Genomic DNA, 185,553 nt, shown 5'->3' on the forward strand with positions numbered 1-185,553 from the left:
CCCTCCCATCATGGACACAATCCCATTGACAATTCCGGCCTGTTTGTTGAAATAAAATGGTACCAGTTTAAATATGACCCCGTTACCAATTCCTGCGCCTACCGCAATGGCTAAACTACCGACTGTGTATAGAGTAATAGACGGAGAGAATGCAAGAATAATGGCTGCAACTGTATAGACAAAGAACGCACCCATTAACAAGATGAGTGGCTGTAATTTATCCGCGAGCCAACCGCCTACTGGGCGAAGGAATGTGGCAACTGCAATAAATCCTGCAGTTCGCATCCCTGCATCCACTTTTTCCAAGCCGAAATTCGTTACAAGGAAGTTTGGTAGATAGATTGTGAAAGCAACAAATGAGCCAAAGGTAATAAAATAAAATAGCGAAAAAATCCATAGTTTTTCATTTTTGTAGACGCCTTTAATCTGCTCAAATATGGGTGTTTTGACTTTAACTTCATGTCTATCTCCAAAAAAGAAGTTTAATGCTGCAAAAATTAGCAAGAGGATTAAGTACAGTTTTACAGTTGCTGACCATCCGATTTGCGTAGCAACTAAAGGTGCTGAAAACGTTGTAATTGCTGTACCGATATTACCTACCCCGTATATCCCGTTGACCAGACCATGCTTTTCCTTAGGATAGTATTTAGGTAATGATGTTACTCCGACTGAGAACACTGCTCCCCCTATACCGAGGAACAAACCACCGATAATTAAATCTGTAACAGTGGAAGCCTCACTTATGTAAAATACCGGAAACAAAAGGAGGATAAAACTGACTAGAAAAATAACACGTGCCCCAAATACATTTGCATAATAGCCAAGCGGAATTCGTAAAATCGAGCCTAATACGACCGGAATTGCTGTCAAGATTGCCAATCTCTCTGGTGGAATAGTAATATCTTCACTGATAAATGGCATAAGAGAGGAAATGATTACCCAAACCATAAATCCCACAACTAAGTTCAACGTTTGAAGCGTCAACTGTACCTTCTTAATCATCCAACTCACCTTTTTCACGTAGTTTTCATTACAACTAGTTTCATATCGATTCCTTGTCTTTATTGTAGCTTCTGAAACTATTCTTTTTAATAAGGGAGTCCCCTCACGTTGAAAAGGGAATCCCTTAAAATAAAAAAAACCACTTCACAAGGAAGCAGCTGGAATGATCTTATGTGATAAGCGTATTCATTTTTACAAATAATTCATCGTGATCGACCGCTTTCATCAGCTTTTCGGCCATTGGGAATAGTACCGTTTCTTCTTTCACAAAGTGGACAGTTAGTACCTCAAATGCTTCACCTGCATTTGCAGCCACTGTTTTGATATCATCAAGTGAAAACAAATCGATATTGCCCCGAGTATGGTGGAAGAAATGGCCGATGTAGCCATCGATTTCTTGATGTTCTTCTTGAATTCCAACGAGTGGTCCTTGTTCAAAAACAATATAGCTACCAAGGGCAGGAAAGAAATGCTCTTCTTCTTTGTCTGTATGGTTCTTTAACGGTTCCACGAATTGAAATAAAAGTTGACGAAGTTGTTTCAATTTATCACGACCGACTTCAAGACTCATTCCATCCTGCTCAAACTCTATGACAATAGCATGCCATTCTTCCATTAGATACGATAAATACTTGTGCTCATTTTCGAGTAGCCGCATACCTGGCTCTGAAAACCGCAGTATTGCTTGTTCAGCCATGGGGAAATCCCTCCCTGTTGTCATTTAAAAGTTCAACAATTTTTTCTTCATTGCGTATTCAACCAATTCTGGCCGGCTCTTGAGGTTCAGTTTTGACATGATTTTCGCTTTATGCGCTTCTACGGTTTTAACAGAAATGAATAGTTTTTGTGCAATTTCCTTGTTGCCATAGCCTTTAGCAATTAGCGGCAAAACTTCAATTTCACGCTTCGACAGCAATTCAAATGGATCTGCCTGCTTGACTTTTTGGTCCTTGTTGACAAATTCACGGACGAGAGATGTCGCCATCTTCGGATGTATGTAAGTTCCACCCGTATAGATCGTTCGGATAGCGAGCAGTAATTCTTCATCAGGAGCATTTTTGAGCATATAACCAGAAGCTCCGTTTTTCAAAACATAAAACAAATACTCTTCATCATCGTGCATCGTCAGAATGAGGATTTTCGTTTGTGGAAAATCTTCTTTAATTTTGCCAGTGGCAATCAATCCACTTTCACCTGGTGGCATACTTAGATCTAGAATGAGAATGTCCGGTTGGTGTTTGGCTACCATGCGATATGCCTCAATACCATCTGCTGCCAACGCAACCACTTCCATGTCCGATTGGTAGTTGAGAATCATCGAAAACCCGCTCCGTACAATTGCGTGATCATCCGCTATGACAATTTTCATAATAGTTCATCCTTCCTTTGGGAAATCTCCCACAGGTACGTTCAAGAGTACCTTTGTTCCTTTGCCGATAACCGAAGATACTTCAAAGTCCCCAAAGACAATTTCTGAGCGTTCACGCATACCAAATAGTCCAAGACCTGTTCCAATCGGTTTATCTCCGTAGACAAAACCAATTCCTTCATCCTGTACAATCAGATGCAATGTATGTTCTTGTTCAAATAGGAACACTTGGACGACATCTACTTGTGCATATTTAATCGAGTTCAGGATAGCTTCCTGACATACTCTATAAATGATCGTTTCGATTTCACTACCGTAACGCTTTTTAGAGATATTTGAAGTAAATTCAACATTCAAGCCATAACTCTGTTGAATTCGTTTGAAATGGGAACGAAACGCTGCTTCTAAACCCAAATCATCAAGAGCTGCTGGCCGAAGTTCAACTGATAAGTTTCTAATATCATCTAGCAGTCTTGTCATTGTAGCTTCAGTCTGCTTCATTTTTTTTAAGACTTCCTCTTCGGAAGTCATGTACTTAATTACGCGAATATCTACTAAAGCACTCAGCAATTCTTGCGCCACGCCATCATGTAATTCGCGTGATATTCGTATGCGTTCATTTTCCTGAGCTTTAATAACGTCCTTCATCATAGTGTTTTGATACAATTTTTCTTGGGTTTTGAATTGCTTAGACAAGTTCCTGAGCATGAAAACTCGGATGCTATTTTCTGAATCAATCGTATGAAAAGTCGCTGCGTAAGGAACAACCCCGATGTTTTTTGTCTCCAAATATACTTGAAAAGAAGAAAAATCTTCCGGTTGAGAACTACTTAAATAACAATTGAGGCATGTATGAAGATCTTTCTCGCTCGTATAACCTCTGCAAGCCTGACAAATTGCTTTTTCGGCACCTTGTATGAGCTGTTTCAGCACTTCACCGTCCACAATCTTTTCTGCTGCAGGATTTAGGGCAAGTGCTGTCCCTTCCTTGTCAAAAAAGAATATGGCTTCTGTGCTATTTTCATACATGTTCATCATCATAGCACTCAACTGATCATTTTTTATGGGCATCAATCCAGCATTAGATCTTTCCATCCAAATCACCAATTCCATTCTCTGACATTTCAAGCAAGCGTGACATTAATTCCTCTGTCATCTGTTGACTTTCACGAAATCCTCCCAGTAGAACACCCGCAACACGCCCATCATGATATAAGGGTAAGGCAGCGATACTTGTTAGCTTTTCCATGATCAGAATCGGATAATTGAACAAATTCTCTTTGTCTACAAATTCAGAAATAGATGCCAGTAAAAATGGTTTCCCTGTCTTAAAAACAAGACCGGCAACCCCTCTGCCTGATTTAAGTACAAGTCGTTTGAAGCGATCGTTTAGATTCCCTGAAGCATATTGCCATTTCAGTACATATTGGTTTTCCGCAGTTTCAACAAGCGCTAACGCGATAATATCGCAACCAGTGGCGGCACGGATACGGTCAATTTCTGTTTGATAGTCCGCTTTGATCGTCATAATAATGTCTCCTATTAAAAAGAAAAGAGGCATATACCTCTTTTCAATTTAGTTTGTTTTATGTTTCCTGTAAAGGATATAACTTCTACCAACATAAATCAATGGAACGCTCCACACATGTACGAGTCGTGTAAATGGCCAAAGTGCAAAAATAGCAAAACCAGCAAGTACATGAATTTTAAATGACAGTGGTACTCCAGACATTAACGCAGGATCTGGACGTAAAAAGAACAAATCACGGAACCAAACCGAAATCGAATCACGGTAATCGAATTCAGGCTGTACAACATTTGTTACAAGGGTAGCGTACATTCCCATTAAGACGATAAATAGAAGCAAAGAATTAACAACTAAATCGGAGGCTGAGCTTAACATACGGACACTTCTTATCGTGAAACGCCTAAATGTCAGGATAATCATTCCTAGAAGGGTCATAAAACCGAAAAACCCACCCACATAGATGGCCCCGATATGATAAAGATGATCATTTACGCCGACTGCATGTAGCCACGATTTCGGGATTCCAAGTCCCGAAACATGGCCCAAAATAACTGGTATGATACCCAGGTGAAAGAGAATACTGCCAATCATCAATTGTTTCTTTTCAATAAATTCACTTGATTTTGCTGTCCAATGGAATTGGTCTGTCCTGTATCTATAAATATGTCCGAAAATAAATATAGCCATACAAATGTAAGGGAATATCACCCATAAAAATTGATTAACCATGTTGGGCTGGAGCCCCCTGATCTATACAAACTTTAAACGTTTCCCGCAATCCTTTCACGAGGTGAAAGTAAGGACTCTCTTGTTTTTTAAGTGAATCCAATAAATGATAGGTTCCATCTTCAAGAACAGCAATCAACATTCCAAAACTGTCTGGTGCTCGCGAATCGCCTATCCATTCTGCCGCGTACAGAAACTCACACATAAGTGGAAGGAAATCCGATAACTCCTCCTCTGGCATTTCGAGACCGAACATTTCATACATCACTTTTAATTTGGCCAGCATTTGACCGCGTTCTTTAGCGTCTTCAAATTTGAAATATGTCATGAACAATGTAGAATCTTTTTGGAAATCAAAGGTTTCTGTATACAGTTCTTTAATATCATCCAGGTTTGGATGTTGCATTAAAGACAAATACGATTTCACATGTTCATAAGCTGGATGGTTCGAATCAAAAGTGTCTTCAATAAGTGACGGGTGAAAGTCTAACTTTTTGGGATAAGAAAGCTGATGGGCAAAAAAACCGAATGAATGTTTATAATCGTATAACTTTTCGAGATTAATCACGCCATATACCTCCGTAGAAATTTTCTTCGTATATTTCTTTTCCTGTTTTCATAGCTGTTCCAGTTAGACTTTGACTCGGACTCGGACTCGCTGGTCCACAACCATCACAAGATCCACCTGTATCGCCTCCCATTCCTCCACTTTCATAGCCTTCCGATCCTTGTGCACGGTAAGGATTATTTTGTCCTTCTTTATGTGATGTTGGAATGACGAAACGATCATTGTATTTTGCGATAGCAAGTAGGCGGTACATTTGTTCTGTCTGATGGGCAGTCATGCCGATACGCTCTAAACGGCTGTTATCAAATTCTTTACCAGAAGATAAGGCACGCATATATGATCGCATCATCGCCATCCGTTGGAGAGATTTCTTGACAGTTTCTGTGTCACCAGCCGTCAGCATGTTTGCAAGATACTGGATAGGTGTGCGCATTTCTTCAATTGCTGGGAAAATCATATCGGGATTTTTGATTGAATCTTTTCCTTCAAAATAGTTCATGATGGGGCTTAGAGGCGGCACATACCAAACCATGGGCAATGTGCGGTACTCTGGATGAAGCGGGAAGGCTAATTGATGCTCAATCGCAAGTTTATATACTGGCGAATTTTGTGCTGCTTCAATCCAATCTTCCGATATGCCATCTTTTTTCGCTTGAGCTTTAACTTCCGGATCATTAGGATCCATAAATAGACTACATTGCGCTTTGTATAGATCTTTTTCGTCTGGCGTAGATGCTGCTTCTAGGACTCGATCTGCATCGTATAAAAGAACACCTAGATAACGGATACGTCCAGTACATGTTTCAGAACAGACAGTTGGTAATCCCGCTTCTACACGTGGAAAGCAAAACGTGCATTTTTCAGCTTTATTTGTCTGCCAGTTGAAGTAGACTTTTTTGTAAGGACAACCCGTCATACAATAGCGCCATCCCCTACACGCTTCCTGATCAACGAGCACGATTCCATCTTCATCCCGTTTATACATTGCACCTGAAGGACATGATGCTACACAGCTTGGATTGAGACAATGTTCACAAAGCCTTGGTAGATAGATCATGAATGACTTCTCAAAGTTGAATTTGATTTCTTCTTCGATTTTTTGAATGTTTGGATCAAGCGGCCCCGTTATATGTGCTCCGGCTAAATCATCTTCCCAGTTAGGACCCCATTCGAGGTCCATCTTTTTACCGGTAATGACAGAATGAGCTCGTGCAACAGGTGAATGCTCTAACTCGCCTGCATTTGTTAAATGTTCGTAATTGTATGTCCATGGTTCATAGTAATCTTTCATTTCTGGCATATCTGGGTTATAGAAAATTTTCCCGAGTGCCACTTTGGACAATTTATTACCTGATTTCAGTTCCAGTTTCCCTTTACGAAGTTGCCATCCACCTTTGTAAAGCTCTTGATCTTCCCATCGCTTTGGGTAACCAATACCGGGTTTGGTCTCAACGTTATTGAACCACATGTATTCTGCGCCCTTACGATTCGTCCAAGTGGTTTTACACGTTACGCTACAAGTATGGCAACCGATGCATTTATCCAAATTCATGACCATTGCAATTTGCGCTTTAATTTTCAAGCCAGTTAACCTCCTTCATTTTCCGTACGGCCACGTATTCATCACGCTGGTTCCCAATCGGTCCATAATAATTGAATCCGTAACTTAGCTGGGCATAGCCCCCAACCATTTGTGTCGGTTTAAGATGGATACGGGTAGGGGCGTTATGACTGCCTCCTCGTGTATCAGTAATCTCTGACCCTGGTACGTTAATGTGTTTGTCTTGAGCGTGGTACATGAACATGGTGCCTCGTGGCATGCGATGACTAACAACAGCACGCGCTGTGACAACACCGTTGCGGTTATACACTTCCAACCAGTCATTATCGTTGATATTATGTGCGTCCGCATCTTCGTTGTTGAGCCAAACAGTTGGACCACCACGGAACAAGGTCAACATATGCTGATTATCTTGGTAAGTAGAGTGAATGTTCCACTTGCCATGTGGTGTTAAATAGCGCAACACAAGTGAGTCCATTCCGCCCTTCACTTTCTTGTCATTCGGACCAAAGACCATTGGTGGTAATGTAGGTTTATAAATTGGTAATGCTTCTCCGAACTGTAGGAAGATTTCATGATCAATATAGAAATGCTGTCTTCCTGTTAATGTCCGGAACGGAACGAGACGTTCAATATTTGTTGTAAAAGGTGAGTAGCGACGTCCTAACTTGTTTGAACCGCTAAATACCGGTGTTGGTATAACTTCACGCGGCTGTACCGTGATGCTTTCGAAGGTGATTTTCTCTGCTGCTCGATCTGCAGAAATGTCTTTCAGTTCAACACCTGTATCTTTTTCAGCTGATGCATATGCTTTTTGGGATACTCGACCGTTAGTCGCAGACGATAAATTCAAGATAGCATCCGCTACTTGACGTGCTGTCTGAATTTTTGGTAAGCCGTTTTTGATGGTTTCATCATAGAAAGTACCGTTAATCTTTTTAAGTTCTTCATATTCTTCAGCTACTGAGAAGCTGACACCGTGCGCCCCAGTTTTTCCGGTAGCCAAGTTTGGTCCAAGAGAAATATACTTGTCATGAATTTTTGTGTAGTCTCGCTCAACAATAGTGAAGTTCGGCATTGTTTTACCTGGAATGGCCTCGATTTCCCCTTTGGTCCAGTCTTTTACTAAGCCCATTGGTTGAGAAATCTCACTTACAGTATCATGCGCAAGCGGTGTAGTAACGAGATCCTTGTAAACACCTGGTAAATGGGTTTTCGCCATTTCTGAGAATTTTTCAGCCAGTTTTTTGTAAATATCCCAATCAGAGCGAGATTCCCATAGCGGATTAACCGCTGGATTGAACGGATGGACAAATGGGTGCATATCTGTTGATGACAAGTCTGTTTTTTCATACCATGTTGCAGCTGGTAAGACGATATCCGCATAGATTGGCGTAGATGTCATTCGGAAATCAATGGCAACCATGAGGTCGAGCTTCCCTTCAACATCCTCACGCCACACGATTTCTTCCGGTTTCTCTTCCACATTTGGTGTGGCAAGAAGCCCATCAGATGCTCCGAGTAAGTGCTTCATGAAATACTCCTGCCCTTTTGCTGAACTTGAAATGAGATTCGAGCGCCAGATAAAGAGTGTTCGTGGGAAGTTTTCAGGTGCACCAGGATCTTCAACAGAGAATTTCGTTTCACGTGATTTGAGCTGTTCAAATGTATGTTGGATAATTTCTTCGTTTGTATGTTTGCCTTGCTTCGCAGCTTCTTCAGCAAACAATAAGCTGTTTTTATCGAACTGAGGATAGGAAGGTAACCAACCTAGACGCGCCGCTAGCACATTATAGTCAGCTGGATGCTGATAGCGAACATCACCGCCAAGTGGTGATTTCAACGAATCAACCCCACTTTCCTCATATCTCCATTGTTCAGTCGCAAAGTAAAAGAACGACGTGGCATTTTGCTGACGTGGTGGACCTTGCCAATCTTTTGCGAAAGCGATTGTCGACCATCCCTCGATTGGACGGCATTTTTCCTGTCCGACGTAATGTGCCCAGCCCCCACCATTAACACCTTGTGAAGCAGTCAGCATAACCAAGTTTAAAATTGAACGATAAATGGTGTCACTATTAAACCAATGGTTAATTCCAGCCCCCATGATAATCATAGAACGACCGCCTGTATCAATGGCATTCTGAGCAAATTCACGTGCAATCTGAACAACGATTGATGCTTTAACGCTCGTCACTTTTTCTTGCCAAGCGGGAGTGTAATGCGAGTTCTCATCATAATAATCCTTTGCATTATACGGGCTGTCGATTCTAGCAATCCCATACTGGCTCATCATAAGGTCATAGACTGTAGCGACAATACGTTCTGTGCCATCAGCAAGTGTCACTTTCTTCACCGGAATAATTCGTTTAAATATACCGTTTCCTGCATTATCGAAATATGGGAAGACGATTTCTACCCATTCTTCACCATGACCTTCCACACTGAGTGCTGGTTTGACTTGTTTTCCGTCTTCACGTTCAAGAATCAAATTCCATTTCTTGTCTTCTTCCCAGCGCTGGCCCATTGTGCCATTCGGAATCATCATTTCATCGGCTACTTCATCGAAAATGACTGGTTTCCACTCTGCGTGTTGAGAAGTGTCACCTAAATCACTCGCACGAAGGAAACGACCTCCTTTTAACGTATCTTCATGAGGGTCGAGCAGAATCATGAACGGCATATCAGTATATTGTTTTGCATAATTGATGAACATTGGCTCTTGGCGATCCTTATAAAATTCATCCAAGATTACATGAGTCATCGCTTGTGCTAATGCGGCATCAGTTCCGGGATGCGGAGCGAGCCAGTTATCAGCAAATTTCACATTTTCCGCAAAATCCGGTGCTACTGAAACGACTTTTGTTCCCTTATAACGAACTTCGGTCATGAAATGTGCATCTGGTGTACGCGTCATCGGCACATTCGATCCCCACATAATTAAATAACCGGCATTGTACCAGTCTGAAGACTCGGGCACGTCCGTTTGCTCTCCCCAAATTTGTGGAGAAGCTGGTGGAAGATCAGCATACCAGTCATAAAAACTTAGCATTTGTCCTCCTAAAAGCGAGATAAAACGAGCCCCTGAAGCGTAGCTGACCATTGACATTGCTGGAATAGGTGTGAAACCCGCAATACGATCTGGTCCGAATTTTTGAATTGTGTAAATCAATTGAGCGGCAATAAGTTGCAATGCGTCTTCCCAGTCAACACGGACGTGTCCACCTTTTCCGCGAGCTGACTTGTAAAACTGGGCTTTTTCTGGGTCTTCTACGATACTTGCCCAAGCTTCTACCGGATTTGGGTTAGAAGAAAGAGCCGCTTTCCACAAGCGCCAAAGTTTTCCGCGCATATATGGATATTTCACTCGTAAAGGACTGTATTCGTACCAAGAGAATGTTGCACCCCGAGGACATCCACGCGGTTCGAATTCTGGCATATCCGGTCCACATGAAGGGTAATCGATTTGTTGGTTTTCCCAAGTGATGATTCCGTTTTTCACAAACACTTTCCAAGAACACGAACCTGTACAGTTTACGCCGTGAGTCGTGCGGACTACTTTGTCATGTGACCAACGCTGGCGGTACATATTCTCCCAATCTCTACTTTTCTCTTCAAGGATTGACCAGTTGCCTGAATAGCTTTCTATCGGTTTAAAAAAATTAAGACCAAATTTTTTCTTCATCTTTACTATCACTCCTTTTCAAAATGAAAGACATTGTGGGTAATAATTTCCATCCTTCGTATAGATTCATTATGAAAGCCACTCAATCTAGTTCCCATTAGGGAATGTCCTATACAAATACCGAAATTCCCTTGTTCCTAAATAAAACAAAAAAAGCCTCCTTTTTTAGAGGCCACTGAAAAAGTACACTTAGTTTAGAAAAGCCACCCAATCTCAATTATCGAGATTGGGTGGCTTTTCTTTTTAATTGACCTGTTAAAATCTTAGTGATTTCCGTTACAGGCGGACGCTTTCCGCGGGCGGTCCGTGAGCCTCCTCGACGCAAGCGTCTGCGGGGTCTCACCAGGACCGCTTTTCCCGCTGGAGTCGCCGCCTTTCACTCCAATCACCTACTAAATTAAAAAGCAATAGAGTTTTAGGTAATTAGAGTTTTTAATTTAGGTGGTGTGTCGATGATTTCCAATCAAGAATCTTTAAACCTTAGTCTAAATTACACAAGGTGGACGTACGAAAGAAGAGGAATTTGAGTTTGGAAAAGATGCAGGCATGTATGTTTGTAAGGCTGGTCATTTGGCCATTCGAACAGCTTGAACAAATAAAAAATGTAGGTAAAAACCACATGCAAACTTATTATTTTGACGTTGGAAAATGTAAAATCTGTCAGTTTCGAGAAGGTTGTTACACCGAAGATGCGAAAATTAAAATCTATTCTGTGACCATAAAGTCGATAGAACATAAAGGTCAAGAGCCTTTCAAAATAGCGAGTAATTTAAAGGGAAAGAAAAATAACGAATTATGACCTTAATGAAGGAATCAAAATAAAAAATCACAAGGTAAAGGCGAGATTTCGATCAGAATTGAACGAAATCTCGCCTTTTTTCAAACTCAACTAAGAATGGATTTTTTAACGCGAGTTTTTCAGTGCCTCTTTATATTAGGAAGCTTAAGGTTGCATCTGTTCGGTCATCCTACCTTTTTCAATTCGAATAAAGCGGTTTGCGAGTTTCTGAGCATCATCTAAGCGGTGTGTCACAAAAATGATGGGAATGCTCCACAACTCGTGTATCCGCAACAGTTCAGATTGACAGCGACTTCTTGTCTCATCATCAAGTGCTGAAAAAGGTTCATCCAAAAGTAGCAGATCCGGTTTGGCAGCAAGTGCTCGTGCAAGTGCCACTCGTTGCTTCTCGCCACCTGAAATTTGGTGAGGATATTTTGATAAGAGCAAGGATATGTCGAGAATTTTCGTCAGTTCCCTTATATGCGCCAAATCATCAATTCGTGAAGTGCCATATAGAATGTTTTGTTCGGCAGACAGATGAGGAAACAGTGCATAATCTTGAAATAAATAACCGACTTTCCGCTTTTGGATTTTTAAGGGTTTTTTACCTTCTTTATAAAAATCCGTTCCATGCAGGGAAATCCCTCCTGCATCTGGTTGCATAATCCCAGCAATGCAATTGAGAAAGGTTGTTTTTCCTGAGCCCGATGACCCGACAATTGATACTATTTCCTTTCCCATCTGAAACTGCATGTGCAATTCAAACTGCTCCAGTTGTTTACGGAAATCCACATTCAACATCCGCGTCACTCCCTTCCAATTCGGTAAGCATTTTTTTTACGCCAGTAATTCACCCATGTTATGGCCGTGACACCTACTGCTGAAATTACGATGACCCAAAATACGGCTTTCTCCATCTCTCCCGCTTCATATGCAAAGTAAATGGCGAGTGGAATCGTCTCCGTTACTCCAGGAATATATCCCGCAATCATAAGCGTGGCTCCAAATTCACCAATGCCTCGCGCAAAGGAAAGGATCAAGCCAGCAAGTATACCCGACCAGGCAAGCGGAAACGTGATGGTCCGAAAAATGCGCCACTCTGAAACACCCATAGTCCGAGCCACATTTTCCCAACGAGGATCGACTTTTTCAAAAGCCGCCAACACACTCTGGTACATAAGCGGAAGTGACACAACAAAAGAAGCGATTGCAGCACCGATCCATGTAAATACGATGCGAATGCCAAATACGTCCTCAAGTAAGTTACCGAGGGGACCATTCATGCCAAATAACACAATTAGACCGAAACCGATAACAGTAGGCGGCAATACAAGTGGCAAAAGAATCAATGCGTCGATAGCACTTTTTCCGAAAAACTCGTGACGGCTCATGAATCGAGCGAGAAGAAGGCTTGTGAAAAACACAAGAATTGTTGAAATCGTGGCTACTTTCAGTGACAACAAAAGGGGCGATAAATCGTACGCAATCATGGCTTATCCCCCTTTAACCGTAATAAATCCGTATTGTTCAAGAATTTCCTGGCCAACTTTTCCTGTTATAAATGCCAAAAACACTTCTGCTTCTTCCCTATTTTGGGATTCTTCAGCAATGCCAGCGGGATAAATAATTGGATGCTGTCCTTCAGTCATTTCGTTAATAATTTTGATAGTAGGAGATACTTGAGTATCTGAGAAATAAACAATGCCAAGCCCCGCATTGCCACTTTCTATATAAGTAAGTACTTGACGTGCATCTTTTGCATAAATCATTTTCCCTTTTAATGCTTCCCATAAGCCAAGATTGTCGAGTAGTTGTTTTGTATATTCGCCAAGTGGAACGCTTGCCGGTTCGCCGATAGCAATGGTTTCATGAGTAGCCATCATCAACTGAGAAAAGTCATTACTTTCATCGTGGTTTATCGAAGCGAGCACTAGCCTATTTTCTGCAAATGGCCTGACAGTTTCTTTTATGATCAACCCTGCATCAGCCAGTACATCCATATCATTTACGCTAGCTGACAGAAATACATCTGCAGGTGCCCCTTGTTGAATTTGGCTCCTTAATTTTCCCGATGAACCAAAGTTGAACATCAATTTGGTGTTCGGTTGTACTTTCCCGAATTCAACTTCGATAGCTAACATGGCTTCTTTGAGACTGGACGCTGTTGAAATGACAAGTTCGTTGTCACTGTCTGTAGACGGTTTTCCGCAAGCTCCGAGTACGACGAGCATCAATAAGAGAATCATATTTTTCATACAGTATCTCCTTGGTCATCAAACGTAGAGAGTGGCATTTCAATCAATACAATTGACTTGAAATGCCACTCGTTTTTTATATAACCTGTCTTACACGATCAAAAAGCACATTATTTTCAAGGTGAATGTGATGGAAGGTATCTGCTTCAAGGTCCGCTAGTCGTTTTAATACGAGTCGGTGCGTCCCGCACGCCTCATCAGGAGGTTGAAAGCTATTTGTAATTTCATTCAATTCCTTTAATAAGTTCCCTGCATTTTCATGCTCGTCTTCAAGCTCTGTCAAATGAGGTTTTAATAAGTTTGCAGTCTCAGTAGATGGATTCAGGAAAAATTCTTTAATTAACGGAAAGACATTTTTGTCTTCATCATCTGTATGATCAAGTAATTCTCGTTTCAAATGTTTAAAGATTTCGTTGACCCTGATGATATGGGGGTAACGTTCACCATGAACTTTTACGAGCTTCGTTACGTATGGAGTGAGTGCCGGAAGTTCTTCACGCAATTTCACATGATATTTTTCTTGAATATGGGCAATCAGTTCCACAGGCTCGAGTGAAGATGGCAGTTTTCTATCATGTTGTGCTTGTTTTCTTTCTACTTCAAGGACTTGTGCCAAAACTTCTTCCACGTCGAGTCCGCGTTCTTTTACTGCTTGGTGTAAGGGGATTTTTCCGCCACAACAGAAATCAATGCGTAATTCACGAAACAAATCGCCGGTTCTTGGAACTTCCTTTACAATATTGGCTACTGTTGTATCTATAGTTAAAATCATCATATATTCCTCCTATTAGAGATTTTTATTCTCAATTAGAATACTAAATGCTTTGACCATTTCAGCCAATCAGGGACTTCCCTCTTTCACTTACGGGAATGTCCTAAGCGGGAAATTCTGCTAATTTCCTATGCTATACTAAAAAAAAATTGAATGTTAGATAGAAAGGGTGTTAAAAATATGTCTGGACCATCTTTGCGCCAAAAACATGCTCATCACGCGATTCATCAAGGAGGCCTGTCGGGTGCCATTACTAAAACCGACGAAGTGGAAGAGTTGTTAGCAGCGAGGGAATTTGAAGTAGCGCGTCAAGCTGCAGACCACTTAATCGAATATTGGGAAACCCGAGTTCTAAGCCATGCAGATGCTGAAGAAGAAGATTTTTATAAAGAAGTCGTAGAGCAGAATCCGCATCTCTCAGAAACTGTTGTCAAACTAACACGTGATCATGACCTATTGCGAATAATTGCAAAAGATATAAAACAAATGCTCAATGATGAAGGTCTCACTCCTGAAGTACTTCAGCAATTCCACGCTCTTCTTGTGATTAATGCCATACACAGTCGCGATGAGGAACGACTATTACTAGGGGAACCAACGATATGACAAAACTTCATGGAGAAAAATTCGATATTATTGGACGCAATACCCCCTGCTCTTGTCAAAGTGGAAAAAAACACAAAAAATGTTGCGGTACCAACGAAGGCACTGAACGGTTGAACGATGAACTTGATCAAGCCATGCAAAAAATATTGCAAGATTTCTTTGAAAATAATCCACGTCCTTCCGAACAAAAAGCATTACTCGCTTGGAAAGACAAAAACGAGGATCTTCTAGTACCCCTTTACGGCAAAGAAAAATCAGGCAGTATTATCGGTGATATCTATTTCTTCCTTGAGCGTGTAGATATTTGGAATTCATTTATTAATAGAAAAATACTTAAAGAAGAACGTCACCAGATTCGAAACATTCTTGAAGGTTGGTTAAATCCCGTTTTTCTAGTGGGGAAAATTATTTCTGTGACGAATTACCAAGCACAAATACAAGATGTGTTATCGGAAAACGTACTTCAAATAGATGTTAATGAGTCGTTTCCAGTTGAATCTGGAAATGTAGCTATCGGCTTTTATTTACCGGATATACGCCACTCGGATCGATTGATGGTATTGAATAGTGTGACCGTGGCTGTAGAAGTAAAAGAAGAAACCATTCAGAAATTAAGCGATATGTACGGTTCTTCAGAAATTGATACGGTACAAGGATTTTACAGAGAAAACATCATGACGTTATATCAACTTTTTAGCAATGGTTTGAGCGCTAGTAACACTGTATCAAGTGAAGTAATCGCAACGGTGAATGCACTCGAACAATTTTTAATTGATGAAGATTTGAAGAGTGACGAGTTAATTGAAGGTTTCTTTCATTATCTCGAACTCCAATCTGACGTGCCAAAAGCAGCAATTGCAGGTGCTGTTCAGTTTGGAATCGACTATAAACTTCTTAAATCCGAATGGAGTAAAGAGAAAATCGCTGATTACTTTGCGGTGGATTCAACTGAAATCAATCTGTTTGCAGAAAATCTACGTGCGTTTTACAGTGAAGCATCAACCCATGAAGATGAAAAAGAAGCGACCTATGCTTTTGAAGTGGGAACTGATCCGAAAACAAATGAATATCAGAACTGGCAGCTACTTATGCATTTGAAAAATTTAACGATTACAAGTGATACTGTGTTGAAACGCCACATGGATTATTATCACGGGGAACCATATGTTCCGAAATCTAAAACGGAAGAAGCTCAACTCCGTGCCTATGAGGCATATGCCATTAAAACGGACATATTGCGAGCTGAAAAAGCACTAGCAGTACACCACCTCCATTCACGAATTGTGGATGAGTTTCTCCTTGCTGCGGATGCTGAATTGAATACTAATGAACGTGAGAAATTAATAAAACAAGCCATTGCTAGTGGGAAAGTAGATTTTGAACCAGATATGGATGTTGCTTGGCTTTATGTTCCGAACCGCCCCTATTTACGTGCCCTTTTTCTGCTGGGTATTCAATATTGGCAACAAGGACGTTTTGAAGAAGCTTTTAAAGAATTTTACAAGTTGCTACAACTGAATCCTGGTGATCATCAAGGTGTCCGTTATTTGGCAATGTCCACATTAATCGCACTTGATAGATTAGATGAAGCGGATAGCATAATTAATCATTATGAAGACCAGCAAACAGATAACGCATTTTATGCTTGGTTTAAATGGCTGATTCAATTGAAAAAGACGAACTTGCTTTCATCAGCAACTCAGCAAGCTTTCTTAGAAGCAGTCGATAAAAACCCCTATGTAAAGAAACACGTGGAAAAACGTCCTAAATCTAATCCGTATCCCAAGTCGATTATCCTTTCTCCGCGCTCACCGGAAGAGGCTAAGTTAATTTGGACATTTTTAGAACCAGGTTTTATATCTGTAACCTACTAAATAGCGTTAGTAACTCTCTAACACAAATCTAAAAGAACGTGTCTTCACTGTCACATACCTTTCGAACTATTTTGATTAAAATGATACACTTTGAATATTGAGGAATCATAACAACTAAGGAGTGAAATTCGATGACAATTGAAATATATATGAACTTTGATGGGAATTGTCGAGATGCGGTAGAATTTTACACAGAGGTTTTTAAAACAGAGCAACCGAAGATTATGACCTTTGGTGACATGCCACCAAGTGAAGAATATCCGCTCCCAGAAGAAGCTAAAAACCTTATTATGCATACACGTCTGAATATGTGTGGAAGTGTAGTAATGTTTTCTGATATATTCCCTGGTATGACTTTTGTTCAGGGCACTAACCTCACTCTTGCAATCGTTAGTGAAGACCTAGATGAGATCAAGTCATTATTTAATCAGTTGAAAGAAGACGGAACTGTTGGTATGGAGCTTCAAGAAACATTCTGGAGCAAATGTTACGGTAGTGTTAAAGATAAGTTTGGTATTGAATGGCAATTTAACTACGGCAATGGTGACATATAAACACACCAAAATTGATAAAGTCTATCTACAATAATGGTTCTAACGATAGTGTTGATTATCGTACATTTGCATTCCGAAAGAGCCGACAAGTATGGGAACTCATACTTGTTGGCTCTTTCTTTATGCTTTTGCTGCATTGATAGGTTCAAGTGTTTCTTTTGTTTTTTTATATTTCAGCAGCATCCTTTAATACACCCAAAATAATAAAAACCCATTGAAAAGTTAATTTTCAATGGGTTTTCTTATGATCATTAAACTCGATTATTGTCTGCTTTCCAGTTAACAATCGCTTGCTTAATTTCTTTGGGCTTAAGATTTTCTTTGACTGCTCGTTCACAAAGAGTAGGATACTCCTGTTCATCTGCAAAACGTAACGCAATAATTTGACCGTTGCTTAGATTTGAATCTAGTAATTTACCGGTTAAAACAAAATGACGTAAATTTTCTTCTGCTCGTATTGCTCGATCTTGGCTCTTCAAAGGATAAATTCTGACCAGGATCGCAATAATGACAATGGCTACGGTCATCAGTAATAGTAAAACGGCTTGCAAGACGTTTTCTTCGGCATTAAGAGAGCGAACCAGATTAATAATTGACACGACCAAAGTTGCTAACAATAAGACCGTTAATACGTAATGGTAAAGCGGGTCCATTCTGACATGTGTTTTGTACGTTTGATTTTCCATAATAATCTCCTTATTTTTCACTATTTTATTCCCATTTAAAGGTGTAGCTTGCTACGATGAATGCGCCAACTGTCCAACATGCTAGAATTAACGCATCCGTGCCTAATTCCATAAACGGAGTACCAACGTTCATCGTTTCACGTAAGGCGTGACTTAAATGAGAAATTGGTAAGACGTTAACTATTGGTTGGAGAAAATCGGGCATATCGCGAATCGGGAAAAATACGCCGCCTAAAAACAACATGGGAAATGATAAAAATCCAGCAATTGGTGCTGCGCTTTCAGGTGTTTTGGCAATTCCGGCAATGATAAAGCCGATCGCCATAAATGCGAGTGTTCCTAAAACAACAAATGTAATTAAACTCAGCCACGAACCATTAACACTAATGCCAAAGATTAGATTGGCCACAACTAATACGATAAGTGCCTGCAATCCATTAAGCATGAGCCTTGCCGTAATCTGAGCTGCAATAAATGTTGAAGCTTTTAACGTCGTCCCTTGCATCCTTCGCAAAATCCCACGCTCTCTCCATGCGGCAATCTGGCCAGCTACGCCGTTCATATTGTTACTCATTATCATCATGGCTAAAATTCCTGGGACTAAGAAATCAATATACTTCAAATCCAAGGCTTCAATGCCACTTGAATTGGTCACAATGCTTGGTGTGTAATTCTCTTTTTCTTTACTAATCCCATCCACTACACTATTGACAATGGTCAAGCCAATTTGAGAAACGGCGAGATTGGTTTCATTGTAGTAAACAGGTAGCTCAAACGGAGTCGTGCTTGCAGAATCTTTCATCATTGCGGCATAGCCTTGTGGAATCACCACAACAAGTTGTAAATCTCCTTCTTTAACTTGATCAAGTGCTTTCTCTTTACTGTGACTTGATTCAAGATATACCGCTTCATTCTTAGCTAGTATAGTAGAGAATTCTTTAGATTGAGCCGTTTGGTCTTGATCCACTACTCCGATCGAGACCGAAATACCATTGCCATTTCCTAAAAATGTGCCAAGCATCACCATCAGAAAAATGGGGAATGCAAGTGTCCAGAAAAGAACTTGGCGATTTCGAAGAAAAATACGTAATTGTGCTAATGTTAATTGCCAATATGCTTTCATTCTTCTCTCAGACTCCTTCCTGTCATATGAATAAAGACGTCTTCTAACGTGGACGTTCTAGTTTGAAGGTCCGTCAATTTCAAGTTTTTTAAGGAAGTCAATTGTATTAAACTAATCAATGTCACCTGAAGATCATCGGTGTAAAGAACATATGTATCTTTTCGCTTACCGACTTGTTTCACTCCATTAATCGATTCAAGTTCATCCTTCAGGAACTCTCCTTCAAATTGAAATTCTACCGCACTATCAGACTCTAAACTTTTAACAAGTCCAGAAGGGGTATCTAAAGCAATGAGATTGCCTTGATCCATGATGGCAATCCGGTCACAAAGAACATGAGCTTCATCCATATAATGTGTAGTTAAAACAGTGGTTTTACCTTTTTCTTTTAATTTCAAGACAATATCCCATAGAGTTCTTCTAGCCTGAGGATCGAGACCAGTCGTCGGTTCATCCAAGAAAAGTATCCACGGATCATGAACCAGAGCAAGTGCAATTGCCAAACGTTGTTTCTGACCGCCCGATAGTGTCTTAATTCGACTCTTGCTTTTTTCCGTTAAACTCACATCTTCTATTAACTCAGGAATCGATACATTTTTTCGATAAAAACTTCCATATAGACGAAGAATCTCTTCAACAGTTAGCAGTTCAAATAGTGTGGTAGATTGAAGCTGGATACCAATAACTTCTTTGACCTTTTTTAAGTCACGAGAAATATCAAATCCCCCGATAATGGCTGTTCCTCCATCAGGTTTTCTGAGACCCACCATCATTTCTAGCGTTGTCGATTTCCCCGCTCCATTTGGTCCTAAAAGGCCAAAGATTTCTCCTTTTCCAACACTAAAGTCAATCCCATTGACGGCTGTAAAGTTACCATACTTCTTGACTAAATTTTTTACTTCAATCATGGTTTCTTGCTGAACTTCCATACTTCACTCTCCTACTGTGCTTAAATCTCGGTTAAAGTGCTCATATACCGACTACAGAACATTCGTTCTAATTATTGTGTTGACAAAGGAAAAACCCTTTGAACATCTTTATTAGTTCAAAGGGAAAATATAATTTAGTCCGATACTTAGTATGTTAAACTCGCTGCTACTAGTAATCCTACCACGATAGAAATGGAAAATAAGCTAAAACCAACGGCTAAATTTCCTTTTTCTACTTCTTCAGCTAAGTTGGTGTTTGGTGTAAGGCCGTACTCTACAATCCAGTAAGCAATTACTTGAGTGGCAATCCCGACAAGTCCCCAAATAAATGCATCTAGTAAATTTACACTTCCTGCCCATACTGTGTAAATGACAATGCCAAGACCGATTGCTTTCCCCCACAATTTTAAAGCAACTGCGATATTTCCTTCTTTAATTAACTTCACTTCAGAAAACTTCGTTGTAAATGCAAAAACGGTTAAACCCAGAATCATTAATAAAACGCCTACTCCAAAATGAGCTAAAAAGCTCCCAAATGCTTCAACTGTTATTAGTTCCATCTTCATCATCCTCTCGAGATCTATTCAATTCCAACCGGTAAAAAATAAGATAAGTTATTTGTAATAACACCGCCAGCTCGTATTCCTATCGCTCCTGCTTTGTTATTTATTAGAAAACAACCATACATAAGATGCAGTTGTTTTTCACCAGTAGTTGTTTGGACTGTCGCTTCTGGAAGCGGGTAGAATGCTTGATACACCGGTAAGGTATCACCATACGTTTGTTGTGGTTCTGCGTTGATGGTTTCACCTAAACCGTTAAATATTTCTACTGTATCTCCTTCGCGTCCAAAAGAAGGTTTTCGTACATAAGCACGATTTGTTTTCAAGAACTCATCAGGTTCCAAATAGGTCGGTAAAAAATATTGATTGATGATGGTATGTTCGTCTTCCGTGAAATACTTGCCATCTTCATGCAATGCCCAAATGAGTGCTTGAACGGCTTTTGATTGCAATAAAAATGCTGAAGGCGGATTGATGACCATTACTTTATTTTCTACAATGAGTTTGATTAATTCTTGACCAACATTCTCATGGGTTGCTGGCTCTATGTCGTTTACTAAATGTTCGATTGGATAGGTTTGACGATATAAGATGTCAACCCGCTCCCCGCTTGGAGTAAACAGTCCTGGTTCAGTAACAACTCCATCTACATCGACTGACTCTGTAAGAATTTTCAACTGGTCTAAACTCACGTACTCCGAGGGTAACTCTAGATGTTCTTGTAAGTATCGTGTCGTCCACATATCTTCAAAATTGTCACCGTGTGAAGTGAAAACAATTTTTGGCGTACCCGGCTTATTTAAATGTTTCCAAGAAGCGGCTACTGCTTTTCTCATTTCTCCACGAAGAATATCGATACTACTTTTATTAGGGTTTTGAAGACCAAAATAATCACAGACATAGTCGTTTGCGTCAAACGTTTCTTTAATAAAAGTTGGCGTATCAGAATTAAATTCGAGAAGCTTAATCTCTGAATTAGAAACAATAAAATCAAGTCGCCCAATTATATATTCTTGCGGTATGGTTTTAATTCGACAATAGGCAAGAGATTCTTTTGGAAAACCAAGCTGAAGAAGAGTCTCATCATCTAAATCTCTTAACAGCGGAGCAACTTTCACAAAAATAGTGCCTACTTTTTCTGCTGCTACCCGAATATCCCGAACTTCCGCTTGCGTTTTTTTATGAATGTCTAGCAACGCATATTCTACGTCATATAAATCCGGGAAAAAGTAAGGAACTTGACTATATAAGCTTTTTCTTTCACGGTGAAATTGAGCGTCAATCACCCGCCAAATCCTCCTTTAGAGCCACTTCCAATACCAGATTTATAATTGCTTTGCGTGTTTTTATATTGGCTTAAGTTACTAGAGTAATTTGGTGAACTTCTTAAAGATGAGCGATTACTAAACATACTACCTAAGAGATAATAGGCTCCAAAATGAGATGATTTTTTATCATCACAATAATAGGTTCCTTCTTCATCATCCCATTCCCAATCATCGCATTCATATTCTGTAGGTTCAGGCGGTAACGCGGCTGATTCATTTTGTCCACAGCCTGACATGCTGAAAGCCATAACAGATGTTGCTACTCCTGCCATCAACTTTTTAGTTTTATTCATTTTCCATTCGCCTCCATTTTGTAACCTGTCTTTATCAAATACAGGACATATACACGACGGTCTTCATCAATCTCAGCAGAGTCTTTCTCCCACTCCAGTCCATCTATGTAATGGTAATTAGCCCCAATGTGAGAAAGGATATCGATGTGGTGATCAAATTCTAGTGTTTTTTGAAGTGGATGATTGGCTCTTTCATTAAATTCACGCATTTCTAACTGTAACGCGCCATTTAGATTAAATTCTTCCCTTTCTATTTCACCTTCATCTTGCTTTGTCACGTAAATCACGTGCCATTCCCCTTCAATTGCAGAAGAAGTTTGTTTATATACAATTCCTTCTTTAACATAAAAATCACATTCTCTTCGTGCAAGAACCTGTTGTAAATCAATTTGTTCATAATGAAATAACGGTTCAGCGGAGTTGTTTCCTTTAAATAAGCGGTATTCAAGTGAAGTGGTCACTTGTCATCAGTCCTTTCAACAAACTTACTACATAAATATACGATTTGATTCGTTAATGGTTTCGTTTTTTTTAGTTTCATCAAATTCTATTGTATACTAGCTAAAAACAAAAATGCGAACTCCTTGAAATAAAAGGAGTTCGCTCTTTTTTTACGCCAGTATCTTTGGTTTTCTTTGTGCCAATAGCGGGTCTTTATAGTCAATTTCTTCGCCTGTTTCAATATCAATAAATGTACTTGTTTCATTAAACCAACGATCAGGTGCTTCATGTCCCCAGAACGTTTGACGAAGCGGATCATTTAAATCCCAACGAATTGGCTTTAAGTCTGGATCGGTAGTTAAATAATCGCCCGTATAAAGCTCAATGCGGTGTCCATCTGGGTCTCTCAAATACAGGAAGAATGCATTCGATAAGCCATGTCGACCAGGTCCTCTTTCTATCGAGTCCGCATACCCCATACTTGCTAGTACGTCACAGCAATCAAGAATGCTAAGTCGGTCTGTTAGCGAATAGGCGAAATGATGCAACTTTGGTCCTGGCCCATTCATGAAAGCTTGGTCATGAACTGTCGGTTTGCGATAAAGCCATGCAGCCCACAAGTCACCATCCTCAGTTTCTGTATACTCTGAACAAGAGAATCCTAAGTTGTCCATATAGAAATCATATGCTTTTTGAACATCTGGTACTGCGCAGTTAACGTGATCAATTCGCTGAATCTTCGCTCCGCGATACAGGTCATAGCGCTGAAGCATGCGAGTGACAGTCGTCATTTCTGCAAAAAACTCTAAAGGAATGCCGGAGATATCATGTGCTCTAAGTGTTCTCCCCATTGCATATTGTGTACCCTTTGGCATCCACTTTGTTTTAAGACCTTTAGAAATAAAAAGCTTTTCGATTTCATCGAGATCTTGTTCTTTTTCTACCTTGTAACTTAGTGCTTCAACAGTGGCCTTATGTGCTTTTTTCAATAGTAAACTATGATGAGAATGTTCTTCTAGCCCTCGCAAGTAAATATGATTTTCATCACTTTCTGTTTCAATCATGCCTAATCCATCTACGTAGAACTCACGAGATGCTTGTAAATTCGTAACGTGAAGAACTGTTCTCGCGATACGAATGATTGAAAAATCCATGGTGTTCACCACACTTTCCTTTTATTTTCCGAACTGTTGAATATGATGATCGGTAATTGAAACGTGAATAATTTTCTGCTCAGTATAAAACTCGAAGCCATAGTGCCCACCTTCTCGTCCGATGCCTGAAGACTTGGAGCCACCAAAAGGGGTTCTTAAATCTCGAACGTTTTGACTATTTACCCACAACATACCGGCTTCAACCTTATGTGCTACACGGTGCCCTCGTTTAATATCGTTCGTCCATACATAACCCGCAAGTCCGTACTTGATATCGTTCGCAAGTTTGATGGCTTCTTCCTCATCTTTAAAAGTCATCACTGTTAACACAGGACCGAAGATTTCTTCTTGTGCAACGCGCATATAATTTTTAGCATTTAAAATGAGTGTCGGTGCTACAAAGTTCCCTTTTGCTATTTCTGCCGGGATATCTGCTGTAGTCACGTCAGTACCTTCTTCTTTAGCAATATCTAAGTAACCTCTCACCTTCGAATAATGTCCTCTATCAATCAATGGACCTACTTCTGTAACTTCGTCTAGTGGGTCTCCAAGCTTAATGTTGGCAACGCGTTTCTTCAATGCGGCAACAAACTTATCTTTGATCCCTTCCTGCACAAACAATCGTGAGTTAGCCGTACATCGCTCACCATTAAAAGAATAAATCCCCCACACACAAGCATCTAATGCTCGTTCGAAATCTGCATCATCAAAAACGATAATCGGAGACTTACCTCCAAGTTCCATCGAGCAACTTTTCAGTGTATCGGCACTATTTTTAATAATGGTTGAACCGGTTTTGGTTTCCCCAGTAAACGAAATAAGCTGCACATCAGGATGCTTCACTAGCGCATCTCCAGCTGTTTCGCCAAAGCCATGAACCACATTGAAAACACCTTTTGGTAGTTCTGCTTTATGAATAATTTCAGCTAATAAGTTCGCGGATAGCGGAGAAAGTTCTGCCGGTTTTAACACAACTGTATTGCCAGTTGCTAGTGCCGGAGCCACTTTCCAAGTTTCTAACATAAATGGTGCATTCCATGGTGTGATTAATCCAGCGACACCTACCGGGGCATTAATTGTATAATTGATAAATTCTTCATCTACTTGATAGGCATCTCCAACTAGACGACTTTCCACCATCCGTGCATAAAATCTAAAGTTTTCTGAAGCCCGACTTACCATTTTTCTCGTTTGGCTAATCGGAAGTCCCGTATCAAGTGATTCTAAATACGATATTTTTTCGACCTCTTCATCAATCAAATCCGCAATTCGATAAATATAAGCCATTCTTTTCGTCAGTTTCATCGTTTTCCAAGGACCATTATCGAAAGCATAACGCGCAGCTGCTACAGCCTTGTTAATATCCTCGGGTTGGCCTTCCGCTACTTCATTGATTTGTTCGTTTGTAAATGGATTCATGTTTTTAATCGTTGTGCCGCTTGACGCAGGAGTAAATTCTCCGTTGATATACAGTAAAATATCCTTTTGTGTTTCATGTTTTAAAGCAACTTTCTCACGGGAAGAAACCATACTTATCACCTATATCCTTAATAATTTTGTCGTGATCATCAAGATATTATTGTTATGTTGTTGCTGCTTCTTTTGGTAATTTTCCAAGTTCGATGAGTGTATCGCGAACTTCTTTTTTTAGTCCCTCTGAAGGGAATCCTAAAGGCAGTCGAAGCTTCGGATTAATTTTCTCCATCATGCCAAGTGCTACTTTTACGGGTCCAGGATTGGTATCTTTAAACAGCACATCATTCAACGGCATTAATTCGAAATGAAGGTCCTGACATCTTGCTACATCGCCCGCTTCCCATGCATTATATAATTCGGCCACTTTGACAGGTTCAACGTTAGCTGTCGCACTGATAAATCCAGCGCCACCAATGGCCAGCATCGGATAGCAAAGCAGTTCGATTCCTGAATACAATAGGAAGTCTCTTCCACAATTAAGTAGTACACGATTTACATGTTCGAAGTCTTTATTCGCTTCTTTTACCCCAACGATATTCGGGCAATCTTCTGCTAATCTCTTCATCGTACTCACTTCCATATTGACAGCTGACCGACCCGGAATATTGTAAATGATGATAGGTGTTTTAACTGAATCAGCTACAGTTTTAAAGTGCTGATACAGTGCTTCTTGGTTCGGTTTATTATAGTAAGGGACGATGACCATTGCAGCATCGGCTCCCATTTCTTCCGCATATTTCGTTAGTTCCATGGTCTCGTCATGGTTAGTAGAGCCAGTGCCTGGTGCGAAAAATACGCGTCCATCAATTGCTTCTTTCGCAAGATCCATGACTCTTTTTCGTTCAGCCATCGTTAATGAGCTCGGTTCTCCACTTGTTCCTGTAACAGAAATCCCATGGCTCCCGCTTTCAATTTGCCAATTAATTAGTTCTTTAAACGCTTTTTCGTCAATTGCACCGCTCTCAGTAAATGGCGTAATGACGGGGCAAATAGAACCTCTTAGTTTTCTTTTAGCTTCTTCGTATGCCAATTTCATCTACTCCTTCTAGTCATTAAAGTGGGTGAAGGTATTAAAGGGTACTTGCATATAATTTTAAAACCTTTAGGCTACTATCCTAAGTCTTGAAGTTCTTTTAACTCACGATACTTTCCTTGGCTATATAATAAAGGAGCTTTTTGTTCAAGCTTAACCCCAGTTACTTGGCCGATATAAACTGTATGGTCTCCTACTACATATTCGCTATGTAGTGTACACGTTACGACAGCTAAAGCATCTTCTAGAATGGGTAATCCTTTATAGGAAGAGAACGTGATTTCATGTTCTAAATTAAGTTGACCTGAAAATTGTTTGGACTCATTTTGTTGCTCAGACGTTAAGATGTTTACAGCGAATTGTTTGGCTTCTTTGATATGGCGAAGCATTCTTGCGTTTTCTCCAACACTAATGGCAATGAGCTTGGGGTTCAAAGAAATCGACATGAATGCATTTGCGGTCATGCCATGTACCTCACCAGCAACTTCAGTTGTTATAACAGTTACCCCCGTTGCAAAACTCCCCATCGCATTTCTAAACAATCGATCATCCACTTCTTGGTTTTCTATCTGCATCTCACAATCCCCTTTCTTTCATATAACTTTTGATTTTTTTGTAATAGCGTTGTTAAATATTTCAAAATTTATAAAATCGATTTGTCGATTTCCGTTACGGGCGGACGCTTTCCGCGGATGGTCCGTGTGCCTCCTCGTTCGCTTTGCTCTCTGCGGGGTCACACCTGGACACACTTTTCGAGCTGGAGACGCCGCCCTTCACTCCAATCAAATTAGCGGAATTCTAAACACATCCAAGGGAATACACTTTCGTTTATCACACATTTGCGCTGGCCGCACGCGTTCCGCATGAGCCAACAAGTATGAAAACCACATACTTGTGGGTCTCATTCTTCACGCTCTTGCGGGATGCTAGCGCAAGTGTATTCTTGCTACTCCTATACAAAGAGCTTTAGTTTTAATAGCCAAACTATAGGCTCAGTAAATTGTGTCTTAATACTGAGGGTAAGTTATAAGAAATTTCGTTTTCTTTTAACAAGCAAGTTAAGTGATACTTATAATAAAATACCCGCTTCTTTTTTCGTTCTATTTAAGAAGTTAGTAACCATGTCTTTATATGGTTGCTTATCGAATTGATCATAATAGGCATTAGACATTCTCACTGGATCTCCGAAGAAATAGTATTCATACAATGCTTGTCGGTTACCAAATGCACTAATTGAAATATCCCATGCTAAGCGGAAAAGTTGTACTTTTTCTTCACCGTTCATATTGGCACCTTGCGTATAGCGATGAATTAACGGGCCTACATCGGTATTACTGAAATCTGCTTCTGTTGGCAATGCCATCAATCCTGATGCTCCAAGAATTTTAATGATTTCATTCATACGTTGATACATTTTCGGGTACCAGTTACGCGCTGCGTTTAAGGGTTCAAAGTCCGGTGTCATATTGCCGTATTTATCAATTTTTGCATTGTGCTCTGAGCGGTATAAATGAGAGCGCATTACTTCTAAAATAACCATGATTTCGCTTGCCTTTTCTTTAACATGCATGAATTGGCTAATACCAATTGCATCCATCATACTAATGACCACACCCAGAACGAATTCTGTTTTGACGATGTTTTTAGCAATAACTTGATGCGTCATATGAATAACCGCATTTGTTTCGGTATACGTACGATTACAAATATCTGTACTCTCACTGACAAATACTCTTTCCCATGGAACGAATACATCTTCAAACGAAATGATTGCATCGCTCTCATCAAAACGAGCACCTAATGGATGATCCCATTTGCTTTTTCCATAGTCGAAAGATTCGCGTGATAGGAATTTTAAACCTGGTGTATTATTTGGAATAGCAAATGCAAATGCATAAGGATCGTCTGTTGTTCCAGGAGTTCTATTTATAGTAGAAGGGAAAACAACAAGTTCGTCCGTAATACCCCCTAAAGTGGCTAGTAGGCGACAGCCATTCACAATAATTCCATCTGACGTCTTTTTCGTAATACGTGCGGATAGGAACGGATCTTTTTGTTCAGTTTGAGTCAGCATGGATCGATTCACTTGTGGGTGAATTAATGTATGAGTTAAGCTAAGGTCATTTTCACGTGCATATTCATAATAGTCTCTAGCATTTTTCGCGAATTGGTCGCTTCCTCCGCCCTGTTGTGCAAAAAAATCACTTGCTGTACCAAAAGCCATGATGCTCGTGTTCAAATAGTCTGGTGAACGGCCCATCATACCCCCAGAAAAAGTTGCCCATTCGGTATTCATTTCACGTCTCTTAAACAAATCTTCTTTTGTTTTAGGTGCAATAAATGAAAGGCCTACCTTTTTTCCTGATGTCGGTGAAGTGTATAACATTTTTTCCGGCTTCTCATGTTGTAAATCGTAAAGACCCGCAACGCTTTCGACAACATTTTTAAATGCTGGATGTGTAGTAACGTCGTCTACTTTCTTCCCGTGAATCCATACTTCTGTTTTCCGCTCTTTAATGCCTTCAATATATTCTTTACCTGTACGTGCGCCCATTCTATTCCCTCCTCATATTGAATCAACCTTTTCATTTATCTTCCATCGCCTGTAGTAATTTAAATCTTCTGACTATTAAAGTCGAAATGATAGACGATTAACTTTAACTACCTAAATGGTATGATGTTCAATCCTTTTTGAATCTTGAATGAATATTATTTTGTTTATAACTGCCGGCTTCACTAAATTCGTTTAGTTCCATCGATAACGCCAAGTAGCGAGTCGACATGAGTAGTGAGAAATGTTCTTTCATCACATCAAATAATGCATCCCCAACATCCTTCTTAATTTCATCAGAGCGACCAGCCCCTATTTTCAAAACTGCATGGACAAAAGCATCATCTTCTTCACCATCAGCCATTCGATAGTCATGTACTTCAATCGCTCTTGATCGAATTCCACCTATCGGGAAAATAGTGTCCCGAGCAATCAGGACTTTATGAATCTCTTCAAATAGCTTTGCGATATTCGCCTCATTTTTAATATTAGCTGTGTACTCTACAATAAAGTGTGGCAAGATGATTTCCCTCCAGTTCACTCTAGCGATTTGTAAACGATTCATCTCCAATAATGGTATTTACTAAACGTCCAATTCCCTCAACTTCCGTTACAACCACATCTCCAACAGCAGTATTGACAGATCCTTTAGGGGTACCTGTTAAAATAACGTCATTTTCACTCAACGTCATAAAGCTACTTAAATACTCGATAAGTGTTGGGATATCGAAAATCATATCTGCTGTCGTTCCTTGTTGAACGAGTTTGTTATTGACATGAGTAGTCAATTTCAAGTCCATGGGGTTAGCAATATCTCCTGCATCAACCATCCATGGACCGAATGGTGTACAACTATCACGATTTTTCACTCGCAAATTAGGACGGTAATAGTTCTCTAAATAATCTCTGAATGCATAGTCGTTGGCTACGCTATAGCCTTTAATATATTTGTAAGCGTTTTCTTTTTTTACATTGCGTACTGTTTGACCGATGATAACTGCCAGTTCACACTCATAGTGCATATAGGTGACATCGTCAGGTCGACGAGTAAAGCCTTGATGTCCAATAAATGCATTCGGACTTTTTAAGAAAACCAGTGGTTCTGAAGGTGCTGCAAATGAGAGTTCTGCTGCATGATCTGCGTAGTTCAGCCCTAATGCAAACACTGTCCGAGGTACGATTGGAGTAAGCCAAACAACATCTTGTTCCTCTACAATTTGACCATTATCTAATTTAAGTCGACCTTCCCATTCAATCGCTTCATGGATAGCGCCGCCATATGATATACGCGCTGTTCTCATTTCGTCCCCCTCCGAATGAATGCTTTTTCTTCAATAATTATATTCTCCAAAGAACCAATACCAGCTATTTCAATTCGAACCCTATCTCCAACACTCGCTTGTGGTACCTCTTCAGGAACACCAACGAGTAACACATCTCCAGGACTTAATGTCATAAATTCTGTTACATCTGCAAGTAAGCGGCCAACTGATCGAATCAAATTAGTTGTTGAATTTTCCTGTCGCAGTTCATCATTAATGTAAACCCTGATTATTAAATCATCCGGGTTCTCTATAGCGTGACGATTGATAACCCAAGGCCCTATTGGACAAAATCCATCGCGTGATTTGTGCTGAACAGCTGGACGATAAATGCTGTCATGTGGCACGCTCACATCGTTTACAATTGTATATCCTGCTATATAATCTAGAGCTGATTCTTCTGTTACAGCGACCGCTTTCTTACCAATAACAATGCCAACGGATGCACCCATTTCAAGCTTTGTAATTTCTTCCGGCATTGGAATACCTGCACCGTATCGATTAAATGTATTTGCGGGTTTAATATAAAGAACAGGAGCAACTGGCGGAGAAAGATAAGGTTTGTCGTTAACCGTATCGCCTAGTTCTTCAAGTACCCCCTTAAAGTTCACTAGCGTACCGAAAACTGTTCCTGAAATCGGGGTGTCAAGCTGTATATCATTTGTGTTTAACTCGTTGCCATCTATTACAACATTATTCGTTGCTGTATTCACATCGACTGCAATTAAGTCATGTATACCAATAACTTTCATCCTTGCATTGCCCACCTAATTCACTCCTCTAGTTAATAGACTATTTTTCCATAGTACAAATAACTATAGTTTCACTAACTCTAAAACATTACATAAAAGGGCGACCTTCTCGTAGAATGGAGTTTTCAAACTACAAACTAATAGAAGAGTCGCCCTTATAAATAGGTAAGAATCAACAACTCAGTGTTACATTTAAAGATGTTTTGAATATCGTCATTACACAGACAATAATGCTTTATCACTATTTAGTTTTTCGCCACGGATACGCTGAAATTCATCCATTAATTTTGGAATGGTTAATTTCTTTTTCTCGTCAGCATCAAATTCTAAAATAATTTGTCCTTTATCCATCATAATAAGCCTATTCCCTAAGTCTAAGGCTTGTTGCATATTATGAGTAATCATCAGAGTTGTGAGCTGATTCTTTTCAACAAGCTCTTTGGTTAAATTGGTAATTAACTCTGCACGAGACGGATCAAGTGCAGCAGTATGTTCATCTAGTAGTAAAATATCTGGTTGCGTAAAGGTTGCCATCAACAGAGAAAGAGCTTGACGTTCTCCTCCTGAAAGCATGCCTACTTTTGCATTCAATCGGTTTTCAAGGTTTAAATGAAGTGTTTCAAGAGATTCACGGAACAATTCTCGACGTTTCTTGTCTACACCTTTTCGTAAAAGACGTTTTTTGTTTCGTGAATAGGCCATTGCAAGGTTTTCTTCGATTGTCATTGTCGGTGCTGTGCCTGCCATTGGATCTTGAAATACTCTTCCAATCATCTGAGAACGTTTATATTCCGGCAATTTTGTGACGTCTTTATTGGCAATTTCAATGACACCAAAATCAGGAGAAAGCGCGCCGGAAATCATATTCAACATCGTTGATTTCCCTGCACCATTGCTTCCAATTACCGTCATGAAATCACCCGCATGTAACTTTAGATTTATTTGATCTAACGCAATTTTTTCATCCGGTGTCGCTTCATTAAATAATTTATTAATCTGGATGAGGTTTAGCAACTGCAGCGCCTCCCTTCGTTAGCGAATGTTGATACTCTGCTAAACGTTCAGCATGACGTTTTGATTTTCTGTTTTTTTCACGTTTCTTTTCAAAGTACTGAGGTAAAATCAACGCACAGATTACAATAACGGCAGTAATTAATTTCATGTCCCCTGTATCAAGGAAGTCCACTCTAAGTGCTAGACCCAGTACAATTCTATAAATAATGGCCCCAGCAATAACCGCAAACGTAGTTCGAACAATCGTTTTAGTTCCAAATATGGCTTCACCGATAATGACCGAAGCCAGTCCGATAATGATCATACCGATGCCCATTCCAATGTCTGCGAACTTCGAATACTGAGCAATGAGTGCTCCTGAAAAGGCAACTAAAGCATTTGAAAAACCAAGTCCTACAATGATGAGTGTGTCTGTATTAGCCGATAAGCTTCGAATCATTTTTTTATTATCGCCAGTAGCTCTTATTGCAAGACCAATTTCAGTTTTCAAGAACCAATCTACAAGAACCTTAATTAGTAAAACGATGATGGTCATAATAAACAAAGTTCCCCATGTGGAAGGTAAATATTGAACCCCCAGCATGCTGAAGAAATTGTTAATAGCCGTGTCTATCCCTAGAGACCCCCAAAATGATTGGAATTGATTAAACATGGTTTCTGCATTTAATAAAGGGATATTCGGTCGACCTATGGAATTCTCGGATGTTAGTCCCATTATTCGTAAATTTATAGAATATAAAGCAATCATCATCAATATTCCAGCAAGTAAGGCATTGATCTTCCCTTTTGTATGTAGAAGGCCGGTTACACAACCAGCCAAAAACCCAATCATAACGGCTACTGCTGTAGCTAACATCGGATGATATCCTAAGATAATCATCGTAGCAGCAACTCCAGCTCCTGTTACAAAACTACCATCAACCGTTAAATCTGGAAAATCCAACACTCGAAATGAGATATACACCCCGAGTGCCATAATTGCATAGATGATTCCTTGCTCTACAGAGCCAAATACAGCTGAAAACATGTAGAATCACCTCCTGTTTTATTAGTAAAAAGTATACGTTTTTTTAACACAATCATCGAACTAGGTAGTAGCTTTGTCTAGTTCCTAGAGCCAGCTCACACCTAAGCTTCAGAACCCCGATACGGAAACAAGTTTCCGAAACGCCGATGATAATCTAGAGGCGCTTTTACTATTCGCTAAATTCAGCTTTCCACTCGTCTTTGATATCAAGTCCGATAACAGACGCTGTGTCTTTATTCATAGTGAAAATTAATTTTTGTGGAATTTGAACAGGAAGGTCAGCTGGTTTGCTTTCACCTTTTAGAATTTTTACTGCCATTTCGCCTGCTTCGTATCCGATGTCAAAGTATTCAAATCCGTATGCAGCTAATGCACCTCGTTTTACAGAGTCAAATTCGGCAGCAACCATCGGTAATTTATTATCGTTTGCTACTGAAATGACAGATTCAAGTGCAGAAACAACTGTGTTATCTGTAATGATGTAGAATGAATCTACTTTGCCAATCAATGATTCTGTCGCTTGTTTTACATCTGCAGACGTTGCAACAGACGCTTCAACAACTTCCATATCCATATCTTTTAGCATTGCTTTCACCGCATCTACTTGTGCACGTGAATTTTGCTCGCCTGAGTTAAACACCATACCAACTTTTTTAGCGCCTAATTCTTCTTTTAGGAACTTCATCGTATTTGCTATTGCATCAGGATGACTATCAATCGTACCTGTAACGTTTCCGCCTGGCTTTTCCATTGACTCAACTAGCTCTGCTCCAACCGCATCAGTTACTGATGTGAACACAATTGGAATATCTGAAGTGGCACTAGCAGCAGCCTGAGCACTTGGTGTCGAATTCGCAAATATTAAATCAACGTTAGAACTGACTAAGTTAGATGCAATTGTCGTACTTGCACTTGCATCACCTTGGGCAATTTGAACATCATATTCTGCTTCAATTCCTGCATCTTCTAATGCTTTTTGAAAGCCATCATATGCTGCGTCTAACGAAGGGTGTTCGACTATTTGAGTAACCCCAATTTTAAATGTCTTTGCTTCTTCCTCATTATTAGTAGTACCAGTACCACTGTCATCCGAACATGCCCCAAGGATTAACGCCGTACTGAACATAGCTACCCCGAATTTTTTCCAATTGTTCTTCATACCATTTTCCCCCTCTTAAACTTAGTTATATGTTATTTATTTGAAACCAAGTTAGATTGCAACATTTAAAATGTTCCGATAATTTAAGAGTGTATCATGCAGTCCAATGAATAACTAGAAGGAATTTACGAAAATTTGTGAATCATACATTAAATAAGTTTTTCTTACGTGCGGGCGGTGTATGAATCGCTTGTCCGATTAAACCTTCAACCGCTTCAAGCAATCCTTCATTGAATCCTGGATGTGCATAAAGAGGGAATTTTACATCTTCTTCTTTTGCTGCCATTTCAAGCAATTGTATAAAGGATCCAGACATTTCAATGGCACCTTCTCCAATCATGTGAATACCACAAATGATTTCAGTTGAAGGATCTGAGATAATTTTAATAAAGCCATCTTTTTTACCAGTGATCGATGCATAACCGTTCCCTCCAAGAGAGAACTGACTAACGCGAACACCCAAGCCAATTTCGCGAGCGTGTTGTTCAGTTAGTCCAACAGATACTGCCTGCGGAATGGTATGAGCAACCATTGGTAAAAAGGTAAGATCGACTTCAGGTTTGTGACCCGTGATAGCTTCAATGGCTGCTTTCCCTTGCTTAATTGCTTTAATTGCAAGGAGAGGGCCTTCTGTTACATCTCCAATCGCATAAATAGAAGGAATCGATGACTGCATATTTCCATCTATATGGATGAACCCTCCATCCGTTTGAGCAATTCCAATGCGACTAAGGCCAAGAGATTCCACATTCGGTTTCCTTGATCCAGTCACGAAAAGATGAGATCCATGTATGGTCTCTTCAACATTTTTCTCGGTTTGAAAAGTAACAGCAATTTCACTATCAATTTCATGTGTCGAAATCAATTGAACATCCTTATACACAGATATTTTACGTCGTTTAAATAATCGATTCAGCTCTTTGGTAATAGATTCATCGAATGCAATTGTTTTGTCATCCAATAGAATGCTTACTTTCGCACCTAATGCTGCAAAACTAGAAGCTACTTCAAGGGCAACATAATCCTGTCCTTTTACGATAAGATGTTGCGGTATTTCTTCAAGTTCAAATATTTCATGGGACAAAAGAATTCTTTTCCCTTTTTCGTTCAAGCCTGGTGGCATTATAGGAGAACTTCCTGTCGCAATGATTACTTGGTCAAATTCGAAAATATCGAACTGATGTCCTTTTTCTACACCGATTCGATCTACTCCAAGGAACGTTGCTTTGCCACTAATTATTTCAATTTTGTTGTCCTTACATAGACTTTCTACGCCAGCTCTAAGCCCGTCGATTACTTTATCTTTGTAAGTAAGTAGCTTTTTAATATTGAATGTGTCATCGCCACTACTAATCCCTAAGTCTTGCAAATGAGCGGTTTCTGAACGTTTCGTTGCTGCATGGGTAAAGACTTTAGACGGGATACAACCCTTGTTCAAACAAACGCCACCCAAGTCCGCCTGTTCAATCAAAGTGACTGAAAGGCCGAGCTGAGCACCACGTATGGCGGCAGAATAACCGCCTGGTCCTCCACCGATGATTATAAGATTTCTTTGCTGACTGATTTCCCCGACAACCATTAGATCATCTCCATCATTAGTTTGTGCGGATGCTCAATAAGACTAGCAAAGCGGTTCGTAAATGCAACGGCTGTGGCTCCATCAGCAACCCGGTGATCAAATGCCATGGAAAGTGTCATGATATGACCAATAACGATTTCATCATGATCATTTACGATTGGTCGTTTTTTCGTTTTATGGAAAGCAATTAACGCAGTTTCTGGATAGTTGATAATTGGTGTGGCTCCCGTACTGCCAAGTGGACCAACATTACTGACCGTGAATGTACTGTTTTGCATTTCAAAAGGTTGAAGTTTTCCAGCAATCGCTCTCTCCGTCAATCCTTTTACTTCTTTGTGAATATCTTTGATTGATTTTTTGTCCGCATCATGCAGTACTGGAACGATCAAGCCACTATCTGTGTTAGTTGCGAGACCGATATGGTAATTCCTTTTAAGGAGAATCCGACTATTTTCTTCATCAAGTTCAGCATTAAAAATAGGGAAATCTTTTAATGAAATAACAAGTGCCTTAATGAGAAAGGCAGAAACACCGACTGATTCACCAGACGCTTTCAATTGTTCTCTTAATTTAAATAAGTTTGTCATATCTACTTCGTCAAAATGAGTAACATGCGGTATCGTAAATAAGGATTTCGTCATCTTTTCAGCAATCTTTTTACGTATACCTTTAAATGGTATCTCATCAGGGATTTCTTTAGTAATGGCAACTTGAGGTGCAACCTGAACGGACTCTTCGCTAGTTTGTTGTCCTTTTAAGAATCGATAAACATCTTCCTCAGTCACTCTGCCAGATGGATCAGTAGCGTGGACATCTTCAAGATTTATATTATTATCACGTGCAATCTTGCGCGTGTAAGGTGCTGCAAGGACCCGTGAAAAAATTGGCTGCGAAGATTTTTCAGCCTGTACACTGGGTGTGACTTGTTTTTTCACAGTCTGTTTCGATTCAGGTTGAGATTTTTGTTGTGATTTAACGGCTCCAGCCGCTTCTATGTAGATTAAACTAGTTCCTACTTGGACCGTTTCACCTGGTTCAATTACAATTTGTTTCACTATTCCTGAGCAGGGAGAAGTAAGTTCTGCGACCATTTTGTCTGTTTGCACTTCAACGAGTGGTTGATCAATACTTACCGAATCTCCAACTTTGACGAAGTAATGGATGACCTCTCCTTCGGTCATCCCTTCTCCTATATCATGTAATTTCACTTCGAGCATGACAGTTCCCCCTTAAAAATGAACCACTTTTTCAATCCCCTCAAGAACACGTGCAGGTGTTGGAAGATAATGTTCTTCTAATGTGAAGAACGGAACATGGACATCAAAGCCTGTTACTCTTTCAATCGGAGCACGTAAGTAAAGGAAAGCTGTATCGTTAATAATCGAAACAATATCATTCCCGAGTCCTCCGGTATTATGAGCTTCATGAATAATGACCGCTCTCGTCGTCTTTTGCACTGATTGTGCAATAATGTCACGATCAATTGGATACAGTGTACGAAGGTCGATAATTTCGCAACTCATCCCTTTTTTCTCTGCTTGTTCAGCCGCTTTCTCTGCGATTGAGACCATCGCGCCCCAAGCTATAAGTGTGACATCAGCACCTTCACGTACTATTTTGCCTTTGCCAATTTCTACTGTATATTTTTCAACAGGTACTTCTTCTCTTTTAGAGCGATAGTGTTTCATCGTTTCTAGTACAAGTACTGGATCAGGATCTTCCATTGCTGCAATCAATAGCCCTTTTGCATCATATGGATTAGACGGGCAGACCACTTTAATACCAGGCATATGTGTGAATAAAATTTCTGTACTATCAGAATGAATTTCTGGAGCACGAATTCCCGCTCCGTATGGCGCTCTTATGACCATTGGCACAGTAAAGTTAGACATTGAACGCATTCGAACTCTTGAAACATGTGTCATAATCTGTTCGTACGCTGGGTAGATAAAACCAAGAAATTGAATTTCAGCAACTGGTCTGAAACCGTTTACCGCCAGGCCAATTGATGCCCCAATAATCCCTGCTTCTGAAAGCGGTGTATCAACTACCCGATCAGCTCCAAACTTTTCCTGTAGTCCTTCTGTTGCTCGGAATACTCCGCCGTTTTTTCCGATATCTTCTCCAAGAATAATTGTTCGATTATCCTCTTCTAGCATCAAGCGCATGCCATCATTAATCGCTTGAATCATCGTCATCTGTTGAGTAGTACCATTTTTTTGATCCGACTCTTTCAATTGGGTCATCATGTCACTGCCTTTCTAAATGTGCAAGATATGCTTCTTTCTGTTCAGCAAGTTGAGTAGGCATCTCAGCAAATATATGATCAAAAATGTCTTCTACGTTTGGTGGTGGGAAATTCTCCATTTCTTCTACAGCTAGTTCTATTTCACTTGTCGTTTTTTCTTTAACTTCTTGAATCCATTGTTCGTCCCAGTAGCCATAGTTTTTCATAAACAATTCCATACGAGTAACGGGGTCAACGATATTCTCCCCTTGTTTTTCAGGACGATATTTAGAGGGATCATCGGCAGTGGTATGGGCACCTGTGCGCCACGTAACTGCTTCAATCAAAGTAGGTCCATCGCCGTTGCGTGCATGATCAAACGCTTTTTTTGTTTCAAAATAAACAGCAAAACAATCATTTCCATCAATCCGAACACCTGGCATTCCATAAGCAACTGACTTTTGTGCGATCGTTGCAGAATTCATTTGTTTTTCAATAGGAACTGAAATAGCATAGCCATTATTTTGGTTAAAAAAGACAACTGGAACTTTGAAAACACTCGCAAAATTCAATCCTTCATGAAAATCACCTTCAGAAGTTGCGCCATCTCCGAAATATGCAATTGAAACATTTTTTGTTCCTCTCAATTTTTCAGCCCAAGCTGCACCCGCTGCATGGGGAAGCTGAGTCGCAATCGGAACTGCAGGGGGGAAGATATGTCTATCTTTTGGTGGTACACAACCCTCTACTCTGCCATTCCAATACAAAAATGTTCGAGCCATATTTTTTCCGAATGTTAATGTCGCACCGTGATCACGATATGTTGGGAACACCCAGTCATCAGCATTAAGGGCTAGAGCACTCCCCACTTGTGCAGCTTCCTGTCCCTCGAAAGGAGCATACGTACCAAGACGGCCTTGACGTTGCAAATTAATCGCTTTTCTGTCAAATGTACGAATTCGTATCATGTTGTAATACAGTTCTTTAACCAATTTCTCATCAATCAGTTTTTCAAAACTCGCATCAATTAGTTGACCTTTATCGTCTATTATTCTCTTTATCGGATAGTTTTGTTCCATTAAACTTGCCTCCAATCAGGTTAAGTTGCGAATGGACCACTTTGGTTTCGCAGGTGCTGTATAAAAGCTATTTCGCTTTGATCTATCTGCAATTCTTTTTTCACACATCTGATTTGCCGATTCCTCAGTTGTTCTTCCACTACTAATCGCTTCCTTATAAACTTCCAAAATCGCATCGTATATATGTTTGGTTTTTGCAAGTACACGTTCATGATTAATGCCATACAATTCATCTGCTACTTGAATTAATCCCCCTGAATTGACGATATAATCTGGCGCATATAAAATTCCTTTTTCTTGAAGCATCTTTCCGTGTCTATCATGTAACAGTTGGTTGTTTGCCGCACCTACAATAGCTTTCACTTTAAACTGAGCGATTGTGTTGTCGTTAATAATTCCGCCAAATGCACAAGGCACGAAAATATCTGCATCTTGAGAATAAATATCCTCTTTGGCGATTACGATTACTTTACCTAGTGTTGTTGTTGCCAATCCTTCAATGGCCTGCAAGTTCTCTTGATTAATATCCGTTACATAAATCGTTGCTCCTGCTTCAAGCAATCCGCTTGCCACTTTAAAACCGACTTTACCAAGACCTTGTATCGCATATTTATGTCCGCCCAATTCATCATTTCCAAAAAGCATATAGTTGGTCGCTTTAATACCGTACAAAACACCTGCTGCGGTTGGAATAGATGAATCTCCACCGCCACCATACGCTTCCGGAAGTCCGTTGATGAAATTTGTCTCTTTCATCGCATGAATGAAATCGTCCATCGACGTTCCCATATCAGTGCCGGTATAAAAACGTCCGCCTAGTGAATTAACAAATTGACCAAATGCACGGAATAATTCAGGTGATTTGTCTGTTTTAGGATCCCCGATTATTACTGCTTTTCCACCGCCGAAATCAACATCGGCTGCAGCGCATTTATAGGTCATTCCTTTCGAAAGTCGAAGGACATCTTCTAATGCTTCATCCATACTGTTATATGGTTGCATCCTGCATCCGCCGAGTGCTGGTCCAAGCGTTGTATTATGGATGGCGATAATTGCACGTAAACCTGTTGATGGGTCATTACAAAAGACAACTTGTTCATGTTCACTCATTTTATCGAAGAGTTCGAATTCCTTAGTCATTGATGTTTCCTCTGCTACTTTCATACGGAAGGCCTCCTTAAAATCTATCAAACAGCTTTTGCTTTACTAGTTAGACTGCAGCTTCGATTAACTTTTGCGCAATTGTTTCTTTTGGCAATATGACTTGCCTCACTTCACCTGTTCCGATTAATCCTAGATGATTTTTCGCCGTTACTTTTGTTATCACCACATTGGCACGAAGTTCAACTAAAGTGGCAGTTAATGTAACGGTAGAGCCGAGCGTTGATGCAGCTACATGCTTTAGTTGCACCGCTGCACCCATTCCCTCTTCATGCTCTTCTAAAAACGGAAGAATGATTTTACGGGAAACCCATTCCAGATGATAAGTCATCGCTACTGTTGAATAGACAGGATGCACAACGACACCTTCAAATGAAGCAAACATATCTTCCGTTACAATGATTTCAATTGTTTCTTCTCTTCCAACGACCATTCCTTGTTTCATCATCTATCCCCTGCTTACGTTGTAGATTATGTAACCGAAGTGAATGTGAACTGTGATTTCAGCTTCACTTTCGTTTCTTTGTAAACGCTTACATAAAGTGATTTAGCTTTTAGCGTTTCTCTATTTTCATCGACTCTGCCCTTATTGATGTCGGAATGACCATTTAGGTTTCACTGATGACGTGTAAAAGTCATTTCGTTTTCCTTTGTTCTCTATTCTTTTCTCACACATCTTATTAGCGGATTCCATTGTCGAGATTCCGCTAAGCTCTGACATCTTGTAAACTTCTAAAATCGCATCATAAATATGTTTTGTTTTAGCAAGTACGCGCTCCTGATTGATCCCGTACAACTCATCTGCCACTTGGATGAGTCCACCAGAATTGATAATGTAATCTGGCGCATAAAGGATTCCTCTTTGTTGAAGCTTCCTGCCGTGACTTTCATCTAAAAGTTGATTGTTTGCTGATCCTGCGATTGCTTTCACTTTAAACTGATCAATTGTGAAATCGTTAATAATACCGCCTAGGGCACAAGGAACAAATATATCTGCTTGCTGTGAATAAATATCTTCACTTGCCACGATTTTCACTGTTCCAGCTGAAGTTGCTGCTTTTGCTTCAATTGCCCGCAGACTTTCTTGACTAATATCTGTTACGTAAAGCTCGGCACCTTCTTCAAGTAACCCACTAGCCACTTTGAATCCAACTTTACCTAAACCTTGAATGGCGTAAGTTACACCGCCTAAATCGTCTGTACCAAACAGTATTTGATTCGTCGCTTTTAACCCATAAAGGACACCGGCTGCAGTAGGTATGGAGGAATCCCCTCCACCGCCATACGCTGCAGGTAATCCTACGATACAATTGGTCTCTTTCATTGAGTGTATGAAATCATCCATCGATGTCCCCATATCTGTACCGGTAAAGAATCTGCCTCCTAATGAGTTAACAAATTGGCCGAAAGCACGAAATAATTCAGGTGTTTTATCTGTATTAGGATCGCCGATAATGACCGCTTTCCCTCCACCAAAATCCACGTCCGCTGCTGCACATTTGTAGCTCATTCCTCTTGATAAACGAAGTGCATCCTCCAAAGCTTCATCGATACTGTTATATGGTTGCATCCGACATCCGCCCAGTGCAGGTCCAAGTGTCGTACTATGAATCGCGATGATTGCTCGAAGTCCAGTTGCTGGATCATTACAGAAAACCACCTGTTCATGCTCAGCCATTCTTTCAAAAAGATCGAATTCTCTAGACTTTCGAATTCTTTCTGCTAATTCCATCTATTAATCCCCCTCAGGATTTACGACATACTATAAATGAGTTTCATTTATTGAGATGTAAGATGAAGCATTTTTCAAGTAATTTGGCATTTATATACTGAACGCACTTACAATTAGTGTATGAGTCTTCTTTATCGTATAACACTATTTCAACGTAATATTATCAAACCGTAATATTATAGTCAATACAATAATTAGAAAAATCCATATTTTTAGAATTAAAAGAAATTAACTCATGCATTAACTGAGGGGAAAATGTTAAGCGCAGAATTGTATCACCCTAAGTGCTAAATCTGCTGCTTAGTGCAAACGAGAAAGGGCAACTAGTAAGTTCACTGAACTTACTAGTTGCCCTTAACGAATTAAGATAGATTATTTGTTTTTAATCTTTTTTCAATGAGTATATCTAATTCATTTTTAGATAGATTGATTTGATTACTCGCTTCTTGCATCATGCTGTCAAATAATTCTTTGACACTTGGAATATGGTCGATTAGTCCTGCTATTTGTCCACTGTTGATAAATCCATTTTCCATATCGCCTTCGATTGCACCTCTGACGTGTTGCTTTTCTGTAGTCATTTCACCGTATTGTGCACGTGTCATTCCTTCCTTTTCACGTTGATCCAGCTTCATTGAATATGGCGTCTTTAACATTCTTCTTATCATTCCTACACTTCGCCCAACAATGATCGTTTCCGTATCGATTGCATTCACAAGACTTTGCTTATACGTTTCATGAAACGGAGCTTCCTTCGTAGCAATTAATCGAGTGCCGATTTGAATCCCACTCGCACCTAACATAAGCGCAGCAGCCAGTCCTTTGCCGTCTCCAATACCTCCAGCTGCAATTACGGGAACTTTCACATTCTTCACTATCTGAGGAATTAATGTGAAAGTCGTTAGTTCAAGAGTAGAGTTGATCCCTGCTGCTTCAAAACCTTCTGCAACAAGAATATCCGCTCCTGCTGCTTGTGCTTTTTGGGCATGTTTCACTGAGGCTACAAGAGCAATGACTGTCACACCGTGTTCATGTAATTTCGCAATATATGGCACTGGGTTTCCCGCTGAAAGAGAAACAACCGGAACATTGTGTTTGATGACAAGATCAATGAGTTCTTCTGTATAAGGAGAAACATTAATTGCGATGTTAATCGCGAAATTCTTCTTTGTCATTTTTTTCGTTTGAAGTAGTATTTCTTCGACTTCATTTGGAGTCATTGTACCGCATCCTATTGTTCCTAAACCCCCAGCTTCTGAAACAGCCGATGTTAACTGAGCGTTACTAATATTCCCCATTCCGCCTTGAATAATGGGTAAGTCGATTTGAAGCATTTCGCAAACGTATTTCATTAATTATCCACCTCTACTCAATTATGTTATAGTAAATTCATTAGAAAGACAATTGCGTTAATTTGATATAGGGGGTAATAATTTTGATCGTTACGTTTAAAGGAAAAACACCGGTACTAGATCCTACGGTATTTGTTGCACCAGGAGCTAAGATTATTGGGGAGGTTTTAGTAGGAGAAGAATCAACTATTTGGTTTAATACGGTACTTCGCGGAGATGAAGGGTTGATTTCAATTGGAAAACGATGCAGCATCCAGGACAATTCGACGATTCATTTATATGAAGATGCCCCTGTTATTGTAGAAGATGAAGTGACAGTTGGACATAATGTCATCCTTCATGGTTGCAAAGTGGGTAGACGCTCAATTATCGGCATGGGTTCAACGATTCTTGATCATGCAGAAATCGGAGAAGAATGCATCATTGGAGCGAATACATTAATTCCACCGGGTAAGAAAATTCCTCCCCGTTCATTAGTGGTTGGATCACCTGGGAAAGTAGTTAGAGAATTAACCGACAAAGATTTTGAAATCATTCAACTATCCATTGATACATATGTACAAAAAGGCTATGACTATCGTGAAATTTTTAAGGACCAAGAATACGAATGATAAAAAAAGTATTTTGAAACAGCTATAAAAAACGTTTGGATTATTCTCCATTCCAATGAAAAAGTACACTTGATTTATCAAAGCTACCCAATATCAATAAAATGAGATTGGGTAGGTTTCCTTTTTAATGTTCCAGTTAAAACGACTTAGTTGATTTTCGTTACAGGCGGACGCTTTCCGCGGGCGGTCCGTGAGCCTCCTCGTCGCAAGCGACTGTGGGGTCTCACCTGGACACGCTTTTCCCGCTGGAGTCGCCGCCTTTCACTACAATCACCTACTAAATTAAAAAACAGATTTTTAGGTAATATCTTTTTATAATTAAAGTACTTAATTTAAGTGGTGTCCCGATGATTTCCAATCAGGAACCTTTAAATCTTAGTCCATCTATGTTGATCTACGATATGGTTGTGCCAAAGAATAATATGCTTCGTCAATTCAATGAACTTGTCGCTGTTTCGAGTAGGTTGCTACACCGAAGATGCGAAAAGTAAGACCTATTCCATGACCATAAAGGTGACAGAACATAAAGATCAAGAAGCCTTTCAAAATAGCGAGGAATCGCAAACGAATTATGATCTTAATGAAGGAATTAACATGAAAAAACGTAAGGTAAGGCGAGATTTCGTTCAGAATTGAACTAAATCTCGCCTTTTTTTCAATCTCACCTACGAATGGATTTTTTAACGCGGGTTTTTCAGTTGCCTCATTATTATCCAAACATTCTTTATGCTTTTGTTAATTTATATTGGTTTATCGTACATTTGCGCTACCCGCAATTTCCTCATTAGCCCACAACCATGAAAACCACATTCTTTTCGGTCTCATTCTTCACGCCCATGGCCCAATTATGATAATTCTAATTAGGTTTTAATCAATTATTTGAATAGCTACAAAGTTCAATTAAAGTGCCATCAGTTGATACGGGATTAATATAAATGAGTCTTCTTCCACGTGTGTTAGTACGCAGTGTGTCCTCGAGAAAACGAACTCCATTATTACTTGCCTCGAGTATTGCTTTGTCCAAATCGTCAACTCGATAGGCAATATGATGCACGCCTTTTCCTTTTTGTTTTATAAAGCGAGCCATTGGAGAATTCTTGTTGGTTGGTGCTAGTAATTCAATGACTTTATCATTAGTTCTGACGACAGCAACGTGTACTTCAACACCTGGTGCATCACTTGTATATCGGTCCTCTAATAGTCCATTTAATACATTCAGATAAAAGGGCAGAGCGTCATCAATACTTCTAACTGCAATTCCAACGTGATCTAAAACTTTTTCCAATTAAGTTCCTCCTTTAACTCTATAAACTTGTATTTTCATTAATTCTTTAAAATTGTGATAGAATCCACGATGACTTATTCGTTTCAATGTGGATATTCTTATTTTCAACTCTAACACTTCTGACTACGCCCATAAAACAAATCAATATTTCTTTCCTTCTTATTATCGGAACTTTCATATTGAAAGCTTTCTATGTATTAACTACTAGCACAGCACCATTCATGTTCATTCAAACATATATATCCAAATCATTCTCTACATAATCAAAACTTATGAATAGTTAATCAAAAACCCAGCGAATAAAGTTAAGAAAATGGCATATCCTAACTTTTATTCAGGAGGTGAAAATATGACAAACCAACAAAATATCGATCAACAAGGAAACCAAATTCCCAAAGCCATTAAAGACACGGCGGGAGCAGCATTTCATGCAGTGCACAGTGCTTTGGAAAAAACTGAGGATGCTGCTATGAATACGGTGGATAAAACTTCTAATGCGGTTAACGGTTTAACTGATAAAGCAAAAAATAAGTCCGTCAATTCTCCTAACAATTCGAATACAAGCAATAATTTAAAAAACTAGTAATAATAAAGCGCCCACGAAAAGTTAATCGTTGGGTGCTTTATTATTACTTCTTCTTAAAATAAACTGCTCTAACTAAACAGAACCACAATTCAGTGCACGACCTGCTAGCGTATCTTTACTGGGGGTGAAGATAACTTTTCTTACGAGTGTCGGATCATAGACCATTCATATAATAATGCCCTGCCTTCATTAATCATCCATTTAAATTCCATAAAAAAAGCTGTTCAATAAAGGCACCGTTTATTAAATTTTTATTTCTTGGGAAGGTTTGCTATTATCTGTAGCAGTTGTAACGAATGTTTCTTAACATTTTAATGGAAATGTCTCGTCTGATAATAAAAAATCATCCTGTCAGCTTACCAGAATGATTTTCGTGGCTATAGAATTAATCTGAGGTACCATTGATCAGGAAATATGTAAAAACATCATAACCCTTAATCGATTATTAATGGGTGATCATCTGCATCATACGATTTGTCTTTCCACTGCATATCATTATCAACTTCAAAAACGTCTTCAAAAAATTGACTTGCCGATTTCGCAAGCAACTTATAGTATTGCTCGAACAAAAGGGCGGCATGATTACCGTTCCATATATCTGGTAGTAGCTCTCTAGGAAGTCCGGGATCAGTAAATAAGAACTTACGGTATTCGTGGACGAGGTTTGTCCGTTCTACGAAACACTCAGCATCTGTCATTTGTCCTTTATTCATCATACTTTGATGGACAATGAATTGTTTGCTGTAGGTCGTGATAAATTCTTGGTATTTCCCTTCGATTTCTTGCAACGGCCAGCTTTTTTCAACGAGAGATTTATCCGCTTGTGGTCCTTTATATGAGGACACGAAGAAATCTACATGAGATTGAATTTCGTACTTTTCAATAAGAAGATTCACTTCTTTTTCAAGATCGTTTGGAGAAATCCAACAGCCATTTGAAAAGCTACCAAAACCGCTCCATAATAGTTCTTTACGAAGTTCATCACGAATCTGTCTTTTTTCTTCAGGAATCGTATACATGAGCATACGCCATTTCCCATCCCAGTCGTTTGGCATCAATTTAAAAATTCGCACGGCAGCTTCTTCCATCCGAGTTTCTCCACGAAGTGTTAAGAAATAATAGCTTTTATTTCCCTTCTTCTCTGAGTCAATCCACCCTTGCTTCATCATTCTGGAGACGGCTACGCGAACTGATTGTTCATTATGTCCAAATTCTTTTAATAGACGGATTAAGCTTCCAATCCAGATTTTGTTTCCGTAATGTCGGATATAGTCACCATATATTGTAAAAATCATGGATTGTGTATTTGCCACTTGTACTCACTCTTTCTTTTTTTGCGCATTATTATATTTCACGATACATCCTGACTCTCATTATATCGTTATATCGCAAAAAGGAAAATTTAATTACCAGTGAATACAGGACTTCTTTTTTCACTAAATGCGGTAAGCGCTTCCATTCGGTCTGAAGTCGGTATGGTTAATTCGTAAGCTTTCGATTCAATTGCCAGACCAGTTTGCAAATCCGTATTCATACCTTGAGTAATGGCATATTTTGCTTGTTTAATCGCAACCTGGCCATTTTTCATGATATCGAAAGCAAGTTGTTCGCAAGCTGTTAGAAGCTCTTCTTTCTTAACAACCTTTAACACGACTCCAAGATCTACACCTTCTTCTGCGGTGAATTTTCTTGCTGTGAAGATTAGTTCCTTCGCTTTCATTTCCCCTACGAGCCTTGGAAGACGTTGTGTACCTCCGGCTCCCGGAATAATAGCCCAGCTCGTTTCGGTGAGTCCCATCTTCACACCTTGTGCTGCAATAGAAAAATCACAAGCAATCATTAATTCAAAACCACCACCAAATGCATAGCCGTTTACAGCAGCAATTGTGGGTTGTGGAAGATTAGCGATACTGTTAAAGGCGTCCCTGATGGCTTTGACATTTCTTCGCACTTCAGTTTCTTTCAATGTTTTGCGTTCTTTCAAATCTGCTCCAGCACTGAATGATTTTTCTCCTGCACCTGTAAAAATGACGACACTCACTTCTGGATCAAGAGAAATCGAATCAGTCACCTTTTGTAGTTCATCAAGAGTTTCGTAATTGAAGCAGTTCATTGCTTCTTCTCGATTAATGGTTACATAAGCAATATGGTTTTGTTTTTTAATTAATATAGTTGTCATGGTATTCTCCTTCATTAAAAACTGTTCAACTTCAATAACATGAGATTGATTTTCACTACCTCACTGGGTTTATCGACTATTTTTAACCGACCAACTTTGGTGCGTTTTCGACCAACTTTATCGGCATTCCGACCAACTTTTAACTGTTTCCGACCATTCTCTTGGAGGGAGACACCATTCCACCGGAGAAAGACAATAAGTAAACAATTAATGCGCGAATCGATCTAGAAAGAGATTACCGATAGTATTATTCCGATACATTCTCAATAATTACCGCGATTCCCTGTCCTACGCCAATACACATGGTAGCAAGTCCGTATGTAACATGTTGTTTTTTCATTTCATATAAAAGAGTAGTCAAAATTCGTGCACCGCTAGCACCAAGGGGGTGTCCAAAAGCAATCGCTCCACCGTTTACATTTACTTTCTGGTCGTCTAATCCTAATTGTCTTATACATTCAAGTGATTGTGATGCAAAGGCTTCATTCAACTCAACTAGTCCAATATCATCTGTAGTTAATCCCGCTCGTTCCAGTGCCTTTCTAGTTGCGAAGATGGGACCAAGCCCCATTACGTCTGGTTCTAGACCAGCTGTTGCTCCAGTAACATATCGGGCAAGTGGTTTAAGGTTAAGTTCTTTCGCTTTTTCAGCACTCATAAGAAGTAAAGCGGACGCACCGTCATTGACTCCTGAAGCATTGCCTGCTGTAACGCTACCACCATTAAATATCGGTTTAAGCTTAGTCAGTTTTTCAACGGTGGTATCTGGACGAGGATGTTCATCTTGGTCCACTACAATTTCGTTGCCTTTCCGATCAACATAAACAACCGGGACGATTTCTTCAGCAAAGCGATTTTTTTCCATTGCTTTTTTCGCACGTTGTTGACTTTGATAAGCAAATAAATCCTGATCTTTACGCGTTATATTAAAACGCTGCGCCACGTTTTCAGCTGTTTGTGGCATCGAATCTGCGCCATACATTTCCTTCAACTTATTATTAGTAAAACGCCAGCCGATTGTTGTATCAATCATTTCCATATTCCCTCTTGGAAATGCCTGATTTGGCTTAGCCATGACGAATGGTGCACGCGTCATACTTTCGGTTCCACCAGCAATGTAAATATCGCCTTCTCCTACCGCAATTGCTCTTGCGGCATACATAACAGCATCGAGGCCTGAACCACAAAGTCGGTTAATCGTAGTCCCTGCCACTTCAACAGGTAGACCTGCTAATAAGCCAGACATGCGCGCTACATTACGGTTATCTTCTCCTGCCTGATTGGCATTTCCTAAAACCACTTCCTCGATTTGCCCCGTTAATAGCTTAGGATTACGTTCTACAAGGGCTTTTATCACGACTGCTCCTAAATCATCTGGCCGCACATCTTTTAATGCACCATTATATCTTCCGATAGGGGTCCGTACAGCATCTACAATAACTACTTCTCTCATTTTTTAATCAACTCTTCTTCTATTGTATAGTCGTATACACCTTTACCACTTTTTCGTCCGAGGCGCCCTGCTTTAACATACTGTTCAAGGATAGGCGCAGGACGGTACTTCTCCCCAAGCTTTTCGTGTAAATACCTCAAGTTATTTAAGCGCGTATCTAGTCCAACGAGGTCAACAAGTTCGAACGGACCCATTGGATAATTTAAGCCAAGTTTAATTGCCTTATCAATTTCTTCAGGTGTCCCAAGACCTTCTTGAAGCATGTAAAATGCTTCGTTACCAACAAGTGCGCTGATCCGACTAGTGATGAACCCTGGGAATTCTTTAATAACGACCGTTTCTTTGCCCATATTGACAGCAACTTGTCTGATCGTCACAGCTGTTTCATCGCTTGTTTCTAAGCCCCTGACAATTTCTACTAGTGGCATTTTATGTACAGGATTAAAAAAGTGCATCGCGATTGTTTTTTCTGGACGCTTAGCGAATGAAGCAATCTCGGTTGGACTCATCGTCGATGTATTCGTTGCAAAATAACAATGTGCAGGTGCATATTGTTCAATCGTTTCAAACACCTTTTTTTTAATAGCCATTTCTTCAGGAACAGCTTCAATAATTAAATCAGCTAGTCCCGCAGCTTTAGATAAATCACTTTCAAATCTTAAGTTGCGGTGTGCTTGTTCAGCTTTTTCTGAAGAAATCTTCCCAAGTGAAAGGCCTTTTTTAATAATGGTTTCAATTTCTTGTTTCGCATTTTGCAATGCAGCTTCATTAATGTCAACAACTGTCACTGCATAGCCGCCAACTGCTCCGACATATGCAATGCCTCTTCCCATTAAGCCTGATCCGACGACAACAATTTGCTGAATCATCGTTATACTCCTCCTTTTTAGGTGAAAGAATACGGACAGGGATTGGAATCTCCCTGTCCGTCAATTAACTCAAATATTACAGACCGAACGGGTTTAGTGGTCGACTGCCGTAGTAAGATAATATACTTTTCGTTTCTGTATAGAGGTCCAGTGTTTCGATGCATAATTCGCGTCCAAATCCTGATTGTTTATAACCACCGAATGGCGTTCCAGGAAATGCGGAAAACGGACAGTTAATCATGACGATTCCAGCTTGAATCTGATTTGCAACACGTGTAGCTCGTGCACCATCTTTTGACCAAACAGCTGAGCCTAATCCGAACTCTGTATCGTTAGCTAATCGGATCGCTTCTTTTTCATCTTTAAACTTCATCACAACCACTACAGGGCCGAAGATCTCATCTTTCACAACGTTCATATCGTGAGTAACGTTCGCAATAATCGTTGGCTCATACCAGAATCCATTTTCGTAGCCTTCAGGTTTCGTAACGTTACCTCCAGCGAGGATTTCTGCACCTTCTTTTTTAGCCGATTGAACATAGCCATCGATTGTATCAAGTTGATCTTGATCGATAATTGCACCCATATGTGTTGTTTTATCAAACGGGTTCCCTAACTGTAGTTTTTTTGTTTTTTCTACAAACTTGCTCATGAATTCTTCGTAAACGTCTTCGTGAACGTACAAACGAGAACGTGCTTCGCATGATTGACCTGAGTTGTAGAAAATACCGAATAATGAACCATCAACTGCTGCATCAATATTCGCATCGTCAAAGACAATACTTGGTGATTTGCCGCCAAGCTCGAGTGTGACGCGTTTTAAGGTTTGAGATGCTTTGCCCATAATGTCTTTACCTATAGGAGTTGAACCTGTGAATGCTACTTTATTTACTTGTGGATGTTCAACTAAAAAGTTCCCAACTTCAGCTCCAGAACCTGGAATAACGTTCACGACGCCTGCTGGAACTCCTGCTTCTAGGCAAATTTCTCCTAGGATAATAGCCGTTAAAGGAGTAAGTGATGCCGGTTTAACAATGACAGTACAGCCGACTGCGATAGCGGGTGCTACTTTCCAAGCAGCCATCATCAGTGGATAATTCCACGGGATGATTTGCGCACAAACACCTACTGCTTCTTTTTCAGTGTAATTATGGAATTGTCCTGGAACATTATTTACTGTCCCACGGTGACCAACGATTGCACCAGCATAAAACTCGAAATCTTCAATTGCTTGCGTGACTTGACCTTGAGCTGCATGAAGAGATTTACCTGTATCTAAAATTTCCAGTTCAACAAGCTCATTGAAACGACTACGCATAATAGCAGCAATTTTGTTTAAAACTTGTGAACGCTTACCGACAGGGAATAATTTCCACTTGCCATTATCAAATGCATTGCGCGCAGCAGCAATTGCGCTTTCCGCATCCTCTTTTGAAGCCTTTGCAACTTCTGCAATAAGTTCTCCTGTAGCGGGGTTAAAGGTTTTAATCGTTTCTCCAGTACTACTTTTCACTTTTTCTCCATTAATAATTAAATGATAGAAATCACGTTTCATCGATTCTTGTCCTACTTCATTTTCACGAATTGTTGTCATAAGCTTTTCTCCCCCTATTGACCTGTATAAACAGGTTTTCTCTTTTCCATGAATGCATTGAGGCCTTCGCGGTGATCGTTTGTAAGACCTGCAATTCTCTGTCCTTGGGCTTCTTGTTCAAGATAGTCTTCAAAAGATAGGTTGGTTGCCGATTTTAATGAGCGTTTAATTAACCCAATTGCTTTAGTTGGTAATGCAGCGATTCGAGCTGCAAATACGGTTACATCTTCTGTCCATGATTCTGCTGAAATCAGTTGATTTGCAAGACCCATCTCAACGGCAATGGCAGCTGGCACCTTTTCTCCTAAAATCGATAGTTCCAAAGCTTTAGAATGTCCAACGAGTTGTGTTAAATAATAGAGATTTCCTGAATCAGGAATAAGGCCGACATGAATAAAAGCGTTCATAAAACTACCACGTTCTGAAACAACTCTGAAGTCACATGCAAGCGCAAGACTGAATCCCGCTCCTGCCGCTACTCCGTTAACTGCTGCAATAATTGGTTTTTCACATTGTCTAATTTGTTTAATCATAGGTCCGTAATGGTCTCTTAATACTTGACCATGATCCATATGTTCATCAACTTCGGAAAGATCCTGACCGGAGCAAAATGCTCTGCCTTCACCAGTGATGACAATACAACGAACTTGATCGTCAGAGGAAGCTGCTTTTATCGCATCTTTCACTTCGCGGTTCATTTGTGCAATAAATGCATTCAATTTGTCAGGTCTATTTAGATAGAGCCATGCAATGTTGTCTTTAACGTCATAGCGAATCGTCTCAAACATAGAACACTCTCCTTATTTCCCTTGATAATCCGGTTTTCTTTTCTCAATAAACGCATTCATTCCTTCTTTTTGATCTTCTGTAGCAAATAACAAATAGAAGTTTTTCCGTTCATATTGCATTCCTTCATATAAAGAAGAATCTACTGCTTTATTTACTGAGTCCTTAATAAGACGCATGGATAGTGGTGGTTGTTTAGAAAGTCTGCTTGCAAATTTCATCGTTTCTTCCATTAACAGTTCTGGAGCGACGATTTTATTTATGATTCCGTGTTTTAGAGCTACTTCCGCAGAAATACGTTCGCCAGTCCACAACCATTCCAATGCTTTCGTGCGTCCGACAAGTTTAGTTAGACGCTGCGTTCCACCTGCACCAGGCATTACGCCAAGACTTACCTCTGGAAATGCAAATTCTGTATTACCTGCCGATATTAGTACATCACAGCAAAGAGCAAGTTCGAATCCACCACCGAAAACAAACCCATGTACGGCACCAATAATCGGCTTTTTAATAAGCGCTAAACGATCCCATTCAGCAAATTGATTCAATAATTCCAGACTGATTGGATTAGCTTCCGTCATTTCATCGATGTCAGCACCAGCTGAAAAAGCTCTACCTTTTCCCGCTAATACAATAATACGAACCGTATCGTTCCGATCAAAACTTTCCATGGCCACAACTATTTCACTTATCATTTTGGTATTCAATGAATTTAACTGACCGGGGCGATTAAGTTCAATTACTGCAGTGCTTCCCATTAAGGTAGTTTCAATGAAATCAAAGCTGTTCATTATGCATCTTCACCGATCATTAACGTCACTAAGTTGCCCGCAAATCCCATTAAGTCCTTACCAGATGCTTTCCCTTCAGGTGAACGTACGCCTTGTTGCAATGATTCTAAATCATCGTAAATCATCTCACACATCAAATAGTATTTTGCTTCTCCCCCCATTGGAGATCCAGTCATTTTTGTTACTTTCATTTCACGAAGTCCTGGAATTTTTGATGTAAGTGGTCCATGAACGTTGAAATAATGATGATCAAATTCCTCTTTGTTTTCAGGGTGTTTGTATAATGCGATTAATTTAGCCATTTTTTTATTCTCCTCACTTTACATTAGTGTCGAAACTGGTTTCATTGCTTCAAATACATTTTTACACGACTTACAATACAAAATGCTTCTACATGCAGTAGGTCCGAAAATATTTTCCATTGTTACATAGGTAGATCCACAATATGCACAATCTACATGCCATGAGCCGTCTTCTTCAAAATGACGGGGCGGCGGGGCTATTCCAAATTTCCGTAAATTAACATGACCTTTTTCGGTTATTCTGTCAGATGTCCATGGCGGATGAAAGACGAATTCTACTTCAACCTCACCCACTCCTGGCAGTTCTTTAACCGCATTCATCGTATTTTTTTTAATAATTTCGAGTGCTGGGCATCCAAGAAAAGTCGGCAAGAGAACTACTTTTACGTTATTTCCTTCGGTAGTGACTTTTTCAACCATACCAAGGTCAATAATGCTGACTGAGTCAATCTCCGGATCTTTTACATGTATAAGTGCTTCATATACCATCTCAGCAGATACTTTTCCAAATGTAGTCATACCCGAACCCCTTTCCATTAACTGATTACCAGGTTGCGACTGGATCAAGCATGTAAACTTCGGAAAGTGTGATTAGTGCTTCATCCAAGTCTTTCGTGTGTTCACCTTTTCTCCCATTTTTCACAGGATGTTCAGGAATCTTTGGTACTTCCATTTGAAGTGCACTAAATACTGGCTGCAGGTTTGCTGTCCAGTTTGCCTTCATCTGTTCCTCATTATCTATTAGTTTAGACGTCTCAATCGCTTGTTTTTGATTGCCATATGAGAAGACATCGCCAAAGTCATTCATAACAAGTTTAAGTGCTGCATCCATTTTCGTTTTTGCGACATCTGTCGAACTCATTAGTTGTTTAAACCATGTTTCCCAGTGTAGCTTGTGGTAAAAAAGTTCAATTCTCACTTTTACAGCAGCTTCTGCTAAAGGTTGATATGTACTTCCACACAATGAATCAACCTTTACTTTTTTCGCCTGTGTATATAGATAACTTCTGACTACGGCATAGGCCCAGTCATAGTGAGGAGTTTCCATATAATAACCTTCGCCATTCACGCGCTCGGTCAATATACTGTTTCTTCTGTCGGATGCCTTTCGGAAATGGGCAAGGTCATTGGCATTTCCTGCTCCTAAATTTTCAAGAAGTGTGTAATACATGGCTGCATGGCCCATGCTGTCTTGACTAATTGATGAAGAAGCGATGTCTGCCTCGATATGAGGAGCGAGTCCTAGCCATTCAGATCCACGGTAGGCATACATAAAGTCATCATCTGCTAACTGGAATAACAAGCTGGTGATTGCTTCTTTATTTTCTACTGTTAAATCATTTGGACTGTTGCTCATTTTTTTCGCCTCCCCATGACAGAATCTCTTTTTCATCGAGCATTTCTTGTTCATACTGACGCCATTTTTTCTTTAAGTAGCCATAGCCCTTTGTCGTGCGATAATCTTTGTTTTCAAGACGGCCGAGCGTCAGTTTCTCATCGTGAGTCATTTTTCTAAGGTGTTTTCTATTAACAATCCAAATGTCAGCAACTGGCTCTCGGCGCATAAAGTTTTCCTGTGCCATAATAAATGCCATTTCTTCATTTGGAGCCAGTAAACTGAATTGGTGCTGCACGACAGAACTTGTTGTCCGTTTGCTAAAGACTTCATATTCTTGATAAAATGTATTCTCTTCCCCCATTTTTTCTGACTCCTCTCTTTATCTGACTGAATGACTTAGAGCGTCCCTCACCCATGAATTATATTCATAAGATTGACGTCTCAAGTTCAGACGTGCTTCTGAACGAGGTCCCTGATTTTTAATGATTTTCTTGAATTCATTCCAATCTGGTTGTTGATAAGACCACAATTGTTTTTCTTTATCGTAGTGCATCGTTGAATCTGGAATCGTCAAACCTAGTGATAAAATTCGTGGAATGTATTTATCAAAGAAGAGCTGTCGAAATTCTTCATTTGTTTTCGTGCGAATTTTATATCTTATCGTTAAATCTTGTTTGGAAGAGCCCGTTGTTTCCTTGCTAGCTGGACCAAAGAACATCAGAAGAGCTTCCCACCACCGATTTAGTGACTCTTGAATCATTGCCTTTTGTTGCTCTGTTCCTTCTGTTAACGCCATGATAATGGATTCTCCATGCTGAGCATGAAATACTTCTTCAGCACAAATGCGTTGAAGTGCTCGACCGTATGGACCATATGAAGCTTTAAGCATATTTGTCTGTGTAATAATCGCCGCTCCATCAACAAGCCAACCTATTATCCCAGCATCAGCCCATGTCTTCGTTTCCATGTGAAAAACATTGTGGAACTTTAAGTCTCCATTAAATAAATCCTGCATTAAATCTCCACGGTTTTTACCGTAAGGTACTAGTAAATCTTCTGTGACTCGTAAAAGGAGTTGGCCATGACCCATTTCGTCTTGGACCTTTGCCATAATGCCAAGCTTTCGATAAAGAGAAGGAGCTTTTGGTACCCATTCTTTTTCAGGCAATGCACCCATTATTTCGCTCATCCCATGCATTGAAATTAGTTTAATCAATGTCTGCCTGTAATCTTCAGGCATCCAATCATCCGCTTCAATCTTTTCTCCAGCATCAATCCGTTGCATAAAGTCCGCTAACTGATTTTCTTCAGAGATCGTGTTTAAACTGGCCATCCCAACTCCCCCTTTATGTAATATATGCCATCATATCTTTCGACATAACGCTTTTGTTACGTATATAAATTTCAGCGTTATGTTTGTAGGTATGTGATTTAGTTTTATAAATATGTTCTCTTTAGAACTCAACTTAAATTCTTACCTAATTCGCAAGCCTATAAAAGAATAGCTTTTTCAAGCTTTTCACTTGTTAAGAACCATTCCAACCAGCTAGTTACTTCAGTGTAATTATTAGCATAACGTTTTAATAACGATATATTATAATTCAGTAATATGTTTATAGATTAATAGTGTCCTCCAAAGAAGTCAACAAAAATCTCTGAAAATTCTAATAAATAGCACACTCTTTAGTTTTCATCTTTTCTTTTCCTGCAATAAAAAAATCTCCACATAAAAAACCCAATGACTGGGTTTAATCCAAGTCTTCGGGTTGTTTGATTCTATAAGAAAACGCCAAGTTCCATCATGTAATTAATTTTTAATTAACAGGTTCTTTTTTTAGCCACTCCGAAATATCAGTTAAATGTCCCAAAGCATCCAAATACCCTCGATCATATAACATCGTAAGTTTTTCGGGATTTCGTTCAATTCCTTTAATATTAAATGTCTCACTTGGACGGATGACAATCGCTTTCTTTTGTTCTTCTAATGTCTCAATAAAATCCATTGTGTCGTTATATAATTGATACCTGTTATCTAATGCAATTCCTAATCCTTTGAAATCTTTATAAACATAAGAAGTTAACTTTGATAGTGAGGATTTTGATTTACGATAACCTTTTTCTTTCGTCAATACAATAATAGGTTTTTTAACTTGATCAGCAAGTGCTTTGCGAATTGGAATAGGATCACTGATGCCTCCATCCAACAATAAATATCCGCCATAGCTTATAGGGCGGGACATGAAAGGCAAAGAACTGGAAGCTCGAATGATAGTTAAAATATCTTTTGAGAAGATTGATTTGTTGAAATACACAGGCCTACCTGTTACACAATCGGTCGTTCCTATTACGAATTCTTCCGTTGCTTGATTGAAACGAGTAAAATCAAAAGGAACTAAAGTATTGGGGATTTCATTAAAAATTAAGTTCATCCCAAACAGTTCTCTTTTCAAAAACAGGTTCTTCACTGATAGATAGTCAGGATGCCTCACATAACCGATTGTTACTTGACGATTTCTACCTGGTTGTCTTGATATATATGAAGCTGCATTACATGCTCCGGCAGAAACGCCAATCACATAGTCCGGAAACAGTCCGTTTTCTAGAAAGCATTCTAAAACTCCTGACGTGTATACACCACGCATCCCGCCACCTTCTAAAACCACACCGCTTTTCATTTCAGAACCTTCTTTCCAAATACTTCTTGATTAAATACTAAATATATTCAGTTTCTAAACTTAAGATACCTGGTTTCTAATTCTTTTTTGCATGACAACCCAAATAATCGTGTGTTCAATTAAGTCCAAGAACATTGTTCATTATTAAATAAATGTAGAGTGTGAGTGTCACCATACTCTCTCTATAGTTTTTCGCTTTTTATGAACAGCAAGTTCGATATTTCCGTTTTGATCATAAATGTATTTTTCAGTACCCATGCGAATAAGTGCTTCTACCATCTGTTTATATACATCTGTGGTTAATAACTGTTGATATATTTGTTGTTCTGCATTTATTTTCCCTAGTTCCGACAATTCTTCGAATTTCATGATAATTCCTCCGTATGATGATTAAATATCTTTTTACGAGTAAAATGTTAATAATTAATTGAAAAATCTAACATATTGTAATATTAACATAATAATACCCTATGGAATCCCTACAATAACCAATAATAAAAAATAAAAAAACACAGTTATAATTACTAAACCACTGAAAGGACACTTTGATTATCAAAACACCTAAACTAGTATTATCGAGTTTAGGTGGTTATTCTTTTTAATCGCACTGTTAAAATGATTAAGTGATTTTCGTTACAGTCGGACGCTTTCCACGGGCGGTCCGTGAGCCTCCTCGACGCAAGCGTCTGCGGGGTCTCACCAGGACACGCTTTTCCCGCTGGAGTCGCCGCCTTTCACTACAATCACCTACTAAATTACTAAATAACAGATATTTAGATACTATCTTTTGTTTAATTAAGGACTTAATTTAGGTGGTGTCCCGATGATTTTAAATCAAGAATCTTTAAACCTTATTTAAAGAAGCCCTTCAAAATAGCGAGGAAATTAAAGGGAAAGCAAAATCTCGTTATAGAATTGAAACGAAATTCAGTGAGTTAAAACATATACATGGATTTGATGTAGCTTCATCTGCGGGTCTATTTGGTATGCAAATTCAAGGAGCCATGTCCATATTTGCGGTGAATCTCAAACGAATAATGACCTTAATGAAGGAATCAACATAAAAAAAGACAAGGTAAAGGCGAGATTTCGTTCAATTCTGAGCGAAATCTCGCCTTTTTTCACCAAAGAATGGGTTTTTTAACGCAAGTTTTTCAGTGGACCTTTAATTACGAAACTGTGTTTTAAATGCCAATTTTATAAATGACATATGACGTAAAAAGATTAATCCATTATCACGTTTCTACATCATGACTTTTTATTTACTTCTTTAGTAGGTGCATTAAATTTATCTAGCAATGTTATGGTATCAACCAAGTGGTTATTAAAAATCTGTCGAGCCACGAGGAGCAATTCAGAAATCATCGGATCTCTTAAAGAATAGAGCACACGATTTCCTTCTTTGGTTCCAATAACTATATTTTTAGCCCTTAAGATGGTTAACTGTTGCGATACCGCCGATCCTTCACTACCTAAAATGGTTTGAATTTCGTTAACATTTTTATCACTTTCAGCTAATAACTCAAGAATTCTAATACGAAGTGGATGAGCGAGAGCTTTGAAAAATTCAGATTTAAATTGCTCTATTTCAGTGGTCATGTAAATGCAACTCCTATCCCGACGATTACGTTATCTAGTTTTCAATTACTTTTCTTCTATCACGTGAGTACCCTTGGATAAAGCCGTGCATTCTCTAAATGCAAAATGCTTGCAGCCTAGGCATGTATCTCTATTTAAATATTGAAGTGCAGAGTTAATGGCATCTCCGGTATGTTCAAAAAATTGATCTTCTCCTATTAAAGTGGCCAAACCTGTATTGGTCATCAATTTTTTGGGCTGAGGATTAATGCCAGATATTAATACAATACCATTTTTTGAAAAGTTTTTAACTATACTGGTTAAATACGCTTCTCCTGTAGTATCCATAAAAGGTACTTTTCCCATTCTTAACAGTAACACTTTAGGCTTAAAGTTAATGGCATTTAAAATGGTTTGCTCAAAGGTTTGTGCTGCTCCAAAAAACAATGGACCTTCGATCGTATAAATGCTAATTTGTGGACAATCATGGATGGAAGACACCATATTAGCATCTATTTTTTCATTTTTATGTTTTGGATTTGGAAGACCTTTTACTGTAACAACGGATTCACTCATTCGTTTTATTAATAATAAACCTGCTAACAGAAGTCCTACTTCAACTGCGACAGTAAGATTAACGAAAACAGTCAGTAAGAAAGTAACGACTAACACGAGTGAATCGCTCGATCTGGTTTTTAATAATAGATAAAAAACATGCCGCTCACTCATGTTCCAAGCAACCACCATAAGGATAGGCGCCATACTTGCTAAAGGAATATTCGAAGCATATGGAGCAAAAAGCATTAAGATTATCAAAACAATTAACCCACTAAAAATCCCGGAGAAAGGAGAAACTGCTCCATTTTTAATATTGGTTGCAGTTCGAGCAATAGCTCCAGTAGCCGGAATACCTCCAAATAAAGGAGTGATGATATTGGCAATTCCTTGTCCCATTAACTCCCGATTACTATTATGCTTACTAGTTGTCATCCCATCAGCGACAACTGCCGATAATAATGACTCAATACTACCAAGGACAGCAATAATAAATGCAGGAACGATCATTTGTTGGATTCGTTCGAAAGTAATCTCGGGTATCCGGAAGTTTGGAAGAGTATTTGGAATCTCTCCAAATGTTGAGCCAATTGTTGCTACTTGATTCGGGAAAAATAAACTGGCAACCACGGTTGAAAGTAGTAGCCCAATAATAGGTCCCGGTATTTTCGGGGCAAATTTAGGTGTAAGTAATATGGTGATGAGGCATATTATGGCGGTCAATACACTGTACAAATTTATGGTGGGTATATGAATAATAATTTCTTTAAGATTGCTAAAAAAGGTTTCATGGTTTTCAACATTTTTTAATCCTAAAAAATTGGCTATTTGACTGACAAAGATAATAACGGCAATTCCTGAAGTAAATCCAATAGTTACAGGTTTAGGAATGAATTTTATCAAAGATCCGAATTTAAAAATCCCCATTAATAATAAAATGATACCAGCTAAAAATCCTGCAATTAACAGATTTTCATACCCGTAAACCATAACAACACCAAATAAAATGGGAACGAATGCTCCAGTTGGACCTCCAATTTGAAATTTAGATCCACCTAATAGTGCAATTAATATCCCTCCGATGATACTTGTATAAATACCATACTCAGGCTTAACTCCAGAAGCGATTGCAAACGCCATTCCTAAAGGGATTGTGATAACGGCTACGATTAATCCAGCTAATAAATCTTTTTGTAAACCTTGCAATGAATATCCAGCATATCTTCCACTAAATTTAAATTTCCTCTTCATATGCAACCTTCTCTTTTTTTAGTGTTTAAACATCTGTATATCTGATTATTTGAATATACTATACATAAAGATACCTCGTATTCTACAATATGTCAAAGGAATAGTTTAAGAAGTTGAATTTTAAAAAGACACACAATATAACAGACACGCTTGTTGCAGAAATTGCCGAGTTCATTGATGCAACAAACTTCAGTGCGCTTCGGATGAAATCAATCACTGCTGCATTTTTGCCCACCTGTTTTTTTCTAATCCTCTTGCTCCTAGTTTTTGTCCTCCACTCTCTCACTACAATAATACCTCAGTAAGTTGACATAATCCCCAAATGAGGGATTATTCAACTCAACTGAATAGTTAGTTCAAGAACATACAACAAACTTTATCCCATTTCTCTTTATGCAAAACTAATAACGATTAGCTGATTACTCTTTATCAAATGGATTTATTACTTGTTTAATTAGGAATAAGGATTTACTTTTTTAAGAATAATTTTTTATCTAAATATTTAACAAAGGAAAAATCCCAATCAGTGAGGTATGATTGGGACTTTTAATATTTATTGGCATGTCTTTTTAATAACAATTATCGTTTTTATTTAGAGCATTTTAATAAAACGCAATTTCTTCTCTTAATTGATTTTCATTCTGTCTTTTCAGAGCATACTTATCATATGGAGCTCTTTGTAAACAATTTGTTCTTATCCTACTCTACTCTTCCAATCTTAATTTACCTGACTAAAATTCTTAACCTTATTTTGGACAGAGTCTTGAATCATTAATTCAGCTGCATATATCTCATATGCACTTAATGTTAAATATAACACTTCGCTCTGGAAGTATTTAAGAAAACAGAAGGTGTTTTATTTAGCCATATTCGATAATTTATATTGTTCCGAGACGATGAAATCATCTTCCATTAGAACATAAGGATGTGTTTCCATTAAACTCATTTTGAGGTAGTCTGGCATCTTCTTTCCTTCGTAAGCACAAATTAATGGAAACGACAGCAGATTTACAGCTTCGTCTACTATTTTCTCTAAATCTTCAATAAGATGCAGTGGCTCTTCCATAGTGGCCCACTCGACATGTGCCCATGCTCGGAAAGAGATTTTATTTTCTACATAGGGCTGAACCATTTTACTAAAATAATCAGCGATGGAAGGGGGATGATAACTTCCACTTGAACAATAGAAATCAAGGCTGTTTACATGGTGAACGAACTTCATTTGCTCTTTCGTAAACTGTGTGATCAGTTCTTTGTAAATCATAGGGTAAATACGAGCATTCTCAATGAGAATCACGTAATCTCCAACTGCAATACCATCTTGGATATAACCTAAAACCTGTTTAATGTAATTTTCCATTCCATTATACTTATACAGAACATGAATATGAGCATGGTTAATTTTTAAATCCTCAAATAACTGATTCATTTTACTTTTCATGTACCCAGTCCCTTCTCGCTTGTATCTCCACGTATCTTTTCGAGTATGCTAGTAATTCTTTAATGAGAATCGAGAACATATTTTTAGTTAGCAAAACATTGAGTCAAGCAAAACTTTAGAGCTACATCATTTTTTTAGGGAACGATATATTAAAAGTATTTTAATAGTTCTATAATACTTAAATGGTACAAAACTATTAGGTGAATCGTATTCACAACCAAAAGCTATTTCTAGTGTATAAATGGTTGATATTATGATTACCATCAAAGAAGCACTAGAGGATTAACACTTAGTTAATTAATGGTTTTGAATTAATGGATTTCTATTACTATACGGGTAAGACAAAGAATTTTGTAGTTTATTCGTTCGTCAAATTTCGACATGAGGTACCATAAAAGACATTAGAGAACTATTTTTTAATTCCTTACATATGAAGGAAGTCTTGGAAGTTATTTTAAGGATAAGTTGTACGCCTTTTTGAAACGAAGAATAATCATTATCTAAATAATTATTAAAGAAAAACACCAAACACATGGAGGTATGATTGGAACTTCGAGTTCTTTTTGCGAGTTTTTATTAATGATTATATTTTTGAATTAGCTTTCTTCATAGAACGTGATCTCTTCTTTAGTTGTTCTTGAAAAGACTCATATAACGAATACAGCAACTTAGATTAGTACAATTTGGCATACAAACATTAATAACAGAAGAAATTAATAATGCGCATCGAGCATTTATTAGTCTTAGTAACTAATATGTTAATCGCTGGTTGTGAAAATGTGAGTCAAGCTGAGCTATCAAATGATAAAGAAAACTCTTGATATATCAGTAATTTTGACCTTTTTCAGTTGGAACGATTTTAAGTCTCGATAATCAACTTTAGCGTAAGGCTTGTTTGAGCGATAAACATCTCAAATGTAGTGATAACTTTTTCATAATCCAAAATGACACTCAGAATACTTCTCATTTGCCAAGATGACTTATTGAAATAAGGACCGCATTTTATTGAAGCAAAACTACCTAAAGAAAGAGGAGGATGTGACATTGTCACACCCTCCTCTTTCTTATTGATTTTCTCGTTAAAGTGCTTTATCATCGATCGAATTTAACCATTGTTCAATTGGTCCAATTACTGATTCAACACAACCATCATCGAAAGGCGAGATTAGGTTTGCTTCTTTGACGAGTCCTGTAAATGATAAGCTCCCACCGATATTACATAAGTGTACGTAATCTGCCCAAGCTTCTTCACGGTTTTCAAGTGTCCGTTTAAAGAATTGGAATGCACAAATTTGTGCCAAGGTATAATCGATATAATAAAATGGACTTTGGTAAATATGACCTTGACGTTGCCAGAAGGCACCTCTATTTAAATAGTCGTTGCCGTCATAATCACGGTGAGGTAAATATTTCTCTTCTAACTCTTTCCATGCCAATTTACGTTCAGCTGCAGTTGCTTCAGGGTTCTCGTAAATAAAGTGTTGGAATTCATCCACAGCTACACCGTATGGTAAAAATTCAAGCGAATTACTCAAGTGAGAGAATTTATACTTATCCGTGTCTTCTTTGAAAAAATTCTCCATCCAGGGCCACGTTAAAAATTCCATACTCATCGAGTGAATTTCACATGATTCAAATGTTGGCCAATTATATTCGGGGATTTCAAAATGACGACTTGAATACACTTGGAACGCATGCCCCGCTTCATGGGTCAATACATCAATATCTCCAGAAGTTCCGTTAAAGTTTGAGAAAATAAAAGGTGCTTTGTAGTCCTCTATGTACGTACAGTAGCCACCACTTGCTTTCCCTTTTTTAGCAACAAGATCCATTAAGTTGTTGTCGATCATGAAATCAAAGAATTCACTCGTTTCAACAGATAATTCATCATACATCTTCTTGCCACCTTCAATAATCCACTCTGGTGACCCTTTTGGAGTCGCATTTCCTGTTTTGTAATTAAAAGATTCATCGTAGTACTTAAAGTCGTCTACACCAATTCGTTGTTGTTGACGCTGTTTTAATTTTGTTGCAAGTGGCACGATGAATTCCTTCACTTGGTCACGGAATTTCTTGACCATGGATGCATCATAATCCGTTCGAATCATTCGATAATAGCCAAGTTCCACAAAGTTTTCATACCCTAATGTACGTGCAATTTCTGTACGGACTTTGACTAAATCGTCATAAATGCGATCAAGTTGTTCTTCATTCTCAGCAAAGAAACTAAAGTAGGCTTCTTTAGCTTTCTTTCGCATCTCACGATTTGTCGATTCTGTAAAAGGTTGCATTTGCGCAAGAGTACGTTCTTCATTTTCAAAATCAATCTTTGCTGAAGCTATTAATTGCTGGTATTCAGAAGACAATTTATTTTCTTGTTGCACCAATGGAATAACTTCTGAAGAAAATGATTTAATCTGAGCTTCGGCAATAGCGAATAATTGCGAGCCCCACTTTACTTCTAAATCGTGTCGGAAAGCAGAACTCACTAATGCTCTGTAATATTTAGTGATTAAATCATCTACTTTTGGGCTAAGTTCATCCAGGTAGTCTCTTTCCGCTTTGTAAAATTCATCATTTGTATCAATTGAGTTTCGAACATAAACGATGTTCATCATCGTCCCTACTTTATTCCTGATTTCATTTATCGACTTCATTGCTTCACTTTGTTCATTTACACTTTTAGCACCTGTAAAATGAGCTAGTGCTTGACCAAACTTTTGCTCAATGTCTTCAAATTCTGGTCTTGTATACGTGAACTCTTCAAATTTGGTAACCATATCTATCCAACCCCTACTCTTATAAAAATTATCATACTGACTATCATAGTATTATTCTTTACTAACTATTACTAAGTTTACTATTATTTCAAATGGTACAACAAGGAAAAATTTTTATATTAGGAATAATTTGATAAGTTCCTAGAGAAAATGGATAAAATGATTTGCAGCCTTTTCATAAATGTCATTACAATTATCGGGTGTAAATACAAAAAATTCTTCAATTTATAAAATACATAAATTGAAGAATTACATTTTAGTTATTTATCATTTGAAAAATTCATATTTTCTTGTCTACGCAAATGATATATAAAATTAAGTAATGTAAAGTATTTTTCAAGAGGCTTCCAGTAATTTTCATACCAACCAGACCAATATAGTTTTATACTATTTAATCATCTTCATTCTGACCAGTTATTTTGTTGCTCTTCTTCTGCAATAAGTTGTAAATCGTCTGCCGATATAGAAATGATGTGATAGTCATGATTTTCAGCATATTTTATGGCCAGTTCTTTCATAAACTTTGGAGAACCTTCATTTTCCTCATCATAAATAATCAACAAGCCATCAGAGTTCCGAATGATAAATTTGTTTTTCTCGATAAATTGCCAAGGTCCTTCATAAGGTTTTTTAGTTACGCTAGTTTGAAAATCTGCTTTGGCACAAATCTGTTGATACTTTTCTTTTTTAGGGTCATTCCAATTTTTTTCTTGCTCTAGAAACGGTGTAATAATGGCATATTTTAATTTTGGGTAGTCCGCTTTCAAGTCTATGACTAATTCTGCAGCCCATGTCTCAACACCTAATTGTCCGCTAAAAATCACCCATTCGAGTCCTTCATCTAACAATTGAATGAGGTGGTTTTCTAAAGCTTTCTTAATGTAGCCAACACCGGGATGTTTGTCGTCGAATACGCCAATTTCGTGTTGTTTATAACCTGTAATGACTAATCTTTTTAACATGTATTTCCTCCGAATCAAAGTCATACTTATATATTCTAGTTTAGCATGTGGAGAATGAATAGTTCCATCTTCAGAGTTCGCTTGAACATGATAAAAGATCCTCGATTAATCGAGAGTCTCCATCTACATCTATTAAATTAAAAACATTGCCACAATCGTTGTGACAATTAAACCGATCGTCACTGGTAAAAGGTTTCTTCTCGCAAGTTCAAATGGATCGACCCCACAAATCGCAGCAGCTGGAATAAGAGCCCATGGAACCAATGTCCCGCCTCCGACCCAGATTGCTGCTATTTGACCAAGTGCAGTCAGTGTAGCTGCTCCAGCCCCAATTGCTGTTGAGAATATGTTTGCGACCGAACCAACAAGAGAAATCCCTGAGAATCCAGAGCCATCGAGTCCGGTAATAGCACCAACTACTGTTAATGTAATTGCCCCTACTTCTTTACTTAACGGAACAATGGAAGCTAAAGACACACCTAAATCATTAACAATTCCATGAGAATTTTTAGGCAATAGGTCACCGATAATTTTTGTGAATCCCGCGTCACCCAAATAGAAGAATGCCGCAATTGGAATAACAGCTCCAAATACTTTAAAACCAAATTGGAATCCTTCAATAAAGTAACTAGTTGCTTGTTCTAATCCTTTATTTTTATGGCTGACCATCGTTATGAGTAATAAAATGAAAACCGATGTACCACCAATTAAAGCTGTCGCATCTCCACCCTGTAAGTTAAGAATCGACATGGCTATTACATCAAGTACGAAAAGTACAGGAATTAAGAGGGCAAAAAAGCGTTTTTGATTTAATGACAATAGTTTTAATTGTTGCGGGGATGGCTCAATTGTAGGGGTTGCGGACAAGCCTGTTGTAGCGGTTAATTTTCCTGATTTCATATCACGTTTCAAGAAATAAAAAGCTGTAATTGTCGTAACCAGTCCCATCACGAATACGAGCGGAATACTTGCGCTAATAACATCGCCGACAGGAAGACCCGCGGCATCCGCTGTTAATTTAGGCGCACCTTGTATGATAAAATCTCCTGAATAAGTGTGTTATTATAAGGTACATAAATACCTTACTAATTGGAGTGAAACACATTGTACAAACCATTTTCACAAACTGACTACAAACCTTCTACTAAGCCTAAAGCATTGTATTTAAGGAAGTCTAAGAAAAATGACGGCAAGAACAAAATTGAAACAATAGAAAGCCAGTTAAAGCAATTGACAGGCTTCTGTAAGGAACAAGGCTGGAATGAATACGTTATCTATAATGACTATGTGGCAAAATCTACAAACTTAAACAGAGAAGAATATAAAAAGATGCTAAAAGCATGTTTAGATGGAAAGCACGATTTAATTATTTCTGCAGAAGAATCAAGAATATATCGTACAGTGTATGAACAAACGAATGTATATGAAGAGTTAAAGGGCACTGACATTGCTATTCTTTCCATACGTGAAGGTTATATATTCCCAAACGATAGGAATCAATTTCTAACTAATATCCTTCGCGGTGCTATGAATCAGCAAGAACTTGAAAACTTTGCTTATAGGATGAATGTGAAGGTGTTAGCGAGTGCTAAGGAAGGAAAATATGTTAATAAAACACCTTTCGGATACTTCAAAGATAAGGACAAGCTAGAACCACACCCTGCTGAAAGTAAAACCTTTAGATTCATTGTAGAAAAGGTATTAGAAGGTTTTGTTATTGCTGAAATCATTAGTCTACTTAACCGATTGGGATATAAGACAAAATCAAATAAGAAGTGGAAAGACGTGGGAACAATTACACGAATGTTGTCTAATCGTGTTTATCTTGGTGAAAGTCATTATAACAGTAAGATGTTTGATAGTGAAGTCGTGGTACGTGATACACACCAGTCTTTAATAACGATTGAAGAATATCAAGAAGTACGTAAAATAATTCAGTCACGCAGTCGAAATCCACAAGGTATCAGGTACACCAAAATTAATACCGTATTGGATAGATTAGTTGTTTGTGGGAAATGTGGAAGCAGATTGCCCATCCATAAATCGTGGACAAATAAGCAAGGTGTAACATCTTATCAGATAGGAAAGTGTCAAAAGGTTTTAGGTGAATACAATGATAAGAAATGTAGCAACAAGTCAATATCTTTAAATGAATTGCTGCCCCATTTCTACAATGCTATTGAAAGCTACAAGGAAGCATTAATTGAAGAAATAGAAAGCGTGGAAATAGATATAACTAACGATAAAAAAATCACTGTTATGAATGAAATAAAGGATATTAAAACACGCATTACTGAAATAAAATCTGAAATACAAAACGCCAAAAGTTTTTTAATTAAAGGTATTCTAACCGAATCTGATTATGTGGGATTGTTACCGCCACTGGAGAAGGACATGAAGGAATTGAATGTGTCGCTGGAGGATAATGAAAGATTGTTAGGAAGTTTATCTGAATACGATAGACGTTCAGTGATTCAAAATGCAATTGATTCATTAAATAACATCGAAAATGAAAGCATTGAAACTCAGAATAGAATTTATCGAACACTGTTTGAAAGTCTTGAATTGGTGAATACATTAGATGAATACGAAATCAGAATAAAAGAAAAAGACGTTTTCCAGTAATTAGGAAGCGTCTTTCTTTATTTCTATTTTAGCTAGTGATAATTTCACGATGCATTCAGCGACTTGTTTATAATTGTTATTCGTGGCTTTGATTATGGTTACTTTAGGCTTTCGATTGTTCTTCATAATCACATCACCTCTTGTAAGCCATAATATGCAGATTGATTATTTGGGGTACTTAAAAATCCATCTATTTTTTCGGTGTACTTTCTTCTTCTTTTTACTAATTCCATCATCTTCATTCCCCTTGTTGTTTAGGTTTCTGAACCATCAACAACAAAAGAAACAAATACAGACACGTGCATCTTCTGTGTAACTTGTTGGTGGTTCTACAACCCATCAACAACTAAAGGTGGATATTCAGACGACAATTATATAGAAGGTTTACTATTGGTAGAAACACCTTCAGATTCATTCACACACAACTGAAGCGTACAACCATGTGTTGAAACTTAATTAAAAGCGTGAGAAGTGTTCAGTATGTACGTTTAACCGTATAGAAGATTAAATAAGTAATTGAATTACTTCCTATTCTGACATTTCAACTTCTATAACCCGTCTTAAAAATGGACAAAAAAATAGCCGATGCATTTTAAGCACCGACATTCAATATGAATAGAAGATTTACAAAAAAAATAGAAGTTTGTCTTTCTGAACCAATTGATTTAATTGATTTTAACCGATTAAAAATATCTTTTTCATACGTTCCCTTTTTGTTGTAGCACATTGGGGATTTTTTTATTTTAGTTGGTTTTAATCGTATATCCTGATAGTTGTGAATGTGGTTCAGGTGTCCAGTCATCCCTTAAAGCAAGTAACCCCTGATACAAACTTCCACCAATAATATTTTCTAACCATTCACCCAATTCTTTAATAGTGGAGGCTTCTTTCAGATAAACACCGTTTTTGTAAAGTGTGTATTTCTTCATTTAATTTTTCCTCGATTCTTCGGTTGTGTAGATTTAGCTGATAGTTTCACCAATTTTTATAATTTTCGTATGCTTCATTTACATAAGTAGTAAATTCACCAGTTGTCATTCTGTTACGTTCTGCCATCATCGGAACTAATACAGTGTGAAAGTTATTTTGTATGTGTTCAGGTTGTGCTGTAATCCAATAGAAAGGGTTTCTGTTGCCTTTACTACTATTAAGTACATCATTCATGTAATAGCAGTTTTCCCACGTAGTACCACCAACACCCCAAACTATAGGAATGAAGTGTTCCAGTGTGAAGTTGGTTCTTCTATTTTTAAAATCTGAATAAGCTGGAATATTTGATAAGATACATTTATTGTTTTGTATATCCTTTAGAAGTGATTCTTGTTCAGGTGTTAAAGTTGAAGGAAGTAAAGCTTTTCGTGTACGTCTTATGTGGTCATTTAATGCACTTTGTTCAGGATTCTTTTTTCTCCATACTACACCCTTTTTTCTATTCCCTTTTCTAACCAATTGTAACTTTTCAGCTTTGTGTTTTTCAATCCTTTCAATTACTTCAGGCATTTCAGCAGAAATAGATTTTTTTAGTTTATTAAGATTTTCCATTGAATACAGATTCATTTCAAACATATGTATTCCCCTTTTTTATTTGGTTTATAAACCCTACATCAAAACAAATCACTTCAGACATAAGTATACATTAGAATAACCACCAATTAAGCAATGACATACTTCAGACCAACTATAAAAAACATCAGCATCAGCACCAGCCACTTCTTTAGTTAATCTTCAAGTCCTACTATACCAATTGTGACCCACTGAATCAGCTTCAGATTCCATGTACATATCCATCATTTCTTGAATAATTAGTATGTATTTGAATATATTGAAGAACTACAAATATTGAGGGGACTTTGAGAAATGGTTATAATAGGATTATTGATTTGGTGTTATTATTTATTCGATAGTTATTGGGCAGTAGGTTTATTATTTATAGTATATTTACTAACAAAGTATTGGCATATAGTTATGACTTTAGAACGTAAACAAGACAAATGGAATCCTACAAGGACAAAGGTAGAACAAAAGAGAATATTCCTCGAGTTAATTATTCAAGTGATAATAATGTTGGCAACTTGTTTATTAGGATGGAAATTATTTGGTGTTTTATTTGTTTTATTAAGTGTGGTAACTTTTTTTTGGAACTATTTTATAGAAAAAGTACATATTTTTAGAGAACAAAGGCGATAGTTCGAAATTGTTTCAAATGTTATTAAAATAATTAAAAAAATAACCAGCTACTAAACACCTGAAGGGGAATCAACGGGGGAAAGTAACTGGTTGTTTTTTTATTTTAGTGTACCGTTTTCACGTGCTTCCTTTAATACCCTTCGTAAATCACCGTTCATAGTACCAGCTTTAATTGCTTCATGCACCTCTATCTGTTCAACGCGTAAATTTACATAACCACCATTATTCACGCTAATAGTATTTAAGGATTCAAATGTATCAGTGATATAAACATTTTTTACTAATCCTAATCGTTTTTGTAGGTGCTGGAATCTGATAGATGGTGCAATTGCTTTGTTGTGGCGTATACCCACATCATGAAGTGTCTTTAAATAAGTTTCTTTCGCCTGTAACGCTTCAACTTTTAATGCACGAATAGCTTTCGATTCTTCAACACTATGTTCTTTGCGTGTGGTTTCTATTTCAGCCATTAATTCAGTAACATCTGAAATCCCGTATTGCTTAATCATTTCAACTTCTGTTTGTGATTGACGATATTTTGCCTGAAGTTTTAAGAAAGCTTCATTCTTTTCATCAAAAAAACTTTCGGTTATATCGCCAAAAATTTTCATCTTGTGAAGTTCAGTTACTTCTTTTTGCTTGTTCTGAATTTCAGATTGAAGCACCAGCAATGATTGTTCTTTTTCCTGTAAAGCTTTTTCATAACGTGCATCAATTTCATCTATCTTCTTAAATAACCCACTCATTTTTTCAAGGAAATTCATATTATTTCGCCCCCATTTGTTTTGTAAGTTCTGCAACTAAATTAGTAAGATTTGCAATCTGTTCATCTGTTGAAAGTGCTTTTGCTGGTTGTTGTGAAAGTGCGTAAGCTTCAGCTTTTTCAATTGCTTCAGTTTCAACACGTTTTGCTTCATCGTAATAAGATGCAATATCTTTCAGTGGTTGTTGCCTTTCGGTTATACGGTTTTGAATCTCCATACCAAATTCACTAAGTTCAGTCATAAGACCGTTTTCACCTTGTATAGTTGTTGTACCATCTTCATTTTTTGTCGTAGTCATTATTTAGTTCCCCCAATTTTAATTTTTTCGGTAACTTCTTTCATTGCCTTTTGTAAAGCAACTAATTGTTCTTGTAAGGCTTCAGGCACTTCATCTTCTTCAGAACCAGTTGTTTCTGCTTGTTCCTGTTTCTCAATCATTTCACGTGCTTGTTTTTCTTCTTCATTGCGGAAAAAAGCTTCACGTTGTTTACGTGCATTTTCCTGAATCTTCACACCTTCAACGATATTTTGCATTGCACTCATTACGTCATCCCCTTATATTTTAATTGAATATTTTATATTCACTAATTAACCTTTCAAACGTGCCATTAAATTTGAACGTCTTGCTTCTTCATTTGTAAACTTTGCCGAACTTGTATTTTCAGAATCCAACGCTTTTAATTTTTGGCGTTTCTCATTTTCAACTAAATACGAGAACGTATCACCGAAAAATTCCAACTCCTTTATTGAAGGATTTTGCTTGTATGGAATCCGTAACACGTGATTTTTAAATTGCTGGTATGCGTCCTTCTCTGAATTTGGAATCACTGCATTTTGAACTTCACCAAGATAATGTTTAAATTCAGGTGTTTCTAAAAATCCATACCAAGTTTTTGTACTGATTCCGTTATGTTTACAAAAATCTGCAATCGTAAATCCTTCCATCTGCTTTCCACGTGCAAATTTAATAGCCAGTTCAACGTGCCTTTCATCAAGTATTTTTGGCACTGGAATCAGCTTTATTAAATCTTCATCATACTGTTTTTCCATATCAGTAGACCTCCAATTTATCCGTATGTGTTGTGGTTGTTCTTGCAAGTTTTCTGTCCTTCTTCATTTGTTTCTGCAATTTTCCCTGGTATAAATTAGTAGATAAAAGATTGTTCAGCATCCATAAAATGAAGCGTTTGTTTGGTCGTTTTGCTGATAGTTCTGCACGTATATCTTCAAGTGTAGAAACCACTTTAGCTTTACACCCACGCCCATATTGAAAGAAAGTATTCTTTTGTTTATCTTCACGATGTGTTGCGTAAACTTCATAAACAAATACTGTTTCCCGTGACTGTACAATTATTTCATCAAGTCTATTCAGGATATTTTTCTTGTTGTAATCCCCTATTTCAATAGCAGTTGCAATATAAAGAATTGAAGTTTTTAAATCATTCATTTGATGCACCAGCTTGTTTTGTGACTTGCTTTGCTGAAGCTGAAGCAGTGATTAATTTCTGTAGCATCAAAATATCGAAATCTGTGATACCTTCACTTTTTGCTAGTTCTTCCATATCAGATGCAACCTTTGCTGGAATCCGTAATTTACCGCTTTCATAATAAGCGATTGTACTTTGGTCTTTCCCCCCAAGAAACGCCCCTAGATGCTTTTGACTGATACCCATGAAACCACGTAGCAAACGAAATAAAATTCTATTATTCATTTTTCATATCCCCTTTTGTATTCTGATTTATATTTGTAGTAGCTTGTAAAACTCATAAATTATGATTAAGTAAGTAAATAAAGGAAAAGGCTTGTAAGGATTTACCCCTACAAACCTTTAAACAATTATTGTTGCCATTTCAGACAACTGGAAAAAGTAAACACCCGATGCACCACATGGAAAGCGACTTCTTTAAGCACCACAACAACTACACGATTGTTGGAAAATTCATCTGAATCAATAGATTCACGTTTTCAAGTATATGTACTTCTGCGAACCGTAAAGTCAGTCATATTTCAGGATTATTTTAAAATGATTATAAAGTCCTATGTACATATACACGATTATCTGAATTCACTTGTGAAGTTATTCGTGAAGTTACTTGTGTAAATTTTTCAATACTAACAATAGCACTTCTATATATCTTTAGTAATTAAAAGATGGTGCTGAAAGTCCATTAAAGAAAGTTAACTGGAAAAGAATCAGTGTTAAAAATAGTAAAATTATTTTGTAGCACCGTTGTGTATATTTCAGATGATTGCAGTTGCTGCAGATACCCCCGTTTGATACATGAACCAAGTAACATTTCGTTACGTGCTTCAGGTGGTGCTGGTGTGTTCTAAACCTTGAAGTTCAGGGTATAGAAACCGTTGGCTTCAGCGTGTGACATAATATCACTGCCTATCTTCTGAAAATTACAGGTGGTCAAAATTAGGTGCGTATTTATGAACTGCTAACCCACACGCCTTGCCTACCCCATCCCCCCTATGGGTGGGTACTTAAACCAGACTCAATGGTACTGTGTTTTCAATTCCATTAATCGGCTTCAAATATCTCATAAACTTCATACCACTTTGCATGCTTTTAGCAATTATGTAAAAAAGACGGGTTAACCAATAAAACCACCAGCTAATTATCAGCTGGTGGTAGTTTTTTATTTACCGTGACAATATTTGTATTTCAATCTACTTTCACATGGACATGTTTCATTTCTGCCAATTTTTCTATTAGGTAACATAAAAGGAACATCTAATTTAAAAGCTGGTGTAATTTGTTGATTTGGCTGTTCTACATAAATATTTTGATTGATTTCTGTTTTAGGGTTAATTTCAATATTGGGATTTATCTCTATATTATTTCCACTCAATGAACCTATTAAAGATGCAATTGCAGCTAGATAAACACCCAACTCTTTAGCATTCTGCGGAAGATATTTTGCTAAAAATGATAGTTTTGGAATTTCCTTTTCTATTTCTTGTTGGACTTGTTGAGGTTTTGATTCCAAAAAAGAAGCTTTTTGAATTATAGTATAAAACATTTGGAGGTCTTTAATATTAGCCTCAGTAGCTTGTAGGATTTCAATACCATTATTATAGAAATTAAATACACCATCAGGGACTCTAGCCATGTGGCGACACTTAGGACATTGCGACTTATTACCAATCATTGTTATGTTTATACTATTTTCAAATCCGAACCCTGACGGAAAAATATTACCACAGTTATCACAAAATGCAGGTACTTGGACCATAACAACACTCCTATTATTTAATAATACAATTATACCATAATTTAGAAATAGGATAATAAAGAAGTCCCGCTAAACTACCCCCTTCCCCTTTTTGTATAGGATTAGGGAATCATCTATAAACCTTGATTTCAGTGGGTTTTAAAATTCCCTATTCTCATCCCCTAAAGTATTTGCTATAATGGTGTAACAAACTTACATAAGGGATTGATAAGAATGATTTATGGATATGCACGTGTTAGCACCAAGGAACAGAACCTAGATACACAAATAGAAACGCTGAAGGGTTATGGATGTGAAGTAATAATAGAAGAAAAGCACACTGGTACAACTTTTAAGCGACCACAACTGGACAAGCTAATTAAAGGTTTCAAAGCTGGTGATAAGCTTATAATCACTCGTGTTGACCGTTTAGGAAGAAACACAATACAACTGCTTCAACTTGTGGAACAACTAAAAGAAATGGATGTTTCATTGTTCATAATTGAATTAGGTATTGAAGCAACACATCGTAATGGAAAGTTATTTCTTACAATCCTATCTGCATTATCAGTAAATGAACGTGAACTATTAACAGAAAAAAGAATGGCTGGATTAAGGAACGCACAAGCAAACGGAGTTATAATGGGAAGAAGAAGAAAACCAAAAGGTTTAGTGGATGAAGCTATTAAACTATGGTTACAGAAGGAATACACAATTAGAGAGATTGAAAAAGCTACTGGTGTAAGTAACTCCATTTTGTATCGTGAAATTGCAAAGCGTGGCTTAAAAAGGGAACTGGTGTAACTGCTGGTTCTTTTTCTTTTGTACATTTTTAAATTTCATTGTCTGTGAAACAATCCGTGAAACATTTTCGTGTCCTTGTCCATAGCTTGTTTCATGTACTTTTTCCCACCTGTTCCACTAGTCATTTATCAGTAGTTTGTTCACAATTAGCTTCACAATAGAAGTAGCATCATCCACAAAGGTTGATTTAATAACCTTTTCATGAATCGTCATTCAGTTTGTACGGACACATATACACTTAATTCACATTTAATTACTGCATCTAACTGGAAGAAATTCTTTTCCTACGGTTAATATATTTCACCTTCATTTTCCTAACTGGAATACACCTGAAGGCATCTGAATCACCCTGTATATATAGTAAAAGCGTAATAGTTCAAACCCTGTTCTCGTTCCTCGAACCTTTTCAGCATCAATCTTTACAATGTTTTTATTTAGCTGGTGAAGGTGCTTTTCCTTCACAATGTTTGTTCTTGACTTTTCTCTAAAATCTACTATATCTATAGGTGGGATTTGGCCATTTACACATCTAAACTCCTACTCTCCCAACGGTTACAATCATTTATACACCCTTAAAAAATCAACGGTTTAGGTGACCAAGATGCCCTAAAATCAACGATTTAGGTGACCATGACATTTTGCACAACACCTTTAATCTGAAGATTCTACTCTACTTCGATATAACTTTTCACTTTAATGTTGGTCTGTTTACTCGCCTTTCGTTGTCCATATAGGTGTAGGGTACTTTTTTAAACATCTGGAGAAAGAAGGGAATAACAATGGGTAAACCGATGGGAACAACTGAAGGTAAAATATTGAAGATGGTGGATTCTGAAACTGGCGAAGTAATGAGTGTAATGAATACGGACTTGCAATATGTAAGAAGTAAGAAACAAGATGACTTTATGAAAAAGAATTCTGAAGCAAAAGAAGAATTTACTACGTTTAATCTTGAAGCTGGAAAATTCATTTGGGCATATCCTGAAAAAATTCAACACCTGATTCAATCACCTGATTTTAGTAAAGCTAATTTAACTATGGTTTTCTATCTTGCAACATATGTAAATGGATTAGGTTATCTTGCACACGACAACAATAATATCAAGATGGGCAAAGCTGACTTGCAAAAGGCTTTAGGATTAGGAATAAACGCTTTCCCTAAATTCATCAAGAAACTGACACAACATGAAATCCTGATTGAACTCACCATTGATTCTAAGAAGGTTTACAAATGGAATGAAGAGTTTAACTTCTATGGTTCTGCAAAAGGTATAGCAAAGCCGACAATGCTTGTAAGAACGTACGTGAACCAAGTGCGTGAACTTTATGAAGCAACTGATGTAAATGGTAAACGGAAATATTCAGCAACAATACTTTATCCGATTTTTGCACTCGTTCCATATCTTCACCGCACCAGCAACATTATTTGTAAAAATCCTGATGTGAAAGATATAAATGAAATCGAATACTTCACACTTTCAGAAATTGCTGAACTATTGGATTTAACCAGCAGTAAGAAAATGAGTACCGCACTTTCATCAATCTTACTGGATGGGCAAACAACATTCCGTAAAGTTGAAAGTAAGAACGAAAAATACTTACAAATGAATCCACGTGTTTTTTGGCGTGGTGTTGTCGCACCTGATGCTAGATTGGTTTCTGAATTTAACATGATTAATTATAACCGCATGAAACGTAGTAAAATTAGCAAATAAATAAAGAAGTAATTTATTTTCATGGTAAAATATAAACATATTGGAAATTTTATTCTATGAGGTGAGTTAATGAAATTGAGTAATAGAGATTACCTGGAACTAACAGATGAAGAGATTGCTGCGTGGAAGATTGTACAAGAAAAAGAAAACATTAAAATTGAAGGTGTTTCATTTGGTAAAAGAAATCACTTCCGAGAATATCCTAAAGCTGTACGTCATTATTTATCATTATTCCCAAATAAGTACTTAGATATTGAGGAATTAAAAGATGAAGAAAAAATTAGTTCATCATTAAAACATCTTCTTGGAATTATACATGATGATACATCAACAGAAAGAACAATATTAAACTATATTAATGACAATAAAGCATATTTTATTATTGGTTCTATACTAAATTATTTTCCCTTCGGACATCATGATGCATACGTTTTCCCTGAATTCCAAGTAGGTAATTCATTTAAGGTGGACTATTTAATAATTGGAAAAAATTCAGACGGTTATCATTTTGTGTGTGTAGAACTTGAACATCCTAATAAAAATATCACTATTAAAGATGGTTCTTTAGGGGATGCCTTTAGAAAAGGATTAAGTCAAACTGAAGACTGGGAAAATTGGCTTGAAAAATATCATGGTTCTTTAAGAGAAACTCTAGAAAAACATTTAAATCCTTCTAAACAGCTTCCTTCAGAGTTTTTCACCAATGATAAAACAAGATGGCACTATGTAGTAGTTGCTGGAAAAAGAAGTGATTTCCAAGAAAAAACACGGAAATTAAAAAGAAATTTACTTCCAAGTAGAAAATTATTATTGCACTATGAGAACCTTATTGATTCTTCAGAGGCTGTAATCGGTAAACCTTGTTATTAATCGAAAAAAAGCACCTTAAAAGGAATCAGGGTGCTTTTTTTCTTTACTCTTAATTTCTTCATACGTTCTTGTTAAAAAGTCAATTGCAACATCTGAGAACTCTCTACAAAACACTGAATCTAATGCAATAACATCACCCTGATTTAAACTAATACCATTTGTTTTATCAATAAATCTATGAATCTCACGTTGTTCATGTTCTTTAGAGTACAAATATACCACTCCATCAGCATGAAGAAAACAGTTTCTAACCTTACTATACTGTTTTATCAAATTCCATTCTGCACCTACGAACAGCTTACCAAGTCCATAATGTGATGTTAAATATGTTTTTGCTTTTTCTATGCCTGTTCCTTTTGTAGCTTTTAATTTCACCCTGTCCTCACAAAGTTCTATTAACATATGTTCAAAGTAACTATAAAGACTTGTAAAAATAGACCTTCTTAGTATAGTCGGAAAAAGAGTGTGATATTTGTAATGTTCATCCTCGTAGTGATACAAGTATTCTTCGAAATCTTCATCTAATATTCCTTTTGCTTGTTCTTCCATTATCGTGTTTTGTTTTTCAATAGAACTTTCAATTTCTTCTAAATAATTTAAGTAATCTTCTATACCACTTTTGTTTAAGTTAAACAAAGCATCTTTCCCAAATAAAACCAAAATAACGTCACCTTTCTATTTTAAACTTGTTTGAAGTATGCCTTTTTCTTTTTGATATTCGTATGTGTGGAATAGAAAACTCGTCACTGTCTTTGCTGAATTAACAGCAAGTACTGCGTGATGAAATGATGGATTTACCGTTTTCGAATGACTATCACTACTCAAATTTCTTACTTCAGCAAGACCTTGAATAACTTTAGTAAGACCAGTTGTAATTTCTTTTAAGGATTTTTCAAAACTTTTATTACTTGAATCTAAGTTCAAATGCTTAGAAAGATGATTAAACAATTTAGGAAGATTATAGTTTTCAACACTAATATCTTCTCCAAGTATATTTAGAATTTCTTTACAAACACCTTCTACCAGTGTTTTAGCAGATGTAATTGCACCTGAATAATCTTTGTCAGCAATACGTTTATCACAATTATTTAAATCCCTTACTATGTTTTGATAAGTTAAATCAACTGGTACATCACATTCAATTTTGACAATCTCAACATGGTACATGTTATCTTCAAGGTAATTACTATATTCATTAAATAGATTTGAAACTCCCACCATAGAATCCATAAATGCATCATTCATTAAATACATTTGGTCTATGAATTCTTCTACTGTCCTACAATTTGTTAGTTCTTCTGAAAGTACCTTTCCTTCCTCCTTTGCAAGTTTTCGCATTATTATTAAGCACTGTCTCAGGTCTTTATCGGAAACAAACTCATTATAATAATTTGCAGAATAATTGTTATTGTTGTGATTTGCTTCAAACGTCTTTCTTAAACCTATTTTCACTTCGTCTAAAAGTTCAATTGTATTATTCATTTTTAACCCCTTGATGTAAATGTATTATTATAATAATACCAGTAATTCCCTTCTGATGTGATATTGAATAATCTTGATTCCATTTTGATTAACAAGGCAAACTTACCCTATTGTTCTATATCTAGTTCATAATCTAATTGTTTAGGTTCTGCCCATCTGTAAGTTCTTTCAATCTCTAATAAATCTAGTCTTTCCTATTCATATGAATCATTTCATTTGTTTCTTTAGCCTTATTAATTCTATACATAATCTGATAACCATTCAATAATTGAAAATCATCTTTTTGATTATTTACCGCATGGAAATGGATTTGCTTCATTGTGCTTCTGATATGTTCTGAAGGTATCTGTGTGCATTAATGAATAAACTAACATGTATATAAAGAGAAACCCACTGAACGCTTTACAGTGGGTTTGTGTGTCATTTATAAGTTGTATCAATAGTTGGTTCAGTACTGCCTTTCTCATACGTCCAGCCTATTCTTTTGATTAACAGATGCAATAAACGGTTTAATTCTTCAGCAGATAAACATTCACCGTCTAATAGTTCTCATTTGCTGAATGGTTGTTCTATCACTTGCAATTGTTCTGATAAAACTTTTTTAATAACACATTACATTAATAAGTTTTATCTCCTGATAAAGCGATACCATGCCCAAATAGATTCATTGCCATAGCAACTCCCAGTGCTGGCAAACCTACACGGATCGCGATTGGCAACAATACAGCTCCCATTAATGCAACAGCTGGAGACGGCCAGAAAAACCAAGAAATAATCATCATGAGGATTCCAATTGTCCAGTAGGCAAGTGCAGGAGTCCTGATCAGTTTAGAAAATGGCGAAATCATCACATCATTTACGCCCGTTGTGGTTAACACTTTACTCATCGCTACAATAATAGAGATAACTAAAATGGTTGGCAACAACTCGGTTATTGCATAAATAAAACTGTTGAAAATACTACTTATTGAGGCACTTAATGATCCAGTGGCTACAATTGCAATTAAAAAAATACCGACAATGCTTATAAGTGTCGTATCACGTCTCATCACCATGAAGCCAATAATTAAGCAGATGAATAAAACATAAATCCAATGTATTGCAATAAGCTCAACACCCATCTGATTCCTCTCCTGTCTGCTATCCATTTGCATGAAGTGGGTGTTTCCCCCAATTCAAGTTGTACTATAGGATATGTGCAGAAAGAAAAGGAACCTGGGAATATGAAAATTTCGATTCATATTATTTTGTTATCCAGTATTTTCTTGATTCCATCCAAGAAACAACACCAGCTAAACGATGAGTTTAACAGGAAATTGGATATTAAATTTAAAATATTACAAGGATCTTATTGTAGACATCATATAAATAACATTTAAGGAGGTGAATTGATTTCGAAAAAAATTTCATTCTCTTTGCTAGGCGGTCTATTAATCGGATTGGCAATATCCCTTGTTCTTATGGATTATAAAGATATGAGTTTTGAAATACTTGACCAAGGAGGTATTGAATCTCGCTGGATAAGGGAAATTGATTTTAATTTCATCTTCAATGCATCACTTTTGGTTATTGGAACGTCTATTCTCCTATTTGTAATCTGGACATTTATAGAGAAATTTGTAGCTAAAAAATATCTGTCCGATTCAAATAATTAAAAACACCTTTCCATTTTGGATTGGTGTTTTTAATTTCCATCATATTCTTTTGAATTAGTCATTGATTTGATGTCTATTTTTAGCGCATCAACATTGTGTGGTGTTTATTAGCACTAGTTAAAAGTCAAAAGTATCTGGATCTGGACCTATGCGTTTGCTTTCATTAAGTGAAGCAATTTGCTTCATTTCGTCTGTTGATAATTCAAAATCAAAAATGCTTGAATTCTCAATAATACGATGTTCTTTTGTGGATTTTGGTATCGTAACGACCCCGTTTTGTAAGTCCCATCGTAAAATAACTTGTGCTACCGATTTTCCGTGTACCTCTGCAATTTCTTTCAGTTTTGAGTCTTCAAGCAGTTGACCTTGCATGAGTGGTGACCAAGCTTCAAGTTGGATATTATGTTGCTGACAGTAAGCAAGAAGTTCTGTTTGAGATAATTTCGGATGGTATTCTACTTGGTTTACCATCGGAATGATTTTGGCATCTTTCATGACATCTTCTAAATGATGAATTTGAAAATTACTGACACCGATCGATTTCACACGATTTTCTGAATACAGCGTTTCTAATGCTTTCCAAGTGTCAATATATTTCCCTTTAACCGGCCAGTGGATCAAATATAAATCTAAATAGTCTAATCCCAATTTGTCTAAACTCGTTTGGTAAGCTTCAAGAGTAGATTCATAGCCAAAATCTGCATTCCACACTTTCGAAGTGACAAATAAGTCTTCACGTGAAATACCTGCTGCTTTTAACCCTTCATGAATACCTTGGCCCACGCCTTCTTCATTTTTATAAATGGCAGCGGTATCGATACTGCGGTATCCCTCTTTTATGGCAGTTTTAACAGATTCCACAACTTCAGGACCTTCTTCTACTTTGAAAACACCTAATCCAAACCAAGGCATTTTAACCCCATTATGTAAAGTTGTAGTTGATTGTAAGTTCGTCATCATACCAATCAATCCTCCATTTAAGTAAATTTTTATGCTTTTCTATTTTCTCTCTAATCAATTCGAACTTCAAATGAAATGACTCCAATTGCATCATTTCTTAATCAACAGACACGTTAAAACGATGTTAAATCAACTTTTTTCATATAGTTGCATCTTACATATATAAGTCCCTTTATATACTTGTATATTGCATGCATATAACATTACTTGCAATTTGCACTTAAACTATTATACATATAGTTGCAAGATGCAAGTTCAAGTATTATAAAAAGCCATTCCCTAATTAAAGGAAATGACTTCTCTTCAGTCTTTATTTTATTAATCTAAATCTTTGTTGAATACAATTTCATCTTCATCTTGAACATCTACTGCATTTAAAATAATGATAGAAGTCCTTAGGAAAAGCTTCACGTTGTCGCCCTCAGAAGACCATCGTTCGTCTGGTACTAATTCAAATGGAACCATTCGTGTTTCTTTTGATTTAACCGAGCCAACCATTTCTATTGTGTGTTTCGCAACACACTCACTTGTAACATCAAAGTCACTATCTTCACGATGCCCTTCAGTTCTCTTAAATACTTCTAATTTAATAAACTCAATTACTTGATCGCTTTGACCACCATCAATATAAATCGTTCCAGAAAGTGTCTCGCCATGAGCGATTACTCGTTGGTCTACAATTGTATCAACTTTCATAGATCCGATACCAATTGTGGATAAAAATTTGTTCAACATTATTCTTCCTCCCAATTTTAACTAAACCATTTCATGGTCATTCCTCATCTACTACAATAGCGGGTTCAAAGTGATTTTCAAGTAATGTCTCATGTCGATTGTAGCGACGTTTGAATAGCATATACATATGCGTTACCAACACTTTTAGTAAAGCATATCCCGGAATACCTAAAATTACTCCAGGTACTCCAAACAAAGAACCTGCAGTTAATAACACAAAGATAATGGTTATTGGATGTATATGTAGTGATTTACCCATGATTTGGGGAGAAATAAACTTCCCTTCCACTAATTGAACGACCGTCCATACGATAGCTAACTTAGCTAACATAAAAGGAGAAGTAACTAGGGCGATCACAGCTGCAGGTGCAATGGCGATAATCGGTCCTAAATAAGGAACTACACTTGTAATCATAGCTAACACACCTAAAAGCAACGCATATTTCATTCCAATAATTAAGAATCCTATGAACACCATAGTACCAATACATATCGCTACTAATATTTGCCCTTGAATATACGCACTAATTTGTTTATCGGCATCTTTCATTACTTGATGTGTATCTTCTCTCATACGTGGTGGTAATAAATTAAGAATATATTGTGGTAATTTTTCACCGTCTTTTAACAAATAAAACAAGATAAATGGAACCGTAACAATAGCTAAAATTAAACCGGTTAAAGTAGATATTACTTTCCCGATACCACTCGCTACCCCACCTACTGCATTTTGGAGAGTGTTGCCAATATCTTCAGGAATTTGTTGCATAAGAGAATCAACATCGAATTCTAAGTCAGCATAGTAACTAGAAAAAATCGAAGTTCGAAGAAATGCATCAAACGATATGACAAGTTGTTTGAAATATTCAGGAAATTCTTGAATTAAATTGGTTAATTGCAATTTCAAAAATGGAAATACAAGTAAAACTAATCCTGTAATTACGCCAATTAAAGCGAGGAAAATAATCAAAATCCCCCAAATTTTCGGGATTTTCCATTTCACTAATTTTCTTAATAAGGGTCTCAATAAGTAATAGCCAATGGTGGCCAAAATAACAGGCAGTACTACATTTGCTAATAATACTTGTAGTGGATAAAACACAAATGAAACGACATCAAAAATCCAAATAATTAACCCAATTAAAAAGACTAAAAACAATAAAAAGAGCGTATTCTTTCCACCTAGAAACTGAATAAATCTAGTGTTGAAAAAAGGAGCTTTTTCAGGCTGCATAATTTTTCCTCGCTTTCAAATTCTCCTAATCTAAAAATAGAGTATGATAACTTTATCATACAGGAGAAATGCGTTGATTATCAATAAATCAACGCAAACGCGCCCCAATAAATTCACTTAAAGCTTGCTTGTTTTTTTCTACATCAATATCAATGACTGACCCTACTCCAGGATATGATCCAAAATCATAACTATTTTTTACGGGTATCGTTAATTTGTTAATTTCTACTCCCCCGCTAAATGCTAGACTAAGTACTTTTCTCACTTCATCAGTTGTAGAGTAATCAGATTTTACATACCCTTGGATTGCGCCAGCAAATTTAGGATAATAAATAGTATTTGTTGGACTAAGAACTTCATCTTTAAGTGCTTCTATCACTTTTTGTTGTCTTGCAACTCGACCGAAGTCACCTTCAGAATCAGCACGGAATCGTGCATATCCAAGTAGTTCTTGTCCACTTAATTGCTGAACACCAGGTTCAAGTGTGACACCAATCTTCTCAGACATCGCTTTCTCAACATCAACTTCGACCCCGTTTGGTGCAACGATATCGACTAATGTTTCAAAGTTATTAAAATCAATAAGTGCGTAATGGTGGATAGGTACGCCAAACATGCTTGAAATAGTATCTTTAACTAATTGAACGCCACCTAAATAATAAGCTGTATTTAATTTATAACTTTTGTATCCAGGAATATCAGCATATATATCTCTCATAAATGACACGATGTTAACTTCATCTGTTTCTTTGTTCCAAGAAACGAGCATCATCGTATCAGAACGTGATTGTTCTTCTCCTCTGGTATCAACGCCAAGGACCAATATATTTTCAATAGAGGAATTCTTTACGTCAAGCGGATCTCCTGTAAATTCAACTTCTTCATGCTCGACAGTGGAAGCTAAGTCTAAACCAGCTTTATATTGAACGATTGAGAACACAATAATTCCAATAATTATTAGAAAGATAATAGTCATAAAAAATCGCCCTAAACGAAACTTTCTTTTCCTTCTCATGGATCTACGATTTGGAACTTGTTCTTCCAAAATGCTACCCCCTTTATTACTTACGTATAATAGAACGAAAAATGACTAATTAAGTTGCATTTTCACATACTCAATCATAGTTCTTGAGCACAAATGATGCAAGTGCTACACTATGGTTTATGAAGAGAATGGATGGTGTTTTTAATGGAGAAAGCTACATTTGCAGGCGGTTGTTTTTGGTGTATGGTCAAACCATTTGATCAATTTGATGGGATTGATTCTGTTGTCTCCGGCTATATGGGTGGACATGTCGGAAATCCAACTTACGAAGACGTGAAAAAAGGCGATTCAGGTCATCTTGAAGTCGTACAAATTCAATTTGATCCAACAATTTTTACATATGAGCAATTGCTAGATATTTATTGGCAGCAAATTGATCCAACCGATAATGAAGGACAATTTCAAGACCGAGGAGAGTCGTATAGACCGGCAGTTTTTGTGCATACTGATGAGCAATTTGAAAAAGCAACAATTTCAAAGCAAGCTCTCGCTGACAGCGGTCGCTTCTCTAAACCAATCATAACAGCCATTTTACCAGCACAAGCCTTTTATATTGCAGAAGAATATCACCAAGATTTTTATAAAAAAGAGCCGGAACATTACGCTAAAGATCGCGAATTGTCCGGCCGTGATACTTTCCTTCAGGAAAACTGGAATAAATAATAAACTTTAGCCTTGCACATGCAAGGCTTTTTTATTTAATAACAGTGTAACCACGAACATTCCTACAATTAATACAAGCAATACATAGTATGTCATTTGATGAGTGCCGCTAAAGTCATACAATATTCCAATCGCGAGTGGAACAAGCCCTCCCATAATGAACCCACCCGTTTGAACCATTGCAGTCCAAGCATTTGCTTCTTTTGCATCTGTGGTTTCATCAAGTGGTAACAACAAAGCTAATGGGAATAACCCTCCAAGCGTGAAACCTAATAATATCGATGCCGGCCAAATAAGTACAACATTTCCTGTAATTAAAAGAACAACCCCTATTGTTCCAATAAATAGTGAGAAGTAAATCCAAAATGAGCGATTAGGGAATTTTTCAAGTAATAATGGAATACAAATATTAGCTAGTATTTGGGACACTGTCAAAACACTAATAACCGATCCTGCTTCAATCACGCTAAATCCTAATTCACTTGCAGCAGAAGCAAGCCATGTGGTTAATGAGAAAAATAGTGAAGCTTGAAAACCAAAGAATAACAAGATGAGCCATGCTCTTCTATTCGTCCAAGGTGAACGGAATGTAGCTTGTTGTTGTTCGGTCGCTACGGCTCTTTCGTGCTGAGGTTTCATTGCCACAAACCATACTAAGTAGGCTAATAAAGCTAGAGTGGACCAAAACGCAAGTGCAAACTCCCATCGTTCACCAACCCATACGTACAACACTCCAGTTAAGCCAGCACTTAATGTTGCACCAGCCCCCATTCCTAAAGAATAGATTCCTATTGCTGAAGCCATGCGAGTCGGGAATTTTTCTTTTATTAATGAAGAAATAATCGGTCCAATAATGGCAATCGCTACTCCAATTACAAAAGCCGTTATCAAAAGTGACACGTAATCATGTAACCATACACGAACAAGAGTTAGAATCCCGATTACACCGATTAATAGTGAAATTCCTCGTTTTTGGCCAAACTTGTTCAACCAATGAACAGCAAGTGGTGCGAATAGTCCCATACAAATGACAGGTACCGCAGTTAACAAGCTAACTTCACTATTTGATAAATGTAAATCTTTTTTTATTGTTTCTAATAATGGGCCGATTGATGTAACAGCTGGTCGTAAATTTAATGCTATTAGAAAAATGGCGAGTAATAAAGATGTCATTGATTTTTGAGAATTCATCATGTCAGTCCTTTAATTAGTATAGTTCCTTATCAAGTAAATCATATCAGAAGTCTGACCACAATAAAGAAATCTCGATTTTTGATAATGCAAACTTGTGTTCCCTTTTGTGGATTAGTATAATTTAAATATGAAAGGGTGAAATAGTTGAAACTTATTCACTGGAGTTATGCTAAAAGGTACCAAGTAAAAGCGATTTTTGACAAATTCCCAGATATGATTCTCGTTTTCAGAACAGTAGGTTCGTATTATTTTGTTTTCACTACAACAGGTTCGGTTGGACATACTTACCCTACCCGTAAAGATTATGTCGAAATGGAATTGTTAGTAAACGAGCAACTTCAAACGTTGCCAGCCTATATAAAACGAAAGTCTGCAAGGGAAATGGAATGGGTTGAATCATGGATACACGAAAAAGAACTTCCAATCACATAACTGGAAGTCCTTCCTTATAAAGAATAATTTGCTTACGCCCAAGTGATTTAGCTTCATATAAAGCTTGATCAGCACATTTTATAATATCTTCTAGCACTTGTTGATTTTTCACTTCACATATCCCAGAAGAGAAAGACAATCTCACTGAATCTGTGCGATATTTTAATAACTGATCGTTACTACAAGCACCTTGTAGTGCTTCTAACATCTGTTTGGTTTCGGGACCATTATGATTTGGGAATAGTAAGAGAAATTCTTCCCCTCCCCATCTAGCGACAATATTCGGGCTTGTTATTTGTCTTTTTAATAGATTCGCAAATGTTTGGAGAGCAATATCACCAAATGTATGGCCATATTGATCATTGATATTTTTAAAATGATCTAAGTCTATTATCGCCACTGTGAAGGCTTTGTCATTTCCTTCGAACTTCTGTTGGACGTGTTTAATTTCTTCAATCATTTTGCGTCGATTGAATAAAGATGTTAAAGGATCCGTTATTGATAAGATTTTCACTTGTTCTACTAATTGTTCCAGTTCTTTGTTGCGATCCTGCAGCAATTTTTCAGTTGCTTTTCTTTCTGTAATATCAACATGTGTTCCAATCATTCGGACGGCTATTCCCTCTTCATCACGCTCAACAGCTTTGCCGCGATCTAAAATCCAACGATATGTACCATCTGCATGCAGCAAACGATGTTCACTTTCAAAAAAACTAGACTCGTTGTTAATATGCTCTTCAATGACCTGATCCACTCTTTTAACATCCATTGGGTGAATTCGCTTTCTCCACTCACTTAATTCATTAGGTAATTCATGCTCTTCAAAACCTAACATCCCTTTCCAATGCTTTGAGAAAAAGACATCATTCTTTTTCATATTCCAATCCCAAACGCCTTCTCTCGCACTATCAATAGCAGTTGCCCATCGGTGCTCTAAAGAAATATGCATATTAATTTCTTGTTTAATTTCAGTTTGATCAAAAAGATAAGAAAAAATGGATGTTTTATGCTGGTGTACACCGTGTTTTATGTATGTGTAAGATTTCATGAACCGAATATCTCCATTTTTAGCGTAAATTCTATATGAAGATTCCCAAAACGGGCTTTTTGAAGCAATGCGTTGATTTAAAATATCTCGGAATTTTTGTCGATCTTCTTCGAAAATAACCGATAATAAAGGCACTTTTCCTGATATCACTTCATCAGCTGTGTAACCTAAAATTCGTTGTATATTTGGTGTTATATAATCGACCGGTTGTTTATCAACTCCCATGGTCCAGTGCATAAAAATTACCGGACCATTCCAAGACATCTCTTGAAAAGATTTAGAAAAGTAATGTTCCATATTACCCACTAATTACCACCTCGCTTATGCCATAAGTATATATGATTACACATTATTTGGCTACTTAAATTGAGGAATACCATTTCTGAGCGTCTTCTACTTCATTCATGGTAAGTTGATGACCACTGTTATACCAAATGTCTTTTACAGTTGCTTGATTAGAACGTAATACATCTATTAATTCCTGAGTCTCATTTTGTGGGATAATCGGATCGTTTGAACCTGCACCAATGAACACATATGTGTTGTCTAGTGCTAGAACTTCTTGATTTCTATAAGGAACCATTGCATGGAATAAAATAGCTCGATCCACTAATTTTTCATGTTTCATAAGTAAGGTAGCAGCAATGTTTGCACCATTCGAATAGCCTATCATCGTAATTTGTTCACTTTTTGGTGCATAGTGTTGAATAGCATCATTTAAGAAATCATGCAGTTCTTGCGCACGGAAAAACAAGTCTACTTCATCAAAAACACCCTCAGCTAAACGACGGAAATAGCGTGGCATGCCACCTTCTAGAACATTACCTCGTACACCAAGTATCGACGCATCCGGATCAATGTGCTTTCCTACATTAATTAAATCATGTTCGTTTCCACCTGTTCCATGTAACAAAATCAAAACATTCTTGTTGTTAGTACCTTCTATAAAAATATGGTGATGAGTTTCATTCATATAAATCTCCTCCTTTTTTTAATCATATCTCGAATTCGAGATATTTTCCACTTATAAAGATTCAGCATTGTTATCACTATCCGTGTTATAATAGTAGCATTGTGAAAAATAAGGAGGTACTAGCATGATTGCTGTAAGTAATGTAAGTTTGCGCTTCGGAGATCGTAAGCTATTCGAAGACGTTAATATAAGATTCAACCCAGGTAACTGTTATGGATTAATTGGTGCAAATGGTGCTGGAAAATCTACATTTATTAAGATTTTATCAGGTGACCTTGAAACACAAGAAGGAAATGTCATCATGAACCCGAATGAACGTTTAGCGGTACTAAAACAAAATCACTTCGAGTACGAAGAGTTTGAAGTATTAGAAACAGTGATGATGGGTCATAAACGTTTGTATGAAGTTATGAATGAAAAGAATGCTATCTATATGAAAGAAGATTTTTCTGACGAAGATGGTATGCGTGCTGCAGAACTTGAAGGTGAGTTTGCAGATATGAATGGTTGGGAAGCAGAATCTGAAGCTGCAATTCTCTTGCAAGGTTTAGGGATCGGTGAAGAATCATTAACGAAAAAAATGGCTGACTTAACAGGTTCTGAAAAAGTAAAAGTATTACTTGCTCAGGCATTGTTCGGCAAACCGGATGTTCTTTTACTAGATGAGCCTACAAACCATTTAGATTTAAAAGCGATTCAATGGTTAGAGGAATTTTTAATTAACTTTGCCAATACAGTTATTGTTGTATCCCATGACCGTCACTTCCTAAACAAGGTGTGTACTCATATTGCAGATCTTGATTTCGGTAAAATCCAAGTTTATGTTGGAAACTACGATTTCTGGTATGAATCAAGTCAATTAGCTACTAAACTGTCTCAAGATCATAATAGTAAAAAAGAAGAAAAAATTAAAGAACTTCAAGCATTTATCGCACGATTTAGCGCAAATGCTTCGAAATCAAAACAAGCAACTTCTCGTAAGAAAATGTTAGATAAAATTGAATTAGACGATATTCGTCCTTCTTCACGTAAATATCCATATGTAAACTTCCAAGTAGGACGTGACATTGGTAACGATGTTATGGCTGCACAAGGAATTTCATTTGAACATGACGGTCATGCATTATTTAAAGACATTCATTTCTCTATAAACAAAGATGATAAAATTATTTTAATTGGTGATCCAATTGCTAAGTCTTCATTACTTCGAGTATTAGCTGAAGAAGTTGAACCAAGTGAAGGCTCAATTCGTTGGGGTGTAACAACAGCACGTACGTACTTCCCTATTGATTACAGCGAATACTTTACAGGAAATGAAAACTCGTTAGTAGATTGGTTACGTCAGTATTCACCTGATGACGAAAGTGAAACATTCTTACGTGGTTTCTTAGGACGTATGTTATTCTCTGGAGAAGAAGTGAAGAAAAAACCTTCTGTTTTATCTGGTGGAGAAAAAGTACGTTGTATGTTATCAAAAATGATGCTTGCTAATGCCAATGTATTGCTTTTAGATGAACCGACAAACCATTTAGACTTAGAATCAATTCAAGCGCTCAATAACGGTTTGATTTCTTTCAAAGGCGCAATGATTTTCACATCTCATGACCATCAGTTTATCCAAACGATTGCTAATCGTGTAATTGAAATCATGCCTGATGGTTCAATTCTTGACAAGCAATTATCATTTGATGACTTCTTAGAGTGGAAAGAATCTCAAGGAATCAAAGCATAATAAATAAAAAGTGCGAAGGGTTTATCCCCTTTGCACTTTTTATTTGGATTTTTTCAAGAACATTCCTAGAAGAGATCGAGCTGGCAATTTCGCTAGCAAACCATCGCTTGATTTAGAAATTTTCTTTAATACATCAAGCAATTTTTCATCGCCTAACCAATGTTCTTCCAATACTTCTGGGGAAAATTTATTTACTAGCGTATTCACAACGAATGTTGCTACAATAATGTCATCAATAAATCCACCTGGACCAATTAAGCCTTCAGGAATTACATCGATTGGAGCAATAAAGTATAAAATACCGCTGCCAATTAAGGCTTTGCTTTTCCCATCAATGCGATTATCTAGTATTGATTTTGTTAATAAGTAGAATAAATCTGGTGCGAATAATAAGTAAGATGAATATTTACTTGCACTTCCTGATTTTGATTCTAAAAATGAAGTAATCTTACCGCGAAGTTTTTCATAAAAATCTTGTTGTGTCTTAATTGTTGGTAAGTCATGTTTTAATTCATAATCTGTCATGTTTATTCCCCTTCCTTACAACATACTATACCAAAAAAACAGAATTTTGAAACGTTTAATCATTATCAACCGTCTATATTACTAAACAAAGTGATTGGAGGTCGAGTCATGTCGTTAATTAAGTTTATTCCAATTCTTATACTTTTCTTACTGTTGAGTGCTTGTGGTGAAGATCCAGTGGAAGAACCTTCCGATTCAAATGAAAATCCTTCTACGGAAGAACAACAACCTGAAGAAAACATTGAAGAACCAGAGAAAATCGTTACAGAACCAGAACCAGTACCTGAACCTGAACCTGAACCTGAACCTGAACCTGTTATTATCCAATTTTCTAATTACTTCATGCAAGACGGAGCAACAGCTACTTATTTAGGTGACGGAAACGAATATGCAAGTTATCAAGCACGGACACAGTGGCACAATGACACTACGGTTTCCATCTATGAAGACAATGGCGGAACCACACTTTTACGTACTTATCGAATTTCAGATGAGTCAATTGATTTGATACAGGAACAAGGAGAATTTTATGACGAGTTTAATCCAACTGATGAGGAGTTGCAAGAACTCCCTATACTTTCGACTTTTCTAAAACTACCTTTAGAAGCTGGCGAAGTATTTGACGATTGGGAAATAATTAGTGTAGATCAAACGCTTGAGACACCATATCAACTTTTTGAACAAGTAATCGTCTTGGAAAAAACGGATGACACCGGAGCCATTCAGCGTAAATATATCGTAGAGCAATACGGTGAAATTAAAAGAGAGTTTATTATGCTAGAAGAAGACACTGAATTTATCGTAACATCAACGCTTGAATCAGTTGAATAAAAAAGAAGAGGCATCCGAATTTGGATTGCCTCTTTACGTGTTCAATTAGATTTTAGTTACGTTAGCAGCTTGTGGTCCGCGGTTTCCATCGACAACTTCAAACTCAACTTTTTGACCTTCTTCTAGAGTTTTAAAGCCTTCTCCTTGGATTGCTGAGAAATGAACAAAAACGTCGTCTCCACCATCAATTTCAATGAAACCAAAACCTTTTTCTGAGTTGAACCATTTTACTGTACCTTGTTTCATGAACAAACCCCCAAAAAATAAAGTAAACAATTTAGATTGAATTCGTTAAAACCAAAAAATCCACATACACAATAGTACCAGCAAACGCCGATCACTACTGAAAATATGTGAATACCGGTTTACGGTGAAACAATTTCAATTGTTAACAATATTATAACATTTGTCCAATAACTGTCAATTTTAATTTTTGTGTTTTTATAGCCTTTTGTGTCTTTTTATAATTGAATAGGCTTCCCGTTTTTAAGCCACAATACACCATGATACGTTTGTAAATCATCATCGCAAGCCTCACAAAACTCCTGTTCATCTTCAGTCCAAAAAGCCCAGCATGTTCCTTTTTGATTAGCCTCATTCGGATAAATAGCACGAAATTTACTTAGCAATGAATCTACGTATTCATTCGCTTCTTTTTCAGAAGAAAATACCTGCTTTTCGATAATATATTCTTCCCAACCCGTGAACATCCACCAAGGCTCATATCCGGCTTTCATATAAAATACTTCATTCATAACTTTTCATCCTTTTCTGTATTGCCTTATTTCTCATTTTAACAAATGAATCGTCAGCGTCTAGTGATTTGCTTATATTAAATTTCACTTGTAGCACGTAAACCCTGTTAACAATGCTAAATCATTGATTACTCCCCAAATTTAATATAAGTTTAGTCTTAATACAGATGAAACCTTTTGTACCGCCAATCGTATGTAATAGAGAAGAACTCTTAAGGAGGGTTGCAAGATGATCGATGTAAAGTACTTTATAATTCGACATTTGCTTAGTATCCCCATATTTTTTGGAAGCTGGATAGCGTTCCAATCTGGATTAGGTATTCATTTCGCACTTGCAGGAATCTTTTCCGTTGGTACTTATGCTATATCCAATCAACTTTTAAAAGTGGTACAATCGCGAATGATTGTTTCAAAATATGGCTTGTCGATGGCTGAGTATCGTCATATTAATACGCAGTTAAACGAAGCAAAAACTAAACTTAAACAATTAAATGGATACTATATGAAAGTTCGTTCAATCAGAGCATTTAAACAATTATTTGAAATGAACCGTCTTGCAAAACGCATTGTCCAGATCGTTAAAACCGATCCAAAGAAATTTTATCAAGTAGAATCGTTTTTCTATGCTCATTTGGAAACGGCAGTAGAGCTTACTTCAAAATATACTTTACTTGTCTCACAACCAGTTAAAGCACAAGATATCCAAATTGCCTTGCAAGATACTCGTGAGACATTGTTAGAGCTTAATCAAGTGATGGAAAAAGATTTGCGTCAAGTGCTGTCTTCAGATATTGAACATTTAAGAATGGAACTTGATTTCGCTAAAATTTCATTAAGGAAGCAAGACACTCCCCTACTGCTGAAAGGAGATTTACAAGATGACCGAAAAACAATCGGCTCCTAGCCAATCGAAAACTTTAGATGATTTACTTAATTCACCATTTGAAATGCAACCACAAATGAAGGATCAAGACGACCCTATTAATGAAAAACTGCCTGTAAAAATAATTGACAGATTATCTGAAGAAGAAAAACAAAAAGCCTATACACTTGCTTCTCAAATTCCTGCTGGTAATTATGAGGCAATCCTAACATATGGTGCCAATGCACAAACGGAACTTTCCAGGTTTTCACATCAAATGCTTGACCATGTACAAAAGAAAGATATTGGTCCTGTAGGAGATATATTAAAGGATTTAATGGACAAGCTTGGGGAAATGAATCCTGAAGAATTAACCAATCAAAAAAAATCAGGAATTAAACGATTATTTGGCAAAGTATCTCGTTCTGTTCAAGAGTTGATGACTAAATACCAAAAACTTAGTACACAAATTGACCGTATCGGTATTCAGCTCGAACATTCTAAACGAGGTTTAATCGAAGATGTTCATATGTTAGATAAGTTATATGATCAAAATAAAGCATATTTTCAAGCTTTAAATGTGTATATTGCTGCAGCTGAAATTAAACGAGATGAAATTCTAAATGAAACCATTCCTGCCCTTCGTCAGAAAGCAGAAGCATCTTCTGATCAAATGGCTTATCAAGAAGTAAACGATATGGCTCAATTCTTAGATCGCTTAGAAAAACGTTTGTATGATTTACAACTTTCACGTCAAATTACGATACAAAGTGCTCCTCAGATACGAATGATTCAACAAACTAATCAGACATTAGCTGAAAAGATTCAATCATCAATTATGACTTCTATTCCATTATGGAAAAATCAAATTGCCATTGCATTAACACTTAATCGTCAATTTAAAGCAGTTGAGGCGCAAAAACAAGTGACGAAAACAACGAATGATTTACTATTGAAAAACTCGGAAATGTTAAAGATTAACAGCATTGAAACTGCAAAAGAAAATGAGCGAGGAATCGTTGAAATTGAAACATTAAAACAAACGCAAGAGAATTTGCTACAAACAATCGAAGAAACACTTCGTATTCAAGCAGATGGCCGCGTAAAACGAAAATCAGCAGAAGTTGAAATAGCACGAATGGAAGAACAGCTAAAACAACGACTATTAATCGTTCATCAAGAACAAGAAAACCGTCCTCGCTAATGAGGACGGTTTTCTATTTATGTTACCTTTTAAATCCACCTTCTGAATGAATGATTTGACCGGTAATCCAGTTGGCATCTTCACTTGCTAGGAATTTAATGACTTTTGCAGCGTCACTTGGCTCACCTATTCTGCCGAATGCGAACATTGGTTCTAACTTCCCTTTTATATCTTCTGACATCCATCCTGTATCCGTAGGTCCTGGATTTATGGCATTAACGGTTATTCCAAGGTGAGCTACTTCTGCTGCCAAAGTAATAGTTAAGGCATCTATTGCACCCTTCGTTGTTGCATAGGCTAATTCGCCAGCCATGGATCCTTGAAATTGCCCAGAAGTAAGACTAACAATTCTCCCGCCTGTTTTCTTCTTAAAATTCTGTGCAAATTTACTACTTAATAGAGTCGTCGCTCGGATATTCACCACATAGTGCTTATCCAACTCTTCCATAGTAATCGTTGAATAATCATTATTAGTTGAATATGCAGCATTATTAATTAAGATATCCGGTTGACCGAGATCCTCCACTACTTTTTGAAACAGTTTCTCTGGTGCATCTAAAGTTGTTAAATCTAACTCCATGCTAGACACCTTAACGCCTTTCAGCAATAACTCCTCTTTTAATTTCTTCGGCTCATCGAAATCTAAGCTTAAGCCAATTTCTCTATCATAATCAGTCCAATAAGTGAAAAAAATGTGGTACCCTGCATCGACTAACTCTTTACATATTGCCGCTCCAATACCTTGCAGGCGACCAACTCCAGTAACAATTGCAATTTTATTTTTTAAATCGACCATGGACATCTCCCCTAACATAGATTTTAAATCTCAAATTTCACTTAACAACTAGATATAACATGCGACGAAGTAAGCGTAATGTTTGCGTGGTGAATTCATCGACATTCTTCGCTGTTGCAGTTTTTGCGCCAAACATCATGTGGAATAATTGTAATTGCTCTTCCACAGGTTGCTCTGCACTTAAAAACAAGTGAAGTAAATGTATCCCTTTTTTCTCTGCTTCGATGACAGCCTCTGCGGTATCGATAATCCCATTTGCTGCATAGCCATATGCAGATGGTTCTCCATCCGAAAACAACAATATAAATTTATGCTTTTCACTTCGTTTTAGAAGTCGTTCAGCCATCCATCGAATCGCTAAACCATCACGATTATCATCATGTGCCTCTAACGAAAAAATGGCTTCTGAATGATCTTTCAAACCGTCTTCTACTTGATGGCAAAATAAAAAAGAGTTTGGTTGTTCTTGATCAGATGCCTCATAAGCGTCTTCATAATAAGAAACAATATCGTGTCGAATGCTTAAATCACGTAATACATCATGAAACAGCAAAACTGCTTTTTTCGTTTCCTCCATTTTATCAATCATGGATGCCGAGCTATCAATTAGCAGACCAAAAACAGCGTCCATTGGAAGCGACGGGTTATTCTTTTTATAAAATGGTTTGGGTCGTTGTTCAGTTAATAATGAGGTAAGATTTGGCGTTAATCTGCCTTTTGATAATCGAGTACGTTTGCTCTCCTGCTTTTGGTCCATCCGTTTTCGCATTTCTTTTGTAAATGCTTTCACATATGGCTTTTGTTCTGCACGAATGATAGAAATAGTATTTTTTAAGTTATGATTGGCTTTTTGATTTATTTTCTTTTCTTCGAATGTCACATTTTGGTGTTCATCACCAAAGCGTTCTCCCGATTGCTTTGTTTGCTTTTTCTCAGACTTCCCATTCATTTTTGCTGTTTGTTTACTTTTCTTATTTGCAGAAGATGTGCCTGAACCCTCGCTATCAATATCATTAGACTCATCGCCTTCTTCTACACGGCCATTGTTTGTCTTCCCCTTATTTCCTTTTGTCAATTCAAACTCAAGGTGAGGACCTTGTTGTTTTTCACTCTCTCGATGCCATGTTCTAAACATTTCTTCAATGGATTCACTAGGAGCAAGATCATCTGAGTCTTGTTGATCGATCCGTCGTTTATTTTTCTCTTCATAAACAGGAACTTCTTTTAAGTTTTCGTGAAGAGATATGAATATATGTGTTAAGTCTTTCATCATCTCTTCTTCCAACAAGTACAGAATATCTAAACAAATTTGGCAACTTTCAGCTGTGCTCTTTGAATCAAAGACAAACTGCCATTTGGCAAGTACTCGATTGAAGTAACTCGGATATTCTTCTATCAATATAGATGTAGGTGACCCTTTACGAAGTGCAATATACAAAAAACTAAACAGGCTGTCACTCATAAATCCCTTGCTGAAGTTCACCATCAATTGTTGTTCATGAAAAGTTGTATAAACTTCTTCGCGAATGACAAATGCACTGTCTGTTCCTGGGCGTTCTTGACGAATCAAATTTGAAAGCCGAAATTCTTCCGCACTTATAGCGAGTTGTAGAGCAAATTCTCTAATAGGAAGATGAGACACTTTTTTCTTATAGGTATCCCATGCTGCTAAATCGAAATGTCGCCAAAAACCCGAAGTTAATAAATATAAGTCAGATAATTGACCTTTTTGTTCAATTTCAGGATCCCGATGGTTCCAAAAATGACTAATCGAAACAGCGCCTTCTTTTGGGCGAAACTCCATCAATTTTCGAACAGTTAGTGTTAAATATGGACTGCGTCCTAAAGCTCTAGCTAATTGCTCTAACTGAATCATACGTTTAGCGTTGATCGTTTCATTGTTAAATTGAATAAATCGATTGACCGATGACAATTAAAACACCTCACTTAAGCCAAGTATTCGCCAGTTCCATGACCAATTCTTTTTCACTCTCGTCTTCCAATTTTTCAGCTATTGCATATCGAATCGCTCGCTTTGGATCTATATATTGAGCCAGTTCAGTCGCATCAAGTAAACTACGAATGGATGCAGCTTCCTCACTAAGTAAGCCATTTTGAACTTGAATAAACATATCTTCCGCCAGATTAAGCATGGTTTTAATTAGTGAAGGTATAGCTTCAGGGTATTCTCGTTCGAATAATGCCCGAAGCGGCTCTCCGGTTAAATAAGGAATTGAAAATGATATAAAGCGATTTTTCAATGCTTCATTTAACGGAGAAGTTCCAATATACCCTTCATTTATTGCAGCTATTACAGTGAAATCTTCATGCGCTCGTAGAACTTCTCCCGTATAAGGATTTGTCAGCATACGTCTGTGATCGAGTACGCTATGGAGAATCGGTAAAGTTTCGGGCTTTGCCATATTGATTTCATCGATATATAAAATATGGCCGTATCTCATGGCTTGGATTACAGGTCCTTCGACGAAATCGATGGCTGTTTGACCGTTATCTTGAACCAACGTTTTAAATCCGAGAAGTGCTTCCGCATCTAGATCAACCGAGCAATTAATACTGTGCATTGGTTGATTAAAGAATGAAGATATCGATTCGGCTAATTTTGTTTTACCTGATCCAGATGGTCCTTTGAGTAAAACATTCTTTTGCAACACAACACTTAGTAAAATGTCATTCCACAAATGTGCTAATGGAGATACATAACCCCCTCGGCCAACTAATGATGTATGGTCAACTGTATGCTCTCTTATTTTTCTGTCGTTTTGTGATTGTTCAATGATTGATTGTACATTCAATGTTAATCCCTCCAATAAAAAAACCGATGAAAAGTCATCGGTTATTCGAAATATTCTTTATAAAAGCCACCAATGTGACCTGTGTTATCAAGTATGAAAATGAATTCTTCTGTTTCGTTCTTCACTTCATATGATTTACCAACTGTAAGTACATTCGACACCGAAAACTTCGATGAGTTGGTATGTGTGCATGTAACTGTTTTTATTGTGGGTGCATCTTTCCAGACTGTATGTAACATAATTCATCTCCTCATTTCGTTCTCTTCCTCTAGTATAAGCAAGCTGTAAAAGATTATCAACAACACGGTTGAACCTATTACAATATCTCGGAAATTGATGGTTGAAATAAGATGAAACCAATCCTTTTTAAGTCTGTAATTAGTCGGACGAAGATGATATTTTGTCAACCTAAAGTATCTTTGTTCCACCTAATCCTATGAAATTTAGCCATAGTGATTGAAAGTGCAAATCTAAATAAGTTTATTTCGCATGATCCAAAGTGATAACTACATTGCCCTTTTTGTGTCCTTTTTCTACATATCTATGAGCTTCTGGGATTTGTTCTAGCGGATATCGTCTATCGATAACCGGTTTTATCTTCCCTTTTTCCATAAGCTCTTTGAGGAAAATTAAATCATCCTTACGAACTTTTGCGATTCCTTGTCCATCAACTGTCACGTATGACCCGGTAGGAGTTAGTGCTTTCCTGCAATTAGATTTCGACGTTTTCCCGACAGCATCAAAGATGATATCATAACGTTCATCTCTTTTCGTAAAATCCTCTATGGTGTAGTCAATTACCTTGTCAGCTCCTAGAGTTCTAACCAATTGGGCATTTGCCGAACTGCATACCCCGGTAACCTCCGCCCCAAAGGATTTGGCAAGTTGTATCGCAGAAGTTCCTACCGCTCCAGAAGCTCCATAGATAAGTACTTTTTGTCCTTTCTGGATATTTCCTTTTCTAAGAAAATACAATGCTGAGGTTCCCCCGAAAAGAACACCAGCTGCTTCCTGATAGGTCATATTAGAAGGCTTGATCGCCATCATTGCGCTTTCAGGCAGACATGTATACTCGGCATGAGCTCCAAAACTCATTCCGGTTAATGCAAACACCTGATCGCCTATCTTAAATTGGTTTACGTTTTTTCCTATTTCTACAATTTCTCCAGCTAACTCTACTCCAAGTATCGGTTTTCTAGGTTTTCTTAGACCTAATACTAGTCGCATAGGAATCCACAGTAATACAGGGCTATCGAAACCTCGAACTCTAAGGTCTCCTGCCGTTACGGTCGTTGCATGAACTTTAACCAGTACTTCATTGTCCTTAGGAACAGGCTTTTCTATCTCTCTTAGTTCAAGAACATCCGGTGATCCGTATTGTGTACATACCATTGCTTTCATACCTTTCCTCCTTCATTTCTTTGGTTTAATCATTTTATATTATGCATACCAACAGCCTGATACTTGTAATCAAATTATTAGAGCCTCCGCTAATTTCTTTTACATGGTCCTTTTATATTTTATATACCTAATTACCAAGAATCTTGTGCAATTACGGTAAAGCTTTCTATTCTTAAACTTACCTTGTCTGTTAGCGAAAAGTCGGAAAATTCGCTGTTATTTGAAGTTAATTCTATCACAAATATAATTTTTATCATGAAAATTCTCGGGAAGTAAGGACTCGATAGTACCTATCCATATCTCAGGAATTACCGTGCTTTAAGAACGGAATTGCACAAAAAATACATACCACATGAACAGTATTTTTCGATTTATTAGTCAAAAAAAACAGCTCCGCGGGATGCGAAGCTGAATTGAATATCTTATGATTCTAATAGTAAATCTTCAGGGTTTTCAATTAGTTCTTTTATTGTTTTCAAGAATCCAACTGAATCTTTTCCGTCAATTACGCGGTGGTCGTAAGAAAGAGCCACATACATCATTGGGCGGATTTGAACTTCATTACCAATAGCAACTGGACGTTTTTGGATCGTATGCATTCCAAGAATACCAACTTGAGTACCGTTTAAAATTGGAGTAGACATAAGAGAACCGAATACACCACCATTTGTAATGGTAAATGATCCACCAGTCATATCTGCAATTTGAAGTTTTTTGTCGCGAGCTTTTTTCGCTAACTCACCGATATTCGCTTCGATTTCAGCAAAGTTTTTACGGTCCGTATCACGAACGATTGGCACGACTAATCCTTCTTCAGTAGAAACTGCGATGCCGATGTCATAGAACTGTTTAAGTAGAACTTCGTCTCCATCTAGTTCTGCGTTCACATAAGGATATTTTTTCAAAGCAGATGTAACTGCTTTCGTGAAGAATGACATAAATCCTAAACGAACATCATGATCTTCGAAGAATTTATCTTTTTTGCGAGCACGTAGAGCCATAACATTCGTCATATCGATTTCATTAAAAGTAGTTAACATAGCTGTTGATTGTTTTACTTCTAACAAACGTTTGGCAATTGTTTGACGACGACGAGACATTTTCTCACGTGTAACACGAGCATCAGCTTCTTTTGGAGCAGCAGTAGCTTTAGCTGCAGCCGGTGCTGCAGGAGCTTGTTTTGGTGCATTAGAATGTGATTCAACGTCTTGAACACGTACACGTCCCATTGGATCAACTGTAGAAATTGCATGTAAGTCAATGCCTTTTTCACGAGCCAATTTACGAGCTGCAGGACTTGCAATAGTGCGATCTGTTGAAGATGTTTCTTCTTTTACAGCTGGAGCCGCTGTAACTTGTTGAGATGTTGGTTGTTCTACATTCTTAACAGGTGCATCCGCTTCTGCAGGGTCTGCTTCAACTGGGTTCTTAGTTGAACTACCGCTACCAGAACCTTCTCCAACAACTGCAATTACTTGCCCAACTTCAACTGTATCACCTTCAGCAAAAAGTAATTCTTGAACTACTCCTGCTTCTTCAGATATTACTTCAACATTAACTTTATCTGTTTCAAGTTCAACGATGAATTCACCTTTTTCAACTGAATCCCCTACTTGTTTTAACCATTGTGCTATTGTTCCTTCTGTAATCGATTCTGCTAATTCTGGTACTTTAATCTCTGCCACTATATTTTCCTCCTCTAATCAATCGGTCTTTAAAGTGAAACTGCTTCTTCAATAATGCGATTTTGCTCAATTTTGTGAGATTCGCCATCGCCTTCAGCGGGACTTGAACGTTTAACACGTCCAATATATCTTACGCCCTTCGCTCCAGCCAAATCACGTAAATAAGGGTCTGCAAATGTCCAAGAACCCATGTTTTGTGGTTCTTCTTGTACCCATGCAATTTCTTTCGCATTCGGGAAACGTTCAACAATCGCTTGGATTTTTTCAGAAGGGAATGGATACAATTGTTCAACTCGAATGATGTGAAGATGGTCAAAATTTGTGCCATCTTTTACTTTATCGGCTAAATCAATGGCCATTTTTCCACTAGCTAGTAAAATACGTTCTACTTTTTCAGCTTGATTGCCTAGACCAGGTTGCTCTAGTACTGTTTCAAACTGACCAGATGCTAAATCTGCTACTTCTGCTCCAACAAGTGGATGACGAAGTAATGATTTTGGCGATACGATAATTAATGGTCTCATTGTTTCTTCACCAAGCATTTTAGCTTGACGACGTAAAATATGGAAGTAGTTTGAAGCACTTGAAAGGTTCGCTACTGTCCAGTTGTTTTCTCCAGCCATTTGCAAGTATCTTTCAATACGAGCACTTGAATGCTCAGGTCCTTGTCCTTCATATGCATGTGGAAGTAACATGACTAATCCAGATTTTTGACCCCATTTTGCACGACTAGCAGAGATAAACTGATCAAACATGACTTGTGCCATATTTGCAAAGTCTCCATATTGAGCTTCCCAAATAACTAGCGCTTTTTCATTTTCCAAGTTATATCCAAATTCATATCCCACAACCGCTGCTTCAGTTAATGGACTGTTATAAGCGACAAATGAAGCTTTCGCATCCGAAATATGATGTAGTGGAACAAGTTCCGCTCCAGTTTTTTCATCATGTAACACGAGATGTCTATGGGCAAATGTCCCACGTTGTACATCTTGTCCAGTCAATCGTATAGGATTTCCATCTTGCAAAATTGAGCCAAGTGCCAAAGTTTCTGCATGTGCCCAATCAATTTTCCCTTTGCCATTGAAAGGTTCTTCACGACGTTTAAGAATTTTTTCAAGTTTCTTAAAAGCTGTAAATTCTGAAGGCCAAGACAATAAGTCAGCATTCATTTTCACTAGTGTTTCTTCTTTCACGCCAGTTGGTACTTCAGGATAACCATTTAATACGACCTCAGGAATAACAATATCTTGATGCTCTGCTGCAGGCACTTCTCTCACACGATCGAAGGCAGCTTGCATCGTTTTTTGAATATCAGTTTGAAGTTTTTTCACATCTGTATCTGCAACCACTTTTTCCGACACTAATTGCTTACCATACAATTCACGTACAGTAGGGTGTTTGTGAATCGCGTGATACATTGTTGGATTGGTAACTAACGGCTCATCCATTTCATTGTGACCGAAACGACGGTAACCGATTAAGTCTATTAAGATGTCTTTGCCGAATTTTTCTCGATATTCAAATGCTAGTCTAGCGACAGCTATTACCGCTTCAACATCATCTGCATTCACGTGTACAACAGGAACTTCGAACCCTTTTGCAGGATCTGAAGAATAATGTGTCGAGCGTGAATCATAATATTCTGTCGTAAAACCAATCATATTGTTTGCAATAATATGAATGGATCCACCTGTTTGGTACCCACGAACACGACTGTAGTTTAATGTTTCAGTTACGATGCCTTGTCCTGGGAACGCAGCATCTCCGTGGATCAATACTGAATATGCAGCTTTTGGATCTTGACTAGCTACACCAGTTTTTGATGTAACTTCTTGAGCTGCACGAGTTTGACCATTCACAATTGGACTAACTACTTCTAAGTGAGAAGGGTTATAAGCAAGTTTCACTTTCAATCCTGATTTAGCAGTATGTGTAGCGCCCATGTGATATTTCACATCGCCAAACCATCCTGTAGTAATTTCAAGTGAATCATCTTTCGGTAAAAATGAATCATTTGGAACATGTGCAAAATCTGCAAACATCATGTCATATGGTTTATTAATAATGTGTGTTAAGACATTTAAACGTCCACGATGTGCCATACCAATTAAAATTTGCTTAGTATGTTGCTTTTCAGATTGACGAACCAATTCATCAAGTAATACAACTAATGTATCTAATCCTTCAATCGAAAAACGTTTTGCTCCAACAAACGTGCGGTGAATGAATTTTTCAAAACCTTCAATTTCCGACAATCGTTCAAGCAAAGATTTGCGTTCTTCTGCCGATAATTGAACTTTCATAGATGATGATTCAATTTTAGATTGAATCCATTGACGTTCCTGAGAATTAATAATATGAGCAAACTCATATGCAATCTTATCGGTATAGAATGATTTCAAATACTCAATTGCTTGTAAACCATTTTGAATATTGCTAGGTGTATTTTTCATTAATAAAGAAGCTGGGATCTCTACAAGATCAGCTTCTGATAATCCATATGTAGAAGGATCCAATCGTGAAGAGTCTTTAGGTCGATCGTTTAACGGATAAATATCCGCAGCTAAATGACCATGAGCTCGAATTGCGTCTGCTAATTGAACAGCCGCTAATACTTTCCCAAAGTTATTTGGATCTACATGATTGGCTGCAGAAAAATCTACAGTGTCTTCAGACTCTGATGGTGCGCCAAATTCTTTGAATAATTCACTTAGATCTGCATCTACAGATTCTGGTGATTTCAAAAATAAATCGTACATTTCTAATACATATCCTAAGTTTGGACCTGATAATTTAGCCCATGGTGACCCGTTCGGTGTCCCGTGCTTTAACATTTAGAAAACCCTCCAACTTTTGCCAAGCGGCATTTCCTATTTCTTTTTTATACATACTACATTATTTTATCATGTTATAACCTGATATCAAAGGAATCAAGCATGATGAATGCAGAACTTTTTTTTCATTTCAATCTTACTCCTATCTATAGAAAATACAATGCTTTTCAGGAAATTAAGCAAACTTTATCGTAATGTCGAAATAACATGTATTTTAGACAAGGAAAATTCATTTTATAAGCGGGAACATCAAGGAAAAAGTTGAACCTTTGTCTTTTTCACTTTTCACAAAAATAGACCCTCCTGCATTGTCCATAAGCATTTTAACAATACTCAACCCTAATCCACTACCACCCAAGTTTCTAGAGCGAGCTGGATCGACTCGATAAAAACGATCGAATATTTTCGATATGTCATTTGGCGCAATGCCAATCCCTTGATCTTGTATATGAACGATGACCTCATCAGGCTTATATTCATATGCAATAGATACGTGCGCTGGCTCCTTGCTGTAGCGAATTGCATTTGTGAGGATGTTGCGAATAATTTGTTGATAGACATTTGATGAGATAAGAATTTCTATTTCTTCTTGCACAGGAAGATTATGTTTAATATATACGGTCGGGTGTACTTGCATTATTTCTTTTATTACGTCTATTGTATGTTTCACAATATAAGTAGGAGGACGTTCTTTCAATTGTTCTCCACGAGCTAATTCAAGCATTTCGTCAATTAATGTTTTCATTTGTTTTACTTCACGTAACGATATTTCCAATGATTCTTGTAAAATGACAGGATCATCTTTCCCCCATCTGTTTAATAAGGCCAGATGCCCTTCTACCACTTGGATGGGTGTACGGAGTTCATGTGAAGCATCAGCCATAAATTGTTGTTGTTTTTCAAAAGATGACTTTAACTTTGCCATCATACTTTCGTAAACGACTATAAGTTCCCCAATTTCATCCTTTGCATGATAGGAAATTGCTAAATCCTTTTCAAATCCATGAGCAGCAACATCATCCATGGATATTTTCAAATCTTGAAGAGGTCTTAATAAATAGGTCGCTAACATGTAACCAATCCATCCCGATAACAACAAAGCACAGACGCTAAAAAGCAACATGGTAGTTATGATATAAGTCATAATTGATTGGAAACCTTTTAATGGGTGTTCCAGTTGAACATACCCCACAAATTTTCCCAACTGTATATTTCCGATTGCTGAAATCGACGAAGATTTGTCCGTATTTAGTGCATAACCCTTCCTTGGCAAGTCAATGTCATCAAATAAAGGGAAAGTCGATGTATCATTTATTTGTAGCAACTCAATACCATCTGCGTTTAACAATCGAACAGTTTGGTCTTTATCTACTATAGAAGTCATCAATCCTTTATTTGACTGAATATCTTGAACGGTTAAAAATGGACCTTGAGATTCGAAAAAGCTAGTTAAATCACGCATGGTGCGATTTACTTCTTGCTCTTCTTGCTGATACAACCAGCCTTTTAGAGCGATAAATAAAATAATACTCATCGTTGCAAAGCTTAAGAAGATGACTGCCCCTGAACCTATAGCCCATCTCTTCTTCAACGATTGTGATGCAATAGACTGTTTCCATCGATTCAATGTAGTCATTCTCGCATCACATACCCGACTCCTCTTACCGTTTCTATGTAATTTGCTGCTTCTAATGGTAACTTCGAGCGCAAATGACGAATATAGACATCTACCACATTCGTTTCGATATCAGCTAAATAGCCCCATACATTCTCTAAAATTAAGTCTCGTGTAGTCACTCGATTTTTTTGTTGTATTAAGTAGACCAGCAAATCATATTCTGTTTTGGTTAGGTCTAAACTTTTTTTGTTCACTTCGACAAGGCGTGCATCCATGTCGACTGTAATGTCTTTAAATTCTAGCAGAGAAGTAGCTTCATTTACGTTGCTTGTTCTTCTCAAAACGGATCTTATTCTAGCGAGCAACTCCTCAATCGCAAAGGGTTTTACGATGTAATCATCAGCCCCTGCATCAAGTCCTGCTACCCGGTCCATTACAGCATCTCTAGCTGTGATTAATAATATAGGGAGTCGCGAGAACGAACGAATTCTACGGCATACTTCTATTCCATTTAACTCTGGCAACATTACGTCTAACAACACGACATCAAAATCATGTGATTTAGCAGCCTCTAACCCTTCTCTCCCAGATATATGATGAACTACTTCAAAGCCTTCATGACGCAATTCCAGTTCGATAAACCGAGCAATGTTTTTTTCATCCTCCACAAGTAATATGCGATTCCCCATTCTTTCACCTTCTTCCATATTTCAAGAAAAACCGCTCCAATGACAGGAACGGCTTTCAATAAATCAATCTAAATAAATAAGATGTTGATTTTTCCCCATGCGTTTCACTTGATACAGCGCAATGTCTGCTTTTTCCATTAACTCGTCAATCGTGCTTCCGTGATCAGGATAAAAAGATATACCAATCGAAGTAGTTGGAGTGAAAATGTTTTCTTTAATGTACCATCCTTTTAGCAAGGTCGTTTGGATGTTCTTTATGATTAGGTTTATTTCTTCATTTCTCAATTGTGGCTCATTAGACAAATGTGTAAGTAAAATGACAAATTCATCACCGCCAACACGTGAAACTAAATCATCTGGACGAACACTAGCCAAAAGTGCATGCCCAAACATGCGAATGAATTCATCGCCTACATCATGACCAAATGAATCATTAACTGATTTAAAATCGTCACCATCCAGAAAAAGAATACCTATTGTCGAACGATTTGCCTCAGCATTTGAAACAAATTGAGGGAACTCTTTTAATAAATAACTACGATTGGGTAGATTCGTAAGGCTATCGTGATATGCCATAAAGCTAAGATGTTGTTCTAATTTTTTGCGTTCCGTGATCTCTCTTGAAACGATGACATGTTGTAATTCCCCAGGACGTTCTCGGTCTTTTACGGCCATAATAGACGTTTCAGTCCAAAGCTTCTCTTCATTTTTCCGACAATATTGTAGTTCCAATCGTATTTCTTCTTGTTCATTGACGCGTTTAGAAATATCGCTTTCCCATAAATCTCGATACTCTTTAACTAGCAAGTCACTAAACTGTTTATTTCCTATTTCCTCATTTGAAAAACCTAATATTCTTGCATGCGATGGTGAGGTATATAGAATAGAACCATGTTCATCTGTAATCGCGATTAAGTCGTTAGTATTTTCGGTGATTAAATTAAATGTTCGTTCAATAGATTGTAAATCAATCATGACATTCTTTTTTTCAGTAATATCAAATTGAATGATAAGAACGTTCTCAATGTCCTGTAATTCATTGTATAGCGGAATAATCGTTGTATCCCCCCAGTAAAATGTACCATTGCTCGCTCGATTTTTAAGCTCACCACGCCATATTTTATCTTTCATGACGTCTCTCCACATACGCTTTATATTAAAATCATTGTAACGGTCCACTTGTAATGAGCTAATATGTTGACCCATCATTTCATGATTCAGAAAACCAGTAATTTCTTCAAATAAATCGTTCGCATATACGATGACGCCTCTAGGATCTGTCATTAAAACCATAGCAGCTTTACTAATGGCACGTTTATAACTTTCCAAAATGTGTCTAGTGTTTCGAAGACTTTCTTTAAGCTCGACTTCATCTGTAACTTCTTGTAGCAAAATATACATAGCAACGGTCTCTCCATTTTTCTTTATAGGAGAGTAACTGACTAGGAATGTACCATCGTCACCTGTCGATTTAATTCTTTTTACGAGAACAGAAGATTTACCAGTGCCTTGTAAATTCGATTCAAAATGATGTTCCACTAGATTACGCTCTTTCAAAGGGACAATTGGTAAGTTTAAATAGTGTTTTCCACGCCACTCTTTCAAATTGTAGCCAAAAATCTCTTCAAATTTGGGATTCATATCGAATATCTTCCCATCCCTTGTCACGACGATCGTTGGATCTACGGTCATGTTTAGTAACGATTGCATGAATAAATATTTTTCTTCTATTTCCTTTTGATTAGACACTTCTTTCGTAATGGCCAGTATATATATACCTTGTTCCGTTCGTATTGGTTTTACAGTGGTTTCATTTACTAATTCAACATCAGAAAACAAAAAGAAATCTTGGAAGGTCACCACTTTATTTTCTCTAATTGCCTTTGTATAATTTTCATTAATTTCTTTTGCATGTGTAACAGATACCATATCATGCAGACTGGAGTGAAGTGGATCCTCTTTAAAGATGAGTCTTGCACTTTGGTTGATATAGACATACTCAAATGAGTGTTCTTTTTGAATTAAAAAGAACACTAAATCTGGCGTATCTTCATATAGTAAATCAAATTGCGCTTGAGTGAAGAAATGTTCCATCTATATTCAACTCCTACAAATTCTCGTTGCGAGACCATCCATCTTTTATTTTCAGTTGTGAATGGTGTTCAAGTTCTTTGTATTCTTTTATCTCATGTTCATGAAGAATAATAGAATTACATAAAAATTCACCATCATCAGATAATTCTCCTGAATATGTGGCGAAAAATGTTGCATTACCAATTAAGGAAAGATGAACATGCTCACCGTTTTGTTCAATGACGCACTTTACAAAACCGCCTGGATTATACACCGTTACATCTCCGAATGGCACGAGATTTATGGTTGCAGATACCAACGCTGAAGCCGTCATTGCAGTACCACATGCATTTGTAAAACCTACTCCGCGTTCGAAGGTTCTGACGAAAATACTTGACTCATCTACAGGATGAACAAAACTGACATTAACACCGTCAGGAAAATATTCATTTTCTATATTAAAAGACGTAGCAAGCTGTTCTTGAAACTGTGATTCTTCAATATACTGAATAGGAACTATTCCGATTAAATGAGGATTTGGTACTGACACTGCAGTAAAGCGGATATCAGATGCAAATTCAGGTATTACTGAATTCATAACCCTTTTGTTATCATCATACATCATTGGGAGGGATGATAGTTCAAAAGATACTGGTGAAATTTCAACTGAATATGTATCTATGCTTTTAAAGATCGGGTCTACTTGTTGCACAGACAAGACAGCTTTCATCGTTTCAATCGTAGCTTTAGTTTGCTTTAATTTTGTTAAGACAAATCGAGCAACACATCTTAACCCATTTCCACACATGGACGCTTCTGACCCATCAGCATTATAGACACGCATTTTCGCATCTGCTTTAGTGGATTGTGAAATGATTAATAATCCATCTGCTCCGTTGTCATTAGAAGGGTCGCACATTTTTTGTGCAGTTAATGGCCAATCGTAAGGAATGTTGGGCATTTCTTCATGCAGATAAAACGTATTGCCAGAACCGTGAACTTTATGAAAAATGATGGTCATGATAGTCCTCCTAAATACTTTATCTTTTCATGATAAATCTTATCGAAAACGGTTACAACTATTCATTCAAAAAGGCGTATTATATTTGTAACAAAACTTACACAAATTTCACGATTTTTTTGTTTGCATTTCGAAAAAAAATTAGTATAGTAAATATGCAAACAATTTTATTAAACGATTTATTCACCATAAATCGTGAGGGAAGGCAAATGGTGCGCCACCAGCATTGTGACTGGTTCTAGTGGGTTCGATTCCCACCCCGGAATTTTTTATGCACCACAAAATGAAAAATTTCGAGGGGCTAGAGCCAGACTTCTGTCTATATCTCTGCCCCGTTACGGAGGCGTTAATATTGATAAAAAGACGAGAATTACAAGAATGCGGTCATTTATTCGAGTACTTATCTCACCCATCTGTCTTCCCTTTCGTCCGTCAAAAAGCAACTTCAGCTGAAGAATTCTTGTTTATGACGAAACAATTAATGGAAGAAGAAGAACGCGGAGAAGTTATTTCACGAACGATCACTGATGATTATGGGATGCCAATTGGCACGATAAATTTATATGATATCCAAGATCAGGCTGGTTTTCTAGGCACTTGGATTGGCCAACCATTTCAAGGGAAGGGCTTTAATCTAAAAGCTAAAAACCTGTTCTTAGAAGAACTATTTTATCAACATCAGATCAATACAGTGTTTCTGCGTATTAAAAAACATAATGAAAAGTCTATCCGTGCAACAGAGAAGTTAGCTTATACCATGAACGCAAAAGATTCACATCCTACTTTATTTGAAGAAATCAATTCTGGCGAACATCAATATGAGTTATACCAAATACCTAAAGACTTATTCTACTTGTCAACAGCTGCTTCTCGATTTACAGAAGAGGAAGAGCAAGCAATGTAATGAAGAACAGTCTATAGTGCCTCTTTCTCGACTACAACAGAAGAATCAAGCTGGAATGAGGAGTTATTGGGGCTGACTAATATGCCCCTAAAATAAAACAGGTGGAGAAAAACGAATCGTTTTTCTCCACCTGTTTTATTTTTTCACTTAATACCTTCATTCTACAATAAATGATTGTAGTTAAAGGCGGCGAATAATCGCTGCGCTAGCTTCGAAACATGAAAGTTCATTACAACGGAAATCAATTTGTTTATCAGAAGATATTAATATGAAGAAGGCTGTTCGCAAAAGTCAGGTACAATGACTTTTGGAACAGCCATTTTTTTATTTTGCAAAAGAAGTAATGAGTTTCACCATTTCATCTGGTGTTTTGGGAAGTTCTGAGCTCTCCATTAAAAGGCGCATATGTTCTGCTCGATTAGCTACATCTTTTAATGCATTCAAAAACGAGGTAGGATTAACAGCTTCTTCTTCAAGAACAGATGCCCACCCTTGTTTTTCAAAAATTTGGGCATTTAATAATTGATCACCACGACTTTGTATTTTAGACAATGGAATTAGAAGCATCGGTTTGCGTAAAGCTAAGAACTCGAATATTGAATTTGAACCAGCTCTAGAAACAATTACATTTGCCGCATGTAGTAAATCGGGTAATTCAGTCGTGACATATTCGAATTGTTTATAACCAGAAACGGCATATAAAGCCTCATCAGCTTTACCTTTCCCACACAAGTGAATGACGTCATAGGATTCAAGAAGCTTTGGAAGATTGCTTCGAATAGCCTCATTTACTATGGCTGAACCTTGGCTACCTCCCATGATCAGAAGGACTGGTTTCAATCCACTAAAACCACAAATGCGATAACCTACTTCTTTCTTACCTTCAAATAACTCTGAACGAATGATTGAACCCGAACAACTGGATTTCTCAGAAGGTAAGTGTTTCAATGTTTCTGGAAAGACACTAAATATATGTTTTGCAAAAGGCATCGCTAGTTTATTTGCTAGCCCTGGTGTCACGTCGGATTCATGAACTACAACCGGAACACTAGATAACTTTCCAGCCATAACAACAGGAACCGAAACGAATCCTCCTTTTGAAAAAATAACAGCTGGTTTTACTTTTCTAATAATTAAAAGGGATTCAAGAAATCCTTTGCCCACTCTCAGTGGATCTGTAAAGTTTTTAACAGAAGCGTAACGTCTTAACTTACCACTTGAAATGGCATGATACTTAATATGAGGAAAAGCATCTCGAATTAATTCCAATTCAATACCATCTTTTGATCCGATATAATGAATTTCAAATGACTCTTTTTCTAAAGTTGGGATAATTGCTTGGTTAAGTGACACGTGACCTGCAGTTCCCCCGCCTGTTAACACAATTGTTTTTTTCTTCATTTGTAAATCTCCTATCTTCAACGCATTCATTTCGTGTAAAATTCGATGTCATTTACTTGATAATTATTATTTAAACTTATCCTTTACATAATATACACTATTTACTGACTTAACATGAACGTCATCTGCAAAATCAAAGGATTTGTTGAGTTATTTAAGTAATGAAAATTCCGATAAATTACACATTCTATTTGTCTGTGTCTATTGTGCTATACTGAGGGAAATTTGTAGAAATTAGGGTGATTCCAAATGCATGAAACAACACATCTTAAAGAGAAATGGTCGCTCATGCTAAAAATTGTTTTTCCAATTTTAGTGACACAAGTTGCCTTATATTTAGTTTCATTTTTCGATATTTTAATGTCTAGTCGCTATGGTAGTGAGGACTTAGCTGGAGTTGCGGTAGGTTCATCCTTATGGGTGCCTATATACACTGGATTAGCAGGTATACTTCTTGCTATCACACCAATAGTTGCTCAATTAGTAGGTGCCAAAAAAAAGGATGAAGTTAAAACGGTCGTTCAACAAGGATTATTTTTATCTTTGGCACTATCTACTTTGATTATCTTCCTCCTATTCATCGCTATTGATCCAATTCTACAAATGATGACATTAGAACCACGAGTTGAAAGCATTGCTAGATCTTATGTATTTGCAATGATTATCGGTATAATTCCTTTATTCGCATACACTGTCTTACGATCTTATATGGACGCACTCGGAAAAACGCGAATCACAATGATTATCACATTACTGTCGGCTCCCATTAATATTATTTTTAACTATTTGCTTATTTTCGGGAATTTCGGTTTCCCAGAATTAGGTGGTGCTGGAGCTGGTTATGCTTCAGCAATTACCTATTGGTTGATTTTTTTAATTGCTGTTGGTGTTGCTCATAAGCTCCAACCATTTCGGCAATATGAACTTTTTAAGAATTGGACAAGTGTTCAGTTTTCAAAATGGCGGGATATTAGCTTTATAGGTGTTCCCATCGGATTATCTATATTTGCTGAAACGAGTATTTTTTCTGCCGTTACACTTATGATGAGCACGTACAGTACAGCTGTCATTTCCGCTCATCAAATCGCTTTAAATTTCACTTCGTTACTGTACATGATTCCTTTAAGCATTTCGATTGGCGCAACTGTTTTAGTAGGATATGAAGTTGGCGCTAAGCGCTATAAAGATGCTCGAACATATAGCTGGCTAAGTGTTGGAGCAGCCGTTATTATCAGCTTCTTCTCTGCATGTATTTTGTTCTTTTTCAGAGAACAAATTGCCTCTATATATACAACAGACGAAACGGTTATTCAGTTAACGATTCAGTTCTTCGTATTTGCTGCACTATTCCAGTTGTCAGATGCTATACAAGCACCTGTACAAGGATCATTACGTGGCTATAAAGATGTCAATGTTACATTTATCATGGCGATTATATCGTACTGGGTCATAGGTTTACCTATTGGGTACCTGCTATCTAAGTATACTGATTTTGGACCTTTTGGTTACTGGATTGGTTTAATTGTAGGGTTAACTGCTGGTGCAATTACTTTATCAGCACGTCTAATTCGAATACAACGCAAAAAACGTGAGCCGGTCCTTTAAGGATTGGCTCATGTTTTTATTCCATCCATTATTAATGTAAAATACCTGTTCGTTCAACAATTACCTTAATACTCGGTTCAAGCTTCAATGTACTATAGGTTTCTTTCCATTTACCTTTTTCCCAAACTTCCGGATGAAAAGCACGCACTCTTCGACCAAGTCCTAAAGGATCACTTTTTGATTCTTGGAGTACTTCTAGTAGTTTTTGTGCATCTTCTTCTATTTTTTTAGATAAAAATTGCTCAATATCATTTCTCGTTTCTTTGTCATTCAAATGATCGCGTGAAAATTCTTGTACGTCAACTCTCAATGTATAAGATAACTTGATACTATTTGAATTCTCGATTTCACTATAGTCCCATTTCTTCTTAATACCTCTTATAACGGTTGTTATCGGTGTTCCTTCAAAAGTATACGTAAAACTGGCATTCCTTCCTATTGTATCTCTTAATACAGATAACGTAATGGCTTGTTGATTGTTAATATAATCTCCTGTATAAGACTTTCCATTGAATAAAGCAATGCCTTTTATATCCGCTGACTTTTCATCCTCAGAAATTTTGAAATAAGGCAGTACGATATCTTTGCCTTCGTCAAACAACATCGTGCAAATGATTTGAAGGTCTGTTTTCGGATAAATAGAAACCCTTTCAAGACCTTCAATATAATCATGGAAGTACGTTCCGGCATCTTCTTGTAATTCATTCCCAACTTCTAAATAAGGTTTAGTACTCCCTTCCGTTATACCGATATACGTACTTAATTGATTGCGGGCATTGCGGTAATACACATCCAAATATTCATATATATCGGTTTTTACCGTTTCATCGGAAAAGAGAATGACGATTAATTTTGACACATCCATTGATTGACTTGTTTTTAAATTGGCATCCTCCAGTGCTTCCCGTATGGAAACACCCTTTCCCTCTATAACATGTGTTGTTGCCGTCTCATCTTTGATTATTGGGACTGTAAAATAAGAGGTTATTTCGCCTATTTCCCCATCATGTCCAACGATTGGAACGACAGAAATGTCTTTATATTGTCTTTCATCCCAACATCCACTTAACAGGGCGACACATATAAGAAAACTAAACTTTTTCAACATTTTTGGACCTCCATTTGTTATACACGATAACGAAGAATGGAATGATTAATGCAAACAGTAAGTGACCATAAATAAGCATATCTTGGGCAACTTGATGATAATCTTTAGCAATAATAATGAGCGGCAGGATAAACAATAATAAATGAAGAATAACCTTTTTACTATTTAGTTTCTTAGGCGTATTTTTCTCCATAAATAATGTCACAGTAAAAGCTAAGTAAATCACGGTAATAATACTCCATGCCATCCAAATAAAAATGAAAAACAAGTCAAGTCGTTCAATAAAAGTGACTTCCTGAGATTTCAATAAATACAAAAGAGGTTCAGGAATGATTTTTAGTTCATCAATCGAGAAAAATAATAAAGATAATAAGATAGTTATCAAATAAAACGTACTTAACACTAATTGATAAATCAATATAAATCTAAACTTAATTTTCTCTGATTTCACAACAAATCCTCGATAAAACAAATAAATTTCTGCTCCAATAAAAGCATGTAGTGATTCTTTAGTTCCGCCGAACCATTCTTCTTTTGATATATTCCCCATAGGAAATAAATTTGTCCATACTAATTCAGGTACAGCCAACATTAAAAAAATAAAAATTAACGGGATCAATGGAATTAACAAAACCCCAAGATTAATAACGGATTCAGGTCTACTCATATTGGCATAAAAAGATAGAGCTACTACTGTACCGATGATGACATAAGCTGGTGTCAACGGGAAAGCCCAAACAGAGAGTGATTTTTGAATATATGCAAGAAATGAAACAATTAACAAAATCCAGTATGCTGAATACATCCATTGCAAAAATTTTGGTAACTTGAAATGACAATGAAATTTCTCATATAGAAATAATTGGAATAGTTGCATCACACAAATAACAGCAAATACTATCCATGCATCTCTTCCTGCCTCATTGATTATTGGCTCTTGAAAGGAAATAAACACTGATCCAGTTTGAATAATAAAGAACAAGAGAAATAATTGGTTTTTTGAAATGGAAAATTTCATAGCTTGTCCTCTTTGGAACGATCCTCATTCTTTTTAGGTGTAAATGAAGTAGCTTGGAGATGCGGCTTCGGGAAAGGACGTCGGAAAAAAATATCTTTAAAGACAGAAGGTTTAAAAGGTACCACTGGGTAAAAGTAAGGTTGTGTAAGCGATCGTAAATTAGTTAAATGAATGAATAGAATAAGGGTCCCAATTACGATTCCAAAAAAACCAAACAAAGATGCAGCAATCATAAATGGATATCGCAATAATCGAATGGACATATTCATTTCGTTAGATGGGACTACAAAGCTAGAAATAGCGGTCAAAGCTACTACAATAACCATTAAATTCGAGACAAGTCCTGCACTAACAATCGCGTCCCCAATGACTAACCCTCCAACTATTCCAATTGTTTGACCGACTGGACTAGGTAATCGAATACTCGCTTCTCGAATAAGTTCGATTGTAATCTCTAAAATCATAGCTTCAATAAATGGACGGTAAGGAATTTCATTTACTGATGTTTTAACCGTTTTGCTAAGTTCCAAAGGCAGCACTTCAAAGTGGAAGCTAACAATGGCAATATAAAATGCGGGTAAAAAGATGGCCGTCAGAAAACTGAATATCCGTAAAAGTCGAAAGAAAGAACCAACAAGAACTCTGCCGTTATAATCATCAGGTGATTGATAAAACGAAAAAAATGTAACTGGACCAAGTAATGCCGTTGGTGACTGATCAACTAATATGACTACCTTTCCTTCCATAAGGTTGGTAGCCACTTTATCTGGCCGTTCAGTAGTCATTAATTGTGGAAAAGGAGACCAGATATTGTCTTCTAATTCATCTTGAATCTGTCCAGTACTGAACAAAAAATCAGTTTCGAGCTTTCTAAGTCTGTTGTGAATTTCATCCAATGTAACTTGATTCACTTTTGATTCAATATACATATAACACATCGGTGTTTTTGAAAAACTGCTGACAACTACTTTTCGAACAACTAAATTTGGAATGAGTAATCTCTTCCGAACTAACGCTATGTTTACATCCATACTTTCAACAAAACCATCATGTGGTCCTTGAACGACAATTTCGTTTCCGGGTTCCATTGGAGCGCGATGAGGAACGTTTGGCAAAGTTATACGTAAAAGCAAATTGGCTTTCACTAGAATAATGGTGGATTCTCCAGCACAAACATATTCCACTAGTTTTGAAGGGTGAAATGTTTCAAGTGAGGAAGTAGGCGTTTCTCCCCAATTTGGTAATTTTTCTTGAAGTCTATTTTGTATCATATTTAATTGTTCGCTAATTACCGAGTTATCCATTAGAACTGAAAAATGACAAAGAATGGCCTCATCATCTGGCCAATCAATTTCTCTAACAACTAAATCTGAAGAATCATGAAATAATTCTTTGATGTATTCGGAAAGTTTACTGAAAGATTCCATGATGTCACCCCATTTTTTACTTTAGTTTAGGGATAATGCTCATGATTTAAACCTTTTTAAGACAAATTAAGCAATTGGAATTCTCCTATGATGAGTTACTTTGGAAAGCAAGGCAAACGAGGGACCGGCGCGTGGAACAGACATAGTTCCTCCAAGTTAAAAGGAGAGGGTTGAAAAAACTTTTAATAATAGAAAAGAACCGTTTTACGAAAAAATCCGAAAACGGTTCTTTTTCTATTTTATCGTCTACTTAAGAGATCTTTATAGATTTCAAGATATTGTTGACATGATGAAGTCCAACTAAAATCAAGCTCCATCGCATGCTTTACTAAAGTCCCCCAGATATCTGGTTGGGAGCGATAAAGACCAACAGCCCGCTCAATCGTATAGAGCATTTCATAAGCATTATAATTAGCAAAGCTGAAACCATTTCCTTCCCCTGTAAATTCGTTATAAGGACTAACCGTATCCTTCAGTCCACCTGTTTCACGGACGAGGGGTAATGTTCCATAACGAAGCGCAATAAGCTGCCCAATGCCACACGGTTCAAATTGAGAAGGCATCAAGAAGAGATCAGAGCCAGCATAAATTTTTTGAGCCAATGCTTCATCAAAGTATAGGTTGACTGACACATTGTCAGGATAGCAATCAGCAAAATATCTAAATGACTCTTCATACTGAGAATCGCCTGTTCCTAGTAAAATGAACTGAACTTTTAACCCAATTATTTCATGGAAGACATGGCGAATCAAATCTATCCCTTTTTGATCAACCAATCTGGTTACCATTGAAATGATTGGAATATTAGCGTCCACTGGAAGTACAAGCGTTTCCTGAAGGTCTTTTTTATTTATAGCCTTCCCCTTCTGATCATCGTATGGTAAGTGAATCAATTCATCACGTTTAGGATCATTTGACTCATTGTCAATTCCATTGACGATACCACGAAGTTTTGAACCTTTTTTTCGCAAAAACCCATCAAGCCCTTCCCCATAATAGGGGGTCTGTATTTCTGAAGCATATGTAGCACTCACGGTAGTCACACAATCTGCAAAGGCTAGTCCTCCTTTGAGATAACTAACATTTCCATAAAACTCTAATGCGTCCATGTGGAAATATAAATCACTTAAATTCAGTAAATCAGAAAGCACAGACTTAGGATAGACACCTTGATAGCGCAAATTATGAATCGTAAACACTGTTTTAATTCCTTCATAAAGCGGGTGATTGTTATAATGAGCTTTCAATAAAACTGGAATGAGACCTGTTTGCCAATCATGGCAATGAATAATATCGGGACTTTCTTCTACATATGGCAACGCCTCAAGAACAGCACGTGAGAAGAAAGCGAACCGTTCCCCATCATCCTCAAAGCCATAGCTACCATGTCTTTTAAAGTAATATTCATTATCAAGGAAGTAAATGTTGATTCCTTGATAATGAAGTTTCTCTATTCCACAAAACTGATTTCTCCAACCTACTGGAACTTCAATGCTTTTTATCCATTCCATTTGTTCTTGAAAGTGCGATGGTAGATCTCCATATTTCGGGAGTATCACACTGACGTTAACTCCCTCTTCATGTAAAGAGTGAGGCAAGGCGCCAATAACATCGCCAAGTCCCCCGGTCTTAATAAATGGGACGCACTCTGAGGCTGCAAATAAAATATTCATGCTCGTGTCCCTCCAGTTTAAACTACTTCTTCTTTTTTGATTACAGTCGGCTTGTTCCGTGCTTTAATGATTTGATCTTTTGTAATGATGACTTGTTTATCAGTAATAATATTTTCAATATGGGCACCTTCTTCAATATCACCCTTTTGCATGATGATACTGTTTCTAACAACTGCACCTTTTCTAACTTTTACACCGCGGAAAATAATACTATTTTCTACGGTGCCTTCAATAATACAGCCGTTGGCAATTAAGGAATTAGACACCTTAGAGGAAATCGTATATTCGGCTGGTGCTTCATGTTTAATTTTCGTAAATACTTCCCATGAATCATAAAAATAAGTGCGAAGAATTTCCGGGTTAAGAAATTCCATGCTACTAGCATGATATGTTTCTAGAGAATGTATAAACGGCATATGACACGTGAAATGATAGCCTTGTACATTAAGATTTTTCAGGTTCGCTTTCACAACATCTTTCAAAAAATCATATTCTTCATACTCTATACAATTCTTAATTAAATCGATGAGCAGTTGTTTTTTAATCACATATGTTTCTAAACATATATGGTCACCTTTTGCTGGTGATGTATAAAGGTTTATATCTTGGACTGTTCCATTTGAGTCAAGTGAACATTGATGATAAAGCGGTCTGTTCACCGGCTTCCCATCATAATCTTTATACAGAACTGTAATATCTGCTTCCTTACTGTTGTGTTCTTTAATCACTTCGTTAAAGTCGATTTTACAAATATGATGACCAGGAGCAATGATTACGGTGTCCGCAGTTGCCCGTTGGAAAAATTCTAAATGATCATAGAATTGCTGGATATCTCCTTTAATTTTTTCATCAGGATGAATGGAAGGCAGAATGAATAGTCCTTGTGAACGGTGATCAAGATCCCATTCCTTCCCCGAGCCAAGGTGATCCATTAGCGATCGATATTTATCTTTAGTAAAAATGGCCACTTTACTGACGGAGACATTCATAAAGTTCGACATAGTGAAATCAATCATCCGATAGCGTCCGCCAAATGGTACGGAAGCTAAACAACGGTGATGAGTCAATTCTTTGAGTATAGGTCGTTCATTTACAAGATTAATTACACCTAATACATTTCTCATTTAAGATACCTCCTATTATAACGATTGCTGCAAAGCACTTTCCGAAGAAATTAGCTGATTTTCACCAATTAAGGTAAGCCCTTGTTGAGAGTCTCTGATTACAGCCCCATCTTCGATAATTGTACCGCTACCGATAATCGCTTTTTCGATTATGACATTATTTCCGATTTTTACGTTTGGCATAATGACGGAATCCTTGATTGTACTGCCGCTTCCCACTTGTACATTATATGAAAGAACAGAATGCTCGACCTTCCCAAATACCAAACAGCCTTCATTGACTAGAGACTGTGTTACATTAGCTTCTTTGGAGATATATTGTGGGGGGTGATTGGCATTCCCTGCGTATATTTGCCAGTTAGGGTCACCCAGCTCGAAAACAGATGGTTCTTGTAATAGGTCCATATGGGCTTCCCACAAGCTTTCAATCGTTCCGACATCTTTCCAGTAGTCTGTAAATCGATACGCTTGTAAATTCGCTCCATCATCCAGCATCTTCGGAATAATGTCCTTACCAAAGTCATTGGACGAACTACTATCCTGCTCGTCTTCCGTTAAATATTTTTTAAGATGTTTCCAGTTAAAGAGGTAGACTCCCATAGAAGCTAGATTGCTTTTTGGGTGTTTTGGTTTTTCGTCAAATTCAATAATTTGATCGGTTTCGTTGGTATTCATGATACCAAAGCGATTTGCCTCTTCCCATGGCACCTCAATGACAGCAATTGTGGCATGGGCGCCTTTTTCAATATGATCTTCAAGCATTTTATTATAATCCATTTTGTAAATATGATCTCCTGAAATCACAAGGACATATTCAGGGTCATTATGATCGATAAAATGGAAATTCTGATACACTGCATTAGCTGTTCCTTTGTACCATTCACCGCCATCTTTCCCTTGATAAGGTGGCAGCATCGAAACCCCACCGTTATTGCGATCAAGATCCCACGGGCGTCCATTACCAATATATGAGTTCAAAATATGCGGACGATATTGAGTAAGTACACCGACTGTATCAATACCTGAATGTGTACAGTTGCTTAATGTGAAATCGATAATTCGATATTTACCTCCAAATGGAACTGCGGGTTTAGCTAAGTCACTTGTCAATTCTCTTAGCCTTGACCCTTGACCGCCTGCTAATAACATGGCCACCCATTTTTTAGATTTCATTTGTATTGACTCCCTTCAGTCTTGCTTTTGTCTGTTTCATGAATATCGAAATGCCTAGAGGCGGAACCGTAATTTTCATGCTGCAAGGTTGGTTATGATACGGCAACTTGCTTGATTGAATTGGATTGCTATTTACCTGATTCGATCCGCCAAATGATGCTGTATCGCTAGTAAATGCTTCAAAGTATGTCCCAAATGAAGGAACACCAATTTGATAGTTATGGTAAACATCTGCTGAGAAATTACAAACAATAAGACAATAATCCCCTTTGCGTTTGCCTTTTCTCATAAATGTAATCACACTTTGATTCGAATTGTCATCGATCCATTCAAAGCCAGCTTCGTCATGATCGAGACGCCATAGTGAATTAGTTTCTTGATAAAATCTACTTAATTGTTTGTAGTAGTGAAAGAAATTGCTGTGCGAGTCAAAATCTAAAAGCATCCAGTCTAATTCATCTTTGAATTTCCATTCGTCAAACTGCCCAAATTCACTGCCCATAAATAACAGTTTCTTCCCTGGATGAACGAATAAATAGCCTAACAGCAAACGTAAATTCGCAAACTTCTGCCAGTAAGTACCTGGCATTTTATTGACTAATGAGCGTTTTCCATGGACGATTTCATCGTGCGAAAATGGCAGTACGTAATTTTCCGAGAATGCGTAACAAAATGAAAACGTCAATAACTGATGGTGCTTTGGACGTTCATTTACATCCAGCTTCATATATTTTAGGACGTCATTTGCCCAGCCCATATTCCATTTATAATTAAAGCCAAGTCCGCCTTGACTCGTAGGACTCGTAACTAGGGGCCAATCAGTTGCTTCTTCGGCCATCATGAGAGCATTCGGATACTTTTTGAAAATGGTTTCGTTTAACTTCTTCAGGAATTGAACAGCTTCGACATTTTCTTCTCCACCATACTGATTTTTTAATTTAACTGGGAGCGGGTTATCATGATTTAAATAAACAATTGACGATACTGCATCGACTCGGAAACCATCCACATGATAGACATCCATCCAAAACATGGCGTTAGAAATTAGGAAGCTAACCACTTCAGGCTTACTGTAATCAAAACTGTATGTCCCCCAGATAGGTCGCTCGGCGCGTAAGGGATCTGCCGATTCGTAAAGAGGTGTCCCATCGAATCGACCAAGACCTTGGATATCCTTACAAAAATGAGCAGGAACCCAGTCAAGGATTACACCAAGACCTTTTTGATGGCATCGGTCAATGAAATACATTAATTGCTCAGGTGTACCGTATCGGCTGGTTGCAGAAAAGAAGCCAGTAATCTGATAGCCCCATGAACCATCAAACGGATGCTCCATTACCGGCATTAACTCAATATGTGTAAAGTTGTTATCTACTGCATAATCGACTAATTCATCAGCAAGTTCTTGATACGTATAGAATTGACCATCTTTCTTTTGTTTCCAAGAAGCTAAGTGAACTTCATAAATCATCATTGGCTTTTGGTAAGGATCCGTCTTTGCTCGTTGTGCCATCCATTTTTGATCTTGCCATTCATAGTTATTTAACTCATAGATGACAGATGCAGTATCAGGACGTAGCTCTGTATAAAAAGCATAAGGATCTGCCTTTAATTCTTTGTGCCCATCTGGTCCAGTAACCTCATATTTATAATTAGCTCCCTCGGACAGTTCAGGTACAAATAATATCCAAATTCCAGAATGCTCTATACGTTCCATTTGGTTTTGATAGCCATTCCAATTATTGAAATTACCTACTACGGATACTTGTTTTGCATGAGGTGCCCAAACAGCAAAGCGAACTCCTTGAAAATCAGTTTCTGATAAGACATGAGCTCCCAGTAATTTATAGCTTTCAAACAGTGTTCCTTCATGGAAAAGATATATATCAAAGTCACTTGGATATAGGTGATTTGGCAACTTTAGCAATTTTTCCAATTTAGCACCTCCTCCATTCTATGTTTGTAGTTGTTTTTTTATCATTTCTTATTCTAGATTATTCGTCGTAAGTTACTAAACTCCTCTAAAACAAGCATATTTTTGTTAAGATTATGAAATTATGATTCAAAATAGACAAATTTGTATACGATTTAGGTGAATATTCGCTCAGTTGAAAGATTTGAGTGCCAAGTTGGAAAAATTGAGGTCCAAGTTGGAATACGAACTTAATTGAATTGTCTTTAAGACTTCACGCTTTTTTGTCGTCGTCTCTGGACGCATCTCTGCTGCAACTTTGTTTAGAGAAAAAAAAGAGATCAAGTGACAGTGTCACTCGCCCTCCTCTCTTAATGAAAAGTTTTGGTAATATCACCTCGAAACTTTGTACGAGGTAAAAAAACTGCTGTTTATGTGGGAACTCCTCGACAATAGGAAAACGTGATGCGAAAGAAGAAAGGCAGAAAAGGTAAGATTAATTACCTTCGCGTTTTAAGCACTTATATTATTTTGCCTAATAAGTTGACTAGTTTACTACTTTTCCATGGGTATTCACTATTATAATTTCATAAGAGTCAATACGGGATACTGAATTTAGTTCTTTAGAATGCAAGATTTCATTTACTGTCTCTTCAATTTCTATTGCTAACTTATGTGCATCTTTATCTAAAGCTTTAAATGATGTTTGAATGGTAATGGATTTTTGATAATGAAACCCTATATCTCCAATTACGCCATAACCTTTAAGACCTTCCATTAAAGTCTTTCCTAAATGGAGAAGTTCTTTTTGCTCTTTTTTAAATTCTTCGGGCATCTTAAATAAATCCCATCTCTCTAAAACAATTGAATAATCTTTTATTGTGGAGGTTTTGATTACACTTTTTGCAATGGACTCGATTTCCTTTTTCACAGAATTAAAATACTCTTCATCTCCCACAACTTGTATTAGCAATTCTTTCTTTGAAGTCGTTTTTACATCAACCACCACGTATTTCTCATTAAGCTTTTCTTTCACCATCTCCAATGTAGGTATATGTAGTTCTTCTACTTTAACTAAAGGTTCTTGTTCCTCTTTATTTGCAACTGCAGAAGGCTTATTTAACAGGCTAAATGAAGCTATTCCCACTATAAGTAATCCTGCAATAATCAATATCCTTTTTAACACATAATCCCTCCTGTTAAGAAGATATGCCCTATATCCCCAAAAAATCCGATAAAAACACAAAATTCCTCTTCTTAAAGGCAATTGCTTGTTTAGTATATTTAGTTCAACAAATAGGAGCGTTGATCCATTAAGGATCAACGCTCCTATAGTTAAAGTAGAAGTCTACGCATTTTCTATTCAGCAAGTGATTGTTCATTTTTCTTGATGCTTTTACTCTCTACATATTTTTACTTTGTTGAAGAAGTTTGGATTCTCCTGTCCGTTCCCATTCTTCCACTGTCTTGTATGCTCTTTCAGGAGAAAATCCTTTCCCAACAAGTACTCCCATTAGAATGAATTCTTGAAGAATATGTGTAGAATTTATTCCTCTTTTGACATCTTCTAATCCTTCATTAACTAAATATTTTGTGTGCTGTATCCATTCATCAGGAGTTTTGCCCAAATTTGCAGTGTTTCCATTGTGATGATTTTCCATCATTTCCGCAGCTTCAGCATCTGCTTTTGTCGGATGTACAGTACCAAATGGATGGTTGGGAGGAGCATATATGGAATAAAGTTTTAGTGGGATATTTCCTGTATTTGTTAGGTTATGGTAATAGCCAGCAGGGATCACTATTGCAGAGTCATCGTAGACATTTCTTGTAAAGTTTAAATTGTCTTTACTTTGGCCCATTTGAACAATACCTTGGCCTTGTTCAATTCGTATAAATTGATCAAGGTTAGGATGCACTTCCAAACCGATAGATTCTCCAGCTTTGAGACTCATTAAAGTAACTTGAAAATGTGTTCCTGTCCACAAAGCAGTACGAAACGTATTGTTTTGCAGAGTTGCTTCATTAATATTAACGACATATGGATTCGGTCCATAATCCTTTAACGATATTTCGCCACCATTTGCAGAGTGATAAGTATCCCTTCTGTTAGTATGCTCTACACTACTAGGATATGTTGGGTAAGCTGTTTGTCTTACATGGTTATACATAGGTACAGCTACACAATAAGGGCATTGGCATTGATACATATTAGGAACATAATACATTTTTCACAATCCCTTCACATTTCATTTAATTATCCTATGCAAGCCGTTAAATGAATGTACTTATTATAATGTCTATCTTAACCATCAACATTTTGTTCCTAACTTCCCGCTGGTACATCTGCTCTCTGCCATTTGCCTAATTTTTAAGAATGACAGATGTATTACTTCGAAACATTGTAAAGCGGCATAATGGTTTGTGCTTGAGTCTCTTCATTAATCTGCTAACGTAAGAAATCTTGTAAGTTTACCGTTGTCTTGGGAAACTCCTAACTTTTTAACGAAAAATCAACCTATCCTTTCACATAGCCAAATACAAAGAGGAGCGAAGTGAATAATCACTTCGCTCCTCTTACACATACATTAGGTAGTGTGTCTGGAATCATCACGATTCTACCTAATTAAAACCGTATCAACTTTTATTATTTAATGTAGTTAATCATTTCCTGTTAATTGAGTAGTGGTTGTGTGGCTCATTCGGTTTAAAAATATATAGGATAAGGAAACGGACCAAGCCAGTGGAGTGTTGCCATTTGGGACATTTTTTCCACCGATATATAATTCGGGTATTTCCCAATTATCAGGAATGAGACGTTCCGTTTTATTGACATATTCAAAAGCTTTTTCATACATACCTAATTCAAAGTAACATAATCCTAACCAAGGCAATCCGAAGCACCATTCTGCTTCACTACCTTCATTGTAATATTGATCATTTTGATATCGGATGCAGCCATTCTCTCTTTCAAGGCGTTGTGTAACTCTCTCAATAATCTTTAGAGCTGTTTTACGTTCAACGATACGGTATGGATAAATAAGCGACAACAGCGCTAAGTCGGTATCTTTTGTTGCGCTTTCTCGTGGCAATATAAATCGCAATGTTTCTTCGCCTTTTTGGATAAGTTCATCCTCAACGTGCACAAGCATTTTCACTGATTGCAAGCCAGCCACACATGCGCCGACACTTGAAGCATGCAGTTCCATATTTTCTTCCCACATGCCATTATCATGTGCCTGCCAGTATTGAAGACACTCCAGGTAGTCGACTAATTTTTGGACGATATGCAGATCTTTGTCATCACGAATAACCTTTCGGCCGTTGCTAACACCTTCGCCTACACCCCATAAGAAAGCACCAATAGCATCATTTTGAGCATGGCCCCATTCTTGATTGATCTCCTTTAATTCTGTGGAATAACGAGAGTGAATATATTCAAATAGGTGATACGGTTTCTGTTCACGGTGAATATCGATTTTCCATTCGTACCTTTTAAACAAATCAAATAATGCATGGTACGCTTTTTCATAGCGTTCCGAACTACTTTGTAAAAACGGCAAAACCGTATAAACCACATCACGTATCCAAACGAAATTATAGTCCTGTGAAATACTAGCTGTATAAGCACCATTCGGAAGGCGCATTCGATCCAAAACTTCAATTGCATCATTAATTTTCATATTCAAACACCTCCATAAATTACAACCTGTCAATTATCGTTAACCATTTGTAGTGATTCTAGACACCATCTTTTCATCTCATTAAATAAAAGCGTTTTCATTTTACAATCGTAACAAATAACTACAAATTACGACAGAGATAAGATACTAATTAGTTTATGTAAAAGATTGTTTTTTTCATAAGCAAGCAGACTCAACTCTCGAAATTGTACACTTACTAGTTAAAAATCCTTACATCATGCATTGGTAAACTCCTGAGATTCATTAAAAGGCAATGAATCTATCAAGTACTCATGTGATACCCTATCAGATAGGAACGGAAACCCATTGCGCGATACTATGTGCGTTTTAAAACATTAGATCTCGGTGCTTGAATCCGTTAAAGGCTCAATATGTAGATGAAATTCTATCTTACTATGCATTTTCTGGATTAGTTTTGAGTTATAAAGGATCTTCTTTCAATTCTTGCTCCTTGTTAAATATACAGTGCTATCTCATACACCTCTAAGTTTGTCGAATGAAGAAGTAAAATGGCATAGAAAAAACGGCCATCTCTACAATGAGATGACCGTTTATTTCATGTTGTATATGTCACATATTATTTTTGAATGAATTGTTGAGTCCAGTAATTACCGTTTGCATCGTATCCAATACCAATATGAGTGTATGTTCCATTCATGATATTAGCGCGATGTCCCGGTGATTCCATCCATCCTTTAACGACTTCAGCAGCCGTTCTTTGACCCATTGCGATATTTTCAGCAGCGGCCTTGTATTGAATGCCATTTGCTTTCATTTGATCGAATGGTGAACCTAGTGTAGGACTAGTATGAGAGAAATAGTTGTTGTTGCTCATATCTGCTGATTTTTGACGAGCAGAATTCATCAATGCTGAATCTGTTGCAAGTGCTTTTAAACCTGATTTTGCACGTTCTTGATTTGTTAAAGTTAATACTTGTTGTTCAATGTTTGAAATTGAACCCGTATTTTGTGTTGCAGGTGCTGAAGCAACAGGTTGTGCTGCTGGTGCAGTTGGAGCTGGCTTCTGAGCAACTGGTTGAGCTGCTACAGGCTTAGCCGTTTCTGCTGGCTTCTGAGCAACTGGTTGTGCTGCTACCGGCTTAGCTGTTTCTGCTGGCTTTTGTGCAACTGGTTGTGCCGCTACCGGCTTAGTACCTTCTGCTGGCTTTTGTGCAACTTGCTTAATTTCTGCTTGCGTAAATCCTGCAGCTGCTAGTTGTGCATATAGTTTTTCTAGCATTTCTTTTTCTATGGTCGAGTAATCCACCTGTTGTGCTTGAGTACGTGTTGAGAACTTATAGACAGTTTGAGTCTCAAACGTGGGTGATGAAAATGAAGCTTCTGCTGTTGTAGCTTGACCTACTGAGAACACCATCGCTCCCATTGTTAAACCTAGTAACATTTTTTTCATTTTTTATTCCCCCTTCTGCCACTTAGTCTATCTTTTGAATCTCTCAATAAAATACCTAATCGTTACCAATACTGCCAATCACAACGAAAATGTACTATTTATACAGACTCAAAACATAAATAAATGTGTGGTTTTAGAGGAATTTCCATATGTTTCATCTCAAAAGGTATTGACGTTTTTATAGACAGTCATATAAAGCTTTTTTAACTCCATTTTTAAATTGTCTGATAACCTGCTATTTTCTATTCTCTCATATGCAATTTGCAGTTTTTCTACAGTTGTTTTACGTACACGTGGATGAGTTAACTCATCTAATAACTCCATACGAATGATTCCTTCAAGTTGTTCAATTGTTGTAATTGATGAAGATGCTTGACGGAACGGAAATAGGGTTTGGTATGCTCGAATGATTTCGTTCATCAGTCAATCACTCACTTCCAGGAATATTTAAATGAGCTAGTTGTTCGCCAATAATGACAATAGTAGGTTCCATTTTCACATACTCTGGCAACCATTGAACCATGCCGTATGAATATTGAAAGAGCATTGGGTTTTTTATGCCTTTGATAGGAACATATCCTTTCATTCGGTATATAGTGGACGGTAATGTACGTAACCACTCTTCAAAGGTTTCTTGATCTACAGATTCTTTAAATGATACTAGTCGTGTCGACAACGCAAGTTCTTGACCCACTCTCGCTTTGTTAACGTCTTTATCACTAACGGTACCTGCTAAACTTTCTAATATGGACAATGGGCATTTAGCGTGTGATGTTTGAATTAAAGTAGCGGTTGGATTAAAACTTTGCAATTCGAAGGTGACCTTTGCTTGTTGAGCTTCAGATAATAAATCCATTTTATTGGCTAACAGTAAATGGGCATGACGAATTTGTTCTAAAAATAAAGAGCGCATTTGTGGTGGCAATAAGTGTCGATCGAGCCACCTCATGCTATCTACAACTGTCACGATTCCTTTTACATTCAATTGATTTGCAAATAACGGAGAATAAACAGCGTCTAATGCTTCAACTGGATGTGCAGCGCCAGTTGTTTCAATAATAAGCACATCGAAATTTTCACCTGTTAATAAAGTTTGCAGCTGTGCTTCTGTTTTCTCGGAGCCCGAACAGCAAATACAGCCTTCTAACATTTCTTTTAATGGAATGTCTTCCTCGATTGCTTGTGAATCAAAAGGCAGTTTTCCTAACTCATTCATTAAAACAGCAGGCTTCAACCCTTTTTCTTTCAATTGACGTATCGTGTCAGTTAGTAAAGATGTCTTTCCACTTCCTAAAAACCCACTAAATAAATAAACATCCTTCATATCATTCATCCTCACTTATGTAAAAAGCTGGCCTCAACTTGCAGGCCAGCTTTTGTTTATTTTGCTAAATCTTTTATTAATAGATCTTTTGCTTTTAATAATTGTGGATCATCTTTTTCAATTTTCAAACGTAAACGATCCATTAAAGCATAAGTCGTATCACCCGTTAAAATACCGGTTTCATCGAGTTTTGCTTCTTTTTGCAATTGCTTAACAGCTGTTTCTGTTTGATCATCGAATAATCCATCCACTTTACCACCATCAATGCCAATAGCAGTAAGCATTTCTTCTGCTGCTTTAACTTGATCTGATAAAACGCCGTTTTTCATTTCAACTGATGCGTCCAAATAAGGCAATTTCGTATATGTTGGATACTCTACTTTCACATCCGGAGCTATACCTTTTTCATGGATCCAGTTGCCATCAGGCGTTAGCCATTTAGCAGTTGTGAATTTCATATTTGAACCATCATTTAATTCATTTGCCGTTTGTACGGTACCTTTACCAAACGAATTCAATCCAACAAGTTGCGTACCAGCCGATTCACTCATTGCGGCTGCTAGTATTTCTGAAGCAGAAGCACTACCCTCATCAATTAATAATGAGACTGGTACTTTTAATTTCTTACCATCGGTAGCTAAGTAAATTTCTGCATCTTGATCTTTTTCTTTCGTTTGGAATAGAGGCTTGCCATCTTCAACAAACAGATTAGAAATATCGATGGCTGACGTTAATAATCCACCTGGATTTTGTCTAACATCTAGAACTAACGCTTCCATTCCCTTATCTTCCATTTCGGTAAGAGCTGTTAGTAATTCATCATATGTGTTTTGTGAGAAACTTGTAATTTGAATATGTGCTACATTATCTTCGAGCATTTCAGCATAAATCGTTTCTATAGGAATTTCATCACGAACGATTTTAATTTCCAATGGTTCGGTCATTTCACCACGTTGAATAGTTAACGTTACTGAAGTTCCTTTTTCACCACGGATTAATAGAACGGCTTCAGATGCACCCATGCCTTGAATATTTTCACCATCTACTGCAATGATGTTGTCATTCGTTAAAATCCCTGCTTTTTCAGCTGGTGAATTCTTAATAGGTGATACTACTGAAATTACGCCATTACGTTCTTGTATTTCAGCGCCAATTCCTTGGAAACTTGAAGAGATACTTTCTTCAAATTGTGCTGCTTCATCTTGATTCATATAATCCGAATAAGGATCGTCAAGCGCATCAATCATCCCATTGATTGCTCCATTAACTAATGATTCTTGATCAATATCTGCATAGTAATCAGATTTCAACTCGTCATATGCTTGGTATAATTTCTGAAACTCTCGTCTTTCAGGTGAACCTACTTCGACTACTTTTTCATCGCCGAATGTTAAAGCAAATATCGTTAACCCTGCCGTACTGAGAATTAAAGTAAAGATAAGCATGATGAAGAAGAAAGGTTTCAAGCGAATATATTTCCCCGCTGGCCCATCATGTCGATGTTGTTCTGACTGGTCTGTTTGTTGTTCAGGATTGTTGTCTTGTTCATCCATTTCATTCACCACTTTCAAATCGAAAACATTAGAAAATATGTTTCAATAGTTATGTATAGTTTATCAGTAAATAAGCTTAAACGGAAAGAAAAGGCTGTCAAAAAACAGATGACAGCCTTTACTCCATGCCTTGATTAATCTTGGATTGCAGCATCTAATGCTACAACAATCATATCGTTAAATGTTAATTGACGTTCTTCCGAAGTTGTAACTTCACCAGTCAATAAGTGATCACTTACAGTTAGGATTGAAAGTGCTTGGCGACCGAATTTAGCTGCTAATGTATAAAGTGCTGAAGACTCCATTTCAAGCGCTAAAATTCCGTATTGAGCCCACTTTTCATGCTCTGCATGCTCATTGTAGAAAACGTCTTCTGTAAATACGTTACCTACTTTAAGATTTAAGCCTTTTTCAACTCCAGCATTATATGCTTTTAACAATAAGTCGAAATCAGCTGTTGGTGCAAAATTGATCCCATTGAAAATGATTTCATTCATTTTCGAATCAGTTGAAGCACTTTGTGCAAGAATTACGTCGCGCACTTTTACGTCTTTGTGAATTGATCCACATGTACCCACGCGGATTAATTTTTGAACATCATATTCAGCCATTAATTCCGTAATATAAATAGATATAGATGGTACTCCCATTCCTGTCCCTTGAACAGAAATACGTTTTCCTTTGTAAGTACCAGTGTATCCAAACATGTTACGAACTTCATTGTATTGAACAACGTCTTCTAAAAACGTTTCTGCAATGTATTTCGCACGTAATGGATCTCCTGGTAGTAAAATCGTATCGGCGATATCGCCTTTTTTAGCATTAATATGAACACTCATTTTTTTACCCTCACTTTATAAACATTTCCGTACTATCATACTGTTTTTTAACAGGAGATGCAAATGGTCTTATGTATATCGTGTTATTTCTTTTAACAGTTTCGATTCAAGAGACGCTAAATCAGTTTTTGACAATGTTAAGCGAATAAAAGATTCGTCCATATTTAGTGCTTCTGAAAATAAACTACCTAAACCACGGACTTTTCGATCTACTTGAATTAGTAATTCAACTTGGTCCAATCCTTTATAAATGAAAGTAAATTCAATTTCATCAAACTTCCCTCTAAACGGACCCCCATTTGCAACAAATTCAAATTCCTGAACAAATTTAGTTAGTCCTCTGTAAGCCCGAGGAGCTTCTTCACAATCGACATTACGTAATTTCAACCCTAAATTTTGAGCAGCTGTTAAACCCGCATGAATAAAAGCATTTGGTCGAATTTCAATCATGTCTTTATCTCCAGGGTCGACAGAATTTTTAATATCTAGACCAGTTTGTAGCCAAACACGAGTTTTACCCATCGTTACAGGAGTATTTAATGGAAGATTAAACGAAAAAGGAAAAATTTTCTTCTCATCTTTTTCAATAATAAATGGTTCGTTTACCATATGAGAATAGATGGACACAGATTCGGTATATTTTTTATCGTTCGCTTCACGTTCATATGTCGTGTAAACATTGATATAAATTGATTTTACCGATTGTGAAGTATTACCTCCTTCTATCTCAGTCACGCCAGATATGAGATCCCCTGACATAAAAGTTGAATCACTTAATTTAGTATCTACTTTTGCGTTTCCAACTCCTATAGACGCTAAAACTTTATTGAAAAAAGACATTACTGTATTCCCCCTAAAATAGTTGTATCTATTCTACTGTTGGAAAGCGACATTGGTTTCAAATAATAACCACAATTCATCAAAAATTGATGCGGACATATCTGAATGGGCTAATTCTTCAATGTATCTTGAAATTTCTTCAAAATCATTTGATTGTTTTGGGAACGATAAATCATAAAACATTGCTTCAGCAAACATCGCCAGTTTGTCTGAAACTGGTCCTCCTCTAAATGTAAGTGCATATTTATAAAATGAATGATTCATAATTTCCCTCCAAATATTTAACGTTGTTTACTATATATACATGATTTTGAGGATGAAGTAAAAACAAAAGAATAAGTTCGATAAGAGTAGCAACGTTTTGAATCTATTTTGTTTTTAAGAATTAGTGTGAAGAACTGTCCACTTCTTTCTGAAAATGGCTATACTACTCTTTTGATTTTCGTTACAACGAACTTCCATGTTTCGAAGCTAGCATAGCGATGCAGAAACAGAAACAGGCGGACGCCTTCCACTACAATGAGATATCCAAGTAACCACCTTAATGATCGCTGTGAAGGTATTTTAAAGATTTTGTGAGAAGTCCGCTTTTTTTCATGATTTAGAGGATGAAACAGTGATTTTCGATTCAAATCATCCCAAAAACTCTGTCAATATAGAGGATATTTCTCATGATTAACATTTAGTAGTAAAAATCACAGGTTTAGATGTAATAGTAAGTAAAGATTGTCGTCACACTTGTTGGTCTCATTCTTCAATAAGTTGATTCTGCTAGTTGAAAAAAATGAAATTTTTTGTTTGTTATAATTTCAACCGAATTCATTCATGGCAAAATAAACGAAGCAGAAAGAGGTCGAAATTGCATCTTCGACCGAACATCTACTTAAAGAAACCTTCTATTCTATAGTAAATTTTTATTGTACGTCCATGTTGCAATAGCGTGAAGAAAGCACACCGCAGTAGGATAATCTAATTTAAAGAGGATACGTTACTCGAAGTTCCTTAACTTCGAGTATAAAAAATAGTAGCACAAACCAACGGCATTGGTTTGTGCTACTAATGTTAAATATAGTGTTGATTAAAATTGGGATACGTATTCGCTGTATCCTTCTTCTTCTAATTTTTCTTTTGGAATAAATTTTAATGATGCTGAATTAATACAATAACGCAATCCTTCTGGACCAGGACCATCTGGGAATACGTGTCCTAAGTGTGAGTTAGCTGTTTTACTTCTTACTTCCGTTCTTTTCATACCGTGAGAAGCATCAACATGTTCTGTCACTTCTGGACCTTCTATCGGCTTACTAAAACTCGGCCATCCACAACCTGCATCGTACTTATCCTTTGAACTAAATAATGGCTTGCCGGAAACGACGTCTACATAAATACCTTCATTAAACTGTTGGTCATATTCATTACGATGAGCTGGTTCCGTACCATTTTCTTGTGTTACATGAAATTGCATAGGTGTTAGTTTATTTTTCAATTCTTCTTTTGACATTGTTATTCACCCCACATTTTTTGTTTGAAGCCAGCTCTACCTGAGCCCACTTGATAGCGGTTGTAGTGCGTTGGATTTTTTTTATAATAATCTTGATGGTATTGTTCTGCTGGATAAAAGGGTTTTGCTTCTAGAATAGGTGTGACAATTGGTTTTGAAAACTTGCCACTTGTTTGCATTGCTATCTTAGATGCCTCTGCAATTTCTTTTTGTCTGTCACTATGGTAAAAAACCGCTGATTCATACGATGAACCTCGATCATAGAATTGACCACCTGGATCGGTAGGGTCAATTTGCATCCAAAACAATTCGACAAGCTGCTCGTATGGGAACACGCTAGAGTCAAACGTTATTTGGACAGCTTCTTTATGTCCTGTTGAATTTGTACATACTTGCTCGTATGTAGGGTTTTCTAAATCTCCACCTGTATAGCCTGAAACAACCGCATGAATCCCGTCATAAGAATCAAATGGTTTGACCATGCACCAAAAACAACCTCCTGCAAACGTTGCTTTTTCTAAGCTCATAAAGACGACCTCCTTTAATTATTCGGAACCAGTATTTCGAGTGTGATTTCATCTTGTTCCAAATTAAATTCTTTCGCTCTCACTTCAACATCCGATTTCATAGGGATGCGAGATAGATCGATATAGACATCCTCTTCCTCAGGACGAACAATCATCCATTCAGGTAAGGATACGGAATCTTTCAGTAACTTTAACACGGTTTCGGGTGGAATTTCTAATTTACCGACTTCGACGCCTGTTTGGACTAATCTCAAATTGCCATCTGGTTCTACCACGGGATCGAATTTCATAATAACTGGTAACTTAATCGAGAAAATTGTGAGTTCCGTTGATAATAGAATTTGGTTCTCAACGCTTAATTTAACAGGTAAAGGTTGCGTATTCATTGCTTCCATTATGTAAGAATTTGCAATTCCTTCAAAATCTTTTTTCGTTGTTTTTACTGTCAATACATGCCCCTCGGAAGCTGCTTGTGGTTCAGGAATGACTGTTTTTTCTGAAGGTGTACTAATCCAGAAAACAAACATGACCGTTGCGGTAATTAATAGTGCGATTAGTAATAGAAAAGCAACTTTCCATAGGTTCAAAATTATTCAACTCCTTAGAAATCCATTTCCCCTTTTGTTAATTGATTTAAACCGCATGATTTTAGGGATTTGAGTACACGGTTTGTCATTTGTTCATAGCCTTTACTATTTGGATGGAAAAAATCCGTATGGTAAACCATTGTTGAATTCGAATTAAACAAATCGTCTACCGGAACAAAACAGGCATTAATATCACTGTACGCAAGATTACTAATTGTATTGTTCCAGTCCGCTAATATTTGGTCAAATTCATTTGCTTGATCAGTTACAAGTGAAAAAGGATTATATAACCCTAATAAGATAATGGGGCTGTCTGGGTTAAGTTTACGAATTTCTGATAATATTTCTCCGTAACGGTTTGCGAATACAAGTAATTCATTTTGGAAGGCATCCACACGCAATTTAAATAAATCTTGTTTTACTATACGCATAATGTCATTGCCACCGATTGTCATGACAATTACATCTGCTTTTTGAACAGATTCATCTATTTCACCAGATCTTAGTTGCTTTAACAATTGATCACTACGTCTTCCACGTTTTGCTTCATTCCACAAATCAATTTCACTAACTCCTTGGAACGTCTCCATCTCAGTTGCTAATCGACCAAGATAGCCCCCCATTTTAAGTTCGTCACCAACTCCTTGAGTCAATGAATCGCCTAGGCCAACCAGAATCTTCTCTTCCTTAATAAACATATTATTTAAAGTGAAACTTTCCAGTTCAATCGACTGTCTTGGTGTGAAATCTACTTTACTTGCTTGGTCAAATTGACATCCTGTCAAGATGAATAAACTCACCAAGATGACAAGTATCAACTGTTTTATCATGATACTCTCTCCTTCTCATATTAAAAGCAGGGATCGCTCCCTGCTCGTTTACATTCTTTATTCAACCGTGTACATAAAACCAATTGCACCAATTCCCGTGTGTGTACTAATAACTGGTGAGGTAAATGCAACTTGCACATCATTAAAACCAGAATCCTCAATTAATTTTTTCAATGGATCTGACATTGCATAGCCATTTGCTTGTGACAATCCAACATATTTAACAGTTTTACCAACCGTGTCGTCAATAAATTGTTTAAAAAGATACTGAACCACTTGTTTGTGACTTCTTGCTTTATGGACAGGGGTATATTCTCCGCCTTCAAGAGACGCAATAGGTTTAATGGAGAGTAATGAACCAATTAACGCTCTTCCTTTTCCTATTCGTCCACCCTTGACTAAATTATCAAGTGTATCAACGACCACAAACAGTTTTGTTTTTTCACGTACATTATCCAAGTGTTTGACTATGTCTTCAACAAGCTTACCTTGTTGTACTAATTGGGCAGCTTCAATTACTTGAAATGATAAAGCATATGAAATAAAACGTGAATCAATCACTGTGACATCAGAATTAGTGATTCCAGCAGCAGCTTGAGCCGACTTTACTGTCCCGCTCATTCCCCCGGTCATATGAATCGAGATAATTTTGTCTCCATTTTTTCCTAGTTCATCATAAAGTTCTTGAAAAACACCAACAGCAGGTTGTGAACTTTTCGGAAGTTCTTTTGACGTTCTCATCATCTCTAGAAAAGACTCCGCTTGAACATCTATACCATCTATATACGATTTTCCATCAATCTGTATGTTGAGTGGCACAACATGTATCGAATATTGTGCAAGTTGTTCTGTTGTTAAGTCAGCTGTTGAATCGGTTACAATATGAATTTTTGTCATCTCAGTCACACCCTTCTACACATATCTTTATTATAAAAATATGTTCAGGTTCTGTAAACTATTAGTAATTCGCAAGTCTAACGTAAAAAACAGATGCTATTGTTGGGGCATCTGTTTTTTCGTGTCTTGCAGTCGTTTTACTTCTAGTGCAATTTTCTGTTGAACATGCACGATTAATTCTTTTGACGAAAGTTCCTGAATAATTTCAACTGAAATAGGTGGTAACACAGATATTAGGACATGAGCAGGTTTAATTTTATTTTTATTGTTTTCCATAATGTCTGAAGTTCCAGCAATGGCAATTGGAACAATTGTCACCTGTGCTTCTTTGGCAATTCGAACAAAGCCAGACTTGAATTCTTGTACCCCAGTCCCTTTGCTACGGGTTCCTTCAGGGAAAATGATCATCGAATGACCCGCTTGTAAGGTAGATACCATATCGGTTATTGAACGCATTGAACTTTTGCGGTTAGTTCGATCAATAAAGACGCAGTTCATGACTTCCATCCAGTCTTTAATAATTGGAAGTTTCTTCACTTCGACCTTTGACATAAAAGCAAAAGGTTTTGGAATATGTGCAATGAGTGAAGGAATGTCAAAATTCCCTTCATGATTGCTGACGAAAAGTACAGTTTCTTCAGGAATTAACTCTAATCCTTCAATTTGAAAAGTACTTTTTGTTCGTTTTAGAATGCCTTTCGCCCATTTTTTTGGCTGCTGGTGTACGAGTTCATCATAGTCTTTTGTAGTAAGTTTATCTTTTTGTCGTTGGATTTTGCGTAAGTCTCTTAAAGAAAATGGCAAGTATCCAAATAGAAAAGAAAAAGTTCGTAGTGAATTATACATCTAATTTATTTAGACCCTTTCGTTTAAACAGCATATATGTATACTGAATCCCGCTATCCGTCGTATTTTGGTCTGAAGTTGAAATGGGTTCCCAATCTTGTTCATATGACGGGAAATAGGTATCGCCTTCATACTCGTGTTGAATAAGCGTGATATACAGAAGGTCTGCATACGGTAAAACTTCTTTAAAAATTTGCTCCCCACCAATAATCATGACTTCTTCATGATGTAGGTTAGCAGTTTTTATCGCTTCTTCAATCGAATGAACAACTGTCACGCCTTTAGCTTCATAAGATGTGTTTCGTGTAATGACGATATTTAAGCGACCTGGCAAAGGTCGTCCAATTGACTCAAATGTACTGCGCCCCATTACAATGGCTTTTCCTATTGTTTTTTCTTTAAAATAAGCAAGTTCGTTAGGAATATGCCAAGGCATTTTATTGTCCTGTCCAATGACGCGATTAAGATCATGGACTACTATCAATGAAATCATGATTCTCCCTACTTTCTACACAGCAATTGGTGCTTTAATTCTTGGATGTGGATCGTAGCCATCTACTGTGATATCACTTGTTTCTAAATCAAAAATAGATTTTTTATCATTTGAAATTGTCAATGTTGGTAGTTCACGTGGTTGACGTGATAGTTGCTCATTGACTTGGTCCATATGGTTTGAATAAATATGGGCATCGCCTAGAGTATGGACAAAATCGCCCACTTCTAAATTACATTCTTTTGCAATCAAATGTGTTAATAAGGCATACGACGCGATGTTAAAAGGAACCCCAAGAAAAACATCTGCACTACGTTGGTACAATTGACAAGATAATTTCCCATCAGCCACATAAAATTGGAAGAAAGTGTGACATGGCGGAAGCGCCATTTGATCTACTTCTGAAGGATTCCAAGCCGTCACAATATGTCTTCTTGAATCTGGATTTTGTTTAATGGACTCAATAACGTTTTTCAATTGATCAATTGATTGCCCGTCTTTTGATGGCCATGAACGCCACTGACGACCATAAACAGGTCCCAAATCACCGTATTCTTCGGCAAATTTATCATCAGTTAATATTTTTTCTCTAAAAATAGTCATTTGTTGATCCACAATCTGTTGAAATTGGTCATCCTGAGCCGCACGTCGTCCAAAGTCTGTCATATCTGGCCCGTCATACTCTTCACTTTTCACCCATTTTTCAAAAGCCCATTCATCCCATATATGATTTCGTTCTGCTATTAACGTTTTGACGTTCGTATCACCTTTAATAAACCATAATAATTCAGAAGTAATGAGTCGCATTGCCGTCTTTTTGGTGGTCACTAAAGGAAACCCTTTGCTTAAATCAAATCGCATTTGATAACCAAACATACTCTTCGTACCAGTTCCTGTTCGGTCATTTTTCACCGTACCCTCAGCTAAAATGGTTTGACATAATTGTAGATATTGTTCCATTTGCAAAAACCCCCTATTAATAGGCATGTAAAAAAACCTTCTTCAAGTATACTTGAAAAAGGTTTTGTATGTATTAAGAAAGCCATTTTGGCGGCATATTTTTTGACCAATAAATATCACCTAATGTGTAGTGTTTGGCAAATTGGTCTGAAACAGAGTGATAATGAAAATTAAAGAAATACCCTTCTTGCGGCTTACGGTCAGTTCTTACATGGAAACGAATAACATCAGAACCCGTCATTGTGTCGTAAATATGAAAAATCTTCTCACTATGATCACCTGAAGGATTCTCACTTATTGCTAAGTAGTTAAGAGATTCATTGTCCATATCTAGTAATGTCCATTGAATAGCTTCTTGAATTTTCGGGAAAATGATATCGTCAAATTCATTCGTAATAACTGGCCCAATGCGTGAACCGAATTTAACTAATGACTGTTCTTTTGCTTGAATAATGGCATCTTCAATAAACGTAGAGGGTTTTTCTTCAAACCACTCTATTGCATATGTATCTTGCGTATTTTGAGAAGATATCGATTTCTGGTTCGCTTTGTCATCTAGTAAATTTTCCCAAATAATATGGCTGGGAGAGATTATACCAAAGGTTAAAAGAGCGACAGCTACGACTAATGTCTTCTGAATCCAATTTTTCATTCATGATCACCCACAAGTTTGTACAATTTTTAACAACTTATAATACGTATTACGAAATCAAGCATGAAAAGGTTTCATCTTTCTTCAATTCATTGTACAATAAAGTTGCAGAAACAGCTTCGTTTTTTTTTAGCTAGGAGGAATTATTATGGACATGCATACAGTTATCGGAATTGGCTTATTAGTATTGCTCGGTTATATTACTTCTTTATGCTTTACAGACTGATTAAAAAAAGCTGCACTCATTATTGAGTGCAGCTTTTTTCTATGAAACCATAATGAAATTTAGTGTTAGGACGAATGATTTGATGAAAGCCAAATTGTTCAAACCAAGGCGACCTAAATTGAGCTTTTAATACCACCCGTTTTTTCGCCACACGCTTTGCCTCGTTCACCCATTCAATCGTTAATGCATCTTGCACGCCTAAAGAACGTAATGGGCTTATATTAACAGACTCTGTGATTGACGTTTCAAACATCGGATCCATATAAATCACATCAACCGACTCATCAGCCAATGTTTTCAAATAGGAAACTGCATCAGTAGATACAACTTGAATTTTATTCATATATGCTTGAAAATCAATATATTCAGTACGACCTTTTTGAAATGCCTCATGCAAAATAAAAGCCAAAACAGGATTAGCCTCACATCCCGTTATGCAACCTGATTCTCCGACTGCAAAGGCAGCAACTAAACTATCAGATGCATAGCCTAGGGTACAATCTAAAAACGAATCTCCTGTTTGCAATTGACACACTTCAAGTAAGGGATCTCGTTCCCCTCTCTCAACCCTCTTCAAACGAAACATCGCTGAACTAGGGTGATAAAAGAAAGGTTCTGTGGAGGTTTGCCCATAATACTCCCAGCGACTCTTCGAAGCCACTAGAACGTCACTTTGGTAATATTGTTGTAATTGTGTGACTGTCCTTTTTTGACGGTCGATGTATGGCAAGTCCAATTGAAGTGCTGCAGTTTTCGCTAATTGCTTTGTAAAATCAGTTGGTCGCCCAGCTGTGGTGACAATGGTTTTCATTATGCCGTTACTTGATTGAGTACTTCCACTAAATGGTCTTTAATTTGTTCCATTGGAAACCCTTCAATCTGCTCACGTGGAATAAAGTATGCCAGTTTGCCATCTTTCACAATTGCGATAGACGGTGAGCTTGGTGGTACTTCTTCGAAATATGCACGCATTTGATAGGTCGCATCTTGATCTTGACCTGCAAATACAGTTACTAGATGTTCAGGTTTGTTTGTCACTTCGTTTAACGCTTCAGCAACAGCTGGGCGTGCTAATCCAGCTGCACAACCACAAACGGAATTAATCATAACTAGAGAGGTACCTGTTGCTTGTGACATGTGTTCGTTCACCATGTCTGCATTTGTTAGTTCTTTAAAGCCAACATTCACTAGTTCAGCTCTCATTGGTTTTACTATTTCTTTCATGTACTCATCGTATGCGTTCATGTGTTTTCCCACTTTCTTTTTCTACTCGCTTGATATATATGCCTTTTCATTATCTATCATAACTTGTATTTGATATCTTTTCACGTATTCGTGTTATTTTTATGCTTTCTTATGATTTTTTGATTACCTAGTTTTTCGGATTTAAGTGATGCAGAGTGGCTTTCAGTACATTTCGTGCGTATCTTTTGCTGGACCTTGATTAGAGAATAAAGAATGGTAAAAAATTTTCACTCTGATATAGAAGTTTCCAGTACAATGCTGACGCTCTATCTACTACACCAAAATCTCAAGAATAAAAAGTGTGAGCATTTGACTTCGTCAATCGTCCACACTATCTATAGAGAAATCAAAATAATAAAAGAAAATTTCCACTCTTAGACTGAGAGGTTTTCAGTGCGCTTCGGACGTATCCTCCACTGCACCTTGGTCTAGAGAACAAAGAGTGTGGGCTTGTGACTTCGTCACTTCACCCACACTTGCTTTTTTCAGATCATCTTGCTGCGGATGTACGTCCTTCGCTCCCTTGCAACCTGGATGGGCACAGTTAGGATCGTTTGGTTTACTAGGGAATCGTTGGTTTCTTTCTATAGATATTCGGCCGAAGATGATATTTCGGCCTCATCCTGCTTTATTTATTCTAAGGATTTGTGTTAAAAGTAACGCTATAGAAAATCGAGCGATGACTTTCATCAGCACTCTTAACTCTCGTGGGCTCGTTAGTGTTAAAGATGGTGTCGATTTATAAGTAAACCGAAATTAATGAAAAATTTACCCGAAAGCGATGAAAGTAGCCAAGCCGCAAAATTACCTGTAGTAGTTATAAGGGTGGAGCATAGTGCTTTCCAAAGCTCTCTGGAAAACTGAGTTATGATTGTTTAAACAGGAGCGCAGCGAAAACAAAGCTATTCAAAAGTTCTTAGATTGGAGAAATCGCGTAAAGCTTTTGTGACTATTTTTTGTGTGGAGGTTGTTGTTTCAATAAGTGAACTAGGTGCTGAGATGAGTTTGAGCGATAAATCTCTAGATTGAGCGATAAATTTATCACAATTGAAATTGCACCTCAAAAGACGTCTCATTACTAGTTGACTAGTCATGATACAGCCCCCACACAACCATATGAAATCTCGGCTCTTCCATACATAACAAAAGGTAGTGAAAAGTGTCCGCATCACTTTTCACTACCTTATTTCTAGTTTAAATTAATTTCTTGATTCGGTCATTTGTTTCCAAACTGACCCTTTTGCTTCTTCGCCTTGCTCGATTCGAGCGATGGCCATGTTTACTTGTAATTTCACTTCGAATTCGGCATCTTCTGTTGCTTGGTGAAGTGCAGGAAGTGAATTTTCAGTGCCTGTTTCATACAGGAACATCGCTGCTCTCCATCGAACCAGTTTGTTTTTATCGCCTAAAGCAAGTTTCATGGCATCTTCAAATTGTGGGAATCCAAGATCGCTCATGCAGTCTCCAGCCGTACGTCTGACTGATGGACTTTTGTCTTGCAAAGCTTTTTCCATATAAGGAATAACACTTTCGTCGTCAATCATCCCTAAGTACACTGTCGCTAGTCGGCGAATGGACATTTGGTCATCTTGTAAGGCTTGGTCAAGAAGTGCGTAATCATTTACAGACGGATTAGCCATTTGGTCAAGTAATTGGAATCGATCTTGCCACGCGTCTAATTGGAAATCCTCTAAGGAAACGTGACGACCTCGTGCAATACTTTCATTTTTAGGACTTTTTGCGTCTTCAATTAATTGTTGTAATCGGGAATCTGGATAGGTAGCTTCAATTTCTTCTTTGATTTGTTCGGCAATGTCTTTCTTATCACCGTAACGCACACCAAAATCTGCCCATTTACGCTGCAAGATGTAATTTTCGTCTTGCTCTTTCATACTTGCATTCATCGCTTCAACAAAACGAGGTGAAAGTCCTAAACGTTCTTCAGCAGTTTGGTCGAATACTTTGACTTGAAGTGGAATACCTTTAATTTGTTGGACATGCACGGTTACTTCACCAAAGTGTTCATTTAATTCCTTATCACTTTCAACTGCCGCATGCTTCTCACCAAAAACAGTACGCACTTCTGCTAAAATTTGTTCCCAGTCATTTTTAGCAAGACGCTCAATCGCTAAAAAATCTGCAACATGGTAAATTCCTTTGACACCTTGAATATTTAATATGGAAAGAATCTCTTTTGGAGCTTCTAAGTTTTCATCTTTTTTATAATTAAAACTTTTCCCAAAAGGAAGTTCAAAATCCACAATAACTTTCATTGTATTTGGACTTGGTGTTGGTTCAATTGTAAGTATTTTCACGCAAAATCCCTCCTACCCATATTGTACCATTAGCCAATAACTTCTTGAAGATATGTCCATCGTTCAATTAATTGATTGTATTGTTCATTTAAAGCTTCTAAGTGGCTTGTAGCTTTTTGAAGTTTCTCAAAATCTGCGCCGGCAGATTCAACATCTTTTTCAGCAACGGTAATGGCACCCTCTACTTTTTCGATGTCAGCTTCAATGGTTTCCCATTCTTTTTGTTCTTTAAATGATAATTTCTTTTTTGTTTCTTTCGTTTTAACAGGTTCTGGTTGTTCTACTATAACAACTGGTTCAACCATAATTTCTGGTGCTTGATCTAGGAAGTCAGAATAAATCTCTTGTACTTCACGTGTATTTCCTTTTCCATCAAGTACCCATAATTTATTCGCGATACGATCTAGGAAGAAGCGATCATGCGAAATCGTAATAACAACACCCGGGAATTGTTCGATGAAATCTTCTAGAACTGATAACGTTTGAATGTCTAAATCATTTGTTGGCTCATCTAATAATAAAACGTTTGGTGATTCCATTAATAATTTTAATAAATGAAGTCTCTTACGTTCCCCACCTGATAATTTACCAATCGGAGTTCCGTGACCATTGAGTGGGAATAAGAAACGCTCAAGCATTTGTGCAGCTGATTGTCTTATACCATCAGCACCTTCAATATCGTTTGAAGACTCTCTGACATATTCAATCATGCGTGTATTTGGATTCATTGGCGGGATGGTTTGCTCAAAATGAGCGATTTTAACGGTTTGACCAACACTCAATTCCCCACTATCTGGCATGATTTTCTCAGCTAACATATTGATAAGCGTACTTTTCCCAGCACCATTTGGTCCTACAATACCAATACGATCACCTGGTTGAAGTAAGAATGAGAAGTCTTTAATGATTTGTTTATTGTCATACGCTTTTGACAAATCAATTCCTTCAAGCACTTTTTTCCCTAGACGAGTTGTTGCTAGTTTCATGTCTAGAGAAGTATTGTCATTGTTGCGTACCATTTGTTCGTCCAATTTGTCAAAGCGTTGGATACGAGCTTTTTGTTTAGTCGTTCTTGCTTTGGCACCACGACGAATCCATTTTAATTCTGCACGGAAACGGTTTTGTAGTTTTGACTGAGAAGAAGCCGCCATATCTTCACGGATTGCTCTAGCTTCTAAATAGTCTCCATAATTTCCACGATGTGTATACATGGTTTGGTCAGCAATTTCATAGATATGTGTAGATACACCATCTAAAAAGTAGCGATCATGGGTAACGAAAATAATCGCACTTGATAGACGCGCTAGACTTTCTTGTAACCATTTTGATGATTGCACATCTAAATGGTTAGTAGGTTCATCTAATAATATTAAATCTGCTGGTTCCACTAACACTTTTGCTAATGCAACACGTTTAAGTTGTCCACCAGAAAGTTCATTTACTTTTCGATCGAACATGTCTATTCCAAGGTTTTGCAAGGCAGTCTTAGCCATTGCGTTAATATCCCAAGCATTATTTAGATCCATTTGAGATTGGATTTCCATATACGCATCCTGATATTCAACAGATGAGGAATCCTCATTTAACTTATCTAAAGCTGCTTCATACTTTCGGTTAGTGACTAAGGCAGGTGAATCTCCACTAAATACTGCTTGAAGTACAGTTAAATCATCATCAAACTGAGGATCTTGCTCTAAAAATGCAATTCGGTATTGATTAGGATGGTCCATTGTTAAACTATCCGCTTCAATTTGTTTCGAAATGATTGATAGGAAAGTCGATTTTCCTGTACCGTTTACGCCAATTAAACCTGCACGTTCACCAGCATAGATGGTAAAATCGATGTTTTCAAATAATGTCTTTTCTCCAACCGTCTTTGTTAAATTTGAAACTATTAAATGGCTCATAATTTTTCACTCGTTTCTATTTTAAGTTGGTCAATAAATGCCAACATAAATTCATGTCTTTGCAAGGCTAGTTTTTTTCCTGTCTCGGTTACCATTAAATCTTTTAACAGTAATAATTTTTCATAAAAATGTGTCACAGATGATGTTTCTTTTGAACGGTATTCTTGTTCAGACATATTCACTCTTGCGGTTTCTGACCAGTCATATAATTTTCTGCCTTTTGCGCCACCAAAAGCAAATGTTCGAGCGATTCCGACTGCACCAATAGCATCCAGTCTATCTGCATCACGCACAATTTTCGCTTCGATTGTTAGTGCTTCTTTTTCGTGACCACCACTAAAAGAAACTGATTCAATTATATCAACAATCCATTGGCGATCAGTTGGCGATAGTTGCAGTTGATCTAATATTGCTGTCTCTTTTGCTTTACCTTCATTGCCACTATATTTAACGTCACTAACGTCATGGAGTAATACTGCCAGTTCTATGATATCAAGACGCACTAATCCTTCTTCTTTACTAATCATTTGTGCATTATGTCTGACACGTTCAATATGTTGAAAATCATGACTAGCATCAAAATGAAGATAAATATCTTTTACTAAGTGTTCACATTTTTCAATGGCATTCATTTGGTTCTACCTTCCTTACCGAGCGACTAAACTCACTAATTCTATCATTGCATAGATTACATTCTATTCGCAACAGAACGATTCGACAAATAATTGACTAGGTTCGACAAATAATGTATAGTATAGCCATCCATTCACAGAATATTTTGTGTGTTGCGGATCGAGAAATTGACATTTCACTCTACCCCTACGAGGAGGAACGTTCATGCATCATGGCAAAGTAAAATGGTTTAACACCGAAAAAGGATATGGATTTATTGATTATAATGATGGTGACGATGTGTTTGTCCATTTTACTGGAATCCAAGCAGAAGGGTTCAGAACGTTAGAGGAAGGTCAAGAAGTGTCCTTCGAAATTATCGAGGGAACTCGTGGTCCACAAGCCGCAAATGTGTTAATAATTTCATCATAAGATGACCCACCAATCCTTCGATTGGTGGGTTTTATATGTGTATGTTATTTCGTTTTTACTTTATTCAATTCTTGACCTAAAAATTTCAACTGATCCCCGACCGTACAACTATTAATACAAAAACGATGTGCTAATGTTTTTCCACCGTTTGATTTTAGCTCTCTTTTAATGAAGCAACCATCACAATAAGTCTCAAGCAAATCATCGATTTCATTGATAACTGTAAGTTTATTCAATTGCTTCACCCTTTCATTATAGACTTACTTGCCTACATTGGTATGTTTTATATCGAAAACCTGTCAAAAACATAGCTTTATCTTACACCTGCATTGCTTTTACTTGCAACTGCCATTATAATTGTCAGGTTGGAAATCAAGACATGTTTATACGCGGTTCGCTAGCTCCCGCGTTATCAAAACTACAGGAGGATATATATGTTTAATGAAGTACTCGGAATAGGTTTTGCTATTTTGAACATGATATTCGTATTACTCATGTACAAATTTTTTGGCAGAACAGGATTGTTTGTATGGGTTGGATTTGCAACCGTTTTAGCAAACATTCAAGTAGTAAAACTCATCGAAATTTTTGGATTAACCGCTACACTTGGGAATGCTGTATACGGAAGTATTTTCTTGGTTACCGATATCTTAAATGAAAAATACGGTAAAAAAGAAGCAAAAAAAGCCGTGTGGTTAGGATTCTCATCTTTAATTATGATGACGATTATCATGCAGGTTGTTTTGCAATTTGAACCTGCTCCCGACGATTTTGCACAAGAGTCGCTAACGACGATTTTCGGCTTAATCCCACGAATCGCACTTGGTAGTATGATTGCATATATCATAAGTCAATATACAGATGTTTTTATCTTTAGTTTCTTACGTAAATTATTTCCTTCTGACGGCGCATTTTGGATTCGTAACAACGGTTCAACGATGCTCAGTCAATTGCTAGATACGCTCATATTTACTTCCATTGCATTTTTAGGTGTCTACCCGACAGATGTTTGGATTAGTATATTTATTTCTACTTATGTATTGAAATTCCTTGTGTCAATTGTTGGTACTCCTTTTGGATATTTAGCAAAACGTATAACACCAGTGGATGAAAAATAGGGAGTTGAATGTATGCTTGAGGTATATATTGATGGAGCGAGTGCTGGAAATCCCGGACCAAGCGGTGTAGGGATTTTCATCAAAGGAGAAGGCCATCAGCTTCGATTTTCAAAGTATGTGGGGATTTACGATAATCATACGACTGAATTTATTGCTTTATTACGAGGTCTAGAGGAAGCACAAAAACTTTCCAAAGAGTTCATATCTGTCAGGTCTGATTCACAGGTTGTCGTTGCTGCTGTTGAAAAACGATTTGTTAAAAGCCCCGTGTATAAAGAATGGCTAGATCAAGCTTTAGAGATTGCTGATACATTTGATTTCTTCTTTATTAAATGGATTCCGTCTAAGTCAAATCTTGCAGCTGACCAATTAGCACGTCAAGCTATTATACGAAAAATGGACTCTTGAGCGCTCAAATGCTCAAGGGTCCTTATGTTTACAAATAGAAAGTATAAGTTTTTTAGAGCTTTGAATTACATATCGCTAGCCCCAACAGCTCGCTGGACCTTTATGGGGTCAGCCCCTTATGTTATTCCTAACATAAGAAAACCATTAATACAAAACATGCCTTATTTTAAGCTTATTTATTCTAACCACTAAGACGACACCTAACAAAGCGCCACTTAAGCTCGAAACCAAAAATGCTGGCATGAAGAAAAGTGCTGCTACTTCAGTATCCATTAATATTTTGGCATATGGGACAGCGACCAATGAAGCGATAATGCCCGTTCCAATTATTTCACCTACCGCTGCAAACCATACTCGTCCAGAAACCATGTAAAGAATTCCTGCCAAAAATGCTCCAATCATTCCACCTGGAAATGCTAATAGCGAACCTGTTCCTGTCAATATACGAATGGCACCCGTCAAAAAAGCAATTAATACAGCAGGTCCTGGACCAAACAGAACTGCCGCCATAACATTAACAGCATGCTGAACTGGAAAGGCGCGTGCGACTCCTGCCGGAAACGAAACAAAAGCGGCACCAGCGACAGCTATCGCAACAAACATTGCCATTAGCACTATTTGCTTAGATTTCATGTTACCTCCCCCTTTCGCTTAGAGCCTTGAATCTGTTTACTTCCCCTATAACATCTTCAGCATCTGCCAATGCCGAAATGACGGCAATCCCGAAAACACCGGCTTTCCAAACGGTTTCTGCATTGTCTGGCGTAATTCCACCTATTCCTACTATTGGAATCTCCGGATACTGTCTAGAGACTTCCATGATTTTATTAACCCCTACCGGTTCTTTTGCATCTACTTTCGAGTGAGTTCTGAAAACTGGCCCCATTCCAAGGTAATTCGCTCCCGCTTCAACGGCACATTTTGCTTCCTCCATTGAATGGACTGAAACTCCAAGAACTTTCTCTTTTCCAATACGATAGCGGACTAGTTCGCATAGTAGATCATCTTGTCCGATATGGACGCCATCCGCTCCGATATCAATCGCTAATTCTACATCATCGTTAACAATGAACGGCACTCGATGGGCTTTGCACAGTCTTTGGCATTCCAAAGCAAACCTTTTCAAGGCTATTCCTGTTAATGCCTCCGGACCCTTTTCCCTCAACTGGAAATGGCTTATTCCTCCAATAAGTGCTTGTTCAAGAAGTACTAACGGGTCCCTCTTTCGAGCGTTACCAGTTCCCATTATGAAATAAATCGCTGGTCTATTTAACAAGTTGCACCACTTCCTTAACAGCAGCTTTATTGTATGCAGCATGATTGGTCGGTCCGTGACCCGAACCAATATGTAACGGATGAGCAAGAGCGGCATATATGAATTGTTTTGCTGTATATAAAGCTTCTCCCATTTTCTTTCCTTTGGCTAACTCTGCTGTTAGTGCGGCTGAGAAGGTACAGCCAGTACCATGTGTTTGATTTGTCACAATCCTCGGTGAGCGAATAATCATTGAATCTCCCAAATAGTCGAGGTAAAAGTCCTCTGTGAAAAATCGATTTGTTCCATGCCCATCTTTTATCACGACTGCCTTTGCACCTGTAGCTATGATTCTCTCAGCCACTCGCAAGCGCGAAATCGAATCATGGATTTCTAAACCGCTTAAGACTTCCGCTTCAGGAATATTTGGTGTCACGATAGTAGCTAAAGGAAGTAAATGTTTTATCAAAGCAGAAACTGCTTCCTTTTGTAAAAGGGATGCTCCTCCTTTTGCAATCATGACTGGATCGACCACAACGTTTTGCCAGTCATACTTTTTGATTCCTTGGGCCGTTGCTTCGATGATGTCCGCTTGAAAAAGCATGCCAGTTTTTAAAGCAGCAATCTGAAAGTCTGTACCAATAGCATCGAGTTGTTTTTCTACAGCATTTCTAGCCATTGGATAAATGTCAGTCACTCCTTGTGTGTTTTGAGCAGTTACTGCAGTTATAACTGAAGTGGAATAAACCCCTAGCTCCTGAAATGTTTTAATGTCCGCTTGAATCCCAGCCCCACCACCTGAATCTGATCCGGCAATCGTCAGCACTTGTTTCATCATTTCCATAAGACACCATCCTCTACACGGATTCGCTCTCCAGCATTAAGATTATCCGGTTTTGCCAGCTCATCCAAAAAAGCGAATTGGAAAGTTCCCGGACCTTTTAAAAGTTGTGCTGCTCTTTCTCCACAAATCGCGTAATAGTGAAGCGCTCTCGAAACGGCTACCAAATCATTTGCCGGTGATACCGCTAAAAAGGACGCAACCACACTGCTTAATAGACAACCCATTCCTGTCACTGATGACATAAGTGGGGACCCATAAGGAATTTCAACCGTCTTCTCGCCGTCTGTCACAACATCTGTCTCTCCGGTTACTGCAACAATGAATTGATATTTCAGTGCTGTTTGCTTAGCCAATTCGACGACATTTACATTACCTTCACCCGCGTCTACGCCTTTCGCCTGCCACTCAACGCCAGCAATCGCAGCCAATTCTCCTACGTTACATCTCAGTACAGTAATATCCACATCATCAAGCAACTGATGAGTAGCAGCAAGTCGAAAAGAAGTAGCTCCTGCTCCAACAGGATCTAATACGACCGGAATTCCTTTGCTGTTCGCCGTTTTACCCGCCAAAAGCATGCTCTGTAAAGATTGTTTATCCAAAGTCCCTATATTTAACGACAACGCATCTGCTAATGAAGCCAGTTCCTCTACCTCTTCATGTGCCTCTCCCATAATCGGGGAAGCCCCCAACGCCAATAAACCATTTGCCAGGAAATTTGACACCACATGATTGGTGATACAGTGAACAATTGGTTGTTTCGTGCGTAATGAATCCAACATGTTACACCCCCACCTTGTTTTGATCCTCTACTGTCCAAGATTCCATCGTCCACGCTTGTTCCCAGAAGTTCCATTCGTAATAACTACTTCGGCGGAATCTTTCTTTTAATTCTTTCTGTCTTTTGTCCGGCAAGTTCTCTGCAAGATGGTTCATTCGGTCAATTTGTTCATTCACGAGCTCACTAAACCATTCCGATCCATATGTAGCAATCCATCTTTGATAAATGGGATGATCCGGTTTAGCATCTTTTAACTGTTCTCCTATTTCATAATAAAGCCAGTAGCATGGAAGAATTGTAGCTAATACATCTGCCAAATCTCCTTCTGCCGAACGGTACATATGAGAAACATAAGCATAGGCACTAGGAGATGGCTCAAAATTTGCCCAGTCCTTTTCGTTCACACTAAGCAATTCCATAAATGACTCATGTAAAGCCATTTCTGCAGCACAAGTTTGCTCGGAATGATGAGCAAAGCTTTTAGTTGTTTTCAAATCCACAGCCTTTACAGCACCAATTGCCTGAATTTTTGCAAAATGAGTTAAATAATAGGCGTCTTGCATCACGTAAAACTTAAACACATCAAGCGACAATGTCCCGTCTTCAATTCCTTTTACAAAGGGGTGATTGAAACTCGCTTCCCATAAATCATTACACTCAATACGTACTTCTTTGCAAAATGTCATCTACTCCATCTCCTTTTTGGCAAATAAAAACACCGCTTTCCAGTAAAGGAAAGCGGCGATTGTAGGTAGCAGAAAAATACAAATAAGCATACGTTCGCCCACTTTCCTCCGCTGGTATAATCCAGATCAGGTTCAAAGGGTCCGAGCTCTGCTCGTCTCAGCCGTTAAACGGCTCCCCTAGTGGATAGCGATATTCTTTTGTCGACACAACTATAGCATATAAAAATAAAACACTCAAAAATAAATTACAAAATTATTCTGAACCCCTACATTATGGGAACCGCTATGCTATTTGTCGCTTCCATTTTGTGCGCTCAAATGCTCTCGCGTCCTTTTGTCTTTATGCACGAAAAAAAACAGACTCTCCGAGGAGAGTCTGTTTATAGGTTAATTTTTAAAATTAAGCTTTGTTTACGTTAGTAGCTTGAAGACCGCGTTGGCCTTGCTCAATTTCAAAAGTAACTTCTTGACCTTCGTCAAGAGATTTGAAACCTTCGCTTTGAATAGCGCTGAAATGTACGAATACATCGTCTCCGCCGTCACGTTCGATAAATCCAAAACCTTTTTCTGAGTTAAACCATTTCACTTTACCTTGTTCCATATGTGTATATCCTCCTCGTGTACAATTGTACACATTGTGTTACTATCCTTGCTCAAATCGTGGAGATAAATCTCTTACAAGTCTTACTCATATCCGAACAAAAATAATCCTCTATTAATGTAACATGAATTCCCGATTATTGCAAATGAAAAGTTAATGCATTTTCAAGAAAAATGGAATTTAATTATGAATTATTTTCCATCTATTTTGCTTAAAAGAGCGCCAATTGCACCACTGTAACCATTGTCTGTGAGAAATATTGGTGTTCGTTTTTTACGCTTAGTATAATTTCCAATAATCTTTTGAAGCGGTTCATTGTTCGCTAAAGTGGAACCAATATAGACAATATGTTCGATGTCTTCAGCAAAAGCGCATTGAATACTTAACGTGGAAATAACTTCTCCAACTAATCCTTGAACTGTTGCTAATACATCTTCTTTTGATCGTTCCATTAGGGGTCTTAGTCCGGCATCTCCAAAATTACTCGCCGTTAATCCTCCATCAATAGGTGTTTTGTTGCCAAAGTAAATATCACTCACCAACATATCTACCTCTGAGCGACTACCTAAAGCTGATAGTTCGACGATTTCATCGAATTGATGAATTCCGGTCATTAATGCAGACATTCCGAGTAAGGTGCCTCCTCCAATACCGGTACCAGCAATTCGTTCGTGTTCAGTCCCTTTGAGTGAATGAATAGATGTACCTGTTCCAATATTCGTAATCACTGCATCCGTAAATTCGTGGTTATCTTTTTTTAATTGATAGTTCACTCCTGCAATCGTTGCATCGAATTCCACTAAATATTGAAGATTTTCATGAGAACGTAAAAATGTTTTTAACTGCTCCGCACGACCACCTGTTAGGCCAATTTGAATATCTTCTTTATACGAGGTAATCCATTCACTTACTATATGTAGATCTACAGATGGAAAATGTAATAATTTTAGTTGTTGATTATGTTCAAAGAAAGCTACTTTGGTTAAAGTGCCGCCTACATCTATGCCTATTGCTTGGACCATGTTCATTCTCCTTTGAACAAATGAAAAGCATCGCTTTTAGGCGACGCTCAAATTTTCATACGTAATTATATACAGTTTAGAGAAAACCATCCGTTTTAACAACAATTTATTTTAACTTACTTGGTTCGATACACTTTTACAGTGTGCATACCCCACTGTTCATCTAGCTCTCTCATGTGAACTGTTTTCCATGGGTTGAAGAATGTTTGTCCATTTTTATTGAAAAAATAATGTTTATCAATATGGAAACTCGCATGCACAATGTGTTCTTGCTTGTCTCTCCAAACTAAAATATCATGCGGGAACATGGCATCCTTTGAAAGAGGAGCTTCTTTATAGCCTAGTTGTGCAAGTCCATTCATAAATGTCGTAGGATGAACCCATTCCTTAATTATCCAATCGAGCATTACACCTTCTGAAATGGAAGCAGCCAAAAACAAAGTGGATGATAAACAATTTGGGCCATGTTGATTTGGATAGGTATTATTATAAGTACTTGTCATACTTTCAGCAGGAACATATGGATCAAATACTCCTGGTGTATCATAATCATAGGCAATTCGATTTAGTAAATCTGATTTCAACGATTTTGGCAGTTGATTCCAAACTTCTTTTTGGATGCCTATATATGGTTGATTATTAGAGACGAATTCATAAGGTAAAAGTAATGACTTAGCTGGTTCTCTTAATATCCCTTCGAAATAGCTACCTTCAAAAATAAGACCTCTTCCTACTTCGTGTTGAATCGTTAAAACAGCTGTCTTAACGGAGTCTTTCAAAGAAGGAAATACTCGATGCGGTAATACCACAACTGTCGTGATATCCTCTGTTAACGTCCAATATGTATAGCTACTTGCATATGAAATAGCAGCATACGTAGGATGATTTGAAAATTCTTCTTTAGAGAATAATAAGCAATTTTTCCCGAATTCTTGGAGTAAGTGAAGATCTTGTTCACGTAGAAAAAATATATCTTTTTCAGGAACAAATGATTCTTCCCATTTTTCTAGTTTACCTTGACTTAAGCTAATTCTTTTGTTCATATAAACCACCAACCTTTATAGATTCCTACCTATACTACCAATACTTTATGACGCTCGTGTAACAATCACTTAACAATCGGTTTGCCTTGCTCAAGTGGAATGTTTTTTGCTAACAAAGCTTTATCCAGAATCATTTGAATGGAGAGTTCTTTTTGAGTATCAGCAAATTGCAAAATTACACGATCACTTTTGATGCGAACGATATGCCCTTCACCAAACTTTGTATGAACAATCGCTAATCCCACAGTGAGTGCGTTGGCTTCATATATAGTGTGTGGATGCGCATGCTCTTTTTGGTAAATTGCTTGCTCTTGTTGTTTTTTATTTTTTAATATAATACTTCTAACTTCACTTACAAAGCGGGATTCCGTCTTATCTTTTCCGTCTTTTGCTACATATGTCAACAATTCGAGATGATGTCGAGCTCTTGTCATTCCAACGTAAAATAAGCGTCTTGCTTCTTCAAGCTTTTCTGTATCACGCGTATCTTCTTCAGAAGGTATCGTACCATTATGACAATCAATCATATACACATGATCAAATTCTAATCCTTTGGCACTATGGAACGTTGAAAGTGTAACAGCTTTCGGATCTTTTATTTTCTTGGCTTTTTGTGTGAGCGTATCTAAATCTTTTAATCGCTTCGCAAATGCTTCCATTGTCGTATAAGGCTCAGCTATTTGTTCAAGTGTGCTCAAGATATCAAGTAATACTTCAATTCGAAAGCCAAATTTTTCGGCTCGATTCTGTAACATTTGTTCAAAACCAAGTTGCTCCCTTACTAGCTTGATGACAGTTTTAGGGCGTGAAATCTTCATTTGTTCATATACTTTTGCATAGGCTAGCAAGGATTGTATTTGATATTCCTTTAATTGGACGTGTCGCGATAGTAATTGAAAGACATTGCCTACCTCTTCTATACGTTCAAATTTACGAATTTGATCATTTGATAAATACAAATTGAATTTGCGTGCAACCTTTAAGAAAATATCTTTCCGTTCTAAATTAAAACTTAAGCGCATGAAATTCAAGATATCTTCTACAACCCAGTGAGAAAAAAATCGTTGATCTACATCTTTCATATAAAACGGGATACCTCGCCGCTCAAGTTCACTGATATAGAGGATGGCACTCGCATTATTTCGAAATAAAATGGCTGCACTTCCTGTATCTTTTAAATCTAGCAGGCCATAAATGACATAACGCATTTGAGCTTGGTCATCATGTAATTGTTTTAATTCAATGTCTTTACTCATGCTGTTTTCTGTAAACATCTCTTTTTTGTATCGTTTTGTATTTCTTTTAATTAATTGATTGGCCACTGAGACAATATTGGGTGATGAACGATAGTTTTGTTCCATCTTCAATATGCTTGCGTTTGGATAGGTCTCTTTAAAGTTGAGCAAATACGATGGGTCTGCAGCTCGCCATGAGTAGATTGTTTGGTCATCATCTGCAACCACACATAGATTTTGGTGAGAAGATACGAGTTGTTCAACAATTGCATGCTGAAGACGCGAAGTATCTTGACTTTCATCAGTTAACACATAGTCATACAAATTAGAAAAAGCAGCATGAATCGTTTCGTCATTGGATAAGGCTTCATATGCAAGGACAAGTAAATCGTCAAAGTCGAGCCATAAATGGGAAGGATTTTGTGATTTTACAGCTTCATACTGGATGGCAATTTTGACAGCTTCCTTATTTGGTAAGGTTTCTTGACCCCATTCCGACTGAGGAACCATATAGTTTTTGATAAAACTAATGAAGTGCATCATCTCTTGCAATTGATCATCTGAACAATCTTCTTTCAATGCTTGTTTATAAAGATCTTTCAAAATTTGTGATTTCATAGGGATATTCGAATTTGGCGTTCCTTCAATCATAGTGAAAGCAATTCCTTGACTCTTCAAGTAGCGTGATGCGATTGAAAACGCCAGACTATGAATCGTCGAAAAATCGACTTGTCCTAATGATGGAAAAAACTGTTCGTAGCGTGATTTCATATCATTCGCCGAAGCACGGCTAAATGTAATTGCTTTGATTCGTTTAGGTGTAACCCCAATTTCTTCTATTAAATAGCCAATCCTCATAATTAGTGTGGTCGTTTTTCCAGAGCCAGGGCATGCTAATAATAGCAGGGGTCCCTGCGTTTGGAGAACCGCTTTTTGTTGCACTTTATTCAAACGAACATTATGTGTCCTCGCTTGTCTATCAAAAAAATCGGTCATAGTAAAACTCCTTTTCAACAAAAAAATCGCTATCTTATAAAAGACAACGATTTAAAACATACTTATGAGTATAACAGAGCTTTTTTTGTGATGCTATTTGTCCGATTACTATTAAATCATTTACGCCAGGATGGTTTGCAAAGGTTTTCCAGTTTCTAAGTAACTTTTTAGATGGCTTACTATTGCTGACCAACCATTATAAGCGGCGCAAACGTATCAGATGTTGCTTCTACATAATCCGTCTCTATTAAATGAGAGTGAATTAGTGTGATTTTAACTGTTGTCTGATTAACAAAGTTACAACTGATTGGTTGATTGCGAATTGAATCATCTTTAGGAACATTTCTAGCAATAGTCTTCTGTATCTGCACTAATGGGTAAGACTTGCCATACTCGCTCAGCTATAGAAATAAATATGCCGTTTATTCATGCGTTTGATTTGCCAATTCATGCACCCCACATGAAATATGCTATAGTAAACTCAAATGATTTAATTTAAATTACACATCATAAGAAGGTGAAAATATGCCAAGATTTAAACATGGGGTTCTGTTATTTAATGGACAAGCAGGTCAAGCTTCCGCAGAACAGTCTTTATCTCAAGTTGTACCCGTTATTGCGACGCATTGTCATCAATTAACCATTGTCCAAACGTTTTCAGCTGAAGAATTTAAAAACGCTTGCATGGAGGCTTCGTATGCGGACGTTCTATTTTTAATGGGTGGAGATGGCACGTTGCATACGGCAGTACAAGTGTTGGAAAATGTAGATGAATTTCCGATTATAGGTTTACTTCCTGGGGGCACTTGTAATGATTTCGCAAGAACTTTGGGAATTCCGCTCGCCTTAAACGCAGCGGCACATGAAATTGTGAATGGTATTGTACGGGATATTGATATTGCACAGATTAATGATAATTTATTTATGAATTTTGCTGGAATAGGCTTAATTACAGAGGCTTCTGAGAATATTAATCCTGATTTAAAAGGGAAATACGGCAAGTTAAGCTATTTTATGAGTGCATTGCAAACGTTTAAACAAAGCGAACCTTTTCCAATTTATCTTGAGATTGATGGCATATCCTATGATGAGCACGCGGTCATGATCCTCGTTATGAATGGAAAATCAATTGGTACCCATCGCTTCCCGCTCGATGATATTGATCCTAGTGATGGAGTACTGGATGTTTTGTTAATTCAATCGTCCACCATGTTAGCAATTCGCGAATGGTTTTCACTCGCTCAAACAGATGTGATACCGGATGATTTGACGAATGTAACACATTACACCGGGCAACATATTATCATTCGTACAGAGGAACCGAAAAATGTAGATACTGATGGAGAAATATATTTACAAACACCTATCGAGATTAAATTAAAGCCAAAATCCATTCAATTTTTAGTACCGGTTGAAAGCGAATAAAAACGCAGTTGCTTTAAGTAGCAACTGCGTTTTGTTTAGGAATATTTAAGTTTACATAATATTATTATTTGTTTGCTATGTGAACTTTTAGTAATTTCCCTTTAATAGTTGTATCTCTCATCTGTTTCAATACGATAGCACCTTTACCGTTTAGAATTTCCACGTAAGATACGTTGTCTTGAATCTTGATGATCCCGATATCTTGAGCAGTTACTCCACTTAGCTTAGCAATGGTTCCAACAAAATCCACGGCACGGATTTTCTTCTTCTTACCACCATTAAAGTACAATTTCGTGATATTTTCGTTTAACTGCTCATTTTTATCAACCTTAAGCTCAGGTTGTTGAGTCATTTTTTCTTTAAATGCTGCTTTCGCTATTACCACATCTTGTTTTGATGGAGCATCTTTTTGATCGATATTAAAACCAATATATTTTTCAACAGCAGCAAGGAATTTGTCTTCGTATGGCGTTACAAGAGTAATGGCCTTCCCTAATTCTCCAGCTCTTCCTGTACGACCTGTACGATGGACATAGCTTTCTTTTTCAAGAGGCATATCGTAATTAATTACATGTGAAATACGATCAATGTCAATTCCTCGTGCAGCAACATCAGTTGCTACTAAATAACGGAAGTCACCGCGTTTAAAATCATTCATGACATTAAAACGTTCATCTTGTTCCATTCCTCCGTGAATTTTATCCACTGTGTACCCATCGTCATGTAATAAATCGACTATTTTATCGACATTATCTTTTGTACGACAGAAAATGATACAACTATCAGGGCTTTCAACAATTGTAATGTCTTTTAATAATGCATATTTCTCTGCTTCTTTCACAACATATACGGAGTGTTCAATTTGTTGATTTATGCTCTCTGTTTTCTCGATTTCAATATCCAAGGGATTGTCCATATATTTATGGCAAAGCTTTTCAACGTCTTTTGGAAGTGTCGCGGAAAACAGCATAGTCAAGCGCTTTTTGGGCAAATGGCTAATAATTGACTCAACTAGTTCGATAAAGCCCATGCTTAACATTTCGTCAGCTTCATCAATAACCAAAATTTCAACTTTGCTTAAATCTAGTGTGTTTCGTTCAATATGATCCATTACACGACCGGGGGTGCCGACTACAACATGTGATTTTTGTTTTAACTCTGAACTTTGAAATGCGAAAGGCTGTTTCCCGTAAATAGCGGTTGCTTTAATTCGCTTGAATCTGCCAAAACTCATAATGTCTTGCGATACTTGCATGGCTAATTCTCGTGTTGGTGTTAGTACCAAAGCTTGTGGTTTGTTTTCATCCCAGTCAACTAGTTCACAAATTGGAATACCGAAAGCAGCTGTTTTACCACTACCTGTTTGAGATTTAACAGATATATCTCTTTTAGTCAGTGCGATTGGAATAACTTTTTCTTGCACTTCTGTTGGTGATGTAAATCCTAATCCTTTTAATGCGCGAAGTATGTCGTATGAGATACCGAAATCTTTAAAATTTGTGTTTGTCATTTAGCTCTCCCTTTATATAAGAGTTTTTCAACTCTTTATTGTTTCCTTAGTATACCAAGTAATCGGGTGTGATAGATTAAAACAGAAAACTATGTTATAATAAAAAAATAATAACTTCATAATACGACAAATTTCTCAAGAGAATTATGTGGGCTCTTTTTTGGGCATTACGGATTCGATTTGAAATAAGTTGTATAGAAATGGGGAATTCAATTGACGTTTCAAAAACATGAAAAAATAGTATCAGAATTTGTACAAGCTAGAAGAATTAGAGAGAAAATTTCATTTGTTCGTCGTGATGTGGAAGTTGAAGCTACGATTTTCAAAATACTAGAAAATTCTTGTATCGTTGAAATTTCTCAAGAAGATGCCAAAAAAATTGGTGCCGCTTCAAACTTAACAGTAGTATCACATAAAAATTATAAAGTATTCACATAAAAACACAAAAACGAAGAGAAAAATTCTCTTCGTTTTTTGTTTGTTCATTTTAAAGTAAAAAAAACGCAAGGCCATTTAAGTACAAAACCTGTTTTCTTTCGTTTTCGGAGGGCTTTGGACTGACTTTTGCTACATTTATTATAGCCGGGGCATTATGAAGGGGCATGATGTTCGCCACACCTCTTCATTATAACGCGGGATATAGAAGCTGTCATACTCAAAAAACAAGCTCCCGAAGATACAATTTCGGGAGCTCTTTTGCTACTTTATTCGATAGCTGCGTTCTATATTTATGTCGTATACGCATTGATTAGAAGATGCGCAGGAGTATTATAATTAAAATTGATTCGAACACACATTGACTTGATTGTAGTGGAAGGCGGCGTCTCCAGCGGGAAAAGCGAGTCAGTCGAGACCCCACAGGGAGCATTTTGCGACCGAGGAGGCTCGACCTCGCCCGCGGAAAGTGTCCGCCTGGAACGGAAATCAAGGGAATCGGTAACCAGACTATTCTTTAAAATACTAGGAACACTGGGTTCATGGCTTTTAAAATATATACTTTCTTATCTTTTTAAGAAATCCAAGACAATGGACCTCTCTTTTTAACTTTTTTCAACTGGATATTGTGTGATCCAATCACTATAACTTCCTACATATAACTTCACTTTTGGGAATCCCGCTTCTTTTAACATCGCATATAAAGGCGCAGCGGTTACCCCACTTCCGCAATACACCGTAATTTCTTCATTCATATGGACTACTGATTCTAGTTCAGGCAACACATCCAATATGTTTTTAAACTGCTGGTCTTGTTTTAACAATTCCCAGTCCAAATTTCGTGCTGACGGGATATGTCCAGCGACTTTATCTATAGGCTCATGCTCACCTGCATATCTAGGTGCTGAACGAGCATCTAAAAGAACACCTTGTTTACCTTCTGTAACGTCTTTTACTTGCTGACGACTAGAATAAATGTCTTCGTTCCATTTAAGAGTTAAAGAAGATGTTTTATACCTCGGTTCAACAGTCGTTACTTCGATCCCCAAATCAACTATGTCATCATAGCCTTCACGAACCAACGTAACCTGTGGAAATCCTGCATAACAAAACATCCAATACGCACGAGCAGCAAAAGGCATGCCGCCTTGATCGTAAATTGCAATATGATCTTCATAGTCGAATCCATGAGATTCAAAAAGTTCCTGCATCGTTCCTTTGTCTGGAAGTGGATGACGTCCAGTTGTCTTTGTCATATCAGATAAATCTTGTTCAAGATCCAAATACACAGCGCCTGTAATATGTCCTTGTTCATACAAGTTTCTACCTGCCTGTGCATTTTGCAATGAAAATCGTGTATCTACCCATCGAATAGGTGAATTCATTAATTCTTTAGCTGATTTCCACACTGTGCCCATCCTGTCACTCTCCTTTAGACAATTTCGAGTAAACAACCTTCCATTCTTCTAATCGGCTACTTTCTTGCATCGCCATACGTTCAGAATCAATTTGACGGATCGATTCTTGAAGAATATGTTGTCTTAAGCCTTCCGCTTCTAAATCAATCACATGTGTTGCCCATTCACGTAAACGTGTATTTTGTTGTGATAAATAGTATTCAGCTTCTGGTTTAGTTGCTGCCTGAAGAGCATCCCGAAGCTTTTCCTTTTCGTTCTTTTCAAAGAACGATTTATTATTTTTGTAATAAGACTTCACATGGACATAAGGTTCATAGTTTGTTAATGGACCATCAAATTCAAGTAACTTAGCTTCTGCCACTTCATAAGGAACAAATGAGAAACTACTATTCATTTCTTTTAATACATGGATATCGTCTTTTTGGCGATGTTGCAAAGCTTTGCCAATCCATTGATTTAGGCGGAAATTAGTAACCCGCATTTCTTGCTCAAAATCAAAACTTAGCATAGCAAGCGTTTCTTTCAGGGCATATTCAAGTGCCTGTTGAGATGATTTATTAGCAAATACTGAAGGGTTATATGACTCTTTAAAGAAATCAGGGTATCTGTAATACACGCGTTGCAACACATAATACAATAGTTCGTCTAATTCTTGGAAAGCATTTTTAGTTACTACCCCTGCCGCTGAACTGACAAAGCGTTGACGCACTTTTTGTTCAAGTTGACGAAGTTCTTGTAAACGTTCATCTTTACGTAATAAATTCGATTCCGTTTGTTTTATTAATCCAGCAAGGCGCTCAATCGTTTTATTCGTTTCTTCAGCTAAGGCTAAAACCGCCATTGCTTTTAAATCAGTAGATAAAAAGTGTTCGAATGATTCTTCAAAAACAGGCATTCCTGAATCTAAATTAATCGATTCAACTTTCTCTTGTAACGCTTGTAAACTAGAGACACCAAATACACGTGGGAATCGAATACCGAATCTTTGCAGTTCTGTCGTCACATAGTTTTTCACATCTTCGGATTCCTCATCGTTGGCAGCTAGATCTATGGCGTTTACGATAAAGAACATTTTATCTAGTTCAAAGGCATCTTTCACACGACCTAGTTGGATTAAAAATTCACGGTCTGCTCGAGCAAATGCATGATTGTAATACGTAATAAAGAGAATAGCATCTGCATTTCGAATGTAATCAAAGGCTACACCGGTATGTCGTGCATTAATCGAATCCGCACCAGGCGTATCCACTAACGTAACACCCATTCTTGTTAATTCACAATCATAATAAAAATCAATGGTGTCCACAAAACAACTTTTGTTTTCTTGAGCGACAAACTCTTCAAAGTCACTACGACCCACTCGGAGTGTTGTTCCTAATTGATTTTTGAACGTTGGATAGCCTTCTTTAAACGCATGAATAAATGCTCTGTGTACTTGTAAGCCTTCATTTTGCAATGACATTCCCTCTACGTCTGAAGCTTTTGTAAATGCTTCATCTAATGAAGCAACCGTTAAACCAATCGCTTGAAACGAAAAAGAAACATCAGAAAAGAATTGATCATGTGTTTTTAATTTAACATCAGCCGTCTCATGAGGATGATGCTCAGTCACTGGACGTATTTTGTTAATCGCTGCCGTCGTTGGATTAGGTGACACGGGTAATATATTTGCGCCCATTAAAGCATTTGAAAATGATGATTTTCCAGCACTAAATGCTCCAAATAAGGCAATGGTGAAATCTTGATTTTCTAAACGTTGAGATTTGGATTGAAGATATCGAGAAACTTCAGAAAACCCTTGAATATGATCAATTTGATTCGCAATATATTTTGCTCGTGAAATAGTCTCATGCACAGCAACAGCTTCAGTTTCGGGACTGTCGATTTGTACGTCAACCGTGTTTTCTACACTATCATTGACACGAATCATCGAAGCATCAAAAGGAATCATTTGTTGCTCTTCCAAGGCTTGATCATTCGCCCATTTACCCACTAAATCCAGGGAGTCTTTTTGAACGTTTTTAGAAGGCATTGCCCATTCTTTTGTAAAATCTTCTAGTTGTCTGGTTAACTGCTCAAGCGTTTCAATCGCTAATACTTTTTCTTGATAAGCCCTTGATTTTGAATCCGCTTGTCCAGATTCATCCTCCGGTAATTCATCAATGGCTTTTGCTTGCTCGTTTTTCCATCCATCCGTTTGTTGAATAAACCATTTTTTCGTTGCATCAGCTACTCGGTTAGCAAAGTTTAGAACCGAGTCAGCCGTAACGAGTGACCCTTTTTGTAGTTGATCATCAATTAATTGTAAAGGTGGATGAAATTCAATGGTATCAATCGTCAGTGATTGTTCATCGCTTAATAATCCAACGTCTTTTATGGATTGCTTCATTAACGAACGCATATGCCCAGCAATTTGAGATTGAATAACGACATCATATTCTTTTTCTACTTGTTGCCCACGAGCCATTCGCTCTTCTTCGGTTTTCTTCCCACTAAAAAATAAACCAACTTTAAAATTGTCTTGTTTCGCTTCAACATATGATTTCAACTTATCACGAAGTTCATATGGCATCATGTTCGCATTATCGAGTAGTTTTTTACGATTGAGTTCAAACGTATCAATCCATGCTTTTGAAGTGAGTAAAGTAAATTGTTTTTGATACAATTCAGCTGTTTTACGGACTTCTTCTTTTGTCGCCCACTCTTCCTCAGATAACACACTGGCGAATGTTTGCTGACACTCTTCTTTTTCATCTTGCAAATATTCAAGATGTTCATCATGTAGTTTTTGTAACGTATTACTTGAAGACAATACTAATTGTTCTTGCCAATTCGTCATGCTGTACATCACAATTTGTTGAACTTCATCAAAATCATTGGACGAATGGTTTTTCTCTTTTAATGAAGTGAAAAAGATTTCTTTCGGTACAACACCCCATGCTTTAAATGATGAGTGCACGGTTTCTTCAAATTGCGCAAACGTTAATTCATTTTCACGATGTTTATCAATTTGGTTGACGATTAAATACACATTGTCATTGTATTTCATCAGCTGCTTCGTAAAGCTAAAGTTTAATTCCGATTGAACATGATTGTAATCCATCATATAAAAGACGATATCCGCTAAATGCAAAGAAGATTCAGTCGACATCCGGTGTGCATCATCAGTAGAGTCAACACCCGGTGTATCCATAACCGTGATTCCTTCTGGTAAGACGGAAGATTCATGGCCGATCTCAATTTGAGAAACGGCATCCCCGTCTTTACAAAACTCTTTGACTGTTTCGAAATCGTAATCTCCTGTAAATTTAACAGGTTGCTGGTCTTGCATGTATACAATGGCAAAATCACTTGTTGCTTTATGTATTTTGACGATATTCGCACTCGTTGGAATGGGGCTTGATGGAAGAAGTTGTTCACCTGTTAACGCATTAATCATCGATGATTTACCCGCTGAAAAATGTCCAGCAAAACCGATAGTAAACTCCCGATCCATTAATTTTCTAGCAAATAATTCGGTTTTATTTAATCGCTCCACATCGTTCGTTCGTTTAAATAATGTAGAAGCTTGAGCTGATTCTTGTAATAGTAGATTTATTTTTTCATCAAATGATTGCATACTTTAATTGAACTCCTTTGTTAAAAAGTATGTCTATCATATCATGTTTGAAACTGCTGTATCATGCTAGGATATAACTTGTTAAAAACAAGATGAAGATATTTTCAAGATTGACTCATTAACGGTCCTCAGCACTTTGATAAAATTAACCTCTAATGTTTTTCAAGAACAGTAAATCACTACTTTAGACAAGTCCTTTTCTCTAATCCAAATTACTTTGTCTTTACATCGACTTTGGCGATATTGATAATTTCCCGAATTACAGACTTCACTTCATCCGCGTTTTTGATGACAAATAAATGGTCCGCTTCACCTTCAATTGGCGCTATTACTTCTCCGATATTCGTCTCATCTTGCTGCCGAGCATGTACTTCCTTAAAAGATGTAACGGTTCTTAATATCGTTGTACTTCGTTGACTTTTCACAACTCGCTCTTTAAGAACATGTTCTGATATATCAAAATTTACAAGGATGCTGGTGAATCCATTATTATGATAGTGTTCAAGCAGTTTTAAACGCCCTTTGCGATTTCGGTTTGAGTTACACAGTATGAGGTGGCAATTAGTCTCATCGACTGCATAATTAACAATGGTTTGTGTGAGAGCGTACTTGATCATATTTTGTCCTTGTTTCGGTACTAATGTTTCGTAATAAGTGTGGAGGAATTCAGCATGGTTATCTTGATCGATCACAATTGAGTTGGTCATCTCTTTTTCTAAAGCTTTCGCAAATGTAGTTTTACCGCTATGGGTTTTACCGACTGTCATAATTACTAATCTATTCATGAACGCAACTCCATTCTCAAAATCCAGGATTAATCTTTCCTTGAATAGCATCATCTCATATTTTGCTATTTGTCTTTTAGGCAGATTTAACTAACTAGTTTGCTTGTCATAAAATTACCACTGACAAATTTTTACTAATACTATTTAATTCTATATAGGTATAGAATATTCCTTCTTAAACTAACATATCACTGGCTTGGTTCACTAAAGTAGCTTGAGAAAAACACGATTTGTAATTCAATAAAAATAGCTGTCCTTTTAAAGGCAGCCATTTATTCAACTCAAGTGTATACAAGTTCTTCAAAAAAAGTTAAAGAAGTAAATCTACAAATCAATTTGTTTAATAATTTTTGCAGGGTTTCCACCTACCACCACATTATCAGGTACATCTTTTACTACGACTGAGCCAGAAGCGATGACGACGTTATTCCCTATTTTAACACCAGGGTTAATAACGGCCCTCCCACCAATCCAAACATTGTGTCCAATTTCCACTGATATTCCATACTCTACACCAGAAATTCTTTCGTTTGGATGATGTGGATGAGTTGCTGTATATATGTGCACTCCTGGTGCGATAAAGCAGTTATCACCGATGCTAATTTCACAAACATCCAGAAATACGCAATCAAAATTAGCATAGAAATTCTTACCAACATGTATGTTGTAACCATAGTCACATCGAAAAGTTGGTTCTATAAATAGATTTTTTCCAGTTGAACCGAACAATTCATGAATCAGTTCTGTTCTATTGTTCTCATCCGTTTCGATTGTTTGATTGTATAATCTGGTTAGTCTTCGTGCATTCAATCTTTCTTTTTGTAATTCTGGGTCAGCTGGATGATAAAGATCACCGTTCAACATTTTCTCTTTTTCAGTTATCATTTTTGTTTCTCTCCTTATCAAATAGTAATGAAGATAGATTCAAAGTATATCTTATTCATCTAAATCTTATTTCAGGTTACATAATAATATTATTCGTATTTCATATATTTTCTTCTCCAATTACATCTCCTCAATCATACGCAGACATTTACCTCTTTAAATAGTTCTTTGAATAAACTAGATTACCTTTTTCAACTCTATTTCGTTAATTGAACAAAAATATGCACTTAGTAACAACTAATTTTATTAAATAACTTGAGAAATCAAAAACCCGTAACAGATTTGAGATCCGTTACGGGTTACTTTTGCCAGACATTATTCTTTCCCTGTTCCACAGGAAGTTCTCCTTCCTAAATTAAGCTACAATTCTTTCCTTATTATTCTATTTTTGAAATGGAGATATTTTTTGGAGAAGACTTGATTCAGCTAATCCTTAATCGATTAATTTTTAGCATAGATATTTTTTTCAAACAGACATGAACACTTCGTATATAGCGAAATTTTCAGACTAAACTTAATAATTAATTACATTGACTAAAGGGTTGCTCAAATTCATAGTTAGATGGTATGTTTTAAAATGGATTCTAATTTAGGGAGGCTTATTATGAATACTTTTATGAAAAAGAAACGCTTTGTATTATTCACAGGAATTATGTCTATTTTCCTTTTAACTGCTTGCAACAATGATGATAGCAGTAATACTTCAAATGAATCAGAAAAATCAGCGACAGCTTGGGATAAAATTCAAGAAGAAGGATCAATCACAGTTGCTACGTCTGGAACACTTTTCCCAACTTCTTACCGTGATGAAAACTCAGATGAGTTAACAGGCTTTGAAGTAGAAGTCGTTCGCGAAGTCGCAAATCGCCTTGAACTTGAAATCGAATTTAAAGAGCTTGGTTTTGATGAAATGCTGACGAGTGTCAAAACAGGACAAGTTGATATGGCTGCAAATGACATTGAAATCAGTGAAGATCGTTTAGAGAACTTCATTTTCTCTACACCGATTAAACATTCATATGGTACTGCAGTCGTTCGAAAAGATGATTTATCAGGAATTAAAACGTTAGAAGACCTCAAAGGCAAGAAAGCTGCTGGAGCTTCTACATCGGTCTATATGGAAATGGCACGTCAATATGGTGCAGAAGAAGTAACGTATGACAATGCTCCAAACGAAGTTTATTTACGTGATGTTGGTATTGGACGAACAGATGTAATTTTAAATGATTACTACCTCCAAACACTTGCAGTAGCTGCATTTCCTGAATTGAATATTACGATTCATCCAGATATTAAGTACAGTCCATCTGAAATTGGTTTTGCAATCAAAAAAGAAAACTCAGAGCTTGAAGATAACGTCAATCAAGTAATTGACGAAATGCTTGAAGATGGGACAATTGCAGAAATTTCAGGTAAGTTCTTTAATGGAGCAGACGTTACTCAAATTATAGATATTAAGAAATAGAAGTTGGGGGAAATGCTAATGAATGAAATTGAATGGGGTCTGTTATTTGACCCTCAACTCGCCATTGATTCTTTCCCCTACGTTCTAAGTGGGATAGGATATACGCTGTTAATTGCTCTTGTAAGTATGGTAGTAGGATTAATTATTGGTTTTTTCCTTGCACTTGCACGGACATCATCATACTTAATTTTACAATGGCCGGCTCGAATGTATATTTCATTTATGAGGGGCGTACCAATCCTTGTTATTTTATTTCTTTTGTATTTCGGTTTTCCCGTAATCGGTATCGAATTTTCTGCGGTACAAGCAGCATTAATTGGATTTACTTTAAATAGTGCTGCTTACATGGCTGAAATTCTTCGCTCGTCCTTGTCTTCCGTTGATATTGGTCAATGGGAATCTGCAAAAGCACTTGGACTTTCTTATTGGCAATCGATGAAGCGAATCATCCTTCCACAATCCGTGAGAATTGCCATTCCACCGTTATCTAACGTCTTAATGGATTTAATAAAAGCATCTTCTCTTGCGGCTATGATTACAGTGCCAGAAATTTTTCAAAAAGCACGGATCGTAGGTGCTCGCGAATACGATTTATTAACACTCTTAATCCTTGTGGCTCTCATTTACTGGGCCATTTGTTCTGCTATGAGTGTGCTACAAAATTACTTGGAAAAACGCTATGCAAAATATCTATAATGTTATGTACGGTATTAAAGTATCATAATCATAAATCGGAGGGGCTGTCCCACTAGTCATTAAATATGACTAAGGGCAGTTCCCTTTTTATATTTAGGGAGTCAATTTCATAATAATAAAACCGGATGTAAACACGAAGATACTGACGATTTCCGTTACGGTCGGACGCTTTCCGCGGGTGGTCCGTGTGCCTCCTCGTTCGCTAGGCTCTCTGTGGGGTCACACCTGGACACACTTTTCCCGCTGGAGTCGCCGCCCTTCACTCCAATCAAATAACCCGAAATTCTTAACAAATGATTACACTACAAATATTCGTGTATCATTCATTATAAGACACTTATGAAATTGACTCAGTAGAGGTTGAATACCATTGCAACGAACTTCCATGCTTAGTAGCGATGCAAGAAGTGAAACAGAGGAGCACATATTTTTCTCTTCGCCTTTTACTCCAATCTCCATAAGATCATCATGGGCAAAACAGACAATTATAAATGGTTATAATGTTCAAATGTAGGTACAGAAAAATGAGTCATTTTTCTCTACTTTTTTAATATTAGGGACTTATTAAATGTCCCCTTCTTCTTGTTAGTAAAATATCTACGTTCTATTCTCCAAGTTCCTTGCTGTTTCACTTTTCTCCACTTGGTCTTGTTCTTTATACGTTCCCATCGTTTTGTCAAAAGTAGTATGTGTTACTCCATACCAGTAATTTTCATTTTTAAAGTGATGCCATAAATGAGCTCTTTTGATGTCTTTTCCAAATTTCGTGTAAGGTTGTAAAGGTTTATGTGCAACAAAGTGCTTCCACTCATAATACAAAAAATATCCTATTAATCCAGAAGCAAAAGCAAGAGTCGCTCGCAAATCAGTAGAAATTAAGTAAAAAATAATGGCACTCATAATAAAACTTGGTAGGCTAAACCACATAGGAAGAAACAGTAAATGTAAATCACTTGGTTTTTCATGATGGTCAAAATGCAATCGTTTAATCGTTTTCAATAGAAAAGGGTTTGTTGGCGTTTTCATATGGAAGAGGAATCGATGCATGACATACTCACTAACTGCATAAAGAAACATACCAATTCCGATTGCTATCCATATATCGAGCTCCAATAGATGGGGGATCGTTACAATGGTGACTCCTAAAAAAATCACTCCCATGATCACAACATCTGGAAAAGTGATAAATTCTTTCACATATTTATTCATTTATGGCTCCCCTTTCTTACTAATCCGCAAAAAACATCCTACTTTAGAGTATGTTATACGCTAAAGTAGGATGTCTTCCACACCAGTTTGAAAATTATAGAACTTTACTCAAAAAAGATTTTGTTCGTTCATGTTGTGGATTATTAAATATTTGATCGGGTGTTCCTTCTTCAACTAAAACGCCTTGATCCATGAATAGAACCCGGTCACCCATTTCTTTTGCGAAGCCCATCTCATGCGTTACGACTACCATGGTCATGCCTTCATAAGCAAGTTGTTTCATTACATCCAACACTTCATTAACCATTTCCGGGTCAAGTGCAGAAGTTGGTTCATCGAATAGCATGATTCTTGGTTCCATGGCTAATGCTCGAGCAATCGCTACACGTTGCATTTGTCCTCCTGAAAGCTGTTCAGGATAAGAATTTGCTTTGTCACCAAGTCCTACTTTTTTCAGTAACTGATGAGCAAGAGTTTGAGCATCTTTTGGTTTCATTTTTTTAATTTTGATAGGTGCGATTGTGATGTTTTCCAATACACGCATATGCGGAAACAGATTAAATTGTTGGAACACCATGCCCACTTCTTTTCGGATGGCATTGATGTCGGTGTTGGCATCATTGACTTTTACACCATCAATAAATACTTCTCCAGCAGTCACATCTTCTAACATATTTATGCATCGTAAGAAGGTGCTTTTTCCTGAACCACTTGGACCAATCACACAAATAATTTCTTTCTCTTTCACTTCATAATCGATGCCTTTCAGCACTTCTAATCTTCCAAACGATTTATGCAATCCTTTGATTTTAATCATCTGTCCACCGTCCTAACCATTAACGCCGAATTGAAAACAACCCTTTTTTCTGTTTAGGAACAAAACTGTTACTAAAACGATTCTCAACATACGTAATAATTTTCCCAAAGATAAACGTAAGTACTAAGTATAAGATTGCCACTGTGATATACGGTTCCCAGAAGCGAGAATACGCTCCTGCGACTACCTTACCTGCATACAATAAATCGTTTGCTGCAATTACTGTAACTAGGGATGAATCTTTTAACAAGGCAATTAATTCATTGCCTAGTGGTGGGATCATTCGTCGTAAAGCTTGAGGCAATATAATATGTCTCATGGCCATATTGGGTGGCATTCCGAGTGATCTTGCTGCTTCCATTTGACCTTTTTCAATCGACTGAATACCAGCACGGATAATTTCAGCATTATAAGCAGCACTGTTTAAAATGAGTGCCACACTACCTGATACAAAATACCCTAAAGAATGACCAAAAATTGCCGGAATGATCGCTAAATGGATTAACAGAATTTGTACAAGTAAAGGCGTTCCTCGAAAGAAATCAACATAGAATTTACTAGGATAATATATCCATTTCTTCTTCGAAAGCTTCCCCATACCTAAGAATAGACCTAATACAATTCCGCCTAAATAGCCGACAATTGTAAGAGCGAGTGTAATCCAAATACCCCGTATAAATAATTCTCTATAGCTCCAAATTATATCCCATCTAATGTCCGGAAAATCCATGTCCATCACCTCCACTACCTGTTAAATGTAAAGTTACTCTACATCAAAACCAGTGATTTCTTTTAATTTCCCATTTTCTTTTAATTTCGCAATACCTTCATTTAATAGTTCAAGAATTTCTGTATTTCCTTTTTTAACCATTATTCCGTAGAATTCTTTTTCAAACTCTTCATCTTCTACCGTTTTCAAAGCTACTTTCGGATTGTTTTTCTTGTATTCTAGGATGACCGCATTGTCGCCAATTGCTGCATCCGCATTGCCATTTAACATTTCACTAATAGCCATTGGCATAGATTCCACTGCTACAATTTTCGAACTTGTTTTACCAAGTAATCCTTGAACTACTTTATGGCCAGTTGTATTAATTTGTACTGATACTCGTTTATCTTTCAAATCTTCAAATTTTGTAACGGCTGAATCTTCTGGTACTAAAATTAATTGATTAGCGAAATAGTAAGGGTCTGAAAAGTCATATGTTTCTTTTCGTTCGTCTGTAATCGTAATTGACGAAACGGCAAAGTCTACTTCTTCACTAGAAACTGCCGAGAATAAGGGTTCCCATCCATAATTTTTAAATTCTATTTCAATATCTAATTCTTCGGCAAGCGCATTAATAATATCAATATCTGTACCTACGATGTTGCCTTTGTCATCCATATATTCCATTGGTGCATAGGTAGCATCTGTTGCAACGATATACTTCTTATCGCCACCACCCTCGCCTCCTGTTGTTGAATCAGTTCCACATCCAACGAGAGCCAAACTTACACTAGATAAAATAAATCCTAAAGAAACTAAGCGTTTAATACGTTTCAATGAAATACCCCCTATTAATCTCGTCTTAATATGATTGCAATTATTCTAATTATCTGAATATTACAGATAATTATGTTTATTATATATGAATACTTCCACCCATACAATAGAAGATTAAAGGGTCCATTAGTAACAAGCGAGAGATCGCAAAGCATTTTGTCAAACATGAATTTGAGATATTAGACCAATCAAGCAACAAGAAAAAGACCATTTACTATTTAAAAAATAGTAAATGGTCTTCACATATTATTTTTCAAACACTTGATGAATGACATCACTTGTTTTACTATTATTTAAATTTTTGTATATACAGCTTGTTGGTTTTTTCCGTAAAGTTTCAGAGAAAGCAATTGCCAATTCAGTCTCTCCTGCTACATGGATTTCTACCCAACCTCGTTCTTTTTGTAATCGTTCAACAGTATTGCCCATACTTTTAAAGAACCTGTTTAAATTTTCTTTCAGACGGGATTCAATGAAATCAACTTTACTGCTTCCAATGACGTGGGGACCAGTAGGATCCATTTGTTTTGATTGTCCCCATTGTTCAAGGTTCGGATCGAATACATAGGTTAGTTCTTCCTTTACTACTCCCATTGCTGTATCCAAAATACGTACTTCCCCAAAACTTGGTAAAACGATCCCTGCTTCTGGATAAGCTTTGTACATATATTCTAATTGTTCAAGTTCCGGATGGTCTTCCCAGTGGAAACTTGATTTTACTGGGACTTGTACATAATGAACCGACCATAGTTCGGGATTAACGGAAGCAAAAAGGACTAGTCCTTTTCTCAAATCATCCGGGTTTTTATCAAGGTCATTGAATACTTTTTCTTTCAATATGTTTAATGATTTCAGTTCACTTTCTTTATCTGAAAGGAATTTACTTAGATCCTTAAATCCATTTTTAAGATGGATTTTCCACCCCCCATTTAAATTGTCAGGGTCACCTGGATTCGTATTTAAATACATACTTAATACTCCGCGTTCACCACTGTGAAAGTCTTTCAGCGCTTGAATTTCTTTGCTTGATAACATGAATTCATTTACCTCCTAAATAGTTCTTTACTTTGTCAGCATGCCCTAGGTTAACTAAGTTTAAAACGATTCGTTTATTTGGCATCTTAGCTATTGTTTATTTGGTACTCTGTTCATATATCCATCCATTAAATATTTAACGAACGTATCGTCTCTTACTAGCCAAGCCGCATAATTTCTTTTCAAGAAATTTTCCCCTTCATCAAAACTTTCAAATTTCGAATCGACTATGGTTTTATTTTTTTCAATTACCCATTCATGATCACTTAAAGAATATAGAAAAAAGATATCTTCCATTTGATTTTTATATAGAGAACCGGATGAAGACCGTTTTAAGTTATAACGGTTTCGCTTTGCGTCTTCTCTTAAGGGATCTAAATGAAACGTTTCGAAAACAAATTGATCATATGCTTCATTTGTAAGAGAGCTGCCCGATGCTTTAGCATGCCCACCCCCACCAAATTTACCAGCTACTTCAGAAACATCCACATGATCGTGAATCGTTCGAAAGCCTAATCGTTTGCCTCCAATATTTAAGATAGCAATATAGTCTAGATGTGGATATTCTTTGCCGAGTTCATTGCCAAGTTCTGAATGATAGGATTCAGCATAAACAATACCTGCTAGATACTTCCCTACTGGAGTTTGAACGAGTTCTCTTCGTTTTCGTCGAATATAGCGTTCGATTTTATTTTCTTCCATATCGAGTATTTTTTCTTCAAATTGATCAAAACTAAAATGTTCATTTGTCTTAAGACGATTCAACATTTTATCTTCAAATTCTTCAATTGAAATTAAATAAAATAATGCATTGAGGCGCTGAGCATGGGCATTTTCATTTTTTTCCCATTCCCATGTATCATATTGTCTAACGAGCTCTACAAATTCGGCAATGGCATCAGTTGGCTCCAATAGTTGCTTTTTAACTAGATAGTCATAAAACATTGACGTAGCTGAAGTTAACTTCCCTTCTTCATCTTCAACTACAACATGTCCCCACTCATAATCATTAAAATGTAACGCAGTTTTATGGTGATCAAGCATCTGGACTTTTCCATCTGATCGATAAAAGAGATTAAGTTTTTTTTCGTTTTCTGCATTAACGGATAAATCCGTAATAAATAAAAAGGTATTCTTATCATCATTTTCCAAGAACCATTCGACTTCGCGGTTTAGACTAGCAATCGAATTGTATCTCACCTTCACCTGTTTACCAAAAGCGAGTTTCGCTAATATACCGCATCCGACACCATCCAAATCATTATGCGTCAACAGTTTATACATATTCTTCACCTCTCATCGTAGTATGGATGTAAAAGATGAAAATTATTGATACAGATTGTACTTTTTACACGTGATAGGAAACATCATTAATGGAAAAAGGAATCAAATTCATCCGTGGTTAGTGATGAAACTTTAGGGAAGAATACTTTTGTGTTTCTATTTTTGAATGGAGGATGAAAAATTATGGCTAAAATCACAGTAGAAAAACCATATGAAGACGTGAAAAATGCTTTAGAAGAAAAAGGACATACAGTGACAATGTTCAATAGCGATGAAAATGTTTCCGGTTATGATTTAGGCGTCGTAAGAGGAATTAACGAAGGACATAGTGATGAATTCACTTTTCCGGTTGTAGCAATGTCAGGAATGTCCATTGACAATGTAGTGGAAGCCGTCGAACACCGATTAAGTCAGTCTTAAACAGAAGGGGTATTTTATACATTTGAACGCAGCAAGCACTTAACTTAAAGAACAAAAAGCTGAGCAATGGCCAACGCCTCCGCTCTGCTTTTTTGTAAAGGTAATTCTATGGATAGGAGGTGTAAACATGGATTCACAACGTGCACAAGAAATCTCTAATTCAAAAAACATGATAAGTGTCTCCTATAAAGGTGACCCTGTTTATATAGAGCATGTCGATCAAAGTAATGGGCATGTAACTATACATCCGCTTGACGATCCAACTAGTAAAAAAAGTGTTGATGTAACAGAATTAATAGAGCATTAATGGAATGACATTCCTACATTAGGGATTGCTTCTCTCCCTATAACCTGCAGAATAATAGTAATTAAATTAAGTTTAAATACATGTTGACAATACTTTCCGATAAATGCTAGTATTTCCCTTATGATTAAAAATAATTAAATTAAGCACTCTTATCAAGAGCTGGCAGAGGGATTTTGGCCCTATGACGCCCAGCAACCGACCGTAATACCGTTGTGAGACGGGGCGCATTATGCGCCAGGAGAAAATCCTGTAAGGCACGGTGCTAATTCCATCAGAAAAGAAATTTTCTGAAAGATAAGAGGCAAAGAATTCTATTTTCTTTAGCCTCTTTCTGTATGGAAAGAGGCTTTTTATATTGTGCAAGAAAGGATGATGATTTCCTGAATTAGTAAAAGTGTTCAAACAGTTTTAATAAATTACTATCCATTCACTTACGGAAAAAGGAGAAATATAATGAAAAAAACACCGAACTTTTTACTCTGTTTATTAATACTAATTGCAACAATCCTAGTTGGTTGTCAACCGAATGCAAGTAACGGTGAGGATAAAGTTAAACCCGTTAATGCATCATCTAAGTCTGCTCATCCACTTGCAAATAAAAAAATCGCATTAATCATGCAGCAAAATCTTGGTACTTTTTCAGCTCAATATATTGAAGGTGTAAAAGAGCAAGTTGCTAGTTTTGGAGGCACTACTACTGTTTTCACTTCTGAAGGTGATTTAGCCAAAATGGCATCAAATATAGATGCCGCTGTCAATCAAGGTTTCGATGGAATATTAATCGATCACGGAACAAAAGAAGCCTTAAACCAAGGTGTTGAAAAAGCTATTGAAAATGAAATTCCTGTGGTAGCTTTTGATGCAGGTGTTGACGTTAAAGGTGTCCCTGTTTTAGAGCAAGGTGACCAAAAGATGGCCGAAATGACATTGAACAAATTGAAGGAAGATTCAAATGGCAAAGCCAATATCGTGAAAATATGGGTTGCTGGATTTGCTCCCATGGAAAGAAGACAAATTGCTTACAAAGAATTTTTAACAGACAACCCTGATATCAAAGAAGTAGCAGCGTTTGGCGCTGCAACTCAAAATACTGCTCTTGATACTCAAGCTCAAATGGAAGCTATTTTAAAACAATATCCTAATGAAGGTGATATTACAGCGGTCTGGGCCGCATGGGATGAGTTTGCTAAAGGTGCCGTCCGAGCAATCGAACAAGCTGGACGCACTGATATTAAGGTATATAGCATAGATATGAGTGATGAAGATTTACAAATGATGCAAAAGGAAAAGAGTCCTTGGGTAGCATCTGCAGCTGTTGACCCTACTGACATTGGGCGAATCCAAGTTCGTTATTTATATCAAAAAATCAATGGCGAAAGCCCTTCAGATCAAGTCGTTCTTGAACCAGTTTTTGTAGATACTGAGAAACTGCCTAATACCAATGTAACTACTAATGAACTCCATGAATATATCAAAGGCTGGGGTGCAAGTGACCAAGGCTATACTGACGCGTTAAAAGAATTAGAAAATCAATAAGTTGGAATTGAAGCTGAAGCTTGTCCCGTTCAATTGGGCTGGCTTCTTCTTAATAAAGGAGAATTATTATGACGGATACTTTACTTTCAATGAATGAAATACAAAAGAAGTTCGGAAAAATAGTTGCCTTAAACCAAGCGAGTTTTCAACTTAATAAAGGAGAAATTCACGCTCTCCTTGGTGCAAATGGTGCTGGGAAAAGCACATTAATAAAAATACTATCCGGCGTATATGAACAAGATGGTGGCCAAATTTTATTGGAAGGTAAAAGCATTCGCATTCCTACTCCCAAAATCGCAAAAAAACATGGGATTTTTTGTGTATATCAAGAAGTCGATACCGCTATTATCCCTGAGTTATCTGTCGCTGAAAATATAATGCTAGATACATTTGTAACTGATAGCAAAATTTTTGTATCAAAAAGCAAACTTAATCAACAAGCACAGGAAGTCTTAAAGCAAATACAATCGGAATATATATCTGTTCAACAACCTGCTTTTCATCTTTCTTTAGCAGAAAAACAATTGATATTGATTGCCCGTGCACTTGTCCATTTAGCTAAAATCATTATCTTCGATGAACCCACTGCACCTTTGTCGGTCCATGAATCTGAACGACTATATTCCGTTGTTCGAAAATTAAAGAACAAAGGTGTCGGCTGTGTCTTCATTACTCACCGATTACCTGAAGTTTTTGAAATCTGTGATCGAGTAACTGTTATGCGTGAAGGAACTACAGTTCAAACCTTCAATACTTCGCAAACGACACAGAATGAAATCGTTGAATCTATGCTCGGTGTTTCGTTCAATAAAGAACTTAATAATCACAAGATACATATTGGAACATCATTACTAGAAGTTAAAAATCTATCTGATAGTCAAAAACTGAAAAATATTTCATTGTCAGTTTCCAAAGGGGAAATTGTTGGCATCGTAGGTTTAGTAGGTGCAGGAAAAACAGAACTTGCTAATACTTTATTTGGTTTTAGTCCGAAGAGAAAAGGCAGCATCCACTTAGCTGGAAAAGAGGTTCACGCAAAACATCCGAGCGACGCCATAAAGGCTGGAATGGCACTTATTCCTGAGGAACGCAGAAAACAAGGATTGTTTGTTTATGAATCATTGAAAACAAATGCTACCTTCCCTAATTTGAGGAAATTCACACGTAATATATTCATGAATAAAACTGCAGAAAAAGAGTTTGCTGAATCAATCGTCGAAAGATTACGCATCAAAACTAACAGTGTAGAATCACCTCTTGTTCATTTAAGTGGGGGAAATCAACAGAAAGTAGTTATTGGGAAATGGATGTCTCTCGATACTGAACTTTACTTATTTGATGAACCTACAAAAGGAGTCGACATTGGCGCCAAGGTAGATATCTTCAAACTGATTAGAGAGCTTGCTGATAAAGGTAAAGGAATACTTTATTTTTCAAGTGAAATACACGAAGTTCTCGGGCTTTCTAGTCGAATATTGGTTATGTATGACGGTCACATCGTAAAAGAATTATCGCGCGAAGAAGCAACACAGGAAAATATATTGTTGTATGCAAGTGGTGGAAAGGAAGAAATTCATGAAAGAAAAAATCATTCAATTTCTATTTAAATATGGCGCTATCGCGTTATTAATTTCAATTATTTTTTATTTTAGTTTGATTAGTGACGCTTTTTTCACTTTCGGAAATATGACTGATATTTTGAGATCAATTTCTATTGTTACATTGTTGGCTTTAGGTGTAACTTTTACATTAGTCGTCAATGGCTTTGATTTATCGGTTGGCTCTACTATGTCTCTTTCTACAGTGGTCACAGCATCATTAATGGTTTGGTACGATTTACCACTATGGTTAGTGCTCATACTACCTATTTTAGTGGGTGTCGTAATTGGCGCATTTAATACATTGTTAATAGTTGTCATCGGCATTCCTGATTTACTTGCAACACTTAGTACGATGTATATTGTAGCTGGACTTCATCGTACCTATACGGAAGGCTTCTCAATCTATAATAATATGCCGTTAACTTCGGGAGGAACAGCGCCGGGTGAACTATCACAAGCATTCCTTTGGATTGGTCAAGGAAAACTGCTAGGTCTCCCTGTTCCTGTATGGATTATGATTTTTATGGTGTTAGTCGCTTATTTAATATTGGACCACACAAAATGGGGACGGATTTTATATATGACTGGAGGGAATGCAGAAGCCTCTACCCTATCTGGAGTGAATGTTCGTAAAGTGAAATTCACGGCCTATGTAATTTCCGGTATCTTTGCTTCAATGGCAGGGATTTTATTCACTTCACGGGTTGGTTCAGGTCAAATTGATGCAGGTGCCCCACTCTTAATGGAAGCTGTTGCCGCTGTCTTTGTGGGTTACTCTGTACTAGGTGCAGGTAAGCCAAATGCGATTGGTTCATTTTTCGGAGCTGTCATCATTGGTATCTTGCTGAATGGTTTAACGATTTTAAATATGCCATATTATGCATATGATATTGTAAAAGGTTCTGTACTAGTCTTGGCTTTAGCAGTTACTTACGTCTATGCCAAGAATCGATTTGCTGGGACGTGAAGCGAAGAAAAGGTTTATTGTTCCCAGGTTTATGTCGTTAGAAATTTAAGCCTTATAAACTAAAGAACGAAACACAAAAAAATGAACTTGGAGATAACTAACCAAGTTCATTTTTTTATGTCTATTTTTCACTTAAGCTTTAACACAATTATACAATGCTAAACGCTTTTCCGACGATAGTTTTTTATCTAAATCAACAAAAACTACTTTATTTCCCACTCATTAGCTGCCGATCAATCATACAAAGATAACTCTGTTATTAAATAATAACCATATTTACCCATCACGATTGTATAACTTCTTTCTCTATTGAAATTAGTGGTTTCCCCATTAGGCTCTACAATGTTAAACTCTTCTGCAACGGTTACGATAGCCTGCTCATTCTCAATCACCACATTTAAAGCTTTGCCCGAAATAAAGTTAAACCTCACATCTTTTCCTTTGAATTCACTAATATGGGCTTTCAATCTTTCATGCGCATGACTTTCAGGCTTCACACTGTCTTGAATAAAGTTGAAATTACCATGTTCTACTGCCATCTCATAGTCATCCATAAAATCCTCTGCAAAATCCTTTAGAGTGATTTCATCAAACATGTAGTCATCCTCGTATGCATACTCGATGCTTTCATCAAAAACATCTTCATATGGTTCGACTTTAGCCACTTCTTCTCTGGACATGGGAGAAGACACCCATTGTTCAAGTTGAGCATACACGGAATGAGAAGGTATGGAAAATCCGATTGACTCATCTTCCGTCAGAAATGCTGTGTTGATACCAATAACTTTTCCTGTATTGGCATCCAGAAGTGGACCACCACTGTTACCTGGAGACGTTTGCGCGTCGAATTGATAAATTTCTTCATAGTGATACCCTGCATCAAAATTTCGGTCCATTCCTGTCAGATACCCTATAGACGCTGAATTATCAAGACCAAGTGGACTCCCGAATGCAATAACTTTAGTTCCAATTTCCGAAATCTCTTTATCCATTTCCAAAGGCTGTTTATCTATATATTCGAATACTTCAAGTAATGCCAGATCATTCTCCTCGGAAATGCCAATTACACGACCTGTCGTTATGTGGCCCATGAAGTCAGTTAGCCACACCTCCGTAAAACCAGCAACTACATGGGCACTGGTTACAACCGACCCTTTTTCATTAAATAAAAAACCTGATCCGAAACCCGCCTCGGTAGAAATGGTATATACGCGAGATTGTATTTCTTTAATCATTTCAGTTTTATCATTGGCTGACACGTCCGGATAGCCGGATGCACTTACAAAGGCTTCTTTTGAAATTGTTGCAGAAGTAGAGAAGATGCTATACGCCACACCCATAATGAACAACAACATCACTAAACAGGTGATGATGAAGTATCTCATTTTCTTATTAGATTTGACTTGATTCTCAATCAACTTCAGTCCGCAATCCAAACAATATGATGCATGTTGTTCATTATTCCATCCACATCTCCGACAAAACATTCTTATACCCCTCACTACATCTCGTTGTCTCTATCCCTAGCATAATACGTATTTATCTAAACCTACTATTTAATCATAACTCGAAATTTTTGATATTGAATAGTAGTCATATTCATTAAAAATTACCGTATAGTCTTTTTCTTTCTTGTAGGTCGTCCGTTCCCCACTGGTACTGATGCTATCGTAGACTTCAATGGTACTGACAATGGCATGGTCAGCCTCAATCACGGCATCCGTTACTTCATTCGAAGTCAATTCAAATACAGTACCATTCCCTCCAAGCAGACTGATTGACTCCTCCATTTTCTGATAAGCTTCATCAGCAAGCATGTCTTCAATATAGTAGAAATCTTCTTCCTCAATGGCCATCTCATAACTACTGCGGAAATATTGCACAAAATTAGTTAGACTCGAAACTTCGAAAATCCTTTCAATCTCGGTCTCACCAGATTCAAAATCATACTCAGTGTCGTCATGCGGAACAATTTTGGCCACTTCTTCCTCAGTCATCGGAGTATCGGACCATTTTTTCAGCAACACTTCCATTGCCGATATGGGGATGGAAAATCCTATCGTTTCATCTTCCACCATCAGCCCAGAATTGATTCCGATAACTTCCCCATTTGTCGCATCCAGTAAAGGTCCCCCACTACTGCCAGGATAGATTTGCGCATCAATCTGGTACACATCTCCATAGTTATAATCCGAATCTATAGTACGATCGAGACCCGTCAAATAGCCAATCGATGCTGAATTTTCCAGCCCCTGTGGACTGCCTAATGCGATGATTTCAGAGCCAATCTCCATGAAATTCTTACCTATGGATAAAGGTTTTTCACCTGCATAAGCATCTACCTGTATCAAAGCCACATCAAAAAATTCGGATATACCGATTACACGACCAGGGGTGTCTTCCCCCTTGTTATTGCGAACTGACACTTTCGTAAAACCTGCCACTACATGTGCATTCGTAATTACGGTCCCTTTCTTTTCAAACAAGAAACCCGAACCCATACCATCATCCGTAAAAATTGTATAGACACTTGATTGTGCTTTCTTTATAATTTCAGTTTTTTCATTCACACCAGCATCTACATGTGCCACAACACTATTGACCAAGGCAGCCGGTAACATCGCCATTTTCTCTGAACCATTCAAAGAATGGAGATAACTGTATCCTGCTCCCCCTGTTGTCAGTAAAAGCACTGTTATTCCAGTCAGTAAAAAGCGTTTTTTATTCTTTTTTTTCAACTTGGATTTCTTTAGATGGTCTTCACAAGCTAAGCAAAAATCTTGATTTCTTTCATTCTCAACACCACAACGAACACAAAACATTTCCTAACCCCTCACTGTCAAATCTTGTAGTCTTTATCATACAATTTGCTAAGTGAAATAGACATGCTTTTTGTCAGAATAATTAGCTATAATTGTAATAATTGAAATTTTTGTCCATAAAAAAACGACCGAAGTTTCATTCAGCCGCTGTTAAATCCACATATTTATTAATTGAAAGTGAATGTGAAAGAATAGATCATTTCATTCACTTTGCCTTAGATTGGCTTTCTGACGTTCGTAAAGCTTCTAGACGTTCACATTATCAGATTGAAGTTCCATAACACTTGGAGCAATTGGCCAGTTTATATCTTTAGTCCATTCAAGGAGTCCAGGCAATAAAGGTAAAATTTTATTTCTATCCATATTTTTTTCTACTCTTTCAAAATCAGATTTATGTCTTGTTAGAAGATTTTCAAATTTTTCCATATATGCAACTCCAATAGTGTAATCATACAAGAAAAAATTCGCCTTAATCTTACCCGTTTGATTTGTTATCTACCCATTCTTTAAATTTTTTCCGTTCATCTTTGTCTCTTAACAAGTATCTTACATTCTTCCTCGATGTTAAATAAACCCTTATTTCCTTATCTTCTTCAATCAATTGATTAATTGTTGAAACCTTTAACATTTGTTCAAACCAATATTTCTCCTTTAACTGCTTTAAATTAAACTCAAACTTAGCATCATTAGATAGAAAATAGTATCGTATTTCACTAGCAATTTCTTTGAAAACACCCCATATTTCATTAGAGTTATAATCAGTCAAAAATATTACCACCTTTATTTTATCGGACGGAATTCTTAAATTTTTCTGCTGCGTTAGTTAAAAAAAAAACTTCTAAGGAGCTTTTGATCTTAAAATCATTTAGTTAAACAAAAATTCTATAATTGAAACTCTTTTTTAATTATTTGAGCGACTTCTTCTGCACTCAAATAAGTGTTATCTAATCTTAAATAATTTTTCTTTTCAATTTCACCCTCTTTAGAATTCAACCTACCACTTGCTATGGTACTTAGTAAATGTTGTTCAGATTGTGCAATGTTTCTTTTAGTTGGTTTAAATTCAAGTCTATGAGGTGTCGTATTCCGAACTAACCTTTCTTCTACGTTGGCCTCTAATTCAACGAAGTAAATATCAGCCCCTTGAGAAGACACTGTTTGGCACATATTGTCTATATCATCCCAATCTTCTTTTTGATTAAAATACCATACCTTAGTAAAAATCATCCCATAATTATCACTTTTGGAAAATGAATTAAATATTTCCTGACGAAATAGGTGCGTTAATCTCCACATCTCTGGACTAAATCCGAATAGTGGCTCTAGTAAATCAATAGTCATATGGTTATGAAATAACTTTAATCCTGTTATCTTTGATAATTCTTGTCCGACAGTCATTTTTCCAACTGCTTGTGGTCCAAATATAAAAACAAACTTTTTCATAATTCCTTCCTCCAAAACAGTAATGAAAAAATCTTATAAAACAAATTTTTTTATATTCTCTGCTATTAAATATTGATGTTAATCGATAATAAGCTAAAGCAACTAACGCCCTATAATCCGGACTAATAAATTGTATATATTTACATAAAATAGCTAGTATTTCTGCAATAATGTACTATTTTGTTTCGTACATATTATTATGTATACCAAAATCAGAACCCTCATAATAGGTAACTTCGCAATACGACATTTTTAATGAACCCCTGTCCCATTCACCTGGAGGTAAACTAAACTCCTTCACGTCCTAATTCCTTCTTAACCTCCACCTGTTTTAGTTCGCACTTTAACAGTAGAGGTTGACTTGGGTGACTAGCAAGTCCTTTTCTATTTACTTGAGAATCTCATGCCGAACTCTGTACAAATTGGATAGGATACAATTAGTTGGACAACGAAATTAAGGGCAAGTAGAATAATACACAACCAGTGAGGAGAATCTACTATGTCCAAAAAAAGAAGAACATTTTCAACCGAGTTTAAAAAACAAGTG

The 185,553-nt window shown here is 37.2% G+C and carries 182 protein-coding genes, 4 pseudogenes and 2 riboswitches (1 of these 188 running past the window's edge); of the genes and pseudogenes, 33 read left to right on the top strand and 153 right to left on the bottom strand.

The window, feature by feature from the left end; translation table 11 throughout:
* The 9 genes from ACFPYN_RS11505 to ACFPYN_RS11545 all read right to left on the bottom strand — a co-directional run.
* A protein-coding gene (locus ACFPYN_RS11505) for a nitrate/nitrite transporter (protein WP_377734308.1) crosses the window boundary here: on the bottom strand, positions 1-1,002 show its 5' portion. It extends 528 nt beyond the left edge of the window; the window shows 1,002 of its 1,530 coding nt (coding positions 1-1,002); its start codon is at positions 1,000-1,002; its stop codon lies beyond the left edge, outside the window.
* Positions 1,003-1,171: 169 nt separating this feature from the next.
* A complete protein-coding gene (locus ACFPYN_RS11510; RefSeq protein WP_377734309.1) occupies positions 1,172-1,699 on the bottom strand; it encodes a hemerythrin domain-containing protein in 528 nt (175 codons plus the stop codon).
* A 24-nt stretch (positions 1,700-1,723) separates the two neighbouring features.
* Complete coding sequence (locus ACFPYN_RS11515) at positions 1,724-2,371, bottom strand: response regulator (RefSeq protein WP_377734311.1); 648 nt, start codon at positions 2,369-2,371, stop codon at positions 1,724-1,726.
* 6 nt (positions 2,372-2,377) lie between these two features.
* On the bottom strand, positions 2,378-3,442 hold the full coding sequence (locus ACFPYN_RS11520) for a sensor histidine kinase (protein ID WP_377734580.1): 1,065 nt from the start codon (positions 3,440-3,442) through the stop codon (positions 2,378-2,380).
* A 10-nt stretch (positions 3,443-3,452) separates the two neighbouring features.
* Positions 3,453-3,899 carry a GAF domain-containing protein gene (locus ACFPYN_RS11525; protein ID WP_377734313.1) on the bottom strand — a complete coding sequence of 149 codons (447 nt, stop codon included), beginning with the start codon at positions 3,897-3,899 and terminating at the stop codon, positions 3,453-3,455.
* A gap of 48 nt (positions 3,900-3,947) precedes the next feature.
* On the bottom strand, positions 3,948-4,628 hold the full coding sequence (gene narI, locus ACFPYN_RS11530) for a respiratory nitrate reductase subunit gamma (protein WP_377734314.1): 681 nt from the start codon (positions 4,626-4,628) through the stop codon (positions 3,948-3,950).
* Positions 4,621-5,193, bottom strand: coding sequence for a nitrate reductase molybdenum cofactor assembly chaperone (gene narJ / locus ACFPYN_RS11535; protein ID WP_377734316.1), 573 nt, complete (start codon positions 5,191-5,193; stop codon positions 4,621-4,623). Before narJ ends, narI begins: the two co-directional genes overlap by 8 nt.
* Positions 5,186-6,775: a nitrate reductase subunit beta gene (narH, locus tag ACFPYN_RS11540; RefSeq protein WP_377734318.1), complete on the bottom strand. Its 1,590-nt coding sequence runs from the start codon at positions 6,773-6,775 to the stop codon at positions 5,186-5,188. Before narH ends, narJ begins: the two co-directional genes overlap by 8 nt.
* Positions 6,765-10,439, bottom strand: a complete 3,675-nt coding sequence (locus ACFPYN_RS11545) for a nitrate reductase subunit alpha (protein ID WP_377734320.1) — start codon at positions 10,437-10,439, stop codon at positions 6,765-6,767. The genes narH and ACFPYN_RS11545 overlap by 11 nt, the downstream gene beginning before the upstream one ends.
* 489 nt (positions 10,440-10,928) lie before the next feature.
* On the opposite strand from ACFPYN_RS11545, the pseudogene ACFPYN_RS11550 reads away from it, so the two are divergent.
* Positions 10,929-11,235 (top strand): annotated as a pseudogene (locus tag ACFPYN_RS11550) (IS5/IS1182 family transposase); the annotation flags it as partial.
* A gap of 147 nt (positions 11,236-11,382) precedes the next feature.
* Here ACFPYN_RS11550 and ACFPYN_RS11555 read toward each other — a convergent pair.
* The 4 genes from ACFPYN_RS11555 to ric all read right to left on the bottom strand — a co-directional run bounded on the left by ACFPYN_RS11555 (position 11,383) and on the right by ric (position 14,250).
* A complete protein-coding gene (locus ACFPYN_RS11555; RefSeq protein ID WP_377734322.1) occupies positions 11,383-12,021 on the bottom strand; it encodes an ATP-binding cassette domain-containing protein in 639 nt (212 codons plus the stop codon).
* 5 nt (positions 12,022-12,026) lie between these two features.
* Positions 12,027-12,710, bottom strand: coding sequence for a molybdate ABC transporter permease subunit (gene modB / locus ACFPYN_RS11560; protein WP_377734323.1), 684 nt, complete (start codon positions 12,708-12,710; stop codon positions 12,027-12,029).
* 3 nt (positions 12,711-12,713) lie between these two features.
* Positions 12,714-13,475, bottom strand: coding sequence for a molybdate ABC transporter substrate-binding protein (gene modA / locus ACFPYN_RS11565; RefSeq protein WP_377734325.1), 762 nt, complete (start codon positions 13,473-13,475; stop codon positions 12,714-12,716).
* A 76-nt stretch (positions 13,476-13,551) separates the two neighbouring features.
* Positions 13,552-14,250, bottom strand: a complete 699-nt coding sequence (ric, locus tag ACFPYN_RS11570; RefSeq protein WP_377734326.1) for an iron-sulfur cluster repair di-iron protein — start codon at positions 14,248-14,250, stop codon at positions 13,552-13,554.
* A 177-nt stretch (positions 14,251-14,427) separates the two neighbouring features.
* Between ric and ACFPYN_RS11575 the strand changes: the two genes are divergently transcribed.
* The 3 genes from ACFPYN_RS11575 (at position 14,428) to ACFPYN_RS11585 (ending at position 17,281) form a co-directional block, all read left to right on the top strand.
* A complete protein-coding gene (locus ACFPYN_RS11575; RefSeq protein ID WP_377734328.1) occupies positions 14,428-14,853 on the top strand; it encodes a hemerythrin domain-containing protein in 426 nt (141 codons plus the stop codon).
* Positions 14,850-16,727, top strand: coding sequence for a tetratricopeptide repeat protein (locus ACFPYN_RS11580; protein WP_377734329.1), 1,878 nt, complete (start codon positions 14,850-14,852; stop codon positions 16,725-16,727). Before ACFPYN_RS11575 ends, ACFPYN_RS11580 begins: the two co-directional genes overlap by 4 nt.
* A 131-nt stretch (positions 16,728-16,858) precedes the next feature.
* Positions 16,859-17,281, top strand: coding sequence for a VOC family protein (locus tag ACFPYN_RS11585; RefSeq protein WP_377734331.1), 423 nt, complete (start codon positions 16,859-16,861; stop codon positions 17,279-17,281).
* Positions 17,282-17,532: 251 nt separating this feature from the next.
* Here the strand turns inward: ACFPYN_RS11585 and ACFPYN_RS11590 are convergent, their stop codons facing one another.
* The 26 genes from ACFPYN_RS11590 to ACFPYN_RS11715 all read right to left on the bottom strand — a co-directional run bounded on the left by ACFPYN_RS11590 (position 17,533) and on the right by ACFPYN_RS11715 (position 43,262).
* Entirely contained in the window at positions 17,533-17,967 is a 435-nt protein-coding gene (locus ACFPYN_RS11590) for a DUF6526 family protein (RefSeq protein WP_377734332.1), read from the bottom strand.
* 25 nt (positions 17,968-17,992) lie between these two features.
* Positions 17,993-19,090, bottom strand: coding sequence for an ABC transporter permease (locus tag ACFPYN_RS11595; protein ID WP_377734335.1), 1,098 nt, complete (start codon positions 19,088-19,090; stop codon positions 17,993-17,995).
* Complete coding sequence (locus ACFPYN_RS11600) at positions 19,087-20,019, bottom strand: ABC transporter ATP-binding protein (RefSeq protein ID WP_377734336.1); 933 nt, start codon at positions 20,017-20,019, stop codon at positions 19,087-19,089. Before ACFPYN_RS11600 ends, ACFPYN_RS11595 begins: the two co-directional genes overlap by 4 nt.
* Positions 20,020-20,165: 146 nt before the next feature.
* Positions 20,166-20,579, bottom strand: coding sequence for a DUF350 domain-containing protein (locus tag ACFPYN_RS11605; protein WP_377734337.1), 414 nt, complete (start codon positions 20,577-20,579; stop codon positions 20,166-20,168).
* A gap of 20 nt (positions 20,580-20,599) precedes the next feature.
* Positions 20,600-21,868 carry a glutathionylspermidine synthase family protein gene (locus tag ACFPYN_RS11610; RefSeq protein ID WP_377734339.1) on the bottom strand — a complete coding sequence of 423 codons (1,269 nt, stop codon included), beginning with the start codon at positions 21,866-21,868 and terminating at the stop codon, positions 20,600-20,602.
* The gene (locus ACFPYN_RS11615; protein WP_377734341.1) at positions 21,865-22,203 is read right to left on the bottom strand and encodes a hypothetical protein; all 339 of its coding nucleotides are present in this window, start codon (positions 22,201-22,203) and stop codon (positions 21,865-21,867) included. The genes ACFPYN_RS11610 and ACFPYN_RS11615 overlap by 4 nt, the downstream gene beginning before the upstream one ends.
* Positions 22,200-22,664, bottom strand: a complete 465-nt coding sequence (locus tag ACFPYN_RS11620) for a hypothetical protein (protein ID WP_377734342.1) — start codon at positions 22,662-22,664, stop codon at positions 22,200-22,202. The genes ACFPYN_RS11615 and ACFPYN_RS11620 overlap by 4 nt, the downstream gene beginning before the upstream one ends.
* A 150-nt stretch (positions 22,665-22,814) precedes the next feature.
* Positions 22,815-23,798, bottom strand: a complete 984-nt coding sequence (hpaD, locus tag ACFPYN_RS11625; RefSeq protein ID WP_377734343.1) for a 3,4-dihydroxyphenylacetate 2,3-dioxygenase — start codon at positions 23,796-23,798, stop codon at positions 22,815-22,817.
* A gap of 21 nt (positions 23,799-23,819) precedes the next feature.
* Positions 23,820-25,328, bottom strand: a complete 1,509-nt coding sequence (hpaE, locus tag ACFPYN_RS11630) for a 5-carboxymethyl-2-hydroxymuconate semialdehyde dehydrogenase (RefSeq protein WP_377734344.1) — start codon at positions 25,326-25,328, stop codon at positions 23,820-23,822.
* A 52-nt stretch (positions 25,329-25,380) separates the two neighbouring features.
* Positions 25,381-26,304: a 2,4-dihydroxyhept-2-ene-1,7-dioic acid aldolase gene (gene hpaI / locus ACFPYN_RS11635; protein WP_377734581.1), complete on the bottom strand. Its 924-nt coding sequence runs from the start codon at positions 26,302-26,304 to the stop codon at positions 25,381-25,383.
* An 80-nt stretch (positions 26,305-26,384) separates the two neighbouring features.
* Positions 26,385-26,882: a flavin reductase family protein gene (locus tag ACFPYN_RS11640; RefSeq protein ID WP_377734345.1), complete on the bottom strand. Its 498-nt coding sequence runs from the start codon at positions 26,880-26,882 to the stop codon at positions 26,385-26,387.
* Positions 26,883-27,376: 494 nt separating this feature from the next.
* Entirely contained in the window at positions 27,377-28,861 is a 1,485-nt protein-coding gene (gene hpaB, locus ACFPYN_RS11645) for a 4-hydroxyphenylacetate 3-monooxygenase, oxygenase component (protein ID WP_377734346.1), read from the bottom strand.
* A gap of 127 nt (positions 28,862-28,988) precedes the next feature.
* Complete coding sequence (locus ACFPYN_RS11650; protein ID WP_377734348.1) at positions 28,989-29,378, bottom strand: 5-carboxymethyl-2-hydroxymuconate Delta-isomerase; 390 nt, start codon at positions 29,376-29,378, stop codon at positions 28,989-28,991.
* A gap of 22 nt (positions 29,379-29,400) precedes the next feature.
* Positions 29,401-30,159 carry a fumarylacetoacetate hydrolase family protein gene (locus ACFPYN_RS11655; protein ID WP_377734349.1) on the bottom strand — a complete coding sequence of 253 codons (759 nt, stop codon included), beginning with the start codon at positions 30,157-30,159 and terminating at the stop codon, positions 29,401-29,403.
* Positions 30,156-30,947, bottom strand: coding sequence for a fumarylacetoacetate hydrolase family protein (locus ACFPYN_RS11660; protein ID WP_377734351.1), 792 nt, complete (start codon positions 30,945-30,947; stop codon positions 30,156-30,158). The genes ACFPYN_RS11655 and ACFPYN_RS11660 overlap by 4 nt, the downstream gene beginning before the upstream one ends.
* A gap of 201 nt (positions 30,948-31,148) precedes the next feature.
* Positions 31,149-31,946 carry an ABC transporter ATP-binding protein gene (locus ACFPYN_RS11665; protein ID WP_377734352.1) on the bottom strand — a complete coding sequence of 266 codons (798 nt, stop codon included), beginning with the start codon at positions 31,944-31,946 and terminating at the stop codon, positions 31,149-31,151.
* Positions 31,924-32,973 carry an ABC transporter permease gene (locus ACFPYN_RS11670; protein WP_377734353.1) on the bottom strand — a complete coding sequence of 350 codons (1,050 nt, stop codon included), beginning with the start codon at positions 32,971-32,973 and terminating at the stop codon, positions 31,924-31,926. The genes ACFPYN_RS11665 and ACFPYN_RS11670 overlap by 23 nt, the downstream gene beginning before the upstream one ends.
* A 169-nt stretch (positions 32,974-33,142) precedes the next feature.
* Positions 33,143-34,132 carry an ABC transporter substrate-binding protein gene (locus ACFPYN_RS11675; RefSeq protein ID WP_377734355.1) on the bottom strand — a complete coding sequence of 330 codons (990 nt, stop codon included), beginning with the start codon at positions 34,130-34,132 and terminating at the stop codon, positions 33,143-33,145.
* A 142-nt stretch (positions 34,133-34,274) separates the two neighbouring features.
* Positions 34,275-35,711, bottom strand: coding sequence for a dihydrolipoyl dehydrogenase family protein (locus tag ACFPYN_RS11680; RefSeq protein WP_377734356.1), 1,437 nt, complete (start codon positions 35,709-35,711; stop codon positions 34,275-34,277).
* Positions 35,711-36,928, bottom strand: coding sequence for a dihydrolipoamide acetyltransferase family protein (locus ACFPYN_RS11685; protein WP_377734357.1), 1,218 nt, complete (start codon positions 36,926-36,928; stop codon positions 35,711-35,713). Before ACFPYN_RS11685 ends, ACFPYN_RS11680 begins: the two co-directional genes overlap by 1 nt.
* A 12-nt stretch (positions 36,929-36,940) precedes the next feature.
* A complete protein-coding gene (locus ACFPYN_RS11690; protein WP_377734359.1) occupies positions 36,941-37,960 on the bottom strand; it encodes an alpha-ketoacid dehydrogenase subunit beta in 1,020 nt (339 codons plus the stop codon).
* Between the two features lies 1 nt (position 37,961).
* Positions 37,962-39,017, bottom strand: a complete 1,056-nt coding sequence (gene pdhA, locus ACFPYN_RS11695; RefSeq protein ID WP_377734361.1) for a pyruvate dehydrogenase (acetyl-transferring) E1 component subunit alpha — start codon at positions 39,015-39,017, stop codon at positions 37,962-37,964.
* 15 nt (positions 39,018-39,032) lie between these two features.
* Positions 39,033-40,181, bottom strand: a complete 1,149-nt coding sequence (locus ACFPYN_RS11700) for a Leu/Phe/Val dehydrogenase (protein WP_377734363.1) — start codon at positions 40,179-40,181, stop codon at positions 39,033-39,035.
* Positions 40,182-40,227: 46 nt separating this feature from the next.
* Positions 40,228-40,623, bottom strand: a complete 396-nt coding sequence (locus ACFPYN_RS11705; RefSeq protein ID WP_377734365.1) for a thioesterase family protein — start codon at positions 40,621-40,623, stop codon at positions 40,228-40,230.
* A 141-nt stretch (positions 40,624-40,764) separates the two neighbouring features.
* On the bottom strand, positions 40,765-41,910 hold the full coding sequence (locus ACFPYN_RS11710) for a Leu/Phe/Val dehydrogenase (RefSeq protein WP_377734367.1): 1,146 nt from the start codon (positions 41,908-41,910) through the stop codon (positions 40,765-40,767).
* A gap of 362 nt (positions 41,911-42,272) precedes the next feature.
* A complete protein-coding gene (locus ACFPYN_RS11715) occupies positions 42,273-43,262 on the bottom strand; it encodes an NAD(P)H-dependent flavin oxidoreductase (RefSeq protein ID WP_377734369.1) in 990 nt (329 codons plus the stop codon).
* A gap of 83 nt (positions 43,263-43,345) precedes the next feature.
* Between ACFPYN_RS11715 and ACFPYN_RS11720 the strand changes: the two genes are divergently transcribed.
* Positions 43,346-43,873: a gamma carbonic anhydrase family protein gene (locus ACFPYN_RS11720; protein ID WP_377734371.1), complete on the top strand. Its 528-nt coding sequence runs from the start codon at positions 43,346-43,348 to the stop codon at positions 43,871-43,873.
* Positions 43,874-44,744: 871 nt separating this feature from the next.
* On the opposite strand, the gene ACFPYN_RS11725 is transcribed toward ACFPYN_RS11720, so the two are convergent.
* Complete coding sequence (locus ACFPYN_RS11725; protein WP_377734372.1) at positions 44,745-45,158, bottom strand: VOC family protein; 414 nt, start codon at positions 45,156-45,158, stop codon at positions 44,745-44,747.
* Positions 45,159-45,507: 349 nt separating this feature from the next.
* On the opposite strand from ACFPYN_RS11725, the gene ACFPYN_RS11730 reads away from it, so the two are divergent.
* On the top strand, positions 45,508-45,741 hold the full coding sequence (locus ACFPYN_RS11730) for a hypothetical protein (protein ID WP_377734374.1): 234 nt from the start codon (positions 45,508-45,510) through the stop codon (positions 45,739-45,741).
* Between the two features lie 437 nt (positions 45,742-46,178).
* Here the strand turns inward: ACFPYN_RS11730 and paaX are convergent, their stop codons facing one another.
* The 14 genes from paaX to ACFPYN_RS11800 all read right to left on the bottom strand — a co-directional run bounded on the left by paaX (position 46,179) and on the right by ACFPYN_RS11800 (position 58,101).
* On the bottom strand, positions 46,179-47,057 hold the full coding sequence (gene paaX / locus ACFPYN_RS11735; RefSeq protein WP_377734376.1) for a phenylacetic acid degradation operon negative regulatory protein PaaX: 879 nt from the start codon (positions 47,055-47,057) through the stop codon (positions 46,179-46,181).
* A gap of 89 nt (positions 47,058-47,146) precedes the next feature.
* Positions 47,147-47,923, bottom strand: a complete 777-nt coding sequence (locus ACFPYN_RS11740) for an enoyl-CoA hydratase-related protein (RefSeq protein WP_377734378.1) — start codon at positions 47,921-47,923, stop codon at positions 47,147-47,149.
* A gap of 247 nt (positions 47,924-48,170) precedes the next feature.
* Positions 48,171-49,376: a 3-oxoadipyl-CoA thiolase gene (locus ACFPYN_RS11745; RefSeq protein WP_377734380.1), complete on the bottom strand. Its 1,206-nt coding sequence runs from the start codon at positions 49,374-49,376 to the stop codon at positions 48,171-48,173.
* Positions 49,373-50,245: a 3-hydroxyacyl-CoA dehydrogenase gene (locus ACFPYN_RS11750; protein WP_377734381.1), complete on the bottom strand. Its 873-nt coding sequence runs from the start codon at positions 50,243-50,245 to the stop codon at positions 49,373-49,375. Before ACFPYN_RS11750 ends, ACFPYN_RS11745 begins: the two co-directional genes overlap by 4 nt.
* 76 nt (positions 50,246-50,321) lie before the next feature.
* Positions 50,322-51,839 (bottom strand): aldehyde dehydrogenase family protein, encoded by a 1,518-nt coding sequence (locus ACFPYN_RS11755; RefSeq protein ID WP_377734383.1) that lies wholly within the window; start codon positions 51,837-51,839, stop codon positions 50,322-50,324.
* Between the two features lie 14 nt (positions 51,840-51,853).
* Positions 51,854-52,627, bottom strand: coding sequence for an enoyl-CoA hydratase-related protein (locus ACFPYN_RS11760; protein WP_377734384.1), 774 nt, complete (start codon positions 52,625-52,627; stop codon positions 51,854-51,856).
* 12 nt (positions 52,628-52,639) lie between these two features.
* Positions 52,640-53,416: an enoyl-CoA hydratase/isomerase family protein gene (locus ACFPYN_RS11765; RefSeq protein ID WP_377734386.1), complete on the bottom strand. Its 777-nt coding sequence runs from the start codon at positions 53,414-53,416 to the stop codon at positions 52,640-52,642.
* Positions 53,416-53,718 (bottom strand): EthD family reductase, encoded by a 303-nt coding sequence (locus tag ACFPYN_RS11770; protein ID WP_377734388.1) that lies wholly within the window; start codon positions 53,716-53,718, stop codon positions 53,416-53,418. Before ACFPYN_RS11770 ends, ACFPYN_RS11765 begins: the two co-directional genes overlap by 1 nt.
* An 18-nt stretch (positions 53,719-53,736) precedes the next feature.
* Entirely contained in the window at positions 53,737-54,237 is a 501-nt protein-coding gene (gene paaD, locus ACFPYN_RS11775) for a 1,2-phenylacetyl-CoA epoxidase subunit PaaD (RefSeq protein ID WP_377734390.1), read from the bottom strand.
* Between the two features lie 25 nt (positions 54,238-54,262).
* Positions 54,263-55,075 (bottom strand): 1,2-phenylacetyl-CoA epoxidase subunit PaaC, encoded by an 813-nt coding sequence (paaC, locus tag ACFPYN_RS11780; protein WP_377734392.1) that lies wholly within the window; start codon positions 55,073-55,075, stop codon positions 54,263-54,265.
* Positions 55,056-55,418 carry a 1,2-phenylacetyl-CoA epoxidase subunit PaaB gene (paaB, locus tag ACFPYN_RS11785; protein ID WP_377734393.1) on the bottom strand — a complete coding sequence of 121 codons (363 nt, stop codon included), beginning with the start codon at positions 55,416-55,418 and terminating at the stop codon, positions 55,056-55,058. The genes paaC and paaB overlap by 20 nt, the downstream gene beginning before the upstream one ends.
* An 18-nt stretch (positions 55,419-55,436) precedes the next feature.
* Complete coding sequence (paaA, locus tag ACFPYN_RS11790) at positions 55,437-56,390, bottom strand: 1,2-phenylacetyl-CoA epoxidase subunit PaaA (RefSeq protein ID WP_377734395.1); 954 nt, start codon at positions 56,388-56,390, stop codon at positions 55,437-55,439.
* Between the two features lie 481 nt (positions 56,391-56,871).
* The gene (locus ACFPYN_RS11795; RefSeq protein WP_377734397.1) at positions 56,872-57,732 is read right to left on the bottom strand and encodes a patatin-like phospholipase family protein; all 861 of its coding nucleotides are present in this window, start codon (positions 57,730-57,732) and stop codon (positions 56,872-56,874) included.
* 168 nt (positions 57,733-57,900) lie between these two features.
* The gene (locus tag ACFPYN_RS11800) at positions 57,901-58,101 is read right to left on the bottom strand and encodes a hypothetical protein (protein WP_377734398.1); all 201 of its coding nucleotides are present in this window, start codon (positions 58,099-58,101) and stop codon (positions 57,901-57,903) included.
* A 500-nt stretch (positions 58,102-58,601) separates the two neighbouring features.
* Here ACFPYN_RS11800 and ACFPYN_RS11805 point away from each other — a divergent pair.
* Positions 58,602-58,796, top strand: a pseudogene (locus ACFPYN_RS11805) (IS5/IS1182 family transposase); the annotation flags it as partial.
* A 184-nt stretch (positions 58,797-58,980) separates the two neighbouring features.
* On the opposite strand, the gene ACFPYN_RS11810 reads toward ACFPYN_RS11805, so the two are convergent.
* The 7 genes and pseudogenes from ACFPYN_RS11810 to ACFPYN_RS11840 all read right to left on the bottom strand — a co-directional run.
* The gene (locus tag ACFPYN_RS11810) at positions 58,981-59,331 is read right to left on the bottom strand and encodes an ArsR/SmtB family transcription factor (RefSeq protein WP_377734399.1); all 351 of its coding nucleotides are present in this window, start codon (positions 59,329-59,331) and stop codon (positions 58,981-58,983) included.
* A 45-nt stretch (positions 59,332-59,376) separates the two neighbouring features.
* Complete coding sequence (locus tag ACFPYN_RS11815) at positions 59,377-61,116, bottom strand: SulP family inorganic anion transporter (protein WP_377734400.1); 1,740 nt, start codon at positions 61,114-61,116, stop codon at positions 59,377-59,379.
* Positions 61,117-61,972: 856 nt separating this feature from the next.
* Positions 61,973-62,557 carry an MEDS domain-containing protein gene (locus tag ACFPYN_RS11820; protein WP_377734402.1) on the bottom strand — a complete coding sequence of 195 codons (585 nt, stop codon included), beginning with the start codon at positions 62,555-62,557 and terminating at the stop codon, positions 61,973-61,975.
* An 859-nt stretch (positions 62,558-63,416) separates the two neighbouring features.
* On the bottom strand, positions 63,417-63,602 hold the full coding sequence (locus ACFPYN_RS11825; RefSeq protein ID WP_377734403.1) for a hypothetical protein: 186 nt from the start codon (positions 63,600-63,602) through the stop codon (positions 63,417-63,419).
* Between the two features lie 34 nt (positions 63,603-63,636).
* Positions 63,637-65,337 (bottom strand): M3 family oligoendopeptidase, encoded by a 1,701-nt coding sequence (locus ACFPYN_RS11830; protein WP_377734404.1) that lies wholly within the window; start codon positions 65,335-65,337, stop codon positions 63,637-63,639.
* A 401-nt stretch (positions 65,338-65,738) separates the two neighbouring features.
* A complete protein-coding gene (locus tag ACFPYN_RS11835) occupies positions 65,739-66,299 on the bottom strand; it encodes an SLOG family protein (RefSeq protein WP_377734406.1) in 561 nt (186 codons plus the stop codon).
* A 132-nt stretch (positions 66,300-66,431) separates the two neighbouring features.
* A pseudogene (locus ACFPYN_RS11840) lies at positions 66,432-67,349 on the bottom strand (hypothetical protein); the annotation flags it as partial.
* Between the two features lie 54 nt (positions 67,350-67,403).
* Between ACFPYN_RS11840 and ACFPYN_RS11845 the strand changes: the two are divergent.
* Positions 67,404-68,924 (top strand): recombinase family protein, encoded by a 1,521-nt coding sequence (locus tag ACFPYN_RS11845; protein WP_377734408.1) that lies wholly within the window; start codon positions 67,404-67,406, stop codon positions 68,922-68,924.
* On the opposite strand, the gene ACFPYN_RS11850 is transcribed toward ACFPYN_RS11845, so the two are convergent.
* The 3 genes from ACFPYN_RS11850 to ACFPYN_RS11860 form a co-directional block, all read right to left on the bottom strand.
* Complete coding sequence (locus ACFPYN_RS11850) at positions 68,925-69,050, bottom strand: hypothetical protein (RefSeq protein ID WP_377734411.1); 126 nt, start codon at positions 69,048-69,050, stop codon at positions 68,925-68,927. It abuts the gene before it with no gap.
* A gap of 617 nt (positions 69,051-69,667) precedes the next feature.
* Positions 69,668-69,853, bottom strand: a complete 186-nt coding sequence (locus ACFPYN_RS11855) for a hypothetical protein (protein WP_377734413.1) — start codon at positions 69,851-69,853, stop codon at positions 69,668-69,670.
* A gap of 46 nt (positions 69,854-69,899) precedes the next feature.
* Positions 69,900-70,490, bottom strand: a complete 591-nt coding sequence (locus ACFPYN_RS11860; protein ID WP_377734415.1) for a hypothetical protein — start codon at positions 70,488-70,490, stop codon at positions 69,900-69,902.
* Between the two features lie 291 nt (positions 70,491-70,781).
* Here ACFPYN_RS11860 and ACFPYN_RS11865 point away from each other — a divergent pair, with 291 nt between their 5' ends.
* Positions 70,782-71,111 (top strand): hypothetical protein, encoded by a 330-nt coding sequence (locus ACFPYN_RS11865; protein WP_377734417.1) that lies wholly within the window; start codon positions 70,782-70,784, stop codon positions 71,109-71,111.
* A 98-nt stretch (positions 71,112-71,209) separates the two neighbouring features.
* Here the strand turns inward: ACFPYN_RS11865 and ACFPYN_RS11870 are convergent, their stop codons facing one another.
* From ACFPYN_RS11870 to ACFPYN_RS11900, 7 genes are all read right to left on the bottom strand, one after another.
* On the bottom strand, positions 71,210-71,875 hold the full coding sequence (locus tag ACFPYN_RS11870; RefSeq protein ID WP_377734419.1) for a hypothetical protein: 666 nt from the start codon (positions 71,873-71,875) through the stop codon (positions 71,210-71,212).
* A 1-nt stretch (position 71,876) separates the two neighbouring features.
* The gene (locus ACFPYN_RS11875) at positions 71,877-72,173 is read right to left on the bottom strand and encodes a hypothetical protein (RefSeq protein ID WP_377734420.1); all 297 of its coding nucleotides are present in this window, start codon (positions 72,171-72,173) and stop codon (positions 71,877-71,879) included.
* Complete coding sequence (locus ACFPYN_RS11880) at positions 72,173-72,418, bottom strand: hypothetical protein (protein ID WP_377734422.1); 246 nt, start codon at positions 72,416-72,418, stop codon at positions 72,173-72,175. Before ACFPYN_RS11880 ends, ACFPYN_RS11875 begins: the two co-directional genes overlap by 1 nt.
* Before the next feature lie 45 nt (positions 72,419-72,463).
* Positions 72,464-72,925, bottom strand: a complete 462-nt coding sequence (locus ACFPYN_RS11885) for a hypothetical protein (RefSeq protein WP_377734424.1) — start codon at positions 72,923-72,925, stop codon at positions 72,464-72,466.
* A 1-nt stretch (position 72,926) separates the two neighbouring features.
* On the bottom strand, positions 72,927-73,322 hold the full coding sequence (locus tag ACFPYN_RS11890; protein WP_377734426.1) for a hypothetical protein: 396 nt from the start codon (positions 73,320-73,322) through the stop codon (positions 72,927-72,929).
* Positions 73,315-73,587, bottom strand: coding sequence for a hypothetical protein (locus ACFPYN_RS11895; protein WP_377734427.1), 273 nt, complete (start codon positions 73,585-73,587; stop codon positions 73,315-73,317). Before ACFPYN_RS11895 ends, ACFPYN_RS11890 begins: the two co-directional genes overlap by 8 nt.
* A gap of 934 nt (positions 73,588-74,521) precedes the next feature.
* On the bottom strand, positions 74,522-75,118 hold the full coding sequence (locus ACFPYN_RS11900) for an SEC-C metal-binding domain-containing protein (protein ID WP_377734428.1): 597 nt from the start codon (positions 75,116-75,118) through the stop codon (positions 74,522-74,524).
* A gap of 213 nt (positions 75,119-75,331) precedes the next feature.
* Here ACFPYN_RS11900 and ACFPYN_RS11905 point away from each other — a divergent pair, with 213 nt between their 5' ends.
* The 3 genes from ACFPYN_RS11905 (at position 75,332) to ACFPYN_RS11915 (ending at position 78,486) form a co-directional block, all read left to right on the top strand.
* On the top strand, positions 75,332-75,901 hold the full coding sequence (locus ACFPYN_RS11905; protein WP_377734430.1) for a recombinase family protein: 570 nt from the start codon (positions 75,332-75,334) through the stop codon (positions 75,899-75,901).
* Between the two features lie 779 nt (positions 75,902-76,680).
* A complete protein-coding gene (locus ACFPYN_RS11910) occupies positions 76,681-77,616 on the top strand; it encodes a hypothetical protein (protein ID WP_377734432.1) in 936 nt (311 codons plus the stop codon).
* Positions 77,617-77,685: 69 nt separating this feature from the next.
* Complete coding sequence (locus ACFPYN_RS11915; protein ID WP_377734434.1) at positions 77,686-78,486, top strand: Shedu anti-phage system protein SduA domain-containing protein; 801 nt, start codon at positions 77,686-77,688, stop codon at positions 78,484-78,486.
* A gap of 15 nt (positions 78,487-78,501) precedes the next feature.
* On the opposite strand, the gene ACFPYN_RS11920 is transcribed toward ACFPYN_RS11915, so the two are convergent.
* The 3 genes and pseudogenes from ACFPYN_RS11920 to ACFPYN_RS11930 form a co-directional block, all read right to left on the bottom strand.
* On the bottom strand, positions 78,502-79,146 hold the full coding sequence (locus ACFPYN_RS11920) for a hypothetical protein (RefSeq protein ID WP_377734436.1): 645 nt from the start codon (positions 79,144-79,146) through the stop codon (positions 78,502-78,504).
* A 15-nt stretch (positions 79,147-79,161) separates the two neighbouring features.
* Positions 79,162-79,968 (bottom strand): abortive infection family protein, encoded by an 807-nt coding sequence (locus ACFPYN_RS11925; RefSeq protein ID WP_377734437.1) that lies wholly within the window; start codon positions 79,966-79,968, stop codon positions 79,162-79,164.
* A gap of 629 nt (positions 79,969-80,597) precedes the next feature.
* Positions 80,598-81,116 (bottom strand): annotated as a pseudogene (locus tag ACFPYN_RS11930) (hypothetical protein); the annotation flags it as partial.
* A 240-nt stretch (positions 81,117-81,356) separates the two neighbouring features.
* Between ACFPYN_RS11930 and ACFPYN_RS11935 the strand changes: the two are divergent.
* A complete protein-coding gene (locus ACFPYN_RS11935) occupies positions 81,357-81,623 on the top strand; it encodes a hypothetical protein (protein WP_377734439.1) in 267 nt (88 codons plus the stop codon).
* A 117-nt stretch (positions 81,624-81,740) separates the two neighbouring features.
* Here the strand turns inward: ACFPYN_RS11935 and ACFPYN_RS11940 are convergent, their stop codons facing one another.
* The 4 genes from ACFPYN_RS11940 to ACFPYN_RS11955 all read right to left on the bottom strand — a co-directional run bounded on the left by ACFPYN_RS11940 (position 81,741) and on the right by ACFPYN_RS11955 (position 85,597).
* Positions 81,741-82,583, bottom strand: a complete 843-nt coding sequence (locus tag ACFPYN_RS11940) for an aldo/keto reductase (protein WP_377734441.1) — start codon at positions 82,581-82,583, stop codon at positions 81,741-81,743.
* Between the two features lie 318 nt (positions 82,584-82,901).
* Positions 82,902-83,318 carry a sporulation protein gene (locus tag ACFPYN_RS11945; RefSeq protein ID WP_377734443.1) on the bottom strand — a complete coding sequence of 139 codons (417 nt, stop codon included), beginning with the start codon at positions 83,316-83,318 and terminating at the stop codon, positions 82,902-82,904.
* Positions 83,319-83,355: 37 nt separating this feature from the next.
* On the bottom strand, positions 83,356-84,552 hold the full coding sequence (locus ACFPYN_RS11950; RefSeq protein WP_377734446.1) for an AI-2E family transporter: 1,197 nt from the start codon (positions 84,550-84,552) through the stop codon (positions 83,356-83,358).
* 88 nt (positions 84,553-84,640) lie between these two features.
* Positions 84,641-85,597: an LCP family protein gene (locus ACFPYN_RS11955; protein ID WP_377734447.1), complete on the bottom strand. Its 957-nt coding sequence runs from the start codon at positions 85,595-85,597 to the stop codon at positions 84,641-84,643.
* Positions 85,598-85,741: 144 nt separating this feature from the next.
* Here ACFPYN_RS11955 and msrA (ACFPYN_RS11960) point away from each other — a divergent pair, with 144 nt between their 5' ends.
* A complete protein-coding gene (gene msrA / locus ACFPYN_RS11960; protein ID WP_377734449.1) occupies positions 85,742-86,260 on the top strand; it encodes a peptide-methionine (S)-S-oxide reductase MsrA in 519 nt (172 codons plus the stop codon).
* Positions 86,261-86,266: 6 nt separating this feature from the next.
* On the opposite strand, the gene ACFPYN_RS11965 is transcribed toward msrA (ACFPYN_RS11960), so the two are convergent.
* Positions 86,267-87,451 (bottom strand): MFS transporter, encoded by a 1,185-nt coding sequence (locus ACFPYN_RS11965; RefSeq protein WP_377734450.1) that lies wholly within the window; start codon positions 87,449-87,451, stop codon positions 86,267-86,269.
* Positions 87,452-87,598: 147 nt separating this feature from the next.
* On the opposite strand from ACFPYN_RS11965, the gene ACFPYN_RS11970 reads away from it, so the two are divergent.
* Positions 87,599-87,886, top strand: a complete 288-nt coding sequence (locus ACFPYN_RS11970) for a hypothetical protein (RefSeq protein WP_377734452.1) — start codon at positions 87,599-87,601, stop codon at positions 87,884-87,886.
* Here ACFPYN_RS11970 and ACFPYN_RS11975 read toward each other — a convergent pair.
* Both ACFPYN_RS11975 and ACFPYN_RS11980 read right to left on the bottom strand, forming a co-directional pair.
* On the bottom strand, positions 87,879-89,231 hold the full coding sequence (locus ACFPYN_RS11975) for a sensor domain-containing diguanylate cyclase (protein ID WP_377734582.1): 1,353 nt from the start codon (positions 89,229-89,231) through the stop codon (positions 87,879-87,881). The two genes, ACFPYN_RS11970 and ACFPYN_RS11975, sit on opposite strands and share 8 nt — an antisense overlap.
* Before the next feature lie 64 nt (positions 89,232-89,295).
* Positions 89,296-89,907, bottom strand: a complete 612-nt coding sequence (locus tag ACFPYN_RS11980; protein WP_377734454.1) for an alpha/beta hydrolase — start codon at positions 89,905-89,907, stop codon at positions 89,296-89,298.
* Between the two features lie 124 nt (positions 89,908-90,031).
* Between ACFPYN_RS11980 and ACFPYN_RS11985 the strand changes: the two genes are divergently transcribed.
* A complete protein-coding gene (locus tag ACFPYN_RS11985) occupies positions 90,032-91,639 on the top strand; it encodes an ABC-F family ATP-binding cassette domain-containing protein (protein WP_377734456.1) in 1,608 nt (535 codons plus the stop codon).
* A gap of 39 nt (positions 91,640-91,678) precedes the next feature.
* Here the strand turns inward: ACFPYN_RS11985 and ACFPYN_RS11990 are convergent, their stop codons facing one another.
* A complete protein-coding gene (locus tag ACFPYN_RS11990) occupies positions 91,679-92,164 on the bottom strand; it encodes a YkvA family protein (protein ID WP_377734457.1) in 486 nt (161 codons plus the stop codon).
* 108 nt (positions 92,165-92,272) lie between these two features.
* On the opposite strand from ACFPYN_RS11990, the gene ACFPYN_RS11995 reads away from it, so the two are divergent.
* Positions 92,273-92,995 (top strand): hypothetical protein, encoded by a 723-nt coding sequence (locus ACFPYN_RS11995; RefSeq protein ID WP_377734458.1) that lies wholly within the window; start codon positions 92,273-92,275, stop codon positions 92,993-92,995.
* Positions 92,996-93,040: 45 nt separating this feature from the next.
* Here ACFPYN_RS11995 and ACFPYN_RS12000 read toward each other — a convergent pair whose 3' ends face one another.
* Positions 93,041-93,241, bottom strand: a complete 201-nt coding sequence (locus tag ACFPYN_RS12000; protein WP_377734459.1) for a cold-shock protein — start codon at positions 93,239-93,241, stop codon at positions 93,041-93,043.
* Between the two features lie 215 nt (positions 93,242-93,456).
* Complete coding sequence (locus ACFPYN_RS12005; RefSeq protein WP_377734461.1) at positions 93,457-93,750, bottom strand: DUF1033 family protein; 294 nt, start codon at positions 93,748-93,750, stop codon at positions 93,457-93,459.
* Positions 93,751-93,979: 229 nt separating this feature from the next.
* On the opposite strand from ACFPYN_RS12005, the gene ACFPYN_RS12010 reads away from it, so the two are divergent.
* Positions 93,980-94,654, top strand: coding sequence for a 5-bromo-4-chloroindolyl phosphate hydrolysis family protein (locus tag ACFPYN_RS12010; RefSeq protein ID WP_377734462.1), 675 nt, complete (start codon positions 93,980-93,982; stop codon positions 94,652-94,654).
* Positions 94,629-95,816 (top strand): toxic anion resistance protein, encoded by a 1,188-nt coding sequence (locus tag ACFPYN_RS12015; protein ID WP_377734464.1) that lies wholly within the window; start codon positions 94,629-94,631, stop codon positions 95,814-95,816. The genes ACFPYN_RS12010 and ACFPYN_RS12015 overlap by 26 nt, the downstream gene beginning before the upstream one ends.
* A 22-nt stretch (positions 95,817-95,838) precedes the next feature.
* Here ACFPYN_RS12015 and ACFPYN_RS12020 read toward each other — a convergent pair whose 3' ends face one another.
* The 11 genes from ACFPYN_RS12020 to dapF all read right to left on the bottom strand — a co-directional run bounded on the left by ACFPYN_RS12020 (position 95,839) and on the right by dapF (position 110,749).
* Entirely contained in the window at positions 95,839-96,612 is a 774-nt protein-coding gene (locus tag ACFPYN_RS12020) for an SDR family oxidoreductase (RefSeq protein WP_377734465.1), read from the bottom strand.
* 37 nt (positions 96,613-96,649) lie between these two features.
* Positions 96,650-98,545: a vWA domain-containing protein gene (locus ACFPYN_RS12025; protein ID WP_377734467.1), complete on the bottom strand. Its 1,896-nt coding sequence runs from the start codon at positions 98,543-98,545 to the stop codon at positions 96,650-96,652.
* A 10-nt stretch (positions 98,546-98,555) separates the two neighbouring features.
* Positions 98,556-99,425, bottom strand: coding sequence for an AAA family ATPase (locus ACFPYN_RS12030; protein WP_377734468.1), 870 nt, complete (start codon positions 99,423-99,425; stop codon positions 98,556-98,558).
* A 41-nt stretch (positions 99,426-99,466) separates the two neighbouring features.
* Entirely contained in the window at positions 99,467-99,664 is a 198-nt protein-coding gene (locus ACFPYN_RS12035) for a DUF6501 family protein (RefSeq protein ID WP_377734470.1), read from the bottom strand.
* A 241-nt stretch (positions 99,665-99,905) separates the two neighbouring features.
* Entirely contained in the window at positions 99,906-100,826 is a 921-nt protein-coding gene (locus tag ACFPYN_RS12040) for an NAD(P)-dependent alcohol dehydrogenase (RefSeq protein ID WP_377734471.1), read from the bottom strand.
* A gap of 422 nt (positions 100,827-101,248) precedes the next feature.
* The gene (gene odhB, locus ACFPYN_RS12045) at positions 101,249-102,511 is read right to left on the bottom strand and encodes a 2-oxoglutarate dehydrogenase complex dihydrolipoyllysine-residue succinyltransferase (RefSeq protein ID WP_377734472.1); all 1,263 of its coding nucleotides are present in this window, start codon (positions 102,509-102,511) and stop codon (positions 101,249-101,251) included.
* Between the two features lie 29 nt (positions 102,512-102,540).
* A complete protein-coding gene (locus tag ACFPYN_RS12050; protein WP_377734473.1) occupies positions 102,541-105,348 on the bottom strand; it encodes a 2-oxoglutarate dehydrogenase E1 component in 2,808 nt (935 codons plus the stop codon).
* 229 nt (positions 105,349-105,577) lie between these two features.
* Entirely contained in the window at positions 105,578-106,984 is a 1,407-nt protein-coding gene (locus tag ACFPYN_RS12055; RefSeq protein WP_377734474.1) for a HAMP domain-containing sensor histidine kinase, read from the bottom strand.
* Positions 106,981-107,655: a response regulator transcription factor gene (locus ACFPYN_RS12060; protein WP_377734475.1), complete on the bottom strand. Its 675-nt coding sequence runs from the start codon at positions 107,653-107,655 to the stop codon at positions 106,981-106,983. Before ACFPYN_RS12060 ends, ACFPYN_RS12055 begins: the two co-directional genes overlap by 4 nt.
* Positions 107,656-107,718: 63 nt before the next feature.
* Positions 107,719-109,749, bottom strand: a complete 2,031-nt coding sequence (locus tag ACFPYN_RS12065; protein WP_377734476.1) for a PAS domain S-box protein — start codon at positions 109,747-109,749, stop codon at positions 107,719-107,721.
* A gap of 13 nt (positions 109,750-109,762) precedes the next feature.
* A complete protein-coding gene (gene dapF / locus ACFPYN_RS12070) occupies positions 109,763-110,749 on the bottom strand; it encodes a diaminopimelate epimerase (RefSeq protein ID WP_377734478.1) in 987 nt (328 codons plus the stop codon).
* Positions 110,750-111,101: 352 nt separating this feature from the next.
* Here dapF and ACFPYN_RS12075 point away from each other — a divergent pair, with 352 nt between their 5' ends.
* Positions 111,102-111,653 (top strand): GNAT family N-acetyltransferase, encoded by a 552-nt coding sequence (locus ACFPYN_RS12075; RefSeq protein ID WP_377734480.1) that lies wholly within the window; start codon positions 111,102-111,104, stop codon positions 111,651-111,653.
* A gap of 324 nt (positions 111,654-111,977) precedes the next feature.
* Here ACFPYN_RS12075 and ACFPYN_RS12080 read toward each other — a convergent pair whose 3' ends face one another.
* Positions 111,978-113,054 carry an undecaprenyldiphospho-muramoylpentapeptide beta-N-acetylglucosaminyltransferase gene (locus ACFPYN_RS12080; protein WP_377734481.1) on the bottom strand — a complete coding sequence of 359 codons (1,077 nt, stop codon included), beginning with the start codon at positions 113,052-113,054 and terminating at the stop codon, positions 111,978-111,980.
* 249 nt (positions 113,055-113,303) lie between these two features.
* Here ACFPYN_RS12080 and ACFPYN_RS12085 point away from each other — a divergent pair, with 249 nt between their 5' ends.
* Positions 113,304-114,659, top strand: a complete 1,356-nt coding sequence (locus ACFPYN_RS12085) for an MATE family efflux transporter (RefSeq protein WP_377734482.1) — start codon at positions 113,304-113,306, stop codon at positions 114,657-114,659.
* Positions 114,660-114,690: 31 nt separating this feature from the next.
* Here ACFPYN_RS12085 and ACFPYN_RS12090 read toward each other — a convergent pair whose 3' ends face one another.
* The 31 genes from ACFPYN_RS12090 to ACFPYN_RS12240 form a co-directional block, all read right to left on the bottom strand.
* Positions 114,691-115,767: a Ger(x)C family spore germination protein gene (locus ACFPYN_RS12090; protein WP_377734484.1), complete on the bottom strand. Its 1,077-nt coding sequence runs from the start codon at positions 115,765-115,767 to the stop codon at positions 114,691-114,693.
* Positions 115,751-116,785 (bottom strand): GerAB/ArcD/ProY family transporter, encoded by a 1,035-nt coding sequence (locus ACFPYN_RS12095; protein ID WP_377734486.1) that lies wholly within the window; start codon positions 116,783-116,785, stop codon positions 115,751-115,753. Before ACFPYN_RS12095 ends, ACFPYN_RS12090 begins: the two co-directional genes overlap by 17 nt.
* Positions 116,782-118,212 (bottom strand): spore germination protein, encoded by a 1,431-nt coding sequence (locus ACFPYN_RS12100; protein ID WP_377734487.1) that lies wholly within the window; start codon positions 118,210-118,212, stop codon positions 116,782-116,784. Before ACFPYN_RS12100 ends, ACFPYN_RS12095 begins: the two co-directional genes overlap by 4 nt.
* 239 nt (positions 118,213-118,451) lie before the next feature.
* Positions 118,452-119,885: a glycogen synthase GlgA gene (gene glgA, locus ACFPYN_RS12105; protein WP_377734488.1), complete on the bottom strand. Its 1,434-nt coding sequence runs from the start codon at positions 119,883-119,885 to the stop codon at positions 118,452-118,454.
* A 17-nt stretch (positions 119,886-119,902) separates the two neighbouring features.
* Positions 119,903-121,009, bottom strand: coding sequence for a glucose-1-phosphate adenylyltransferase subunit GlgD (gene glgD / locus ACFPYN_RS12110; protein ID WP_377734490.1), 1,107 nt, complete (start codon positions 121,007-121,009; stop codon positions 119,903-119,905).
* Positions 121,010-121,024: 15 nt separating this feature from the next.
* On the bottom strand, positions 121,025-122,182 hold the full coding sequence (locus ACFPYN_RS12115) for a glucose-1-phosphate adenylyltransferase (protein ID WP_377734492.1): 1,158 nt from the start codon (positions 122,180-122,182) through the stop codon (positions 121,025-121,027).
* The gene (glgB, locus tag ACFPYN_RS12120) at positions 122,172-124,118 is read right to left on the bottom strand and encodes a 1,4-alpha-glucan branching protein GlgB (RefSeq protein WP_377734493.1); all 1,947 of its coding nucleotides are present in this window, start codon (positions 124,116-124,118) and stop codon (positions 122,172-122,174) included. The genes ACFPYN_RS12115 and glgB overlap by 11 nt, the downstream gene beginning before the upstream one ends.
* A 523-nt stretch (positions 124,119-124,641) precedes the next feature.
* Positions 124,642-125,280, bottom strand: a complete 639-nt coding sequence (locus ACFPYN_RS12125; protein ID WP_377734494.1) for a hypothetical protein — start codon at positions 125,278-125,280, stop codon at positions 124,642-124,644.
* Between the two features lie 217 nt (positions 125,281-125,497).
* On the bottom strand, positions 125,498-126,319 hold the full coding sequence (locus tag ACFPYN_RS12130; RefSeq protein ID WP_377734495.1) for a cupin domain-containing protein: 822 nt from the start codon (positions 126,317-126,319) through the stop codon (positions 125,498-125,500).
* Positions 126,320-126,751: 432 nt separating this feature from the next.
* Entirely contained in the window at positions 126,752-127,774 is a 1,023-nt protein-coding gene (locus tag ACFPYN_RS12135; RefSeq protein WP_377734497.1) for a glycoside hydrolase family 15 protein, read from the bottom strand.
* A 598-nt stretch (positions 127,775-128,372) separates the two neighbouring features.
* Entirely contained in the window at positions 128,373-129,206 is an 834-nt protein-coding gene (locus ACFPYN_RS12140; protein ID WP_377734499.1) for a CAP domain-containing protein, read from the bottom strand.
* Positions 129,207-129,365: 159 nt separating this feature from the next.
* Positions 129,366-129,626, bottom strand: a complete 261-nt coding sequence (locus ACFPYN_RS12145; RefSeq protein ID WP_377734501.1) for a hypothetical protein — start codon at positions 129,624-129,626, stop codon at positions 129,366-129,368.
* Positions 129,627-129,633: 7 nt separating this feature from the next.
* A complete protein-coding gene (locus ACFPYN_RS12150; RefSeq protein WP_377734503.1) occupies positions 129,634-130,530 on the bottom strand; it encodes a CobW family GTP-binding protein in 897 nt (298 codons plus the stop codon).
* Positions 130,531-130,586: 56 nt separating this feature from the next.
* Complete coding sequence (locus ACFPYN_RS12155) at positions 130,587-132,083, bottom strand: lmo1851 family serine protease (RefSeq protein ID WP_377734504.1); 1,497 nt, start codon at positions 132,081-132,083, stop codon at positions 130,587-130,589.
* 134 nt (positions 132,084-132,217) lie between these two features.
* Entirely contained in the window at positions 132,218-132,922 is a 705-nt protein-coding gene (gene deoD, locus ACFPYN_RS12160) for a purine-nucleoside phosphorylase (RefSeq protein ID WP_377734506.1), read from the bottom strand.
* Between the two features lie 69 nt (positions 132,923-132,991).
* Complete coding sequence (locus ACFPYN_RS12165; protein WP_377734507.1) at positions 132,992-133,762, bottom strand: sporulation protein; 771 nt, start codon at positions 133,760-133,762, stop codon at positions 132,992-132,994.
* Between the two features lie 33 nt (positions 133,763-133,795).
* Positions 133,796-134,026: a YozE family protein gene (locus ACFPYN_RS12170; RefSeq protein WP_377734508.1), complete on the bottom strand. Its 231-nt coding sequence runs from the start codon at positions 134,024-134,026 to the stop codon at positions 133,796-133,798.
* Between the two features lie 814 nt (positions 134,027-134,840).
* Positions 134,841-135,263 (bottom strand): peptide-methionine (R)-S-oxide reductase MsrB, encoded by a 423-nt coding sequence (msrB, locus tag ACFPYN_RS12175; protein WP_377734509.1) that lies wholly within the window; start codon positions 135,261-135,263, stop codon positions 134,841-134,843.
* 2 nt (positions 135,264-135,265) lie between these two features.
* Positions 135,266-135,790: a peptide-methionine (S)-S-oxide reductase MsrA gene (gene msrA / locus ACFPYN_RS12180; RefSeq protein WP_377734511.1), complete on the bottom strand. Its 525-nt coding sequence runs from the start codon at positions 135,788-135,790 to the stop codon at positions 135,266-135,268.
* Between the two features lie 14 nt (positions 135,791-135,804).
* Positions 135,805-136,377: a YpmS family protein gene (locus tag ACFPYN_RS12185; RefSeq protein ID WP_377734513.1), complete on the bottom strand. Its 573-nt coding sequence runs from the start codon at positions 136,375-136,377 to the stop codon at positions 135,805-135,807.
* Between the two features lie 14 nt (positions 136,378-136,391).
* The gene (locus ACFPYN_RS12190; protein WP_377734515.1) at positions 136,392-137,207 is read right to left on the bottom strand and encodes a GDSL-type esterase/lipase family protein; all 816 of its coding nucleotides are present in this window, start codon (positions 137,205-137,207) and stop codon (positions 136,392-136,394) included.
* A 57-nt stretch (positions 137,208-137,264) separates the two neighbouring features.
* A complete protein-coding gene (locus ACFPYN_RS12195; protein ID WP_377734517.1) occupies positions 137,265-138,104 on the bottom strand; it encodes a DegV family protein in 840 nt (279 codons plus the stop codon).
* Positions 138,105-138,200: 96 nt separating this feature from the next.
* Positions 138,201-138,950 (bottom strand): lysophospholipid acyltransferase family protein, encoded by a 750-nt coding sequence (locus ACFPYN_RS12200; protein ID WP_377734519.1) that lies wholly within the window; start codon positions 138,948-138,950, stop codon positions 138,201-138,203.
* Positions 138,943-139,443, bottom strand: a complete 501-nt coding sequence (locus tag ACFPYN_RS12205) for a dihydrofolate reductase (RefSeq protein ID WP_377734520.1) — start codon at positions 139,441-139,443, stop codon at positions 138,943-138,945. The genes ACFPYN_RS12200 and ACFPYN_RS12205 overlap by 8 nt, the downstream gene beginning before the upstream one ends.
* Positions 139,444-139,458: 15 nt before the next feature.
* A complete protein-coding gene (locus ACFPYN_RS12210; protein ID WP_377734521.1) occupies positions 139,459-140,403 on the bottom strand; it encodes a thymidylate synthase in 945 nt (314 codons plus the stop codon).
* 73 nt (positions 140,404-140,476) lie between these two features.
* Positions 140,477-141,055, bottom strand: coding sequence for a YpjP family protein (locus tag ACFPYN_RS12215; RefSeq protein WP_377734523.1), 579 nt, complete (start codon positions 141,053-141,055; stop codon positions 140,477-140,479).
* A gap of 245 nt (positions 141,056-141,300) precedes the next feature.
* Positions 141,301-142,092, bottom strand: coding sequence for a class I SAM-dependent methyltransferase (locus ACFPYN_RS12220; protein WP_377734524.1), 792 nt, complete (start codon positions 142,090-142,092; stop codon positions 141,301-141,303).
* Positions 142,092-142,526 carry a BrxA/BrxB family bacilliredoxin gene (locus tag ACFPYN_RS12225; RefSeq protein WP_377734527.1) on the bottom strand — a complete coding sequence of 145 codons (435 nt, stop codon included), beginning with the start codon at positions 142,524-142,526 and terminating at the stop codon, positions 142,092-142,094. Before ACFPYN_RS12225 ends, ACFPYN_RS12220 begins: the two co-directional genes overlap by 1 nt.
* 1,199 nt (positions 142,527-143,725) lie before the next feature.
* Complete coding sequence (locus ACFPYN_RS12230; RefSeq protein ID WP_377734529.1) at positions 143,726-144,841, bottom strand: conserved virulence factor C family protein; 1,116 nt, start codon at positions 144,839-144,841, stop codon at positions 143,726-143,728.
* Positions 144,842-144,870: 29 nt separating this feature from the next.
* Positions 144,871-146,748, bottom strand: coding sequence for an ABC-F family ATP-binding cassette domain-containing protein (locus ACFPYN_RS12235; RefSeq protein WP_377734530.1), 1,878 nt, complete (start codon positions 146,746-146,748; stop codon positions 144,871-144,873).
* Positions 146,745-147,380, bottom strand: coding sequence for an HD domain-containing protein (locus tag ACFPYN_RS12240; RefSeq protein WP_377734531.1), 636 nt, complete (start codon positions 147,378-147,380; stop codon positions 146,745-146,747). The genes ACFPYN_RS12235 and ACFPYN_RS12240 overlap by 4 nt, the downstream gene beginning before the upstream one ends.
* A 205-nt stretch (positions 147,381-147,585) precedes the next feature.
* Between ACFPYN_RS12240 and ACFPYN_RS12245 the strand changes: the two genes are divergently transcribed.
* Complete coding sequence (locus ACFPYN_RS12245) at positions 147,586-147,792, top strand: cold-shock protein (RefSeq protein WP_377734532.1); 207 nt, start codon at positions 147,586-147,588, stop codon at positions 147,790-147,792.
* 44 nt (positions 147,793-147,836) lie between these two features.
* Here ACFPYN_RS12245 and ACFPYN_RS12250 read toward each other — a convergent pair whose 3' ends face one another.
* Entirely contained in the window at positions 147,837-148,028 is a 192-nt protein-coding gene (locus ACFPYN_RS12250; RefSeq protein ID WP_377734533.1) for a zinc-finger domain-containing protein, read from the bottom strand.
* Positions 148,029-148,226: 198 nt separating this feature from the next.
* Here ACFPYN_RS12250 and ACFPYN_RS12255 point away from each other — a divergent pair, with 198 nt between their 5' ends.
* Positions 148,227-148,910: a queuosine precursor transporter gene (locus ACFPYN_RS12255; protein ID WP_377734534.1), complete on the top strand. Its 684-nt coding sequence runs from the start codon at positions 148,227-148,229 to the stop codon at positions 148,908-148,910.
* A 12-nt stretch (positions 148,911-148,922) separates the two neighbouring features.
* Positions 148,923-149,318 (top strand): ribonuclease HI family protein, encoded by a 396-nt coding sequence (locus ACFPYN_RS12260; protein ID WP_377734535.1) that lies wholly within the window; start codon positions 148,923-148,925, stop codon positions 149,316-149,318.
* Positions 149,319-149,462: 144 nt separating this feature from the next.
* Here ACFPYN_RS12260 and thiW read toward each other — a convergent pair whose 3' ends face one another.
* The 9 genes from thiW to ACFPYN_RS12305 form a co-directional block, all read right to left on the bottom strand.
* Positions 149,463-149,951 (bottom strand): energy coupling factor transporter S component ThiW, encoded by a 489-nt coding sequence (gene thiW, locus ACFPYN_RS12265; RefSeq protein WP_377734536.1) that lies wholly within the window; start codon positions 149,949-149,951, stop codon positions 149,463-149,465.
* Position 149,952: 1 nt separating this feature from the next.
* Entirely contained in the window at positions 149,953-150,636 is a 684-nt protein-coding gene (gene thiE / locus ACFPYN_RS12270) for a thiamine phosphate synthase (protein WP_377734537.1), read from the bottom strand.
* Positions 150,584-151,417, bottom strand: a complete 834-nt coding sequence (gene thiD, locus ACFPYN_RS12275; RefSeq protein ID WP_377734538.1) for a bifunctional hydroxymethylpyrimidine kinase/phosphomethylpyrimidine kinase — start codon at positions 151,415-151,417, stop codon at positions 150,584-150,586. The genes thiE and thiD overlap by 53 nt, the downstream gene beginning before the upstream one ends.
* On the bottom strand, positions 151,408-152,199 hold the full coding sequence (gene thiM, locus ACFPYN_RS12280; protein WP_377734540.1) for a hydroxyethylthiazole kinase: 792 nt from the start codon (positions 152,197-152,199) through the stop codon (positions 151,408-151,410). Before thiM ends, thiD begins: the two co-directional genes overlap by 10 nt.
* Position 152,200: 1 nt before the next feature.
* Positions 152,201-152,884 (bottom strand): thiaminase II, encoded by a 684-nt coding sequence (tenA, locus tag ACFPYN_RS12285; RefSeq protein ID WP_377734541.1) that lies wholly within the window; start codon positions 152,882-152,884, stop codon positions 152,201-152,203.
* Positions 152,885-152,970: 86 nt separating this feature from the next.
* A riboswitch (TPP riboswitch) is annotated at positions 152,971-153,073 on the bottom strand.
* 211 nt (positions 153,074-153,284) lie between these two features.
* Positions 153,285-153,485, bottom strand: coding sequence for a cold-shock protein (locus tag ACFPYN_RS12290; protein ID WP_016427350.1), 201 nt, complete (start codon positions 153,483-153,485; stop codon positions 153,285-153,287).
* A gap of 191 nt (positions 153,486-153,676) precedes the next feature.
* Positions 153,677-154,507, bottom strand: a complete 831-nt coding sequence (gene coaW, locus ACFPYN_RS12295) for a type II pantothenate kinase (RefSeq protein ID WP_377734542.1) — start codon at positions 154,505-154,507, stop codon at positions 153,677-153,679.
* A 116-nt stretch (positions 154,508-154,623) separates the two neighbouring features.
* Positions 154,624-155,550, bottom strand: a complete 927-nt coding sequence (locus tag ACFPYN_RS12300; protein WP_377734543.1) for a hypothetical protein — start codon at positions 155,548-155,550, stop codon at positions 154,624-154,626.
* Between the two features lie 65 nt (positions 155,551-155,615).
* Entirely contained in the window at positions 155,616-157,781 is a 2,166-nt protein-coding gene (locus ACFPYN_RS12305; protein WP_377734545.1) for an ATP-dependent helicase, read from the bottom strand.
* A gap of 525 nt (positions 157,782-158,306) precedes the next feature.
* Between ACFPYN_RS12305 and ACFPYN_RS12310 the strand changes: the two genes are divergently transcribed.
* Positions 158,307-159,206 carry a diacylglycerol/lipid kinase family protein gene (locus ACFPYN_RS12310; protein WP_377734547.1) on the top strand — a complete coding sequence of 300 codons (900 nt, stop codon included), beginning with the start codon at positions 158,307-158,309 and terminating at the stop codon, positions 159,204-159,206.
* Between the two features lie 64 nt (positions 159,207-159,270).
* Here ACFPYN_RS12310 and ACFPYN_RS12315 read toward each other — a convergent pair whose 3' ends face one another.
* Complete coding sequence (locus tag ACFPYN_RS12315) at positions 159,271-160,716, bottom strand: DEAD/DEAH box helicase (RefSeq protein ID WP_377734548.1); 1,446 nt, start codon at positions 160,714-160,716, stop codon at positions 159,271-159,273.
* A 213-nt stretch (positions 160,717-160,929) separates the two neighbouring features.
* Here ACFPYN_RS12315 and ACFPYN_RS12320 point away from each other — a divergent pair, with 213 nt between their 5' ends.
* The gene (locus ACFPYN_RS12320; RefSeq protein WP_108585823.1) at positions 160,930-161,154 is read left to right on the top strand and encodes a DUF2187 family protein; all 225 of its coding nucleotides are present in this window, start codon (positions 160,930-160,932) and stop codon (positions 161,152-161,154) included.
* Between the two features lie 602 nt (positions 161,155-161,756).
* Here the strand turns inward: ACFPYN_RS12320 and ACFPYN_RS12325 are convergent.
* From ACFPYN_RS12325 to ACFPYN_RS12340, 4 genes are all read right to left on the bottom strand, one after another.
* Positions 161,757-162,569 (bottom strand): sulfurtransferase, encoded by an 813-nt coding sequence (locus ACFPYN_RS12325; RefSeq protein ID WP_377734549.1) that lies wholly within the window; start codon positions 162,567-162,569, stop codon positions 161,757-161,759.
* A 4-nt stretch (positions 162,570-162,573) separates the two neighbouring features.
* Positions 162,574-166,188: a dynamin family protein gene (locus ACFPYN_RS12330; protein WP_377734550.1), complete on the bottom strand. Its 3,615-nt coding sequence runs from the start codon at positions 166,186-166,188 to the stop codon at positions 162,574-162,576.
* A 212-nt stretch (positions 166,189-166,400) separates the two neighbouring features.
* Positions 166,401-166,973, bottom strand: coding sequence for an AAA family ATPase (locus ACFPYN_RS12335; protein ID WP_377734551.1), 573 nt, complete (start codon positions 166,971-166,973; stop codon positions 166,401-166,403).
* A gap of 324 nt (positions 166,974-167,297) precedes the next feature.
* On the bottom strand, positions 167,298-167,858 hold the full coding sequence (locus ACFPYN_RS12340) for a maltose acetyltransferase domain-containing protein (RefSeq protein ID WP_377734552.1): 561 nt from the start codon (positions 167,856-167,858) through the stop codon (positions 167,298-167,300).
* Between the two features lie 604 nt (positions 167,859-168,462).
* Between ACFPYN_RS12340 and ACFPYN_RS12345 the strand changes: the two genes are divergently transcribed.
* The gene (locus tag ACFPYN_RS12345; RefSeq protein ID WP_377734553.1) at positions 168,463-169,323 is read left to right on the top strand and encodes a transporter substrate-binding domain-containing protein; all 861 of its coding nucleotides are present in this window, start codon (positions 168,463-168,465) and stop codon (positions 169,321-169,323) included.
* Positions 169,324-169,341: 18 nt separating this feature from the next.
* Complete coding sequence (locus ACFPYN_RS12350; RefSeq protein ID WP_377734554.1) at positions 169,342-170,019, top strand: amino acid ABC transporter permease; 678 nt, start codon at positions 169,342-169,344, stop codon at positions 170,017-170,019.
* Between the two features lie 597 nt (positions 170,020-170,616).
* Here the strand turns inward: ACFPYN_RS12350 and ACFPYN_RS12355 are convergent.
* The 6 genes from ACFPYN_RS12355 to ACFPYN_RS12380 form a co-directional block, all read right to left on the bottom strand.
* A complete protein-coding gene (locus tag ACFPYN_RS12355) occupies positions 170,617-171,228 on the bottom strand; it encodes a sterol desaturase family protein (protein ID WP_377734555.1) in 612 nt (203 codons plus the stop codon).
* Between the two features lie 94 nt (positions 171,229-171,322).
* Positions 171,323-172,045, bottom strand: coding sequence for an amino acid ABC transporter ATP-binding protein (locus ACFPYN_RS12360; protein ID WP_377734556.1), 723 nt, complete (start codon positions 172,043-172,045; stop codon positions 171,323-171,325).
* A gap of 19 nt (positions 172,046-172,064) precedes the next feature.
* Positions 172,065-172,775 (bottom strand): amino acid ABC transporter permease, encoded by a 711-nt coding sequence (locus ACFPYN_RS12365; RefSeq protein WP_377734557.1) that lies wholly within the window; start codon positions 172,773-172,775, stop codon positions 172,065-172,067.
* A 33-nt stretch (positions 172,776-172,808) separates the two neighbouring features.
* Positions 172,809-173,591, bottom strand: a complete 783-nt coding sequence (locus ACFPYN_RS12370; protein WP_377734558.1) for a basic amino acid ABC transporter substrate-binding protein — start codon at positions 173,589-173,591, stop codon at positions 172,809-172,811.
* A gap of 246 nt (positions 173,592-173,837) precedes the next feature.
* Positions 173,838-174,626, bottom strand: a complete 789-nt coding sequence (locus tag ACFPYN_RS12375) for a VLRF1 family aeRF1-type release factor (protein WP_377734559.1) — start codon at positions 174,624-174,626, stop codon at positions 173,838-173,840.
* A 90-nt stretch (positions 174,627-174,716) separates the two neighbouring features.
* Complete coding sequence (locus tag ACFPYN_RS12380; RefSeq protein ID WP_377734560.1) at positions 174,717-175,910, bottom strand: DHH family phosphoesterase; 1,194 nt, start codon at positions 175,908-175,910, stop codon at positions 174,717-174,719.
* Positions 175,911-176,093: 183 nt separating this feature from the next.
* On the opposite strand from ACFPYN_RS12380, the gene ACFPYN_RS12385 reads away from it, so the two are divergent.
* The 5 genes from ACFPYN_RS12385 (at position 176,094) to ACFPYN_RS12405 (ending at position 180,741) form a co-directional block, all read left to right on the top strand.
* A complete protein-coding gene (locus tag ACFPYN_RS12385) occupies positions 176,094-176,330 on the top strand; it encodes a YkuS family protein (RefSeq protein WP_377734561.1) in 237 nt (78 codons plus the stop codon).
* A gap of 127 nt (positions 176,331-176,457) precedes the next feature.
* Positions 176,458-176,637, top strand: a complete 180-nt coding sequence (locus ACFPYN_RS12390) for an H-type small acid-soluble spore protein (RefSeq protein WP_377734562.1) — start codon at positions 176,458-176,460, stop codon at positions 176,635-176,637.
* Positions 176,638-176,783: 146 nt separating this feature from the next.
* Positions 176,784-176,938, top strand: a riboswitch (SAM riboswitch).
* Positions 176,939-177,090: 152 nt separating this feature from the next.
* Entirely contained in the window at positions 177,091-178,173 is a 1,083-nt protein-coding gene (locus ACFPYN_RS12395) for a sugar ABC transporter substrate-binding protein (RefSeq protein WP_377734563.1), read from the top strand.
* A 68-nt stretch (positions 178,174-178,241) separates the two neighbouring features.
* Positions 178,242-179,780, top strand: coding sequence for a sugar ABC transporter ATP-binding protein (locus tag ACFPYN_RS12400; RefSeq protein ID WP_377734564.1), 1,539 nt, complete (start codon positions 178,242-178,244; stop codon positions 179,778-179,780).
* Entirely contained in the window at positions 179,749-180,741 is a 993-nt protein-coding gene (locus ACFPYN_RS12405) for an ABC transporter permease (protein ID WP_377734565.1), read from the top strand. The genes ACFPYN_RS12400 and ACFPYN_RS12405 overlap by 32 nt, the downstream gene beginning before the upstream one ends.
* A gap of 233 nt (positions 180,742-180,974) precedes the next feature.
* Here ACFPYN_RS12405 and ACFPYN_RS12410 read toward each other — a convergent pair whose 3' ends face one another.
* The 5 genes from ACFPYN_RS12410 to ACFPYN_RS12430 form a co-directional block, all read right to left on the bottom strand.
* Positions 180,975-182,228 (bottom strand): S1C family serine protease, encoded by a 1,254-nt coding sequence (locus tag ACFPYN_RS12410; RefSeq protein ID WP_377734566.1) that lies wholly within the window; start codon positions 182,226-182,228, stop codon positions 180,975-180,977.
* A 69-nt stretch (positions 182,229-182,297) separates the two neighbouring features.
* Complete coding sequence (locus tag ACFPYN_RS12415) at positions 182,298-183,563, bottom strand: S1C family serine protease (protein WP_377734567.1); 1,266 nt, start codon at positions 183,561-183,563, stop codon at positions 182,298-182,300.
* A gap of 246 nt (positions 183,564-183,809) precedes the next feature.
* On the bottom strand, positions 183,810-183,989 hold the full coding sequence (locus ACFPYN_RS12420; RefSeq protein WP_377734569.1) for a DUF5071 domain-containing protein: 180 nt from the start codon (positions 183,987-183,989) through the stop codon (positions 183,810-183,812).
* A gap of 49 nt (positions 183,990-184,038) precedes the next feature.
* Positions 184,039-184,329, bottom strand: coding sequence for a hypothetical protein (locus tag ACFPYN_RS12425; protein ID WP_377734570.1), 291 nt, complete (start codon positions 184,327-184,329; stop codon positions 184,039-184,041).
* Positions 184,330-184,445: 116 nt separating this feature from the next.
* Positions 184,446-185,006, bottom strand: a complete 561-nt coding sequence (locus ACFPYN_RS12430; protein WP_377734571.1) for a shikimate kinase — start codon at positions 185,004-185,006, stop codon at positions 184,446-184,448.
* Between the last annotated feature and the right edge of the window lie 547 nt (positions 185,007-185,553).

This window comes from Paenisporosarcina macmurdoensis (assembly GCF_042658845.1).
GTDB lineage: Bacteria > Bacillota > Bacilli > Bacillales_A > Planococcaceae > Paenisporosarcina > Paenisporosarcina macmurdoensis.

Bases quoted from the DNA above. Each gene is read 5' to 3' on its own strand.
- msrA (WP_377734511.1), bottom strand. From the start codon at position 135,790: ATGAGCTTAGAAAAAGCAACGTTTGCAGGAGGTTGTTTTTGGTGCATG.
- paaA (WP_377734395.1), bottom strand. From the start codon at position 56,390: ATGGCCAGTTTAAACACGATCTCTGAAGAAAATCAGTTAGCGGACTTT.
- ACFPYN_RS11835 (WP_377734406.1), bottom strand. From the start codon at position 66,299: ATGTTAAAAAGATTAGTCATTACAGGTTATAAACAACACGAAATTGGC.
- ACFPYN_RS12060 (WP_377734475.1), bottom strand. From the start codon at position 107,655: ATGGGGAATCGCATATTACTTGTGGAGGATGAAAAAAACATTGCTCGG.
- ACFPYN_RS12290 (WP_016427350.1), bottom strand. From the start codon at position 153,485: ATGGAACAAGGTAAAGTGAAATGGTTTAACTCAGAAAAAGGTTTTGGA.
- ACFPYN_RS12215 (WP_377734523.1), bottom strand. From the start codon at position 141,055: ATGAAAAATTGGATTCAGAAGACATTAGTCGTAGCTGTCGCTCTTTTA.
- ACFPYN_RS11885 (WP_377734424.1), bottom strand. From the start codon at position 72,925: ATGGAAAAACAGTATGATGAAGATTTAATAAAGCTGATTCCAGTGCCA.
- ACFPYN_RS12135 (WP_377734497.1), bottom strand. From the start codon at position 127,774: ATGAAAATTAATGATGCAATTGAAGTTTTGGATCGAATGCGCCTTCCG.
- ACFPYN_RS12260 (WP_377734535.1), top strand. From the start codon at position 148,923: ATGCTTGAGGTATATATTGATGGAGCGAGTGCTGGAAATCCCGGACCA.
- ACFPYN_RS11925 (WP_377734437.1), bottom strand. From the start codon at position 79,968: ATGAATAATACAATTGAACTTTTAGACGAAGTGAAAATAGGTTTAAGA.
- ACFPYN_RS12410 (WP_377734566.1), bottom strand. From the start codon at position 182,228: ATGTTTTGTCGGAGATGTGGATGGAATAATGAACAACATGCATCATAT.
- ACFPYN_RS12340 (WP_377734552.1), bottom strand. From the start codon at position 167,858: ATGATAACTGAAAAAGAGAAAATGTTGAACGGTGATCTTTATCATCCA.
- ACFPYN_RS12145 (WP_377734501.1), bottom strand. From the start codon at position 129,626: ATGAACGAAATCATTCGAGCATACCAAACCCTATTTCCGTTCCGTCAA.
- ACFPYN_RS12405 (WP_377734565.1), top strand. From the start codon at position 179,749: ATGAAAGAAAAAATCATTCAATTTCTATTTAAATATGGCGCTATCGCG.
- ACFPYN_RS12235 (WP_377734530.1), bottom strand. From the start codon at position 146,748: ATGAGCCATTTAATAGTTTCAAATTTAACAAAGACGGTTGGAGAAAAG.
- ACFPYN_RS11520 (WP_377734580.1), bottom strand. From the start codon at position 3,442: ATGCCCATAAAAAATGATCAGTTGAGTGCTATGATGATGAACATGTAT.
- ACFPYN_RS12350 (WP_377734554.1), top strand. From the start codon at position 169,342: ATGAATGAAATTGAATGGGGTCTGTTATTTGACCCTCAACTCGCCATT.
- ACFPYN_RS11600 (WP_377734336.1), bottom strand. From the start codon at position 20,019: ATGGAAGTTCAGCAAGAAACCATGATTGAAGTAAAAAATTTAGTCAAG.
- ACFPYN_RS12390 (WP_377734562.1), top strand. From the start codon at position 176,458: ATGGATTCACAACGTGCACAAGAAATCTCTAATTCAAAAAACATGATA.
- ACFPYN_RS11755 (WP_377734383.1), bottom strand. From the start codon at position 51,839: ATGACAACAATTCGTGAAAATGAAGTAGGACAAGAATCGATGAAACGT.
- ACFPYN_RS11855 (WP_377734413.1), bottom strand. From the start codon at position 69,853: ATGAAGAAATACACACTTTACAAAAACGGTGTTTATCTGAAAGAAGCC.
- ACFPYN_RS12430 (WP_377734571.1), bottom strand. From the start codon at position 185,006: ATGAAAAAGTTTGTTTTTATATTTGGACCACAAGCAGTTGGAAAAATG.
- ACFPYN_RS11820 (WP_377734402.1), bottom strand. From the start codon at position 62,557: ATGAAAAGTAAAATGAATCAGTTATTTGAGGATTTAAAAATTAACCAT.
- ACFPYN_RS12050 (WP_377734473.1), bottom strand. From the start codon at position 105,348: ATGTTAAAGCACGGGACACCGAACGGGTCACCATGGGCTAAATTATCA.
- ACFPYN_RS11985 (WP_377734456.1), top strand. From the start codon at position 90,032: ATGATTGCTGTAAGTAATGTAAGTTTGCGCTTCGGAGATCGTAAGCTA.
- ACFPYN_RS11860 (WP_377734415.1), bottom strand. From the start codon at position 70,490: ATGTTTGAAATGAATCTGTATTCAATGGAAAATCTTAATAAACTAAAA.
- ACFPYN_RS12365 (WP_377734557.1), bottom strand. From the start codon at position 172,775: ATGGATTTTCCGGACATTAGATGGGATATAATTTGGAGCTATAGAGAA.
- ACFPYN_RS11895 (WP_377734427.1), bottom strand. From the start codon at position 73,587: ATGAATAATAGAATTTTATTTCGTTTGCTACGTGGTTTCATGGGTATC.
- ACFPYN_RS11900 (WP_377734428.1), bottom strand. From the start codon at position 75,118: ATGGTCCAAGTACCTGCATTTTGTGATAACTGTGGTAATATTTTTCCG.
- ACFPYN_RS12335 (WP_377734551.1), bottom strand. From the start codon at position 166,973: ATGAATAGATTAGTAATTATGACAGTCGGTAAAACCCATAGCGGTAAA.
- ACFPYN_RS12420 (WP_377734569.1), bottom strand. From the start codon at position 183,989: ATGGAAAAATTTGAAAATCTTCTAACAAGACATAAATCTGATTTTGAA.
- ACFPYN_RS11770 (WP_377734388.1), bottom strand. From the start codon at position 53,718: ATGGCTAAATTAATCGCATTATACAAACACCCTGAAAACAAAGAGGAA.
- ACFPYN_RS11595 (WP_377734335.1), bottom strand. From the start codon at position 19,090: ATGAAAGCATATTGGCAATTAACATTAGCACAATTACGTATTTTTCTT.
- ACFPYN_RS11615 (WP_377734341.1), bottom strand. From the start codon at position 22,203: ATGAATAAAACTAAAAAGTTGATGGCAGGAGTAGCAACATCTGTTATG.
- ACFPYN_RS12225 (WP_377734527.1), bottom strand. From the start codon at position 142,526: ATGAACGCATACGATGAGTACATGAAAGAAATAGTAAAACCAATGAGA.
- ACFPYN_RS12095 (WP_377734486.1), bottom strand. From the start codon at position 116,785: ATGAAATTTTCCATTTCAAAAAACCAATTATTTCTCTTGTTCTTTATT.
- hpaD (WP_377734343.1), bottom strand. From the start codon at position 23,798: ATGGATTTTTCAATCATTCGTATCGCGAGAACAGTTCTTCACGTTACG.
- ACFPYN_RS12385 (WP_377734561.1), top strand. From the start codon at position 176,094: ATGGCTAAAATCACAGTAGAAAAACCATATGAAGACGTGAAAAATGCT.
- glgA (WP_377734488.1), bottom strand. From the start codon at position 119,885: ATGAATATTTTATTTGCAGCCTCAGAGTGCGTCCCATTTATTAAGACC.
- ric (WP_377734326.1), bottom strand. From the start codon at position 14,250: ATGATGATTTTAACTATAGATACAACAGTAGCCAATATTGTAAAGGAA.
- ACFPYN_RS12355 (WP_377734555.1), bottom strand. From the start codon at position 171,228: ATGAATAAATATGTGAAAGAATTTATCACTTTTCCAGATGTTGTGATC.
- thiM (WP_377734540.1), bottom strand. From the start codon at position 152,199: ATGTTGGATTCATTACGCACGAAACAACCAATTGTTCACTGTATCACC.
- ACFPYN_RS12415 (WP_377734567.1), bottom strand. From the start codon at position 183,563: ATGTTTTGTGTTCGTTGTGGTGTTGAGAATGAAAGAAATCAAGATTTT.
- ACFPYN_RS11545 (WP_377734320.1), bottom strand. From the start codon at position 10,439: ATGAAGAAAAAATTTGGTCTTAATTTTTTTAAACCGATAGAAAGCTAT.
- ACFPYN_RS11795 (WP_377734397.1), bottom strand. From the start codon at position 57,732: ATGAAAAGCGGTGTGGTTTTAGAAGGTGGCGGGATGCGTGGTGTATAC.
- msrA (WP_377734449.1), top strand. From the start codon at position 85,742: ATGGAGAAAGCTACATTTGCAGGCGGTTGTTTTTGGTGTATGGTCAAA.
- ACFPYN_RS12170 (WP_377734508.1), bottom strand. From the start codon at position 134,026: ATGAATCATTCATTTTATAAATATGCACTTACATTTAGAGGAGGACCA.
- ACFPYN_RS12300 (WP_377734543.1), bottom strand. From the start codon at position 155,550: ATGAACAAAAGAATTAGCTTAAGTCAAGGTAAACTAGAAAAATGGGAA.
- dapF (WP_377734478.1), bottom strand. From the start codon at position 110,749: ATGACCATCATTTTTCATAAAGTTCACGGTTCTGGCAATACGTTTTAT.
- modB (WP_377734323.1), bottom strand. From the start codon at position 12,710: ATGATTGCGTACGATTTATCGCCCCTTTTGTTGTCACTGAAAGTAGCC.
- ACFPYN_RS11510 (WP_377734309.1), bottom strand. From the start codon at position 1,699: ATGGCTGAACAAGCAATACTGCGGTTTTCAGAGCCAGGTATGCGGCTA.
- ACFPYN_RS12165 (WP_377734507.1), bottom strand. From the start codon at position 133,762: ATGTCTTTTTTCAATAAAGTTTTAGCGTCTATAGGAGTTGGAAACGCA.
- ACFPYN_RS12090 (WP_377734484.1), bottom strand. From the start codon at position 115,767: ATGTTGAAAAAGTTTAGTTTTCTTATATGTGTCGCCCTGTTAAGTGGA.
- ACFPYN_RS12210 (WP_377734521.1), bottom strand. From the start codon at position 140,403: ATGGAACAATATCTACAATTATGTCAAACCATTTTAGCTGAGGGTACG.
- ACFPYN_RS11685 (WP_377734357.1), bottom strand. From the start codon at position 36,928: ATGCTCGAAGTGAAATTACATGATATAGGAGAAGGGATGACCGAAGGA.
- paaB (WP_377734393.1), bottom strand. From the start codon at position 55,418: ATGGGGGAAGAGAATACATTTTATCAAGAATATGAAGTCTTTAGCAAA.
- ACFPYN_RS11715 (WP_377734369.1), bottom strand. From the start codon at position 43,262: ATGAAATACGTTTGCGAAATGCTTCAAATCGACTTACCCATTATTCAA.
- coaW (WP_377734542.1), bottom strand. From the start codon at position 154,507: ATGGTCCAAGCAATAGGCATAGATGTAGGCGGCACTTTAACCAAAGTA.
- ACFPYN_RS11990 (WP_377734457.1), bottom strand. From the start codon at position 92,164: ATGACAGATTATGAATTAAAACATGACTTACCAACAATTAAGACACAA.
- ACFPYN_RS12065 (WP_377734476.1), bottom strand. From the start codon at position 109,749: ATGGAACATTTCTTCACTCAAGCGCAATTTGATTTACTATATGAAGAT.
- ACFPYN_RS11730 (WP_377734374.1), top strand. From the start codon at position 45,508: ATGACAAACCAACAAAATATCGATCAACAAGGAAACCAAATTCCCAAA.
- ACFPYN_RS12305 (WP_377734545.1), bottom strand. From the start codon at position 157,781: ATGACCGATTTTTTTGATAGACAAGCGAGGACACATAATGTTCGTTTG.
- ACFPYN_RS11800 (WP_377734398.1), bottom strand. From the start codon at position 58,101: ATGAAATTCGAAGAATTGTCGGAACTAGGGAAAATAAATGCAGAACAA.
- modA (WP_377734325.1), bottom strand. From the start codon at position 13,475: ATGAAAAATATGATTCTCTTATTGATGCTCGTCGTACTCGGAGCTTGC.
- ACFPYN_RS11605 (WP_377734337.1), bottom strand. From the start codon at position 20,579: ATGGAACTAATAACAGTTGAAGCATTTGGGAGCTTTTTAGCTCATTTT.
- ACFPYN_RS11940 (WP_377734441.1), bottom strand. From the start codon at position 82,583: ATGATGACGAACTTACAATCAACTACAACTTTACATAATGGGGTTAAA.
- ACFPYN_RS12040 (WP_377734471.1), bottom strand. From the start codon at position 100,826: ATGAAAGCAATGGTATGTACACAATACGGATCACCGGATGTTCTTGAA.
- ACFPYN_RS11515 (WP_377734311.1), bottom strand. From the start codon at position 2,371: ATGAAAATTGTCATAGCGGATGATCACGCAATTGTACGGAGCGGGTTT.
- ACFPYN_RS12100 (WP_377734487.1), bottom strand. From the start codon at position 118,212: ATGGAATCTTTCAGTAAACTTTCCGAATACATCAAAGAATTATTTCAT.
- ACFPYN_RS11810 (WP_377734399.1), bottom strand. From the start codon at position 59,331: ATGACCACTGAAATAGAGCAATTTAAATCTGAATTTTTCAAAGCTCTC.
- ACFPYN_RS12035 (WP_377734470.1), bottom strand. From the start codon at position 99,664: ATGTTACATACAGTCTGGAAAGATGCACCCACAATAAAAACAGTTACA.
- ACFPYN_RS12015 (WP_377734464.1), top strand. From the start codon at position 94,629: ATGACCGAAAAACAATCGGCTCCTAGCCAATCGAAAACTTTAGATGAT.
- ACFPYN_RS11700 (WP_377734363.1), bottom strand. From the start codon at position 40,181: ATGAAAGTAGCAGAGGAAACATCAATGACTAAGGAATTCGAACTCTTC.
- ACFPYN_RS11910 (WP_377734432.1), top strand. From the start codon at position 76,681: ATGGGTAAACCGATGGGAACAACTGAAGGTAAAATATTGAAGATGGTG.
- thiW (WP_377734536.1), bottom strand. From the start codon at position 149,951: ATGAAATCTAAGCAAATAGTGCTAATGGCAATGTTTGTTGCGATAGCT.
- ACFPYN_RS12315 (WP_377734548.1), bottom strand. From the start codon at position 160,716: ATGACAAACACAAATTTTAAAGATTTCGGTATCTCATACGACATACTT.
- ACFPYN_RS12115 (WP_377734492.1), bottom strand. From the start codon at position 122,182: ATGAAATCTAAAAAATGGGTGGCCATGTTATTAGCAGGCGGTCAAGGG.
- ACFPYN_RS11880 (WP_377734422.1), bottom strand. From the start codon at position 72,418: ATGAGTGCAATGCAAAATATCGTTGAAGGTGTGAAGATTCAGGAAAAT.
- hpaE (WP_377734344.1), bottom strand. From the start codon at position 25,328: ATGGTTTCTTCCCGTGAGAAAGTTGCTTTAAAACATGAAACACAAAAG.
- ACFPYN_RS11825 (WP_377734403.1), bottom strand. From the start codon at position 63,602: ATGTCACATCCTCCTCTTTCTTTAGGTAGTTTTGCTTCAATAAAATGC.
- ACFPYN_RS12155 (WP_377734504.1), bottom strand. From the start codon at position 132,083: ATGGATGAACAAGACAACAATCCTGAACAACAAACAGACCAGTCAGAA.
- ACFPYN_RS11815 (WP_377734400.1), bottom strand. From the start codon at position 61,116: ATGAAGAGGAAATTTAAATTTAGTGGAAGATATGCTGGATATTCATTG.
- ACFPYN_RS11745 (WP_377734380.1), bottom strand. From the start codon at position 49,376: ATGAGAGAAGTAGTTATTGTAGATGCTGTACGGACCCCTATCGGAAGA.
- ACFPYN_RS11870 (WP_377734419.1), bottom strand. From the start codon at position 71,875: ATGAATTTCCTTGAAAAAATGAGTGGGTTATTTAAGAAGATAGATGAA.
- ACFPYN_RS11705 (WP_377734365.1), bottom strand. From the start codon at position 40,623: ATGAAACAAGGAATGGTCGTTGGAAGAGAAGAAACAATTGAAATCATT.
- ACFPYN_RS11740 (WP_377734378.1), bottom strand. From the start codon at position 47,923: ATGACAACTATATTAATTAAAAAACAAAACCATATTGCTTATGTAACC.
- ACFPYN_RS11690 (WP_377734359.1), bottom strand. From the start codon at position 37,960: ATGATGACCCAATTGAAAGAGTCGGATCAAAAAAATGGTACTACTCAA.
- ACFPYN_RS11865 (WP_377734417.1), top strand. From the start codon at position 70,782: ATGGTTATAATAGGATTATTGATTTGGTGTTATTATTTATTCGATAGT.
- paaC (WP_377734392.1), bottom strand. From the start codon at position 55,075: ATGAGCAACAGTCCAAATGATTTAACAGTAGAAAATAAAGAAGCAATC.
- ACFPYN_RS11905 (WP_377734430.1), top strand. From the start codon at position 75,332: ATGATTTATGGATATGCACGTGTTAGCACCAAGGAACAGAACCTAGAT.
- ACFPYN_RS11585 (WP_377734331.1), top strand. From the start codon at position 16,859: ATGACAATTGAAATATATATGAACTTTGATGGGAATTGTCGAGATGCG.
- ACFPYN_RS12375 (WP_377734559.1), bottom strand. From the start codon at position 174,626: ATGTTATCAAGCAAAGAAATTCAAGCGCTGAAAGACTTTCACAGTGGT.
- ACFPYN_RS11655 (WP_377734349.1), bottom strand. From the start codon at position 30,159: ATGAGAACAGCGCGTATATCATATGGCGGCGCTATCCATGAAGCGATT.
- ACFPYN_RS11580 (WP_377734329.1), top strand. From the start codon at position 14,850: ATGACAAAACTTCATGGAGAAAAATTCGATATTATTGGACGCAATACC.
- ACFPYN_RS11850 (WP_377734411.1), bottom strand. From the start codon at position 69,050: ATGAAGAACAATCGAAAGCCTAAAGTAACCATAATCAAAGCCACGAAT.
- ACFPYN_RS12005 (WP_377734461.1), bottom strand. From the start codon at position 93,750: ATGAATGAAGTATTTTATATGAAAGCCGGATATGAGCCTTGGTGGATG.
- ACFPYN_RS12085 (WP_377734482.1), top strand. From the start codon at position 113,304: ATGCATGAAACAACACATCTTAAAGAGAAATGGTCGCTCATGCTAAAA.
- ACFPYN_RS12200 (WP_377734519.1), bottom strand. From the start codon at position 138,950: ATGTATAATTCACTACGAACTTTTTCTTTTCTATTTGGATACTTGCCA.
- ACFPYN_RS11525 (WP_377734313.1), bottom strand. From the start codon at position 3,899: ATGACGATCAAAGCGGACTATCAAACAGAAATTGACCGTATCCGTGCC.
- ACFPYN_RS12240 (WP_377734531.1), bottom strand. From the start codon at position 147,380: ATGAATGCCATTGAAAAATGTGAACACTTAGTAAAAGATATTTATCTT.
- ACFPYN_RS11945 (WP_377734443.1), bottom strand. From the start codon at position 83,318: ATGTTGAACAAATTTTTATCCACAATTGGTATCGGATCTATGAAAGTT.
- ACFPYN_RS11965 (WP_377734450.1), bottom strand. From the start codon at position 87,451: ATGAATTCTCAAAAATCAATGACATCTTTATTACTCGCCATTTTTCTA.
- ACFPYN_RS11950 (WP_377734446.1), bottom strand. From the start codon at position 84,552: ATGCAGCCTGAAAAAGCTCCTTTTTTCAACACTAGATTTATTCAGTTT.
- ACFPYN_RS12360 (WP_377734556.1), bottom strand. From the start codon at position 172,045: ATGATTAAAATCAAAGGATTGCATAAATCGTTTGGAAGATTAGAAGTG.
- ACFPYN_RS12380 (WP_377734560.1), bottom strand. From the start codon at position 175,910: ATGTATAAACTGTTGACGCATAATGATTTGGATGGTGTCGGATGCGGT.
- ACFPYN_RS11575 (WP_377734328.1), top strand. From the start codon at position 14,428: ATGTCTGGACCATCTTTGCGCCAAAAACATGCTCATCACGCGATTCAT.
- ACFPYN_RS11680 (WP_377734356.1), bottom strand. From the start codon at position 35,711: ATGGTTGTCGGGGAAATCAGTCAGCAAAGAAATCTTATAATCATCGGT.
- ACFPYN_RS12220 (WP_377734524.1), bottom strand. From the start codon at position 142,092: ATGAAAACCATTGTCACCACAGCTGGGCGACCAACTGATTTTACAAAG.
- ACFPYN_RS11995 (WP_377734458.1), top strand. From the start codon at position 92,273: ATGTCGTTAATTAAGTTTATTCCAATTCTTATACTTTTCTTACTGTTG.
- ACFPYN_RS12310 (WP_377734547.1), top strand. From the start codon at position 158,307: ATGCCAAGATTTAAACATGGGGTTCTGTTATTTAATGGACAAGCAGGT.
- ACFPYN_RS11980 (WP_377734454.1), bottom strand. From the start codon at position 89,907: ATGAATGAAACTCATCACCATATTTTTATAGAAGGTACTAACAACAAG.
- ACFPYN_RS12345 (WP_377734553.1), top strand. From the start codon at position 168,463: ATGAATACTTTTATGAAAAAGAAACGCTTTGTATTATTCACAGGAATT.
- ACFPYN_RS12080 (WP_377734481.1), bottom strand. From the start codon at position 113,054: ATGAAGAAAAAAACAATTGTGTTAACAGGCGGGGGAACTGCAGGTCAC.
- ACFPYN_RS12330 (WP_377734550.1), bottom strand. From the start codon at position 166,188: ATGCAATCATTTGATGAAAAAATAAATCTACTATTACAAGAATCAGCT.
- paaD (WP_377734390.1), bottom strand. From the start codon at position 54,237: ATGACTACATTTGGAAAAGTATCTGCTGAGATGGTATATGAAGCACTT.
- ACFPYN_RS12400 (WP_377734564.1), top strand. From the start codon at position 178,242: ATGACGGATACTTTACTTTCAATGAATGAAATACAAAAGAAGTTCGGA.
- ACFPYN_RS12245 (WP_377734532.1), top strand. From the start codon at position 147,586: ATGCATCATGGCAAAGTAAAATGGTTTAACACCGAAAAAGGATATGGA.
- ACFPYN_RS12190 (WP_377734515.1), bottom strand. From the start codon at position 137,207: ATGATAAAACAGTTGATACTTGTCATCTTGGTGAGTTTATTCATCTTG.
- tenA (WP_377734541.1), bottom strand. From the start codon at position 152,884: ATGACATTTTGCAAAGAAGTACGTATTGAGTGTAATGATTTATGGGAA.
- narI (WP_377734314.1), bottom strand. From the start codon at position 4,628: ATGGTTAATCAATTTTTATGGGTGATATTCCCTTACATTTGTATGGCT.
- ACFPYN_RS12130 (WP_377734495.1), bottom strand. From the start codon at position 126,319: ATGTATTATGTTCCTAATATGTATCAATGCCAATGCCCTTATTGTGTA.
- ACFPYN_RS11890 (WP_377734426.1), bottom strand. From the start codon at position 73,322: ATGAATGATTTAAAAACTTCAATTCTTTATATTGCAACTGCTATTGAA.
- ACFPYN_RS12205 (WP_377734520.1), bottom strand. From the start codon at position 139,443: ATGATTTCATTGATAGTAGTCCATGATCTTAATCGCGTCATTGGACAG.
- ACFPYN_RS12055 (WP_377734474.1), bottom strand. From the start codon at position 106,984: ATGACTACATTGAATCGATGGAAACAGTCTATTGCATCACAATCGTTG.
- thiE (WP_377734537.1), bottom strand. From the start codon at position 150,636: ATGCTGCATACAATAAAGCTGCTGTTAAGGAAGTGGTGCAACTTGTTA.
- ACFPYN_RS12255 (WP_377734534.1), top strand. From the start codon at position 148,227: ATGTTTAATGAAGTACTCGGAATAGGTTTTGCTATTTTGAACATGATA.
- ACFPYN_RS11830 (WP_377734404.1), bottom strand. From the start codon at position 65,337: ATGGTTACCAAATTTGAAGAGTTCACGTATACAAGACCAGAATTTGAA.
- deoD (WP_377734506.1), bottom strand. From the start codon at position 132,922: ATGAGTGTTCATATTAATGCTAAAAAAGGCGATATCGCCGATACGATT.
- ACFPYN_RS11750 (WP_377734381.1), bottom strand. From the start codon at position 50,245: ATGATTCAGCAAATTGTTGTCGTCGGATCAGGCTTAATGGGAAGAGGC.
- ACFPYN_RS11640 (WP_377734345.1), bottom strand. From the start codon at position 26,882: ATGCAGATAGAAAACCAAGAAGTGGATGATCGATTGTTTAGAAATGCG.
- ACFPYN_RS11975 (WP_377734582.1), bottom strand. From the start codon at position 89,231: ATGGAACATTACTTTTCTAAATCTTTTCAAGAGATGTCTTGGAATGGT.
- ACFPYN_RS12325 (WP_377734549.1), bottom strand. From the start codon at position 162,569: ATGGGCACAGTGTGGAAATCAGCTAAAGAATTAATGAATTCACCTATT.
- ACFPYN_RS11670 (WP_377734353.1), bottom strand. From the start codon at position 32,973: ATGTTTTCAGCTGTATTTGGCTCTGTAGAGCAAGGAATCATCTATGCA.
- ACFPYN_RS11765 (WP_377734386.1), bottom strand. From the start codon at position 53,416: ATGAACAGCTTTGATTTCATTGAAACTACCTTAATGGGAAGCACTGCA.
- ACFPYN_RS12020 (WP_377734465.1), bottom strand. From the start codon at position 96,612: ATGGTCGATTTAAAAAATAAAATTGCAATTGTTACTGGAGTTGGTCGC.
- hpaB (WP_377734346.1), bottom strand. From the start codon at position 28,861: ATGGGCGCACGTACAGGTAAAGAATATATTGAAGGCATTAAAGAGCGG.
- ACFPYN_RS11710 (WP_377734367.1), bottom strand. From the start codon at position 41,910: ATGGAATTAGCAGAAAGAATTCGAAAGTCTAGAGAATTCGATCTTTTT.
- ACFPYN_RS12140 (WP_377734499.1), bottom strand. From the start codon at position 129,206: ATGAAAAAAATGTTACTAGGTTTAACAATGGGAGCGATGGTGTTCTCA.
- ACFPYN_RS12195 (WP_377734517.1), bottom strand. From the start codon at position 138,104: ATGACAAAAATTCATATTGTAACCGATTCAACAGCTGACTTAACAACA.
- ACFPYN_RS11760 (WP_377734384.1), bottom strand. From the start codon at position 52,627: ATGTTTGAGACGATTCGCTATGACGTTAAAGACAACATTGCATGGCTC.
- ACFPYN_RS12000 (WP_377734459.1), bottom strand. From the start codon at position 93,241: ATGAAACAAGGTACAGTAAAATGGTTCAACTCAGAAAAAGGTTTTGGT.
- ACFPYN_RS11590 (WP_377734332.1), bottom strand. From the start codon at position 17,967: ATGGAAAATCAAACGTACAAAACACATGTCAGAATGGACCCGCTTTAC.
- thiD (WP_377734538.1), bottom strand. From the start codon at position 151,417: ATGGAAATGATGAAACAAGTGCTGACGATTGCCGGATCAGATTCAGGT.
- ACFPYN_RS11915 (WP_377734434.1), top strand. From the start codon at position 77,686: ATGAAATTGAGTAATAGAGATTACCTGGAACTAACAGATGAAGAGATT.
- ACFPYN_RS11675 (WP_377734355.1), bottom strand. From the start codon at position 34,132: ATGAAGAACAATTGGAAAAAATTCGGGGTAGCTATGTTCAGTACGGCG.
- msrB (WP_377734509.1), bottom strand. From the start codon at position 135,263: ATGTCAAAAGAAGAATTGAAAAATAAACTAACACCTATGCAATTTCAT.
- pdhA (WP_377734361.1), bottom strand. From the start codon at position 39,017: ATGGAACAAAACTATCCGATAAAGAGAATAATAGACGATAAAGGTCAA.
- ACFPYN_RS12150 (WP_377734503.1), bottom strand. From the start codon at position 130,530: ATGAAGGATGTTTATTTATTTAGTGGGTTTTTAGGAAGTGGAAAGACA.
- ACFPYN_RS11555 (WP_377734322.1), bottom strand. From the start codon at position 12,021: ATGTTGAATGTGGATTTCCGTAAACAACTGGAGCAGTTTGAATTGCAC.
- ACFPYN_RS11875 (WP_377734420.1), bottom strand. From the start codon at position 72,173: ATGACTACGACAAAAAATGAAGATGGTACAACAACTATACAAGGTGAA.
- glgD (WP_377734490.1), bottom strand. From the start codon at position 121,009: ATGAGAAATGTATTAGGTGTAATTAATCTTGTAAATGAACGACCTATA.
- ACFPYN_RS12395 (WP_377734563.1), top strand. From the start codon at position 177,091: ATGAAAAAAACACCGAACTTTTTACTCTGTTTATTAATACTAATTGCA.
- ACFPYN_RS12010 (WP_377734462.1), top strand. From the start codon at position 93,980: ATGATCGATGTAAAGTACTTTATAATTCGACATTTGCTTAGTATCCCC.